The organism is Nannocystis punicea, assembly GCF_026965555.1.
Taxonomy (GTDB): domain Bacteria; phylum Myxococcota_A; class Polyangia; order Nannocystales; family Nannocystaceae; genus Nannocystis; species Nannocystis punicea.
The window spans coordinates 9,847,060-10,077,745 of record NZ_CP114040.1; the positions used below are offsets into that span (position 1 = coordinate 9,847,060).

The following is a 230,686-nucleotide window of genomic DNA, read 5'->3' on the forward strand; positions in this document are numbered from 1 at the left end:
AAACGTTATTTGTAAAGAGTGGAACTCGGGGAAGAAAGTTAGGATCTGTCAGCTCAAGGCTGGCGTTCCTTTTGTGATCGGGCCGGGTCAGAGCACGGACTGCGAGATCGGGAGCTTAGGATATTCGCCCAGAAACCAGGTCTGGATTCCTAAGCCAGAGACCGGCTTTGAGGTTTTTGAAGGAGAATGCGAAGAGAAGACCTTGCTCTGGACCGACGTCCCCGGACCGGAGCGGCAAGAGCTAGGCGCGGCTCTTGAAGTCGACGCGACGGGCGACTAGGCGCAGGTCATGGCGACCAAGCCCGTCGACAACCTGCCCGAGTGGGCCGACAACTCGGACGGCGGCAACTACCTCGGCGGCCCATACGCGGGCCAGCGGGCGTAGGCATTTGTGTGCCAGAAGGTCGAGCTCGCTGTCCAAAGAACGCGGTTCGGACCGCCGCAGTTCCTCATCTAGCGAATTGCCATGCCAGTTCCCGGACGGGGTTCATAATCATGCGGCGGACCGCGTACTGACGGGCTCGGGCCCCGATCTACTAAGCGTAAGCGCCCTCGGAGATCGACGACGAGAGCCTTCGACGATCGCGGGCGCGCCTCGCCGCCGACGTCTTCACGTCACGCTAGCGAAGCGAGGCCTGGTGCCGATTGCCCCCAGATGTGGCATGTCCATTCGGCCTCAGGTCCCCCCCCGGGGGGGCCGTGAAATCTGCTCGCCGCGCGCTAGAATGGAGAACCGACAACCCAGCAGGAGTCTGCACTTTGAAACGCGCCTTGAAATACCTGGGCCTCAGTTGCGTGCTTCTCTGCAGCTTCAATGTCCACGCCAGCGCCGTCCGGTTGGGGCTCGAAGAGCTGACCAGCATCGGTAAAAGAGTGCTCAAGAGATTGAAGACCGGCGGCGAAGGTGCTCTGAATGGCGCTACCCTCAAAACAGCTCTTGAGAAGGAATTTGCACCAGGCGGTAGGCTTGCGCATCTCAAGAATGTCGACTCCGACAACCTTACCCCCAGCCAATGGAAAGATGTCCACGATGTGATGGCAAGCCTTGCCAGGGAGCCTCACTATTCTGATTATTGCGGATCTTGCGTCTCGCGCGGCAATCCCGCGTTCACAGCGGCCGTAGTCTCCCCCCCCACGGTTAGGACTGGAGACTTGAAGTGGATTATTGAAGCCGTTCCCCAGACTCTTGAGGCACTCCAAGATTCGCTCAAGGCTCACTCCCGGGGAAAAACTTCAATCGCCTTAGCATAAAAGAGTTGCGTCGGATTTGGTTGGTCGGCCAAATTCGAGCTTCAGCCCAAGGAGAAAAGAGGTTGTTTATCGATCGCCTCTTGAAATTCGTGGATGTCGAAGACGGAGACGAGTTGCTGGCCATGGCCCTCCTTGAGTTGGACTTGGTGACCGTGAAGGGCGTGTCAAGCGACCTCAAGCGAATCTTGAGAGAGAATCCAGACGCCTCACCTGCACAGCTCAAGGTTCTCTTTGAAAAAGCCTTAGCCAATAAAGGAAACGGTCACGAGGTCGATGGTCGGATGACCAGTATCGCCAGTACGTTTTTTGCCAAAAAATGCTTTGGCCTCCAAGGGAGGAACTAGGGCCGGCCGCGACGACTGTACCGCGCAATGACGACGGCGCGGAAGGCCGCAAACCCGTCGCAGCGCTCGATCGAGATCGACGAGAAGAGAGGCGCTGCCGAAGGCGTCCTCGGACCGCGAGCAGTACCATTCTGGGCAAGCTGCCCGGCTCGCTGACCGAGGAGCTGCGTGGCTGTCGCGTGGACCAGCCTGCTTCCAGGTCACTCCGACAACCACGCCACCGTAGCGCTTCTGGTGGGGGCATCGCGCTGGTGACGATGAATGTTCCTGCGAACACGTCATGTGTCGCTCAGGCCACCCGCCAGGCGCTGCGCTCGCCACCAGCGCCACGTCGATTGCAACCCTTCGGCGAGCGAGATCCGCGGCGACCATCCGAGCTCGCGCGCCGCGTGGGTACCGTCGGCAAGCTCGCGGAGGGTTTGCGGGGTGCGCTGGAGGGTGTGCCGGATCGTGCCGCCCCCCGCGAGGGCGATGATCCGCCGCGCGAGGTCGAGGGCGCTGATCTCCTCGGGCGCGGCGAGGTTGACGGTGCCGCGGAACCCGGCGTGGCGCACGACGGTCGCCAGACCGTCAGCGACGTCGTCGACGTGCATCGGCGAGCGCGTCTGTCGCCCGTCGCCGTGGACGAGCAGCTCACCCCGCTCATCGGCGGCGCGCATGAAGCGGGCGACCGCCAGGGCCTCGCGCATGCCCGGGCCATAGACCCCCGGGAACCGCACGATCGCCGCGTCGAGTCCGAAGCTGGCCACCATCCCCGAGACAACCTGTTCAGCCGCGAGCTTGGTCTGCGCATAAATTTCGGTGGGGTTGGGGACGGCGCATTCCGGAGTCGGGTAAGTGTCCTGATTACCGTAGACGCACAAAGTCGAGGCGAGGACGAGCCGGCCCTGGCGGCGGCGGACGACGTCGGCGACGCAGGCGGTGCCGAGCACGTTGATGCGTGTGGCCTCGACCGGACGCTCGCGTGCTTCGTACAAATCGGCATAGGCGGCGAGGTGAACGACGGTATCGCCAGGTTCGATAGCCGAAAGCAGGGCCCGCTCGTCGCAGACGTCGTGGCCGTCGTGGAGGTCGAACGGGAGCGCCGGATAGCCGTTCGCGGCGAGCCGGCGTACGAGGGCGGCGCCGATGAAGCCGCGACCGCCGGTGACGACGACGCGCCGAGGGGCATTGCTGGACGGTGACGACACGCGCATGTCCTGTCCCAGAAGGGTGAAAAAGAGGCTGCCGGGTCCCGCCGGGGGCGTCAAGAGTCCGCTTTTCTCCTGGCGAGCGCTCGGATATGCTGGCGTCCCGCCATGGAGCTCAATCCGGCCCAGCTCGAGTCGTTCGCTGCCGCGGGTTACCTCGTCGTCGGTCCGCTTTTGCCACCGGAACGCGTCGAACGTCTGCGCGCGGCACTCGACGAGCTGTGGAACGCGTGGTCGGCCGAGCTCGGGGTCTCGCGCGCGGCCTACTGCCGGGTGGTATCGCAGTGGACCAACCTGTGGGAGTCCCACCCGGCGTTCGCCGAGCAGCTGCGCGACCCGGTGTGCACGGCGATGGCCGCCAACCTGATTGGTTGCCGCCGGGTCCGAGTGTTCCACGATCACGTGATCTCAAAGCCGCCGGGGCAGTCCAGCGCCGTGCCATGGCACCAGGATTATCCGTACTGGCCGCTGCAGGCCCCGCGCGCCGTATCGCTGTGGCTGGCGCTGGACGATGCGACGCCGGAGTCGGGGTGCATGCACTTCATGCCGGGCGCGCACCGCGAGGGTGAGTGCCCGGCCGTCGATTTCCTAAACGATAGCAAGGACTGGGGGCCGCGGCGCTTGGCCGTGCGCGCGGTCCCGGTCCCGGCCGGATGGGGGATCTTTCATCACTGTCTTTCGTGGCACACGACGCCGGCGAACACGTCGGAGCGCCCGCGCCGGGCGTACATCTCGATTTACATGGACGCGGATTGCACCTACGACCCGGCGCATTCACAGTGGCACCCGATGAACGCGCGCGTGACCGTGCCGCCGGGCGGGGTGTTCAACGACGATAATTTTCCGATCGTCGGCGAGGCACCGTGACGACGATCAGCATGTTCTCGTCGAGCCGCGACCTGCGCGAGGGGCTCCACCGCTCCCTCTCGCTGATTCAGGCAGCGACCGGGTTCGGCGCCGAGGCGGACGCGCCGTGGTGGATCGCGGTACCGGAGGCGCAGCGGGCGGCGGCGGAGCGCGGCGACCTGAAGATCGAGTCCCTGGCGCCGCTGTTCACGACGCCGGAGCGCCACGCCCGGTTGCTGACCGCGTTCGCGCGGGTCGGCGCTGCACCGCCCCCGCCCGCGGAGACCCTCGCGGAGATGTTCGCCGATGCGGTGCTGTCGAATCGAGCGCTGGCGGCGCACGCGGGGCGCGATGTGTACGGGGCGAGCAACAAACGGCTGTGGGACGTGCTGGTGAGCCCGGTCGCGCAGGCCCTCGACGCGACGTACGGCGCGGGGCTGATGGGCGAGCCGAGCGGTGACGTCCGGGAGAGTGCGCCCGTGCCGGCGGTGCTGGACTTGCTGTCCCGACTGATGACATTCGACACCCGCCCCGAGGGGGCCGACCATGACGCCTGCGCGCAGTGTTTGGCGGAGTTGCTCGCCGCGCGCGGGTTCGAGGTCGAGCTGCGGCGGGCCGAGGGGCACGCGCCGATCATCACGGCCACGCGCGGAGCTCGCGGGCTCGACGGCGAGCTCGTGCTCTACGGGCATTACGACGTCTCGCCGGTTGAGCCCGGGCGAGCGTGGCGCTATCCGCCGAATCGATTGACCGCGGCGGAAGGGCGCCTGTGGGGGCGCGGGGTCGCGGACAACCTCGGACCGCTGGCGACGCGGCTGTGGGCGCTGGAGACGCTCACCAAGGCGCCGGCGCTGCGGTGGATCATTCAGGGCGAGGAGGAGCGCGGGTCGCCGCTGGCCCACCGTGTGTTCCCGGAGCTGCTGGCGGGGCTACGGCCGACGCTTTGGCTCGAGGAGACGGGCTACCATGATCACGCCGACGGGACGCTGCGGCTGCTCTCGCGCACGATCGGCGCGGCGCCAGACGCCAGCGAGGCGCCGGACGCTGCGCTCGAGCGCCTGCTGCTCGGGCTGCGGTTGCTGATGCGCAGCCGCAGGCTGGGGACCCGCGCGGAGACTCGCGGGCTCAACAAGGACGTCGTCGAAGGTGGCTGCCCGTTCAATCGCAACCTGCCGCCCGGAGCGCGTTACATCGCGCTCGGGATCAACGACTCGCGCGCGAGGATCCACGCCCCCGACGAATCGATTCCGGCGTGGACCGGAGGGCTGCACCGCGACGAGCTAGCGCTACTGTTCCGCTGGGCTCACCGGGTGGCTGGCGAATATGACCCGTGATCTGCCGGTGCTCTCGCCGCGGACGCGACGGGCGTACCTCGAGCGGCTCGGGGTGGCGGCGGTCGAGGTCGATCTCGCAGGGCTGACGGCGCTGCAGGTGGCGCACCTGCGGGCGCTGCCGTTCCACAACCTGTTCCTGCTGGCCGGCGAGGGCGCCGATCCGGGCCTGCCGTCGATCGAGGCCGCCGTCGAGGGCGCGCTCCGCGGCGAGGGCGGGACGTGTCACCTCCTGTCGCCCCCGTTCGTCGCGCTGCTGCGCGCGCTCGGCTTCGACGCCTGGCTGGCGGCGGGATCGGTGGGCGCCCCCGGCGATCACATCGTCGGCGTGGTCCGCCTGCGGGAGGGCCTGTTCGTGTGCGACGTCGGCAACGGACACCCGTATTTGCAGCCGTTCCCGCTCGCCGCCGACGAGCACGGCCAGACGGCGTACGGCTGGCAGTTCGCGTTCGGGCCCTGCCCACAAGGACAGGCGGGCGCGACGCACCGCCTCCGCCGGCGGCTCGCGGACGGGTCGTGGAAGACGGTCTATACGCTCGACCCGCGCCCGGTCGATTACGCGTCCTTCGCGGCGATCATCCGCGAGCACCACACGCGCGTCGGCTTCGGTCCGTTCATGACCGGGCTCCGCGCGGTGCGGATGACCGCGGACGTGTTGGTGACGCTCCGGGATCACCAGCTCGAGCGGTTTCATCGCAGCGGGCGGCTGACGAGCCGGCGCATGGTGGCCGACGAGCCGGCGATCGGGCGCGTGCTGGCGCGCTGCTTCGGCCTCGGGAGTGCACCGTGGCTGGCGGCACTGGCGGCACTCCGCCGGCGCCATCCGTTAAGTTGGGCGCTGCCGGTGGAGGTGACGGCGGAGCCGCTGCGCGTGCTGGCGACAGTCGGGGTCACCGATCGCGCGAGTGCGCTGTCCCGTCTCGGAAGCGGGCTGTTGCGAGCGCGTAGCCGGGCGGGGCTGGCCGCCGACGCGGTCGGCCTTCTGGCGCTCGACAACGGGGTGCAGGCGGGCGCGCTGGCGACGGAGGCGGCGGCGCTGCAGGCGGAGGGGTTGCCGACGATCGTGGTGCCCGCGGACATGGCGGCGGAGTGGCACGCGCGGCTGGTCGCGGGCGGCCTCGCGGCGGACTCGCCCGAGTCGCGGCCGCGCTGCATCGCCACCTGTCGCGCGCTGCAGGTCGCGGCGCTGTGGCGACATTTCACCGTCGAGCCGGGGCTCGGCGCGCTCCCCCGCGGCGGCTCGCCGGCGGTGTGGATGATCGACGACGATCTCGAGTTCTCGCGGCTGGAGGTGGAGGGCGACGGCCTCGCGCTACGGCCGGCCGACGACGTGCTCGTGACCGCGGCGTCGCTGCGGCGAGACCACCCGGAAGTGTCCGTGCTGATCGGCGGCACGACCGGCTGTCCGCCGGTGCCGGGGTTCACGATGCTGGCGTCGCAGATTGTCGATCTGGCGGCGCACGTCGAGCAGGCCGGGGTGTCGTCACCCGGTGCGCGGTATGTCCCGACGAGGCGGGATCGCGCGCGCACCGATTACCACTACGATCTCAGCGATCACGGACCGGCGTACCTCGAGGCGTTCTCGTGGGAGTCGATCGATGGCGCGCGGCTCGACACGCGCGCGGCGCTCCTCGCCCACCTACAAGCGGTGCCGGGGCTCGCGTGGGGAATGCCCTGTACGCGCCTGCTCGTGCACGACTCGGCGGCGCCGCTGGTGCCGACCACGGCGCGCGGCGGCAATGCGTTGTTTTTCGACCTCGACGCGCTGTTCGCGGCGCCGCCGCTTGCGCTGCGCTGCCGCGACGGGATCGTGACGCGGCGCGGCGACACAGTGTGGGGAGAGCTCATGGCCGGGCAGCCGGCGACGGTCGTCGTGCGCGGGCCGTTGTCGCTGCACCACGTCCGCCGCGCCGGCGATCACAGCGCGCCGCTCGTCGGCGCCCAGGGATCCCAGGGTGCGATGCGGCGGTTCGCGGAGGCGCAGCTGCGCGGCACGACGCTCGCGCGGCTCGTCGCGGTCCGCCGAAGCGGCGAGCGCGTCGAGGCGCTGGCGGTGCTCGCGGAGCGCACTCGCCGGCAGCGCGACGCGATGGCGTGCTTCTGGCAGCGCCTGTCGCGGCTGTCCGATTGGACAGCCGACCGCGCGGTGTGGTGGCACGACGGCGGAGAGGTGCTCGCCGCCCTCAAACAGGCCCTCGCCGCGCTCGCCGCCGTCGCCGCGACGACGGCGGAGCTCGGCGGGGCGACGGCCGAGCCAGCTGTCGCCGCGGAGCTCGAGGCATTTGCCGCGTCGATTCCGGCCGCCGTCGCGCGCTGGAAGGAGCTGTGGCGGTGAAGGTCTTGGCGACGATGGGTTACTTCGACGCCGGCGGCGACGGAGCTCTGTGGGGCCTCGATCTCGCGACCGGTCGCGCGGACCTGCTCTTGCGCTACACGCCCCCCGTTGCCCTGCGCGTGCCGACGCGCGGCTTCACCGGCGGGTGTTGGGGCCCCGATGGGTCGCTCTACATCGCCGGGCACGCGGCCGTGTTCCGCATCGATCCGGGCCGGTGGGCCGTCGACGGGGTGCTGCACGTGCCGTCCTTCAACGACCTCCACCACGTCGCCGCTGACGACGAGCGGTTGTACGTCGCCAACACGGGCAGCGACGCGATCGACGTGTTCGCACGCGATGGGCGCTTTGTCGGCAGCCACCATCTCGCGCCCGGATGGCTGCTGGCCCGGCGAATGACCGGATCGACGCCCGGACGCGAGGTCGACGTCGCGGCGTCGCAGTGGGACGGCGAGCCGCCGCCAGGATGGACGCACGAGGCCGGGGACGACGGCTACCACACGCCGGTGGCCCAGCGCGTGACGACCCCATACTGGCGGTCGAAGCTGCCGGATCGCTTTCACCCGAATCACGTGTGTGTCGCCGCGGGGCGGGTGCTCGTCACCTGCCTCAACGACGGCTCGATCCGCGAGGTAACCGGCCTGACGACGGTCACGCATTTGCCAGGCACGTTTCCGCATGACGGGCTCCGGCGCGCCGACGGGCTATGGTTCACATCGATCGACGGCGGCATCTGGCGGCTGTCGGGGGCGCCCGAGTCGACCGGAGACAGGGCGGAGCGTGTGTTCGACGTGTTCGCGTCGACGGGTCACTGGGGGTGGTGCCGCGGGCTATGGATCGACGGCGAGGCGCTCGCGGTCGGGTTGACGGAGGTCCGCGCCGATCGTCTGCCGCGCCACCGCTGGTCGGAGCGAGCGCCCGCCGGCTCGGAGACGTCGGTGCTGTGGATCGAGCGGTCGCGGGGGACGCTGCGCGGCCGCGTCGATCTGACCGACCGGGCGCGGCACGCGAAAATCTACAGCATCCTGCCATGGAGCGGACGATGAGACCCATCATTGCGATCGTGGGGGGAGCCCACGCCCCCGCGCCGGTGTTGGCCGCGGCCGAGGCGCTCGGTCGTCTGGTGGTGGACGCCGGGTTCCGCGTGGTGACCGGAGGCTTGACCGGTGTGATGGAAGCAGCGTCGCGCGGCGGTCGATCGGCGCGCGGATGGTTCGAGGGCGCGGTGCTCGGGATCCTGCCGGGGCTGGATCCGGCGGCGGCGAATCCATGGGTCGACGTCGCCATTGCGACGGGCCTCAATCACGCGCGCAACGTGGTGGTGGTCGCTAGCGCGGACGTGGTGGTGGCGGTCGGAGGCGGCGCCGGGACGCTGTCCGAGATCGCGCTCGCGTGGGCGCACGGAAAGCCGGTGCTCGGCCTCGACGTCGGCGAGGGCTGGTCGAGTCGGCTGGGCGGAGAGGTCCTCGACGACCGTCGAAGCGAGCCGATCCGGCGCGCCCACGGCCCAGAGGACGCGCTGGCGCAGATCGTCGCGCTGTTGGCAGCCCGGCCGGGCAACAAGCCGCCGCCGGTATTCTGAGCGGGGAGACACGTGGTGGGCACGCGGATCTGGATGTATCACCGGGTACTGCCGCTCCAATTGACGGCGTTCGGACACCCGAGCTGTTATCACCTGCGCGAGACGGCCATCACGCCGGAAGTGTGGGCCGACGATTTGCGAAGGCTCCAACCGGTGATCGCCCTCGAGGAGGTCGTTGCGGCGCTGGAAGCCGGCACTGCGCCGCCGGCCGGGAACGTGCTGACGTTCGATGACGGTTATGCCGAGTGGTCCGGGCTGGTCGCCGACAGCCTGCGCGCCGCTGGGGCGACGGCCACCTTCTTTGTCACCACGGGCATGCACCGGGCGGCCGCGCGGCCGCAGGCGATCGACGCCTACTACTGGCTGCTCGACCAGGCGCGGGCGCCGGTCTGGCGTGTGACCTTGCCTGGCGGACAGGTATGCCACGGCGACCTGCGCACGGCGGCTGGCAAGCGCTGGCTGGTGATTGAGTCGCCGATCAAGCGCGCCCTGGCCCGGGAGGGGGCGGAGGTGCAGGCGGAAATACTCGCCGCGGTGGAGCAGGCGGTCGGCGTGCGGGTGGCGCCGGATCTCGCGGCCGCGCTGTACATGGACGAGACGCAATGGCGGCGCCTCGCGCGCGCGCACACGCTCGGCGCCCACGGTGTTACGCACCGGCCCTGGACGGCGCTGACGGCCGACGAACTCGCCACGGAGCTGATCCAGAGCCGGGAGGTGCTGGAGGGCGCTACCGATGCGCGGGTTGAGTTCGCGGCGTATCCCGACGGGGCATGGGACGCGCGTGTGATCGCGGCGACACGGGCCGTGGGATACCGCGCGGGGCTGATCGTGGGCGACACGGAGCGGCCGGGGCTGTTCACCCTGGCCCGGGTGTTTCGCCGCGGGGACTGACGGGTCGAATCATCGAGGGGGCCCGGGCGCGCCACACGGTGGCATAACAGGTCGGCGCGGGGTGGGCCAACAGGCGCGGCAACGCGTGCAGAGCAGCGACTCATCCGCAAGGCCCGCGGCAGCATCCTCGAGTGCAACCCAGACGGTGCGCTCGCCACCGTCGCGGTCGTGAGCAGGCATCTCGCCGACGGCTCCGGCGAGGCGAGATTAACGGTCGCAGCGTCCAGGGGAGGTTCGGCCGCTGCGTCGCCGACTACGCCAAGACCGCGGCACTCGGCCCCGACAGCATGTTGAATTTCTTTGCTTTAAGACCGTGAAGCGTGAAGCGTCAGCTGGTCGAGCGCGTCCACCACCGACCATGACGACGCCCTTCGAGCGCTACCTCGCGTCCATCGCCGCCTCTTTCCCCTCTCTCAAGGGGGCACCGCTGAACCCCTGGAACGATGATGCCTTCCGGGCATGGGCTGAAGCTCAGCCTGAGAAGACCGCGGCGTGGTGGGCAGCTCGCTTCGTCCTGGCGTTCGGAACGGCAAGGCGACGAGCATGGGTGGCGAAGAGGCGTCCACCCGGCACCGTGGTGCGCTACGGGTTCGACATCTTCGAGGCACAGGCTGCGTGGACCGAAGGCGATCGGCGAGCCGCCGCGATCTGATTGCTGACCGCCGGCGAGCCGGCGCCCGCGATCGAGCCCGTGGTGATGCGATGCTCGTGCGAGCCACCGGTGATGATCACCGTCGATATCGTGCGGCTGAGCCGGAGCCCGATCGTGTGCCACCGCTGCGAGTGCCATTTCATGCAGTAATGGACGTGGGCCGCCGCTCCAGCGGGGCCGTATGCTGGCAGTCGGACGACATTGGATGCAGGCGACGACGGCGGTCGTATATCCGCATCGTTTGGCGCGGGAGCAGAAAGCAGGCGAGCACGAACCCACCACGCTGGCCATCACGCTCTTTGAAATCCGGGGTGGCCGTGTCTCACGCAACATTAGCAGGTCGGGGAACCTCGGCCGCGAAGTCCTTGGCCGAAAGAACTGCCTGTTCCTCGGCAGCGACGCCCTCCCACGGAATCACGTGTTCATGACTACCACTTGATAGGCTACCCTTTGGACGAGCGCGCAGAACTACCGGGCGACGATTGGGTTTGCTGGAGTGTGGTAATGCGTTCCCATTTCTCGTTCGCTATCTGTTCGGTCTTCTTCCAGAGGCGGTCTGGAAGCACTGGAGCAGCGGCGAGAGCGCAATCATAAGTCGAGGTCCAGCGCTGGATCTCTATTTCCGCGCTCGGGCCTCGGGACCGACGTAGAGTAATGAACTGGCCAGCACACTCGTGTGCAGTGAAATGCAGGTCTTTATAGGCAAGCCAGGCGTCGAGATGTGGTCCCAGGGTCAGACCGGCAACGAGCGCGAGAGCGGCCTGGTTGGTTTGAAAAGTCACGGCACCGTCAGACAGTGATGACAAGATAATAATCAAAAGCGAGGACATTATCCAAAGTCCAAAGAAGACAAGACGGCTCTCCCGAGCGCCTCGTTCCGCAATCAGCTCTGTCTGCAGTGCAGATTGCGTAAGTGCATCGATGAGTCGAGCTCGACCAACAGCGGCGTGTGTGTTATAATACACACGATCAACCTCCACGGCCCCGAGATCGAGTCGCTCTGATGGGGCGGGCAGGTCGTGTACCACGCGGGGCGAGGGTTCACGTCCCAGTGTTTCGAGTTGACGATGCTCTCGGCGGATTTCCTCGCCCCGGCCGTAGGCGGTACGGCTGAAGCGGGTGAACAGACGGGATGCGACCTGAAGGGCCACGATCGTTACGAAGAGAATGAGCGTGCCCCACCATGGGAGATCGAGTGCGCTGATCGCGGCAACCGCCGCAGAGATGTAGGAAATCACGAAGACGGCGCGCTGGTGATCCTTGGCCCGCTTGTAGTAGGCGACCATGGCGCGCTGGAATTCCCCCTCCCGAGAGGGGCCCGAAGCTGTAGGCGGAACGAGGGTCATGCCTTGAGGGGGAAATTCCTGTTGAAGATGACCTGGTAATGGCCGAGCGCTTCGTTTATCCGGCCGGCCCTTTCAGCCTTCAGCGCCGCGTCAAGACGCTCGAGCGAGGTCTGGAGGACTCCACGGAGCTTCTTGGCCTTGCTCTCGGTCGATGCGAGGCAGAGGGACTCGGAGATGCGGAGCGGGTCGGGGTAAGGACTGTCGACGTATTCCAGGAGCCGGGAGAAGGCGCCGTGGAGGAGTTCGCCATAGGACTTGACGCCCTTGCAGACGCCGGAGTCGGCGAGGATGATCTCGGAAGTGAAGGAGTGGAGTGAAAGCGACTTGCGGCAACGGGCCCAGTACTTCACGAGCATGCAGATCTTGCGGAGCTTCCCTGTGGACGCTTCATTCTGCTCCATCAGATACTTGTTGTGTGCGACAGGGTTGGTCCGTAGCCATCCGCCCTCGCTCGCGGGGATCTCATAGAGGCCATTCATCTGGGCAGAAACCCGAATCGCGGGGACCACATCAACGGCGTAGCTTCCTTGGCCGAAGTTCACGAGCACCGACGGACCGCTCTTGCCGATCTCGGTATCGCGGAATCGGGCCGCGAGCTCAGCGCGGACGTTGTTGAGGATAGTTGTGCTGGTCTTGCGATTGCCACCCCATAGGGCACTACCTGGGGGGAGGACAGCGAAGAGATCGAGATCGCTGGATTTCCTGAGGTAGGTGTTGCGGGCGTGGCTGCCCACCGGGAGCACCGTGGCTTCGAGGTACGTCTCGAGGCGCCGGGTCACCGTGTGCTGGTGGGATGCGTACTTGTCGCGTTCACCATGCGTGGGCTCCAGGAGGTCCACCAAGCGTTGGAAGCGCAGGCGAATTTCGTCGGGGGGTTGCTCTGCCTTCTTCCTGCGTGAAACAGGCGTGGCTCGGCGGATCGCGGCCTCGTCCTCGAGATCCAGATCATCGGGCAGGTCCACCTCTTCTTCCTCGACCTCGGGTTCGAGGTCCCTCTCGTCGTCGTAGTAAACAGTCGAGCGCCGCCGGCGACGCGACTTCTTGTGGCGGTCACCGAGAAGAGAGGCGAGCAACGTGCCGCCGATGAGAACAGCGAAGCTGCCAATGATGAGTTTTTCGCCGTTGCTTGTCATGATGGAGCTCGTCCTTCCAACCGCTTCGTGATCGAGGGCCTAGCGATCCTGACAGGTGAAGGCGCCACCGAAGGCTAACACAGCGACGGCAACAGTTTCATCGCGGTGGCAGCCGCGCGCAGGCCCCCGGGAGGGTGCTCCTGCCCGAGTTGCTGATCGGAGGAAGGTCGTCTTGCCGAAGCCGGGTTGGCCGACGAGCAGCAAGCGGTCGTGTTTCGGCAACGCGGCCGTCGAGGCGCTGGAGCGCGCCGGCGACCCCGCGGCTGATCGTCGCGTACCGCAGGGTGCTGCAGCTCGGGACGCGGCGAGCCCGGGCAAGCGGAAGGGCTGCATCAAATGCGCTCGATCTCGCCCTCGCCGGCGACGACGCGCCGCCGAGCGAGGATTCAGCGCTCGCGCGTGGGGCGCGTCGACGGGCTCCCGCGCCGCCGCGTCGTCCATCCGCCCGAGACCGTGAGCCCTGCTTCGCCAGCGACGCGCCCGGCCGCCGCCGCTGCGGGCCTCGCGTCGTGCCCTCATTGACCGCAGACGGCGCCAGGGATAGTATGAGGCGCGATTTGCGCCTTCCGAATCGGCGCACCGGGGATGAAGACCGAGACGGAAGACGCCGACGAGCAGTCGGGCGGCACGACCACGCTCAAAGGCTCCGAGTACCAGATCCTGGTGTCGGTTTGGGCCGCCCTGGATCTCTTGCTCGACAAGCGGCTGGCGGAGCGTGTGGTGCTCGAACCGGTCAGCGAAGAGGATCTCGAGGCCGAGGTCGTCGACGGCGAGTCCGGTCCGGTAGCGACCCGAACCGAGCTCACCAGCGCGGAGCCCTACCTTCTGGTGATCCAGGCCAAGCGTCGCAGCACGGAGCCGTGGAGCGTCGAAGACCTCGTGAAGTTGCTGAAGCACGGTAAGCGACGGAAGCCGGCCATCAAGCGGCTCGAGGACCCCGCCGTTCGTTACCTGCTGGTGACGAACGCGGCCCTGAAGGGAGAGGCGCAGAAGCTGGTGGCGGAGGCGCTGGGCGCGTGGCCGAAGGCCGTCCCGCCCTCGATCAAGAAGGAGCTGCCTTCGCCTCAGGATAGACGCCTGGCGGTCCTCGCGGGCATGGACGAATGGCGGCTCCGCCGGCTCCTGCGCGAGTTGCTCGAAGACACGTTCAGGGTGCCGCACACGAAGACGGAGGACTGCAAGCGCGCCCTGAGTCGCGCGGCCGTCGAGCGCATGCTGGGCGCGGGCGACGGCGTGTGGCGGCGTGAAGACCTGGAAGCGATCGTCCGGAAGCACGACGGCTACTTCGCCAGCAGCCTGGAGGTCGACCAGTTCGTCCCGCCCGACAACTGGACCGAGCTCGCCGGGACGTTGCGGCAGCACCACGCGATCGTCCTGCTCGGATCGTCCGGCACGGGGAAAACGACGGCGGCGAACGTCCTCCTGCGCGACCTCCGGGGCGAAGTCCCCGGGATCGACGTCGCCTGGGTCACGCGCGGACCGGAGGAGATCACGGCTCCGCGACCCGCGGGACCGGTGGTGTTCTTCATCGAAGATCCCTGGGGACGGTACAAGTTCGAATCGACCCCCCTGTCGTGGAACGAGGCCCTCACCAGGTTCTTGCCGAAGGCCAGCGGCAACCGCAAGTTCATCGTCACCAGCCGCTCGGACGTGCTCGCCGACGCCGGTGGGAGTCCGCTGCCGGCCAGGTACGTCAATACCCTCGAGAGCGACAATTACGGTCCGGACAAGCGCGCCCGGATGTACGCCATCCGACAAGGGCTATTGCCCTGGGAGTTTCGGGCGCTCGCCGAGCGCCACCGCGACGAGGTGCTGGAGAAGCTCCTGAGCCCGCTGGAGATCCAGAAGTTCTTCGACGGGCTCGTGGGGGGCCGCGAGCCCGACGAGGACGAGGCGGCTTTCATCGAGCGCTGCTGCGACCAGGCTCACAGGGACGCCATCGAGCTGACGATCATCGAGCAGGTGAAGGCGCGACAGGCGTGGCCTTGGGCCGCGATCGTCTGGGGCCTCCTCAAGGCGCGTCCCCGGCTGTCGCGCGCCCTGATCCCGCCCATCGCGCAGGAGTTGGCGGCCAGCGACCACAGCTACGAGGACGGGTTGGAGCCGTTCGTGCGATTCCTGCTCTCCGGCCGCAACTTGCGGCAGATCAAGGACGAGGTCGTCTATTCGCACCCGCGCGTCGAGGCGGCGCTCGAACAGGCGATGAAGCATAAGCAGCAGGGCTCCGCGCGGGCGCTGAGGTTGCTCGCGGACATCATGATCGGGCTGGACCCGGACGGTAGCGAGTTGGCCGCGAATCTGGTCCGCGCGATCAAGCGGCTCGACGATTTTTCCTGGCACCCCTCCGCGGAGACACAGTCTGCCCTCGACACGTGGCTTGCGGAGCGGCTCCGCGCCGGTGTAGTTCGATTCGAGAGCCACCTGCGCCTGGCCGCGGAGATCGGATCCGGGGCCTCCGTCCTCGCGGAGCTGGCGCGATGGCTCCTGCATGACGTGAGCGATCCGGATGAAATCTTTGGAGCGTGGTCGCCAGAGCCGGACGAGCCCGAGTGGTACCATAGGATCGCGGCCGACCCGCTGACGGCCGACGTCTGCCGACAATTCGTTCGCGGTGTTCTGCCGTCCGCGTGGGCGCATTATCCACACGACTTCTCGCGCTCGATCGCCAAGCTGGCGCCCGATCTCGCCGGCGCGTTCCTCGAGGCGGCCGCCGCGATCGTCGACCGCGAGGAGAGATGGAACGTCACCACCATCGCCAGGGGCTGCCTCGGCGACCTCGACGGCTTTCAAGGCATCGCGCTCAGGGCGGCGAAGCGGTTCGATGCGCTCGAGAACGCCGATCGCGCGACCCATCTCAAGATCCTCAACGGCGAGTACAACGAGGAGCACGCCGAGTTCCTGGCCGATTCGGACGTGGCAGGCAACGCCGACAGGATTGTGTCGATCTACGCGGACGGCCTGCGGAGCGCGCGAGGATGGCGAGCGCTCGAAGGGCTCGCCTCTCACGCGCCTCTGCGACGGGCCTGGCTCGCCGCCGTGGAGTCGCAGGGTCAGCTGCTCGAGGCTGAGGCGCTCGCGCTCGTCGATGCGGTCTGGAACACCGGCGACGAGGCTCCGTTCTGGCGGCTAGCGACGGGTCGCTGGCACCCTTCCCTCGAGGAAAAGCTCGTCCGGCGAGCGCAGGAAGGACATTCCGATGAACCTGTCCGGGTCGCCGCCGTCGGGTGCCTCGCCAAGCACCTGCCGCGATCGATCGAGCCCCTGGTCACCACCCTGTGCGGCGCTCGTGGCTGGTGCCGGATCCTGGAGCTGGCAACCGACCTGGGCCAGGCGCGCCGGGTCGCCGGCGCGGACGAGGCGTCGCTCGCAACCGCCGTGGAGCGATTCAGCGCGAGTCTACCGCAGCCGTTGTGTCCGCTCGCGGCCGCTCTGATCGAACCGCCCGATACCCCTCCACGACTGGACGGGGACGCCCTCGCCGTCCTGAACGAGGTCGACGCGAGCGGAAACCCGGCGCTCCGGCTCGCGCAGGCGCGGCTGCTCGCCGCGGCCTCGCAGGACGTGGCCGCGCACGTCGATGCGCTTCTGAACGCTCCCGGTGACGACGCCGGCGACATCACACGCACCGTTCACGCCCTCAAGCTCGCCGCCGATCAGGGCCACTGGTCCCTCGTCGAGCGCTCGCTCGAGCATCGCTTCGCCGATGTCCGCCAGGCGGCATTGGAGGCGCTGTCCGGCCGAACGAGTGGTCCGCTGCCGCCGAAATTGCTGGCACTCGCCAAAGATCCGGGGAGCCGCGTGCGCGCCGCGCTGGCAGAATTGCTGCGAGCTCGGCCCGATCCGAGCCACGTGGAAGCCCTGCTGACATTGGCCGAGGACACATGGTCCCGCTTCGTTCAGCATTATGCGGATGAGCCCGCCGTGTATCCGATCGCGCGAGTCGCCGCCAAGACGTTGAGCGAGCCGCCCGAGCTGCCGCAGGAGGTGCGCAAGCGGGTGTTGCGGATCGCTAACAGGACGGGCGATCCCGTCGTCTGCGAGGAGCTCTTCCTGGCGCTGATCCGCAACGCCGGCCCCGCGATGCCGCGCGAGGCGCTCGCCTTCGTGCTTCGTCTGAATCCGTCCGCCTCCGGCGACACGATCGCCAGCGCGCTCGTGCGCGCGTCGGACCACGTCGACGAGGACCTCGTCTCACGGATCACGAGCGAGCACCTCGAGCGCTGCCGGCCGGAGATCGCAGCCCCGCTGGTCGTGCTCGCCGGGCGCAGGGGTTCGCGCGAGCACGTGACGGCGCTCGCGCGGTCCCTGGCCGGGAGCGCCCAGCGGCGGGCGCTCTTCATCCCGCTGCTGGCCGCCGCGGGACGACGCGACCCAGCGCTCCTTGATCGGCTGGCCGGGCTGTTGCCTGGCGATCGCGCGTCGACCGTCCGGGGAGCCGTCCTGGACGGCAGGCGCATGCCGCGAGACGTCTTGAACGACCTGGGCGACGTTCCGGTCGTCGATGAGATCCTCCGGCTGCCCGACATGTTCGACCCCGATTGACCGAAGGTCCGACGCGCTCGCGCTCGCGCTCCAGACCGCCGTCGACAGTGACGACACCGCGCGGGGGGCCACCGGGAGCGTCCCGCCGGGGGGCCGCCTGTTCGGCCTGCCGGCTCGGATCACCGCGCGCACCACCGCAGCGTTCCCACAGCGATCCGCACGGCGGCTCTGGCAGCAAGCCGGCAGCCGTCGACTCGCAGATCGTCCACGTCCCCAGGCCTTCGATGCGGACAACACGACGAGCCCTGACGGGCCCATCGCTACCGACGACGGCGACCTCGCGGCAGCCGAGCGCGACGCGGTGGCGTGCCTAGCTGTCGTCACGCGCTGGATCGCGGAAGACGGCGGGGTGGAGGCACGCTATTGGCGCGGCGTGGCCCCTGGCCGCGCGTGCGCACCAGGCCCTCGGCGATCCGGCGAGACCTCCGGACCCTCGCCCTGCGACGACGCTCAACGCACCGCGACGCCCTTGAACCCCAACGCGCGCAGCGTCTTGCTGACTCGGTTATTCCGCGGGGGAAACTCGTCCGGACGCGCATAACCCAGCAACTCGCCCCAAATGCTCACGCCGACGAACGGCAGGCGCCACTCGGGCAAATGGCACGCGTCCCAGATGCGCTCGGCGCAGTCCGAGCGCCGCTTGTCCCCCCACAGCACGTACTCGAATACCTCGCCCACTGTCTTCTCGCCTGGCCTCCTCGCCAGCAAGGCCCGCGCGAACGCTTCGCAGCGCTCGTGCTTGGAGTAGTGTTGCCCGGACTGGAGGCCGACGCGGGAGCTCTCCACCTGCCGCGCGCACTCGCGGGCCGCGTGCGCGCCCCACACGATTTCGGTAAGTTTCTCCAGATCGAGCGCGGCGACGCTCTCGCGTGCGAGGAGCGTGCGAAGCCTCGCCGGCGTCTCGTTGGTCCACTCCGTCCACTGATCCTCGTCCGAGGACTCGGGCCACAGCGCGAACATCTCCGCGACCGCCGCCTCTGTCCGCTTCTCGTTCGCGCGATGCAGCCGCTCTATCTCCTCGTAAGACTCGCCCGTCGAGCGGACCGTTCGGTGGTACCAGTACTCTGTCACCTGGTCCTGGACGATCGCCGGATGCACCGACGCGTCCAGCCACGACGGCTGCGGCATGCCGGCGACCATCGCCGTAAGTTTCTTGAGGATCGTGTGCGTGCTGTGCCATTCGCTCACGAAGGCTCGACGCGCCGTGCCGCCCGGCTCATCGGTCTTACCGACCTGGGTCGCCGCAGTCTGCCCTGGAAGATTCTTCAACGCCGCCTCGACCTCGGCGTCGTACGATTTCTGTGCATCGATCATGTCCTTACGACTCTCCGCCAGCCGACGGGCCACGGCGAGGTGCTGAGGCGAAGCAGCTACGCTCCGGCCCCCAATAAGGTCGAACATGGCGGCCAGCTGATCGTCGTAGCCCTCGTCCGCGAGCTCGCTCGCCGTGAACCATACGCCGCACTCGAGGTTCCCGAACCACCCGTTGTTCGTCAGGTTGGCCGAACCTATGTACGCGCCCACCCCCTCGAACCAGTAGATCTTCGGGTGATAGAACCGCCGCGTCAGGAACAGCTGCCACGACGGCGGCGACAGCTCGACGAACTTTCGGAGGATCGCAATCGACGGAAATTCACCGTCCATCAAGGCATAGAGCGCGAGCGGGACCTTCCGCTTCGCCGCCAGCTCAAACAGCGGATCCATCGACTGTGCATACGCGACCGCCAGACGGATGCGCGTGAGCGCCGGGACATCGGCATCACGGACGAGATTGGCGAAGTATTGCCCGTTCAAGGCGTTGGCGATCAGCCGCATCAACGCATCGTATCAGCCGAACGGCTCCGCTTCCCTGCCACCTTCGTGAACGAAGCGCGCTAGCGACCTGGCCGCGTAAACCCGGGCGACAGGCGAGCGAAATTGCCCACTTCGACGTGTCGAGGACCCAGACCGTGAGGTCGCCCCGCTGCTCCGGCTTACCTCCAGCAAGGTCTGGAGCGCGACCTCGGTCGTCATGTAACCCTGAACCTCGGCGGGTTGCGTGACCCCGACGACGTCCTCGATCGAGACGTCGAACGAGGACAGGGGGGATCGGCGTAGACTCCGGAGGCGCGGCGGGAGCAGCGCGCGCGCTTCGGAGGCCGTCGTCGTTCATCGGCGTTCCTCCGCCGACGAGCGTCCGGCCGCGCCCAACTCACGTCATGACGGGGGCACGGCGAGCATGTGCTGAATGCCCGGTCTCGCGCAGGCTCACGACCTGCCACCCCCCGCCCAAGAGCGAGACGATTACCCGAGGTCGTTTAGGTTTTGGGGCAGATTTGTGGCAACCAGAGGCACCCAGAGGCAACCCGTGGCAAGTCGCCCTCCCCGACAAAGCCCCTCCGTATGGAGATCCGCGGCGTTTTGGCAGCGGAGGGGCCTTCGGCGAGGATGGGTCAGAACTTGTTCCACAGATACTGATTCGTCACCTCATGATGGAACTGCACCTCTGCCGTCTTGATGAGGGATCCGAGGGCGCGGGGGCAGCGTTCAGCGGAGGCTTGTTTGACCTCGGCGAAGCGGGTCTGGACCTGTTCGCCGAGCAGGTCGGACACGAACTTGGACGACTTGAACAGGCGGATGGCGTCGTTGACGTTGTCGGGGAGGAAGCGGGTGCGGGCGCGCTTGTTGGCGATCTCGGCCGGGTCGGGCAGCGGGCCTTCGAGGCCGGTGCGGAGCAATGTATAGACCGTCATGTAGGGATTCGCGTCGGGGGCGACCGAGCGGACCTCGATACGGGCCGAGCGTTCGTTGCCGAGCGGGATCCGGACCATGCTGCCGCGGTCGGTCGCAGACGCCTTGATCTGATTGGGGGCCTCGAAGTGCGGGTCGAGGCGGCGGTAGGCGTTGACGCTGGCGTTGAGGATCAGGCAGATGTCGGACGCGCTGTTGAGGATCCGCTCGGTGAAGCTCCAGCCGGCGGCGGACAGGCCGCTGTCGCCGTTCTTGTCGTGGAACAGGTTGGTGCCCTTGCGCGCGAGCGAGATGTTGGTGTGCATCCCGTTGCCGTTGATGCCGGTGACCGGCTTGGGCAAAAAGCACGCGGTCATGTCGTAGTTCTGCGCGACCTGGCGGCACAGCAGCTTGTACAGCTGGACCTGGTCGGCGGCGACCAGCGCCTCGGTGTGCATGAAGTTCATCTCGAACTGCGACGGCGCGACCTCGGGGTGATCCTTCTCGTTGCCGAAGCCCATCGCCCGCTGCACCTCGGCCGCCGAGTCGATGAATCGCCGCAGGGCGTCGCCGGGGAGCGAATGATAGTAACCGCCGGTCGAGATGAAGTCGAACGCGCCGCGCTCGTGGTAATTGCGCTCGGCGTCGCGGCCGTGGAACAAGAAGCCCTCGATCTCGTGGGCGAACTGGGCGACCATGCCCTCCTTGTCGTGGAGCGCGGCGGTGTAGTCCTTGAGCCGCGCGCGCATGTCGGCCAGATACGGCAGACCGTCCTGCCCGCGCACTTCGGCGAATACCAGCACCTTGCCCGGACCGAACACGTCGGACGGCAGCCAGTAGAAGGCCGACCAATCGATGCTGAGGCGCAGGTCCGACTCGTGCTGCTGCGAGAAGCCGCGCACCGAGCTGCCGTCGAAGGTCAGGTTGTCGGCCGAACGCAGCAGAAACTTCTTGTCATAGTCGAGCATGTGCAGCCGACCCTCGAGGTCGGTGAAGCACACCGTCACGGCCTTGATCCGCTTCTCGTCGGTCAGGTACTTGACGCGCTGCTCCCGCACCTGATCCTGGGGCACCCGAGCCAGGCGCGCGTTCTTGACCTCGAGGTTCAGCTCCTCGAGGCGGTCATAGGGGATCTCCAGGAAGTCACGGAGGGTCGTGGGCGCTTCAGGGCGAGACATGAAGGCTAAATAGACCCGGATATAATCTAATTTCAAGGGTCTTTAGACTAATTCCACCGCAAGTTGTGTGCGGCAAGTCGCAGTTTCGCGCGCCTGCCGCGCAGCGCTTCGGCGCGCACCGTGGTCCTCCTCGACCTCCCGCAAGCGATGACCCGCCCTGTCGCTCGGCGCACCGCTCGACCCGGGCCCTCGCCGGGCACTCCGCGTGCCCGACCAGCCTTGCCCGAGCAATCGCCCGCCGTGATCCTTGAGCGCCGCTCGACCCGGCCACTCGCCGATCACTCCTCGCATTCGACCAGCCTCACGCGAGCGATCGCCCGCCGCGCCCCGGAGCGCCACGCCGCTCGACGCGGCCGCTCGCTGGTCACTCCGTGTACTCGACCAGCCTCGCGCGAGTGATCGCCCGCCGCGCCCCTCGAGCGCTCGAGCCGCTCGACCACTCGCCTTTCCTCCACCTGCCGACCAGCGCACGCGAGTGATCGATCGCCGCTGCTCGATCCCCTCGACGCGACCACCCGCCCGTCGCTCGGCGGACTCGGCCAGCGCGAGCGATCGCCCGACGCGCCTCGCTCGCGGCTGCCTCCAGTCGCCCGCCGCGCTTCCTTGTCCGCGGTGGCCGGCGACTGGTGGGCAGCAGCGGGCGACGAGCGAGATCCAGCGATGATGCTCAGGCCAGCAGGCCGTGGAGGTCGTCGCCGCCGAGGATCTCGAGCGTGAGATCGGAGTACTCCTCCTGGGCCAGGCCGAGCGCCGCGGCGACGGTGCGCAGGTAGATGTCTTCGGCGAGGTCGAGCTCCTCGTCCGCGTCGTTGACGCTGGCGACCAGCTCGAGCAGCTTGCGCTTGTCCTCCGGGCTGAGGTCGTCGAGCCCGGAGGCGACCTGCTGCACGTTGAAGGCCGCCGGACTGAATGTATTGATCTGCCGGAGCAGCGACTCGGGCACCTCGGCGCCTCCGAGCAATGTCGACACGAGCGAGCGGATCCGCGTGATCTCGGCGCCGGAGAGGCGCTTGTCGGCATACGCGGCGCCGAGCAGGAGCTGGGTGATCGTTTCGATGTGCTGCTTCATCACGTCCTCTGCGTTCGGGCCGGGGCCCAGGGTCGGCCGAGGGTATCGCAAAGGCCCCGCGTCCGCACTGGTGGTCCCCCCGGACACCCGTCTCCTCCAGACCTCGCCCCGGGCGCTCGCCCGCGCGGTGATAGGAGGATCTGGCGGGGTGCGCCCCACGGCAAAGACCGTCCGCGGGCTCAGGACAGGCCATGCGCGGCTCGTGGGTCGGCGCGTCCGAGGTGGGGCGCGCGCGACAGTACCACTGCTGACCTCGGTATCCCAGGGCGACGGTCACGAACGCGCCGACGCGGTGTGCCGATCGTCGGCGACCTGTCCTTTCGGTCATCATCCTATCGACCTCCCGCGACCCCCTTCCCAACACACCGACGCGCTTCGTCACGCCCGGCCGACCCGATCGCATTGTCGGCATTGCCGCCATGCGCCCACAATCGGCGGTCCGCGTCGAGCTTGTTCCGTCGGTGACGATCGGCCCGAAGTCGCCATCATGGCTCACGCTCGCCGCCGAGGACGAGAACAGGGCCATTGTCGTGAGCCCGCGTCGGTCCATGGATAATGAGCGTTTCACCGCGTCTCTGCGCCGCGTCGCCGTGTGGCTCGGACTCTCGGCTGCGGACCCGTATCGTGGCAGCAGCAAAGACTGCCGAGGCGAATCACGCCACGACGATGAAGGTCGCCTGCGGAGGGTCGAGCGACGGCGGCTCAGCCGATCGCCCGCGTGCTGATCCGTCCGCTCGCATCGACGGCCTCGACCACCACCCTGCCCGCTTCCGCGAGCGGCGGCGACCGCAGCTCCAGCGCTCCGTCGCGCCCGCGCTGCGCGGACCACCGCGGCACGAACACGGACCCCTCGCAGCGATCGTCGATCGCCCACTCGACGATCGCCTCGACCCCGAGCGGCGCCCAGCTGTCCGGCGCGTCGTCGACCGGACCGGCGTAGTCGGTGAGGCGAAGCGCTCGGCCTGCAGAGGTCTCTTCGATGGCGAGCGACAACCGCGGCACACGGCGCGGCCTGGCCTCCTCGCCCTCCGCGAACGCGCGCGGCACCTCCCACCAGGTGACGTCGGGCGTGTCGAGGTCGTGGATCGACGGCTCGAAGGCCCACGCCACCACCTCGAGCGCGGCCGCTCCGGCCGACCGCGCCGCGCCCAGCCAGGTCGCGACCTCGAGGGCCGTCGGCGGCCGCTCGCCGAGCGCGACCACCACGGCCGCGTCGCCGCGCCGCCCGTGGACCTGTCCCTCGAGACATATCGTCGCGCCGTGCAGCGCGAGCACGCGGCGGCGCAGCTCGGCCTCGCCGACCCGCTCGAGCAGCGCGCGTCGGGCCGCCGGCAGGGCGTCGAGCACCGCGAACGGGCCGGCCTCGCCGCACCGCGTCATCGCCCGCAGGCGCCGGCGGGTGACCGTGAAGGCCGGCTGCGAGCGATCGATCACCACCCAGCGGCGGCCGCAGCGGGCCGCGACCGCGGCGGTCGTGCCCGAGCCGGCGAACGCGTCGAGCACCAGGTCGCCCGGACGCGAGCACATGTGCACGATCCGCTCGAGCAGCGCCTCCGGCTTCTGCGTGTCGTAGCCGACCCGCTCGGCGTGCGTCCCCTGCAGCGCGCGGATGTCGGTCCACACGTCCTGCAAGGGCACGCCCTCCTGCTCGTCGAGGTAGTGCTTCTGCCGCGGCACCGCGCCCGGGCGGCTCTGATAGACGCGGCCGCTGCGGTACAGCCCCTCCATCGTCGCCTGTCCGTAGCGCCAGAACCGGCGCACGCCGAGGAACTCGTAGCTCGGGTTGCCCTTCGCCGCGCCGCCCGGAGCCGTCAGCGGGCTCGACATGAATCGGCGGCCGGTGCCCGGCTCGACGTGGCGGTACCACTTCGCCACGTAGTCCTTGTCGTACGGCGCGCGCAACGTGGTCCACGTGCGCTCGGGGCCCATGCCGTAGATGAGCAGCACGTCGTGCACCGCCCCCAGCCGGCGCGCACCCTGGCCGGCGTCGTTGTGGGCCGAATAGCGCTTCCACGCGATCTGGTTGACGAAGTTGCCGGCGCCGAACACCTCGTCCATCACCACGCGCACGTGGTGGCACACCTGGATGCCGACGTGGACCGCGATCGTCGCGGTCGGCTTCATCAGCGCGCGCAGCAGCGACAGGCGCGGGTACAGCATCGACAGATAACCGGGGCCGCCCCACGTGTCGCGATAAGCCACGACCTCGACCTCGCCCCTCCTTAAGTAGTGCGACGCGCCGACGTCGAACGGCGGGTCGATGTAGACCAGGTCGACTGCGGCGCCGAGCTCCTCGCGCAGCGCAGCCAGGGCGAGCGAGTTGTCGCCCCAGATCAATCGGTCGTGCCAGTCGCTCGCCTCGCCGACGCGCTCGCGCAGCGTCAGCGGCCCCGCTGCGACTGTCGCAGGGAGCGTGGCCTTGCCGGGCCAGGTCAGCTCCACTCGCCCCTCGGTCGAGCTCGTCCGCCTGGGCATCGAAGCCCATCGTACCCGACCTCAAGCGGGCCCGGAGGCGGCTCAGGCGGCCAATTCGGGCACCTGGTGCGGAATCGCGCCACCACTTGGCGACGCTGGTGGGATCGCGCACACTGGCTGCCGGGCCATGCCGACCGCCGCCGCGCCTCGTTACTACTGCGACGCCGCCGAGCACTTCATCGGCTCGCGCGGGGCCGAGGCCGACCCGGTCTACGCCGGCTCTCGGGGCGCGCCCGGGCGGATCGACGGCCCGCGCCGCAAGGCCCGGTTCCACGGCCCAAGGGCGCTGACCGAGGGCGGCGCGTCGCTGCTGTTCGTCGCCGACACCGGCAACGGCGCAGTGCGCAGCATCGACACCCGCGCCGGCGTGGTCAACACGGTCATCACGCTCGCGGACATCTGCGCGATCGCCCACGTCCAGGAGTTCACGCCGAGCGGGGTCACCTGCGACGGCGAATGGCTGGTCATCGCCGACACGCGCAACCACGTGGTGTGGAGCTACGACCTGCGCAGCTATCGGCTCGCGCTGCTCGCCGGCAGCCCCGGGTCGCACGGCGACGTCGACGGCGCAGGCGAGCGGGCCCGCTTCTGGTTGCCCGTCGCAGTGGCGCTGGCGGACGACGGCCGCGGCTTCGTCGTCAGCGAGGCCCGCGGGCGCCGGCACGTCAGCCGCAACGGCGACGTGCGAACTCTCGATCGCTGAAGCTCGCGCACGGAGGCGCCGACGCGCGCGGACCTGCGCACTCGCGACGGCGGGTTTGACACGCGCGGCCGCGACGTGAAACACGAGGTCATGCACGTGCATCGCCTCGGCCTCGCCCTCGCTGTCCTCACCGCCTGCGGCCCGGATGGCCGCGCCGACGCCACCGACACCTCCCCGACGACGCAGCCCGGCACCACCGCGCCGACCTCGACCTCGAGCAGCAGCGGCGACGTCGCGCCGACCACCACCGGCGACGCGAGCACCACGACCACGACCACCGGCACCACCGACGCGACGGGCACCACCGCCGTCACCGGCACCACCGATGTCGACACCACCACGACCACCGAGCCCGTCGACCCCTCGACCACCACCACGGTCGGACCCAAGCTCGACTTGCCGCCGGAGATGCCGATCCCGGTGAAGGACATCCCCGGCCTGATGTCGATCACCTTCTACGAGTCGACCAGCGGCGTGATGCAGTACACCTTCCTCATCGACGGCCCCGAGCTCAACAACCTGCTGCCCGACCCGCTGAGCAACGCCAACCGCGACATCGAGGGCACCAGCGTCGAGTTCTACGACGTCTACTACTCGGACGTCGACGGCGTGTTCGACCCGCTGGGCAGCTACCTGACGATCGCGGGCTCGTTCGGGGCCAAGCTGCCGGCGGGCGGCGGGCTCAACCTGGCCGAGATCTCGCTCAACTTCGACGACAACGTGTTCGAGTTCGGCAGCTTCCTGGCCAGCTACGTCGGGCTCGGCGACAACTACATCATGGGCTCCGAGCCCAACGCGATCGACAACAACCTCGACACGCACACGACCATGGGCAACACGGTCGACACCCCCGGGCAGCGGCTGCGGGTCACGCTCGGCTTCAAGTCGTCGCTGATGCCGGGCTGACGCCTGCCCGATCGGGCATGTCCCGATCGCCAGGTGCCGTGAGCTCTCTCCCGGGCAGTCGACCGGGCGCGCCGACGCCTGACCGATCGGGCATGTCCCGATCGCCATGGGCCGAGCGGGCGCGGTCAGGTCGCCATGTCGGTGGCGTCGGCCGAGAAGTCGGTGAGCTCGACGCCGGTCAGGCGCAGCGAGGTGCTGAGCACCGAGTAGATGAGGAAGGCCGCCAGGGTCGCGCGGCTCTTGACCCACGACGGCTCGAACCGGGGCGGAGCGAGCGCGCCGGCGCGGAAGAACGGGTCGAGCTCGATCGCGTCGCCGAGCGCCATGCGGCCGGAGAACAGGTGGTGCATCAGCTCGGGGCGGCCGCTCTGGATCGCCTTGAGGAAGAACGTGTGCACGCCGAGGAGGCCACGCAGGTAGACGGTGTCCTTGGTGAACACGACCTTGCCGGCGACGTCGCCGCCGCGGAACACCCGCGCCGCCGAGTGATAGCTCTCGCCCGGGTCCTGGCCGGCGTCGTGGAAGAAGCGGAACAGGTCGATGAAGTCGGCGCCGGACAGCGCGAGGTCGACGGCCTTGACGCGCAGGGCCAGGCGGCGCAGGCGGGCCAGGTCGATCGCGTTGGTGATCATCTCGGCGAAGGTCGCCAGGCCCTCCTGGGTGGCGGTGGTCCGCGGCGCCCCGAGGCCGAGCGAACGCACGTGCGGCTGCTCGCGCCCGTTGAGGGCGGTCAGCGAGTGGACGAACACCTCGTGCTCGACGAGTTGGGCCACGTCGTAGGGGCTGAAGCAGGTCGCGCCGCGCAGGCGCACGCGGGTCGGGCCGGCGGCCGCCTTGGCCGCCATGTCGGGGTCGATGACGACGGCGATCGGCAGGTCGCCGAACACCGGGGTGATGCGCTCTCGCAGCGCGTCGGCCGCCTGCTCGGGCGTGACGAAGAAGTCCTGCTCGGGGATGTAACCCTCGGCGCGGAAGTCGTCGGTCAGCGCGAGGAATTGTTCGGCGGCCGAGAGGTTGCTGACCTGGCCGGGGCCGACGGGGTCGCGCGGGCCGCCGTAGAGCTCGATCGAGCGGGCCGTGAACTCCGGCGTGCCGGCCTGCTCGATCATCGCCGCCGCGAGCTTGTAGCTGCGGGCGGTGCGGTACAGGTAGCGGCCGACGGGGTGGTCTCGGTCGCACTCGCGCATGATCGACGCCAGCGCGCGGATGTTGGAGTCGAAGCGCACGCGCGGCGGCTCGACCGCGGGCAGCTGGGGGTCGCCGGCGTGCCAGCGGGCCAGGAACTCGGCGCCGACCTGCGGCGGCCAGGCCAGCTGACTGAGCACCTTGATGTCCTTGGCGGCGTCGACCAGGCGGCCGTCGAGGTCTGCGAATTGTTCGAGCGCGGTGTCCACGGGCCTCCTCGCTCCTTGAAGATCGCACGCAAGGGCTCGCTTCCCAAGGCCGCATCTCGCGCCGATACCGCACCGGCGGCGCGACGCCCATGGCGGGCACGAGCGGCGTCGACCGTTCCTCGCGGAGCGGGCGCCACCCGGATGCGGACACGTGTCCTCGCCGAGCGCTCCTCAGCTCACGCCGAGCCCGTGGCCCCCGGCGCGGGCCTGCATTACTCTGCTGCTCGATCAATCCATGGTTTTCAAAGTCGGCGGAGACATCGACGCTTATTGCACCAAGTGCCGCCTCGACACGATTCACGTGGTCGTCGCGCTCAAGCCGGGCAACGAGGGACCGAAGCGGGTCGAGTGCAAGAGCTGCGGCGGGCAGCACATGTACCACGCGCCCAAGCTGCCCTCTCGGACAGAAGCGCCGAGCCAGCCGGCGGTGGTGAACCGCAGCGCGGCTGCTCGCAATCCGGCGCCGCCCAAACCGCCCAAGCCGCCCAAGTCCGCGGCCGCCAAGCCCGCGGCGCTGAGCCCCCCGGCCGGCGCCGGCGCGCGCGAGTGGCTGCGACGCATGGAGGACCTCGCCCACCAGGGCGGCACGCCGATCAAGCCCTACTCGATGCGCGAGACCTTCGCCGCCGGCGACCCCGTCTCGCACCCGAAGTTCGGCAAGGGCGTGGTGCTCGAGGTGATCGAGGCCAAGAAGTGCGCCATCCTGTTCGAGGAGGGCCGCAAGGTCCTCGCCATGGGCGGCGCCTGACCTCCTCCTGAGCTGTTTTTCCGGCCATGTCGCTTGCGACATGGCCGGAAGCGCATGTCCATTCGGACAGCTCATTGCGCCTCCGGCAGCGCGCGCAGGTGCAGCGCCTGGGCCACGTCGGTCTCGGTGGCCGGGGCCCGCGGGCAGCGGTCGTCGGCGGCGAGGTCGGCGATCGTGCGGGCGACGCGGCGCAGGCGATGCTGGGCCCGCGGGCTCCAGCCGCGGCGCTCGGCCGTGGCGGCGAGGAGGCGCTCCGCCGCCGGCGTCAGCGCGCACAGGCGTTCGATCGACCCGGCCGCCGCCGGCACCTCGGCGTTGGTGCGCCACGGCGTCCCGCGCAGCCGCGCCAGCTGACGCGCGCGCGCCGTCGTCACCCGCTTCCGCACCACCGCGCTGGAGTCGGGCGGATCGGCCGAGCGCAGCTCCTCGGGCTTCGCGGGCCCGACGGCGACGGCGACGTCGACGCGGTCGAGCAGCGGCCCCGACACCCGCTGCTGGTAGCGCAGCACCGCGGCCGGGTTGTCGACGCAGGTACGGTCGGGGTGGCCGAGGAACCCGCACGGGCACGGGTTCATCGCCGCCAGCAGCTGGAACCGGGCCGGGAACGCCACGCTCCCGCGGGCCCGCACGATCCGGACCACCCCTTCTTCGAGTGGTTCGCGCAGCGCCTCGAGGCAGCCGCGCGAGAACTCGGGCAGCTCATCGAGGAACAGCACCCCGCGGTGCGCCAGGCTGACCTCGCCGGGGCGGAGGAACGGCCCGCCGCCGAGCAGCCCGGCCACGCTGACGGTGTGATGCGGGGCCCGCAGCGGCACCTCGCGGACCAACCCGTCGAGCGCGCGCAGGCCGGCGACCCCGAAGATCTTCGTCACCTCGAGCGCGGCCTCGTCGTCGAGCGGCGGATAGAGGCCGATGGCCCGGCGCGCGAGCATCGTCTTGCCGACGCCCGGCGGGCCGTGCAGCAGCACGTTGTGGCCGCCGGCGGCCATCACCTCGATCGCGCGCCGGGCCAGGACCAGGCCGCGGACGTCGTCGAGGTCGTATTGCTCGCGCGGCGGTCGCGGCGGCGGATCGTTGGCCGCGTGCGCGCCGATCTCGCGATCGCCGCGCAGATGAGCGACGAGCTGCGGCAGGTCGCGGACCGGCAGCACCGCGAGGCCGCCGAGCACCGCCGCCTCGTCGGCGCTGGCCTCGGGGACAGCCAGCGCGGTGAAGCCCATGCGCCGGGCGCAGTCGGCGATCACCAGAGTGCCCGCGGCCGGGCGCAGCGAGCCGTCCAGCGACAGCTCGCCCCACAGCATCAGCCCCTGCAGGCGCTCGGCCGGCACGACCTCGTGGCTCGCCAGGAGCGCACAGGCGACCGCGAGATCGATCCCCGGGCTGTCCTTTCGTTCATCCGCCGGCGCCAGGTTGACGACCTGCTTGCGCGGGTGGAGCTTGTGGCCGCAATGGCCGAGCGCGCTGCGGACCCGCTCGCGCGCCTCCATCAAGGCCCCGCTCGCGCGCCCGACCAGGGTAAGTCCCGGCAGGCCGAGGCCGACGTCGGCCTCGACGGTGACGACAAAGCCTTCGACGCCGAGGACGCTGGCGGAGTAGGAGCGGGTCAGCACGTCCGCACTCTTTACAATCGCCGTGCTCCGTGGCGGCCCAAGTAAATCAAGGACTTGCCACGGCCGTCTCGCCAGCGGCGTCCCGCCCGCTGGACGCCGTCCGGCCCGCCGGACGAGTCCCACCTCGGAGCCCGACCTGCGCCCACGCTCACCGTGTTCGGGATCCCTGTCGACTCGTCAATGAGACAACGAACGCCGGTCGACTCGCGTTCACCGCCGTCGATTCGTCGTTCCGGCGAATCGTCGATTCATTAGCGAAGGTTCATTAATCATCACACGCCGCATTCGCGCGCCGCAAACCTTGCTCTTGCCCGGCGGTAAAGTGTTCGCGAGGATGGATCACCGATCTACGGGAGAGTGGGCGATGGGAAATACGGGGAATCAGATCAAGAAGGTGATGGAGATTGACGGCGCGATCGCGGCGGCGATTGTCGACAGCGAGAGCGGCATGACCCTCGCCACCGCCGGCGGCGGGGCCGCCTTCGACATCGAGGTGGCCGCGGCGGCCAACACCAACGTGGTCCAGGCCAAGCTCAAGGCCATGCACGCCCTCCGCCTCGCCGACGAGCTGGAGGACATTCTCATCACTCTCGGCAAGCAGTACCACATCATCCGACCGCTGCGCCGGGCCCCGGCGGTCTTTTATTACATCGCCTGCGAGCGCAACAAGACGAACCTGGCGATGGCGAGGCGGACGCTCGCCGAGATCGAGCACGCGACGGCGCTATAGCGCCGCCGCTGCGCCGGTTCCCCTGACCGGGCGTCTCCTACGATTCGTGCGGGCCACCCTCGGCTCCGCCATGGATCGTCGAGGGCGATTCACACCTCCGCGGCGCTGAAGGACATGACCATCCAGACATGTCCTTCAAGTCAGCCGGCTATCGCCTGCGCACCCGCACCGGGTGGCGGTTCGCCGAGCGCGAGCGGGGCGCGAGGCGCTGATCGATCCCGTGCGGCCGGCCGCGCGGCTCGGCTCGCTGCTGCCGGCCGGGATCGCGGTCGCTCTCGCCGCCGGCGACGACGACGCCGCCCTGGGGCACATCGTGCCCGACCTGCGGTCCCTGGACGCCGACCTGCGCGCGGCCGCCGACGCCGACCGGCCGCGGCACCTCGCCCGGCTGGCGGCGCCGTACGCGACGGCGCTGCGGCTGGTGGCCCGCGAGGACGTCGCCCGCGAGCTCGACCCGTACGCGTTCGCGGAGCAGGACGGGCGGTGGGGCGACATCGACGACCGCCTGCGCCAGCCGGACGGGGCGAGCGCCTTGCTGGCCCCGTGCGCCGGCCTGAGCGGGCCCCTGGTGGACGCCGGCCTCGGCGCGATCGAGCAGGTCCTGCCGGCGACGCTGACGCGCGAGGACGTCGCCGCGCTGGACCTCTGGCGCGCGCTCGAGGTCGCGGCCGCGGGCCTCGGGCGCGAGCTCGAGGCCCGTGCGGTGACGCGGGTGCGGGCGGCGCTGGAGCGCTGCACCTGAGCGCGGCCGGACGCCGCCCGGCGCGCTAGTTGAACAGCTTGCCGAGGCGCATGGCCACGGCCATGTCGCCCTCGAGCTTGATCTTGCCGGTCATGAACGCGGTGGTCGGGTCGAGCTTCTTCGCCGCCATCTTGGCGAAGTCCTCGAGCGAGACCTTGACCGTGCACTTGGCCGGGCGGTCGGTGTTGTCGACCGTGTTGGGGGTGCTCTCGCCGTCGATGTAGAGCACCTGAGAGTCGGAGAACACGAACTTGATCGTCGCCTTGAGGCCCGAGTCGGCGCCGACCTTCGCGCGGATCTCTTCGGTGAACTTTTCCAGGCTGATGTCGCTCATGACGCCTGCCTACCACAATCTACCGGCGCCTTCGACGCCCGCAGCGCCCCCGTGGCGGGCCGGAGAAAATCTACTCGCCCACGCGGGTTCGATCCGCCCTACCCCCACGTCAGCGCATACGCCGTTCCTCCGACCCTCCGCGCCCCCGGCGGTGAATTCCCGCTTCCCCTGGTCCCGCGGCTGTGTACGATGCGGCGCCATGAGCGGGTACCGTTCCGTCTTTCGTCCGGGGCTGTTCGCCGGGCAAACGATCGTCGTCACCGGCGGCGGCAGCGGGATCGGTCGCTGCACCGCGCACGAGCTGGCCGCGCTGGGCGCCCACCCGGTGCTCGTCGGTCGCAAGCTCGCCAAGCTCGAGGCCACCGCCGCCGAGATCGTCGCCGACGGCGGGACCTGTTCGCTGCACGCGTGCGACATCCGCGAGGAGGCGCAGGTCAAGGCCACCGTGGCCGCGATCGTGGCCGCGCGCGGCCGCGTCGACGGGCTCGTCAACAACGCCGGCGGCCAGTTCCCGGCCCCGCTGGCCGCGATCTCGCAGAAGGGCTTCGAGACGGTGGTCCGCACCAACCTCGTCGGCGGGTTCCTGTTCGCGCGCGAGGTCTACACCCAGTCGATGGCGGAGCGCGGCGGAGCGATCGTCAACATCGTCGCCGACATGTGGAGAAGCATGCCGGGCATGGGCCACTCCGGGGCCGCGCGCGCCGGCATGGTCAACTTCACGCAGACCGCTGCGGTCGAGTGGGCGCCCTCGGGCGTGCGCGTCAACGCCGTCGCGCCGGGGTGGATCGCCTCGTCGGGCATGGACAACTACGACCCGGCGATGCTGAAGGCCCTGCTCCCGCGGCTCAAGGCCGCCGTCCCGCTGCACCGCCTCGGCACCGAGGCCGAGGTCAGCGCCGCGATCGTCTTCCTGCTCAGCGAGGCCGCCGCGTTCATCAGCGGCGCGACGCTGCGGGTCGACGGCGCCGCCCCCAATTCCAGCGCGGTGTGGCCCGCGAGCGAGCACGACCGCTCCCAGCCGTACGAGGGCTTCCACCGCGCCGAGCTCCCCGACAACCTGCGCTAAAGGCCAGCCAGTCATGCCCGTGCTTTCGTCCCGCATCGACCTCCACGGCGAACAGTTCCAGAGCAACCGCGCCGCCCAGCTGAAGCTCATCGACGAGTTCCGCGCCGCCGAGAAGCGCGTGCGCGACAACTCGGGCAAGCAGGCCGAGAAGTTCGCCAAGCGCGGCCAGCTGCTGCCGCGCGACCGGGTCGCGCGCCTGCTCGACCGCGGCGCGCCGTTCCTCGAGCTGTCGACGCTGGCCGGCTTCAACATGCACGACGACGACGGCAAGGGCGACGCCAGCGGCGGCGGCTGCATCGTCGGCATCGGCGTGGTCGCCGGCGTACGGTGCATCGTCAGCGCCAGCGACAGCGCGATCAAGGGCGGGGCGATCTCCCCGATGGGCCTGCGCAAGAGCCTGCGGGCCCAGGAGATCGCGCTCGAGCACAAGCTGCCGATCATCTCCTGTGTCGAGAGCGCCGGCGCCAACCTGCTGTATCAGGCCGAGATCTTCGTCGACGGCGGGCGCGTGTTCGCCAACATGGCCCGGCTGTCGGCCGCCGGCGTCCCGCAGATCACGATCGTCCACGGCAGCAGCACCGCCGGCGGCGCCTACCTCCCGGGCCTGTCGGACTACGTGATCGCGGTGCGCGGCCAGGCCAAGGTGTTCCTCGCCGGCCCGCCGCTGGTGGAGGCCGCGCTCGGCGAGGTCGCCACCGACGAGGAGCTCGGCGGCGCCGAGCTGCACGCCACGGTCACCGGCACCGCCGAGTACATGGCCGAGAACGACGCCCACGCGCTCCACCTCGCGCGCGAGCTGATGGCCAACCTCGGGCGCGCGCCGCTGAGCCGGTTCGCCCATGACCTCTCGACCAGGCCGCACCGCCCGCCGCGCCACGACGTCGAGGAGCTGCTCGGCATCGTCCCGGTCGACTTCAAGAAGCCCTACGACGTCCGCGAGGTGATCGCGCGCCTGGTCGACGACAGCGACTTCTTCGAGTTCAAGGCGCTGTACGGCTCGGCGACGGTGTGCGGCCACGCCCAGATCGAGGGCCACGCGGTCGGCGTCCTCGGCAACAACGGACCTATCAACCCCGACGGCGCCTGCAAGGCCGGCCAGTTCATCCAGCTGTGCTGCCAGAGCGGCACCCCGCTGGTCTTCTTGCAGAACACCACCGGCTACATGGTCGGCACCGCCGCCGAGCGGGCCGGCATGGTCAAGCACGGCTCGAAGATGATCCAGGCGGTCGCCAACGCCGACGTCCCGAAGCTCACCGTCATCCTCGGCGGCAGCTTCGGCGCCGGCAACTACGGCATGTGCGGCCGCTCCTACGACCCGCGGTTCGTGTTCGCCTGGCCGGGCAGCCGGATCGCCGTGATGGGCGGCGAGCAGGCCGCCAAGGTCATGGAGATCATCACCACCGCCAAGTTCGCGCGTATGGGCATGAAGGCCGACGCCGACGCGATGGCGCAGATGGGCAAGTCGATCAAGGACCGCCTCGACGCCGAGTCGACCGCGCTCTACGCCACCGCCAGGCTGTGGGACGACGGCCTCATCGACCCCCGCGACACCCGCCGCGTCCTCGCCCTGGCGCTCGCGGTCTGCCGCGAGGGCGAGGCCCGCCGCGTCCGCCCCAACACCTTCGGCGTCGCTCGACTGTGACGTCTGACCTGTCCTTTTGACCACCTGACCCGAGAGCCAGTCCAGACATGCCGCTGTTCACCGACGAGCACGACCTCCTGCGCGACAGCCTGCGCAAGTTCATCGCCCGGGAGATCAACCCCTACTGCGACGAGTGGGAGGAGGCGCGGATCTTCCCGGCGCACGAGCTCTTCAAGAAGCTCGGCAACGAGGGCTTCCTCGGCCTGACCAAGCCGACCGAGTACGGCGGCGCCGGCCTCGACTACTCGTACGCGCTGGTGATGGCGGAGGAGCTCGGGCGCGTCGAGGCCGGCGGGGTGTCGCTGGCGATCGGCGTGCAGACCGACATGTGCACGCCGGCGCTGGCGCGCTTCGGCTCCGACGAGCTCAAGAAGGAGTTCCTCGCGCCGTCGATCGCCGGCGACCTGGTCGGCTGCATCGGCGTGTCCGAGGTCGGCGCCGGCTCCGACGTCGCCAGCCTCAAGACGTACGCCCGCAAGGACGGCGACGACTACGTCATCTCCGGCGGCAAGATGTGGATCACCAACGGCATCCAGGCCGACTGGATGTGCTGCCTCGCCAACACCAGCGACGACAAGCCGCACAAGAACAAGACCCTCATCGTCGTCCCGCTGAACTCGAAGGGCGTCGAGCGGGCCCGCAAGCTGCACAAGCTCGGCATGTGGTCGTCCGACACCGCGCAGATCTTCTTCGACGAGGTCCGCGTCCCGCAGCGCTACGCGATCGGCCCCGAGGGCGCGGGCTTCATGCTGCAGATGCTGCAGTTCCAGGAGGAGCGGCTGTGGGGCGCCGCCAACTCGCTGACCGCGATGGAGACCGCGATCACCGAGACCGTCAAGTACACCCGCGAGCGCAAGGCCTTCGGCAAGTCGATCCTCGACAACCAGGTCGTCCACTTCCGCATCGCCGAGCTGCTCACCGAGGTCGAGTCGCTGCGCGCCCTGATCTACCGCGCCGCCGAGCTGTTCATCTCCGGCAAGGACGTGACCCGCCTGGCCTCGATGGCCAAGCTCAAGTCCGGCCGCCTCGGCCGCGAGGTCGCCGACAGCTGCCTGCAGTACTGGGGCGGCATGGGCTACATGTGGGAATCGAAGATCTCGCGCATGTTCCGCGACTCGCGCCTGATCTCCGTCGGCGGCGGCGCCGACGAGGTCATGCTCGGCATCATCGCCAAGCTCGAGGGCATCCTGCCCGGGAAAGGCTGAAAGGACATGTCCCAAACGACCTTGCCCGAGTGCCAGACGCTGCTGCTGCGCCGCGACGGCTGGCGCCTGCACGTCACCCTCAACCGGCCCGAGGCGCGCAACGCCATGTCGTTCGCGATGGTGCGCGAGCTGCAGGCGGTGTTCGCCGCGATCGCCGGCGACCGCGAGGTGCGGGCGGTGGTCCTGCGCGGCGCCGGGGGCAACTTCTGCGCCGGCGGCGACATCAAGGACATGGCCGGCGCCCGCGGGGCCGAGCCCGGGCCCGACGGCAAGGACCCGCTGGCGACGACCAACCGGATCTTCGGCAGCATGCTGCAGCAGATCGAGGACGCCCCGCAGGCGGTCGTCGCGGTGCTCGAGGGCGCGGTGATGGGCGGCGGCTTCGGCCTGTGCTGCGTCAGCGACGTCGCCGTCGCGGCCGACGACGCCCGGCTGCGCCTGCCCGAGACCGGCCTCGGCGTGCCGCCGGCCCAGATCGCGCCGTTCATCGTCCGCCGCGTCGGCTACAGCGCCGCGCGCGGGCTCGCGGTCACCGGCGGGGCGCTCGACGCCGGCGAGGCGCTGCGCCTCGGGCTGGTCCACCACGTGACCGATCGGGCAGGTCTCGACGGACAGGTAGCGAAGGTCCTCGCCGACATCGCCCGCTGCGCCCCCGAGGCGGTCGCCACCACCAAGCGGCTGGTCCTGGCCGCCAGCGGGGCGCCGCACGGCGACGCCCTGTCCGCCCTGCTCGACCTCGCCGCCGACGACTTCGCCCGCGCCGCCCGCGGCCCCGAGGGCGTCGAGGGCATGCTCGCATTCATTCAGAAGCGCAACGCCGCCTGGAGCGACCAATGACCTTCTCCACGATCCTGATCGCCAACCGCGGCGAGATCGCCTGCCGGATCATCCGCACCGCCCACGCCCTCGGCTACCGCACCGTCGCCGTCTACAGCGACGCCGACGCCGGCGCCCCGCACGTCGGCCTGGCCGACCGCGCGGTCCGGATCGGCCCGCCGCCGGTGCGCGAGTCGTACCTCGACGTCGCGGCGCTGCTGTCCGCGGCGATGAAGGCGGGCGCCGACGCGGTCCACCCCGGCTACGGCTTCCTGTCGGAGAACGACGGCTTCGCCCAGGCGGTGCTCGACGCCGGCCTCGTGTTCATCGGCCCGTCGCCGGCCGCGATCCGGGCCATGGGCAACAAGGCCGCCGCCAAGCGGGCGATGATCGCCGCCGGCGTCCCGTGCATCCCTGGCTTTCAGGACAGCAGCGACGCGGGCCAGTCCGACGCGCGCCTCGCCGCCGAGGCCGAGCGCATCGGCCTGCCCTTGCTGATCAAGGCGGCGGCCGGCGGCGGCGGCCGCGGCATGCGAATGGTCCGCGAGTGGAGCGGGCTCCCGGCCGCGCTCGCGTCGGCGCGCAGCGAGGCCGAGAGCGCGTTCGGCAGCGGCGAGCTGATCCTCGAGCGCGCGCTCACCAGCGGCCGCCACGTCGAGATCCAGGTGTTCGGCGACAGCCACGGCCACGTGATCCACCTCGGCGAACGCGACTGCTCGGTCCAGCGCCGCCACCAGAAGGTCGTCGAGGAGTCGCCCTCGCCGGCCGTGTCGCCGGCCCTGCGCGCCGAGATGGGCGCCGCCGCGGTGCTCGCTGCGCGCTCGATCGACTACGTCGGCGCCGGCACCGTCGAGTTCATGCTGGACGCCGACGGCAAGTTCTACTTCCTCGAGATGAACACCCGCCTGCAGGTCGAGCACCCGGTCACCGAGCTGGTCACCGGCCTCGACCTGGTCGCCTGGCAGCTGCGCGTGGCCGCCGGCGAGCCGCTGCCGCTGACGCAGGAGCAGGTCGAGCTGCGCGGCCACGCGATCGAGGTCCGCCTCTACGCCGAGGACCCGTACGCCGGCTACCTGCCGCAGGCCGGCGAGGTCGTCGCCTGGCAGCCCGCGAGCGGCGACGGCGTCCGCGTCGACCACGGCCTCCACCGCCAGCAGACCGTCTCGCCCTACTACGACCCGATGATCGCCAAGGTCATCACCCACGGCCGCACCCGCGACGAGGCCCGCCGCCGCCTGGTCAGCGCGCTGGCCCGCAGCGTCCTGCTCGGCCTGCCCAACAACAAGCGCTTCCTCGCCGACATCCTCGAGCACCCGGTGTTCGCCGCCGGCGGCGCGACCACCCGCTTCCTCGACGAGCACCTGCCCGCGCCCGCGCGCCCCGAGCCCGACGCCCGCGCGTGGGCGATCGCCGCCACCATCTGGACTTTGGGACATGTCCGTGGGGACTACAGCCCGTGGCGCAGCGCCGGCCGGGCCGCGTTCCCCCTGACCCTTCGAGCAGGTGACCGCGAGCGCGAGCTCGCCGTCGACCTCGACCCCGGCGGCCTCACCACAGTCACGGTCGACGGCGCCGCCCTGCCCGTGCGCGTGCTCGGCCGCGACGGCGTGGTCCTCCGCGTGCTCGTCGGCGACGTGCAGGAGACCGTCCACGCGGCCGTCGTCGGCGAGCGCCTGTTCCTCGACGCGCGCGGCGTGCAGGCCGAGTTCGTCGAGCCGCCGCCGAAGGGCGCCGAGGTCGAGGCCGAGGTCGGCGGCGACGGCAACCTGCTCGCGCCCACGAGCGGGCGCGTCGTCGCAGTGCACGTCCAGGTCGGCGACCGCGTCCGCCGCGGCCAGACCCTCGTCACCCTCGAGGCGATGAAGATCGAGAACGCCCTCGCGGTCGCCGTCGCCGGCGTCGTCACCGAGGTCAAGGTGAAGCCCGGCGATCAGGTCCCGCAAGGTCGCCTCCTCGCCGTCGTCACCCCCGACGACGGCCCCGAACCCGGCGCCGCCTCCGCCGCCGCCTAGGCGTGCTAAGGTGCAGTCATGAGCGCCGCGCGCATCCTCAACGACCTGATGGCCTTGCCGCCTGACGAGCGCCGCGCGATCGCGCGGCGCGTCCTCGACAGCGTCGAGGATCCCATCCCGCTCGAGGTTGAAGAGGCCCAATATCAAGAGGTCCTCCGCCGCCTCCGCGACATCGAGGAGGGCAAGGAAGAGCTGGTGGATTGGGAGATCGTTCAAGCCGAATTGAACGCCAAGATCGCCCGCCACGGCACCTGAACCATGCAAGGTTCCGAGGTCGTCGTCCGCCTGTCTCGCCGCGCCGGCCACGACCTCGATCGCGCGGTCGACTACTACCTATCCCAGGGGCCAGGTCTCGCTCAACGCCTCGTCGCCGCGTTCGATGAGACCTTGAAGGACCTGGCCGAGGCACCAGCACGCTGGACGGTTTGGCGACCGCCGCAGCTCCGGCGAGCGCTCGTCCCTGATTTTCCTACGTCGTCGTCTATCGCATCGTATCGCCGGATCAAGTGTTCATCGTGGCGCTCCTCCATCAGCGCCAAGACCCGAACCGCCGCTTCCCAGCATGACCGATCGCAACGCCGAACGCCTCGCCTCCTCGCCAGCTCGACCCGCCTGTGACGAATCGCCCGCCCTCGCGCACGAGGACGCGTGGCTCGCCGAGGTCGAGCGCCGCTGGCAGGCGATCCAGTCCGGCCTCGAAGCCACCGTCGACCACGAAGAGGCGCTCGCCTTCATCTTCTCACCGCCGCTCGCGCCCGCTCGTCCGTCGCCAGCTCGATGATCCTCGCCTGGACCTCGCCATGACCCACGACAAAGCGATCGTCACCTGCGCCCTCACCGGCGTGCTCACCAACCCCAAGCAGCACCCCGTCCCGGTCACCCCCGAGGAGCTCGCGCGCGCCGCCCGGCAGGCGCGTGACGCCGGCGCTTCGGTCGTGCACGTCCACTTCCGCCGGCAGGAGCCCGGCATGGGCTTTCTGCCGTCGTGGGAGCCCGAGGTGGCGGTGGCGGTGCGCGAGGCCATCCGCGCCGAGTGTCCCGACCTCATCTTCAACATGACCACCGGCGTCGTCGGCGAGGACATCAGCGGGCCGGTCGCCTGCATGCGCGCCATCAAGCCGGAGATCGCCGCCTGCAACGCCGGCAGCCTCAACTACCTCAAGGCCAGGAGCGACGGCACCTGGGCCTGGCCGCCGATGGTGTTCGACAACCCCGTCGAGAAGGTGAAGGCCTTCCTCGACGTCATGGCCGAGTGCGGCACGGTCCCCGAGTTCGAGTGCTTCGACCTCGGCATCGTCCGCTCGGTCGGCCTCTACGTGGACGTCGGCCTCGCCAGGCACCCGCACTACAACCTCGTCACCGGCGTCGCCTCCGGCATGCCGACCGACCCCGAGCTGTTGTCGTTCCTGCTCAAGTACATCAAGCCAGGTTCGCGCTGGGAGGTCACCGCGATCGGCCGCGAGGAGATCTGGGCCATCCATCGCCGCGCCGCCGAGCTCGGCGGCGACCTGCGGACCGGCCTCGAGGACACCTTCTATTTGCCGGACGGCAGCCGCGCCGACAGCAACGGTCGGCTCATCGAGGCCCTCGTCGCCAGCGCCCGCGAGGTCGGCCGCGAGATCGCCTCGCCCGCCGAAGCTCGCCAGCGCATGCACCTCGCGAGCTGACCGCCTTCAACGTCGCTCCGCCAGCGCCTCCGCTCCCGCGCGGGGCCGCGGTCGCAGTCTCGAACTCGCCGCGCGAGCGAGCGACCTCGCATCCCTCCCCCTCCGCCCTCACGTTCACGGCTGCGGCCGCCGTGCCCCCTTTTGGCCCGTCGTCGGTCCGGCCGTGATGATAAGATCGGCGGCAAAATGTCCGTCCTCGACGACGCCGACCGCGAGGCCCTGCGCGGCACCCTGCGTGGATTCATCGAGCGCGAGGTCATGCCGCACATCGACGCCTGGGAGGAGGCCGGCGGCTTTCCGCGCGAGCTCTACGCCCGCGCCGGCGAGCTCGGGATCCTCGGCCTCGGTTACCCCGAAGAGCTCGGCGGCAGTCCGGGCGACAGCACCGCCATCATCATCCTGTGCGAGGAGTTCGCGCGCACAGGATCCGGAGGCCTCATCGCCGGCCTGTGTTCGCACGGCATCGGCCTGCCGCCGATCTTGAACCTCGGCACCGACGCGCAGAAGCGGCGCTTTATCCCCGACGTCCTGGCCGGTCGCAAGATCTCCGCGCTCGCGATCACCGAGCCCTCGGGCGGATCGGACGTCGCCAACCTCAAGACAGTCGCGCGCCGCGACGGCGACCACTACGTCGTCCACGGCAGCAAGACCTTCATCACCTCCGGCGTGCGCGCCGACCACGTCACGGTCGCCGTGCGCACCGGCCCGCCTGGCCTCGGGGGCATCTCGCTGCTCGTCGTCGAGGCCGACACGCCCGGCTTCACCCGCACCGCGCTCGACAAGAAGATGGGCTGGTGGTGCTCCGACACCGCCACCCTCTACTTCGACGATTGTCGGGTCCCGGCCGCCAACCTGCTCGGCGAGGAGAACCACGGCTTCCTCGGCATCATGCAGAACTTCAACCGCGAGCGGCTGATGCTCGCCGCCATGGCCGTCGCCTTCGCCCAGGTCTGTCTCGACGAGTCGATCGCCTACGCGCGCCAGCGCGAGACCTTCGGCAAGCCGCTCGTCACCCGCCAGGTCATCCGCCACAAGCTCGTCGACATGGCCACGCGCATCCATCCGGTGCGCACCTGGCTGTACCAGCTCGCGCAGCGGATCGACGCCGGCGAGTGGCCGATCGCCGAGATCTGCATGCTCAAGAACGCCGCCACCCAGTGCGTCGAGTTCTGCGCCAAGGAGGGCGTGCAGATCTTCGGCGGCGCCGGCTTCATCCGCGGCGCCAAGGTCGAGCGGATCTACCGCGAAACCAAGGTCCTCGCCATCGGCGGCGGCGCCGAGGAGATCATGAAGGACCTCGCCGCCAAGCAGATGGGACTCTAGACACCTTCGCTTCAGGAGCACGCAGTTGGCCCTCGACACCATCCCAGCCCGCTTCTTCGCCCGGGGCCAGGCCCACCCGAACAAGCCGGCCTATTACATCCGCAAGGACGGCGCCTGGCGACCGACCAGCTGGGCCGAATACAACGACCAGGTCCGCCGCGCCGCGCGGGCGCTGATCGGCCTCGGCCTGGAGCGCGGCCAGGGCGTCTGCATCCTCGCCTACAACCGCGCCGAGTGGGCCATCACCGCCTTCGCCACCATGGCCGCGGGGGGCGTCCCGGCCGGCATCTACACCACCTGCTCGGCCAGCGAGGTGCAGTACATCGTCCGCCACGCCGAGGCCGCGCTGGTGGTCGTCGAGGGCCGCGCGCAGTACGACAAGCTGCGCGAGCAGCAGGCCGACCTCCCCGGCCTGCGCCACATCGTCCTCATGCAGGGCGCGCCGGCGATCGACGACCCGCTCGTGCTCACCTGGGAGCAGTTCCTCGCCCGCGCCGACGCGGTCCCCGAGGCCGCCTTGACCGAGCGCCTCTCCGGCCTGCACGAGGACGACACCAGCACGTACATCTACACCTCCGGCACGACCGGCCCGCCGAAGGCCGTCATGCTGTCGCACAAGAACATCTTGTGGACCACCGAGGTCCTGGTCGCGCTGGTCGAGAACAGCCCTGAAGACCGCCTGCTGTCGTACTTGCCGCTGTCGCACATCGCCGAGCAGATGCTGTCGCTGCACGGCCCGGCCTGCTGCGGCCACGCGATCTACTGGGCCGAGGCGCTCGAGCGCGTGCCCGACAACCTCAAGGAGGTCCAGCCGACCGTCTTCTTCGGGGTGCCGCGGATCTGGGAGAAGTTCCACGCCGCCGTCGGCGCTCGCCTGTCCCAAGTGACAGGTACCAAGAAGAAGCTGTTCAACTGGGCCTCCGGGGTCGCCCGCCGCTACCACGCGCTCGCCACCCGCGGCCGCCCCGTCCCCCTGGCCCTGCGCGCGCAGCATCGGCTGGCCCAGCGCCTGGTGTTCGCCAAGCTCAAGACCGCCCTCGGCCTCGGCAGCGCCCGCGCCTGCGTCTCCGGGGCCGCGCCGATCGCCGCCCACGTGCTCGAGTTCTTCACCGGCCTCGACCTCGTCGTCGCCGAGGTCTACGGCCAGAGCGAGGACTGCGGCCCGACCAGCCTCAACATCCCCGGCGCCACCAAGCTCGGCAGCGTCGGCCGCCCGATCCCTGGCCTCGAGGTCAGGCTCGGCGAGGACGGCGAGATCCTCGTGCGCGGCCCCAGCGTGTTCAAGGGCTACTACAAGGACCCCGCCGCCACCGCCGAGGCGCTGCAGGACGGCTGGTTGCACTCGGGCGACCTCGGCGCCTTCGACCCCGATGGCTTCCTCTCGATCACCGGGCGCAAGAAAGAGATCATCATCACCGCCGGCGGCAAGAACATCGCGCCGAAGAACCTCGAGGCCGCGCTCAAGGACAACCCGCTGATCGAGGAGGCCGTCGTGATCGGCGACCGCCGCAAGTTCCTCAGCGCGCTCCTGGCGATCGATCGCGCCGCCGCGACCAAGTGGCTGACGGGCCAGGGCCTGGCCGCCGACGAGCCGCTGCACGAACACCCGGCGCTGGTCGCCGAGATCGGCAAGTGGGTCGAGAAGTCGGGCGAGCAGTTCGCCCGCGTCGAGCAGGTCCGCAAGTTCAAGCTCCTGCCGCGCAGCCTCAGCACCGACCACGGCGAGCTCACCCCGACGCTCAAGCTCAAGCGCAAGGTCATCGAGAAGCAGTGGGCCCAGCTCATCGAGGCCATGTACGAGGGCGCCGACTGAGCCATGCAGATCCGGATCGTCGGCACCGAGCTGCCCGGGCGGCGCTTCTGCAACGCCGAGGGGGACGCGTACGACAACGTCCACGTCGGCCTGCAGCGCGGCAAGGAGCCCGTGCAGCTCGTCCCCGGCGACGCTGTGCGGGCCGAGCTCGTCGCCGAAGTCGCCCTCGTCCGCGGCGACCACGGCCTCGACGTCCGCGGCCCTTTCGTCCACGGCCCTCGCGGCGAGCGCTTCCTCTACCTCACCTGGGGCGCGGTCGGCGACGGCGGCGCCTTCGCCATGTTCCGCCGGGCCAAGCTGTGCTTCGCCGACATCGACCCGGCCCTGCTCGCGCGCGCGGCCGACGAGGGCCGCGACCTCGAGGCCGCCCTCGCGCTCACCGACGACCGCGGCGGCCCGCGCTGCGCCCGGGTGAAGCCGCCGGCGATCCGCTGGCGGCTCGTCTGAATCAGGGCACCGTCACCAGCACGCCCTGGCTCTCGACGTTGTGCTTGCCGGCGGCGCTGATCGCCCATGTCCCCGGGGACAGGTCGATGCTCGTCGCCTGCGCCGGGACGATGCGGTCGATCACGAAGTCCTGGCCGGACTGCGCGTAGACCACCCACGCGCGCAGGCTGGCCGGGTCGGCGTGGGCCAGCGACGCCTGCGTCCCTTCGAGCGTCACCGTCGGCGGCGCCACTGCCTCGCCGGCGAGCGCCGCGATCGGCGGGGTCAGGGCGGGCGTCTGGTAGAACTCGGCCTTGAACGCGTCGGTGACCCCGAGCAGGTTCTCCTGCAGCGGCGCGATCTGGAAGAAGATGTTGCCCTGCGAGCCGGCCTCCGCGTATTGCCGGCTGAGCAGGATCTCCTGCTTGAACTCGTCGAGCGACCACTTGTCCTCGGAGCCGAGCTTGCTGAGGTAGTTGCCGGCGAAGATGTAGCGCCCGCCCCCGGTGATGCTCGACCACCACTCGATCAGCACCCCGTAGGCCTGGGCCGCCTGGGTGGTCGGCCAGTACAGCTGCGGCGCCAGGTAATCGACCCATCCCTCCTGCATCCACAGCAGCGGATCGGCGTAGAGGCCCTCGTATTGATCGAAGCCGTTGATGCCTTCGGGGATCCCGGGGCGGTAGATGCCGAACGGGCTGATGCCATAACGGACGTGGGGCGCGATATCGGCGACAGCGAGGCCGACCGCCTCGACCATCGCGTTGACGTTGTCGCGCCGCCAGTCGGCCCGCGACAGCTGCCCGCCGCCGCCCTGATAGGCCTCCCACGTCTTGTCATCGGGGAAGTCGACCCCGTCGACCGGGTACGGATAGAAGTAATCGTCGAAGTGGATGCCGTCGACGTCGTAGCGGGTCACCAGATCGGCGACGACCGCCAGCAATTGGTCCTGGACCTCCTTCGCGCCGGGGTCCATCCAAAGGAACGTCGAGTACTCGTAGGCGTACTGCGGCAGCAGGGACGCGATGTGCTCGGGCGCGAGGTCGTGGTTGGCGTTGGCCTTGGCGCGGTACGGGTTGAGCCACGCATGGACCTCGACGCCGCGGGCGTGGCCCTCGTCGATCAGAAACTGCAGCGGGTCGAGCCCGGGATCCTCCCCTTGCTCGCCTGTGAGGTAACGACTCCACGGCTCCAGGTTCGACGAATAGACCGCGTCGCACTCCGGCCGGACCTGGAACACCACGGTATTGAGGCCGGCCGCCTGCACGGTATCGAGGATCGCCAGCAGCTCGTCCTGCATCGCAGTCGCCGACAGCCCGGTCGAACTCGGGAAGTTGATGTTCGACACCGTCGCCACCCAGACGGCCCTGAACTCGCGCGTATGAGCGACCGGGACCAACTCCTGCGGGTCGCCGCCGGTCGTGCTGCTGGTGCCGTCATCGTCGCCGGTGGTCGGCTCGCTCGTCGTCGCCGGGCCCGTCACTGGCACATCCGTCGTCGTCGTCGCGGTGACCGGCGCATCGGTCGTGGCTGCACTGCTGGTCGTGGTTTCAGTGGTCGTGGCCGGGTCCTCGCCGCAGCCGGCGAGCGCCGACAACACGACCACAAATGACAATCCTGTCGGGCGAAACAGCGCCATGTCCTCCTATAACACGCGAGCATGCAGTCCCGGAGAATTCAAGGCCGCGGGGCTCCGGGGCCCCGCCGCAAATGTGGGCGAACGCGCTTGCATACGCTGTCACAATTCTCCCCCTTGGCCCCCGCCTTGAGTAGGATGCCGCCCATGCGCAAGCACCCCTCTCGCATTTTCGCGGCCGTTGCGGCGGCCGGCCTCATGGCCTCCCTGAGCGCCTGCCAGGTGAAGCCCGGCGAATACCGGATCTACAAGATCACGTCCCTGCCCGTGCAGATGGGCGCCGACTGTGGCGTGAACCCCGATCCGCGTGACTCGACGACCTTCTTCGGCGCTCAGTCGATCCAGATCTTCGCCACCGACGCCGACGATTTCTTCCTCGAGTACGGGGACGCGGTGCTGATCGGCTCGCGCTCGGGCACCGATTACACCTTCGAGGGCGACTCGGTCCAGGTCGACGACCCGATCGACGGCACCACCGTCACCCAGACGCGCTCGGTCGACGTCGCCATCGAGATCAAGGGCTACAAGATCACCGGCCAGGTCGTCGACTTCACCTCGACGACCTGCGGCGGCAACTGCGACGGCATCCCCACCACGCAGTGCACGATCACCGGCTCGTTCTTCGGCACCGAGATCAAGGACGTCGAGCTCGAGCGCGGCGTCTGAGCCTCCCCCCGCTCAGTACAGACCGTGCAGCGGCCCGCCAGGGGCCGCCCATTCGAGGACTCGGCGGGTCACCGCCGGGTCCTCGATCAATTGCGGCGCGTGATGCGGCTTGCGGCGCGCGTCGATCACCAGCGCGCCCTCGCAGCCCCAGTGCTTGTGCACCGTCCGCGCCGCGACCCCCTCGATGTCGACCGCGGGGTTCATGCGGGTGAACGTCGCCCACAGGAAGTTGTTGAGCGTGCGCGCCGCGAACTCGCTGTCGTCGACCAGCACCACCAGCGGGAAGCGATTGATCGCGTCGCCGCCGGCGAATGCGGCGCAGAACCGCTGCAGCGCGCCGTCGCCGGCCTCCACGCACGCCGGGCTCGTCACCGCCAGCACCCCCGGCATGCACACGCGCGGGTCCGAGAAGCCGCCCGGCAGCCGGAGGTCGGCCGGGACCTCGATCGGCAGCGAGCGCCGCGGCGCACCGACCGCCGCGATCACCACCTTGCTGCCGACGTTGAGCCCGCCGCCCGAGTAGTCGAGCGTGTCGATGGTCGTCTCGGTGTGGAAGTGCAGGTCGCGGCGCCAGTCGACGCGCTCCAGGACATGTCCGAAGAAACCTGTCACATCGTGCAGGTCGAGGTTCGGCGCGTCGTCGGCGGCGGCGATCATCAGCACCTTGGCCAGCGACATCTGGCCCTGGCCGAGGATCGCGCTGGCCTGGGTCAGCAGCTCGGCCGGGCGCTCGCGGGGGGCGTAGGGCGTGTAGCGCTCGCTGCCGAGGGCCAGCAGCAGCGGGTGGACGCCGGCCGCGTCGACCGCGTGCACCGCGTGCACTCCGGGGATCACGGCCGGGATCGCCGGCCCCGTGATCTCGTGGATGATCGCCCCGAACTGGGTGTCCTCCTGCGGCGGCCGGCCGACCACCGTGAACGGCCAGATCGCGTCGGCGCGGGCGTACACCTTCTCTACGCGCAGCACCGGGAAGTCGTGGGTCAAGCTGTAGTAGCCGAGGTGGTCGCCGAACGGCCCCTCGGGCAGGCGCAGCTCGGGGTCGACCGTGCCGCAGAGGACGAAGTCGGCCTCGCCGGCGAACGGCAGCTCACCTGGCCTTTGGACCATCCGCACCCGCCGCCCGGCCAGCGCGCCGGCGAACGCCAGCTCCGGCAGCCCCTCGGGCAGGGGCATCACCGCGGCCAGAGTCATCGCCGGCGGGCCGCCGACGAAGATGTTGACGCGCAGCGGCTCGCCCTTGCGGATCGCCGCCGCGTGGTGGACCCCGATCCCGCGGTGGATCTGGTAGTGCAGCCCGATCTGGCGGTCCTGCGCGTAGCGGTTGCCGGCCAGCTGCACGCGGTACATCCCGAGGTTGCTCTTCATCCACCCGGGCCGCTCGGGGTCCTCGCTGTACACCTGCGGCAGGGTGATGAACGGCCCGCCGTCGAGCGGCCACGACACCTGCTGCGGGAGGTCGGAGACCCGGATCTCCCGCGCCATGACCGGACCCGAGCCGACGAACTTCGGCCGCGCGTGCCAGCCCGCGCGCAACAGGCCCGCGTAGCGCCACGGCCGGCGCATCACCGCCCCCGGGTCGCCGCGCAGGGCCACCAGCTGCTTCACGCGCGCCAGAGTGTCGCGGAACACGAACCGCGTGCGCGCGGCCGTCCCGAACAGGTTGCTGACCATCGGGAAGGCGCTGCCCTTGACCCGCGTGAACAGCAGGGCCGGGCCGCCGGCCTCGTAGACGCGGCGCTGGACCTCGGCCGCCTCGAGGTACGGGTCGACCTCGACGTCGACGCGCACGAGGTGGCCGTGCCGCTCGAGGTCGGCCACGCACTCGCGCAGCGATCGGTAAGCGCTCATTCCGCCGTCGTGGCAGAGCCGGGGCGCCTGTCCTTCAGGACAGGCGCCTCGGCGCTCGAATCACATGCAGACCGAGCCGACCAGCGCGCCCATGTCGAGGTCGACGGCCGGGTCGGTGCACATCTTGCCCATGTCGCAGTCGGCGTCGGAGTTGCACTCGCCGCAGACGCCGAGCTTGAGCAGGCCCATGACGCTGGCCTCGCCGCAGAAGCCCGACATGCAGGCCTTGTTGCCGGCCGGGTTGCCGCCGTCGTCCTCGAGCGAGCAGCCGTTGTTGTTGGCGATCGCGCCGTCGGCCACGCAGTCGAGCTTGCCCTTGAAGTTGGGCACGTCGTAGGTCGGGGTGCAGTTGGGCGCCGCCTGGTCGGTGCAGTCGGCGTTGACCTTGCACTGGCCGCAGGTGGCGACGGTGATGATGCCGGGGACCTCGAGCAGGGTGCCGCAGATGCCGTTGTCGGCGTCGACGCAGACCGCGTCGCTCATGCAGCCCTCGCCCGGGCCGCCGTTGTTGCAGGTGGCGCCGACGCCGGCGATCGGGTTCGGCACGGAGCAGCCGCCGGGGGCGCAGTCGGCGTCGGCGAGGCACTCGCCGCAGAAGCCGCCGAGGGCCGGGACGACGAAGCACTTCTCGGTGTCGCAGCCGCAGCCGGACGAGTCGGTGCACGGGCTGTTGATCGGCTGGTCCTCCATGTCCTGGCAGGCCGAGCCGGTGGTCACCGTGGTGGCGGTGGTGGTCGTCGTCGGCTGCTCCGGCTCGGTCGTGCCGGTCTCGGAGGCGCTGGCCGTACCGGCGGTGGGCTCGGTGGTGGTGGTCGTCGTCGGGTTCGTCGTCGTCGACTCGCCCATCGTCTCGTCACCCGTCGTCGGAGCCTGGGTGGTCTCCGTGGCGGAGGCCGAGGTGCCCCTGTCGTCGCCGCAGGCGATGGTGGTCAAGGAAAGCGCCAGCGCGCTGGCGAAGAGGAAGCGCAGGTTGGTACAGGTCATCGCGGTCTCCGTGGGGTGCGTCCCCCAACTCGTAGGATCAGGCTCGAACAGGACTGAGAGAACCAGGGTTTGGGCCCACAGGGGCCAGGAGCAAGGAGCAGGGCCGAAGGCCTCGCTGGTACCAGGATTCAGCCAGGGAGGCCGGAGCGAGCGGCCGGGCGGGCTGCCCGGCGGGTGAAGCGATCGTCATGAATCGAGGCCCTGGCGGCCCGATTTGGGATCTTCGCCTTAGTACTCCGCTCCTCCATGCCGGCGCAAGTCCCCGCCGAAAGCACCCGCGAACCGCGCAATTGCGGCGCATCCGGGCGCTCCTGCCGGCCTGTTCTCGAGCCGCCTGTTCTCGAGCTAGAGTCGCGAGTGATGAACCCCACCGTTCGCTGCGGCCTCATCCAGTGCAGTAACCCCATCAACGACGAGAGTGTCCCGGTCAAGGAGATCCAGCAGGCCATGCTCGACAAGCACCTGCCCTTCCTGAAGGAAGCCGGCCGGCGCGGCGTGCAGATCCTCTGCCTGCAAGAGATTTTCAACGGACCGTACTTCTGTCCGGGCCAGGACCGCCGCTGGTACGCGGCCGCCGAGCCGATTCCGGGGCCCACGACCGCGCTGATGCAGGAGTACGCGAAGTCGCTCGGCATGGCCATCGTCGTGCCGCTCTACGAGGAGGCGATGCGCGGCGTCTACTACAACACCGCGGCGGTGGTCGACGCCGACGGCACGTACCTCGGCAAGTACCGCAAGCAGCACATCCCGCAGACCTCGGGGTTCTGGGAGAAATTCTTCTTCAAGCCGGGCGACCTCGGCTACCCGGTCTTCCGCACGCAATTCGCCACCATCGGGGTCTACATTTGCTACGACCGTCACTTCCCGGAGGGGGCGCGCGCCCTCGGGCTCAACGGCGCCGAGATCGTGTTCAATCCCAGCGCGACGGTGGCGGGGTTGAGCCAGTACCTGTGGAAGCTGGAGCAGCCGGCCCACGCGGTGGCCAACGGCTACTACGTCGGCGCGATCAACCGCGTCGGCACCGAGGCCCCGTGGAACATCGGCAAATTCTACGGTCACAGCTATTTCGTCGACCCGCGCGGCAAGTTCCTGGCGGAGGGCAGCGAGGACAACGACGAGCTCGTGGTGGCCGACCTCGACCTGTCGGTGATCGACGAGGTCCGGCAAGTCTGGCAGTTCTACCGCGACCGTCGCCCCGAGACCTACGGCGACCTCACGAAGCTGTGAGCCCCCCGCTCGTCCCTGCCCCCTGAGCCCTGTCTCCCCCGAGGTCTCGCATGTCCGGCATCGTCCTTCGCAACGGCCAAGTCATCACCGCCCTCGATCAATACGTCGCCGACATCTACTGCGACGGCGGCAAGATCGTCGCCATCGGCGAGAACCTCGACGTGCCCGCCGGCACCGCGGTCGTCGACGCCTCCGGCCAGTACGTCCTGCCCGGCGGCATCGACGCTCACACGCACATGGAGCTGCCGTTCATGGGCACCGTCAGCTCCGACGACTTCTTCACCGGCACCGCCGCCGGCGTCGCCGGCGGCACCACCTCGATCATCGACTTCATCATCCCGAGCCGCAACCAGAGCCTCATCGAGGCCCGCGACTTCTGGATGAACAACGCCAGGAAGGCGTGCGCCGACTACGGCTTCCACATGGCCGTGACCTGGTACGGCGAGCAGGTCGAGCAGGAGATGCGCCGCGTCTACCGCGAGGACGGCATCTCCTCCTTCAAGGTCTTCATGGCCTACACCGGCGCGATCGGGGTCGACGACGACGAGATGATCGGCGTCATCGACACCGCCGCCGACCTCGGCGCCCTCGTCACCGCCCACTGCGAGCACGGCCTGGCCGTGCAGGCGCTGCAGCGCAAGCTCGTGTCCCAGGGCAAGACCACCCCGCGCTACCACGCCGAGAGCCGGCCGTCGTGGGTCGAGGGCGAGGCGACCAACCGCGCGATCATGCTGGCGCGCTGCTCCGGCCAGCCGATCTACATCGTCCACCTCACCTGCAAGGAGTCGCTCGACGCGGTCGTGCGCGCCCGCCAGGAGGGCCAGCTGGTCTACGTCGAGACCTGCCCGCAGTACCTGCTGCTCGACGACAGCGTCTACGACAAGCCCGACTTCGAGGGCGCGGCCTACGTCATGAGCCCGCCGATCCGCCCCAAGGGCCACCAGGACGCGCTGTGGCACGCGCTGTCGTGCGGCCTCATCCACCACGTCGCCACCGACCACTGCCCGTTCCGCCAACATGACCAAAAGGTCATGGGCCTGCACGACTTCACGAAGATCCCCAACGGCGCCGCCGGCATCGAGAATCGCATCGCCCTGATGTACACCTACGGCGTCGCCACCGGCCGCCTCACGCTGAACCAGCTGGTCGACGTCTGCTGCACCCAGCCGGCCAAGATCTTCGGCCTCTACCCGCGCAAGGGCGCGATCCGGGTCGGCGCCGACGCCGACCTGTTCACCTACGACCCCGCCGCCTCCTCGACGATCAGCGCCCGCACCCACCACCAGCGGGTCGACCGCAACATCTTCGAGGGCTTCGAGATCCGCGGCGCGGTCACCAACACCGTCGTCGCCGGCAAGCTCGCGTTCACGAAGGGCGAGCTCCGCGTCGAGCGCGGCGCCGGCCGCTACCTGCACCGCACCTGATTCGCGGCTGATCACGCCTGACTCTCGGGGCATGTCCAGAGAATCAGGCTCACCGCGCCCTGTCCCTTCAGCCATGTAGGCTCGCCCGCGCGCGACCCACCGAGCGGGTGGTCCCGCACCCGCGTCAGCCCACGCTCGAGCTGTCCCGACGGACCTGCCGCAAAGGACAGCCGGGCGCCGGTCTGCGCATGCACACGAGCTGGTCCTCCGGACCTGCTGCGAGGGACATCCGCCCGACCCGCGCTTCCCCGATCGCCCCGTCCTGTCCCGAAGACCATCCCCGAACTCGCCCTTGCGCGGGGCACCTGCGGTATTGTGCGCTGGATGCGTGTCTCGCAAGTCTGGCCTGCAGTCGTCCTGGCTCTTTACTCGTCCGTAGCTCTGGCCCAGTCACCGGCCATCTCTCCAGGTCCGCGGGGCGAGCCGACGCCGGCGACGACCGCCGCTGCCGAGCCCGCGGGCGAGCCCGCCGCGGCCGCGCCCGAAGGCCCGGCCGAAGACACTGCAGTCGCCGCCGAGCCCCCCGCGGCCGAACCGGCGCACGCCGACGCCCCGCCCTCGTCGCCCGAGGGCGTCGCCGACTCGTCGCGCACGCCGATCGTCGAGCCCCGCGCCAAGCCCGACTCCACCGGCGAGCTGCCGCCGCTGCCGGCCCGCCACCGCCTCGTCTACAGCAACCTGCTGGTCCTGCGCGTCAACCCGCTCGGCGCCGAGGACCGCTTCACCCTCGGCTACAACCTGCGCCTCTACAACAACCCGAAGCCGCTGTTCCGCGACGCCTACTTCGGCGTCGCCTTCAGCCCGACCATCTCGCCCTCGATCTCCCGCATCGGCGGCAACATCGACTTCGCCCCGCTGACGATCCTCCGCTTCCGCGGCGCCTACTACCTCGCCACCTGGTACGGCAGCGACCGCTTCAAGGCCCACCCCTACTCCTCGCCGACGGCCGAGTACGGCCCCAAGAAGCTCAAGGACGAGGCGGGCGCCAACGTCCTCGGCGGCCAGGCCGAGCTCAGCGCGCTGTTTCAGGTCCGCGTCAAGATGATCGCGATCCGCAACGAGGTCACTTTCTACAACAACAACATCCGCCTCCCGACCGGCAACGACGTGTTCTACGACCTGCGCCACGACGTCCTCGTGCCGGCCAAGGGTTGGTTCCTCACCAACGACACCGACCTGCTGTACATGACCAAGTTCGGCCTCAACGCCGGCGTGCGCAACTCGCTGGTCCACGTGTTCTACACCTCGAAGATGTACGGCCCCGGCGAGGACGCCTCGGTCAACCCCAACACGCCGATGGACCGCCTCGGCCCGGTCCTGACCTACACCTTCTTCGACCGCCCGGAGAAGCGCTTCAACAAGCCGACGCTGGTGTTCGCCGCCCAGTGGTGGCTCAAGCACCGCTACCGCGCCCAGGGTGCCCCGGGCATGGAGGACCAGATCCACCAGGGCATCCCGCTGTTCCTGCTCGGCTTCTCGTTCACCGGCGAGCTGGTGAAGAGCAAGCACTGAGCCGACCGCCCGCTCGCTCCGAGACGCCGCGACGCCCCGCGCTCGCGGCGTTTCGAATTTTTAAGAGGACCTCACGCGCCGCCCGGGCTCCCGCGCCACGCCGACGGATCGCAGCCACGGCGAACGCAGCCTCCTGCGAGCGAGCCTCGGTCCGCGACGGCATCTTCGCCTCGGCCACCCTCGCCGGCGCGAGCACGACCGACCCAGGCTCGCTGCGAGCGAGCCTCGGGCTCGCGACAGCGCGCTCCGCCGCGACGACTCTCGCCGACACGAGCACGACGATCGCGACCGCGACGCCGCTCCTCGCGCCTCGCCGCTCGCTCGGCCGCGCCTGCTGTCACATGTCCCTTGAGACATGTACTCGTTCGTTCCTCTCGCCCTCGCGACCGGCGGTCCCGGCGACACCGAGGAAGCGCAGTGCAGCGATCGCCTGCACACAGTCGCGCTCGGGGTCTCCTGGAGCTCCTGACTCTCGGAGCGCGATCTCTCCGTCTGGCCTGTTACTGTAGTGCTGCAAATGACGACGCGTGACTGGACCACTGCGGGCGGTGGCGAATCCCTGTTGCAAGAGCTGACCGACTTGCCGGGCTCCGTGTTGACATCGTTCCTCTTGACCCTCGCGGACCGACGCGCGCGCGCTCGCGGTCCGGCCGACGTGCTCCGACAGTGGGAGGCCGACACCTTCACCGGCATCGCCGCGGTCGACCTGCGCCGGCTGCTGCGGGCCGAGCTGCGGCTCCTGGACGCCGCGGCCGGCTTCGAGGCGGTCGAGTTGCCGCCGCTCGCCCCGCTCTCGACCTGCGCGGCGGTCGGGCCGACCAGTCAGAACAAGATCGTCACCACCATGCGCGGCACCGAGGTCGTGTCCGACTCGACCAATGTTCTCGCGCTCGAGTGTGCCCGTCGGCTGCGGCGCGATCCCGACACACCTGTCCGATTGGCCACCTGTCAGCGCGTCGTCCGGGCTCAGGAAATTCCCAAGCGACCGGGCTACTCCCATCACTTCAAGCTGTTCTCGCTGGCGACGGCCGGGCGACAGACGCGAGACCACGGCTTCTTGGTGGACGCCCTGATCGAGCATGTGCGCACTCTACTGACCGGCTTCGACGAATTGACCCAGGAAGGCTACACATTCGGCCGACGGTCCGTGCGACTGCTGGCCACCGCCGCTCGCAGCGCCGTCGCCGATCGCATCGCCGAGCAATTGGCACCAGTCGTCGACATCGTCCGCGGGCCGCTCGATCACCCGTATTACGACGGTCTGCGCTTCATGATCGACCTGAGCGCGCCGGACGGCAGCGTCATCCCGATCGCCGACGGCGGCGCCTTCGACTGGGTCGCCCGGCTGACCGCCAACCGCCGCCAGGTGTTCGTCGCCAGTGGACTCGGCACCCAGCTGGTGGTCCTGTTGTTCCGGCGGTAGGTCCGCCTCTTTACAGTCGCGGAATCGACAGCCATCATTCGCCGGGCGTGGCGGCGGATCCCTCCGACTTCGATCGGCCGGAAGGCCCCGGAGACCGCGATCCCGTCGGTCCCTCGCGCGCCGACGGCTTTTCGCCGCCGTCGCCGCCCGCGCCGCCGGGCGCTCTGCACGGTCGGCACAATGGCGCACAGGACCTGTCCGAACCGCCAGCTATGGACAATGCCCATCCGCTGCGGCCGCTGCTGCGAACCGGCGCGGCGCGGGTGGTCTCGCGGCTGTCCCGCCCCGAGGTACATGTCCCTTGGGCAATCCTCCACGGCGACGTGCGCGACGGCCTGGCCGCGCTGGCCGACGGCTCGATCGCCTGCATCGTCACCAGCCCGCCGTACTTCTGGCAGCGCGACTACGGGGTCGCCGGTCAGCTCGGGCACGAGCCGACCATCGCCGCCTACGTCGCCTCGATGCGCGACGTGTTCGCCGCCGCCCGGCGCGTGCTGAAGAAGGACGGCGCGCTGTTCCTCAACCTCGGCGACACCTACTACTCGGCCAAGGGTCGCCCGCACGGGCGCGACGACAAGCACCGCGGTCGCATGCTCGCGCGCAGCACCCTGCGCGCCGTCGACGGCCCCGGCCTCGGCCTCCCGCGCAAGAGCCTGATCGGCATCCCCTGGCGGGTCGCGCTCGCGCTGCAGGACGACGGCTGGACGCTGCGCAGCGACATCATCTGGAAGCGCCCCGCCACCATGCCCGAGCCGACCGCCCGCGACCGCCCGTGGAACACCCACGAGCACGTGTTCCTGTTCTCCCTCTCCCCGCGCTACCACTTCGACCGCGGCGCGCTCCAGGGCGAAGAGGACATCTGGCAGATCACCGCCCGCCCCGACAACCCCAACGCCCACTTCGCCCCCTTCCCCGCCGCCCTCGCCGAGCGCTGCATCCGCACCGGCTGCCGCCCCGGCGGCGTCGTCCTCGACCCCTTCGCCGGCTCCGGCACCACCCTCCTCGCCGCCCGCGCCCTCGGCCACCCGGCCATCGGCATCGAGCTGTCGCAGAGCTACTGCGACGCCATGGCCTCGGCCCTCGGCGGAACATGACGCGAAGGACATGTCGTGTCGGACATGACCTTTAGGTCATTCCCGTCACGACATGTCCTCTCGATCCTTCAGCGCACGAACGGATCGCCGAACTTCGGGTCGGTGAGCAGCGCCTCGTCGGTGAGCGTGCCTAGGAACGCCACCAGCGCGCTCTTCTCGGCCGGCGTCAGGTTCATGCGCCGCGGCTGCTGATCGGGCCCGCGCAGCCGCGGGTCGAGATTCGGGTGCGGCTTGACCCCGCTGTCGTAGTGGTCGATCACCTCGGCCAGAGTGGCGAACCGCCCGTCGTGCATGTACGGCCCCGAGACCGCGATGTTGCGCAGCGACGACGACTTGAAGCGCCCGTCGTCCGCGGGGTCGCCGGTGATGTCGCCGACCCCGTTGTCGTCCTCGACCGGCCCGGCGTCGAGCCCGTTGTTGAGCGGCTCCAGCGGCAGGAAGATCGCCTGATTGCGGAAATCCTGCCCGGGCGGCGGCGGCGGACCGCCGAGGTGGCAGGCCACGCAGGCGGTGCGCGGCTGCAGGAACAGGTCCTTGCCGAGGTTCTCCGCGGCCGTGAAGTTGGCGAACTCGCTGCGGATCGATCCGGCCGCCGCCAGCCCCTCGTCGAAGCGCGAGCGGTACGACGCCATCGCGCGCACGAACTGGGCCAGCGCGCGGGCGATCCGGTCGGTCGTCACCTCCTCGTCGCCGAACGCGGCGATGAACAGGTCGCGGTAGTACGGCCGCGCCGCCACCCGCTCCACCAGCTCCGTCAGCGTCAGCCCCATCTCCACCTCGTTCTGGATCGGCCCCAGCACCTGCTCCTCGAGCGTCGCCGCTCGCTCGTCCCAGAAGAACCGCCCCGTCGCGTACCACCGCGACTCCGACAGCCCCATCGAGTTGCGCCCCGTCAGCCCGCCCGCGAACCCCTCGCTCAACTGCGAGGTATCGCTGAAGCCCGCCGCCTGCCGGTGGCACGAGCCGCACGCCACAGTCTCGTTGCGCGACAGCGCAGTGTCGTAGAACAGCACCCGCCCGAGAGTCGCCCCGTGATCGGTGATCGGGTTGTCGACCGGCGTGTTGTCGAGGTCGCGGACCAGCGGCGTCCGGAAGTGCGCCGGCAAGTCGGGGTTCGCGTAGTTGAAGGGCGTCGCCGGCAGGTCGAGCACGTCGCCCTCGTCCTCGCCGCCGCTGCCCCCGGCGTCCGTCGTCGGCTCGTCGGACCCGCTGCTCGAGGACGCATCGCTCCCGGTCCCGCCGTCCTCGCTCGTGGACGACGCGCCGGTCGAACCATCTCCGTCGCTCGCCCCGAACCCGCCGGCATCGCAGGCGCCGGCGAGCGCGAGCACGAGCGCGAGGCTCGTTCGAGGAAGAAGACCGATGCAGAAGTGCTTCGAATTCGTGACGGGCATACCCCCCGTCTCAAGCACCCCGCACGCCGTCGCCCCGCAGCCCCGGGATCTGCAACGACCCCGGGCACTTCCACCACGCCGGCGGTCTCCGCCGCCCAGGCCCCGGCGGATTCCGCCGGCCGTGCGCGGCAGATCCCGCCGACCGTCTACAACCCCATCTGCTTGGCGATGATGATCTTCATGACCTCGTTGGTGCCGGCGAAGATCCGCTGCACCCGCGCATCCATGTAGGCGCGCGAGATCGGGTACTCGAGCATGTAACCGTAGCCGCCGAACATCTGCAGACAGGCGTCGACCACCCGGCCCAGCATCTCGGTCTGCCACAGCTTGGCCATCGAGCACTCCTTGACCAGGTACTCGCCCGCCATGTGCTCCGCGATCAGGCGGTCGAGGAACGCCCGCCCGACCTCGACCTCGGTCGCGCACTCGGCCAGCTTGAACTGAGTGTTCTGGAACTTGGAGATCGGCCGGCCGAACGCCTTGCGCTCGTTCACGTAGGCCAGAGTGTCGGCGAGCACCACCTCGGCGCCGGCCTGCGAGCCGATGGCCACCACGAGCCGCTCCTGCTGCAGCTTCTGCATGAGCATGAGGAAGCCGGCCCCGGGCGAGCCGAGGATGTTGTCGGCGGGGATCCTGCACTCCTCGAAGAACAGCTCGGAGGTGTCCTGCGAGTACATGCCGGCCTTCTTGAGCTTCTTGCCGCGGACGAAGCCGGGGCGGTGGCCCTCGACCACGAACAGCGACAGGTTCTGATGCGGGTTGTCGGAGCTCTCCGAGCGGGCCGCGACCACGCACAGGTCGCACAGGATCCCGTTCGAGATGAACGTCTTCGCCCCGTTGATCACGTACTCGTCGCCCTCGCGGCGCGCAGTGGTCGCGATCGACGCCAGGTCCGAGCCCGTGCCCGGCTCCGTCATCGCGATCGCCGTCACCAGGTCGCCCGACACGCAGCCCGGCAGCCACTGCTTCTTCTGCTCGTCGGTGCCGAAGCTGACGATGTACGGCACCACGATGTCGCTGTGCAGCGGCAGCGCGAAGCCCGACTCGTGCACCTTCGCCAGCTCCTCCATCACGATCACCGAGTGCAGGAAGTCGCCGCCCGGCCCGCCCAGCTCCTCCGGCAGCCACGGGCACAAAAGCCCCGCCGCGCCGGCCTTGCGCCACGTCTCGCGGTCGACGATCCCCTCCTCCATCCACCGCTCCTGATGCGGCACCACCTCGCGGGCGAAGAACTCCCGCGCGGTCGCGCGGAACAGGTCGTGTTCGGGGGAGAAGAGGTTGCGCTTCATCGCGCCCCTCTTATCGCACAATCACAGGAACGGAGCGACCACCGCCTCCAGCTGCGGCCCGAACACCGCGCCCGGCTGGCGGAACGCCAGCTCGCCGCCCTTGTACACGCACAGCGTCGGGATCGACTGCACGCGCAGCGCCGCCGCCGTCTGTCGGTGCTGCTCCGTGTTGAGCTTCAGCACCAACAGCTTGCCCGCGTGCCGCGCCGCCAGCTCGGCGATGTGCGGGGCCAGCTGCCGGCACGGCCCGCACCACGGGGCCCAGAAGTCGACCAGCACCGGCACCGGCGCGCTGGCCACCGCGCGCTGCAGCTCCTCGTCGCTCACGTCCTGCGGCTGCCCGGTGGTGTCGAGCTTCTGCTTGCAGTGGCCGCACTTCGGGGCGTCGAAGCGGCGCTCGGCCGCGATCTTGTTCAACTGTCCGCACGCCCCGCACCGAAAGAACAGCGCCTCGCTCATCGTCATCCCCTTCGCCGCGCGTCTGCGCGCCCGGGAAGCTAGTCACCGCCCGCGAGTCTGGCAACCCGAACGAATCTCTCGGCTCGCGTGTGCGTACCTCTCCCCGTGCCCCGCCTCAGTCCGGTCGTCGCCGTCCTCGCCGCGCTCGTCTGTTCTGCCCCGCTGATGCCCGCCACCGAGGCCCACGCCGGCGACTTCCTGCAGCGACAGCGCCGCTTCCCGCGGGTCAAGGCCGCGCTCGAGAAGCACCAGGACGCGCTCGTCGACCGCTTCCGCGCCGCCGGCGCGGCGTGGCCCCCGCGGGGTCTGTTCATCCGCAGCTTCAAGGAAGAGGCCGTCACCGAGCTGTGGGCCGCGGCCGAGCGCAAGGGCGATCCGCACGTGCTCGTGCGCACCTTTCCGGTCTGCCAGAAGAGCGGCGTGCTCGGGCCCAAACGGCGCCAGGGCGACTGGCAGGTCCCCGAGGGTTTCTACCGGGTCAGCCTGTTCAACCCGAGCAGCAGCTATCACCTCTCGCTCGGCGTCAGCTACCCCAACGCCGCCGACCGCCATCACAGCGCCGGCCAGCCGCCCGGCAACGCCATCATGATCCACGGCGATTGCGTCACCATCGGCTGCATCCCGCTGCAAGACGAGCCGATCGAGGAGCTCTACCTCGCCGCAGTGTTCGCCCGCGACGCCGGCCAGGGCGACATCCCGATCCACATCTTCCCGTGCCGGCTCGACGACCCGAACTGCCAGGCCCGCCTGGCCGCCGAGGCCGCCGCGCGCCCCGAGCTCGCCGCCTTCTGGGACGGCCTCGTGCCCGGTTACCTCGCCTTCCTCCAGACCGGCGCCCCGCCGCGGGTGGTCGCCGACAAGGACGGCACCTACCGGCTCGACCCGCCCCCGCGCGAGCGCCGGCCGCTCGTCGCCGCCGACCAATGATATGTCCAAAGGGACATGTCGCATAAAACATGTCCCTGACAATTGTTTCAATCCATGCCGCGATCGGGCGCGCTCGGGACCCCCCTGACGCTCGCGGTCACGCCCGGCTGCAGGGACCGGACTTGCCGCGAGGCACGAATCGGGCCAGCATGCCCGCATGCTTGTTAGCCTCCATACACGTATCGAGCCGCTGCGGCTCTCGATCTTCCTGGCGATGGGCCTGCTCGGCGCGTGCGGCGACGACGGCGCGACCTCGGCAGGGACCGACAACCAGACCAGCACCGGCGCGACGCAATCCCCCACCACCGACGGCACCGGCACCCCCACCGGCACCACGGAGACCACCGGCGCCCCCACGACCGGCATGACCGGCACCTCGGACACCGGCACCGACACCACGACATCCCCCACCACTTCCACGACCACCGGCGAGACCACCGCCGTCAGCGCCACCACGCTCGACACCACGACGCTCGACACCACCACCGTCGACACGACGACGAGCACCACGGGCGACACCGACACCGGCCCCGACCCCGAGTGCACCGTGCTCATGCAGGCCTTCACCGACCCGCCCGTGCCGTCGGGGTGGGTCAAGTGCGGCGACAAGCTGCCGCACCGCGTCGAGGCCGAGGTGTGCCTGGTCCCGGCGCCGCCCTCGAGCTGCGACCTGATGAACCAGCCGTGCCAGACGAACGACGACTGCACCGAGTTCCCGTTCGGCTCGTGCGAGAAGTTCACCGTCGGCTTCGAGGCCTGCGGCTGCTCCTACGGCTGCGAGACCGACGCCGACTGCGAGCCCGGCAACGTGTGCCGCTGCGCCGGCGACGTCCTCGGCCCGGCCACCCGCTGCGTCCCCTCCGAGTGCACGAGCGACGCCGACTGCGGCGACCAGGTGTGCCAGTTCTCGCAGTCGCAGGGCTACGACTGCCCGATCGAGGTCGTCAACGGCGCCTGCACCACGCCCAACGACCTGTGCGACACCGACCCGCCGTGCGGCGACACCCCGTGCGCCTACAACACCGACATCGACCAGTGGGAGTGCTCGCTGGTCGCCTGCGGTCGGCCGTTCATGGTCGACGACCACGCAGTCACCGCGCTGGCCGCCGAGCGCGACGACTGGCGCGCGGTGGCCTCGGTCCCGACGGCCCCGGCAGCGGTGCGCGCGGCCCTCGCGGCCCACTGGACGCAGATCGCTCTGGCCGAGCACGCCTCGGTCGCCTCGTTCGCGCGCCACGTCCTCCAGCTGCTCGCCGTCGGCGCGCCGCCGGAGTTCGTGCTCGACACCCAGCGGGCGCTCGCCGACGAGGTCGAGCACGCCCGCCTGTGCTTCGCCCTGGCCAGCAGCTACGGCGGCGCGGGCGTCGGCCCCGGCCCGCTCGCGCAGGCGCACGAGCCCGGCGCGACGGACCTCGAGTCGGTGGTCGCCGCAGTCATCCGCGAGGCCTGCGTCGGCGAGACGCTGTCGGCCCTCGAGGCGCGCGAGGCCGCCGAGCGGGCCGAGGACCCCGGCCTGCGCCGGATCCTCGCGCGGATCGCCGACGACGAGCAGCGCCACGCCGAGCTCGGCTGGCGCTTCGTCTGCTGGGCCCGCGAGCAGCTGAGCGACGACGCCCGCGCCCGCACCGACGCAGTGTTCGCCGCCGCCGTCGCCGACGCCGCCGCGTCCGCCGGCGACATGTCCCGCGAGACAGGCACCCCCGAGCTCCGCGCCCACGGCGTCGTCGACGCCCCCCTGCGCGCCTCGGTGTGGCTGCGCGGCCTCCAGGGCCTGGTCCAGCCGGCCGCCGCCGCCCTCCGCGCGGCCGCCTGATCGAAGCGACATGTCGCCGATGGCATGTCTTCATCGACATGCTCCCGGCGACATGTCCTAAAGATCGCTTCAGCGCTGGTTCGCCACCGAGGACCTCCATGCCCTCGGTGGCGGTGAATCGCCGCTCCGTCGTCTCTCATGCGGCTCCACGACCCTGTCGTACCGGCCGAGAGTCTCGCGGCCTCGCGAGCAGCATGTCACGAAGGACATGTCCCATTCGACACGCCATGCGCGTCGAGCCCAGCTCAGTCGCAGTCGCAGGCCTGGTCGCACTGGTAGCCGTACGCCCACGCGTCGACCGCCACCGTGTAGCGCCCCGAGCCGTCGAGGCGCACGCTTACCCGCGTATCGCCGCCGCAAGGCCGCCCGGCGCGGCGCTCGGCCTCCTCGCGCGACACCTCGACGTGCACCACCCCCCGCATCGCCGGCAGCGTCACCGAGAAGCGACCGCGACGATCGCTGCGGAGCTCGCGGCCGCCGACCCGCACCGCCACACCACCGCCAGGCCGCCCGTGGATCGCCGTCGTCCCCGTGATCGTCACGTCCTCGGCCGCCGCCGTCGGCGTCGGCGTCGACCAGCTGGACCTGCGGATCGTCGAGCCGCCACACCGGCGCCTGCACGACCGGCTCGGGCGCCGGCTCCTCACGCAGCGCCTCGGCCTCGACCGCGGGCGCGACCTCCGGCGGCTCCGGCGGCTCAGGGATGGCCGGCGGCGCCCAGCACGAGACGAGCCCGAGACCCAGGAAGGCTCGAAACCATGTCTCGATCGACATGCCCAGAAAGTCATGTCTCATACAACATGCCCCTTCGAACCTGTCTCTCGAGCATTCACCGCGCCTTCGCCAGCACGGCCGCCATCTGCCCGTCGTCAGCGTAGAACTCCGCCACCCCGCTGCAGTCCGCGATCGACTCCGCCAGCGCGCCCGGGTGGTGGACCCCGTGAGCCAGCAGGTGAGCCAGGCGGCCCTCGACCTGCGGGCGCGAGCGTGGCGTCACCAGCTCGAGCAGCCCGGCGTCCAGCAGCGCAGCCACGATCGCGGCCGCTCGGCGATCGGCCGCGTCGTCCGGCTTCGCCTCGTCCTCGATCTCGTCCTCGTCCTCCTCCACCTCGAGCCCGAGCAGCGCCGACACGTGGGCCAGGATGTCCTCCGCGGTGTCGCGCGGGTCATCCTCCTCCACCTCGTCCTCCTCGTCGTCCTCGATCACCTCCCCGTATTCGTCCTCCTCGACCTCCTCGACCGGCAGCGGCTCCTCGTAGCAGTGCACCGCCGTCGCCGAGATCACCACCACCAGCTCTGCCGGCGAGACGAAGCGGAGCTCCTGGTCGTCACGACCGCCGACGATCGAAGCCACCGGGAACGCCTCCGACACCGACTCCGCCACCATGACCGGATTGACCCGCAGGTCCGCCGGGATCTCCATCGACTCGAGCAAGCGCCGTGACACTGGTAGATCCTACCCTTCCTTCGGTCTTGCCGAGTACGGCTGTTGCCCCGGAGGAAGGGCAGGACCCCCGTTCAAACCGTGCATGCGGATTTCCCGCACACGGCTTACCGGTGGACTTTCGGGCCGTTGCATTACGCTGCCTCCGGGTACTGCACGGTCCCCCGCAGACGATGGAGGCCGTGGTTGTGGAAGAAGTCGCGTGTCCAGACCTTGGCCTCCCCCGCGTGGAGATGTCGACCTTTGCGCTTCACCATGAAGGCGCGGAGTCGACTCCATACGTAGGTGTCGATCTGGTTGAACTTCGCGGCGGCGTTCCCGGTGAGGAAGTAGTTGGCCCAGCCGCGCAGCACCGGATTGATGTCGCGGATGATCACCCGCACATCTTTGACCCCGTGGCGGTTACGACCGGTCAGCTCCTTCACACGCTGTCGCACCCGCGTCAAGCTGCGCGTCGAAGGCCAGCGCTGGAGGAAGTACGCTCTGCGGCGTTCCTTCTCCCAGATCGGACCGGACATGCGCTTACGCAGGTGACAGCCGAGGAAGTCGAAGCCTTGCCGTCCCCGGCTCAGCTCGACGCGCCTCGTCTTCTCGGGATGCAGCTCGAGTCGAAGTCGACGCAGGATCTCGCGGACCCTGACCTCGGCCTCCTCGCACGCCTTCCTGGTCCTGCACAGGATCACGAAGTCATCGCAGTAGCGCACGAGCTCGCCCAGGTGGGCGTGCCGTCGCTGCCACAACTTGTCGAGGACGCCGAGGTAGATGTTCGACAGCAGCGGTGAGATGACCCCGCCCTGGGGTGTCCCCGAGAGCATCGCCGTCACCTCGCCGTCTTCCATCACGCCGGCTTCGAGCCATTGCCGCACCAGCTTGAGGACCCTTCGATCCGAGATCCGCATCTCGACGAGCTTCATGAGTCGCTCGTGATCGATGCTGCCGAAGTAGTCGCGGATGTCGGCGTCGAGCACATGGTTTCCACCTCGCGCTCCCAACACGCGCAGTCGCTCGAGCGCCTGCGTCGCGCTGCGCTTCGGCCGGAAGCCATACGAGCACGGAAGGAAGTCCGCCTCGAATATCGGCTCCAACACCAGCTTCGCCGCCATCTGCACCACTCGGTCCCGGACTGTCGGGATCCCCAGCGGCCGCTTCTTCCCGTCCGCCTTCGGGATGTACCGCCGCATGACCGCGCTCGGCCGGTACGTCCCCGCCTCGAGCTCTGCACCGATCTCTTCGAGGAAGCGATCGACGCCGAGCTCTTCCACCTCGGCCAGCGTCTGGGCATCGATGCCCGCTGACCCCCTGTTCTTCTTCACCCGCCTCCATGCTTCCTTCAGGACGTCACGCCTGAAGATGCGGTCGTACAGCGCATGGAAACGTCTACCCGGATGCCGCTTGGCTGCGGCCCACAGTCGGCGTCGAAGTTCTCGCACTTTGTCACGCGGCCTGCGCCGCGTGGGGTTGTTGGGACCTGTCCTGCAGGCCATGCCCTCGCGCTTACCTTCTTCTCCGACACGACCACCCCAGGGGCCCTTCCCTCCGGCGGCGTTGTTCTGCGCCGCCATCGCCGGTACTACGACCCCCTCGGACTCCCGCTGCACAGCGCTCGACTTCGCCTTCGGCTTATACGAGCCACCTTGCCCCGACACGGGCCGTGCAGACGGGCCTCTCCTGTTCCGCATCGCTCCTTGAACGCGTGCTGCGCCCCCTACCCCGGGTGGACCCCCCGCGCTTTCTGTTCCGGACTCGTGCGCGGTGGACGTGGCCTTCGCCGCGAAGTGATCGGCTCGGCTCCCCCATTGTTTCTCTGACGAGGCTGCAGGCTTCACTTGATGTTGCGGCCCGCGTTCTTGCTCCCTCCGTAGAGGCTCTTGACGCCCCGCTCGGGCCGCGAGGATCTCTCCTCGCGCCTGGGGCCTGCTACCGGGCGCTCCGGCGCTTACCCGGACGGGACTTTCACCCGCTGGAACGGTGCAGCATGACGCGGCCGACCCGCCCCCTCCGGGGTCCTGCTCGTCCGTGTCTTCAGGACGCACCACCGCCGCAGCATAACTCGGTCTTCCCGTCGCGATCCATCGACCGCCCCGAGCTGTCCCATCGGCCAGACTTCACGGCAGAAGCGGCCGCGACCTCATCAAGCTCTGCAGGTCGACACAAACACCGCTCAGCCGGGGCCCGGAAGGCTGGCCGCTCTACGCGCCGCCGCCACCGCTCGGCGCCGCGCGATCGCCGACTCGATCCCCGCCCCACGAACTCGCGGTCATCGGCGGCGTCTCCGCCTGCAACTCGCTTACGAGGCGATCGCCATCCAGCAAGCTCGAGCTCGCCGAGCCACTCCGTCGCGCCCTCGGCGTCGCGCGTCACCGGGGCGTCGCGAGGGTCCGCTGGCAATTCAATTGTGCGCCGACCTCACCGGCGCCCGCCATGTTGCAGCATCCCTCCGGCGATCCTCCTCTGGACGCCCGGGATAGCGATGAAAACACCGTTCCGAACGCAGCGCGAGCTCGCCATCAGGCCTCCTCGCAAGGGTGCAGAGCCTGTCGCCGCCGATCGGCCGCCCGTTATCCTGCGACTGTGTCACGCCGGTCGCTCGCCCTCGTCCGCACCGTCGCCGTCGTCTCGCTCGCCGCATGCACGGGGTCCCGGGGCGACGACACCGACGGCTATGCCGGCACCGCGGCGCCGACCGGCAGCACCGGCGACCCTGCGCCGACCACCGGCGAGCCGACCACCGGCGACATCGTCCCCGAGGTCGACTGGCCGACCCTCGAGTGCGACCCGCTGGTCCCGACCTACTGCGGCTTTCCGTTCCCCTCCAACGTCTTCACCGTCGCCGACCCCGCCGCGCCGACCGGCCGTCGCCTCGCCCTCTCCGGGGCCCTGATCCCCGACAGCGCCCACGGCGAGCCCGCGCAGCCCGACCTGTGGAACCGCTCCGACGGCTTCTCGCCCGGCCTTGCGCTCATGACTCATCTGCCGGGCGCCACCATCGGCGGCCTGCCCGGCCCGTGGACCCTCGAGGCCTCGCTCGCTGCCGGATCACCGACCGTCCTCATCGACGCCGAGACCGGCGAGCGGATCGCCCACTTCGCCGAGCTCGACATGTCGCACGACGACGACGAGCGGCGCGCCTTCATGCTCCGCCCCGTCGTACGCCTCGCCGACGACCGCCGCTACATCGCCGCCATCCGCGGCGTCGTCGACGTCGACGGCGACGTCTTGCCGCCCTCGCCCGCGTTCAAGGCCCTGCGCGACGTCGAGGCCTTCGACGACCCGTCGATCTCTGCGCGCCGCGGCCTCTACGCCGACATCTTCACGCGCCTCGAGGACGCCGGCGTCGCCCGCGACGACCTCCAGCTGGCCTGGGACTTCACCACCGCCAGCCGCGAGAACAACACCGCCGGCCTGCTCAAGATGCGCGACGAGGCGCTCGCGCTCGTGGGCGACGACGGCCCGGCCTACACCCTCACCCTCGTCGACGCCGAGCACCCCGACCCGCACGTCGGTCTCTACGTCGAGGGCACGATGACCGTCCCGCTCTACCTCGACCAGCCGGGCCCGGGCGCCCACCTCGTGCTCGGCGACGACGGCCTGCCGAGCCAGAACGGCGCCGCCGAGTTCGACTTCACCCTCGTCATCCCGCAGAGCGCCTTCACCACCCCGGCGACGCCGCTCCAGTACGGCCACGGCCTGCTCGGCTCCGGCCGCGAGGAGGTCCAGGACGACTACCGGCTCGAGTTCGCCGACACCTACGGCTACGCCCTGTTCGCGGTCGACTGGATCGGCATGGCCGCCGACGACTACGTCCCGATCGCCGCCTTCGTCGACGAGGGCGACCTCGAGCAGTTCGCCACCCTCGTCGACCGCCTCCACCAGGGCATCCTCAACGCGCTGCTCGCCATGCGCCTCGTCAGCGGCGCCTTGGTCGACGACCCGATGCTCCAGCCGATGGGCCAGCCGCTGATCGACCCGAGCGAGCGCTACTACCACGGCAACTCGCAGGGCGGGATCTTCGGCGCCACCTACATGGCCCTCAGCACCGACGTCGAGCGCGGCATGCTCGGCGTCCCCGGCCAGCCGTACAACCTGCTGCTCGACCGCAGCGAGGACTTCGACGAGTTCTTCGTCCTGCTGAAGGGCGCCTTCCCCGACGCCATCGATCGCCAGATGGTGCTCGCGCTGTTCCAGATCCTCTGGGATCGCACCGAGCCGACCGGGTACAGCCACACCATCCGCACCGACAACCTGCCCGGCTCGCCGCCCAAGGAGGTCCTGCTCGAGGTCGCCATCGGCGATCATCAGGTCAGCACTCTGGGCGCCCACGTCATGGCCCGCGCGATCGGCGGCGTCGCCAGCATCGCCCCCGAGAACCGCGCGATCTGGGGCATCGACAGCGCCGCCGGGCCCTACACCGGCTCCGCCATGGTCGAGTACGACTTCGGCCTCGCCCCCGAGCCCACCACCAACATCCCGGCCTCGGACGGCGAAGATCCGCACGGCAAGCCGCGCAGGCTGCCCAGCGCCGCGCAGATGCTCGACCAGTTCCTGCGCACCGGCGTGGTCGAGACCTTCTGCGACGGGGCGTGCGACCCCGAGTGAGCGCCAGCGAGCGGCCGTCGCGCGCAGGCTTCATCCTCCGCGGCGATCCGTGGCATCCTGGCCGGGACGCATGCTCGAGGCTGTGGCCATCGACCCGCTGAGCGCCTCCACCTCCCTGATCGGCCGCCTGTTCCCGGTGGTCTATCTCGGCGGCCTGATCGCCCTCGGCCTCCTGGTCTCGTTCGTGCTGCGCAAGCTCGCCACGGTCGAGACCTTCCGTCAGGTCCACCCGTGGATCCCGCTGCTCCACCTCGCGGTGTGGGTGCCGCTGGTGTGGCTGCTGCAGCACCGCTTCGTGCCCGCGGCCAGCAGCGCCGACTGGTGGTCGCGCGGCCTGTGGCTGCTCCTGTTCGCCGTCGCCGGGCTCCCGTGGCTGCGCAGCGTGTTCCTCGGGGTCGTGTTCGCCGTCGAGGCCCGCTACAAGATCGGCGACGACCTGCGCGTCGGCGACCTCGAGGGTCGGCTCATCGGCGTCGGCCTGCGCGCGATCACCCTGCGCGGCCTCGCCGGCGTCGACGCCACCATCCCCTACGAGCGCCTGCTCCGCGAGCCGGTCGTCCGCCTCAACCTCGGCGAGCACGACACTCCCTGCGACCTCACCCTCGACGTCCCCGCCGGCCTCGCCCCCACTCGCGCCGCCGAGCTCGCCCGTCAGGCCGCCGCCCTCAGCCGCTACGCCTCCCCGCGCCGCTCCCCCGAGGTCTTCCTCGCCCCGCGCCAGGGCAGCGCCCTCGACCTGCAGCTGCGCGTCCGCGGCTACCTCTACGACCGCGAGCACGACGACCGCTTCCGCAGCGACCTCGTCGAGCGCCTGCACACCGCCTTCACCGCCGAACTCGAGGCCGCCGCCCGCCGCGCCCTGTGACCTCGCCCCGCTCGCGCGCTCCGTGGGTCTCGCACGCCGTGACTTCCACTCGCGCCCGCGCTCCACTCTTCCTCACTCACGCTCGCAGTGACTTTCACTCGCCGACTTCGTGACCACTCGCCCCGTCGCTCGTCGCGCCTCGTGACCCTCGCCCATGCGGCTCGCCGCGCTCAGTGACTTCCACATCGGCGCGCGCGCCGGCATGGACGAGTTCCGCCACGACGAGGGCGTCTTCCTCGAGCGGCTCGCCCGCGTCGTCGACACTCACGACCGCGTCGTCCTCGTCGGCGACATCTGGCAGACCGACCACGCCCTCTTCACCGGTCGGCGCGCCGCGGCCCGTCAGCTCCAGCTCGCGCGCCGTCGCCTGCCCCGGTTGACGCGCGCCCTCGACCGCCTCGACTACGTCCACGGCAACCACGACTTCATCGCCCGCGACGAGCTCGGCGCCCCGTCCGAGCTGCAGCTCGACGCCGACGGCTGCCGGGTCCTGTTCCTCCACGGCCACCAGTACGACCCCGTGTTCGCCCGCGCCTACGCGGCCGCCCGCGCCGCCACCTGGTTCACCGGCCGCCTGCGCCGCGCCGGCCTCGGCCCGGTCGCCCACTACTTCGAGCAGAAGGACATCGCCATCAAGCACCGCCGCTTCGGCCACGCCGCCGGCCCCTACGCGGCGGCCGCCCGGGCGCTCATGCGCGAGCGCGGCGCCGACATCGTCGTCATGGGCCACACCCACGTCGCCCACGCCCATCACATGTCCGAAGGGACAGTCGTCAACACCGGCACCTGCGCGGGCGGCCGCTTCACCGTCGTCACCGTCGACACCGCCGCCCGCGCCGTCACCATCGCCCACGACCCGCCCGCGTGACCTGTCCCCGGGGACAGCCTCACTCTCCCCCCCGCCTCGCATGCAGCTGCCCGCCGTCACGACCTCCGGCGTCTGGCCCCCGGTGCTGGTGACCGCCGGCCCTGGCGGGCGCAGCGACGCCCACGCGCACCACGCCATGCACCTCGTGCTCGCCCGCGCCGGCACCCTCGCGGTCACGGTCGAGGGCGCCACCGTGCGGGCCGCCGGCATCGTCACCGCGCCCGACAGCGAGCACGCCCTCGACGCCCGCGGCGTCGACATCGTCCTCGTCTTCTTCGACCCCGAGAGCGACGCCGGCGAGCGCCTGCGCGCCGGCCTCGACGCGCCGGTGCGCCAGGTCGAGCCGTCCGAGCGCGACGCCCTGCTCGCCGACCTGCCCGCCGACCCCGGCTCCGAGCCCCTCCACGCCTGGGGCCACGCCGCCGCCGAGCGCCTGTCCCGAGAGACAGCTGTCCCGAGAGCCATCCACCCGCGCGTGCGCAAGCTGCTCCGCGCCCTCCGCGGCGCCGAGCCCGAGGCCGACACCTCCTTGCCGGCCCTCGCCGCCCTCGCCGGCCTGTCCGAGGGCCGGCTCGTCCACGCCTTCCGCGACTCGGTCGGCATCCCCCTGCGCCCCTACCTCCTGTGGCAGAAGCTGCAGCGCGCCGTCGTCGCCATGGCCACCGGCGAGCCGCTGGCCCGCGCCGCCCACTCGGCCGGCTTCGCCGACGCCGCCCACATGAGCCGGACCTTCCGCCGCATGTTCGGCATGACCGCCTCCGAGCTGCAGCGCAGCCTGCCGCGCCCGCCGTAGCGCACGCCCTCGCCCCGCCTTCGCCCGCCCGCTGCTGCCCATCCCGGTCGCGCACGCAGCCTCCGAGGTCGAGCAGCGGCGACCGCAGGCGCGCCGCACCGTCACGGCAGCGAGTCGCGCAGCGATTCGCCCGTGACCGTCGCGCCCTCGGGTACAGCGACCGGCCACGTCGAAGTCCGGGCGGGCGACACTACGGACGGGGCGGGCGCTCGTGAACGCCGCTGTCGCTGTGCTCCCTCGCGGCCATGGTCCAGTCCTGTCGGGTCGGATCGACCCTCCGGGCACGAGCGCGGCAGGCGTTCGAGCCGTCCGCCGCCCCGCCCTCGCCGGCTCGGGGTCGATCGTAGCCAGTCCGTTCAAGCCGCCCGTCGGCCCCCGCGGTACACCCTGCGCATGCGCCCCGACCTCCTCGCCTGGCAGTTCGAGCACTACTCCCTGAACCACGCCGACCGCACCAACCTCGCGCTGCACGCGGTGTCCGCCCCGCTGTTCGTACTCGGCCTGCCCCTGTCCATCCTCGCCCTCGCCACCGGCCGCTTCGCCCTCGCCGGCGCCGGCCTCGCGCTCGCCGTCCTCGCCATCGCCGTCCAGGGCCGCGGCCACCGCCGCGAGCAGCACGCCCCGGCCCCGTTCCGCTCGCGCGGCGACCTGCTCGCGCGCCTGGTCGCCGAGCAGTTCGTCACCTTCCCGCGCTTCGTCCTGTCCGGCGGCTTCGCCCGGGCCTGGCGGGCCGCCGGACGGCATGGCGTTTAGTACATGTCCGACAGGACATCCCCTCGCACCACGCGCCTCGGCCGAGCGCGCCGGACCCCTGCAGCTCGGGTTCGCCCGCCTCGTCGCCGAGCAGTTCGTCGAGTCGCTCCGCGACGCGCAGCTCCGAGCGAGCGCCCCGTCGAGCCGCCCCGATCGACCCCGGCTCACCTGTCCCGAGAGACAGCCGACCTCAAGCCCCGCGCGCCGGCACCTGCTCGACGCGGTCGTCGTCCTGGCACCACGCAGTCAGCGGCCCGCCGTACACGCAGCCCGAGTCGAGGCCCATCGTCTTCGGCCCGCGGTAGTGCCCGCGCCAGGCCCAGTGGCCGTGGATCACCATCGGCTCGCCGCGGTAGAACTCGTCCCACGGGCGGTACGGGGGCGGGCACTCCTCGGCCTTGCGGTCGAACTTGCTGCGCTCGCCCGACGCGGTGCAGCAGCGCACCCGCGTCATGAACGACAGCTCCGGCGACTCCAGCCACGCGTCGTCGTGCGCGGCCCCGTTGACCCTCGCCGCCAGCGCGTGCAGGTCGGTCCAGCGCGGGTGCAGGCCGGCGTGGACCGCCCACACGTCCGGTCCCTTCGAACCTGGCCCTGCGGGCAGGAATTGCAGGGCAGACATGGCCCGCAGCCGGGCGAGCAGCTCGGGCCCCTCGGGCGCGGCGAGCAGCGGCCCGAGCGTGTCGTGCTTGCGCGGCCATCGCCCGGCGGCGACCAGCAGCGCGTAGACGTCGTGGTTGCCCACCACGCCGCGGCCGCCGACGTCCCGCCACAGGCGGAGCGCCGCGAGCGAATCCGGCCCGCGATTCACCAGGTCGCCGAGGCACCACAGCTCGTCCGCCTGCGGGTCGAAGCGAATCTTCCGGAGCAGGTCGTCGAACTCCCGGGCGCAACCTTGCAGGTCGCCGATGAACCACCGCATCGTGCGTGCATTGTAGCCGCCTTCCCCCACGTCGGGAGGTGAACGCCGCGGAAGACCTCGCAGGCAGCGGAGCGCCGCGGAAGACCCTTGCCGGCGAACGAGCTCGGCTGTTATAGGCGATCGCGGGAGGCTATTTCCCCGTATGCGATCCGTTTGTTCGAGCTCCCGCGGCCCTGTCCGCGTCCTTGCCGCGCTCGCAGTCACCCTCGCGGCTTGCGGTGACGACGCCGGAACCACCGCCACCGCCGGCACGCCGACCACCGCCCCGACCACCCTGCCGCCCCTCACCAGCACGACCACCGAGCAGGGCACGACCACCGAGCAGGGCACCGGCACCGCCACCGAGACCAGCGGCCCCACCACCTCGACCGGCCCCCTCCCGACCACCGGCGACACCGGCGGGATCAAGCTCGACCTCGGCCAGCCCGACTTCCCCGGCGACCCGACGGCCGACACCGACGCCGCCAAGGGCTGCACCGCGGTCGACCTGCTGTTCGTGATCGACAACTCGGTGTCGATGGGCAAGCACCAGGAGGACCTGAGCGCGGTCTTCCCCGACTTCGTCGACGCCATCATCGCCGCCCTGCCGCCCGGCACCGACCTCCACGTCGCCCTGACGACGACCTCCTTCTACGACGGCAGCTGCTCCGAGAGCACAAACAACTGCGTCAGCCAATCGAGCGAGCAGGAGATCCTCCAGCACTACGTGGCGCCGCCGGCGACGACCACCGAGAACGGCGGCCAGGGCCGCCTGTTCGAATGGCAAGGTCAGCACTACTTCGCGCTCGACACCGACGACGACCCTGCCGCCCTCAAGGCCTGGTTCACCGCGGCAGCCACGGCCGCCGGCGAGACCGGCTGCTCGTTCGAGATGCCCGCCGCCGCCGCCGGCTGGGCCGCCGACCCGGCCACCGCGCCGACCAACGCCGGCTTCATCCGCGACGCCGGCGCGGTGCTGGTCGTCTTCGTCCTCACCGACGAGCCCGACAAGTCGCCGGAGCCGGTCAGTCAATGGGTCGACAAGCTGGTGGCGGCCAAGCAGCAGTGCGGCGGCATCGACTGCATCCTCGCCTCCGGCCTGGTCCCCGGCTTCTGCTACGACAACCCCGGCGACTCGACCCTGAAGACGTTCCTCGAGTCGTTCTCCGCCCCGCCGTTCACCGGCGACATCGACGGCGACCCCAGCGACTACGCGATGGTGGTCGGCGACGCGCTGGCAGGGGTGATCCAGGAGAAGTGCGAGCAGATCGAGCCGCCAGGCTGAGCCAGCGATGCCGGCACCTCTTCGCCGGTCGAGGGGCAGCTCAGAGCGCGAGCGACAGCGCGTCCTGCACGTACAAGTCGTCGACCTCGCGCAGCCGCTCGAGAAAGCGAGACGCGTCGAGGCCGAGCTTGCGACAAGCCTTCAGCAGCGCCAGGTGCACGGCCCACGTCACCCGCGGCGGCGCTTCCAGCAGCGGCAACAGCCCCGCGAGCTCGCGCGTGGCGTGCAGCTCGATCAGCGCGTCCACGGCATGATGGCAGACCGACTCCCGCGAGTCCTCCGCCGCGCGCTCCGTCAGGAACGGTACGGCTTCGGACGCCGGAGCGTGGGCCACGTAGGTGGCCAGCGTCTCGTAGGCGTGCGTGCTCGTGACCCACGGGCGATCGAGGTGCTCCCGGGCGCACCGCGCCGCGGCAGCGCTCGGCATCGTCTTGCCGAGGGAGTACATCGCGCTCTTCACCACTGTGAACCGCGCGTCGCCGGTGAGGCGGATCAGCGCCTCCTGCTCTCCCCACGCCGCGAGCAAGTGCCCGCACGAGCTCCGCACCAGGGGGTCGGGGTGCTCGACGAGGAAAGGCACGAGGCGCGCTCGATCGGCCGGACCGACGAGCGAGGGGCTCGCCCGGAGTCGGCGCACCTTCTCGTCCCATGCGCCGTCGACATCGGCGAGGTCCCGCATCAGCCGCCTCGCGTCGAGCGGCTGGCGCACCGGCGTCGCGCTCGCAGGCGGCCGGTAGGAGTCGGGGAGCAAGTCCTCCTCGGTGAGCGCGAGGATGTCCCAGACGGGCTTCATCCAGGCCATCAATGCCTCTCGTCGCGCACCCTCGGCCTTGTGGAGCGTGTGCGAGAACGGCGCGCCCAGCCCGCAGATCGCGTCGTCGGCCGCCTTCCCGCGCTCGCCCCCCGCCGCGCGCATCTCGGCGAGGCCCAGCAGGACCCGCCGGCTCGGATAATACTCCAGCGTCTTCGCGGCTGCGACGGCCACGGCGTCGTCGGGATCGTGGATGGCCCGCAGCAAGGGCTCCTCCGCGGCGACCGGCTCGTCCCAGATCAGCACCTCCGCGGCGGCCTCGCGCACCTCCGGGTCCGCGTGCGCGAGCGCGGCGATCTTCAACGCCTGGAAGCGCGGCGGCTCGAAGTCCCAAGCCATCGTCTGAATGGCCTCGAGATGGAGCGGGTGATCGGGAGCCGCCGCGATGGCCGCGACGAGCTCCGCGTGCCCGTGATCCATGGCCAGCACCGCATGCCCCTGCTCGACCCGATCGCCGTCGCGGAGCAGGGCCGGGAGCGTGGCGCGATCGACCGCGTCGCTCGACCGCAGGATCCACGCGGCCGCGCGCCGCAGCATCTCGGGTCGCGCACGATCGGCGAGGATGGCCGCCAGCGGCGCCTCCGCGCGCGGATCGGCGAGGATCTCCAAGGTCGTGGCGATCTCGTCGCGCTCGTCCGGATCGAGATCGTCGGCGACGAAGCGCGCGAGCAGCCGCGCGGTCCAGGACCGATCGTGAGCGTCGCGGATCTTCGCGTGAGGGATGACAGCGCCGGCCATGGAGGCCCAGAGCTTAGGGTCTAGTCCCGACCACGCCAACCGATCGCGCACTCACAGCCCGACGCCCACGCCCAGCGACGCCGCGTAGCCGCTCCGCGCCTCGCCCGGCGACTGCATCGGCGTCGCCCAGATCTCGCTCGCAGTGAACGCCGCGAACAGCGACACGTAGCCGATCTGCTTCGGCCCCGCGCTGCGTCCGATCATCACGTCGAAGGTCACGCGACCGTCGAGGCGGCCGCCGCCGAACTGCCGGCCGGCGATGGTCGTCCGCACGTCGCCGACCCACGCCAGCGCGAGGTGCCGGCGCGGATGCGCGTAGATCGCGAGCTCCGCCCCCGCCGTCAGCTGGGCCACCGCGCTGCGGCTCCCCAGCTTCTGCGCCCCGACGACGCCGTCGAGCGCCGCCCCCGCCAGCACCGCGAACGACTCGGGCCGCGTGCGCACGAGCAAGCCCGCGCTCCCGCGGAGGGCCGCGAGGTAGTGATTGCCCTCCGCGCTGTCGCGCAGGTGCACCGCGAACCGCTGGTCGAGCTGCACCTTCCCGTACGGCGACACCCGCGACGCCAGCGCGCGACCGACACCGATCCGCACCACCCCCTCGGCCCCGACAGCGAAGCCACCCGCGCGCGACGGCTGCCCCTCGCCCGCGCGTCGCGTGCCGCCGACCTCCAGCGCCAGGAACAGCTCCGGCGTCAGGAACCGCAGCCCGCGGCCGAACCTCGGCTTGGCCGACGCGAAGCCGGCCAGCCGCCCCTGCACGCCGCCGAGCCCGGTCACCGTCGTCTCCACGTCGTCCTCGCTCGCAGTCTCGACCTCGCGCCGACCCCAGCGCACGGCCCCGCCGACGCCGAAGTAATTGGTCCACATCTGCGTGTCGCGCCGAAGCGGCGCCTGGGATGTCCCGGAGGACATGTCGTCCTCGTTCTCTGCCTGGGAGGCCCCATGCGCCTCCATCTGCGTGTCGCGGCGAGGAGGGCGCTCCGCGTGGGATGTCCCCGAGGACATGTCTTCCTCGTTCTCTGCCTGGGAGGCCTCATGCGCCCCCCTCTGTGTGTCGCCCTCGGGCCGACGCGCCGTCTGGTATGGCCCCGAGGACACGTCTTGCTCGCTTCCAGACTCTGTCCCTGAGGACACATCCTCATTGCTCGCCGAACCAATCCTCGAGGACATGTCCTCGGGACCATCCTCTCTGCGAGTCGTCACCTCCGCGCTCCCCTGCCCGCCGGCACCTCCAGATCGCCCCTCGCGCGGCTCCACGCCGACTTCGTTGGGTACCACGGCTTCACGTCCGTCCGCCCCAGGCTCGCTCGCGCGCGACGCCTCCCCGCGCACTTCATCCAGCCCCTCGACCGACCGCCCTGGCGCAGGGCTCGCCGTCGCCGCCGCGCCCGCGATCATCCACATGGCCCAAAGGACAGCCTCTGAAAGCTCGCCGCTCATCCGCCCAAAAAACTCGCGGCGCGGCTGCGCCGGCTTGTAGCCGCAACTTTACCGTCCGTCGTCTCCCGCGAACGCGCGCCGGCGCGGGCGAATGCGCGCGATGACGTCTCCTTCACGACAGCGTCACCGGTTTGCAACGACTTCGCCTTCCGCTCTACGATCGAGCGCGCATGAGCACGCTTCGTCCGCCCGGCCTCGGCCCGATCGTCGGCCACACGACCGACCGTTCCTGTCGCCTGTGGATGCAGGCGGCCACGCTCGACGATCCGCGCAAGATCGTCGCCGACGAGGACCGGCGGACCGTCGGCGTCCTCGTCGTCATGCAGAAGGGCGAGCACGTGATCCCGGCGCCCGTGCGGCCGGTGTTCTACTTCCGTCTCCAGCGCGAGTTCGATCGCACCGGCACCTTCATCCTCGGCCTCGAGGCCGGGCTCGGCGGCACCACCCCCGTCTACGCGCTCGAGCCCGACACCACCTACCGCGTGCGGCTCGCCTCGCTCGCGCTCGACGACGCCGAGGACAACGAGCTCCGCGCCGGCGACCAGGAGCTCGCGGCCACCCTGCCGAACCCGCAGGTGTGGGCGGCTCAGGCCGAGCGCCTGCCCGACGTCGCCTGCGAGGCCGTGTTCCGCACCTGCAGCCCGCGCAGCGCCGCCGCCCCGGCCTTCTCCTTCATGCTCGGCTCGTGCCGGTACCCCGGCCTGATGTGGAAGATCAAGGAGTCCGACCGGATCTTCGGCCCCATGTTCGACGAGCTGGCGGCCGAGAAGCTCGGCGCCAGGCCCAGCCTCGTCGTCATGTGCGGCGACCAGATCTACGCCGACGCCTTCCACCGCGCCGTCCCGGTCGGCCTCGCCGACACCCACGCCGAGTTCACCGACCGCTACCAGCAGGCGTTCGGCTCGTTCAACATGCGCAGGCTCTTGCGACATGTCCCGACGTACATGTGCCTCGACGACCACGAGATCGAGGACAACTGGTCGCAGGACCGCCTGAAGAAGACGGGCAAGAAGATCCTGTTCAACCTCGCGATCGGCTCGTACATGAGCTACCAGTGGAGCCACTCGCCGCGCAATTACGGCAAGCGGCTCTACTACAGCTTCGTCAGCAGCGGCTACCCGTTCTTCGCCCTCGACTGCCGCACCCAGCGCTACATGGACGACGTCCCGGACACGGTCGACGACAACCACATGCTCGGCCGGCCCTCGCTCGACCCGGACGAGCCGAGCCAGCTCGACGTCCTGTGCCAGTGGCTGCGCGACCAGCAGGCCGACCGCGGCAACGTGCCCAAGTTCATCATCAGCTCCAGCGTGTTCGCGCCCAACCCGGTGTTCGCCATCAACGGCGCCAGCGTCGCCCACCTCGAGAAGACCGACGCCTGGCCGGCCTTCCCGCACACCCGGCGGGTCCTGCTGCAGACCATCGTCGACAGCAAGATCCAGAACGTCGTGTTCCTGTCGGGCGACGTCCACAGCGCCTCCGTCGCCCGGCTCGACTTCAGCGGCGACGGCAGCGAGGCGCTGCGCGCCTACTCCCTGGTCTCTTCGGCGTTCTACTGGCCGTTCCCGTTCGCCGACGGCGACCCTGCCGAGTTCGTCCACGACTCCCGCGACCCGCGGACCCCCGACACCTTCGAGATCCGCCCCGGCGTGACGATGGACTACCGCGCCTGGAACTTTTGCAACGACGACAACTTCGCGCGGATCACCGCCGAGCGGGCCAGCCACACCCTGACGATGGAGCTGATCGGTCGCGACGGCGCCCCGATCCGCACCAAGGGCCCCTACAAGAAAGACGTCGACCTCACCAGCCGGCTCGACCTCGCCCCCTGGTGAGCGCCGAAGGGCATGTTTGTAAAAGCATGCCCCTTGTACCCGGTCGCTACGGACATGTCGCCGGGGACATGTCCTTTATAAAAGACCTCAGTGCGCGCCCTTCTTCGGCCGCAGCGGCTTGCCCTCGGACACGAACTCGTTCCAGGTCGCCGGCTTGAAGCCGTTGTCGACGGCGGCCATGGTGATGCAGTCGGGCACCGGGCAGACGATCTGGCACAGGTTGCAGCCGACGCACTCCGACTCGTCGACCACCGGCACGCGGGTGCCGGCCTCCTTGGGCGCCGGGTGGATGCACTGGTGGGCGCCGTCGTGGCAGGCGACCACGCAGGCGTGGCAGCCGATGCACTTGGCGGGGTCGATCTTGGCCACCGTCTCGTAATTGAGGTCGAGCTCGCCCCACTCGGAGAACTGCGGCACCGCCTTGCCGCGCATCTCCTCGATGGTGGAGAAGCCGTGCGAGCGCATGTACTCGGTGAGGCCCTCGATCATGTCGCCGACGACGCGGTAGCCGCGGAGCATGACCTCGGTGCACACCTGGACCGACGAGCAGCCGAGCAGGATGAACTCGACTGCGTCGCGCCAGTTGGCGACCCCGCCGATGCCGCTGATGGGCAGGCCGAAGTCGGGGTCGCGGGCGAGGCAGCCGATCATGTGCATGGCGATCGGCTTGACCGCCGCGCCGCAATAGCCGCCGTTGGTCGACAGCGAGGCCACGCGCGGCTCGGGCACGAAGCGGTCGATGTCGACGCCGATGAGGCTCTTGATCGTGTTGATGAGCGAGACCCCGTGGGCCCCGCCGCGCTTGGCGGCCAGCCCGTGCGGGTTGATCTCGTCGACGTTGGGCGTCAGCTTGACCAGCACCGGCACGGTCGAGAACTCGACCGCCCAGCTGGTGATCGTCTCGTTGAGCGCCGGCTCCTGGCCGACCGCCGAGCCCATGCCGCGCTCGCACATCCCGTGCGGGCAGCCGAAGTTGAGCTCGAGCCCGTCGGCGCCGGCGTCGATGGCCCGCTTGATGATGTCGCGCCACTCGTCGCGCGTCTCGACCATCAGCGACACGATCACGCCGTGCTTGGGGTAGCGCTTCTTGACCTCGGCGATCTCGCGGAAGTTGACCTCGAGCGGGCGGTCGGTGATGAGCTCGATGTTGTTGAAGCCGATCGCGCGGGTGCCCTTGAAGTGGAGCGCGCCGAACCGCGACGACACGTTCTGGATCGGCGTGCCCAGCGTCTTCCACACCGCCCCGCCCCAGCCGGCGTCGAACGCTCGCATGATCTGCGCGCCCGAGTTGGCGGGCGGCGCCGAGGCGAGCCAGAACGGGTTGGGCGTGACGATCCCGCCGGTGTTCGAGGTCAGGTCGACAGATGTCCCGAAGGCCATGTTACGTGGGTCCTTTCAGGCCCGGAGGGCCGTGCGGCTACTTGCTCGCGCCCGTCGTGAGCGCCCGATCGATCGCCAGCGCCGCCCGCTTGCCCTCGGCGACCGCGTTGACGACCTCCTTGCCGCCGTTGGCGCAGTCGCCCCCCGCGAACACCCGCGGGTGGCCCGTCGCCCCGTCGGCGTCGACCACCAGCCGCCCGCCCTCGAGCTGCACCCCCGCGAGCCCCGCCACCAGCTCGCCCAGCCGCGCCTGCCCGATCGCCAGCAGCACCAGCTCCGCCGGCACCTCGAACACCTCGCCCGGCAGCGGCCGCTTGTCGGCCCCGAGCTTCACGCAGCGCAGCCCGGCGACCCGCCCGCCGCGATCGAGGTACGCCGTCGGCTGCGTGTGCCACAGCGCCCGCACGCCCTCGACCTTGGCCGCCTTCCACTCGTGTTCGTAGCCGCTCATCGCCGCCTCGTCGCCGCGGTACAGCATCGTCACCTCGGGCACCCCGAGGCCGACCAGCTCGCGCACCGCGTCGACCGCAGTGTTGCCGCCGCCGACCACCACCGCCCGCTGGACGCCCGCGAGGTCGACGCGCCCGAGCTTGAACTTCTCGATGAACGCGACCGCCCCGTCGATGCCCGCCAGCTCCTTGCCGGGGACGTCGAGCGTGCGGTCGGCGCCGAGGCCGACGCCGATGAACAGCGCGTCGTGGCGGGCCAGCAGCGCGTCCCAGGTGACGTCGCGGCCGACCTGGACCCCGGACTCGACGGCGATCCCGCCGATGCCGAGCACGTAGGCGACCTCGGCCAGGGCGTCGTCGGCGCGCAGCTTGTAGGGCGCGACGCCGGTGGTATTGAGCCCGCCGAGCCACCTGCCGGCGTCGTAGATCGTGCACGCGTGGCCGCGGCGGCGCAGCTCGTGGGCCGCCGCCAGCGAGGCCGGCCCGCCGCCGACCAGGCCGACCGAGCGGCCGCTGTCGGGGCCCGCCTCGAAGTAGCGCCAGTCCCCGGCCAGCGCCGCGTCGGTGGCGTAGCGCTGCAGGCGACCGATGGCGATCGGCGGCGCGTCCATCTCGTTGTACACGCAGCCGCCGACGCACAGCACCTCGACCGGGCACACGCGGGCGCAGCTCATGCCGAAGATGTTGGCGTCGAGGATGGTGCGGGCCGAACCTTTGAGGTTGCCGGTGGAGATCTTGCGGATGAACTCCGGGATATCGATGCCGGTCGGGCACTTCTGCACGCACGGCGCGTCGGCGCAGTAGAGGCAACGATTGGCCTCGGCGAGCGCCTGCGCCGGACCGAGCGCGGGCTTGAAGTCGCCGAAGCCGGCCTCGGAGCGGTCCTCGGGGAGCGTGCGTGGATCGACCATCGGGCCGACGAGCATACACCCGCCCGCCGGCCCGCGCGCCTTTTCTCGCGCCGCGGGCCCGACCCCGACTTCGCGGGGCGGCAGGCGCCGGCCCGGGACCTGCGCACAGGCCCCGGCAGCTTCGGCCGGAGCGGCCGCAGGTGCCGCTGCACGGCCCGCCCGACCCGTGAAGTCTTTGCGGCCAGGCCGCCGGCCGGGGTATGCTTCACACGAGCCCCACGCCCGCGCGGACGCCCATGAACGACACCGTCAAGATGTTTTTGATCTCGCTGATTACGGCCGTCCTGGTCCAGGTGCTGCTGGGGCCGCAGATCCAGCGGATGCAGCAGCAACAGCACCAGGGCGCCGCGCCGGTGGCCGTGGCGCCGCAGCCGGTGCAGCCGGCGCCGCAGCCGACCCCGCAGGCCCCGGCGCAGCCGGCTCCGCAGCTCCGGCTGAGGCGGCGATTCCCGCGCCGGAGTTCGTCGGAACGACGATCAAGGACGCCCGCAAGATCGCCGTGTCGCAGAGCATCATCATCATCCAGGACGGCGACCGCGAGGCGCCCGACAAGACCCCCGGCGAAATTCTCGAGCAGAACCCGCCCGCCGGCACCATGCTGACCAGCACCCGCGAGATCCGGGTCATCGTCGCCCGCGCCCGCGAGGCCAAGGTCCCCAACCTCGTCGGCAAGCCGATCGTCGAGGCCAAGTCCACGCTCGAAGGCCTGGGCGTCGAGTTCACCGAGGTGCAGAAGGACTCGAGCAAGACCCCGGGCACGGTGCTCGGCCAGAAGCCCGCCGCCGGCGTCAAGGTCCAGCCGGGCACCAGCGTCGAGCTGACGATCGCCGCCCTGCCCCTCATCGAGGTGCCCGCCGTCACCGGCAAGTACCTCAACAAGGCCAAAACGGTGCTCAAGGACTCGGGCCTCGACGTCGGCGACGTCAAGCGCGTCGAGCACGAGGAGCACGGCGAGAACTACGTCCTCAAGCAGGACCCCGCCGCCGGCGCCAAGGTCCCGTTCGGCACGACGATCACCCTCACGGTGGTCGCCCCCAACTGATCCTCCCGGCCCGCCGCCCCAGCGAACCGCCGCCGCACCCGCGCCGGCGGTTTGCTCGCTTTCGGGGCTCGCGGACCGCCCGCAGCAGACGTCGCCCTCGACCGCAGACGCTGCGCGCCGACGAAGGCATCCTTCGTCTCTACTGCGATCGCCACCAGGCCGAATGTGGCGGCGAGGAAGGCGGCGGCGAAGGCCCAACCCCGGCGAAGAGGGCGGCGGCCGCCTCCCGTGGGGCGTCGCCTTGCGCCCCGCTCGCCTGGCACTCCACTGTGACGAACCGCGGACGTTACTCGCCGCCCTCCGGCAGCCGCCGCCCTGCGTCCCCGCGCTCCGCTGCGACGAACAGTCGTCCGGCTCGCGCGGGCCGGGGTTTTGCGCTTTACTCGCCTCGCTCATGCGCTGGATCGCCGCCCTCGTCCTCACCCTGACCGCCGCCTGCGCCGGCGAGCCCGAGCTCCGCACCACCCACTTCGCGGTCGGCGGCATGGTCTGCCACTCGTGCGAGGAGGGCATCTGCGCCGCGGTCCGCAAGCTCGACGGCGTCGAGGCCTGCTCGGCCGACCACGCGGCAGGCGCCGCCGAGGTCCGCCACGACCCGGCGCGCGCCCCGGCGGACGCGATCGCCGCCACCATCACCAAGCTCGGCTACACCGCCGCGCCGGCCGACCCGCCGCCCGCGCCTTGAGCTGTCCTTCGGGACCTGTCCTTCGGCGCCTGTCCCTTCGCACCTGTTCGACCCGACCTGCCCCCAACGACCTGGCCTCCACGACATGTCCTTGCCCTCCGAACTGTGCTGCCCGGCCTGCCGCGGCCCGCTCGACGTCGAGGGCGTCGGCGCGGTCTGCCGCGGGTGCGACCGGCGCTACCCCGGCGACCGCGGCTACCTCGACTTCCTGCCCGACCTCGGGGCCGCCGGCGAGGGCCTGGGCCCGCGGCTGATGCACAGCCGGGCGCTGGCCCGCGTGTACGAGCGGCTGTGGCGGCCCTTCTTCGTCACTGTCGCGAGCAACGGCCTGCCCGACTACCGGGCCGAGTTCGAGGCGGTGCTGGCGGCGCTGGCCTCGGCCGAGGGCGGCGCGGTGGTCGACCTCAGCTGCGGTCCGGGCTTCACCGGGCGCAAGCTGGCCGAGTCGGGCCGGTTCGCGCGGGTGTTCGGGCTCGACTGGTCGCTGGCCATGCTGGCGCGCGCGGCCGCCGACAACCGCGGGCGGATGCGGCTGGTCCGCGGCGACGTCGGCCACCTGCCCTTCAAGACAGGCAGCATCGACGGCGTGCACGCGGGCGCGGCCTTCCACGTGTGGCCCGACCCGGCGAGCGCGGTCGCCGAGGTCGCGCGGGTGGTCCGCCCGGGCGGGGCGTTCGTCGCCAGCACCTTCGCTCACACCGAGGGTCTGCGGCGCACCTTCGAGTCGGTGGTCTCCGCCGTCGGCCAGTTCCACGTGTTCGAGGTCGACCAGCTGCGCGGCATGCTGAGCGCGCACGGCCTGGTCGACTTCGACTGCGAGCGACGCGGCTCGCTGATCCTCTTCTGGGCCCGCCGGGCCGGGGCCGCCGCCGCGTGAGCGCTCCTCGACCGCGAGGCCTTCGCGCGCCCCTCGAGCCCCACGCTGACGGCAATTTGGAAGCTACCGCATGATCGCCGAGCACCGGGTCCGCGCGACCGACGGCTGGCGCCTCTCGGTCCTCGACCTCGAGCCGGACGGTGCGGCGTGGGGGGTGGTCGTCGCCGGCCACGCGATGATGGTCGACCGCCGCACCTTCTTCCGCCGCGACCGCCCGTGCCTGGCCCGCAGCCTGTGCGACGCCGGCCTGCGCGTGCTGCTGCCCGACCTGCGGGGCCACGGCGCCAGCGGCCCCGATCCCGCACGCGGCGGCGACTGGTCCTACGATCAATTGGTCGAGGACACCGCGATCTACCTCGACCTCGCCCGCCGGCTCGCCCCCGGCCTCCCGCTGGCCACTCTCGGCCACTCGCTGTTCGGCCACTCCGCCGCCGCCTGGTGCACCACCGCCGCCGCGCGCGAGATCTCCCCGGCCGCGCACGTCGCCCTGGGCTCCGACTTCTGGCTGCCCGGCACCGAAGATCGCCGGCTCGTGTGGCCGCTCAAGCGGCTGTTCGTGGGCCTGGGCGCCGGCCTCACCGCCGCGCTCGGCTGCTTGCCCGCGCGGCGCTTCGGCGTCGGCAGCGCCGACGAGGCCTACACCTACTTCGCCGACTTCCGCCGCTGCGTCGCCGACGGCGGCTGGCGGGCCCGCGACGGCCACGACTATCGGGCCGGCCTCGCCGGCCTCGCCTTCCCGGTGCTGCTGGTCGCCAGCGAGGGCGATCGCCTGGCCCCTCCGCGCACTGCAGTGCGCCTGTGGTCACCCGTACCGCGCCTCACCACCTGGCGGCTCGCGGCCGCCGGCGCCACCGACCAGGACGGCCGCGCCTTGCCCGAGCTCGCCGGCGTCGGCGCCCCGGGGCACATGGCCGCGGTCACCGATCCCGCCCGCGAGCCGCTGTGGCGGGCGATCGCAACCTGGCTCAAAGGCCAGCTGGCCGCCTGAGCCGGCGCGGCTGTGCTATCCCCACCTCCGTGCTCCCGCGCGACGACCACGGACGGCTCCTCCTGAAGGGCGTGCCCCGGCCGCAGCTGCTGGCGTGGGCCGGCGAGCAGGGCCTGCGTCCCGGCCAGGCCGACGCGCTGTGGGCCGCGCTCTACCGCAAGCTGCGGTCCGACCTCGCAGTCATGCCCGAGCTCGACCGCAGCGCGCGCGACGGCCTCGCCGCGGTCGCGCGGCTCGACGTCCTCCGCCTCGAGGCCGTCAAGCAGGCCGCCGACGGCACCAGCAAGCTGGTCTTTCAGACAGACGACGGCGCCGCCGTCGAGTCGGTCCTGATCCCCTCCACGGGCCCTTCGGCCCTGAATGAGGGGCCGGAGCGGGCCACCCTGTGCGTGTCGAGCCAGGTCGGCTGCGCGATGAACTGTCAGTTCTGCCTGACCGCGACGATGGGCCTGGCGCGCAACCTCAGCGCCGCGGAGATCGTCGACCAGCTGGTGATCGCCCGCCGGCGCTTCCCCGACGTGTGGATCTCCAACGTCGTGTTCATGGGCATGGGCGAGCCGCTGCACAACCTCGACCAGGTGCTGCCGGCGATCGCGGTGATGGTCGACGACCACGGGCTCGGCCTGTCGCACCGGCGGGTCACGGTGTCGACCTCGGGGCTGGTGCCGCAGATCCGCCGGCTCGTCGCCGAGAGCCCGGCGCAGCTGGCGGTCAGCGTCAACGCGACCACCGACGAGATCCGCGACGCGATCATGCCGGTCAACCGCAAGTACCCGCTGGCGGTGCTGTTCGCGGCGCTGCGCGAGCTGCCGCTGGCCCGGCGGGCCCGCGTCACCCTCGAGTACGTGCTGCTGGCTGGCGTCAACGACAGCCTCGCCGACGCCGAGCGGCTGGCCGAGCTGGTCCGCGGCTTGCCCTGCAAGCTCAACCTGATCCCGTGGAATCCCCACCCGGGCAGCGAATTCCGCCGGCCTGAGCCGGAGCAGGTCGCGGCGTTCAAGGCTCACCTGCAGGGGCTGCGGCTCAACACCTCGATCCGGGCGACGCGGGGCGACGACACCATGGCCGCGTGCGGTCAGCTCGGCCGGGCTCCGGCGGAGTCCCCGCGGCGGACCCGGCGCCCCCACGGGCTCCCCGTGATCGCATCCTGATCTCCGCCCCCGCTGCGGTGTCGCCGCAGCCCCGCGGGTGGGGGTCTGGGCGCCAGAACGGCGTCTTGCCCGCACCTGTCGGCCCCGCGAGACGAAATTCCCCGCTACTCGGCGTGGGACGGCCGCCCTCGGCGGTTCCCATGGCCGCGGCTTGTGGGGTACCATGGCTGCAGGCGCGTGAGCGCCGCGTCCTCTCTCGAGACACGCCCAGGATGTTCGACCCCTTCAAGAAGCTCAAGCTGGCGAGCGCCTTCCTCGGCGTCGCGGAAGATGCGGTGCGGGCCGACGGCAACCTCGAGCTCGGCGACTTGTTCGGCCGCCTCGACATCCGCAGCCTCGGCCTCGACGTCGCGCGCCTCCTCGATCAGGACGGGGTTCGTCCGCTCTTCGACAGCCGTTACCTGCCGCAGCCGGAGCCGCTCGACCGCCTGCACGCGTACGGCGACGGCACGCTCGGCCGCGAGGTCGCCCGCTATCTGCGGGCCCAGAAGCAGCAGCGACTGATCGGCCCTCCGGCCGGCTTCGACTTCCGCGACCCGGCCGCCTACCTCGCGCTGCGCGTCCGCATGACGCACCCGATCATCCACGTGTTGACCGAGTACGACGCCAGCCCGCTCGGTGAGCTGGCGGTCCAGTCGTACTACGTCGGTCAGCTCGGCAACCTGATGAGCGGCGTCATGATCTCCTCGGCGCTGCTGCAGATCACCCGCGACATGCCCGACAAGCTGGGCGACGCGCTGTCGATCCTCGCCGAGGCGTACCAGCGCGGACAGACCGCCAAGCCCTTCCTCGGCATCGCCTGGGAGGAGCTGTGGTCGGCCCAGGTGCCGCAGCTGCGCGAGCTCGCCGACCTCGTCCCGCGCAACTCGAACATCGCTCTGCTCGACCTCGAGGCGGCCGAGCCCGAGCCGCCGCCGCCGCCGCGCGTCAACTTCACCGGCTTCGGCGGCGCCGCCGAGGTCACCCCGCTGCGCAACGCAGTCTCTGCGCCGGCCGAGAACCGGGCCGAGCCGCGGGGTCGGCCGGTCTCGCAGTCGTCGCTGCTCGCCAGCTTCATGGCGCTGGCCGAGCAGGCGCAGGAGCAGGCGCAGGCCCAGCCGCCGCGGACGCTCGAGCCCGAGTCGGAGGACGGCGAGACCGAGCCCGAGCTCGTCGACCCATCGCCGCGGCACGTCGCCAAGCCGCCGCCGCCCCCGCTGCGCGCCCAGCCGCAGCCGGCGCCGCAGCCTCCGCGGCCGCCGTCGAAGCCCGTTACGCAGCCTGGCTTCTCGGTCGAGGAATCTGACCCGAAGATCATGCCGGCGATGTCGCCGGACGATCCAGACTTCTTCTGATCCGCCATGCCTGCTCGTCTCTCGCCCGAAGCCCGCGCCGCCGCTCTCGCCGCTCTGCCCGGGTGGCGCGAGGTCGAGGGGCGCGACGCCATCGCTCGCAGCCTCCGCTTCGCCGACTTCGTCACCGCGTTCGGCTTCATGGCTCAGGTCGCTCTGGTGGCCGAGCGCATGAATCACCACCCCGAGTGGTTCAACGTCTACGACCGGGTCGACGTCACTCTCAGCACGCACGACGCCGGCGGGCTGACCCAGCTCGACGTCGATCTGGCCCAGGCGATCGAGCGGATCGCCGGCTCGCTACCGCCGGCGCGCGCGAGCGGGTAGTCTGGCGCCGTCATGCGCCGCCTGCTCCTCGTCCTCGCTCCGGCCGTCCTCTTCGCCTGCTGCGGCGCGTCGGGCACCAGCACCCCGCCCGCCGCCAAGCCTGCCCCGGCGACCGAGCCCACGCCCGCCGAGAGCGAGGGCGCCGGGTTCGCCGCGCCGCAGGGCGCCGAGGAGCAGCCGCGCAGCGAACAGGCCCAGACCAAGGCCTCGCCGGAGCTGGCCGCGCGGATCAAGGAGAAGTTCGGCGAGCGCTGCCGCTACGAGCGCGCCTGCGGGGAGCTCATCGGCGTCGACTGCGAGTCCGCCGTCGACGGTCCGTACCACTACGTCCGCCGCGACTCGCTCGAGATCGTCAGCCAGTGCGGCGGCGTCTGCAGGCGCGGCTGCACCGACTGCCCGCCCAAGGCCTGGACGTGCCCGACCTACTGAGCCGACGCCGGACCGCCGCGCTGGACTTCACCCCGCGCGACCGAGCCGCGCACGTCCTCTCTCCGTCTCGCGCGATCCCGCGGCGACTCGAGCTGCTCGCTCCCGCGGCCGAGCCGCGCACATCATCCCTCCGCCGCGCGCCCCGCAACGACGGCGAGCCGCTCACTCCCCGCGACCGCCCTTCGCGCTCCTTCACTCCGTCGCGCAGCACCGCCGCGCCAGGCCGCCCTCTTCGTCACGAGCCGCCGCGGCCTCGCCCGCCCGACACCTCGCGCTCGCGCTCGCCTGTCCCGTTCGACCTGTCCTCTCCGCCCTGTCCCATCGGACATGTATTTTATCACATGTCCCATCGGACCGGTCCTCACGCACCCCGGAGCCTTCGCCCATGTTCGTCCTGCCCCTCGCCGAGCGCATGATCCGGCGGCGCCTCGTCTCGCTCGGGATCGCCAGCCAGTACCACGCCACGCCGCAGGGCCGGCTGCACTACTACGAGGCGCGGGGGGACGGCGACGGGCCGCCGGTGGTCATCCTGCACGGCTTCGGCGCCAGCGGCAGCAGCTTCGCCCGGGTGATCGCCCTGCTGCGGCGGCGGGTCGGGCGGATCTGGGTGCCGGAGGCGCCGGCGCACGGCTTCAGCTCGAGCGCCAACGGGCGGCTCACCGTCGACGACGCCTACGCCGCGCTGTCGCACTTCCTCGACGCGCGGCTGCGGGAGCCGGCGATCCTGTTCGGCAACTCGCTCGGCGGCGCGTTCGCCATCCGCTACGCGCTCGAGCACCCCGAGCGCGTGCGCGGCCTGCTGCTCGCCTCGCCGGCGGGGGCGTTACTGGACGCCCAGGACTTCGCGGCCCTGACGGGCAGCTTCCGCGTCCGCTCACTCGGCCAGGCGCGCGATCTCCTCGACCGCCTCTATCACGAGCCCCCCTGGTACAACACCCTGCTCGCGCCCGACATCCTGCGCCGCTTCGCGCTCGGGCCGCTGCGCCACGTGCTCGAGTCGTTCCGGCCCGAGCACATGTTCACGCCCGACGAGGTCGGCGCTCTGAAGCCGCCCACGCTCATCCTGTGGGGTCGGTCCGAGCGGCTGCTGCCGAGCGCCTCGCTGGAGTTCTTCCGCCGGGCAGTGCCGGCCCACGTGCGTATCGAGGAGCCGGACGACTTCGGCCACTGTCCGTATCTCGACCGGCCGCGCGCAGTGGCCGACCGGATCGCCGCATTTGTCGACGAGCTGAGGTGAGCGGCCCGCGCCTGGCGCCCGGGGAGGGGCCGCCGGTGCGGACCTGTCCGGTCCGCCCTTGGCGCCGCGCCGCAGGCGCCGGCTCCGGTTCCCCCGCAAGCGGTGCTAAGGTGGCGTCGTGGCTCATCCCGGCGTGGTCTTCCTCGACGACGACAAGGATTTGCGCGACCTGTTCGTGGATGTCGTCAGCCTGCTCGCGGAGCGCGACTGCTTGACGGTCGGCAGCGTCGACGAGCTGGTCCGCAACCGCAAGCGCGTCCTCGACGCGGAGCTGGTGATCCTCGACATCAACCTCGGGCCCGGCGTACCGAGCGGGCTCGACGCCTACAGGTGGTTGCGCGAGCAGAACTACGGCGGGCAGGTCGTGTTCCTCACCGGTCATGCCGCCTCGCACCCGCTGGTCGCCGAGGCGCGGCAGCTCGCCGGGGTGCGGGTGTACGAGAAGCCGCTGCCGGTGCCGACGATCGCGCGACTGCTCGAGCTGGAGCCGCATTGACGACCCGGAGCTTCGCCGCGCTGCACGCCCGTCACGTCTGGCGGGGCACCTTGATCGCGGCGGTGCTCAACGCGTGCCTCTACCCGCTCGACCTCCTGCGCGGGCGCGACATCGGGCCGGCGCCGTGGTGGCCGATCCTGGGCTCGAGCCTGGTCGGCTTCGCGATCGCCGCCTTCATCCTGCTGGTCCATCGCCGGCGGCCGCAGAGCGTGCGGCTCGGCTCGCTGCTGTTCATCCTCAACCAGGCCGCGGTCCTCGGCTCGGCCGAGATCATGGGGCCGTATCAGCTGCAGGACCCCAACCTCCTCCCGTTCCAGGTCCACAAGCTCGGCACCCTCACGGTCGCCCTCCTCGCCCCCGAGCGGTGGGCGGGCCTCCTCTGCATCTTCGCGTTCGCGCTGATCCCGGTGGTCCAGTTCTTCAGCCTCGACCCGGCCCAGCAGGCCCGCATCGACACCAGCGAGCCGCTCGTCATGCTCGTCTACGGCGCGGTCGCGGCCGTGCTGCTGCTCTACCGCCTGCGCGGCCTGGCCACCGAGCGGGCCCTAGTACAGGCCCAGACCGAGGTCGCCGACGCCCGCCGCACCGCGCGGCTGCTGCTCGCGGTGCGCGACCTGTCGAACACGCCCTTGCAGGTGATCGCCCTCGCCAGCGCCGCCGCCCGCCGCCGCAGCCCCGGCCTCGGCGAGCCCCTCGACCGCCTCGACCGCGCGCTCGAGCGGCTGCGCGCCCTGAACCAGCCGCTCAAGGCCTACGAGGCCGACCTCGAGTGGCGCCCCGGCGACGAGTCGATCGACGCCGAGGCCGTGCTCGCGGCCGCGGAGGCGGACGCGCGGGCCCGCCGCGCGAACGTCGGCGCGTTTCATGTCCCGCTGGACATGTCCGACGGGACATAGACGAAAGATGTCCTGAAGGACATCCCTTGCTGTCTCCGTTCGAGCGCCTGCCCGTTATTTCTGGCGCTGTTCATGTCCTGAAGGACATACGCGGCATCGGCCCCCGCTCGATACGCCTCCCGTGACCTGCCGTGCGCTCGGCGGGCAATGTCCTGAAGGACATATGGCGATCGGCCACGCTCGACCCCCCGTGGCCCTGCCCCGCCCGCAGCGATGTCCTGAAGGCCATCGCGCGAGCGGCTCCCCGCTCGACACGCCTCCCGTGGCCCTGCCCCGCCCGCAGCGGCCGATGTCCTGAAGGACACGGCAATCGGCCCCCGCCCGGCACGCCTCCGCATCCTCGAGCGCCCGGCGCGGCTCGTCGATGCTCTCGCCACGCTTGCCGGAGCACGTTCTGAGAATCATCGCTCGGCCAGCGCTCGCCGCTCGTCGGCGACCCGCTCGAGCGCGAGCGCCGGCTCGGGGAGCCGGCGCCGTCGTGCCCGCGCGCCGCCGGGGGCGGTCACGCAGCCTGTCCCGCAGGACAGCTCACTGCAGCTTGAACTCGATGCGGCGGTTCTGCGACTTGCCCTTGGCGGTCTTGTTGTCGGCGATCGGCTCGTCGGGGCCGGCGCCGCGGGTGGTGATCCGGCCGGCGTCGAGGCCCTTGTCGACCAGGTACTGCTTGACCGCGTCGGCGCGCCGCTTCGACAGGTCGACGTTGTGGTCGCGGTCGCCGGTGCTGTCGGTGTGGCCGCTGATCTCGACCTTGACGTCGGGGAAGTCCTTCAGGACCTTGACCGCGTTGTCGAGGGTCGTGCGCGACGTCTTCTTGATCGAGTCCTTGTCGACGTCGAAGAAGATGCCCTTGATCACGCCGGTGAACTTGGTGACCTGCTTCGGCACCTCGTCGGCGCAGCCGTCCTGGTCCTGATACTGGTTCTTCGTCTCCGGGATGTCGGGGCACTTGTCGTCGGCGTCGGGGATGCCGTCCTTGTCGCGGTCGGGCGGCGGGCAGCCGTCGGGCGCGACGCCCGGGACCGTCGGGCACTTGTCCTTGCTGTCGACGAAGCCGTCGCCGTCGCTGTCCTTCTCCGGGCAGCCGTCGGGCGCGACGCCCGGCTCCTGCGGGCAGGCGTCCTGGCTGTCGAGGAAGCCGTCGCCGTCGCTGTCGGGCTCGGGCGTGGCCGCGGGACAGCCGTCGGGCGCGACGCCCGGGACGGTCGGGCACTTGTCGACCTTGTCCTTGAAGCCGTCGCCGTCGCTGTCCGGATCTTGCGCCGGAGCCGGCTTCTTCTTGTTGAGGATGAACGACAGGCCGAGCAGGACCTCGAGGTGATTGGTGCGACCGCCGTTGGTGCGGTACTGCGCGGTCGCATTGTCGCGCACATCGACGCGGAGCAGCAGGCGGTCGTTGATGTAGAACTTCACGCCGCCGCCGAAGTGGAGCGTCGGGTCGATGTCCTTGCCGAGCCCGCTGGTGCCCATGAGGCCGTAGCCGATGAGGGCGAACGGCGCGATGCGGTACGGCAGCTGGAGGATGCCGTAGCCGCGGAACATCCCGAGCACCGCGCTCTGGTTGGAGGTCGCAGTCTTGGTCGGCGCCACCCCGCCCTCGATCTCGAGGCCGAGGAACGACAGCGGGTAATACCCGAACCGCAGGCCGATGTCGGGCGCGACCGACTTGTACTGTTGCCAGGCGACGTTGGGGTTGTAGAGCTCGTGGTCCTTGGCCGGCAGCAGGATGCCGCCGTAGATGCCGAGCTCGAGCTGATTGCGGGTCGGGCGGTGGCGCTTGATCCACGGGGTGTCGTTCCCGTCGGCCGCGCGCTCCTTCTTCGCCTTCTTGCCCTTCTTCGCCGCGTTCGCGTCGGCCGAGGCGCCGGCGGGCGAGACGGACACCGAGCCGCCCGCAGCCGCGCCGGCGGGCTCAGCCGCGCGCGCGGTCGAGGAGATGGAGAGGGCCATGGCTGCCACGACAGTGAAAGAGAATTTGGACATGGTCGTACCCACGACTGCCGTCACACGCCGACGGCGGCCTGGTTTGTACATAAGATCGGCGGCGCTGCCTAGACGAATTGCTCGCGCCGCCGACGACGCGGATCACACCGGGGCCTGCGAACACCTCCGCAATCGCGACCTGTACGTTCCGACATGTTAGCCTCCTGGAAGCCACGGATGAGCGTTTTGAGGGCAATTCTTTGATGTATCCACGAGACGCTGTGGGCGCCCGCTCCGCGCCCGCCCGCGCCCGCCCGCGCCCACCTGAATTTCGGGACATGTCACGTCGCGCGAGTGTGCGTCGGCGCGCCGGGTCCGCGTGTGCGTGTGCGTGAGCGACGACCTCGACGCGCTTGACGCCTCGGCACGGCCGCGCTCACCATCGCGGCATGCTTCGAATTGATGTGCGAACCAGCTTGGTAGGCGGCCTCGGCCTGCTCGCGCTCGAGGGCTGCGGCACCGTGTGCGGCGACGACGGCCTCGTGTGGAATCAGGCCGACAACCCGGCGTGTCAGCAGGTCACGGCGACCGAGGGCGGCTCGGAGACGGTGACCGACAGCAGCGCGACCGACCCGACCGACACCGCGCCGACGACGACGATGGACGTGCCGACGTCGACGATGGGCATGGGCGAGATGTGGTGCAAGGACGCCGACGGCGACGGCTTCGGCGACCCGACGATGTGCCAGCCGGACATGTTCCCCGGGTCCGTCCCCAACGCTGACGACTGCGCGGACGACAACGCCGACGCGTTCCCGGGCTCGGCGGAGAAGGAGTCGATGACCGCGTGCATGGAGGACGCCGACGGCGACGGCTGGGGCGACAGCATGCCGCCCGAGGGCGTCGAGCCGGGCACCGACTGCGCCGACGACAACGCCAACGCGTTCCCGGGCGCGGCCGAAGCCGAGTCGATGACCGCCTGTATGGAAGATGCCGACGAGGACGGCTGGGGCGACGACATGCCGCCCGAGGGCGTCGAGCCCGGCACCGACTGCAACGACGACAACAGCACGATCTTCCCCGGCGCGGCCAAGGACCTGCCCCCCGATCAGTGCACGCAGGACTCCGACGGCGACGGCTCGGGCGACAGCATGCCCGACGACCCCGACGTCCCGCCGGGCAACGACTGCGCCGACGACGACCCGAACACCTTCCCCGGCGCGGCGCCCAACGACAGCGCCGAGGCGTGCATGACCGACGCCGACGGCGACGACTGGGGCGACGACATGCCGACGGTGCCCGAGGCGCTGCCCGGCACCGACTGCGCCGACGACAACCCGAACGCGTTCCCCGGCGCGGCCGAGAACGAGTCCGAGAGCGCGTGCATGGAGGACGAGGACGGCGACGGCTGGGGCGACGACATGCCGCCGGAGGGCGTCCAGCCGGGCGTCGACTGCGACGACAGCGACGCGGCCACCGGCCCCGGCGTGGCCGAGAACGAGGTCGACCCGAACGTGTGCCAGACCGACGCCGACGGCGACGGCTGGGCCGACCCGGACCCGGACGACGACGGCGCGGTGCCCGGCACCGACTGCGACGACAACGACCCGTTCACCTTCCCCGGCGCCGCGCCCAACGACGACCCGACGGCGTGCATGACCGACGCCGACGAGGACGACTGGGGCGACATGATGCCCGAGCCCGGCGTCACGCCCGGCACCGACTGCACCGACCGCGACCCGCTCGTGCACGAGAACTGCGCGCGCTGCGAGCCGAACGAGGTCAAGTGCGTCGACAAGGACCTCCATACCTGCAACGGCGAGGGCACCGCCGAGGACATCGTCACCTGCGAGAACGGCTGCGACGACGACGGCCTCAAGTGCTGGGACCCGCTCTCGGTCGAGGCCGGCGACAGCATCTGCGTCGACCTCAACATGCCCGCCCAGCTGAACGCCGTGGCCATGGGCGGCGACGGCAACTACGCCTACGACTGGACCCCGGCCGACACCCTGAGCGACGCCATGATCGCCAACCCGACGGCGAACCCCGTCGGCCCGACGACCTACACCATCGCCGTCAACGACGGCGAGGGCAACATGGCCTCGGACAGCGTCACCGTCTACCTCAAGAACCAGACGCTGCAGCTCGACCCCGACATCTGCGAGACCTACGACTTCCCGGGCGCGGGCGAGGAGGCCGACCCGGCCACCAACTGGGTGTGGAACGACAACACCCAGACGCTGTGCCAGACGGTCAACGGCAAGAGCGCGGCCCTGTTCTGCGGCTGGGACCTCGACAACGCCACCATCACCGGCACCTTCGAGGTCACCGACGACACCAACGACGACGACTGGATCGGCTTCATGTGGGGCCTCCAGGACACCGACCACTACTACCTGTTCTCGTGGAAGCGCGTCGGCCAGAACTTCGCCAACTGCGGCGGCCAGCTGCCCGCCGGCATGCAGGTCAAGGCGATCAACGTCGCCGACCCGATGAACGAGCCCCAGACCTGCGCCGACCGGCTCCAGCCGGCCGACACCGCCAACTCGAAGCTGCTCGTCCCCGTCGGCGAGTTCACCACCATGGGCTGGACCGAGGCCACCGAGTACACCTTCGAGCTGACCCACAAGGCCACCGGCGAGATGACCATCATCGTCCGCCTCAAGGCCAACAACAACGTCGTCGCCATGAAGACCTTCATGGACACGACCTACGCCAACGGCAAGTTCGGCATGTACACCAAGTCGCAGGTCAACGCCTGCTTCTCGAACTTCGTCGCCAGCTGCGTGCCCTGAGAGACAGGTCCAAAGGGACATGTCCCAAGAGGCCGCCGCGTCACCGACGCGGCGGCCTCGCCGCTTGGGTCCCCGCCCCGCGAGCGGGCCCCAGACGCGTGGCCTCGCGCGCGAAGCCGACGCGGCGGCCTCGCGGCGAGGATCATCCCACCGCCAGCGGCACGACCTGCCCGTCGGCGCCGACCCGGAGCGCGCGGCGGCGCGGCGAGTCGCCGTCGGTCAGCATCACGATCGCGTGGCGCCCGCGCGGGTACACCTCCGCGGTCGGATACTCGCCGGCCCCCGTCACGCGGAACCGCGCCGGCGCGTCCTCCAGGCCGGCGATGGGGCCGAGCCGCCCGACCAGCGCGTCCTCCTCCGTCCACAGGCCGAGCGCGTGCTCGCCCAGCAGGTGCAGCGAGCACCCCAGGAAGCGCTCCTCGTCGGGCTGGTGGCGCTCGAAGCTCACGCCGCCGCCGCGGGTCGTCAGCACGCCCCACGCCTGCTCGCGGTCGTCGCGCCAGAACACGCGGCCGACACCGCCGGCGTAGTCGACCTGCAGCGCCAGGCTGTCGCTCGGGCACGTCTCGAGCGGCGTCCACGTGCCGGCGCGCAGGAACGAGGTCGCCACCAGCGGCGCAGCGCCGCCCCTCGACACGCCGACGGCCAGGAACGCGTCGTCCGGCCCGCCGCGCAGGTGCGGCCAGCAGGGGTAGATGTGCCGCTCCGCGAACTCCAGCCGACCCAGATCGATCCGCGGCCCCAGCCCCGCCGCGCCCACGCGCCGGGCCAGGAGCTCGCGGGTGCGCCCCTCCGCGCGCGAGCTGAACAGCCACTCGCCGTGGACCCCGCAAAACTCCTCGCCCGCCAGCCAGTCGGGCAGCGGCGTGCGCGTCACCTCGGCGCCGGGCCGGGCGATCGCCACCAGCGGGCGGTGGTCGGCCTCGATCGCCAGCGCCGAGCCGTCGGCGAGCACGCAGATCGCGGCCGTGCCCCCGAACACCGCGGAGATCGGCCGCTGGCCCGCGAGCGGGACGAGCGTCGTCTGGAAGGGCTCGGCGGAGTGACGCATCCACCACCCGCCGGCGCTCGGGATCAGCTCGAGCCGCTCGTAGGTCCCGTCCCGATCACCCGACCGCAGCTCTCGCACGAATCGTCGCCGCACCGCCGACAGCGGCCTTGCCGGCCCGTCGGCGAACACGCACAGGGTCCGCGACGCGCGGTAGAACAGCGCCAGCTCGGCCGCGGCCTCGGGCCCGACCAGCGGCTGGCCGTCGTCCTCGACCAGCGGCTCCAGCGGCACCGCCGCGCCGTCGACGTGGAGCATCGGACCTTCGCTCATCTTCGCCGGGATACCGCGCCCGCGCGCCCCTGTCGAGCGTCCGCGGCCGAGCATGTCTTCCAGGACATGCCCCAAAGAACACGTCGATGAACGTCAAAAAAGGGAGGCGCGCAGGCCCGAGCCTGCGCGCCTCTCAACATGCGCCTTGTTACGTTGCACCTCCCTTCGCTCGAGGACGCGACCTCACAGGGGAAGCGGGGCGGATCAGGCCGACTTGACGGCGATCTGCCGCGGCCGGACGCGGCTGGCCTTGGGGAGGGTGAGCTCGAGCACCCCGGCCTGCAGCTTGGCGTCGATCTTCGAGGCATCGACGGTCTCGGGGATCGAGAACCGGCGCACGTAGTCGGCGGCGGTGAACTCGGCGCCGAGGACCTCGCCGTTGCCGTTGTCGGCCCGCGACGCGCGGATGGTCAGCTCACCCTCTTCGAAGCGGATCTGCACGTCGTCGCTCTTCACCCCGGGCAGGTCGGCGAGCACCAGGTACTGCTCCTGATTCTCGTAGATGTCGACCGGCGGGGCCACGACGGGGCGGCCGCGGGTGGTCTCGGCGGCGGGCGTGGCCGGCTTCGGCTGGGTCACTTGGGTGGTGGTCTCTTGGGACATGGCTGAAAGTTCTCCTCTCGTGGATCTCGTGGGGTCGCGCTCGCTCAGGCCGCCTTGACCGTGATCTGCTTCGGCTGCGCCTCGGGGTGCTTCGGCATCGTCACCACCAGGAGCCCGTTCTTGAGCTCGGCGTTGACCTTCTCCACGTCGATGCGGGCCGGCAGGGCGAAGCTGCGGGAGAAGCGGAGGTCGCCGCGCTCGCGGCGGTGGACGGCGTAGCCCTTGGGCGCGGTGGCCTTGCGCTCGCCGCTGACGGTGAGGCTCTCCTGCGTGGCCGACAGCTGCAGCTCGGCGTCGGTCAGGCCCGGCACCTCGGCGACCAGGACGAACGCGTCCTTGGTGTCGCGCAGGGCGGCGCGGGGGAAGGCCAGCGCCTGGCCGCGGCCCTCGGTGTCGGCGTACTCGCGCAGCGCCTGGTCCATGCGCCGGCGCAGGCTGTCAAAGGTGCGCAGTGGGTCGTTGAAGTCCATCCAGTAGCTCAGCATGGTCGTGTCTCCTTCGTCGCTCGTCGGTCTTGTTGGTGCGGCCGTGGCTCCGCCGCGACCCCCGGCCCGTGCGGGCGCACGAGCCCGCGGATCCGGTGGTAGAGTGGTTGGTGAGCACCGAGCCCCTCGCGGGGCTCTCGGCGGCCTCGGCGGGTCGTCCCGCACCGGCGCTGACAAACTATTGCCGCGACTCCGGGTGTCAAGGGCGCCGCGAACGGAGCTCGCGAGACGCGACGCCGGTCACGCGCGCGCGACGCCGGCGCGCTCGTGCCCGTCGCCCGCTCCGCCGTCCGATGAGCCCGGCGCGTCCGGCTCCGCCACTGTCAGATTGTCAGAACTCGAGCCGCACGCCGAGCGACGGCAAGATCGGCAGGCCGGTCTGCAGCTGGCGCTGCTGCAGGTTGTACGAGTAGATCCACGCCTCGCCGTTCTGGCGGTTGTAGACGTTGATGATGTCGAGGTAGAAGTTCGCCGTCACGCGCTTGAAGGTGAAGCGCTTGTCGACGCGCAGGTCGAGCTGGTGGAACGCCGGCAGGCGCTCGTCGCGGCCGAACCACGGCTCGTAGCCGTCCTGGACGAAGGCGCTGTCGAAGTAGGCGACCGTCGGGTTGCCGCTGACGAGGCGGAAGCGGCCGCCGATCTGCCAGCCGCGCGGCAGCTTGTAGACGGCGAGGATGGTGAGAATGTGCGGCTGGTCGAAGCTGAACGGCCGGTACTCGGCGCCGGGCTTGGCCTGGATCAGGCTCTTCATCAAGGTGTAGCTGACCCAGCCGAACAGCCGCTTGGTCAGCGCCTTGCGGACCAGCACCTCCATGCCGAAGATCTGGCCGATGCCCTGGTTGGCGAAGTTCTCGAGCCGGAGGTCGCCCGAGACCGGGTCGCGCATGAGCACGCTCGAGGACGTCGAGCGGTCGAACACGTACTTGTAGAAGCCGGTGACCTCGGCCTCGACGCCGACGCTGTCGAACACCTGGGCCACGCCGAGGCTGGTGTGGACCGCCCGCTCGATGCCGGAGCGCGGGTTGCCCCACACCGGCGCGAGGCTGATGAGGTCGGGGATCTGGCTGTAGAGGCCGACGCCGCCCTTGATCGCGGTGTTCTCGCCGACCTGCCAGTTGAAGCGCACGCGCGGGTCGACGGTCGCCTTCTTCACCTGCAGCGCGTAGTAGGTCATGCGCGCGCCGGGGTAGAGCGTGAACTTCTCGCCGAGGCCGATCGTCGCGGTGGTGTAGATCGCCGGGGTGGCGTAGTTCTGGCCGACGTCGGCGACGTTGTAGACCCCGGTGTCGCCGGTCCCGGCCGAGGCCGGCAGGCTGGGGGCGCGCGCGCCGATCTCGTAGCGGCCGGCCTGCAGCTCGGTGCCGATGCGGATCGCCGCCCGCTTGCTCAGCTGCCGCGACGCCTCGGCGCGCCAGCTGAACTCGTACTTGGGGAAGTTGAAGGTGAACAGCCCGCCGAACGCCCCGGTCAGCGACTGGTAGTTGATCGACGGCGTGACGAGGAAGTCCCACGGGCCGTCCTGCTTGCGATAGACGAGGTCGAGGCGGTGGAACAGGATCGCCGTGCGCGCCTGGTTCTCCGAGCCCGTCATCGTCTCGTTCGGGCCCTGCGAGATGACCCGCAGGCGGTCGTCGGAGCCGAACCACCGCACCGACAGCTCGCCGCCGCCGACCGGGTAGTCGAACAGGAACTGGTAGTCGTAGTAGCGCGGCGCCTGCGACAGGCCGAGGCCGATGTCCTTCGGCAGCGCGGCCTTGAGGATCGCGTCGACGTAGCTGCGGCGGAAGCTGGTGACGAAGCTGCCCTTCTTGATCGGGCCCTCGATCATGATGCCGGCGTCGAACACGTCGGCGTCGACGTAGCCGTGGTAGCCGTCGCGCCGGCCCTTGCGCGGGTTGACGTTGATGATGCCGCCGATCGCGTCGCCGAACCGGCTGTCGAAGTTGCCGGGGATGAAGTCGATCTGCGCGAGGATGTCGGAGTTGAAGGTCGACGACAGCGCCCCGAAGTGGAACAGCTGCGGGATCTCGTGATAGCCGAGGTACGTCTTCGAGTCGCCCGGCGCGGCGCCGCGGATGATCAGCAGGCCGAGGCCGAACGGCGCCCGCGCGACGCCGGGGAAGTTCTGCAGCGACTTGAGCGCGTCGCCCTGCGTGCCCGGGAGGTTGAAGATCTCCTCCGGCGTGATCGTGCGCCGCGCGACCTCCTCGCGGGCGTCGCGGCGCTGCTTCACGACCGTGCGGAACGGGTTGGACACCAGCCGTCGCGCGAAGTACTTGACCTCGAGCAGGTCGCCCTTGGCGAGCTCCTCGACGACCTCGTAGCGGTCGAAGCCCTGCGCGAGGGCGATGATGCGGATCTTGCCGTCGGGCACGCCGCGCAGCTCGAAGCTGCCGTCCGGGGCGGTTTCGGCGCGCATGGTCCAGGCCGGCTCGGGCTCGTCGCCGTAGATCTTTTTGGTGACCTGTCCCACCGGCCAGTCCGGCGGCGCCGGCACCACGAGCACGCTCGCGCCCGAGACGGGGACGCGCTGACCGGCCTCGAGCAGTACGCCGCGCAGCCGGATCGGACCTGTCCCTTGGGACTGCTGAGCGGGTTCGCCCGCGTCGGTCGCGGGTTCGCCCGCGTCGACGTCGGGCGGCTGTTCCGCCGGCTCCGGCGGCAGCGGCGGCGGAGCGGCGATGTCGATGCCGACCTTGAGCACGACCTCGATCGGGCGGCCCTTGTAGAGACCGGGCGCGTAGCGCAGCTGAGCGACGGCGGACTTGGCGAGCTCGTCGAGCTCGGGGTGCACGCTCTGCACGACCTCGAGCTCCTTGGGGACGCCGTCGACGCCGACGACCAGCTTGACGACGACTTGACCCGAGGGCGGCGCGGGCAGGCGGCGCAGATCTTCGGGGTACGCCAGCTCGACGCTGTTCTGCAGCACCGGCTGGACCAGATCGGCCGGGTCCTGCGCACGCGCGGAACCGGCGTGCAGCGCCGCCGCGAGGGTCAGCACCGCGCCCAGACCACGCAGGCCGGCGGTCCCGATCCGGTGGCAGGCGAGGCGGCGAGGTCGCGGGCGCAAGCGGCAGGAGCATGCTCCAAGCCCGGCGCCCCTGGCTAGTACCGCCGAACCCCGGCGCGGGCGTGCCCCCCGGCGTGCGTCCGGGCGGGAAGCCCGGGCCCCAGTTCCTGCGTAATGTCTCGTCCCGGGGCTTGCCTCGGCGGCCCGCCGGACAATCGTTCCATCGCGGGGTCGAAAGGGGCGCCGACGCGGCAAGGCCGCTGGCCCCCGGTGGTACACTGGTATCGGCTCCCTGCGGCCCCTTGGCCGCGCAGCTCCGCTCCCATGCGCTCCTTCGGCTGGCTTCACTTCACGGACCTCCACCAGGGCCTCGACGCTCAGGGCTGGCTGTGGCCGGGCGTACGCGAGGTCCTGCTGGCCGACCTCGAGAAGCTGCACGCCCGCTGCGGCCCCTGGGACCTGGTCCTGTTCAGCGGCGACCTGACCCAGCGAGGCAGCGCCGCCGAGTTCGCGCGCCTCAACCAAACGCTGCAGCAGCTGTGGGATCACCTCCGCGCCCTCGGCTCGACCCCGGCGCTGGTGGCCGTCCCCGGCAACCACGACCTCATCCGCCCCGACCCGCGCCGCCCCGAGTCGCTGGTGCTCGGCCGCTGGGACACCTATCCCGAAGTACAGGTCGAGTTCTGGCGCGACGCCAGCTCGCCCTACCGCGCCCTCGTCGACCAGGCCTTCGCGCCGTACAGCGAGTGGCTGAAGAACCACCCGTTCGCCGGCCTGCAGCTGCAGCGCGGCATGCTGCCCGGCGACTGCTCGGCGGTGCTGGCCAAGGACGGGCTCAAGCTCGGCATCGTCGGCCTCAACAGCGCCTTCTTGCAGCTCGGCGACGGCGACTACACCGGCAAGCTGGCGCTCGACGTCCGCCAGCTGCACGCGGCCTGCGGCGGCGACGGGCCGGCGTGGGTCAAGGAGTGCGACTTCGCCCTGCTGATGACGCACCACCCGCCGAACTGGCTGCAGGCCAAGGCGCGCGACGAGCTGGTGGCGGAGATCGCCCCGCCCGGCCGGTTCGTCGCCCACGTCTACGGCCACATGCACGAGCACGCGAGCAGCGTGGTCGCCATCGGCGGCGCGCAGGGCCGGCGTGAGCTTCAGGGCAGCTCGCTGTTCGGCCTCGAGGTCTACGGCGGCAAGGTCGACCGCCGCCACGGCTACACCGCGGCGCGGATCACCGTCGACGACAAGAACGAGGCGACCCTGCGGCTGTGGCCGCGCGCGGCCAAGAAGCACGCGGCCGGCCACTGGCGCATCGTCCAGGACCTCGACGCCTTCGAGCTCGGCGACGATCAGGGCACCAAGCCGGAGACCCTCCCGCCGCCGCGTCGGCGCACGCCGCCGCCGCCTCCGCCGCCGCCGATCAACCCCGCCAACCTGATCGCCACCGGGCCTGTCCCTTCGGCCAGCACGTCCGGCTCGCACCCGTCGATCTCGCAGACCGCCCCGATCCCGCTCGGCGTGATCACCTCGCTGTCGGGCGGGGCGGCGGGCGACTCGGGCATCTTCTACTCGTCGATCGCCGCCCGCGTGCAGCCGCCGGGCGCCCCCTACAACATCAACTGGCACGTGCACCGCGCCGAGGAGGAGCGGACCGCGCTCAACTACCTCGACCAGCCGGGCGCGCCGGTGGTGCTGTGGGGGCCCGACAAGTTCGGCAAGACCTGGATGTCGCAGTTCCTGACCGACATGGTCTACCAGGCCGACGGCGGCGCCTGCCGGGTCGTGGCGATCAACCTCGACACCTTCGACTACGAGTCGCGCAGCGACTACGCCAACTTCATCCGCGAGTTCGCGTTCCAGATCGTCGGCTCGATCGGCGGCCCCGAGGACTGGGTGCCCACCTTGTGGAAGTCGCCGGGCAGCGTCAACCAGAAGCTCGGCCGCTTGATGCGGGACAACGTGCTGCCGCTGGCGAGCACGCGGGTGATCCTCGCGCTCGACCGCGTCGACGCCGTGTGGGGCCTGCCGTTCAAGGACGACTGGTTCGGCATGCTGCGCGCGTGGGCCGAGGACCCGCGGCTGGAGAAGCTGCGGCTGGTGCTCGGCATCAGCACCACGCCGCGGCGGCTGATCGAGCGGACCACGCAGTCGCCGTTCAACCTGAGCCCGCCGATCGTGCTCGGCGACTTCACGCGCGACCAGGTCGAGACGCTGTCGCACCTCTACGGGCTCGAGTGGACGCACCAGGACTTCGCCGCGCTGATGAGCCTCGTCGGCGGGCACCCGTACCTCGTGCGCCTGGCCATGCACAGGGCCAACCTCGCCGGCGGGCTGTCGGCGCGCGAGCTGCTGGCCGAGCCGTCGAACCTGTTCGACGACTTCCTCCAGCGCTACGCGCGGCGCCTCCACCTCCACCCCGAGATGATGGCCGGCGTGAAGCGGCTGCGCAGCGACTCGCTGGCGGAGCTCGACTCCGACACCTCGGCCGCACTCGAGAGCAGCGGCATCGCGGTCGAGGAGAAGGTCGGCTTCTACCGCCTGCGCTACCGGCTGTACGAGCGGCTGCGGCCATGAGTCCGGCACATTCGAACTCGGGCGGCCTCGGACACCACGGCGCCCAGTTCCAGGTCGGAGGCGCGGTCCAGGCCGGCGCCTTCTACATCGAGCGCAAGGCCGACCGCGAGCTGCTGTCGGCGCTGATGCGGGGCGAGTTCTGCTACATCCTCGCGCCGCGGCAGATCGGCAAGACCAGCCTGCGCGTGCGCGCGGCCAAGCGGCTGCAGGCCGGCGGCGTGCGCTGCGTCAGCATCGACTTTACCAACATCGGCTCGACCCTGGTCTCGATCGACGACTGGTACTTCAGCATCGCCGTCGAGATCGCCGAGTCGATCGGCCTGCCGAGCCCCGAGCTGTTCTGGAGCACCCACCAGAACCTCACCCCCGTCCACCGCTGGTACCGCTACCTGCGCAACGAGCTGATCGACCGCACCGACGCGCCGATCGTCGTCTTCATCGACGAGGTCGAGTCGGTGCTGGCGCTGCCGTTCAGCTCCGACGACTTCTTCGCCTCGATCCGCTCGGCCTTCAACCTGCGCGCCGAGGACCCGGCCTACGAGCGCCTCACCTTCTGCCTGCTCGGCGTCGCCGCCCCGGCCGACCTGATCTCCAACTCGGTCCGCACCCCGTTCAACATCGGCCGGGAGATCCGCCTCGAAGACTTCTCGCGCGCCGAGCTCGACGCCTTCCGCCCCGGCCTCGAGGGCCTGGGCGGCAGCCCCGACGCCCTGCTCGACGCCGTGTACGCCTGGACGTCTGGCCATCCGTACATGTCCCAAAGGCTATGCGACGACCTGGTCCGGCGCGGCCCGGTCAGCGACAAGACCGAGGCCGGGCGGGTCGACGACTCGGCCTACACCCTGTTCGTGCGCAACGGCCGGACCGCCGACGCCAACCTCGCGTACGCCGAGAAGCGGCTCAACGCCAACGCCACGCGGGCGCGCGCGCGCGACATGCTCGACCTGTACCGGCGGATCTTGAGCGGCGAGCCGACGCCGGCCGAGCCGAACAACCCGGTGCAGATCGAGCTGCGCCTGACGGGGCTCGCGGCCGAGGCGCGCGACGAGAAGGGCGACATCCTGCTGCGGGTCCGCAACCTCGTGTTCGCCGAGGTCTACGACCACAAGTGGCTGCGCGAGCGGGAGAAGGAGCAGCGGCTGGCCGAGTTCGTGGTCCGCTGGGACAGCTCGGGGCGGCACGACGACTACCTGCTGCGCGGCGCGGCGCTGGAGGACGCGCTGGCGTGGTCGCAGGGTCGCAGCGACCTGACCCTCGGCGACCACGAGTTCCTGCTCGCCGGCCTCAACTTCGCCCGCCGCGAGGCCGAGGCGCGGCACCGGCTCGAGGAGGCCGCGCGCATGCAGGAGCAGGCCCGCCTGGCCGCGCTCGAGGAGCAGCGCAAGGCCGAGCGCGAGCGCTACCGGGCCGACATCGAGCGAGAGCGGCGCGAGCGGGCCGAGGAGGGCGCCGTGTCGCAGCGGCGCACGATCTCGATCCTCACCGGCACCGTCGCCACCCTCGGCCTCCTGCTCGCGCTGACCGTGTGGCAGTTCGTGGTCGCCGAGCAGAGCAAGGACCAGCTGTCGCGGATGTCGGAGCGCCGCAACGAGGACGCCCGGCTCGACCGCCTCGGCGCCGACGCCCTCCTCTACGCCCAGCAGCCCGGCAAGGAGCGCGACGCCCTGCTGATGGCGATCAAGGCCGCCGCCGACGCGCTCGCCCGCGACGGCGAGGTCCCGCCGCGGGTCATGCAGGGCCTGGCCGCCGCGGTCGCCACCCCGGTCCAGCGGCCGCTGGTGCTGCGCCACGCCGAGGCCGTCCACGGCGCCCACTTCTCGCACGACGGCACCCGCGTGCTCACGGCCAGCAAGGACGGCACCGCCCACCTGTGGGACGCGGTGTCCGGCAAGACGATCCGCGTGCTCGAGCACGCATCGCCTGTCCTTTCAGCCAGCTTCTCGCGCGACGACACCCGCATCTTCAGCGTCGGCGCCGACAAGAGCGCGCGCCTGTGGAACGCCGCCACCGGCGACAACCTCGAGGAGTACAAGAACGTGTCCGTGCCGCCGCAGCGGATGATCGCCGGCCTGTCGGACAACGGCTACAGCGTCTACTTCCTCGGCGTCGACCGCGGCGCGCACCTGGTCGACATCCGCGGCAACAAGGCGCGCGACCTGCCGCGGACCCAGAGCGGCAACGTCACCGCGATCGCCCTGGCCGACGGCGACCCGCTGGTCGCCACCGGCGGCGGCGACGGCGTCACTCGCCTGTGGGACCTCGACACCGGCGAGCTCAAGACCGAGCTGAAGCGGCACAAGGGCAACGTCTCCTCGGTGCAGTTCTCGCCGCTCGGCGACCGCCTCGTCACCGTCGGCGAGGACGGCGACGCGCGCGTGTGGAGCACCGCCGGCGCCGCGGTCGCCACCCTCGAGCACGGCGATGCTGTCCTCGGGGCCAGCTTCTCCGCCAGCGGCGACCGGGTGCTGACGTGGAGCCTGGCGCGGGCGATCGTGTGGTCGAACGCCGGCAAGCAGCTGGCGAGCCTCACCGACCCGCGCGAGCTGCTCAAGCAGGCCGCCTTCTCGCCCGACGACCGCCGGGTCGCCACCGTCGGCGCCGGCACCGGCGCCGCCGCGGGCACTGCGGTCAAGCTGTGGGACCCGGTCAAGGGCGAGGTCGCGGCCACGCTCACCGGTCACACGGGACAGGTCCTCACGGTCAGGTTCTCGCTCGACGCCTCGCGCGTGCTGACGACCAGCGAGGACAACACCGCGCGGCTGTGGAACAGCGCCAGCGGCCAGCCGATCGCCACCCTCGAGGGTCACACCGCCGCCGTGCTGGCCGCCGAGTTCTCGCCCGACGGCGCCCGGATCCTCACCGTCGGCGGCGACAACACCGCGCGGATCTGGGACGGCTCGCTCAACAACGCCGTGCCGACCCTCAAGGGTCACGGCGCCTCGGTGCGGCTGGCCCGCTTCTCGCCCGACGGCAGCCGGATCGTCACCACCAGCGACGACAAGACCGCGCGCCTGTGGGACGTCGTCAGCACCCGCAACATCCGCACGCTCGAGGGCCACGCCGGCCCCGTGGTCGCCGCGGTGTTCGCCGGCGACGGCTCCGGCCGGCTGATCACCTGGGCCGAGGAGGACTCCAACCTGCGGCTGTGGGACGCCAGCAACGGCGACGAGGTCGCCGTCCTCGGTCACGCGGGACATGTCCTCGGGGCCAGCTTCTCGCGCGACGGCACGCGCATCGTCTCGGCCGGCGCCGACGACACCCTGCGCCAGTGGGACGCCACCACCGGCGCGGTCGTCGGCGAGCCGTGGCAGGGCACGCGCGGCCAGCAGGCCGTCGCCGGCTTCGCCCCCGGCGGCCGCTACGTCGTGCTCGCCAGCCGCGACAGCAACACCGCCCAGCTGATCGACGCCGAGGCGCAGCGCTTCATCACCGACCTCGTCGGTCACAGCGCCCCGGTCGAGGGCGCGGTGTTCTCGCCCGACGGCGAGACCGTCGTCACCCTCAGCGCCGACCACACCGCCAAGCTGTGGGTCGCCCGCTACGGCAGCGAGATCGCCACCCTCGACCCCGCGGCCGGCGCGATCGCCTCGGCCGCCTTCTCGCGCGACGGCGGCCGGCTCGTCCTCGCCACCGCGCGCGACGCCTGGGTGTGGTCGCTGTCGGGCCCCGACGACCGCCCGCACGTGCTCGCCACATTGCTCGGCCACTCCGCCTCGCTGCTCCACGCCACCTTCGACGGCGACGGCCGTAGGATCGTCACCGCCTCGTCCGACAACACCGCCAAGCTGTGGGACGCGCCGGTCGACTCCTCCAACTACGACCTGCTGGCCACGCTGCACGGCCACGCCGCCGCCGTCAACCACGCCGAGTTCTCGCCCGACGGCCGCTTCATCGTCACCGCCGGCCGCGACGGCCGCATCAAGCTCTACCCGACCTCGGTCGAGGACCTGCTGCGCAAGGCCTGCGAGGAGCTCGCGCCGCACCGCGAAGACTACGAGCAGGTCGAGGCCGACTGCCGCCTCGCCGGCGGCTGATCCGACCTGTCCCTTCGGACATCACGCCGGCCGGCCAGCCGCCGACGCCCCGGCGCGCGTTGTCCGACATGTGCGGCGGCCCTCGACCAGGACCTGTCCCCTCGAACATGTTCGATCGTGCCCGCGCGCGCCCGCTCGCGGCGCTGATACGATGGCTGCGATGAGAACCTTCGCCCGCTGCGCGCTCCCGGCCCTCGCAACCTTGCTGTTCGCCTGCGGCGACGACGTCGCCACCACCGACACGCTCGACCCCTCCTCGACCACCACCGAGGGCGGCTCGACCGAGCCGGCGACCACCGACGCGCCGACCACCGGCGTCCCGACCACGACCTCCGACACCGACGAGGGCACCGCCTCGGAGGGCGACTCGACCACCACCGGCGAGCCCACGACCTCGACGACCACCAGCACCGCGACCACCGACGCCGCGACCACCGACGCGCCGGTCGAGTGCGGCAACGGGATGGTCGAGGACGGCGAGGAGTGCGACGACGGCCCGGGCAACGGCCCCAACCAGGCGTGCCTCGCCGGCTGTGTCCTCAACGTCTGCGGCGACGGCGACCAGGGCCCGCGAGAGGGCTGCGACGACGGCAACCTCGAAGGTCGCGACGGCTGCAGCGCCGACTGCGTCAGCGAGCTGTGCGGCGACGGCGTCGTCCAGGCCGGCCTCGGCGAGCAGTGCGACGACGGCAACACCGACGCCGAGGACGGCTGCAGCGACGCCTGCTTGCTCGAGTCGTGCGGCGACGGCGTCGTCCAGGCCGGCCTCGGCGAGCAGTGCGACGACGGCAACGACGTCGACGGCGACGGCTGCAACGCCTGCGTGCTCGACACCTGCGGCAACGGCGTCCTCGACATCGAGCTCGGCGAGGGCTGCGACGACGGCAACGACGTGTCCGAGGACGGCTGCAGCGAGACCTGCGCGGTCGAGGAGTGCGGCGACGGCGTCACCCAGGCGGGCCTCGGCGAGACCTGCGACGACGGCAACACCGACGCGAACGACGGCTGCGGCCCGACCTGCGAGACGGAGGTCTGCGGCGACGGCGTCGTCCAGGACGGCGAGGAGTGCGACGACGGCAACACCGACGACGACGACGGCTGCAGCGCCGCCTGCGAGGTCGAGATCGTGTCGCTGTGCGGCCCCGGCAAGATCAGCCTGCTCGTCAACGAGGGCTTCGAGTCGGGGGCGCTGGCGCCGTGGACCACCAACGGCGGCGTGACCGTGACGATGAACCCCCACGACGGGGTGTGGGCCGCCGAGGCGACCAACAACTGGTACGTCGAGCAGACCTTCGCCGCCACCCCGGTCGCGCAGCTCACCAGCGCCAATTTCTGGACCTGGCACGACGCCGCCGACAACCCGGCGATGTCCGTCGAGTGGGGCTACGCCGACAACACCAGCGGCAGCACCTTGTATTCCAACCAGCAGCTCGATGGTTGGGTCCTGCACGACATCCTCCCGCTGCTCGACGGCAACAAGTCGCTGGTCCGCCTGCGGGTCTGGGGCTACATCGGCGGCCAGCCGCTGCCGGACATCACCCGCTTCGACAGCTTCCGCCTGTGCCGCGACCCGTGAGCGCCGCGCCCGCCGCGACGGTGGCGTCGCCCGCCGTCTTGGGCTATCCCCGGGGCGCATGCGCCCCCGCCCGCTCGCCCTCGCCGCCCTCGCCCTGACGCTCGCGGGCGGCTGCCTCAAGATCCCGACCGAGAGCTCCAAGTCCCCGGAGACAGGTTCCGAAGGACAGGCGGTCACCCTTTCGTGGCCCGGCGCCGCGGTCGACAAGCTCTACCGCCCGGGCGAGGTCCGCGTCTACACCATGATGCAGTCCGGCAAGCCGATCGGCACCTCGTGGGGCCGCTACGAGGGCCCGGTCGACGGCGAGCCCGATCACTTCCGCTTCGCCACCCGCATCGAGCTGCGCCCGCCCGGCCGCGACGGCAAGCCGGCCGAGCCGCTGCGCAGCTCCGGCGAGCTCGTCGTCGACGCCCGCGGCGACCTGGTCCGCGGCTTCGAGCGCAGCAACGCCGCCGAGCTGACCTTCGAGCGCAAGGGCGACGCGATCCACTTCAACTCCGGCCGCGAGCGCGACGAGATCACCTACCGCAACGGCGACGCGTACATGGCCTTCTCGGCGATCTTCCACGAGGAGCTGATGTTCGGCCTGCGCCGCCTCGAGGCCGGCGAGCTGTCGTGGCGCCTGGTCAGCCTGTCCGGCTCGATGCCGACCGAGTGGACGGCGACGCTGACGATCCCCGACCCGGCGACGCCCGGCCAGGCCACGATCAAGACCAACCTCGGCGAGACGGTTTACCTGCGCGACGGCCGGATCGAGAAGGTCCAGATCGAGGCCGACGACGTCGAGATCCAGGTCCCCGTCCAGCCGCCCACCTGGCCCGAGTGGGAGATCGCCGGGCCACCTGTCCTCAAGTACAGCCCGATTCCGGGCGCGAAGTTCACCCGCCGCGACATAGACCTGCCCGGAAGGCCAGGTGAGCCCGCGCTCGCCGGCGAGGTGCTGCTGCCGCCCGGCAAGGGCCCGTTCCCGGCCGCGCTGCTGCTGCCCGGCACCGGCCAGCAGGACCGCTTCGGCTTCGCCGGCCCGCCGCCGGTCGACCTCGGCAGCCACACCATCACCGACGCGCTCGCCGAGGCCGGCTTCGTGGTCCTCCGCTTCGACGAGCGCGGCTTCGGCAGCAGCGCCGACGGCCCGATCTCCTACCTCGGCCAGCTCGAGGACGCCCGCCGCGCCCTGCGGACCCTGCTGGTCCAGGACGAGGTCGACCCCGACCGCATCGTCCTCGTCGGCCACGGCGAGGGCGGCTGGAAGGCCCTCACCCTGGCCGCCGAAGACCCGGGCGTGAAGGCGGTCGCCCTGCTCGCCACCCCCGGCCGCCCGTACGAGCAGATCTTGCGCGCGCAAAGCGACGCGGCCCTGCAGGCGGTGCCGCCGCAGCTGCGCGAGGAGGCCCGCAAGACCCAGGAGAAGACGCTGCAGGCGCTCAAGACCGGCCACAACGTGCCGCCCGAGCTGGCCTCGCAGGCGCTGTGGGTGCGGGAAATCTTGCAGGTCTCGCCGGAGGCGCTGCTCGCCGGCGGCGATGCGCCGCTGTGGGTCGCCCAGGGCAACAAGGACTTCGAGGTCGACCCGAACCGCGACCCGCAGGAGCTGATGAAGCTGGCCAAGCGGCGCAAACGCAAGGCCGAGCTCAAGCAGTTCGCCGACCTCGACCACCTGTTCAAGCCCGAACCCGAGAACTCCAACCCCGCCCGCTACCTCGACGCCGCCCGCACCGTCGACCACGCGTTCCTCGACCAGCTGACGACCTGGCTGTCCAATCAGGTCAAGGCCGGCCCCGCCCCGACCCCCGCCAAGCCGCGCACGAAGTGAGCCGCCCGGCGCTCGCTCGCGCCAGGCCCCGGCCGCTCACGGGCCCACGCGAGGCCCGCCGAGGCCTCTCGGCCGTGAGCGGCGGGGCTCCTGTTCCAAAGGACAGGCCCTCGGGGCAGCCCGCTTGTCGGCCCACGCGAGGCCGTGGACGCCTCCCGGCCGGCGGAGCGCGAGCTGCGTCGCATGCCCCGAAGAACATGCCCTCACGGACATGCTCTTCACGACATGCCCTTCAGAGCATGTTTTTTTTTAAGAATCCATCAGCGCGGACAGCGTGGCCGGGCGGAACACCCCGCGCTCGGTGATGAACGCGGTCACCAGCTCGGCGGGGGTGACGTCGAACGCGGGGTTGCGGGCGCCGACGCCGGCGGGGGTCATGCGCCGGCCGCCGTGGAGGTGGACCTCGTTGTGGTCGCGCTCCTCGATCGGGATCTCCGCCCCGCTCGCCGTCGACGGGTCGATCGTCGACCACGGCGCGGCCACGTAGAACGGGATCTGGTGGTAGCGGCACAGCACCGCCACGGTGTAGGTGCCGATCTTGTTGGCGACGTCGCCGTTGCGGGCGATCCGGTCGGCGCCGACGATGGCCGCCTGGATCTCGCCGCGGGCCATCAGCGACCCGGCCATGTTGTCGGCGATGACGTCGACGGGGATCCCGTCGTGGCGCAGCTCCCACGCGGTCAGCCGCGCGCCCTGCAGCACCGGCCGCGTCTCGTCGGCCAGCACGCGGAGCTTCTTGCCGCTCGCGTGGGCCCGCCGGATCACCCCGAGCGCGGTGCCCCAGCCGGCCGTCGCCAGCGCCCCGGTGTTGCAGTGCGTCAGCACGGTGCCGACCTCGGGCATCAGCGGCGCGCCGTGGTCCGCCATCGTCAGGCACGCGCGCAGCTCGTCGTCGACGTAGCGCAGGGCCGCCGCGTGCAGGTGGCCGCGCACGCCGGCGACCGTCAGCCCGGCCGGGCACTCGGCCAGCGCGCCGCGCATGTGGGCGATCGCGTGGAACAGATTGACCGCGGTCGGCCGGGTCCGCGCCAGCCGCTCGAACGCCATCAGGCACGACTCGCGGAACATCGCCATGTCGTCGGAGAAGCGCCACGACGACGCCACCAGCCCGAGCGCCGCGGCGCAGCCGATGGCAGGGGCCCCGCGCACCGCCAGCCGCTCGATCGCCTCCGCCACCGACTCCACGTCCTCGAGGTCGAGCCAGTCCTCGCGCTCGGGGAGCGAACGCTGGTCGAGCAGGTGCAGCACCCGGCCGTCGGGGCTGAGCTTGACCGGGCGGAGCATGGCGCTGGATTCGCTGGTCATATCGTGTCGTCTCCTGGGGGCGGCGACTGTAACGCCACCACGAGGAGTTTGTGGACGCGTCGCGGATCGGCTCGACCCCGCAGCGCCTGCATGACCCGACCAATAAGATACCCCCATAACGCTGCCTTTCCTGCGCGATACTGCGCGACCTGCCGCGGGTAACCACGCAGCACGTCGACGATCGCGGCCGTCAGCGCCGCGTCGTCGTTCTCGAGGACCAGGCCCTCGCGCGCGGCGATCCCCCCCGGGACGCCGCCCTCTTCCACCAGAAGATCCAGGATCTGTTTCGCCGCCGGTGCGCTGACCTCGCCGCAGTCGATCATACGGACGAGCTCGGCGAGCGCGGCCGGCACCACCTTCGACGTCGCCAGCTGCGCCGGCGGCACGCGGCCGATCAGCTCGACCGTCAGCCACTTGCACAGCCGCCCCGCCAGCGCCGGCCCGCGCGGCCCGAGGCTCACCAGCGCCGCGTCGAACCAGGCCCCGAGGACAGGTTCGTCGAGCAGCAGCGCCGCCTCGGCCGGCGCCAGCCCGAGCACGCAGTAGCGCACGCGGGTCCGTTCGGGCAGCTCGGGCAGGCGCGCGCGGCTGTCCGCCGCCGCCTCCGGGTCGATGCGCAGCGGCGGCAGGTCCGGCTCGGGGAGCCAGCGATATTCGAGCTCTGTCGCCTTCACGCGCATCACCTGGACCGCCGCGCGAGCCGGGTCGTAGCGCAGGGTCACCGGCGCGACCGGCTCTCCTGCGGCAAGCAGCGCCTCCTGGCGTTCGACCTCGGCCGTCACGGCCCGCTCGATGAAGTTGAACGAGTTCAGGTTCTTGATCTCGCAGCGCACCCCCGGCGCCGTCGATCCGCGGCGCTGCAGCGACACGTTCACGTCGCAGCGCAGCGAACCGTCCTCCATCGTGGCGTCGGACACATCGAGGCGGAGCAGCAGCGAGCGCAGCGACCGCAGCACTCGCGCAGCCTCCGCAGCGCTGCGGATCACAGGCGCAGTCACGATCTCGACCAGCGGCGCGCCGGCCCGGTTGTAATCGAGCAGGGCGCCCGCGTGGACCTTCGCCGCGTCCTCCTCGAGGTGCAGCCGCTGCAGCGCGACGGACCGGGTCGCCCACGGCCCTGCCTCGGGATCGGGCACCTCGAGCGCGCCGCCGCGGGCCAGCGGGCGCGCGTGCTGGCTGATCTGATAGCCCTTCGGCAGGTCCGGATAAAAGTAGTGCTTGCGGTCCCAGCCGCTCTCCTCGGCGACCTCGCAGCCCAGCGCCACCGCCAACCGCACCGCCAGCGCCACCGCGGCCGCGTTGACCACCGGCAGGGTCCCGGGCAGCCCCCAGGTGTACGGGTCGGTGGCGCAGTTGGCCTCCGCGCCAGGTCGCAAGGGACAGGCCGAGAACAGCTTGCTGGCCGTCTTGAGCCGGCAGTGGACCTCGAGCCCGATCACCGGCACGAACTCGGACACGGTCACACGCCCTCCGCGAACATCATCCTCTTCACGCGCCCTCCGCCTCGCGACCGCGAGTGAACCTCGCCCGGCATCCCTGCCGACGACGGCACGCGCTCCTCGCCCCGCATCGCGCCGACCTCCCACGGCTCGCGCTCGACGCAGTCACCGCGACCGCGACCTCATCATCCTCACTCGCCCTCCGCCTCGCGACCGCGAGTGAGCCTCGCTCGACATGACCGCCGACGACCTCACCCGCTCCTCGCCCGACCTCCTGCGTCTCGACGTCTCGCGGCCGCACTGCCGTCGATCGCACGAGCCCTTCGCCTCGCCTCACCGCCGACCTCACTCGCCTCGCGCTCGACGCCGTCACGCGCCCTCCGGGCCGGCCAGCAGGCGCGCGCGCCACGGAGTCGCCGCCTCGAAGGCCGCCGCGATCGCCAGGAGGCGCCCCTCCTCGAGCCGCCGGCCGACAAGGTGGAGCCCGATCGGCAGCGCCGGCGCGCCCGCGGTCAGCCCGCACGGCAGCGACACCGCCGGCAACCCGGCCAGGCTGGCGGCCACGGTGAAGCGGTCGACGTCGAGGTCGGCCAGCGCGCGCGCGGCCCCGTGGCTGTCCTCGAGGACATCTCCTCTCACGCGCACCCCCGCCTCGGCGCAGGTCGGGCTGGCCAGCGCGTCGCAGCGCCCGAGCGCCGCCTGCAGGCCCGCAGTCGTCGTCGCCCGGGCCGCCCGCGCCCGCGCGAGCAGCTCCGGCTGCGTCTGCAGCCACGTCCCGAGCACCAGCCGGCGCTTGACCTCGAGCCCGAAGCCGGCGCCGCGGGTAGCCGCGGCGGTCGCCGTGTAGCTGTCCTTCGGGACAGACAGGCCGTAGCGCACGCCGTCGTAGCGGGCCAGGTTGCTGACCGCCTCGACCGCCGACAGCGCCGCGTAGGCCGTCAGCGCCAGGCTCGGGTCCGGCAGCGCGACCTCCACGATTGTCGCCCCCGCGCCCGCCAGGGTCGTCAGCGCCGCCGCGAACGCCTCCGCCACCGCCGGCTCGAGCCCCGAGAGGTCGGAAGGGTCGACGCCGATCGTCACCCCCTGCAGCCCGCAGGTCCGGCCGCGCGCTGCCAGGGCCGCGTAGTCGGTCACCGGCGCGCGCAGCGACGTACTGTCTTCCGGGTCATGTCCTGCGAGACAGGCGAGGACGCGGGCCGCGTCGTCGACGGTGCGCGCCAGCGGGCCGACCGTGTCGAGGCTCGAGGCGAACGCGACCAGCCCCGCCCGCGACACCCGGCCCCAGGTCGGCCGCACGCCGACGAGCCCGCAGCGGGCCGCCGGCACGCGGATCGATCCGCCCGTGTCGCTGCCGACGGCCACCGCGGCCGCCCGCCCCGCGACCGCCGCCCCCGCGCCGCTCGACGAGCCCCCGGGGACATGTCCCGAAGACCATGGGTTGCGCGGCCGGACCGACCCGCCCCGGCTCGCCGCCTCCGATGACTCTCCAGACATGTTCTTGAAGACATGCCCCGAAGGCCATCCATCTCGCGCCGCGCCGCCGGCCACGTCCTCTCGCCTCGCGCCCTCAACGACATGCCCCGAAGGCCCGCCATCTCGCGCCGCGCCGCCGGCCACGTCCTCTCGCCTCTCGCCCCTCGCGCCCTCATGCCCCGCCGGCCGTTCGGCCACGCCCTCTCGCCCCTCGCCCCTCGTGCCTCCCGCCGGCTTGTCGGCCCCGCGCCCGAGCATGTCCTGAAGAACATGTCCCGAAGCGCACAGGTCGCCGTGCGCGCCCATGCCGAACTCGTCGAGCGCGAGCTTGCCGAGCAGCACCGCCCCGGCGGCGCGCATCCGCCGGACCTGGGCGCCGTCCCACGGCGGGACCCATCCCGCCAGGATCCTCGAGCCCGCGGCGGTGGCGATCCCGGCGGTCACGAAGCTGTCCTTGAGGCCATACGGCACCCCCGCCAGCGGGCCCAGCGGCTCCCCGCGGGCCCGCGCCGCGTCGACCGCAGCGGCCTCGGCCAGCGCGACCTCCGGGGTCGGGCGCACGTAGGCCGCGAGGCGGTCGGCGCTGGCCTCGACCTGCGCGAGGTAGGCGCGGGCCACCTCGACCGCGGCGATCGTCCCCATCCGCACCGCGTCGGCGAGCTCACCGGCAGTGAGTGCGATGATCCGCGCGCGGTCCGCGGTCACGACGAGCCCGCCTCGCGTGACCGCGACGACACATCGTGGCCCGCGAACGAGCCGACCCGCACCAGGCCCTCGGGGGTGGTCGACGGCACCCCGGCGAGCGCGAGCGCCTGCGGCAGCGCCGGCCCCGGGACGTCCGCGCGCAGGACCTGCTCCTCGCGCGGGCAAGCGTCCGGCGCAGCCTCCGCAGGTCGGTCCGGAAGAGCCCGAAGACGCGCGAGGAGCGGCTGGAGCGCCGCCGAGATCGCCCGCGCCTCGCCGGGGTCGAGATCGACGAGAACCGCGCGTGCGAGCGCCACAGCCGCTTCGGGGTCCATGCGGGTGCGGCAGCCTACCACAGGGGTCGCGACCGGGCCTTCGCCCCGCTTCCGTGACTTGGCCGCCGGGCCGCGGTAATTCTGGATCCGTGACCGACCGCTCCGTCGCCTGTCGCCGGCCCGCCACTCTGGGCCTCCTGCTCGCCGCCACGATCGCGGCGTGCAACGGCGTGGTCGACGAGGCGGGCGAGCTCGGCGCGGCCCCGCCGGAGTCCGGTGAGCCGGCCGCGACGTCGCGCCTCGCCCAGATCCGCGTGGTCGTCCAGCCGCCCGGCGAGTTCGGCGGCGACGAGCCCGCGCTCGAGGTCGCGGCGGTGTTCGCCCAGTACCGCGGCTACGACGAGGCCGCCGCGCGCACCCGCCTCGATCTGCCGCGGCCGCCGGCCGAGCGCCTGCGGGCCGGCCACTGTGTCCCCACCGAGCAGCTGCTGGCGGGCGACGAACCTGTCTCCAAGGACACTGTCTCGAAGGACAGCAGCGGCTCGCGCGAGCTGATCCTGCTCGACGCCGGCAACCTCAGCGTCAGCCTCGGCGAGGCGACGCTCGACGTCCCGCTGGCGCTGGTGCCCGACCTGGTGCCGACGATCTCCGGCGTGACCTACACCTACCTGGGCGACAGCCTGCCCGCGGGCGCCTGGCCGCCGGGCGAGCCGGCCCCGTCCGAGTTGGTCGTCCGCGTCGACGGCGAGGGCGACGAGCTGCCCGGCTTCACCCTGCGCCCGCGCCTGCCCGAGCCCGCCGCGCTGTCCGGCACGCTCGACCGCGACCGCGACGAGCTCCGCCTCGAGTGGCGCCCCGACGGCCGCGAGCCGCTGGTCCTGCGCCTCGTCAGCCTCATCGGCGGCGAGCCGGTCGGCGAGGAGCTGACCTGCGTCGCCCACGACGACGGCTCGTTCGTCGCCGACCTCGACGAGCTGCACGCGCTCGGCCTCGACGGCGGCCCCGGCACCGCCCTGCGCGTCTCGGCCACCCGCTCCGGCCGCACCGTGTTCGACGCCGGCGAGTTCGTCGGCGCCGAGGCGGTCGTCGAGGTCCGCACCGTCACCGTCGTCGGCGACTGAGCCGCGTCGCCTGTGTCCCTTCGGCCATGTTCTTTCGAACATGGCCGATTGCACCGCTCTGAAAGCCATCTCATCGATCGATCTGGCAGCCGGGGTCGTCGACGCGGCCGTCGACCGCGGGGAACTGGCACAGCACCCGCGCGCCGGCGCGACCGACCTGCAGCTTGACGGCGGTGAACTCGATCTCGGTCGGCGACACCCGCCAGCCGGCCGCCGGACAGACCTCGGCGGCGGCCACCTCGGGCGGGCTGGTGCGGACGAAGAAGGTCGCCTCGCGCCCGGCCTTGCGGGTCACGGCCGTGCCCTTGAGCATCATCGGCAGGGCGAACGGCTGGGTCGCCTGGTCCGGGCCGACGCAGGAGCCGGTCACCAGCCCGCGGGCCTTGACGAGCACCGGCGCAGGCTCGGCGTCGACGCTGGCGAAGCTGCCCGACGCGACGAAGGTGAGGCCGTCGCGGAAGACCTCGAGGTCGGTGAGCCGTGGGCCCGCGCCGGCGCTCTCGCTCGCCGCCGCGAGCGTCGACGCCAGGGCGCCGACCAGCGCCAGCGTGGTCATCGTCACAATCAATGTACGCATCGCTCGCTCCATTCGTGGCACTTAACTCTGACCTCGCATCCGGCCCCGGACGAGTCGAAGTGATCACAACCACGGTCGCGGCCGTCGGCCGGGGTGGCACGCGTCGCAACGGACCCGCCCGATCGCGGCCCCGGCCGCGTTCGTCGGGCCGGACGGTCGCTCCGGCGAATTTCCTCGCGGCCGCGGCGTCATCGGCGGTCCTCACGGACAGCCGATGCGCGGCTCGCCCGAGGTGCATGCGGCACGCCGGCGCTCACCTGTCCCCGAAGTCATCCCGCGCGTGGCCCAGCGACCCCGCAGCCGCGGCACCGGGCCGTCACCTCCCCAGACAGCGACCCGTCCGCGCTTGCATCGCCGCGCGAGGCAGCGCCCGCCGTCCAGATCACCGCGCGGCGGCGATACGCATCACCTGTCCTCACGGACATCCGCAGCTCGCCGCACGGATGCCCGCTCACCTGTCCTCGCGGACATCCTCGTCATGACCCGCCGGCCCCGCGCGGGCGCAACGCCGCCGCCTCGTCGCTGTGCCGCCACGATCTCGTCACCTGTCCTTGCGGACATCCGCGTCATGCCCCGCCAACCCCGCGCCAGCCCGACGCCGTGCGACCTCGCGCCGCCACCACCGCTCAACCTGTCCTCGCGGACATCCGCGTCATGACCCGCCGACCCGCGCAGGCCCGACGCCCTGCGACCTCGCGCCGCCACCACCGCCTCACCTGTCCTCGCGGACACCCGCGCCGTGCCCCGCGGGCCCGCGCAGGCGCAGCGCCGCGGCGGCCTCCTCGCGATCGTCGAAGTGGAGCTTGGCCGTCCCGACGATCTGGTAGTCCTCGTGGCCCTTGCCGGCGATCACCACCACGTCGTCGGCGACGGCCTCGGCGACCGCGCGGGCGATCGCAGTCCTGCGGTCGACCAGCGGCACCACCCGGTCGCGGCGGTCCGGCGGCACCCCGGCGAGCATCTGCGCCACGATCGCCTCCGGGTCCTCCGTCCGCGGGTTGTCGGACGTGGCGTAGAAGCGGTCGGCCAGGGTGGCCGCGAACTCGCCCATCGGCGCGCGCTTGCTCGGGTCGCGGTCGCCCCCGCAGCCGAGCACCACGAACAGGCGGCCGCTGCAGGCGCGACGCACCGCTTGCAGCGCCCGCGCCACCGCGTCGGGCGTGTGCGCGTAGTCGACCAGCACCACCGGCCCCTCGACGCCCTGGACGGTGACCCGCTCGAGCCGCCCCGGCGCCCCCCGGCAGCTCGCCAGCGCCGCGCCGATCCCCTCCAGCGAGAGGCCCAGGCCCACCCCCAGGCCGATCGCCACCAGCAGGTTGTCGAGGTTGAACGCGCCGACCAGCGGCGAGCGCAGCGCCAGCGGCCCCGCCGGCGTGTCCACGTGCGCCCTGAGCCCTGTCTTTTCGGACATGACCGAAGAGGCGACGATCTCCGCCCCCGGCGCTCCGCCGCGCGACGCTCGCCACGCCTGCGCCCCCGCCGGCGCCGCGGCCAGGAATTGCCGCGCCGCCGGCTGGTCGTCGACCGCCGCCACCACCACCCCGCCGGGCCGCAGGTGCGCCGCCGGCAGCAGGCACTTGGCCGCCAGGTAGTCGGCCATCGTCGCGTGGAAGTCGAGGTGGTCCTGAGAGAAGCTGGTCAGCCCGGCCGCGTCGTAGCGCAGCGGCCGGACCCGCCCCTGGGCCAGCGCGTGCGACGACACCTCCATCACCGCGTCGGTGGCCCCGCGCCCGCGCGCCCGCGCCAGCAGCTCCTGCAGCTCGAGCGGGAACGGCGTGGTGAAGGCGGCCTGCTCCTCGCGGTCGGCGACCCAGTTGCCGGTGGTGCCGATGCGCGCGTGCCTTCTTCCGGCCGCCGCCAGCATCGCCGCGACCAGGAAGGTCACGGTCGTCTTGCCGTTGGTACCTGTCACTCCGGCCAGGCGCAGGTGTTCGCCGGGCTCGCCGAAGGCGCGCGCGCACAGCCGCGGCAGCGCCTCGGCGATCGCCGGCAGCTCGACCCGCGGCTCCGGCCCCGCCAGCCGCCCGCGCTCGACGATCGCCAGCGCCGCCCCTGCCGCCAGGGCCGCCGGCACGAACGCGTGCCCGTCGTGCGCCAGCCCCGGCACCGCCACGAACGCCGCCCCCGGGACCACCCGCCGCGAGTCGACGACCAGCCGCGTGACCGCCGTCTCCGGCCCGCACCCGTGGTAACTCGCGTCTTCGCCGGCGAGCAAGGCGCCGAGCCGCAGCGTGTCGGACATCGCCGGCAGGCTAGCGCAGCCGCGCCCGCCCGGGAAGCACCGGGCGCGACCTCGTCCGGCCGCTCGCCGCGCGGCCTCCCTCGCCCGCATCACCCGAGACCTGCACCTCGCGCGTCGCCTCGCGCCGCCGACGCGACATGTCCCTCGGGCCAGCCTCGCCTCTCGACCCGGCGCGGCGCGGCCGAAGAGCAGCATGTCCTCGCGGGCAGGTGATCGCGGCGCGCCTGCATCCTCGGGCGTCGCCCGCCCAGAGCGCCGCCGCTCTCGGCGGTAGATCGACGTGTCCTCGAGGTCATGCGGCCTGTACCACTCGCCAGCCCGCCCGCCTCGCTCACGGCGCGAGCCCCCTGAAGACGAATACCCGCAGCCCCGCCCGCCTCCCCGAAAGACACATCCCTCTCACCTGCCGCTGCGCGTGTGGACCAGGCGATCGCAGGTTGGACGCCGCATTCACCCACGCGCCGAAGGACATGCCCCGAAGGATGTCCTCCTTCGCGCCCCCTCTCACCTGCCGCTGCGTGTGGACCAGGCGGCCGCAGGTTGGACGCCGCATCACCCACGCGCCGAAAGACATGTCCCGAAAGACATCTCGCTCCGCGCCCCGTCTCACCCGCCTCTTGATCAGGCGCCCGATCCGCAGCTCGAGGAACACGCCCCATGCCTCAAAGGACATGCCCCTACGAACATGTCCCGCAGGACACCCCGTCTCACCCGCCGCTGGGCGTCTTGACCAGGCGACCGATCCGCAGGTTGGGGATGAACGCCTCGGTCAGGGCCGCCGGCGACTGGATCTTGCCGCGCACAGTGTCTTCCAGCCGGCGCGGCGGCTCGGTCGGGGCCGGCGGCGGCGGCAGGGTGTCTTCGGCCGGCAGCGCGGCGAGCAGCGGCGGCGGCGGCATCAGCAGCTGGGCCGCGGGCATCGGCGGCGGCGGCGGCAGGTCGGTATAGGCGCCGTACTCTTCGTCCTCCAGCTCGACCTCGAGCTCGCCGAGCTCGCCCGAGATCGAGATCGGCGGCAGGCGGCTCGCCGGCGGCGTCGTGGCCGGCAACGAGCCGAGCTCGCCCGAGATCGCGATCGACGGCGGCCGGGTCGCCGGCGGCGTCGTGGCGGGCTGCGGGCTGAGCTCGGCCAGGCGGGCCTGCAGCTCGGGCCGGCGCACGGGCGGCTCGGTGTAGCCGATCGACGAGCCTGGCGGTCGCGGGTAGATGCCGGACTGGGCCGCGACGTCGAGCTCGCCGCGCAGCGCGGTCAGGTCGAGGCGGTCGAGCCACGTGCGGTCGACCAGGTAGCGGCCGTCGACCGGCACCAGAGTCAGCGAGCCGCGCGTGATGCTGTGGAGCAGCTTGCCGCCGGCGTGGTGACGCAGGCGACGGCCGAGCTCGGCGACCGCCTCGTCGTCGTCGTCGAGGGCGCGCGTCAGCGCCGACAGCACCAGGCCCAGCACCTCGCGGGCGCGGTCGAATTCCGCCTGGACCGTCGCCGGCCCCGCGCTCGCGGGGCTCGCCGGCGGCGCTGCGGGCGACGGCCCGTGCTGCGTCGCCCGCAGCCGCTGCGCGAGACCGGCCGCCACCTGCAGCTTCTTGTTCAGCTGTCGCGCCAGCTGAGCCCAGTGGTCGCGCTCGTGCTGGCCGGTCGCGACCGCCCCCTCGAGCTCCGCCACCCGCGCCTCGAGAAGCTGGATCTGCAGGACCTTCGCGTCGTAGCGCTGCCAGATATCACCGGAGTCCGTCATCGGCGGGTCCCAAGCATAGACGGGAATGCCAGGCGAAGCGAACATCGGCCGCGGGCGGGTGCGGCTCTCAGTTCAGCACGATGCGGGTCAGCGTGAGCCCGCGCCGCGCTCCATGAGCGACTGCGACGGCGAACACATGTCCGCCGGGCTTCCAGGTCTCCTCTCGCAGCGGCACGACCTGCGCGATGTACGTGCCGGGAAGACGGCCAGGCATCACGCCCGCGATCCGCACCGGCACCCCGCCCACCCCGACGATCATCGCGTCGACGCGGATGTCGGCGATGTCGACGTCGGTGATCGGCATCCCATCCTCGTCGCTGACCGCCAGCGCGATGCTGGCCGGATCGCGGTTGCCCGCGGCCGCGATCGTGCGCTCCGCGATCGCCTCGAGGATGAGCCGCGTCATGCCGGCAACATGTGTGATCTCGGTCGCTGCGCCAGCTTACGCCGGCCCACTTCCCCGGGCGCGCTCGGCGCCGCTCCCGGAGCGGCCCCTCCCGCTCACCTGTCTCGAGCGCAAGGGGCCCGGCTTACGCCCCCTCGGGGGTGGTCTCGGCGGTGGCCGGGGCCAGGCGTCGCGCCAGCGCCGGCAGGCGGCGGTCGGGCACCGCCGAGAACAGGTGGTGCAGGAAGTGGAAGCGGACCCCGAGGTAGTTCTCGCGGCCGACCACCGCGATCCACAGCCACCGCAGCGGACGGGGGAGCTCGGGCGGATCGACATGTCCGTAGAGCCATGGCTGATGGACCAGCCACGCGAACACCAGCCAGGCCAGCATGTTGCCGACGCGGACCACCAGGTTGTAGGCGATGAAGCCGCGCAGGCCGCCGATCCACATCAGCGCCGACCAGATCGCCGCGTGCGTGAACATGTCCACGGCCAGGCGCGCGTCGAGGCCGCGGCGGCGCAGGTACCACCACGCCAGCAGCTCCGGCTGGACCAGGCACAGCAGCGCCGCCCGCAGCGGGCCGGGGTGCATCATCTCGCGGTCCGGGTCGGCCTCGCTGCCCTCCTCGCGGTGGTGCATCACGTGCAGCTCCTCGAGCTGCGGGCGCCCGAGATAGATCGGCGACACCACCACCAGCAGCGCCCGCGCCGGGTGCCAGCGCGACCCCACGCGCTGGTCCGAGTGCAGCGCCTCGTGCCAGCGGTTGAAGTAGCGCAGGAACAGCACCACCCCCAGCGGACCGAACAGCCAGCCCGGCAGCACCTCGGCGACGAACGCGAAGTAGCTGGCGTGGAAGGCCAGCGACCACGCCAGCATCCCGTCGTCGTAGCGCGTGCGCGGGTCGCCGGGGAACAGGGCATGGACCTCTCGCCGCGTCATGCGGAGAGTGCGCGCGCCGAGGGTCCGGAGGTTGCCCGCCACAGCCCCCGTGATAGCGAGAACCGCCCCGCCTCGCAAAGCGCGCTCCGCGGCGACCTCCCCGGCGGCGGCCAGGCGAACGCAGTTCACTCTCGCGACCGCGAACGATGCGAGTGCAACCGCGGCGCAGCCCCCCTTGACGGGCCTCACGGACGCCTGCGGTCGACTGTCCCCGGCGCCTCGGGCCGCGGCATCAGGCCGATCGGACAGGCGCACCGCGGCGGGCTTCGGGCGTCGGCCGAGACGTGCGCGGCCGCCGAGCTCGACTGTCTCGCGGTCAGCGGGCGCGACGGGCGAGCGGACGAGCGCGCAGCACCGAAGGACATGTCCGAACGGACATGTCCTACGATTTCACCGCGACCTCGGGGCCTCAGTTCGGCTTCTTGACGTAGAACTTGTAGGTCCCGCTGCCGCTGTACGACTGGACCAGCCACGCGTAGTAGCCGGCGGTGCCGTTGTACTTGACGGTCTCGTTGGTCGACGCGGTCTCGGCCTTGGCGACCGTCGCCCACGCGCTGCCGTTCCACTTGTACAGGTACAGGTCGAAGTCGGTGCCCGCCGGGCCGACCAGGTAGCCCTCGTGCGCGCCGGAGCCGACGCTCTGGTAGTAGCTGCCGTTCGGGTGCTGGTCGGCGTCGCCGGCCCCCGAGAGAGTGCCGCCGTACTCGGTGCAGCCGGTGCACGGCGCGTTGTTCGGCGGCGGGTCGGTCGGCGGCGGGTTACCGCCGCCCTGGTAGGGCGCGCCGCAGGTCTGGCTGTACGCGCCGCTCGGGGCGCCCGCGTTGCAGCCGCCCGTCCACGTGTCGTTCACGCTGCCCGGGTTGGTCTGGAAGTTGTAGCAGCCGGCGCCCGGGTTCCACGTGCCGTCGGCGTTGTGGCACGGGGTGATGTCGAGCGCGGTCTGCTGCTCGAACCACGCCATGCCCTTGTGCATCATCGAGTACATGCCGCCGGTGCCGCACGCCCCGCCGTACGAGGTGATGCCGAACACGCGCCATGTCCCATCGGCCAGCTTGATGAACGCCGGGCCGCCGGAGTCGCCCTGACAGGTGTCCTTGCCGTTGCCGCCGATCGAGATCTCGTCGCCGTCGAAGCCGTTGATCGTCGTCGTCACCTGGCGCTTGATGCCGTAGGGCCCGTTGTCCGCGTTGCCGAAGCCGACCAGCGTGACCTGCTTGCCCGGCTGCAGGTTGCTCGTCTCGCAGCCCATCAGGATCGGGACGATCGGCACGTCGTTGACCGGCGTCGACAGCTTGCACACCGCGAAGTCGTTGCCGCTGCCGGGCTGGCCGCCCGGGTAGACCTTGCACCACTGCGGCGTGACCGTCTTGGCCGGCGCCGCGTAGTTCTCGCCCAAGTAGATCTTGCTGTAGCTGGCGCCGCAGTGGGCCGCGTAGATGACCACCTGCGGGTGGACCAGGGTGCCCGAGCAAGCGCCGCCGAGCTCGACCGTGGAGGCCCAGCCGCACGCCGGCACCGTCGTGCCGCCGTAGATCGCGTCGCCCTCGTCCTCCTCCGCGGCCGTGAACTCGTCGCTGGCCTCGTCGTCGCGCGGCGGCGCGGGCGGCGGGTCGGCCACGCCGGCGAACAGATCCTCGTGGCTGATGATCGTCGGCTGGCCGGCGTCGGTGATGTCGGCCTTGGCCGACGCGACGTCCACTGCGTCGAGCTCCGCGTCGGTCTCGATGTCCGGGTCGCAGGCGCCCGCGACCAGCGCGAGCAGCGAGAGCGGCGTGAACAGAACAATCTTCCCCTGCAGGGATTGATGCGTCATGGCGAGCGTCCTTGTCGATGATCGGTCGATGCGGCGCGCGGCCGCAGGGCCGGGGCCTCACGCGCCCGGGCGGGCCAGGATCGGGCGGACCAGCATTGGTCTTGCCATTGACGTCGATCCTCGCCCCCACCGCATTCGGCAGGCGCGAGTCGGTCGAATCGTACGTCGCGGCGCGGGCACTCGAATCCTAGCTCATCCCTTCGCTATCGCGATTGGCCGCGAGACGTCAAGCACCAAAGACGCGCGAAGACCATTTTCCCCCTCTCCCGCATGTTCCGCACTCTCCGCATTTCCCGCAGCCGCAGCTCCCGCGCGTTCCCGGGCCCGGAGCCCCCACGTGGGGGCCCGCGGGGCGCAATCCCGAGCCCCTCACGAATGATCGGTGTACGACCGAGGACCTCGTCGTCGGTAATGCGCGGCGAGGACCGCATCGGGCGACCTCAGCCGACGCTTGCAGCTACACGAAGTGGATCGGGTGCGGCACCGGGGCCGCGAACAAATAGCCCTTGTCGTTCGGCAGCTGCTGCGACAGCGGCGGCTGCGTGTGGCCGTGCTCGTCGACCGCGCGCGGCGTGATCGTGACGGCGCCCGGCGTCGCGTCGAGCTCGAGCTGCCACCACGTGCCTGCCACCGGCAAGTTGTCGCCGACGAGCCGCGCCGCGCGGGTGAACGTGCCGCCGCCGTCGAGGCTGATGTCGACGCGGTCGATCGCGCCGAACGGCGACCACGCCAGGCCGTGGATCGTCCGCCGTCCGGCCGGCAGCAGCGCGGGCCACGGCAGACACACGGCGCTCTTGACCACGCCCGTCGTCAACACCGGCGGCGGCTTGGGATAGTCGGCGCCGAGGAACACGTACTCCTCGGTGTTCATCTCGACCGCCGGCTCCTGGGCCGAGACCTCGAGCGCGCCGACCCACTTCACGCTCGCCGCCCCGATCCACCCCGGGACCACCACGCGCGCCGGGAACCCGTGGTCCATCGGCAGCGCCTCGCCGTTCATGCGATGGGCGAGGATCGTGTCGCCCGTCATCGCCTTCGCCAGCGGCATCGGCCGCGCGTAGCCCTCACCGTCGAGGCTGACGGGCATCACCCAGGCCGCGCCGCCGCGCAGGCCCGCCAGACCCAGCAATGTCGCCAGCGGCACCCCGGTCCACTTCGCCACGCCGTAGGCCCCGTCACGCCACGGATCGCCCTCCACCGCAGCGCCCAGCAATTCTTTAAAAAAGGCGCGGCCGTTGCCCGCGCATTCGAGGTAGCGCGTGATCGTCACCGACGGCAAAGTGACGAGCTGATCGTACGTCACGCTCACGGGCCGCTCGACGCCGTCGCCGTGGATCTCCAGCCGCCAGTCCGCCGCCGACAGCCGCGGCGTCGGCCCGTGGTTGCGCACGTAGAACCGATCGATGGGCGTGACGAGCTGCCCGACCGGCAGGCCCTCGAGCCGCGTCTCTGCGTTGTGCGTCCCGTGGCGGATGAACCACTCGTCCGGCAGCGCCTTGACGAGCTCCGCGCCGCCGCCCCCGCGCGCCTGCCCGCCCGGCGCTCTCGCGGTGCACGCGAGCGCGGCAGTGAGCCCGCTGCCGCTCGCGAGCGCGAGGAATTGCCGGCGCGAGGAGGGGTGGATGCGCACGTCCGAAACCATTGGACCGATGCCCGCCTTCTGCCAGCCGCCCGCGCCGCCGAGCCGCGCTCCGCCGCGAACGCCCGCGCATCCCGCGAACGCGCGAACCTCGAGTGCCTTCGCCGCGCTGTGCGCCGCCCGAAAGCGCCACGCCGGCGAGCATGAGCTCGCCGGCGCCCGCCCCCGGCCCCGAAGCCCCGAGGCGCGCCCACGCGCCGCGACGCCCGGCGACTGCTACAGCGAGTCGCTTCGGCCACGTCTTTTTCTACGATATCCATCGAGACATGTTTGAACAGTCATGTTCATGAGCACGCGGTCGATCGCTCATGTGTTTTACGACATGCCCGTGCGGACATATCACTTCATCGCGCCCGCAGCTGCGGCAGCACGTGCGCACCGAAGGCCTCGATAAAGCGCTCCTGCTCGCCGCCGACGTGGTGGAGCGACAAGAGGTCGACATCGAGCTCGGCGTCGCGTGCCAGCCACTCGCGGTGCCGCGACGGATCGGCCGCCACGCGCACCGGCCCGCGGATCGCCTCGGGCGTCACGAACGCGGCGGCCGCCTCGAACTGCGCCGGCGTGCGCAGCTCGGCCAGGACGTCGCTGGCGAACACGTTGGTGCGCCACTGCTCCCACGCCCCGCGCAGCGCCGCCGCCTCGCTGGCCGCGTAGGCCAGCTGCACCTTGAGGTGGACCGACTTGCCCGCGCCGCCGCCCTCGCGGAAGGCCGCGATCACCTCCGCGTGCGCCTCGTCGGCCTGCGCCACCGTGATGAGCCCGTCGGCCCAGCTCCCGAGCCAGCGCGCCGTCTCGGCCGTGACCGCGGCGCCGAACAAGAGCGGCCGCTCGCGCGGTCGCGTGTACAGCTTGGCCGCGTCGACCCGCACGAGCCCGCGGTGCGTCACGGTCTCGCCGGCCCACAGCGCGCGCATGACGTCCGCGCACTCGCGCAGCCGGGCGTTGCGGCGCTCCTTCACCGGCCACGGCTCGCCGGTGATGCCCTCGTTGAGCCGCTCGCCGCTGCCGATCGCCAGCCAGAAGCGGCCCGGGAACAGCTCGAGCAAGGTCGCCACCGCCTGCGCCAGCACTGCGGGGTGGTAGCGCTGGCCGGGCGCAGTGACCACGCCGAAGCCCAACCCAGTCGCCTGCAGCGCCGCACCGAGCCACGTCCACGCGTGTCCGCTGTGGCCCTGGCGCTCGCTCCACGGGTGAAAGTGGTCCGAGCAAGTGGCCGCGTCGAAGCCGGCGGCCTCGGCCCGCCGCGCCAGCGCCAACAGGGCGCCGGGAGCGAACTGCTCGTGCGAGCAATGGTACGCCAGCTTCACTGCGCCTCCACGCAGCGGCCGCCCACCCGCTCGCGGGCCGGCGTCACGGTGAAGGTGCGAGTGGCTCCCGGCTCGACCTCCTCCGCGCGGCCGTCGATCCGCACGGTCACCGCGTGCGCGGCGTCGTCGTCCACGCGCACGATCACCCGATCGTTGCGGACCGCCAGCGACAGCCACGCGCAGCGGTGCCGCACCCGGAACGACACGCAGCGCAGCTCGTCGGGCAGCCCCGGCCGCAGCCACAGCGCCCCCTCGCGCGCCTCCAGCCCGGTGTAACAGCGCTGGAAGATGTCGATGGTCCCGGCCATCGCCCCGAGGTGCACGCCCTCGGCCGTCGTGCCGCCCTGAATGTCGCCGAGGTCGCTGCCGAGCGCCTCGCGCAGCATCTTCCACGAGTGGGCCGGATCGCAGCGCGCCAGCACCCACGCGTGCACCACCCGGCTCAGCGTCGACCCGTGCGACGTCCGCTGCAAATAATAGCGGGTGTTGCGAGCCAGCACCTCGTCGTCCCAGCCGTAGCCCAGGCCGGTGAAGATCGCCCGCAGCTCCTCCGGCGCGAGCAAGTAGAACAGCATCAACACGTCGGCCTGCTTCGACACCTTGTAGCGATTGGCCGAGTCGCCCTCGGCCTCGAGGATGTTGTCGAGCCGGTGGATTTCGTCGGCGTAGCGGGCGCGGTAGAGGTCCCAGTCGAACTCGGCCAGCCGCTCGTAGCCCTCGAACTGGGCGATGAGGCCGTCGTCCAGGAACGGCACGAACATCCGCCGGGCGACGTCCTCCCAGGTCCGCAGCTCGTCGTCGCCGAGCCCCAGCTTGTCGACCAGCAGCCGCCGCGCCCCCGCCGGCAGCAGCGCCAGCGCCTCGCGGGCCCGCAGCAGCGACCACACGGCCATGACGTTGGTGTAGGCGTTGTTGTCGAGCCCGGGCCGGGCGGCGTCGGGGTAGGCGTCGTGAAACTCGTCGGGGCCGCCGACGCCGCGAATGACGTAGCGCTGGCGCGACGGCTCGAACACCGCCACGCTGGCCCAGAACCTGGCGATCTCGACCATCATCTCGACGCCGTGCTCGGCCAGGAACTCGAGGTCACCGGTGATCTCGTAATAATGCCAGACGTTGTAGGCCACCGCGGCGCCGATGTGCCGCTGCAGGCGGCTGTTGTCGGCGATCCACCGGCCCGAGCGCGGGTTCTTGCGCCGCGGCTCGCTGACCTCGCGGCCGTCGCTGGCGCTGCGCCACGGGAACATCGCCCCGCGCAGGCCCGCCTCGCGCGCGGCGGCGCGGGCGGCCGGCAGGCGACGGAATCGATACAGCAGCAGCGACCGCGCCAGCTCCGGCAGGCGGTAGGCCAGCACCGGGAACACGAACAGCTCGTCCCAGAACACGTGCCCGCGGTACCCCTCGCCGTGCCAGCCGCGCCCGGGGATCCCGGCGTCGAGCCCGATCGTGTGCGGCGAGACCGTCTGCAGGATGTGGAACAGGTGCAGGCGCAGGGCCGTGGTCGTCTCCTGCTCGCCCTCGACGTCGACGTCGAAGCGGTCCCACAGCTCGGCCCACGCCCGCGCGTGCGCGGGCAGCATCGCCTCGAAGTCCAGGGCCCCGCCGACCGCACGCATCGCCGCGTCCAGCGGCTCGCGAATGGCGCGATCGTGGCGGGCGTACAGCGCGAAGATCTTCTCGAGCGTCACGCTCCCATGAGTCTGCAGCTCCGCGCACGCCTGCAGGCCGACCGTCCGCGGCCCGCCCTCGCACGGCCCCAGCGGACCGACCTCGCCCCCCGACACGAACACCCGCGTACGCGTCGCCAGCGCGAACTCGAGGCGCGAGCCGCAGGTGCGCGCCCGCAAGGTCAGGAGCCCCGCGCCCGCCGCCGCGACCTCGAATTGCTCGAGGTGGTCGCCGTCGGCCCCGCGGTACTCCACGGCGTTGGCGTTCGTCACCTGTCCGTCGAGCCAGGAGCGCACGCGCACGCGCCCGCCCGCCCCGTCGAGCTCGAGCCGCACCTGCTGGGCCGCCAGGTGTGGATCGCCGAGGTGCACCAATCGTCGCTCGGTCAGCGTCGCCCGCCGGCCGTCGACCTCGAAGCGGACCACGCGGCTCAAGAGACCGCGCCGCAGGTCGAGCTCCTGCCGGAACTCGCGCACGGTCACCCGCTCGAGCGAAAACCACTCGCCGTCGTCGAGGCCGACGTCGACGCGCAACCAGTTCGGCAGATTGACCAGACCCTCGTGGTGCAGGGGCTCGCCGTCGACCACGCTGGTCTTGTGATTGTAGAGCCCGGCGCGGTACGTGCCCGGATAATGCGGCTCGCCGGCGACCGCCCACGGGGCCGCGCCGCGCGTCACGAAGCGGCCGTTGCCGAGCGCGCACAGGGCCTCGCGCTGCCCCTCGTGCTCGCGGTCGAACGAATCGTAGACGATCGACCACGGCGCCAGCCGGGCCCCGTCGCGGTCGTGCGGGCTCATCCGCGCGGCTCCCGGCCGCCCCGCGCCCGCTCGAGCTGCCCGCGATCGGGATACGCCGCCTGCGAGCCATAGGCCGTCACCGCCAGGCTCGACGTCGCCACCGCGAACTTGACCGCCTGCAGCAGCTCCTGCCGCTCGAGCAGCGCCACCCCCAGCGCACCCGCGAACGCGTCGCCCGCCCCCGTCTTGTCGACGACCTCGACGTCGAGCGGCGACACGACCTCGCGCCCGCCCGCGGTCACCAGCGCCGCGCCGCCGTCGCCGAGCTTGACGCACGCCACCCCGACCCCGCGCGCGAGCAGCTGCTCGCCGGCCCGCACCGCGTCCTCCGCCGACTCGACTTCGACCCCGACGAGGCCGCGCGTCTCCTCGGGGTTGGGAGTGATGACGTCGATCATCGCGTAGAGGTCGTCGGGCATGCGATCGGCGGGCGACGGATCGAGCAAGACCTTGAGCCCGCGCGCCTGGGCGGCGCAGACGGCGGCGCGGACGACCGCGATCGGCACCTCGAGGTCGACCGTGAGCACCGACCCCTCCGGCGCGGCCTCGACGACCTTCACCACCGCCTCGACATCGGCCTCGCCCCACGCCTCGTTGGCGTTCGCCGCCAGCAAGATGGTCTTGTCGCCGTCGCCCCGCACCACGATCATCGCCAGCGCGGTCGCCTGCCCCGCGATCCGCTTCACCTGCGACACATCGACCCCGACCGCCCGCGGCCCGCGGAGGACCTCCTCGCCGAAGTCGTCGTCTCCGACATGTCCCAAGAGACATGCCTTCACGCCGAGCCGCGCCGCCACGTACGCGCGATTGGCCGCCTTGCCCCCGGCGGCGCGCAGGAGGTCGCGGACCGGCAAGGTCTCGCCCGGCCCGGGCCAGCGGTCGGCGCGGACCTGCAGATCGAGGTTGATGCTACCGAGCGCGAGCAGGACGGGGTCGTCGGCGGTCATGATGAAATCGTCGCGGGGCGATCAGGCCGGGAAGGCGATCGTGGTGATGAGCGCGTTCTCGGCCTGCCGCGAATCGAGGCGGGTGTGCTGGACCACGATCGGCTGATCGGACTCGATCACGCACGAGAAGTCGGTGGCCAGCGGGATCGGCTCCGGATACGTGAGGTCGTTGAATCGCACGTGCCGCGTCCGTCGGGCCGGCACTGTCACGTGATACGGCCCGGCCGGCTCGCGATCGGAGAAATAGATCGTGAATCGCACGTTCGCGTCCCGATCCGTGGCGTTGAGGATCGAGGCGGTCTCGTGGCTGATCATCTCCGGCGCGGGGCCGTGGCTCCCGCGCGGAATGTAGCCGTCGGCGATGGCCCAGCGGCGGTGGCCCAGCGGTGTTTCGCTCACCTCGGCACGGTGAGCGGCATCGTCGCTCCGCGCAAGCAAGGCCACGCCACGGCTCGGGTCGGCGGCGCACTCAATGGCAACACACGGACGAGCCCGCTGCGCTCGCGGCGAGGCCGCGCCACCGCCGCGGCTCCTGCGCGACGGCCCGCGCCGCGGCCTCGAGCGCCGGGTCGGTCCCGCGATTCGCGGATCGGGCGGTACTCGCATTGCCGCCGCCGGGCCCTCGCATAGCCTGGCCGCGCATGACCGCGAAGACACCCGCCAAGAAGGTCCGCTATGCAGTCGTCGGCGCCGGCAACATCGCCCAGGTCGCCGTCCTGCCGGCGTTCGCCCACGCCGACGAGAACTCCGAGCTGGTCGCCCTCGTCTCCAGCGACCTCGCCAAGCGCATGGCCCTGCCCGAGCGCTACGCCAGCATCGAGGCGCTCGGCACCTACGGCGAATTCGAGGACGTCCTGCAGCGCGCCCGCGTCGACGCGGTGTTCATCGCCACCCCGAACACCCACCACCGCGAATTCACCGAGCGCGCCGCCCGGGCCGGCGTACACGTCCTGTGCGAGAAGCCGATGGCGCCCACGGTCGCCGACTGCGAGGCGATGATCGCCGTCTGCCGCGAGCACCGCGTCAAGCTGATGATCGCCTACCGCCTCCACTTCGAGGCCGCCAACCTGCAGGCGATCGAAGCCCTCAAGGCCGGCAAGATCGGCGACCCACGCGTGTTCAGCTCGCTGTTCACCCAACAGGTCCGCCCCGGCGACATCCGCACCCGGCCCGAACTCGCCGGCGGCGCGCTCCTCGACCTCGGCGTCTATCCGATCAACGCCGCCCGCTACCTGTTCCGCGAGGAGCCGATCGAGGTGCTCGCCGCAGTGTCGAGCAGCGGCGACGCGCGCTTCGACGGCGTCGACGAGACGACCACCGCCGTCCTCCGGTTCGCCAGCGGCCGCGTCGCCCAGCTCACCGTCAGCCTCGGCGGCTCGGCGGTGGGCTATTACCGCGTCGTCGGCACCGAGGGCGACCTCCACGCCGAGCCGATCTACGACTACGAGCAGGGCCTGAAGTTCGTCCTCACCACCGAGAGCGAGCGGCGCGAGCACAAGTTCCCCGCGCGCGACCAGTTCGCGCCGGAGCTGGTCGAGTTCTCGCGCTGCGTGCTCGAGGATCGCGAGCCCGAGCCGTCGGGCGAGGAGGGCCTGGCCGACCTCCGCGTGGTCGAGGCGATCTTGCAATCGGCCCGCAGCGGCCGCGCGGTCCAGCTGCCGCCCTGGTCCCGCGCGCAGCGCCCCGACGCCGACCAGGAGCTCCGCAAGCCCCCCGTCGACGCCCCCGAGCCGATCCGCGCGCCCTCGCCGACGATCCGCTGACATTTTTAAAGGGACTCCCCCGCGAGCGCGAGCAGCTCGCGAGGACGAGCCCAGCGAGCCACGTGAGTCGGGCCGCGCTCATCCGCGAGCGCACGCAACGACAGCCACCGCGTCGGCTCCGCGACCCGGATCGCCCATGGACTTGCGAAGCCGGGGCGGACAAGCCCCTCGGAGCGGGCCCGACGCGCGCGGCATTCAAGGCGCGCGCGTGCGTCCGCGCAGATCTGCCCGCAGCGAAGGCCCTTGCGCGGAGGCGGCGGACGGCGGTGAAGTCCCGGCATGCATCGATTCAGCTTGCCCCTCACTGCAATCGCGGTCGCCCTCGTCGGCTGCGGCGGCGACGACAGCGCCGTCTCCGCCAGCCAGACCGACGGCACCACGACGACCCAGAGCACGACGGTCGCTCCGACCCAGGGCACGAGCACGAGCGAGACGCCCACGACCTCGACCACCGATCCCACCGGCACGGGCGGCGCGTCCGAATCGACGACGACCAGCACCTCGACGTCGACCACCACCGAGGACACGACCACCACCACGTCGGCGACCGGCGTGATGACCTCGACCGGCGACGCCACCACCGGCACCACCGGCGCCTGCACCTGCAACCCCGGCGAGGCGAACGGCTGCGATCCCAACGGTCAGCAGATGGTGTGTCAGGACGACTGTCAGACCTTCGCGCCCGAGCCGTGCCCCGGCGGCGGGCAGTGCACCGACGGCGCGTGCCCGGCCAACCTCTGCAACCCCGGCAAGAAGGTGTGCGAGGGCGAGGACGCCTACAAAGAATGCAACGAGCAGGGCGACGGCTGGCTGCCGCCGGTGGATTGCGCGCCCGAGGAGACCTGCGCCGGCGGCATGTGCCTGTCGCTGTGCAGCCTGGCCGAGGAGACCCCGAGCTCGGTCGGTTGCTCGTTCTTCGCGGTGCGCCAGGACAACTACGATTACGCCAACGTCGACTCATTGGTGGTCGGCAACACCTCCAAGACCAAGACCGCCGAGGTCCAGCTCTACTTCACGCCCGACGGCACCAACAACGAGCAGCCGTCCGGCGCCCCGGTCGACCTCGTCCCGGGCATGACCCTCGAGTTCAAGCTCACCAACCAGCCGTTCATGAAGGTCTCGGCGCTGCGCAAGGGCGGCGTCTACCGCGTCCAGAGCTCGATCCCCATCGTCGCCTATCAACATTCGCCGATCACCGCCCAGGCCACCAACGATTCGTCGATGCTGCTGCCCGAGCATGCCCTGCGGCTCGATCACGTCATCACCGCCTACGGCGACACCGTCTTCGGCGAGGAGCGCCCCAGCTACTTCAACGTCGTCGCCACCGCCGACAACACCGTCGTCCAGTGGACCCCGCCGATCGGCACCATGGCCGGCGCCGGCGTGCCCGCGGTCGCCGCCAAGCAGACCGGCTCGGTGACCATGAACCGCTTCGACGTCATGCAGGTCCGCGTGCCCAACGACACCGACCTGTCCGGCACCCTCGTCCACGCCGACAAGCCGATCTGGGTCATCGGCGCCGTCAATTGCGCCAACGTCCCCGCCAACGTCGTCTTCTGCGACCACCTCGAGGAGCAGGTGATCCCGCTCGACTATTGGGGCAAGCAGTACATCGGCGCCCACTCGCCCAAGCGCGGCAACGAGAAGCACTACTGGCGCGTCTACGCCGGCGAGGACCAGACCACGATCACGACCACCCCGGCCCAGCCCGGCACTCCCTTCACCCTCGACAAGGGCCAGTGGAAGGAGCTCGTGATCCCCAACAACACGAGCTTCGTGTTCGACGGCGACAAGCCGTTCATGCCCGTGCAATACCTCGAGGGCGAGGGCGGCGGCGCCGGCACCGGCGACCCCGCGATGTACCAGATGGTCCCGGTCGAGCAGTTCCTCGACCGCTACGCCTTCGTCACCGGCACCGGCTACTCCGTCCATTACGCGCAGATCATCCGCCTCGCCGGCAACCCCGACGTCGTCATCGACGGCCAGGTCGTCGGCGGCTACTACACCGTCGGCGGCTACGAGGTCGCCGACTTCGTGATCTCCGAGGGCGCCCACCTGGCCGAGAGCGACGCGCCGTTCGGGATCCTCAACATCGGCTACACGCCGGTGACGTCCTACGCCTACCCCGGCGGCCTGAAGCTCAAGATCATCAATCCTCAGTGACCCGCCACCAGCGGCTTTTCGCTCCGGACGGCGCACGGCGGTCCTCTGCCGTATCAGGGACCGCCGCGTCTCCGGAGGGCGCGGCTTCAGGCCGGTTCTTGGCGCGCTCTGCTGCAGACGCCTCGAGCTGATAGCCCCAGAGCCCCACCGCGGCGTTCACCGCCAGCAAGAAGGCACCCACGCCCACCTCGATCGCCGAGCGGAGCCCGAACAGCCACAGGAGACCGCCATAGACGACGAGGACCGCGAGCCACGCCAGGAGAACATGGAGGACCGGCGCGCCGGCGAGGGCGAGCGGAACGAGCGACAGTACCGCCACTGAGAGCACAACCCGCACGTGCCCCCGGGTCTCCGTCCGGGCCGCGTCCGCGGCGGCGGCCTGCTCCTGCTCATTCATGGCCATCGCCCTCGCAGTCCCATCGCCCGACCCACGCATGAACGCCTCGGCGTCGAACCGCGAAGTCGAGTGATTCCAGCAACGAGTCGTCGCCGCATCGCACGCAAGTGTACCCGAGCGTCGCCGCCACGCCACGGGTACGCCCGAACTGCATGGTACGGCGACGAGGCTCGACATTACCCGCCAAACGGCTCATCTGGCGCAGCTTCACGCGCGTCTTCCAACCGCGGACGAAGCCCCAGGCGGAGTCGACATCCCATCGAGCGTCACTGCCCCGCGCTTCCTGGCAGGTCGCTGAAACGCGCCGGGGCTCTGTGAAGCCCCTCGGCCCGTCGGCGAGAAGTGTCGTACGGGGCCGAATTCGGCCATATCCTGTCCGAAAGGACATGCCGATTTCGGCCGGCCGGGACTTTTTCAGCGACCTGCCAGGTCGGCCGCGTCGCAGTCTCGGTCGCAAGTCAGCGCCCGAGCTCGTGAGGCAGAGCTTCGGCCGGGCGAGTCCGGCAGGCTCGGTTCACCCCACCTTGGCAGCTTGGGACTTCTTCTTCCCGGCCTTTTTCTTCCCGGCCTTCTTCGACCCCGCCTTCTTCGTCGCCTTCTTCGTCGCCTTCTTCGCCCCCGCCTTCTTCGGCGACTTCTTCGGCGACTTCTTCGCCCCCGCCTTCTTCACCCACTTCTTCGTCCCTGCCTTCTTCACCCCCGCCTTCTTCGTCGACTTCTTCGGCGACTTCTTCGCCCCCGCCTTCTTCACCGCCTTCTTCGTCGCCTTCTTCGTCGACTTCTTCGCCCCCGCCTTCTTCGTCGCCCTCTTCGCCGTCTTCTTCGCCTTCGTCGACTTCTTCGCCTCCGCCTTGGTCGACTTCTTCGCCCCCGCCTTCTTCGCCCGGGACTTCGTCGACTTCTTCGCCCCCGCCTTCTTCGCCCCGGACTTCGTCGACTTCTTTTTCACCTTTTGCGTCGCGGCCTTCTTCGCGCGTGTCGCCGACTTCTTCGCATCGGACCGGCTCGCGCTCCCGGGCGCGCGAGCCGGCGGTCCTTCGCGGTCGGCCAGTTGCCGCAGCTCGAAGGAGTCGTAGGGCAGGTCGTACTCGTGGAAGACCTCCGCGTGATTGACGAAGTTCGGGAACGCGTCGACCAGATCGGCGCAGGCGTGCAGCGCCCGGCGCTGGATCTCCGACAGCTGCTCGGGCGCGCCTTCGGGGAACAGCACGCGGAAGAGCACCTCCAGCGACTCCACCTGCGAGAGCGGATCTTGCTCCCGCAGCGCCTCCGTGAGCGCGTCCATGTGCCGCGCGAGCACCTCCTCGGGCAGATGCTCGCGCGCGACGGCGGCGACGTCCCCGGCGAAGAACGGCGCCAGCTCGGCCATGGACTCTTCGATCGGCGACCCGTCGATCGCGTACGGTTCGATCGCCGCGATCCACTCCGGCGCAGGTCGCTTCACCCGCGCTGCCAGCAGCACCGCCAGCAGGAAGCGCACCATGTTGTCTTGTTCGGCCTCGAACGCCCGCTCGAACGCCGCCCGCGACGCCTGTGCCGTCGCAGTCATGCCCAGCCCCAGGGCCGCGCGTCCGCGGTCCGCCGGCGTCGCGCCCGCTCGCAGGCGCCGCGCGAACAACTCGATCACCCCGGCCTCGCCGCGCCCGGCATGCGCCAGCAACAACTCCCCGGCGCGGGCGACCGATTCGTCCGTGTCGGCGGCGAGCGCCTCGAAGCGCGCCAGCGATGGACGCATCGCCGTCATCCACGCCTCGTACGATTTGCGGTCCTCCGAGATGTAGGCGAGCCGCAGCACCGCGACCAGGAAGTCGATCACGCGCCGCTCCACCGCGGGCCGCGACGCCTGCAGCGGCAGCAGCTTCGCCAGCACCGTCGCGACCCGGTACGTCGCCGGATACACGCTGCCCTGATGCTCGATCTCCGGCCAGATCTGGTCCAGCGAATACTCCGCGATCGCAGGATCGTCGGCGAGCGCGCCCTTGACGTGGAGCGGCAGCTCCTTGCCGCCGCCGAACGCGGTCTCCACCCGCGCCCACGACCCCGGACCGAGCGCAGCCACCAGCTCGGGCGACGGCTGCAGCCGCTTCAGCGCGGCGAGCGTGACCTCCTCGTCGTGGGCCTCGTGGAAGGCCTCGCGCACGAACGACGGATCGTCCTGCGTGCGCTCCTCGTCGTAGCTCGCGAAGCCCGGGAGGAAGCAGTCCCAATTGTCGTACTCGTTGAGCGAGTGCTCGCCCTCCGTCGCCAGCGTGAGCTCCGCCGCGCCCGTCGCGTCGTGCAGCGTCCACACGCCCTTGCCCCCGCCCGTCGACGTGTACGAGACGATTCGCGCCCCCGTGAGGTCGTAGTATTCGACCTTGCTCGGCGGCCGCTTCGGGTCGTCGCCCGCGATCGCCTCGAACACCAGTCGGTCATCGTAATAGCGGCGCACGTGGTGCGGCCGGACCTCTTCCATGCGCACCGAGTAGAGCCTCTGCGCCTGCGCGTCATAGAACGTCTCGGTGCGGTCGTCCTCGCCGTTGCGGTAGAGCGTCGCACTGCGGACCGCCGGCGGGTCGCTGTCTCTGTAATAGAACGACTGGACCATGTCGCCGTTTTCTGCCCACCGCTTGGACACCCACAATCGGCCGTCCTCGTAGGTGTCCTCTTCGCGCGGCGTGCCCGCGGGTTCGTGCAGGCTGCGCTCGCCGAGCACCCCGTTACGATCCCAGACGCGCCGCTCCCCGCGGAGCTCGCCGCTCTCCAGGGCGCTCCGCTGCAGCACCCACCCCTGCTCCGCCGGATCGTAAAACGCCTCCGTCGGCACGTTCGCCGGCCGCGGCGGCAGCGGCTCGCCGTCGCGCCCCACCGGCCGCCCCTGCGCGTCGAACGTCCGCTCCGTCACCACGTAGCCGTCGTCGAGCTCGCGCTCGATGACGTACACCGCCTCGCCGAGGCCCGGGTCCCAGTACTTGTCCTCCGGCGACCGCCCGTCCAGCCGGGTCCAGCGCATCAAGCCCACCCAGGCGTTCTTGACCAGGTCCTTGGCCCCGCTCTGCGACTCCGAGCCGTCCGGGTGGAAGCGGCGATACGTGAGCTGCTGCTTCCCGTCGCCCCACTCCTCGACGCACTCGACCTCGCCGCTCGGCCGCCACGCCGTCCAGGTGTCGACGCGCCGACCTTCCGCGTCCTTGGGCCCCGAGTTCCAGGCCTCGTCCTCCCAGAACGCGTCGACAGGAACGTGTGCGGGCTTCGGGGGGTGCTTCGACATCGCAAGCGCGAGGGTGTCCGCGCCGCGTGTCGCTGTCAACCGAGCTCACGCCCGTGCGCTCCTTCGCGCATGTCCGAACGGACCTATCCGATCGGGCATGTCATGATTCATATCGAAGCGAGGAGACCGCGGATGATGCCAGGAGCGCGAGGACGCGGACCCGGCCACGGCGATGAACCCAGGGGTCCCGGTCAAGTCTTCGACCTCCCGCCGGCGCTCGTACCGGTTCAATCGTTGCGGCCTACCAGTTCGGCACGAGCACGTAGCTGGCCGGGTCGGCGCGGTCGTACGCGATCTCGACCGCACGGTTCACGAACGCCGCCTCGTCACGCCATGATGGAAGGCTCCAGTCAGCGTATGCGTCGAACCGCCCGTACGGCGCGCCGGTACTCTTGGGGAGAGCCAAGCGCCACGACATAGCCCCAACACAGCACGTCTCCGTTTTCGAGGGCGGCACAGGTATGTTCTCTCGACGGAGCGATGTCGATGACAGGTGAGCCGAGCCTGTAAACGACAGATCTGGACGGACCTACCTGATATTCGTCTTGACGGACTCCGCTCGGCACACGCCCCCAGCATCGAACCGTGTCTCCCTCCATCAGAGCGCAGGTCTGGTCCCCGCCGCAGCGGAGCAGGCTGACGGAGTCGGGGAGCTCGAACGCGGGCGTCACGCGAAACTTGTCGCTTCCTCCCACCCCGGGACCGTAACCCCAGCACTGCACACCTCGCGCCGAACGGATGCAGAAGTGATAGTCGCCGCCGCAAATTTCGCTCGCTCCTCCGTCGAGGGGCACGAGCTCCGGAGGCTCTATCTGCTCCCCGAGCGGATCGTCCCAACACTTCACCTCCCCGTCGAACGTCAGCGCGCAGAACCGCCGATAGCCGCTGGCGAGGCTCTTGACCGGAGTCCCCACGTCGATCGTCAGCGAGTCGGTGGTCGAACCTTGTCCCTCGGCGCCGAAGCGCGCGCAGTTCACGACGCCGGGCTTTCCGTGGGCGGGTAAGAAGCACAACATCTCATCGCCGAGGGCGATGGCCGTCGCGGTTCCCCTCGCCACGATGGAGAGCGGGACCGGCCCGAATGCACTGCCCCAGCACTGCACGCCTCCGTTGGTGAGGAGCGCGCAGGTGTTGTGCTCCTTCGCCGAGAGTGAAACGGCCGGGCCATCGATGTCGACGGCACCGGCCCGCGCCGGGTGCTCATTGTCACCGATGTAGCGCAGACGTCGAGGTGCGTACGAGCCGATGTATGGAGTTCCCCAGCAGCGAACAGCCCCGCCGTCGAGAACCGCACACGAGTGAGACGCCCCGGCCCCGAGGCTGACACCCTCACCACCCAGGCGAAGCGGCTCGGCTCGTTCCAGCTGCGCGAGTTGCCGTGAAATGAGGGTATTCTCCCATTCGCCCCGGCATCCGGCGAGAAGCGCGCAGAGGGATGCCGCCAGAAGCGAACGTTCAAGGGTCACGGTTGAGGTCCTCAAATGGGCTTCTCTGCCAGTTTTCCAAGCGCACGCTCGTACTTCTTCTGCAGAAGATTTCGTTGCACCCTCTGAGGTTCGGGACGCAGAGATCAGGAGCAGGTCTCGAGGACGGGGACCGCCACGACGTCCAGGTGCCTTCCGCGTCCTTCGGCCCCGAGTTCTAGGCGTCGTCCTCCCAGAACGCGTCGACAGGAACGTGTGCGGGCTTCGGGGGGTGCTTCGACATCGCAAGCGCGAGGGTGTCCGCGCCGCGTGTCGCTGTCAACCGAGCTCACGCCCGTGCGCTCCTTCGCGCATGTCCGAACCAACATATCCGATCGGGCATGTCACCGTTCGTCGGCATCGCGGTTCCAGCAGGTGTTCGCTGCTTCTCTGAAGATAGCTCCGTTCTTCGAATTCACTCGTCGGACAGTCGGCGCATCCATTCACTGGAGTCGTTCCTCGCGGCGTCGCGCCGACCGAGCGCGGCATGTTGTCCAGCACCAGGCGGACGCGCGTCGAAGGCTTCTCCGGCCTGTGCCGCACGCATCACGTTCGACACTACTGCTCGATGCGTCGAATACACCGAAACCCGTCGTCGGACGACGCGCTGCTGAACGGGAATTCGCCCGAGAACCCCGCAGGCTCGGTTTGTGGGTACACCTCGAAATCGAAGGGAGCAGATTGGCCGAACGACCCCCCTCTTCGGGCGAAGAGCCGCTCCTCCTCCGCCAATACCAACTCCGCGACGTTCCCGGCGAGATCCATCACCCCGTGGTAGCTCTTTCCCGCCGGCTTCGATCCCACAGGCCAGGTGGAGTCGGCATTGCAACCGTACCAGGAACCCTCGGCGCGCGGCTGGGCCATCACGGCGCGCTCACATGTCGGAAGCTCGTCACCCCAGGGAAATCTGCGCGCCGCATCTCCGCCACGCGCCATCCATTCCCACTCCCACTCGGTCGGCAAACTCATCTTCCTCCAGGCGCAATACTGCAGGGCATGGCCGATCCCGACGCAGTTCATGGGGTGATCCCCGCGACCGACTTTTCGATAATTGCAGCCCACATTGCGGTGTCTCTCTCTACAAAACCCCGCGCGAACGCACCGATCAAATTCATCGCTGACCAGCCGAATTTCCCCGGAGCAATGACCGGCCGCGACACATTCGCTATACTCCGCGACGGTGACCTCGGCCGCGTCTGCATGGAACGATCGAACCGTCCTGATGCTCCCGTGGTTATCCAGGAACCGGCCGCCGGGGATCAAGATCAATTCGTCGACGGCTGTGTTCGTGCGCGAGGCTGCACGGCAGCCTCCGGCGAAGTGCACCAGGACACACAGAACACACAGGAAGCTTTTCCCGACAAAGTTCACTCACTGACTCCCTGAAACGCTCGTCGTACTCGATCGACTGGACGAAGTCCGTCGCAGTCCCGGCCCCGCGGAGCTTGCTGCGCACCGCCAGTGGCTTGCCGCCCTCGTCGTACAGGTTCTCGGCCCCGCTGGCGTCGGGCGCCGTCTGCTTGGCAGCAGGTTCGCCGCTTCCTGAGCATGGGCCCGAAGACCGACCTCCCGGCGACAGAGAATCTGGCCCAGACACGGCGCAAAGGTTACTCTAACTCCCGACGATGATCGCCAGGCCTCCACGCGTCCTCGCTGCAGCGCTGCTGGTGATGTCCGCCTGCGCCCAGCGACCTTTGCGAGCGCAAAAATCCGGCGTTGGTGCAGAAAGTGGCGCTCTACCTCGATTGTCCGAGCATGTCGCCGCCGACACTCCCGACAGCTCGCCATCGGTCGTCCTGCAGAAGAGCCCCTGCCGGACGGCGACGGAGACGGTCTACCGGATATCGTGGACCGATGCCCTTTGGAGCCTGAAGTCCGCGATGGCTTCCTGGACGAAGACGGATGCCCAGATAGGGTTCCGAAACGCATTTGCACCGAGCCAGGTTCGGAGCATGTAAGCTTTCCCCGAAAACGGCAAACGAAATTGGAACCGAGATCGGCAAGCACGCTCCATCGCGTGGCAGTATTCCTGAGAGAGAATCCGCAGTACCGCATCCAGGTCCGCGGCCACGCCTCATCGGACGAGTCTCCCTCCGAGGAAGTGCTGCAAGCGCTCAGCTTACGACGAGCTCGCGCGGTCCAAGAATACCTCACGAGGACCCTGAAGATCTCCATGGCTCGCCTGGAGCTTCAGGCGCTCGGTGCGACGGAACCATTTCCGTGCGGCTCCGGTGATGTCGATAAACGGGATCGCCGGGTCGACTTCATGGTGCTTCCTTCACCTCCGAGAGCGTACGAAGGGCCTCTGGAGGCGCGGCTGGTCCAGCCGCGTCTGCTCGCCACCCTTCGACCGTCAAGAGCTGCCGAACAGGAGTGACAACCGCTTGGACGAGCCAACGCGCCCGACGGCGCTCCCGCGGCATGCCCCGAGAAACGTGATGAAGACGCTCCGGCACGCAGCTTCATCTTCGTCACCAGTTCGGCACGAGCACGTAGGTGCGCGGGTCGGCGCGGTCGTACGCGACCTCGACCCCGCGGTTCACGAACGCCGCCTCGTCGCTCCGCGTGTCGATCAGCGTCGAGAACGGCGCCACCGGCCCGTTCACCTGCACCGCGAGCCGGAGCTGCGTCATACTCACGCGCCGCGCCTGGACCACCCGCGCCTCGGCCCGCGCCCCGCGCTCGAGCAGCTCCTGGACCCTGACGATCGCCCCGCGGCGTCGGCTCAGGCCGAAGCGGTAGATCGCCACGCACGCCACCACCGCGCCCACGAGCACCCCGATCGCGGTGTACAGCCGGGTCCACCCGCGCGCGACGAGCTCGCGGTCGAAGTCCGTCTGCACACCTCCGAGCCCGGCGATCTGGAACGCCTCGTTGGCGCGGGCGTACAGGACCCCGCCCACCATCAACCCGAGGAAGCCGACGATGCCGGCGAAGATGAGCGCGACCAGCTTGTGCTGGTCGCGGGAGTCGACGATGCGGGCGGCGAGGGCGTCGTTCATCGCCCCGAGTATACCCGTGCGCCCTGCTCGTGTTCGCACGCCGCTCTCGGAGCTCGACCGCGCCTGGCGGCGCCCAAGCGGGCTCGGGTGCGAGCGCATCGATTCGCAGATGAGGGAGCGACAGGTGTCGAGCATTCACGGCCGCACCAGTCCTGGCCAGCCGTTCATCGACTCATCTCGCCTCGTCTGCTCGGCCTGCCCGACGATGCATCAGGTACGCCACACCGAGGGCGCAGGCTCGCGTCGCGGCTTCAGCCAGTTGCTCCTCGGTGCCCGAGCGCAGATAGAATTCGCCGCGGAAGGGCTCTTCCTCACCGCGAAGCGCGCGGTCCACCAGGCGCTCCAGGCTGCCTCGCTCGACCGCGAGCCCCGGGAACCATCGGACGATCTCGTCGACGTTCTCGCGGACGCTCCAGTCCCAGTTCCACACGTAGTAGAGGTCGAGATCCTCCGGGTAGAGCAGATCGAGATCCTCGGGTGAAATCTGCGAAGGCACGAGCTCGACGGTATCATGAATCGCGTTTGCGCGAGAAGACCCGCAGGAAAGCTGCCACGACATTCCGCGAGGTACATCGAGATGTCCCGAATTGGGCCGAATCTCTGCAGCAGGAGCCAATCCCGGGACAGCTTGCGACCGACGAACGGATCTCCTTCATGCATGAGGCGGGTTTTCAAAGGCCCCGCATCGCTCCGACCATTCCGTCCATTTCCCCAGGTGGTACTCGACATCTTCGTAGTTCAGCGCGCAAGGAGGAGATTTGAAGTCGCGGCGCCTCATATGCTCGACAAACTCGTCCGGAAGACGGACATCGTACCGCTCCACGTAGATCGGGAGCCCCTCGGGCCACACCCACGTGCCATCGGTCATGTCGGCCGTACCCATTGCCTCATCCGGCGTGTCGCCCGCAAACCTGCAGTACGCGTATCCCATCTGCTCTCGTATACGGTGCCCCCTCCGCAGATACTCGCAGATCTTGCGCGCATCCGGGCTCGGTTGCTCCGACACGAAGTACTTGGGGTGAGGGTACTTCACGGGCCGAGACCTCGCCAACAACTCGGGGTTCTTCGCCTTTAATACGGAGAGAGCGCGCTCACGCGACTCCTCGATCCTTGCGGGCACTTGCCTAGTGTCGCACCAAAACCCAACCACGTGGAGCTTTGTCTTCCTATTCATGGAAGCTCTTGATTCTGCGGGGTGAACGTCTCCGTCCTGCCCCTCATCGTAAATCGGATGCAGCCTCCCACCCTCCCCGCATCCGAGTAGAGCTTGCGGCCGGCGAAACGGATCTCCTGCATGCATCAGGAGCGCTCCGCCGGCCTGCGTTTTCGCGCGAGGCATCGATCGCTCCGCGACCTCCGCCCCCAGGACCGAGGCTCACGTCGACAGGCCCGTGGGGCACGACACGCCGGTCCCGCCGATCCCGCAGTATCCCCCCGGGTTCTTGTGTAGATACTGCTGGTGATAGTCCTCCGCGTAATAAAACGTCGGAGCCGGCAGCACCTCGGTCGTGATCTCCCCGTACGCCGCGTCGAGCAGGCGCTTCTGGTACGCGTCGCGGGACGCCTCGGCCGCCGTTTTTTGCGCCTCGCTGGTGTAGTAGATGCCGGAGCGGTACTGTGTGCCGACGTCGTTGCCCTGGCGCATGCCCTGGGTCGGGTCGTGGTTCTCCCAGAACACGCGCAGGAGCTCTTCGTAGCGGACGCGCTCGGGGTCGAAGACCACCTGCACGACCTCGTTGTGGCCGGTGCGCCCGCTGCACACCTCGCGGTAGGACGGGTTGGGGGTGTAGCCGGCGGCGTAGCCGACCATCGTCGAGATCACGCCGGGCACCTGCCAGAATTTCTTCTCGGCGCCCCAGAAGCAGCCCATGCCGAACGTGGCGATCTCGGCGCCGGCGGGGAACGGCGGCGACATCGGCCCGCCGAGGACCGCGTGCTGCGCGGCCACCGGGATGGGCGTGTCGCGGCCGGGGAGCGCCTCTGCGGGGCGGGGCATACGGAGCTTGTCGGAGGAGGCGAACCAGGACATCCCCCGCAGGGTGACGCATGGCGGCGGTCACGGCCAGCGCCGCCGGGCTCGGCCGGGCTGCGTGCCCGATCGCGCACGGCGTGCAGGGGGCGCGGCCGGGCGCGCCGGGGCGGCTCTGCTATCTTCGCCCCTCCCCCGCATGTCCACGCTCACTCGCGACCGGCTCGTCACGTCCCTGCAGCAGCTCACCGCCAGCGGCGGGGCCGACAACCACCTGGTCGTCGCCGCGGGGGACTACTACGTGGTCGTCCACGGCCGCCTGGGCGGCAGCGACCTGGCGGTCGAGGTCGTGTCCAACTTCTACCTCGGCGGCCCGGCGCAGCTGACCCCGGCGCGGCTGCGGTCGCTCGGCGATCGCGGCTACTTCGAGCGCAGCGGCTACAACAACCTGTTCCGCGACGTCCGGCTGACCGGGCCCGACCCGGCCGCCAAGCTGGCCGACGAGCTGCTGGCGCTGTTCTCCCAGATCTTCGGGGTCGAGGCCGACGCGCCGGCGACCTTCGAGCTGCAGCTCGGCGACCCCGAGCCGACGCGCAACCCCGACCTCGTGCGCGCGATGAAGGCCCTGGCGGTGCGCCGCGACATGGACGCGCGCCAGCGGGTCTACGTGGCGGTGATGAACGCGACCTTCCTGATGCCGATCAACCCTGCGGGTCGCATCAGCGAGGAGCCGCTCGAGGTCGACCGCCTCGGCACCTTCCCGGTCATCGCGGCCTTCACCGAGGCCGACTCGCTGCGGCTGTGGCAGCCGAAGGGCTGGCCGTTCGCGCTGGTGCCGGGCTCGCGCCTGGTGCCGCTGGCGGTGTCGCGCCGGGTCGGCTCGCTGCTGGTGAACCCGCGCGGCAACGTCGGCGGCGAGCTGTACATCAACGAGCTCGAGGCGATCGAGGGCGCGCTGCGCCGGCGCAACAACTGACGCGGCGTACAGGGCGCGATGGAGGCCGAGTTCGCCAGTACCGCGGTGCTCTCCGCGGACGAGCGGCGCGAGCTGTACGCCCGCCGCGACGGCCCGGGGCTGCGCCGCTTCGCGGTCCAGTTCGGCCTCCTGGTCGCCTCGGCGGTCGCCTCGGTCGCGCTCGCCGACGCCGACGCGCGCGTGTTCTGGCCGGTGTTCGCGGTCTACAGCGTGCTCCTGGCCTCGATGTTCGCGCCGATGCACGAGGCCGGCCACGGCACCGCGTTCGCCAGCAAGCGGCTGAACCGGCGGGTGCTGCAGGTCGCCGCCTACCTGTCGCTGATGCCGCCGACCGGGTTCGTCGCGTTCCACTTCGAGCACCACCGCAAGACCCACGAGGTCGGCGACCCCGAGGTCCCCGGCGGCAACCTGGCGCTCGCCGCCTGGCCGAAGAACCCGATCGCCGCGCTCGTGGTGCTGAGCGGGCTGCCGCTGCTGCTCGCCAAGCTGGCGGCGGTCGTCAACCTCGCGGTGCCGCGCGGGCCGCGGTGGTTCGCGCGCTGGCTGCCGTTTCTGCCCGAGGCGCAGCGCCCGGCGACGATCCGCGAGTCGCGGGCGATCGTCGCCGCCCTGGTCGCGCTGGCGGCCGCGGCCTGGCTGGCGTGGCCGCCGCTCTGGTGGCTGCTGGCCGGCTGCGTCGGCGCCCACGTGGTGCTCGGGCCCTACCTCGCCGCCGAGCACACCGGCATGCCCACCGAGGGCGACGTGCTCGCGCGGACCCGATCGATCCGCAGCAACGCCGTCGTCAGGTGGCTGTTCTGGAACATGCCCTACCACGCCGAGCACCACGGCTGGCCCGCCGTGCCGTTCCACGCCGTCCCCGACCTGCACCGCCGCGTCGCCGCCGGCCTGCCCCACCGCTACCGCGGCTACCTCCACGTGTACCTGGCGGCGCTGCGCGGCAGATGAACGTTTGGACATGCTCCCGGGAGCATGCTCTGGAAGACATGTCCTTTACGGCATGTCCATGGGAACAGCTCACTTCTTCGGCGCGAACGCGACCTGGACCACGCGGCCGCTCTCGACCTGGCCGGGGGCGACGTCCTGGGACACTGCGACGCCGGAGCCGGAGGCGCGGAGCTCGACCTTGGCGCGGCCGGCGAGGTCGAGGGCCTGGGCGAGGGTGAGGCCGGTGAAGTCGGGCATGCCGGTGGTGACCTTGGGGTGGGCGGCGGCGCCGCTGCCTCGCTCGTCGGTGCCGGGCAGCGACGGCTCGACGTCGATGTCGGCGAGCACGCCGAGCGAGGCCGCCATCTGCTTGGCGGCGACGACCACGGGCTTGGGCGGCGGCGGCGTCTTGCCGTCGTCGCGGGGCACGCCGAGGTGGGTCATGAGCTGCGCGCCGAGGCGGGCGAAGCTGGGGGCCGCGACGTCGCCGCCGTAGTGGGCGCCCTCCGGGACGTCGACCGACACGAGGATGACCACCCGTGGCGCGCGGGCCGGCAGCGCGCCGATGAAGCTCGCGTAGTACATGCCGTCGGCGTAGCCCTTGTTGCCGGCCTTCTGCGCCGTCGAGGTCTTGCCGGCGACGCGGTAGCCGTCGACGTGGGCGTTCTCGCCGGTGCCGAGGTCGGTGTGCACGACGTCCTCGAGCATGCGCATCACCGTCTTGGCGGTCGCGCTGCGGACCAGTCGCTCGCCCTCGGGCGCGTGCTCCCACACCGAGCCGCCGCGGGCGTCGAGGATCTTCTGCACGATGGTGGGGTCGTGGTAGACGCCGTCGTTGGCCAGCGCCGCGAACGCGGCGGTGACCTGCAGCGGCGACGCGGCCATGCCCTGGCCGAACGAGATGTTCGCCATCTGGATGTCGGACCACTTCTCCGGCGGCGCCAGCAGGCCCGCGGTCGCGCCGGGCAGCTGGACCCCGGGGCGCTCGCCGAAGTGGAACTTCTTGACCCACTTCGACAGCGTCTGCTTGCCGAGGCGGTCGGCGATCTTGGTCGTGCAGATGTTCGACGACGCCGCCAGGATCTCCGTCACCGTCAGCCACTCGGCCGGGTGCGCGTCGTGGATGGTGTTGCGCGGCGTGTACTTCCAGCGGCCCTTCTCGCAGTAGAACGTCTCGTTCTCGCGCACCGCCCCGAGCTCGAGCGCGGCGGCGACGGTGACGGCCTTGAGCGTCGAGCCCGGCTCGTACGCCGCCTGGACCGCCAGGTTCTGCGTCTGGTGGGCGCGCTCGACCGGGTGGTTGGGGTCGTAGGTCGGCCGGTTGGCCATGGCGAGGATCTCGCCGTTGCGCGGGTCGAGCACGAGGATCGAGGTGCCGACCGGGTTCCACTGGCGGACGAGGGTGTTGATCTCCTCCTCGACCATCGCCTGGATCTGCGAGTCGATCGTCAGCACCACGGTGTCGCCGCGCGCGACCCCGGGGTCGGGCACGCCGTCGACCAGCAGCTTCTTGCCGGCCGCGAAGTAGGCCGGCGACAGCGCCTCGCGGCCGCGCAGCTGCATGTCGAGGCCGAGCTCGACGCCGGCGGTGCCGCTGCCCTGCGCGCCGACGCGGCCGAGCACGTGCGACGCCAGCAGCCCGCGCGGGTACACGCGCGCCGTCGACGGCTCGAACGACACGCCCGGGATGCCCTTGCCCTGCAGCGCCGCCATCTGCGCGTCCGACAGCGGCAGCCGCAGCAGGCGGTAGGCCTTGTCCTTGGCGATCTCCTCGCGCAGGTAGTCGGCGCTCTCGTCGGGCTCGATCTCCAGCACCGCCTCGATCAGCGCCTCCTCGGCCCCGCGGGCGCGCACGAGGCGGGGGTTGATGGCGATCTTGTGCACGCGGTCGTCGACCGCCAGGGTCATGAAGTCGCGGTCGACGATCTCGCCGCGGCTGGCCGCCAGCTTGAAGCTGCGCAGCTGCTGGCGGTTGCCCTGCTCGGCGTAGGCCTCGTGCTCGACGGTGGCGAGCCGGGTCGCCTTGACCCCGGCGCCGACCAGGGCGGCGCAGATCGCCGCGCCGACCAACGACGCGCGCACCCCGACCGCCCGCATGTCGCTCGCCATCGGCGCGGGGATCAGGTTCTTGCGCATGATGTTGCCGCGCTTTTCGGACATGTTCGATCCGCCCTGTCTCATCCGCCCTGTTTCGAGGGACCTGTCTGTTTGGACTCGTCGCGCAGCCGGATCGCCTGCAGCCGGTCCGGCGTGGCCGGCACCATCTGCATGCGCCCGGCCGCCACGTCCTCGATGTAGTCGGGGTGGCGCAGGTAGGCCCGCTCAGCCTCGAGCCGGCGCTTCTCGTCGAGCAGCCGCCCGTGCTCGGCCGTCAGCTCGGCGATGTCGGCCCCGAGCTCGAGCACCCGCGCCCGCGTCCGCACCTGCACCACGCCGGCCGCGGTGAGGAGCCCCAGCGCCAGCATCAGCACCAGCGGCAGCCCGGTCGGCCGGCGCGGCGGGGGCGGCGGCAGGCGGTCGTCGGCGCGCTGAAAGCCGTGCTCGAAGTTCGGCGGCGCGGCGCCGCGACGGGCGTTGCGCGGAGGCGTGGTCGTCGGCGTCATGGCAGCGCACGCTCCAGGACTCGCAGCCGGCTGCTGCGGCTGCGCGGGTTGGCTGCGACCTCGGCGTCGCCGGGCGCCGCGCCCTGGCGCCAGCCGGCGGGGACGACGAAGCGCGGCCGCGGCAGGTCGCGCGCGGCGATCGGCAGGCCGGGCGGCGGCTGCTCCGCGCGCGTGAGCGCCGTGAAGCGCTGCTTGGTCGCGCGGTCCTCGAGCGAGTGGAAGGTGATGATGCCGAGCCGACCGCCGACCTGCAGCCGCTCGGGCGCCGCGCTCAGCAGCCGGTCGAGCTCGCCGAGCTCGTCGTTGACGCGGATCCGCAGCGCCTGGAAGGTGCGCGTGGCGGGGTGGATCCGCAGCCCCAGCTTGCGCCGCTGCGGCGCGCTCATCGCCGCCGCCACGACCTTCGCCAGCACCCCGGTGGTGGTCGGCCGCACCGCCACGATCGCGGTGGCGATCCGCGCCGCGTCGGACTCCTCGCCGTAGTCGCGAAGCACCTGCGTCAGCTCGGCGACGCTGATGTCGGCCAGCAGCTGCGAGGCCGGCACGCCGCGGCTCGGGTCCATGCGCATGTCGAGCGGCGCGTCGACCTGGAACGAGAAGCCGCGCGCGCCCGTGTCGAGCTGGTGTGAGGACACTCCCAGGTCGGCGAGGATGGCCGTCGCCGCGGTCACTCCGGCGGCGTCGAGCACCTCGGGCAGACGACCGAAGCTCGAATGCACGAGTTCGACTTCGGCTGGCAAACGCTGGCGCGCCTCGGCCAGCGCCTCCTCGTCGCGGTCGAGAGCGATCGCCCGCAACCCGGGGCCTTCGGGTCGGGCGTCCGCATAGGCGGCGAGCACGGCCAGAGTGTGGCCGGCCCCGCCGCAGGTCGCGTCGACGAACACCGGCGCCTCGGCGCGCACGAGCGCCGGCACGAGCGCCTCGCAGACCTCGCGGACCAGGACCGGCCTGTGGAACTCGGAGGACATGGCGCGCGCCAGGCGGGTGTGACAGCGCTCGCCGGCCCGGTCAAAAAACAGGCCCGCCTGGGGCCGGGACCGGGCCGCGAGGGGTCCGCGCGGGCGATTCGGGCGCCCCGCCAGGGGCCGTCCCACCGGACTCGGCCGCTCGCCCCGGTCTGCCAACGGGGAAAATTCTCCCGAAAAAACAACACCTTGGGCACTTTTTCATTGACCCCCACGGGCCAAAATTTGTAGCTTGCGCTGCCTTATTTCGAGGGAGCCCGCCGTGCTTTCGACGCGGATGAAGAATTATCGCCAGCTCTTCGAGTCCTCGGAGCTCCTCTGGGAAAAGCTCGGGATGCTCAACGCCGCTCAGCGGCGGAACTTCGACGAGCGCTTCATGATGTCGTGGATCTTCCACGACTTCGCCCTCGAGGGGCAGATGCTCTCGGTCGCGGAGATCAAGGCCGCCATCGACGACGAGATCATCTCGACGCCGAGCCTGATCCCCGCGTATCTGCACGTCAAAGCGGTCCGCGACGGCATCTACATGTTGCTCGAGACCCGCGGCAAGCGCCTGCAGCTGTCGCTGGAGTGGCTGAAGAAGCTGCACCAGACTCTGCTGCCGCAGGGCAAGAAGGATCAGGTCCAGTACCGCAAGGACAACCCGATCCACCGCATGTACTTCCACGACCTCGCGCCGGCCGACAAGATCAGCTACCGCATGCGCAAGCTGACCGACTGGTTCCGCACCGAGGAGTGCCGCAAGGCGCACCCGATCGAGCTGGCGGTCGAGGTCCACCGCGAGCTGATCCGGATCTTCCCCTGGCCGGACATCAGTGGGCGCGTCGCGCGCCTGGCGATGAACGCGATCCTCATCGCCGAGAACTACTGGCCGTGCATCCTGCACCACAACGAGCGCCAGACCTACTACGACGTGCTCCGGCTCGATCAGGACCAGCTGCTGCAGCTGGTCCTGGACAGCATGGACGAGGGGATCCGCTCGTCCAGCAAGCTGTACCAGAGCATTGTTGACTCTTCGCGGGCGTGACAGACAGTAGGCAGCGCATGCCCGTGCCGAACAACCTCCAGGTCCGGCCGCTCCGCGTAGTCCGCGGCGCCCAGGTCTTCGCGCGAGCTCGCCTGCCCTCGCGCCACGGCGAGTTCGAGATCGTGTCGTTCATCGACGACGTCGGCCGCACCCTCGACGACGTGGCGATCGTCCGCGGCGACGTGGCCGGCCGCGCCGAGGTGCCGACGCGGATCCACTCCGAGTGCCTGACCGGCGACGTGTTCGGCTCGTTCCGCTGCGACTGCCGCGACCAGCTCGAGCTCGCGCTGCAGCGGATCGCCGGGGGCGACGCCGGCATCATCCTGTACCTCCGCCAGGAGGGCCGCGGGATCGGCATCGCCCAGAAGATCCGCGCCTACCACCTCCAGGAGCAGGGCCTCGACACCGTCGAGGCCAACCTGCACATGGGCTTCGACGACGACCTCCGCGACTACTCGGTCGCCGCCGCCATGCTGCGCGCCCTCGGGGTCGGCTCGGTCGTGCTCCACACCAACAACATGAGCAAGGTCGCCGGCCTGCAGCAGGGCGGCGTCGCCGTGGCCCGCCGCGAGCCGCTGATCGCCGAGGCCCGCGAGCAGAACCGCCGCTACCTGGCGACCAAGCGCGACAAGAGCGGCCACCTGCTCTGACGGGCATGTCCCCTGGGACATGGCTGCGCAGCCATGTCCTTCGGAGCATGTTCTGAAGAGCATGCTCTCGCAACCTCCTGCTCGAAACCGGCGCGCCCGCGCCGCTTGAGCGCCCGCGCCGCCGCGCCTACCATCGGCGGCATGACGGACGCTGCCATCACCGCCGACGAGGCCCTGGTCATCCTGCGCGAGGTGTTCGCCGCGCCGATCGTCGTCGCGCTCGAGCCCGACGCGTGGTGGGGTCGGCCCGAGGCGACGCTGCGCTTCCGCTTCGAGGCGGTCGAGGACGAGGGCTGGGCCAATCTGACGCGCGAGCTCGACACGGGCGACGACAGGGCGCGCACGAGCCAGTGGGTCGAGCCGGTGCCGCGCGGCCTTGCGGTCTCCCGCGAGCGCTACCAGGCGTTCGCGCACGGCCTGCGCGACGCGATGCCGGCGATCTTCGTGGGCCTCGGCCACGGCCCCGACAGCGACGATCCGTCCCGCTCGTTCCTCGCCCATCGCCTGCGCGACGCGTCGCTGGTCACGCGCGAGGACTTCGCTCGCGCCCTGCGCAGCTGACCGCGCGCGCCGCCGCGACCCAAAAAGAAGCGGCGGAGCACCTTGCTCCGCCGCGGGTCACCTCGGGCGCGATGCCGGTTCGTGTTGCGGGGCTGTGAACCCCGTCAGGGGTTTCCGGCCGTGGTGGGCCGGGTGCCACGGGCGTGGCGCGCGGTCAGTCGCCGGGCTGACCAGGGGGTGACTTTCGGCGGCGCGGCGGCGCCGTCGCAGGTCGGCTCGCGCGCGGCGAACCGGTGAAGGGCGTGACTTTACGGCCGCGTCGGGGCGGCCGGGGGTGTCACTGCGTGCACGCCCCGCAGAGCATGCACGAGAAGGGCGGCTCGGCGAAGCGAGCCTCAGACCCCGGCAAAGGCTAGTCCGCACCTCCTGAAGAGCACGACAGTCGAGGCGCAGCGCAAGTACGACACACACAACGATCTGCTTGGTTCATCAGTTACCTCCTTTTGCCGGTGGCCTGAGGGTGACGGTCCAACCTTAGCAAGGTTGCGTGCGCCGGCAAAGAGTTGTGACCCGCTCGCGCCCCTCTCGCGGCGGACCCGCGGGCAGCGGGGCGCGGCCGGGGCGCGAGCGGGTTTGACAGTGCCGCGCCACGCGTGGCAAGAGCCACGGCGATGAGGTCCTCGTGGTAAACTCGGAAGTGGTCCAGACCGGCCCCGATCACGCGCCGGTGTTCGCCGCTCCGGCGCGCTGGGGCCTCAGCGTCCGCGCCGGCCGGCTCGCGGCCGAGGATGTCGCGCTCGCCGAGATCGCCGCGGCCGTGGGGACGCCGACGTACGTGTACGGCGCCGGCGAAATCGCCGCTCGCTTTCATGCCCTGGCCCGCGCGTGCCGCTCGCACCCGACGCTCGTCGCCTACGCGGTCAAGGCCAACAGCAGCCAGGCGGTGCTGGCTCACCTCGCGCAGCTCGGCGCCGGGGCCGACATCGTGTCCGGCGGCGAGCTGCGGCGGGCCCTCGTGGCCGGCGTCCCGGCCGACAAGATCGTCTTCTCCGGGGTCGGCAAGCTCGACGCGGAGCTCGACGCGGCCATCGCCGCCGGCGTGCGCGCGATCAACATCGAGTCGGTGGCGGAGCTCGACCGCGTGGCTGCCCGGGCGCGCGCGCTCGGCCGCGTGACCTCCGTCGCCCTGCGGCTCAACCCCGACATCGACCCGGACACGCACCCGTACCTGGCCACCGGCCTGCGCGAGAGCAAGTTCGGGATCGCCATGAGCGACGCCGCGGCGGTGGCCGCCCGCGCCCGCGCCCTGCCCGAGCTGCGCCTGGTCGGCCTGGCCTGTCACATCGGCTCGCAGATCCTCGACGAGTCGCCGTTTTTGGCCAGCTTCGAGCGCCTGGCCGGCCTCGTGCGCGCCCTGCAGGCGGACGGGGCGCCGCTGCGCCAGCTCGACCTCGGCGGCGGCATGGGCATCACCTACGCGCCCGCCGACCGCGAGCTCGACGTCGAACGCCTCGGCGCCGCGCTCACGACCGCGGTCGCGCCCCTCGGCCTCGAGCTGGTCTTGGAGCCAGGTCGCTACCTGGTCGGCAGCGCCGGCGTGCTGCTCACGCGGGTGATCGGCCGCAAGCGCAGCGGCGAGCGCGAGTTCGTGATCGTCGACGCGGCCATGAACGACCTGCTCCGGCCCGCCCTCTACGGCGCGTATCACCCGATCGTCCCGGTCGACGTCGCCGCCGGCGAGCGCCCGCCGATCCGCGCCGACCTCGTCGGCCCGGTGTGCGAGTGCGGCGACTTCCTCGCCCAGGACCGCCTGATCGCCCCCGCCGAGCCCGGCGAGCTGCTGGCGATCCTCAGCGCCGGGGCCTACGGCATGGCCATGGCCTCCACTTACAACTCGCGCCCGCTCGCCGCCGAGGTCATGGTGCGCGGCGATCAATTCGCGGTCACCCGCGCGCGCAAGACCGTCGACGACCTCATCGCCGACGAGCAGCTCCCGGCCTGGCTGGCGCGCTGACACCTGTCCCTCGGGACATCTGATTCTTCCTCTCGCGGCGCCCTCCCCGGGTCGCCGCGCGTTCGTCTCGCTGGACCTGGTTGCTGTCTCTCGGGACATGCAAACGAGGAGACTGCCGCCTGTCTCTGGGGACATCGTCTGCTGCCCGCTCGGGACATCCTCTCCGTGACAGGGCGGCCCTCTCTCGGCCCCTACTCCTGTTTCTCAAGACATCCTCCTCGTGACGGGCAGCCCGGCGCTCGGCCCATGGTCTCCTGTCTCTCGGGACATCATCCCCGTGACGGGCAGCCCGTCTCTCGGCACGCGGGCCACTGTCTCTCGGGGCATCCTCCCCGTGACGGCAGCCCGTCGCTCGGCACGCGGGCCACTGTCTCTCGGGACATCCTCCCCGTGACGGGCAGCCCGTCTCTCGGGCCCATGCTTGTGTCTCTCGGGACAGCCGGCCCGCTTCTCCGGGCCCCCGCGGCCGTGAGGCGGAGCGCGCGCGACGGCCTGAGCGCGACCGACGCTCGCGTGCTACAAGGGCCGGGGTGACGCGGCGCATCGACCCCCGGCTGCACGACGCCAAGCGGACGGCGATCCTCGACGCCGCCGAGCGCCTGGTGGCGACGAAGGGCTACGAGGCCATGTCGCTGCAGGACCTGCTCGACGCGCTCGGGATGTCGAAGGGCGCCTTCTACCACTACTTCGAGTCCAAGCCGGACGTGCTGCTCGCGCTGGTGGAGCGCCGGACCGCCGCCGTCGAGGCCAACCTGCGCGCGCTCGTCGACGAACCCGGGCTGTCCGGGCCGGACAAGCTGGCCCGCCACTTCGCCGCGGTCGACGACTGGAAGCGCGACGCGGGGCGAATCGTCGTCGACGTGGCCCGCTCGTGGTACGCCGACGAGAACGCGCTCCTCCGCCACAAGCTGCTCGTCCACGGCCTCGCGCGCGTCACCCCGTTGCTCGCGCAGATCGTCCGCCAGGGCGTCGACGAGGGCGCCTTCACGACCCCCGACCCCGAGCAGACCGCCCGGATGATCCTCTGCCTGCGTCACGACCTCGGCCGCGCCATCGCCGAGGCAGTGGTCGCCGACCCGCACGGCGAGCCCGACGTCGCCAGGATGGCCGAGGCGACCGCGGACGCGATCGAACGCCTGCTCGGCGCGGCACCCGGCTCGCTCTGGCCGGCAGCCCGGGCGTTGCGGCCCCGCCGCGCCGCTGCGACGTGATCGTGCGGAGCTCTCCCGCGCAGACGGCGAGCTCCAGCGCGGACCCGCGGCCGACCTCGACGACATCGCTGGCGAGGCCCGCAGAATCCGCGAGGTTCGTGCGCAACGAGGGGCGGCGGCGCGCGTCTTCGCGCGCGATGCATCTCTCCCCTCGCCTTGACGGGCCCTCTACTGACTGTATAGTTAGACCAACGGTCTACGAATCAACGACCCGTTCGCGGTCATCAACGAGGAGCAGTGCCATGCCTGCCACGCCAGAGTCGAGGGCCCGGACCCGCGCGTTCGCTCGCGTCATCGGTCCGTTCGTCCTCATCGTCCCGCTCATCATCGCCGTGCGTCTGCCGGCGATGGGCGACCTCGACATCTTCGCCCTGCCGATCGTCGTGTGGCAGTTCGGCGCGCTGCTGCTGGTCTCCGGGCTGATGATCATCGCCCACCATCAGTACTGGTCGAGCGGTCCGGCGATCGCGATCTCGCTGTTCGGCTGGTTCCTCGCGCTCCGCGGCCTCGCCCTGCTGGCGATCCCCGACGTTATGGCGCGCGGCGTGTCGGCGTCGATGACGATGGTGCCCGTGGCGCAGGCCGGGTTCGCCGCGCTCGCGGCCGTCGGCGCCTGGCTGACCTTCGTCGGCTACCTCGCCAGGGCTTACGCGCCCGAGCCGACACCCGCTCGCTGACACGCCAACCGCTCCGCCGACCTCGACCCTCTCCTCCGCGCCCTGCGTGGCGGCCCCGCCGGACGACCACGCCGCGCGGGAGGTGTTGCGCGTCAGCCCCATGCTAGCCTCGCTCGCGTGAGCTGGTTCGTCCCGCTGTACCTCCTCGGTCTGCTCGCGATCATCATCCCGGTGGCTCGACGCCACATCCGCGCGGACCGCGAAATGAAGGCGGTACTCACCAGCGGTGAACCTGCGTTCCCCTGGCGGCTGAACATGGCGGAGATCCGCGCGGCCCCCGAGCTGTGGCGCGAACGCCTGCGCGGCAAGGCGCGCTCGATCCACGCGGTCAGCATCCCGATCTTCGACGTGCCACACGGCGACTTCGGGACCGTGGACGACAGCCGGCCGAATTACTCGAGCTTCCTCGTCGACAGCCACGGAGAGCCGCACGACCTCGAGTCGAACCACCGGTGGGAGCCGATCGAGACCAATGCGAGCTGGCTGGCGCAGCTGCTCGAAGTACCGTTCGAGAGCCGGATCTAGCACTCCGCCGGCGGCACCGCGCCCCGGAGCGCGCCCGTGCGCCTCGCCGAGGCGGCCGCGAGCGCAGACGGCTGCGCACCGGCGAGCGCGGCCGCGTGCGCGAGAACGGATTCTTGCGCGCCCGGCCCGCCGCTGGCTATCGTCCGCGCCGATCGAGACTCTCATGACCGACTCGCGCGCCCGCACCCTGTTCACCGACCTCCGTACGTGGCTGTTCGCCCTCGCCCTCGCCCCGCTGGCCACGGCCTGCGGCGGCGACGAGGGCAAAGAAGAAGCCGGCGACGTCCCCGAGATCGACTGTGCCGAGTCCCCGGCGCCGAAGTTCTCGGAGATGTCGGCGGTGTGGAACAAGTGCACCACCTGCCACTCCTCGATGCTGACCGGAGCCTCTCGCGTGAACGCGCCCGTGGGCGTCGACTTCGACACCTACGCCACCGCCAAGACCCACGCCGCCACCGCGATGCACGAGGTGAACGAGGGCGCCATGCCGCCGGCCGGCCTGCCCGCCCTGTCCGCCGAGGAAGAGGACCAGCTGTACCGCTGGGCCAGCTGCGGCACCCCCGAGTGATCTGCCCCGAGGGGCATGCCCCTCGTGCCATGTTTTAATGGACATGCCCCTCGGGGCATGTCCTCAAGCGTTCCCGGCGCTGAACTTGAGGCCGACGATGGCGACCACCAGCATCGTCAGGAACACCACCCGCAGCGGCGCGACCGGCTCGCCGAGCAGCAGCATCCCGCCGATCGCCGCCCCGGCGGCGCCGATCCCGGTCCACACCGCGTAGGCGGTGCCGATCGGCAGCGACTTGCTGGCCTGGGCCAGGAGGACGAAGCTGGCGAGCAGGGCCACGACCGTCAGCAGCGTCGCGGTCGGCTTGTTGCGGACGTCGAAGCCGTCGCTCCATTTGAGGCCGAGAGCCCAGCCGACCTCGAGCAGGCCGGCGACGACGAGATACATCCATGCGGTGGACATGATGACGCGCTCCTTCTCGCGTCGTCTTGTCCTCACCGGGTACGGCGCACCTCGTCCGGGCCCGCGATGCGGGCGAAGTTCGGCTCAGCTTAGCCGCTCGGACCCGGCGGGCCCGGCCGGCGCGGCGTGAGGCAACTTCACCTGTCTTAACGTGCAGGCACGGCGCCTGCGGCGCGTCAGCCCGGCGGCACGAAGTTCTCGCAGGCCTGGTCGATCACCGCGATCGCGTCGTGGAAGAACGGCTGGAACGAGTCGGCGCAGATCTGGCCGATGCTGCCGTAGGTGAACATCTCGGCGAAGTCGATGATGCGGTGGGCGACCTCGGCCGCGCTGGCGCACTCGGGGTTCTCGGGGCCGATCAGGGCGAGGGTGACGATGTTGGTCTCGATCCCGCCCTTGAGCGCGACCAGCTCATTGAACCAGTCGGGCGGGTCGCCGGAAGAGCCGTCCTCTTCCTCGTCGGTGATGACGACCAGCACCAGGAGCGCGTCCTGGCGGACGAAGCCCTCGTTGCACGCGCCCGGCTGGCCCAGCTCGGACCCGAGCGCGCGCAGGGCCGCCTGCAGCGGCTTCTCGTTGCTGTCGCCGGAGGTGCCGACCTGGGCCGCGCAGGAGAAGCGGGTCCCGAGGTCGTCCTGCTCGGTCATGTAGCGCTTGCCGCTGACGTAGGGGCCGCAGTAGGCGTTGCTCGAGTTGCTGCCGTCGGTCTGGGTGATCAGCCCCCCGAGCACGCCGTCGCACGGGTTCTCGTTGCCCTCGTACTTGTCGGTCGAGACCACCCCGATGTGCAGGCTCTCCGCGTCCACCAGCTGTTGCTGGATCTCCTGCACGAAGCCCGGGAAGCTCGCCACCAGGTTGTCCTGCTCGTCCTTCATGCTCGACGAGTTGTCGACCACGAACAGCAGGTCGACCTTGAGGCACGCCTTCGGCTCGGGCGGCGGGCCGGCGTCGGGCGTCTTGCCGATGTCGAACTTCGGGCCGGCGCCCGACGGGTCGGGCGCGCTGCTGCCGTCGTCGCCGGTGGTGAGCGCGGTCGTGCCGGTGGCCTCGCCCGTGGTCGGCGCGGTGGTGGACGTCGCCTCGTCGGTGGTCGCCGGCAGCGAGCCCACGCCCGAGATGATCGCCGCGGTGGCAGAGTCACGGCGGCCGCCGTCGTCGGAGCAGCCGGAGAGCGCGAGCGAGGCGAGCGTGACGAGGGCTGCGGCGCGGAGCATGACGCGACGGTACGACCGCGGCGCGGCTCGCTCAAGCCGATCGCCACGTCGCGCACGACCGCCGCGCGATCGACCTGCAGTTCTCGGGTCGGCGCCGATTCACAGCTGCAGACCGCGGGCGCGGAGCTGCGGGCGAACAGCGTCCGGCTGGCGAAGGCGCGCCCGGGCCCCGACTGCGGGCCTCGGGGCTCGCGGGCCCCTCAGGCGGCGCGGCGGACCAGGTGGACCACGGCGAAGCGGGCGGCGTCGTCGGTCCACGCCTGGGTCAGCGTCAGACCTGTGCTGGAGGACATGTCTGAAAAGCCATCCAGCGTGTACTTGTGCGACAGCTCGGTCAGGATCGCCTCGCGGGCGCGGAAGCTGAAGCTGCGGCCGCCGACGCCGACGACCTGGTCGATCTTGCTGACCAGGTACATCTCGATGCGCGCGGCCGCCTCGTTGTAGACGGCGCGGTGGGAGAAGCGGCCGGGCTGGAACTCGCCGCCGAGCTCGCTGTTGATGCGGTGGAGCAGGTTGAGGTTGAACGCCGCGGTCACCATGTCGCGGTCGTTGTAGGCCGCCTCGAGCACCTGCTTCGACTTGACGAGGTCGATGCCGACCAGGGCGCCCTCGCAGCCGGGCGAGCGGGCGATGTTCCGCAGCAGCGCGGTGGCCTCGGCCGGCTCGAAGTTGCCGATCGTCGAGCCGGGGAAGTACACCAGGCTGCGGCCGAGGGCCCCGGCCGGCAGGGCGAACGGGCGGGTGAAGTCGGCGTGGAGCGGCAGGACCTTGAGCTTGGGGTACTCGCGCTGGATCGCCGCGCTGGCGGCCAGGAGCGGCTCGCGCGACACGTCGACCGGCACGTAGGCGGTGGCGTCGAGGTGGTCGAGCAGGAGGCGGGTCTTGATGCTCTCGCCGCTGCCGTACTCGACGATGATCCGGCGCGGGCCGACGGCAGCGGCCATCTCCATCGCGTGGTCGCCGAGGATCTCGATCTCGGCCCGGGTGGGGTAGTACTCGGGGGTCTCGCAGATCGCCTCGAACAGGCGCGAGCCGCGGGCGTCGTAGAAGTACTTGGACGGCAGGCGCTTGGCCGGGCGCGACAGGCCCTCGAGCACATCGGCGAGGAACCCGTCGGTCGGCGCCTGCGTCGCCTCATCGAGCGTGCGGGGGAGCGGTCGCATCATGCATCCTTGGTGAGTCGGATCCCCGTGAATGGCCACCGTGCCCGGGGCGGAAAGAAATTGCGGTAACTGGCACGCAAATGATCCTGCGGGGAAGCGCACGAACCGCCGCGGAGCACCATTTGGTTCGACATGAACTTGCCGTTGTATTCGCCGAGCGCGCCTTCCGGCGGGCGATAGCCGGGGTACGGCAAGTACGCGCTGGCCGTCCACTCCCACACGTCGCCGAACAGCTGCGTGGGCCGCCCGTCGCCTGATGGCGGCGGGTCCGCGGCGGTCGGGTGGAGGCGGCCCGACTCGACGAAGTTGCCGCGGACCGGGGCGCTCTCGGCCAGCGCCTCCCACTCGAATTCGGTCGGCAGGCGGGCGCCGGCCCAGCGGGCGAACGCGTCGGCCTCGTAGTGCGAGACGTGGACCACCGGCGCGTGCGGGTCGAGCGGGCGGGGGCCGCCGAGCGTCATCTGCCACCATGTCCCTTCGGACATGTACCAGTACAGCGGCGCCGTCCAGCCCTCGGCCTGGACCTGCGCCCAGCCGTCGGACAACCACAGCGCGCTGCGGCGGTAGCCGCCGTCGGCCACGAACTCGGCGTACTCCGCGTTCGTCACGCAGCGCGACGCCAGCGCGTAGGGCCGCAGCAGCGTCCGGTGGCGCGGGCCCTCGTTGTCGAAGTGGAAGCCGTCGCCGGCGTGGCCCGCCTCGCGCACCCCCGCGGGGCCCGGGCACCAGCGCAGCGGCGGCGCCGGGTGCGACGACGCCGGCGCCGCGCTCGTCCGCAGCCCCGGCCGCAGCGGGCTCTGGGCGACCAGGTGCAGCAGGTCCATCAAGATCAGCTCCTGGTGCTGTTGCTCGTGCTCGAGCCCCAGGCGCACCCGCTCGCCGAGCCACGGCGGCCCGTCCTGCGCCAGCAGCTCGTGCATCGCCGCGTCGACGTGGGCCCGGTACTGCAGCACCTCGGCGACGGTCGGCCGCGACAGCAGGCCGCGGCGCGGCCGGCTGAACTGCGGGCCCACGGCCTCGTAATACGAATTGAAGAGGACCTCGAACTCGGGGTGAAAGGGCCGGTAGCCGCGGCTCGCGGGGCCGAGCACGAAGGTCTCGAAGAACCACGTGGTGTGTGCCAGGTGCCACTTGGCCGGGCTCGCGTCCGGCATGCTCTGGACCACGAGGTCCTCGGCGGGCAGCCCGGCGACCAGCGCCTGCGTGGCCGCCCGCACGCCGGCATAGGCGGCGCGCACTCAGAACCTCCCGCCGAGGGCGACCCCGAAGCCCTGTCCCGAAGGACCTGCTCCCAAGTGCAGCTGGCCGCGGCGGGCCGTCTTCTTGCCCTGGCCGGTGTCCTGGCGCTCGAGCGTCTTGAGCTCGGCGCGCGAGGACAGGGCGTCGACGGCCATGAAGGCCGAGCCCGCCAGGCCGAGCCCGCCCGCCAGGCTGGTGACGCCGACGAAGCGCAGCGGCTCCTTGTCGCCGTACTGACCGATCAGCCACAGCGCGCTGAACACCACCGCGCCGGCGTAGAGGGCGTAGCCGAGGCCGCGCGCCCACAGCTTGCCGCGCACCCGCAGGTCGCGGCTGGTGCTGGCGCCGCCGATGGCGACGATCGGCGTGCCGAGCAGCGTCGTCGTCAGGCCGAGGCCGGCGTACATGAAGTGCTTCATGGCGAAGTCGCTCGGGTCGGTCTTGCCGGCGCGGCCGGCGTCGTAGATCACGCCCATCAGCATGCCCACCGCCGAGAAGCCGACTCCCACGCCGGCGCCCACGCGGGCCCACTCCGACGGCGTCGACTCGCGGCCCTCGGCGCACTCCCACGAGTTCTCGTGCACCGCCGTGACCGCCGCCAGCGGGGCCTGCTGCGCGCCGTTCTTCGGGTGCTGGTAGAACACCGCCGACTTGTCGGCGCGGGTGAAGGTCACGCACTCGCGGCCCGCGGTGCCGAGGATGATGAGCACCCGCCGCCCGGCCAGCCGCTGCCACTGCGCGTCGGTCACGGGCGCCGGGTAGTAACGCGGCATGTTGTCCGCCGCCGGCGCCGCTGCCGGGGCTTCGGCCGGCGCCGCGGCGTCGCCGGCGACCGCGTGGTGGATCAGCGTGACCTGTCCCCCGGGCAAGGGCCGATCGGACATGTCCGAAGAGACCTCCACTTCGACCGCCTCGGGCCCGGCGTATGCGCGCAGGCCGGCGGGCGGGGCGAGGGCGAGCGACACGACGGCGAGCGCGACGAGCATGGCCACAGTCTACACGGCCTTGGGCGGCGCCTGCAGCAGGGCCTCGACGACCCGCTCGAGCTTCATGCCGCGGCTGCCCTTGACGAGCAGGGCGCCTGGTCGCTCGGCGAACGCGGCGCGGACGGCCGCGACGAGGTCGGAGACGCAGAGGCCGGCGTGCCAGGACGCGATCCCGCCGGCCTTGGCCGCGTCGGCGGCGGCCTGCGACAGCGTGCCGAAGGTGAACAGGGCGTCGAGCTTCAGCGCCGCCGCCAGGCGACCGACCTCCGCGTGCAGCTCCGGCCCGCGCTCGCCCAGCTCGAGCATGTCGCCGATCACGGCGGCCAGCGGCCCCGGCCGCGACGGGCGCAGCGCCGCGAGGCTGTGCAGCGCCGCCGTGACCGAGCCGGGGTTGGCGTTGTAGTTGTCGGCGATCAGCAGGTGGTGCTCGTCGAAGTGGAGCACCCGGCCGCGATCGCCGACCGGCTGGACCGCCTCGAGCGCCTCGATCATCGGCCCGACCGGGCAATTAAGGTGGAGCCCGACCGCCAGGGCGGCCGCCGCGTTGCGGGCGTTGTGGGCCCCGAACACCCGCAGGCTCAGGCGGATCTCCTCCTCCCCGCCGCCCGGCAGGTGCAGGCGCAGGGTCGCGTGGGTGCGCTCGTCGAGCTCGACCCCGACGATGCGCACGGCCGCGTCGGGACCTTCCCCGAAGCGCAGGATCGAAAGGCCAGGCGGGAAGTGGGGCGGGAGCAGCGGCTCGTCGTCGGGGACCACCGCGACGCCGCCCGGTCGGACGTGGCGCAGCGGCTCGGCCTCGGCGGCGGCGATCGCCTCGAGGCTGCCCATGAACTCGAGGTGCTCGAGCGCGACGCTGGTGATGACCGCGACGTCGGGCCGCACCACCGCGGCCAGGCGCTCGTTCTCGCCGGGCGCGCTCATCCCCAGCTCGAGCACGATCGCCTCCGGGTGATCGGGCCCGTTGAGCAGCGACAGCGGCACCCCGAGATGATTGTTGAGGTTGCCGCGGGTGGCCAGGACCCGGCCGTGGCGGCTGCGGAGGACCGCCTCGATCAGCGCGCGGGTGGTCGTCTTGCCGTTGCTGCCGGAGATCGCCACCACCGGGCCGCGGCAGCGGTCGCGGGCGGCGCGGCCGAGCACCGTCAGGGCCGCGAAGGTGTCGGCGACCTCGATCACCGTGACCGTCGGGTCGTCGGGCAGCGGGTGCCCTGGCGCCTGCAGGACCGCGGCGGCGCCGGCCCGGATCGCGTCGGGGATGAACGCGTGGCCGTCGCGGGCGGCGACGATCGGCACGAACAGGCCGCCGGGCACGGGGTCGCGGCTGTCGACGAAGGCGCCGCGGATCTCCCGCGAACCGGCGCGGAGCAGCGCTCCGCCGGTGGTCGCCGCCAGGGACTCGGGGGTGAAGTGCACGCAAGACCGTTAGCACCCCGACGCGTCGGCGCGCCAATCTTCGGCTCGGCCCGCCGCGGCGGCTGCGCAGCGGGTCGGCGGCGGGTCGAGGGCGCGAGGCCACCGGGGCCGCGGAGCCGCGACGGGGCGAGCGTCCCCCGCCCGGTCGGTGCGGTCGCGGCGGGCGCCGCCTCCGATTTGTCCCATCACATGTCGTAAGGGACATGTCCCATCGGCCCGATGCTGCACAGGCGGGCGCGGCTGCGTGGTCGGCTGCGGCCCTGGCTCGCGTTCGCCCGCAGCCGCATGCTGCGCGTCGTCGCGCGGCTGCGTCGCAGGCGTCACGGGTCCGTGGCCGCGTTGACGCCGGGTCATGCTAGCCTCGTGGATGGGCCACCCCATGCACACGCTGGTGCTCGATCCCGGCTTCCTGCCGATCAAGGTCATCTCGTGGCGGCGTGCCCTGTGCCTGAGCTTCCTCGACAAGGTCGAGGTCCTCGCCAGCTACGAGCGCGAGGTCAGGACCGTCAACCACAGCTACCCCACCCCCTCGGTCGTCCGGCTCTTGCACGCCGCGCGCCCGGGCCCGCAGGTGGTCCGGTTCTCGCGCAAGAACGTCTATCTGCGTGACAACCATCGCTGTCAGTACTGCGGCATTCAATACAGCGACCACGAGCTGACCCTCGACCACGTGGTCCCGCGGGTCGACGGCGGCAAGACCACCTGGACGAACGTCGTCACCGCGTGCGGCGCCTGCAACCGGCGCAAGGGCGGGCGCACCCCCGAGCAGGCCGGCTTGCCGCTGCGCACCCGCCCTGCCCGGCCCAAGTGGACCCCGCTGACCCTGGCCCAGCGCCTCCCGTTCCACGACGTCCCCGAGGCCTGGCGGGCCTGGCTCGGCGCCGCGTGAGGCCGCACCTGTCTCGCGGGACAGGTCGCTCTCGCGGTCGAGCCCGGTCGCCCCGCCGCCATGGCCGCCGCGGCGCAGGGCCCGCCGCGTCGACGCGCTGGATCATGAGCTGTCCCGAAGGATATCTCGCCTTCGCGCCGGGCCGAAGCCGCGCCATCGGACAGTGAGCTGACAGGCCCGTGGGACCGGCGCGTTCACATCGCCCGCCGCGGCCGCCACGTGTCCAAAAGACCGCCGAACCCCGGGTTCGCCGCCATGCCCTCGGCGAGCCCGACGCGACTGCAAGGTCATGTCCCGAAGGACAGCCTGGTGTCAGCCCGGGATCGTCGTCATGCACTCGGTGAGCGGCCCGGCGAGGCCGCTCCAGCCGTTGTAGCCGCCGTTGAAGTCGTAGTCGGGGCCGGTGACCAGCGGCCGCGAATTGGAGAAATCGTCGAGGTCGACCTGCATCAGCTCGGCGCCGGTCTCGTCGTCGCCGGAGCTGAGGATGTAGAGGCGCGGCTGGAGATCGTCGAACAGCGGCCCGCCGAGCGCGTGGATCCCCCACGTCCCGTCGGTGTCGGCCTGCTGCATGCCGGTGCCGGTCGTGTAGTCGATCTGCCACAGGTTGCTCGAGTCCATGGCGAAGCCGAGGCTGTCGCTGACCTCGCCGTCGACGATGCCGGGCGACATGTCGTCGATGTCGGCGACCGACGCGTTGCCGAGGTCGGTGATGACCTCGAACGCCAGGTCGCCCTGCAGGTACGCGCCGGTGAAGCGGAGCAGGCGGTTGCCCACGTTGCTCGACACGTCCTCGCCGGTGTCCATGAGATAGACCCGGCCGTCGCAGTCGGTGTAGAGCGCCTCGACGCGGATCGGCTGGTCCTGGCCGTCGTTGGGCACGACGCCGAGCAGCGTCGCCTGGGCCGGCGTGTTCTCGGTGGTCGGCGGGTCGGCGACGTGGAAGATCTGGGTCCCCTCGGCCGACTCGCGCGAGCCGATCAGCGAGCCGTCCTCGAGCATCGTCAGGCCGTTCTGGCCGAACACGAGCGGCTCGTCGGCGACCAGCTCGTTGCTGACGAGGGTGACCACCGAGCCGTCGGCCGGATCGATCTCGATGTACACGAGATAATTTTCCACGGAGTACCACAGGTTCGGCGAGTCCCACAGGCCGTTGCCGCCGGTCGTCTCGGTGGTCGTCGTGTCGGTCGTCGTCGTGGTCGTCGTCGTCGCGTCGGTCGTCGTCGTGGTCGTCGACGTCGTCGCGTCCGTGGTCGGCAGCGCCTCGGTGGTCGGGTCGGTGGTGGTCGTCGTGCTCGCGTCGCCGGTGCCGAGCGTGGGGTCGGTCGCGGTCGTCGTCTCGCCGTCGCCGGTGGTGTCGTCGGGGCCGGTCGTCAGCGTCGTCGCCGTCGACGCGTCGGACACCGCCGCGGTGTCCGTCGAGGCCGGGTCGCCGGGATTGCAGGCGAAGAGGCCGAGCGGAGCGGCGAGGAGGGAGAGGAGCGCGGCGCGAGTCGAGTAAGTCATCGGCAAGAAATTCACCTCGTTCGAGACGGTCACCCAGTGTCGCGGCGCCCGCCCGGCTTGTCCAGGCAGGCGCATGTCGGCCGCGGGCGCAGGTGCCCGCACCGCGCCGCGACTTTGCGGGCACGCGCGCGCGCTCCGGCGCTCGCCGATGCACGCAGTCGGTCCCGCCGGAGCTCGCGAATGCGTCCGCACCGACGCGCGAGCTATCCCACGAAACATGACCTGGAGGACATGCTCTTCGGAGCATGCCCCAGGCGCTGTCGGCGTTCTTCCGCGGTTCGCCCCCGCCCGCGCTGTTTGTGGTCGATTCCCCGACGTCCTCGCGTGACGCTCGTTCCTCTGCGCTGCCCGCCACCTCGTGCGGCTCATCGGCCGTCGGCATTCGCTGGTCAGCGATCGATCTTCCGAGCTCACGCGTCACGCTCGCGCATCGACGATGCAACGGGTCGCCGCACGACCTGCGCCTCTCGTCCGCTCATGCCGCGCATCGGTCGTCGACATTCGCCGTCCGCGCTCGCGCGTCCGCCCATCGCGCTCGCGCATCGACGATGCGGCGGGTCGTCGCACGACCTGCGTCACGCGTCCGCTCGTGTCGCTCATCGATGGTCGACATTCGCCGTCCGCGCTCGCGCCCCACCCATCGCGCTCGCTCGCCGACGATGCGGCGGGTCGTCGCACGACCTGCGTCACGCGTCCGCTCGTGTCGCTCATCGATGGTCGACATTCGCCGTCCGCGCTCGATCGTCCGCCCTCACCCATCGCGCTCGCTCGCCGACGATGCGGCGGGTCGTCGCACGACCTGCGTCACGCGTCCGCTCGTGTCGCTCGTGGGCATTGCGGGTCTGTGTTCGATCTTCCGGCCTGCGTATCGCGCACCTGCGTCGACGACGATGGCGGCGACTCGCGACTCATCGGCTCGCGCTCGTCGGTCCGCGATCGATCTTCCGAGCTCATGCCTCGCTCGCTCGTCGTCGACCTGCGCTGTGCGTCCGCTCGTATCGCTCGCCGGCCTCGGCGTTCACCGGTCCGTGATCGATCTGCCGACCCGCGCATCGCGCTCGCGCAGCCGTTGTCGCGAGGGCGCCGCGAACCTGACGCGAGTTCGCCGCTTCGCGTGCGAGTCGGCGCGCGGTCTCGCTCGATCACGCCCCAGTCGCCCCTGCGACGTGCGCTGGCTCATTTTTGACAGTGAAAATCATTTTCACTATTAACTCCACCTCATGACGAACAAACAAGCGGTGGACCTCGGCGACGTCAGCGAGACGCTCATGATCCCGCTGTGGTGTCGGGCGATCGAGACCGGGCGGAGGCGGCCGATCCTCCGCGACCCGCGGGCGCAGGAGATCGTCGCGCAGCTGGACTACGACTTCGAGCGGCGGTTCGCCTCGCAGCGTGACCTGGCCTTTCGGGCATGTCTGCGCACCGTCATGTTCGACCGGTGGGTCCACGAGTTCCTGCGCATGCACCCGGGCGGCACGGTCGTCGAGATCGGCACCGGGCTCAACACCCGGTTCGAGCGGGTCGACAACGGCGCCCTGCGGTGGTTCGACGTCGACCTGCCCGACTCCCTGGCGCTGCGGCGGCGGTTCTTCAGCGACACCGCGCGGCGGCGCATGGTCGTCGGCGCGTTCGGTGACGACGACTGGCTGGCCCAGCTCGGCTCGGCCGGCGACGGCCCGTTCCTGTTCATCGCCGAGGCCGTCCTCGTCTACCTGACCGAAGAGACAGTCCGCCGCGGCCTCAACGCGATCGCCGCCGCCTACCCCGGCAGCCAGTTCGTGCTCGACACCATCACCCCGCGGGCGATCGCCAGCCAGGCGCGGCGGATGATGCAGACCTACCGCGCGCCGTTCGTGTGGGGCTGCGACGACCCGCGCACGATCGAGGCCTGGGGCCGCCACCGCTGCCTCGACTCGATGACCATGCTCGACCTCCCGGCCGAGCTGCGCCGCCGCGTCCCGCTCAAGCACCGCCTCGCCTTCTCCTACCTGCGCGCGCGCAAGCCCGAGCTCCTGCGCTCACACGCCCTCCACCGCTTCGAGCTGCGCCCGCCCGCCTCCGCGTGAGCGGACGCGCGAGCGGACGCGCGAGCGACGAACTCCGGAACATGCCCTTCGGGACATCTCGAGCGTGAGGTGACGCCTGGCTCTTCGGCCAGGCGTCAGCCGCCGGCGTCGCCTCGCTTCGGCCCACCCCTCGCATCGCCACCCCATCACGCCGCTCACCTCCACGCCGGCGCGCGCGACTCGCTCGCGCCACGAACCTCGCGCCTGCTCACGTCGCGGCCCCTTGTCGTCGACGTGCAGCGCCTCTGCGGCCGTGGCGAGCGCGAGCGCATCGACATGTCCTTCAAGACATGTCATCCGCAGCCGTGAGCCATACACCCCGCGCGATCGCGCGTTGCGACGTCGAAGCCGGCGGCGCGAGGGAGTTCACGGCAACGTCACGATTCTGAATATCAAAATCCTACTAGTGCGGCGCAAAACCCCCTGAGAATTCTCTCCCAAGCCGGTTACGTTTAATTTTGAAAATCATTATCTCTTAACTCTACCTTCCGACGCATGCGAACGACCTTGCGACGACCCTTCGGTGGCCTGCTGTCCGCGGCGTGTCTGCTCGCGTGCGGCACCACCAACTCGCCGGCGGACGAGACCGGGACCGGAGCGACCGCGACGGTCGCGGACACCAGCACGGGCGCGAGCACGGCCGCGAGCACCGACGCCGCCACGGACGCGAGCACCGACGCCCCGAGCACCGGCCAGCCGACCACGGGCGGCACCTCCGAGCCCGGCGAAGCGCAGTGTCAGGCCGACCTGCAGGACTGCCCCGACGGCTTCAAGTGCGTGCTGCGGCGCGGCGCCGCCGACTGGGAGTTCGTGTGCTTGCCGGTCCAGGGCGACAACGGGGCCGGCGACGGCTGCCACCACGACGGCGTGATCGCCGGCACCGACGACTGCGACGAGGACTCGTGGTGCATCGGCTCGTTCGACACCACCGGCGCGCCGTGGGATGGCCTGTGCTACCCGCTGTGCGTCGGCGACGTGTGCGGCACCGACGAGCGCTGCGTCTCGATCGGCGCGCTGCCGGTGTGCGCCCCGATCTGCGACCCCCTGCTGGCCGTCGGCTGCACCGCCGAGGAGGCCTGCATCTACCGCGAGCCCGAGGGCTTCGTCTGCTTCCCGCAGGGTGTCGACGGCCACGACATCGGCGAGGACTGCGAGACCGCGATCGCCTGCGCCCCCGGCCTACACTGCTCGCAGCGCGTCGTCGGCTGCCCGCCCGACTCGTACTGCTGCACCGACTACTGCGACACCCAGAGCGCCGACAACACCTGCGCCGCCCAGGGCATGGGCGCCACCTGCGAGGCGATCGGCGCCACCGACCCCGAACAGGCCCACGTCGGCGCCTGCGTGATCCCGGAGTGAGCCATGACCGCGCGCGCACAACCACGACTGGGTGAGCGAGACGACGCGGCGTTCGAGCCCGCCAGCCGGGCGCTGCTCAGCGCCCTCCTGCGCGAGCTCGACGGCTGGACCGTCGTGCGGGCGCCGGGCCGCGAGTGGCTCCGCCTCGACATGCCGGCCCAGGGCGGCGCCGTCGAGGTCCCGCTGGCCCGCCCCGCCGGGGTCGGCCGGATCGCCGGCGGCCAGGCCTGCTGGCGCGACGCCGCCGGCGCCAGCGAGCCGCTGCCGCTCGCGCGGCTGATCGCCCGCCTGGTCGAAGAGCCAGGTATCGCCGCCGCGCTCGGCCTGTCCTCCGGGCCAGGTCTCGATCGCTTCGTCGCCCGCGTGCGCGCCAGCGCGGCCAACCTCGAGGCCACCGTCGCCGCCCGCGCCGGCGACCTCGACGCCCTGTTCACCGGCCCGCTCGGCTTCATCGCCGCCGAGCAGGGCCTCCTGCTCGGCCACTCCGTCCACCCGGCCCCGCGCCTGCGCGAGGGCGTGGGCGACGGCGACGAGGCGCTGGTGCCCGAGCTGCGCGGGTGCACGCCGCTGAGCGTGTGGGCCGTCCGCCGCGAGCGCGTCCTGCACGGCGGCGACGATCCGCTGTCACTGTTGTCGCGCCTGGTCGCCAGCGATCTCGCGTGGGCCGCCCAGGCCGCGACCATCGGCCCCGAGTTCGTGCTGCTGCCGCTGCACCCGCTGCAGCACCGCGCGCTGCTCGACGATCCGTCGCTGGAAGCAGGCCGTCGCCGCGGCGAGCTCGCCCCGCTCGGCCCGCTCGGCCGCGCGTGGTCCGTGACCTCGTCGCTGCGCACCCTCCACGCCGAGGGCGCGCCGTTCATGCTCAAGCAGTCGCTGCCGGTGCGCCTGACCAACTCGCGCCGGACCCTGTCGCTGGCCGAGCTCGACCGCGGCCTGCTGCTCGGCCGCGTCCTCGGCGACACCGACGCCCCGCTGCCGCGCCACCCCGACTTCCACATCCTGCGCGAGCCGGCGTGGTTCGGCCTGCGCGACGACCAGAATCAACCTGGCCCTTCGGTCAGCTTCTTCGCCCTCCGCGACAACCCGTTCCGCGCCGACGAGCCGGCCGAGATGCTGGCCACCCTGCTGCAGGACGACCCTCGCAGCGGGCGCAGCCGGCTCGCGCTCCGCCTCGAGCAGGCCGCGGCCCGGCTCGGCGTCCGCGCGATCGCCCTCGCCGAGCGGTGGTTCGAGCGCTACCTCGCCGTCGTGTTCGCGCCGATCGTCGCCGCCCAGGCCGAGCTCGGCCTGCTGCTCAGCGCCCACCAGCAGAACCTCGTGATCGGCCTCGCCGACGACGGCCTCACCCCGGCGCGGGCGTGGTTCCGCGACGCCCAGGGCACCGCCTACACCGACCTGGCCCTGCGCCGCCACGGCGAGCGCGTCCCCGGCCTCGAGCGGGCGATGTTCCGCTCGCCGCTGGCCGAGCGCGTGTGGGCCTACTCGGTCGTCATCAACGGCGTGTTCAACACCGTCGCCTCGCTGGCGATGATCCCCGGCCTCGACCAGGGCCTCCTGCTCGAGCACCTGCGCGCCTGCCTGCTCGGCCTGCGCGCGCAGGAGCCCGCCGACCCGCGCGCGATCGACTACCTGCTGCGCTCGCCGCAGCTGTGGACCAAGGCCAACGTGCGCTGCTTCGCCAGCGGCGTCGACGAGGTCTCGCTCGCCGACCCGCTGACCATCTACCGCCCGATCGCCAGCCCCCTGCACCGCCCGCCCGCGGAGCTGCCCGAACCGACCTCCGGCCGCGCCGCCGACTTCGCCGGCGGCGACGCCCAGGTCGAGCTCACTCGAGTCACGCCTTCGCAGTTCAGCGGGCGAGTCGACGCGAGGCACTTCACGCTCGACCTGGCCGACGGCCACGCCACGATCGCGTGGCAAGACTTCGACGAGCGCGCGCGCGACCTGGTGAGCGATCGCCTGTTCACCGGCCGCCTCGGCCTGCGTCACCTCGCACATGTCCATCAGGACAGGCGCGAGATCGTCGCCCGCGAGGCCTTCTATCAGCGCCCGCTGTGGCACCACCGCGGCGAGCGACCGCCGGAGGCCACGCCTCTCACCCGGACCGGCGCGATCGTCCACCCGCTGCGCCAGGACGACGGCGAGTCGCTGCTCTACCGCCGCCACTGCGCGGCCATCGATCGCACCTTCAGCCTGCGCCGCTTCGATCCGTCGCGCGACCTCGAGCTCTTCTGCGCCTGGATGAACGACCCGGTGGTCGCGCAATTCTGGGAGCAGGCCTGGCCGCGCGCGCAGCTGGCCGACTACATCGACCAGCGCCTCGCCGACCCGCACACGATCCCCGCTCTCGGCTACTTCGACGATCGCCCGGTCGCCTACTACGAGATCTACTGGGCCAAGGAAGATCGGCTGGGCCCCCACTACGCGGCCGACGACTTCGACCGCGGCTTCCACATGGCGATCGGCGACTCCGAGGTGCGGCACCGCGGCTGGGGCCGGCAGTGGTTCCTGTCGATGGCGCACTACCTGTTCCTCGACGACCCGCGGACCCAGCGTCTCGTCGGCGAGCCGCGCGTCGATCAGGCCCGCGTGCGCAACTGGGCCAACAGCACCCCGTGGGAGGAGTGGGGCGAGGTCCGCTTCCCGCACAAGACCGCCGTGTTGATGGTGCTCACCCGCGAGCGCTTCTTCGCCACCTTCGAGGGCTAGTGTCGTGAACCCCGGCGAGACATCCGAATGGCGTGACCACGCCCGCCTGGCCGGCCGAAGGCGCCTGGCGCAGGCGATCGGCGAGCTCAGCTTCGAGGGCCTGCTCCACCCGCGCGCCCTCGGCGGCGATCGCTGGGCGCTCGACCTGTCCGAAGAGACATCTTACAAATTCACCGCCCGGCCCAGCGCCTGGGGCGGCCTGCACGTCGAGGCCGAGGGCATCACCCGCCGCGTCGGCGACGGCCCCGAGCTGCCGGCCGAGTCGCCGGTGCAGCTGATCCTCGACGCTCGCGCCACCCTCGGCGTCGCCGCCGACGCGCTGGCCGAGTTCCTCGAGGAGCTGCACAACAGCCTGCTCGCCGAGACCAACCAGTGCGCGCGCCTGGCGACGCTGCGCGCGCCGCAGATCGCGGCGCTGTCGGGCGCGGCGCTCGAGCAGCACCTCGACGGTCACCCCAAGCTCGTCGCCCACCGCGGCCGCGTCGGCTGGGGCGTCGCCGACCTCGCCGCCTACGCCCCCGAGTCGGTCGCGCGCCTCCAGCTGCACTGGCTGGTCGTCGCCCCCGAGCTCGCACGCTGCAGCGGCGCTGCCGGGCCCGGGCAGCTGCAGCTCGTCGACGAGAGCTGCGACGCCGAGGCCCGCGCCCGCCTGCTCGAGCAGCTGCACGCGCGCGCCCCCGGCCTCGCCCAGGCCGGCGTGCTGGTCCCGGTGCACCCGTGGCAGTGGCAGCACCACCTCGCCGCCCAGCACATCGACGCCCTCACCCGCGGCGCGATCGTCTCGCTCGGCCAGTTCGGCGACGCCTACGCCCCGCGCCTGTCGATCCGCACCCTCGCCGACGCCTCGCGCCCCGAGCGGGCCGACGTCAAGCTGGCCCTGACGATCCTCAACACCTCGTGCTGGCGCGGCCTGCCCGGCGAGCACGTCGAGCAAGGCGTCGGCATCGGCGCCGCGCTGCGCCGACGCGTCGACGGCGACGCCCGCCTGCGCGCCGTCCACGTGCTCGGCGACCTCGGCGGCGTGCACGTGCCGCAGCCCGAATTCGAGGCCCTCGGCGCCGCCCCCTACCGCCTGCGCGAGCAGCTGGGGGCCATCTGGCGCGAGAGCGCGAACTCTCGCCTCGGCCCCGAGGAGCGCGAGGTCCCGGCCGCCGCGCTGCAGCAGACCGACCTGCACGGCGACCCGCTGCTGCGCACGTGGGTCGAGCAGAGCGGCCTCTCGATCACGAAGTGGCTGCGCGCGCTGTTCGAGCGGACCGCGGTGCCGCTGTACCACCTGCTGTGCCGCCACGGCATCGGCGTGATCGCCCACGGCCAGAACCTCGGCCTGGTGCTGCGCGCCGGCCTGCCGACGGCGATCCTGCTGCGCGACGTCCACGGCGACGTCCGCCGCGCGGCCGACGACCGCTTCGATCACGAGCCGGCGCTGCGCGGCCTGAAGCCGCTGCCGGCCGGGCAGATCGTGCACGACCTCTACACCGGCTACTTCGTCAGCGTGCTGCGCTTCGTCGCGCCGCTGTGCGAGCGCAGCTTCGGCCTGCCCGAGCGCGAGTTCCTGCGCGTGCTGGCCGGCGTCCTGCGCGACTACTGCGACTCCGTGCCGCGCGAGGCGACGGCGGGCTTCGATCTGTTCCGTCCCGAGATGGAGCGGATCTGCCTCAACCGCGCCCGTCTGCGGATCGGCCACGGCGGCGGCGCGACGCGCCCGCTGCCGGCGCTCGGTCCCCCGCTGCACAATCCGTTGGTGAGGGAGGTGGACCATGAACGATGAGATCGATCTGGCTGGCGTGGGCGTCGGGCCCTTCAACCTCAGCATCGCGGCGCTCGCCGACGAGCTGCCCGAGCTGCGGGCCCGCTTCTTCGAGAAGCGCGAGCGCTTCGCCTGGCACCCGGGCCTGCTCTTCCGCGGCTCGCGGATGCAGACCTCTTTCTTGAAGGACCTGGTCACCGCGGTCAGCCCGACCAGCCCGCACTCCTTCATCAACTACCTGGTCCAGCACGGCCGCTTCCACGCGTTTTTGGCCGCCGAGAGCTCGGCGATCGAGCGGCTGGAGTTCGCCGACTACCTCGGCTGGGTGGCGGGCCGGCTGTCGTCGCTGCGCTTCGGCGTCGAGGTCCGCGACGTTGCCCCGGTGCCCGGCGGCTTCGAGCTGCGCCACGACCGCGGCCGCACGCACGCGCGCCACGTGGTCCTCGGGACAGGTCGCGTCCCGGCCGTGCCCGAGTGCGCGCGGGCCCACCTCGGGCCCAACTGCTTCCACGCGATCGACATCCTCGCGCGACCGTTGCACCTGCAAGGAGCGCGGGTCGCCGTGGTCGGCGGCGGCCAGACCGGCGCCGAGGTGGTGCTCGAGCTGCTGCGCGGCGCCTGGGGCGAGGTCGCCGAGCTCAGCTGGGTCTCGCGCCGCCTCAACTTCGAGCCGCTCGACGAGAGCCCGTTCACCAACCACCTGTTCACGCCCGGCTTCGTCGCCGCCTTCCACGAGCTCGACCGCCCGCGCCGGCAGTCGCTGCTGGCCCGCCACAAGCTGGCCGGCGACGGCATCTCGCTGTCGACCCTGCGCGAGCTGCACGACCGCGTCTACCAGCTCACCGCCCTGCGCTCCGGCCCGCGGGTCGAGCTGCTGCCGGGCCGCGAGCTGCAGTCGCTGACCCCGCGCGGGACTGGCTTCGAGCTGGACGCCCGCAACAACCTCGACGGCGAGCACGAGTCGGTGGTCGCCGACACCGTGATCCTCTGCACCGGCCTGCGCGAGCACCTGCCGCCGTGCATCGAGTCGCTCCTGCCCGAGCTCGAGCGCGACGAGCACGGCGGCCTGCAGGTCGACGCCAACTTCGAGCTGCGCCGCCGGCGGTCCGGCGACGGTCGGCTCTACATCGTCAACGGCGGCCGCACGACCCACGGGATCGCCGAGTCGCAGCTCAGCCTGATGGCCTGGCGCTCCGCGGTGATCCTCAACGACGTGCTCGGCCGGCGCCGCTTCGCCGTCGAGCAGGAGCGCGAGCTGGTGCGCTGGCGCGCCCGCCCGCGCGAGGACGCGAGGTCGCGATGACCGACGCCCCGCGCAAGTCGGGCGCGCCCGCGCAGTTCGGCCTGGTCGTGCTCGCCGGCGTGGGCGCCGTCGCGCTCACCTGGCTGGTCGCCCGCGCCTGGCCCGACCTCCCGGTCGAGCGCGCCACCGTCGCCAGCGTCGCCTTCATCCCGATCTGGACCCTCCTCGCCCTCGCCCTGCTCACCTGGCGTCGCCGCGCCGCGCCGGGCTCGGGTCGGCGGCGCCTGTTCGCCGTCCACCGCGGCCTCGGCGGCGCGCTGGCGCTCGTGGCCATGCTGATCTTCGGCTCCGGCGTCGGCGCCGTGCTCGACCGCGCCCTCGCGCGCTGGCAGGTCGTCCACGCCCCGGCCGCCGACGTCCCGCCGGTGACCGAGCAACCGCTCGACGCGGTGCTGTCCGGCCTGCTCGCCGCCCACCCCGACCTGGTCCGCAGCGAGCTCTCGCTCCACCCCGCCGCGCCCGAGCACCCGTGGATCGAGGTCGTCTACTTCGGCCCCACCCGCGAGCCGGTCCGCGTCGACTTCGACCCCCGCAGCGGCGCCCGCGTGGCCGAGGGCCGCGGCCCGCTGTGGGTCGTCCGCGAGCTCCACCGCCGCCTCCTGACCCAACCCCTGCTCGGCGAGACAGTGCTCGGCCTGCTCGGTTTCGCCCTCGCCCTCATCCTCTGCACCGGCCTCGCCACCCGCCGCGACTGGCTGCGCAACCTCGTCCGCAGGCGCCGCCCGGCCCAGCCGCTGGCCATGCGCATGCACCAGTGGGTCGGCTTCTTCACCCTGCCTGCGGCCCTGCTGTGGGCGTGGACCGGCGCCCTGTTCGGCCTGACCCTGATCGTCGTGCCGATCGTCGGCGGCGCGGCCTACGGCGGCGACCGGCCCGCCTTGATGCGCGACGTCCTCGCCAGCGATCGCCCGCCGCTGGTCGACACCGCCGTCCCGCGGCCCGACCTTCAGCGCGCGCTCGCGGCCCGCTGCCCCGTCGTCGACGAGCACCTCGCCGACGCCGAGGTCCACCAGCTGCGCGTGCGTCACCCCGGCCTCGCCAGCGGCACGGTGCGGGTCGACCTCGAGGGCGACGGCCTGTTCGAGCGCGGCTCCTTCACCCGCGCGGCCGACGGCGCCCTGCGGGACTGTCGCGCCCTGCCCGCGGCCGGCGCCGGCCTGCAGGCCTTCATGGCGACGATCGTGCTGCACTACGGAGAGTGGGGCCCGGCGTGGCTGGTCGACCTCGCCTACGTCCTGCTCGGCGCCGGCCTCGTGGCCCTCTCGTGGCTCGGCGGGGCCCTGCTGGCCCGCCGGCGCGAACGCGACGGCGAGGCTCGCTCCGCCGAGCGCCTGCGTCGCTGGCTGTACGGCCTCGGCTACGGCCTGCCGCTGGCCACCGCCGCGCTGCTGCTGCTCTCGCGCGTCCCGGCGCTCGCGCGCGCCGAGGACCTCGCCCTGCGCGTGTTCGTGGCGGTGCTCGTGCTCGCGTTGCTGCTCGCGCGAACCATCTCACGCGCCCCCGTCCTCCTTCACGGCGCCCTCGTCGTCCTGCTCGCCGCCGTCCCGCCCGCCGGCTGGCTCGTCGCCGGCGTCGTCCCGGGCCCCGTCGAGGTGGTGCTCGTCGTCCTCGCCTTCGCGCTCCTGAGCCTGCGACGCCCGCTCGCGCCTGCTTGACCGACGCGGCACGCCCGCGCGGCCCCACCGCGCGCGTTGCCGGGTGCTCGTCGCCCTCACCGTCGCGGCCCTGTCGCGAGCATTCCCGGTGCTCGGCGTCCTCGCCGTCGCGGCCCTGCCGCGAGCATTCCCGGTGCTCGGCGTCCTCGTTGTCGCGGCCCTGTCGCGAGCATTCCCGTGCTCGCTGTCCTCGCTGTCGCGGCCCTGTCGCCAGCATTCCCGGTGCTCGGCGTCCTCGCTGTCGCGGCCCTGCCGCGAGCATTCCCGGTGCTCGCTGTCGCGGCCCTGCCGCACGCCTTGCCCGGTGCTCGTCGCAGCGACCTCGCGGCCTTGCCGCGGGCATCGCCGGGTGCTCGTCGTCCTCGCTGTCACGCCCTGCCGCACGCGTTGCCGGCCGTTCACATCGTCGCGCTCCTGGACCTGCGGCGACCACCGCCCGCGCCTGTTCGATCTGTAGCGACAGGCCCACGCGGCCCTGCCGCACCCGTCGGCGGTAGATGCCTGTCGACCTCGCCGTCGCTGTCGTGGTGACGGCTCCGCGTTCACCTGCCCCGGTGCACCGACATCGACGCGCGGCCGACCCGCCTGCATTCCCCGATCGGCGGACGCGGCCCGGGCGCCGGCGAGAGGCGCGTTCGGCGAATAGTTGCGCCGCCGGGGCCTGGCATGGCAAGCCGGCTCGCGACGTGCTGTACCAACTCCTATTCGCGCTCCACGACGACGTGAGCTGGCTGAGCTGGCTGAACGTCCTGCGCTACACGTCCACGCGGATCCTGGCGGCCACCCTGACCGCCCTGGTCCTGTCGCTGATCCTCTACCCGTGGTTCATCCGCACCCTGCAGAAGATCCAGCTCGGGCAGGTCGTGCGCGACGACGGGCCCAAGTCGCACTTCTCCAAGCGCGGCACGCCGACGATGGGCGGCAGCCTGATCCTCTTCTGCCTCATCATCCCCACCGTCCTGTGGTCGGACATGAGCAACGGCTTCGTCCTGCTCGCCACCGCGGTCACGGCCGGGTGCGGCGTCATCGGCTTTGTCGACGACGCCCTGAAGATCCGCAAGAAGCACTCCGGCGGCCTGCCCGGCAAGATGAAGCTGCTGCTGCAGTTCCTCATCGCCGGCGCCGCGGTCTGGTACCTCTTCAGCCCGCTCAGCGGCCTCATGCCGGAGGCGATCCGCTTCCGCCTGGCGATGCCGTTCACCGACTTCTACGAGCACTTCTTCGTGCTCCCCGAGTGGATGTACCTCGTGTTCGCCACTCTGGTCGTGGTCGGCTTCTCGAACGCCGTCAATCTGACCGACGGCCTCGACGGCCTCGCCATCGGTCCCGTGTGCATGAGCGCGGCCACCTTCCTCGTGCTGACCTACGCGGCCGGCACCCTGATCGCCGGCTTCGACATCGCCCGCTACCTCAACATCCCGCACATCCCGGGCGTCGGCGAGCTGGCGATCTACTGCGGGGCCATGTGCGGGGCCGGCATCGGCTTCCTTTGGTACAACACCTTCCCCGCCAGCGTGTTCATGGGCGACGTCGGCAGCCTCCCGCTCGGCGCCGGCATCGGCTTCCTCGCCGTCGCCTCGAAGAACGAGTTCACCCTCGTGGTCGTCGGCGGCATCTTCGTGCTCGAGGCCGTCAGCGTGATCGTGCAGGTCGTCAGCTTCAAGCTGACCGGCAAGCGCGTGTTCAAGATGGCCCCGATCCACCACCACTTCGAGCTCAAGGGCTGGAGCGAGCCCAAGGTGGTCGTCCGCTTCTGGATCATCAGCTTCATGCTCGCCCTCATCGGCCTCGCCACCCTCAAGCTGCGCTGAGTCCCCGTGACCGCGTCCAATCCCTCCGCCCATCCGCAGCCTGAACCCGCCGACGCGACGGCCGCCGCCGACGCCTCGGCGGTCGGCGTTTCGCCCCCCACCGCTTCGTCGGCCCCCGATTCGCCCGCGACCGCCGATTCGCCGAAGCCCGCTTCGCCTGCGGCCGCGATGACCTCGTCCCCCCACTCGACGAGCCCCGCGGGGACCTCGTCCTCTCACTCGATGACCTCGTCCTCTCGCTCGACGAGCACTGCGGTGACTTCGTCCACTCACTCGCCGAGCCCCGACTCGCCGAACTCGCCTTCGCGCTCGACCGCTTCGGTGAATCCCGCTTCGCCGACTTCGGGCTCTGCTTCACGGGCCTCCGCTTCTTCGCCGAACCCCGCTTCGTCCTCGGCCGCCCTGATCGCGTCCTCTCACTCGACGAGCACCCCCCTGACCTCGTCCACTTACTCGACGAGCCCCGCCGTGACCTCGTCCTCTCACTCGACGACCGCCAACTCGCCGAACTCGCCTTCGCGCTCGACCGCCGCTTCGGTGAATCCCGCGTCGCCGACTTCGGGCTCTGTTTCACCGGCCTCCGCTTCTTCGCCGAACCCCGCTTCGTCCTCTGCGGCCGTGATCTCGTCCTCTCACTCGACGAGCCCCACGATGACCTCGTCCTCTCACTCGACCACCGCCGACTCGCCGAACTCGCGCTCGACCGCCGCTTCGCCGAACCCCGCTTCGCCGTCGTCTTCGTCCTCCGCTTCCGTGGCCTCCGCGTCTTCACCGAACCCCGCTGCGCCGGCCGGCCTCGACTTCGCCCGCACCACCGCTCTCGTCATCGGCGCCGGCGCCAGCGGTCGGGCCGCCGCCGAGTTGCTCGTGTTCCTCGGCGCCCGCGTCCGCCTCTACGACCAGAACCCCGGCGCCGCCGTCCCCGAGGGCGTCGAGCCGGTCCTCGGCGCCGCCGAAGTCCCACCGGAGGCCTTCGCCGGCGTCGAGCTCATGGTCCTGAGCCCGGGCGTCCCGCCCACGCCATTCCGCGCCGCTCAGCAGGAATTCGCCCCGCAGGCCCAGGTCCACGGCGAGATGAGCCTGTCCCTGGCGATCGCCGGGGCCCGCTTCGGCCGCCTGCCGACCGTCCTCATCACCGGCACCAACGGCAAGAGCACCGTCACCGCCCTGACGGGGGCCCTGCTCGCGGCCGGCGGCCGCAAGCCGTTCGTCGGCGGCAACCTCGGCGTCCCGCTCGCCGCCGCCCTGCTCGACCTCCTGCGCACCGGAGCTCCTGCGCCCGACGCCCTCGTCCTCGAGTGCTCGAGCTTCCAGCTCGAGACCCTGGGCCACGCCGCGACCGACGTGGCGATGATCCTCAACATCACCCCCGACCACCTCGATCGCTACCCCACCCTCGAGGACTACGCCGCCACCAAGGCGCGGGTGTTCACCGGCCTCGACGCCCGGGGCCTCGCCCTGCTCGACGCCGGCGACGGCTTCACCTCCTTCTTGCGCGCCCGCGTCGGCGCCGGCCGCCTCGTCCTCGTCGACGACCCGGACGGCGCGCGGATCGCCGGACCTGGCCCCGGGGACAGCCTCCTCTTGCCCGGCGGCGAGGCCTTCGCCCGCGCGGCCCTGCCGATCCCCGGGCGCCACAACAGCAAGAACGCCCTGTTCGCCCTGCTCGCGGCCCGCCACCTCGGGGTCGCCGCCGACGCCTGCCTGCGCGGCCTGCAGGGCTTCCACGGCCTCCCACACCGCATGACCTTCGTCCGCGAGCGGGCAGGTGTCCGCTACTACGACGACTCCAAGGCGACCAACGTCGCCAGCGTCCTCGCCAGCCTCGACGGCTTCGACCGCCCCTTCGTCCTGATCGCCGGCGGCCGGGCCAAGGGCGACGATCTCTCCCCCCTGCGCGAGCTGCTGCGCCGCAGCGGCCGCGCGCTCGTCGCCATCGGCGAGTCGGCCGACTCCTTTTATGCGCTGGCCGAGGGCGTGGTCGAGGCGCGCCGGGCGAGCACCATGGCCGAGGCCGTCGAGATCGCGGCCGCGCTCGCCGGGCCGGGGGACGCGGTGGTCCTCTCCCCTGCGTGTGCCAGCTACGACTGGTTCAAGAATTACGGCGAGCGGGGCGACACCTTCGCCCGCCTGGTGCGGGCGCTGCCTGCGGAGAAGTGATACACCGCCCGCATGCGGCTCGACAGCGTGCGCGGCAACACCCAGAGGCTCGACGGCGGCGCGATGTTCGGCAACGTCCCGCGGGCCATGTGGCAGCGCTGGGCCCCGCCGGACGAGCTCAACCGGATCTCTCTCGCCTGCCGCTGCCTGCTGGTCCGCGACGACCGCGGCCGCACGATCCTCTTCGAGGCCGGCATCGGCGCCTTCTTCGAGCCCAAGCTGCGCGAGCGCTTCGGCGTCGTCGAGTCGGAGCACGTCCTCCTCGCCTCGCTCGCCGAGCTCGGCGTGCGGCCGGACGACATTGACATCATCGTCCTGTCGCACCTCCACTTCGACCACGCCGGCGGCGTCCTCACCGCCTGGTCCGAAGGACAGGCGCCGGCCCTCGTGTTCCCCCGCGCCAGCTACGTCGTCGGCGAGGACGCCTGGCAGCGGGCGCTGCACCCGCACCCGCGCGACCGCGCCTCCTTTATCCCCGGCCTGACCGACTTGATCCTCGCCACCGGCCGGCTGGAGCGGGTCACCGGCGACCGCAGCGAGCTGCTCGGGCCCGGCTACACCTTCACCGTGTCCAACGGGCACACACCGGGCCTGCTGCTCGCACGCATCGAGACACCGCGGGGGGCCGTCACCTTCCTGGGCGATCTCGTGCCCGGCGTCCCGTGGGTCCACCTGCCGATCACCATGGGGTACGACAGGTACCCCGAGCTGCTCATCGACGAGAAAGAGGCCCTGCTCGGCCGGATCCTCGCCGACGACGGCACCGTCTTCTACACCCACGATCCTGATGTCGCGGCCAGCAAGCTGATCCGCGACGCCCATGGCAAGTTCACCGCGACATCCATGGTCGGCGAGCTCCACTGGGCCTGACACCGCTGTCACATCGGGCGGTGGCAGAGGTCGCTTTATTTCATTCGCGCTTCGTCAAGGGCGGAGCGCGTCGCCCGGACACGTGCCCGTGACGGCCGGCGAACCGGCCGCCGCGGGGGTTTTATAAATCAGGCCAACGCAAGCAGCTTCTTCTGCAGCCTGCGGACCGAGCGCGGCGCAGTCATCAGGTAGTAGACGCCGGTCAGCACGTAGAGGGGCAGCTTGGAAGCGGTGGGGGGGGTCATGGCACGTTCTCCGCGATAAGGTCTTCGTCGTTACTAGCGGCGCTTGGCCGCGTGTTGGATCACTCGATGTCCGACACCGTTTTGATCTCGCACGTCTCGGTGGTCTCTTGCAGATCACGCACCGACACGACGATCGGACTCAGTCGGAACGCACCGCATTCCTGTGAGATTCCATCGCGACTTTTTGTCCGTCAGGTGTAACGGACGGCGCACCGGGCGGCCAAGATACCTGCCTGTCAGGACATGGCGAAAGAGACAGGTACTCGCGGGCGCCCGGGGAACAGCGCTTCGACCTCGCGAGCGACCGCCAGCACACGGTCTTCACGACCGACCGGAGCGACCAACTGGACGGCGATCGGCAGGCCCTGGCGCGAGCTCGCCACCGGCAGCGCGACCGCCGGCTGGCCGGTGATGTTGAACGGCGCAGTGAACGCCCCGTAGACCGCGTAGGCGCGGAACACCGCCTCGCCGTCGGGTCCGCGCCACGCCCCGATCGGCGGCGGAGGTCCCACCACTGCGGGCGTCAGCACCAGCTCGGCGTCCCCGACCCACGCCAGCACCCGCTCGCGCAGCGCCTCGTACGCCGCGCGCGCCAGCGTCGGCGAGTTCCGCCGACCGGCCTCGACCAACCACCGCGTCGCCGGCTGCAACCGATGCGCGCGCACCCACGGCACGTCGGCCAGCATGCGCTGGTAGATCGGCAGGAAGTCGTCGACCGACCCGCGTGCCATCTCGACCTCCTCGACCCGGTGCCCCGCCTCGGCCAGCGCCTGCCCGACCGCGCGCGCCGCCGCGGCCCACTCCGGCTCGGCGGCGGCGATCGGCGAGTCGACCGCCAGCTTGATCCGCAGGCGCGGCGACGGCTCGTTCATCTGTCCGTAAGGACATGGCGGAGGGGACAGCCAGTGCGGCCGACCGACGGTCAGCCCGGCCATCACGTCGAGCAGCGCCGTCGCGTCGGCGACCGAGCGCGCCAGCGGGCCGCAGGTGTAGAGCAGGGTGCGGTCGTCGCGACCGAACGCGTTGGCGACCCGCCCGCGCGACGGCTTGACGCCGACGAGCCCGCAGAACGCGGAGGGGATCCGGATCGAGCCGGCGCCGTCGCTGCCCTGGGCCCACGGCAGCAGGCCGGCGGCGACCGCCGCGCCGGAGCCCCCGGAAGAGCCGCCGGCCGTGCGCGCCGGGTCCCACGGGTTGCGCGTCGGCGGGTGAGTGTCCGGCTCCGTCACCGGCAGCGCCCCGAGCTCCGACGTCGCCAGCTTGCCGAGCACCACCAACCCGGCGGCGCGGAGCTTCGCCACGGTCGCGTCGTCGACCGGCGAGTACAGCGGCAGCACCCCGTGCGAGCCCATGCGGGTCCGCGAGCCGCGGACGAAGTTGAGGTCCTTCACGCCGATCGGCACCCCGAGCAAGGGCGGGATCGAGTCGAGCGCGCCGCGCCGCGCTGCGCGGTCGAGCGCATCGTCGGCGACCCTCGCCGCCCGGCGCGCGCGCGCGTCGAACACCGACACGAAGGCCGACAGCGCAGGGTTGTGCGCGGCGATGCGATCGAGGTACAGCCCGACCAGCTCCTGGCTGCGGATCTCGCGGCGCCGCAGCAGGCGCGCCTGTTCGAGGGCAGAGACGTGAACGAGCTCGGCGAGCGACATCGGCCGCGCAGTCTTGCGCCGCCGGGCCCCGCGAAGCAAGCTCCAACCTCGCGGAAGCGAGCCCCAGGCGCGCCCAGAGCCGTCCCGGGCGGCCATTGTGCTCCCGACGCGGCTTGGGTTAGCGTGACCGCGGGGAACGGGGAGGGAACCAATGGTCCCGCGTGGGGATAGGAAAAGCGCGAAGCCTCGCTCAGACAACGCCGCGGCGCTCGACCTGCTCACGGTCGACGAGGTCGCGACCATGCTCAAGACCAGCCGTAAGGCCATCTATCACCGCATCAGTCGCGGCCAGATCCCCTCCGTCCGGCTCGGACGCAGCGTCTTCATCCGCCGCAGCGACCTCGCCGCCTGCCTCGTCCCCGGCGCCTTCAACGACCCCTGAGTCAGTCCCCGGCCGCGACCTCCCCCGCGCGACCGGCCGCCTCACTCGCCCCCGCCGCTACTGCGTCGCGAGCCTCCAGGGCTCCTCGTCGCGCCGGCGACCGTCGCCCGCCTCGCGAGCCGTGACGCCGCCGCTGTCGCCCTCCCTTGCCCCCGCACCCGCCGCCCGCCGCCCGCCTCGCTAGCCGTGACGCTGCCGATGTCGGCCTCCCTTGCCCCCGCAGCTCCGCGAGCAGCCGCCGCCCGCCTCGAGCGCTCCGCGTCTGCTGCGAGCGTGACGCCGCCACGACCTTTCACGCCGCCACGACCTTTCACGCCGCACTTCACTTGCCCCGCGTCAGCCGCAGGCGCACCAGCTGCAGCGTGGCCGTGAAGCCGCCGCAGCTGTCGCCGGCGCACACCTGCCACTCGCCGGGGGCCGCCGAGCCGGCCAGGCTGGCCAGATCGGGCCCGATCGCCGCGCCCGGGTTCGGCGTGTAGCTGCAGGCCATGTCGTCCTTGCAGATCACCTCGTCGGTGCCGAGCCCGTCGCCCATCAGCTCCGCGTCCTTCTCGCCCGCGAGGCTGAACGTCAGCGGCGCCGTCGCGCTCAGGTTGGAGTTGTCGCCGCTGCAGCCGGAGCCGTCGTCGGCCCCCTCGTCGAGGCCCGGGCGGCTGACCAGAGTCACCGTCTCCGCGGCCGGCGACAGCAGCTTGATCGTCAGGTCGCCCGCGTAGCCGGTGTCGATCCCGACCTCGACCTCGACCCCCTCGACCACGTCGAACCCGGTCGCCGGCACCACGAGCGTCACGCAGGCCATCGTCGCCGGCGTCCCGTCGTAGAAGCCGTCCTCGAGCGCCGCGCCGAGGTCGACCTCCGCGAACTCCTCGACCTCCGTCACGCCCGGGCAGTCCTCGGGGTCGACCACCATCTCCGGGCACAGCGGCTCGAGCGCCTTCTGCAGCGCCGCCGCGTCGTCGTCGTCCGCGGCCGCGTCGGTCAGCGCGACGGCGAGGTGACCGAGCATCGCCACGAAGTCGGCCGCGGTGATCGGCGCCCCGCCGAGCGACTCGTTGGTCACCCCCATGTGCACCGGCTGCATCGCCCGGCACGGCGACGCCGCGCTCACCCCCGGCTCGATCCCCGGCGGCGGGTCGACCTCCTCGCCGTAGACCGCCGGCCCGTCGACGCTCGCAAGCTGTCTCACGAGACATGTCCCGAAGCGCACCTCATCGATCCCGGCGAAGAACCCCGACAGCGTCGCGTCGGCAGTCACCCCCGCCAGCCACGAGCCGGCCGCCTCGGGCGCGCCGACCACCGCCTGCAGCCCCGGCTTGCGGCCGAGGCGCTGGTACAGCGTCGCGTCGTCGCCCGCGTCCTCGACCACCTCCGCCTCCATCGCCGCCAGCGAGTCGACCAGCGCCGCCTTGTCGGCCTCGGTCAGCAGCGGCGCCGGGCCGGCCTGGTGGGCGTCGAGCGCCGTGGCCACGTCGGCCACGAAGTCGGAGAAGTCGATCGCCGACACCCCGAGGCCGGTGTGCGCCGACTTCATGCCCTTGCAGGTGTAGGTCGCGCCCGGGCAGCCCGCGAGCGTCGCCAGCTGGTCGATGAGACAGTCGATGAAGCGGCCGCCGTCGAACTGCGCGTTGAGGAAGTAGGCGTTGATGCGGTCGTCGGCCACCACCTGGCCGGCGATTGCGATCGCCAGCGCCTCGGCCCCGTCGGGCCCGCCGAGGCGCATGCACAGCGCCTCGTCCACCATGTCGGTCGTGCCCGGGCCGGTCGGCTCGCTCGTCGCAGTCGTCCCGTCACTGGTCGTCGTGCCGGTGGTCGATGTCACCGGCAGCGCCGTCGCCATCGCCGTGGCGTCGCCGGTCGACGAGGTCGTCGTCGCCTCGCCCGAGGTCGTCGGCTCACCTGTCGGTTGGGCCACGTCGTCGGCGCAGCCCGCGACCAGCGCGAGGGCGAGGGCGCGCCCGGGGATCGTCCGCATCGCCTCATCTAAGCACGAAGCCCGCACCCGCGCCGCCGGCAATCCGTTCGCGCCGCGCCCGTTCGCTGCCGGCCCGCGCGGTCAGGCACTCGCGCTCGCGAGTGCGTCTCGCCGCCGTCCGGGCCGTCAGCCGGCGGCGACCAGCAGCGGCGCCGACGCCCGCGAGCGTTCGCGACGCATGTCGCGGAACACGAGCGCGTAGCGGGCCCGGTCGGCGTGGACGCGGAGCCACGCGTCGAGGCTCGGCTGGGCATGCGCGTCGAGCATCTGGCGCATCGCCGCGATCACGCTCTCGTGCAGCTCGGGCGGCGTCAAAAAGCCGTCCATGTAGCGGACCAGCGCGGGCGCCTTGGCGGCGCCCTGCTCGCGCAGGCCGAGCCACTTGTCGCTGGTGAACTCGACCGACGAGTCGCAGTGGTCGGCGACCAGGCGCGCCATCTGGGCCCAGTCGCCTTCCTCGGCCAGCTTGCGGATCTGCGTCCCGATCAGCGCGAACACCTCGGGGTGGATCGCCAGGATCTCGTGCGTCGGCTCGGCCGACAGCCACAGGTCGGGCTCCTCGACGAACACCGCGCCGACCAGGCCCGAGGCCAGCGGCAAGGCGCAGGTGAGGTGCTGCAGGCCGAACGTGATCGCCCGCCAGCGGTCGCGGATCTCGTGCTGCCACAGGGTGTTGACCAGCGGCGCCAGCTGGTCGGGCGCCGCCATCATCCGGGCCACTCGCCGCTGGGGGGTCCCGATCGTCGGTCGGTAGGCCTCGTGCACGCGCGGCTGGGTGAACAGCAGGCGCCACTCTCCGCTCAGCAGCTCGACGCGACGAAAGTCGCGCCCGATCAGGTCCAGGACCTGTTCGCGGCTGGCCGTGGCCAGTTGGTGCAGCAAGACCTCCTCGATGTCGAGGTAGCGCTCGCTGCGTATGAGGTACGCGTGGCAGCGCAAGGCGCAAACGCTACCAGATTTGCCGCCCGACCTCAGCAGGAGACCCTGCCCCCTTGGCCCTTTCCGCAGCCCGGTCGCTCGCCGAGATATTTGCCGCCGAACGGGCCTCACAGCGCGCCGAACGGGCCTCACAGCGGCCCTGCGCGCGTGCGACGGTCCGACCTCCGCCGCGTCCCCCGCCCGCCATTTTCACGGACCCGGCCGGGCAAAGCCCCGCGCCGGGAGATCGCACATCCGCGCACACCACCCGCCGCGGCGACGCCGCCTCGCCTGTCTGTACGGACATGCTCTGAAGCCCCGGTCGAAAATCTATCCCTTCAAACATGTTTTAAAGGACATGGGACGCCGAGCTCCGCGATCGCACCGGCCCCGGCGGGCACGACCCGACCTCGGCGGCCGGCCGCCCTGCCGACCTCGCCCATCGCCTCCAAGCATGTCCGAAAGAACATGTCCTGGGAGACATCACCCCATCCCCTCTCGCTGCGTCGACCGACGCAGGCGCGCCCCGCGGGTCGCCACCTCTCGCCCCGCGGCGCAGCGGTCGGCGAAAAGTCACTCCTTCGTCGCAGGCCCCTGCGAACCGCGTACGACCGCGCAGGAGCGCGCCGGCGGCCTCTTGCGCGGAACCGCGCGACGAGGACCCTGGCGTGCCCGGGAGCACCCGGGTCCGCGTCGGGGGCGGCCCCGCGATATTGTTGCGCCGGTCGCGACATGATCCAGCTCCACTCCGATCCCGCCATCGCCGAGCAGCAGATCGAAGCCCTGATCTTCTACCTCACGACTCTGGGCTACATCGACACCGAGTTCGACATCCGCGAAAAGGCGTTCGTGCGCGCCTTCCTGCGCGAGCTGGTGACCGCGCGGATCGACGAGGGCGGCCCGCTCGACGCCGAGCTGCGGTTCGAGCGGATCGAGAACCAGCACGAGCACTACGTGCAGCGGTTCCAGGAGATCGACCGCGAGATCAAGAATCTCTTGACCGAGGCGGTCGCCGACGGCGAGGACCCGCAGCGGTTCGTCGTCTCTCAGCTCAAGCTGCGCTGCTTCGAGATGTTCCAGGAGCTGGACGAGGCCAACCGGCAGCACCTGCTCGAGGTCGTCGACCGCTTCATCGAGGCCGACGGCCAGGTGCACCCGGACGAGGCCGCGTTCCGCAACGACCTGGCCGAGCTGCTGGGGGCCGAGCTGATCCTCGACGACGCCGCGCTCGAGAGCGTCAGCATCGAGGTCCGGGACCCGATCCAGCTGGCCCTGCCGGCGCAGGACAACCACCCGTTCTTCGCCAAGTTCGAGTACCACTACTCCGCCGACCCGTCACAGCTGCAGCGGCAGTTCGCGGTCGACCTCGCGCTGCTCGACAAGGTCGAGGAGAAGTGGGAGGAGTACCGCGTCCGCGGCCGCGGCCGGCTCGAGGGTCACGCCAGCGTGGCCGACTTCGCCGGCGGCGACGAGTTCCTCGACGAGCACGTCTACGTCCTGCCGTCGAAGCCCGGCCGCCAGTACGAGCTCATCGTCCTCGGCGACCTGCACGGCTGCTACTCGTGCCTCAAGGCCGCCGTGCACCAGAGCAACTTCTTCGAGAAGGTCCGGCGCTTCAAGGCCGACCCCGACAACAACCCCGACGTCCGCCTCGTCCTGCTCGGCGACTACATCGACCGCGGGCGCTTCAGCTACAACGGCGTCCTGCGCACGATCTTGAACCTCTTCCTCGCCGCCCCCGACCACGTGTTCGTCCTGCGCGGCAACCACGAGTACTACATCGAGTACCAGGGCAAGGTGTACGGCGGCGTCCGCCCGGCCGAGGCCATCAACAGCCTCACCCCTCACCTCGGCACCGACGTGTTCAGCCGCTTCCTCGACTTCTTCGACGCCATGCCGAACATGCTGCTGTTCGACCAGATGCTGTTCGTGCACGCCGGCATCCCGCGCGACAGCCTCATCGCCGAGAAGTGGGCCGACCTCGAGTCGCTCAACCGCGAGGACATCCGCTTCCAGATGCTGTGGAGCGACCCGAGCAAGGCCGACATCGTCCCCGACGAGCTGCAAAAGGCCTCCGCCCGGTTCGCCTTCGGCCGCCTGCAGTTCCGCAAGTTCATGCAGCGGATCGGCTGCAACGTCCTGGTGCGCGGCCACGAGAAGGTCAACGCCGGCTTCAAGAACCACTACGGCGACGCCGACATCCGCCTGTTCACCCTGTTCTCGGCCGGCGGCGTCAGCAACGACGACCTCCCGCCGGACAGCAACTACCGCGACGTCCGGCCGATGGCCCTCACCGTCACCAGCAAGGACGGCCTGGTCGAGGCCGTCCCGTGGGCCATCGACTACGCGCGCTACCAGGACCCGCAGCGCAACAACTTCTTCAGCAGCACGCCCGAGATCGACATCACCCCGCACGGCTGAGCGATCATGGGTCGGTCACGGCGTCCCCGGCGCAATTGAACGTGACGTCGAGCGGCAGGTCGTTCGGGTCGTCGACGCGGACCGCCGCGAACGTCGACCCTTTGAGCGACGCCTGCAACGGCGAGATCAGCTCGCCGTCGACCGTCCCGCAGTAGAAGTCCTCGCTGACGAACTCGCCGGTCATCGTCAACGTCACGACGAGGTCGCCGCCGGTGACCGGGTTGGCCGCGCCGGCGATCATCACCGTCCCGAGGTCGAAGGCGAAGAGCCCGTCCGACACCGGGATCGCGTCGAATACCAGCGGCTCGCCGACCGGCGTGCGCGGCGTCGTCACCTTGCCCTGCTCGACCGCCAGCGGCTGCAGCTCCGTGCGCAACGACGCCCGGCCCGGCGCGCCGGTCACCGTGTTGGTGGCGAGGAACTGGATCGGCAGATTCGGCGCGATGATGGTCCCCACCGCCAGCAGGTACTGCCCCGACTCCACCGGCGCGTCCCCGGTCGTCCCGCTCGCCGTCGGGTCGCCGGTGTCGAGCACCGTCGTCGCCGTCGGCCCCTCGCCCGTGGTCGTGGTCGTGGTCGTGGTCGTGGTCGTGGTCGGATCCGACGGCGGATCGGTGGGCGGCTCGGTGGTCGGCTCGATGGTCGATCCGCCGCTCGGCTCGAGCGTGCCGCCTACCGTGGCGCTGTCGAGCGGTTCGCGGTCGGTGCAGCCGGCCGCCAGGATCGCGCAGCCGAAGGTGCAAAGGCTAAGTGTCCGAAAATGCATACCCGGGCAATATCAACAAGGGCGGCCCCGCGCAAGCGACCGCGCTCGGACGTGCAGCCGCCTGCAGCGCAGCACCCGCGCAGCGCCGCCGTCGACCGCCCGGAGCCTCGCGGCCTGTCTCTCGGGCCAGGTCGAGTCCGCGCCGCCCGTCGGCCGACAGGTCGCGCAAGACTGGCGGCCGGACCGACTCCTGCGAATGACCCGATCGTCGCCGGCCGCTCCGCCGGCGCCTACGCACATTCAGCGGCGCTCGCCAGCGAACGGCTCGGCGGCGATGAACCCCGCTCACCGCCGATCCGCCCCGCCCCACCGGCGCTCCGGGCCCGCGCCGGCCGACTCGCCGCCCCGCGATCGATCGCCGTTCCACGCCGCGAAACGACGAATCCGTCGCCGCGCCGGGAATCGCTCGCCCGCCGGCGCCGGCTCGCAGCGATCGCGGCACCCGGGAATGCGCAAACCATACGCCGCCGGCAAATCATTACACTGTGTCCGTCGCGGCCAGTCGGCGAATGAGAACGCAATGGCTGCGAATCGGATGGCGGTGTTCGGCCCACACCCCGGCGGGCCCATGACCCCTAACCAAGTTACCCACGTTCCTGTGCCCAGAGCATTTCCCGGCTGTCGCTTGCATACCAGAGAGATCCGATCCTAGCCTTGGGTCGTCGGTGCTGCTGTCCACGACGAATGCAGACCCTCCCTCCGACGACACCACCGACCCCAGTGAGGTCGTACGGATCGGTCGATATGTCGTGCTCGGACGTCAGGGCGCCGGAGCGATGGGCGTGGTCTATCGCGCCTACGACGAGGCGCTCGATCGCAAGGTCGCGCTGAAGCTGCTGCGCGCCCCGGGGGCCGACCACAGCCAGGCGCGCGCCCGTCTGTTGCGCGAGGCCAAGGCGCTGGCCCAGCTGTCGCACCCCAACGTGGTCCAGGTCTATGACGTCGGCGAGTGGGGCGGCCTCGACTTCATCGCCCTCGAGTTCGTGCAGGGCCAGACCTTGAGGACATGGCTCTCGGAGCAGACGCGGAGCTGGTCGGAGATCTTGCAAGTGTTCGCGCAGGCGGGGCGGGGGCTGGCGGCGGCCCACGCGGCCGGGCTGGTGCACCGCGACTTCAAGCCCGAGAACGTGCTGATCGACGGCCAGGGCCGGGTGTTCGTCGCCGACTTCGGCCTGGCGCGCTCGGCCGACTCGCCGGTGCCGGAGCAGCAGCCGCCGCTGGCCTCGCGCTCGAGCCCCTCGCTCGCGCGCCTGACGGCGATGGGCTCGCTGGTCGGCACGCCGAAGTACATGGCGCCCGAGCAGTTCATGCGCGTCCCGGCCGACGCCCGCAGCGACCAGTTCTCGTTCTGCGTCGCCCTCTACGAGGCGCTGTTCGGCCGGCGGCCGTTCGTCGGCGAGACCGTCGATGAGCTGCGCCAGAGCGTCCTGCTCGGCAAGCTGCTGCCGCCGCCGGTGCTGACGATGGTGCCGCAGTGGTTGCAGGACCTGACCATGCGGGGCCTCGCCCGCGACCCGACCCGCCGCTTCCCGTCGATGGACGCGCTCTTGGCCGAGCTCGACCGCGTACGCGGCCGCCGACTCCTGATCGCCGCCGGCGTCGCCGCTCTCGGCCTCGGCGTCGCCGCCTTCGTGTTCACGCAGGCCGCCCCCGTCTGTCAGGGCGCCGAAGACAAGCTCGCCGGCGTCTGGGACAGCACCCGCGACCGCGAGCTCCACGAGGCCTTCCTCGCCACCGAGCTCCCGTTCGCCGCCCAGACCTCCTCCCTCACGCGCGACGCCCTCGACCGCTACGCCTCCGACTGGAAGGCCGTGCACGAGGAGGCGTGCCTGGCCCACCACCGCGGCGAGCAGTCCGACATGGTCCTCGACCTGCGCATGTCGTGCCTGCAGCGGCGCCGCACCGAGCTGGCCGCGCGCGTCGAGGTGCTCACCGAGGGGGTGCCGTCGACCGTGACGTTCGCCGTCGACGCGGTCCGCTCGCTGCCCCCGGTCGCGGCCTGCAGCGACCCGGCCGAATTGGTCGACGAGTGGCAGCGGATCGACGCTCCGCGCCACCCGACGGCGCCGGCGCGGGTGCAGACGCTGCGCCGCAAGCTGGCCCACATCGACGCCCTCGAGCGCGCCGGGCAGTTCCAGCGCGGCCTGGCGCTGGCCGAGGAGGCGGTGCGCGACGCCCAGGCGCTGGACGACCACCCGGTGGTGGCCGAGGCCCACCTGCAGCGCGGCTCGCTGCTGATCGCCTCCAACGACATCATGGCCGCCGAGAACGAGCTGTGGCGGGCGATCGTCACCGCCACCCGCAGCGACCACGACGACGCGCTCGCGAAGGCGATGGTCAAGGAGGTGTACGTGCTCGCCCACGCCGCCGACTCGTTCGCGTCGGCCGAGCGCATGGCCGAGCGGGCAGGCGCGCTGCTCGACCGGATCGCCCCGCGCAGCCGGCTGGTCGGCGAGCTGCGCAACAACCTGGCGGTGCTGCGGTTCCTGCAGGGCCGCCACGACGAGTCCGAGGCGCTACACCACGAGAACCTCCAGTTCCGCCGCTCGATCCTCCCGACCCACGACCCCGAGATCGCCATGACCCTCAACAACCTCGGCGTCGACCTGCAGGAGCTGCGGCGCTTCTCCGAGGCCGGCGAGCTCCTCCGCGAATCGATCGACGCCTTCAGCGACGCCGTCGGCGAGCAGCACCCCCACACGCTGCAGTCGCTGGCCAACCTCGCGCTCGTGCAGTTCGACAGCGGCGAATACGAACAGGCCCGCGAGTCGCTGACCGACTTGCTCGACCCCTGGACCGCGATCCTCGGCCCCGACAACCCGAACACCGCCGAGCAGCAATGCGTCGCCGGCTTGCTCGACATCCGCGACGGCGACGTCGCCGGCGGCCTCGCCAAGCTGCGGCGGGCCCACGAGCTCGGCGAGCGCCGCGGCCACTCGGCCGCCCGCTACCGCACCCGCCTGTCGTACGCGCAGGCGCTGTGGGAGCACGCGCCCGACGAGCGCGCGCGGGCGCTCGAGCTGGCCCACGACGCCGAGAACGACGCGATCGTGCTGCGCGACGCTCACCTGCGCAGCGTCGCGCGCGACTGGCTCAGCGCGCGCGAGCACGGCAAGGCCGAGCCGAAGCCCGCCGGCCCGGAGCCGCAGCGCGGACCGGGCGGGCCCTGAAGCGACGAGCCGCCGCGCGAGCGGCTCGCCGGTCGTCGCTCAGCCCGGCACCGCCTGCGAGACCAAAAGCCCGCCGTGCTCGCCGGGCTTGTCGTTGTTGCAGGTCGGCAGCGCGCCGCGGCCGGCCGCCTGGCACTCGGCGACCACCGCGCTGCGCGAGTGGGCCAGCTTGCGCGGCTGATTGAGGCATACCGCTCCTTGCGGCCCCCACTTGGCCTCGATGGCCCAGTCCGTCTCGGGCTCGAGGATCGCCGGCGACAGCCCGTCCGACACGTCGATGGGCGTACCGTTCTCGGTGTGCGGGACGTTGTTGCCGCAGTAGTCGGCGCGCACCATCCGGGTACAGGCGCGATAGTGGTCGGCGAGCGATAGGCCGCCCTGCTTGGCCCACATTCGGTAGCCCCATTCGAGGCACTTGCCGGCGGCGGTCCCGCGGCAGGCGAGCGCCAGCTCGCCGTGCTCGCCCGGCCGCCAGTCCGCGTTGGCCAGGTCGAAGTAGCCCGGCACCACGATCGCCGCGGTCGGCTCGCCCGCACCGTCGGTACACAGCGACTGCCACTTGCCCTCATTGATGCGGACATCCATGTCCGTAAAATAAATATCAGGTCGGTCGGCGCTCTGGGTCACCGCGACGATTCTCAGCTGTACCCCTAAGAGTTCCTTCGCGCCGTCGTCGACGAGCCACTGCAGCCGGACGCCCTCGAGGTCGTCGCCGCGGTACACCACGCCGTTGTTGCCGTAGGCCTGCAATTCGCTCGTGCCTGGCACCAGCGACCAGCCGCTCAGGTTCGACTTCGTCTGCCCGTCGGCGAAGCCTGCGCCGATCAATTTCACGCCGTTGAACCACGTGCCGTTGAAACGGGTTCCATTGAAGCGGGTGCCGTTCAGCTCGACCCCGTTGTCGTGGAGCGCGCGCAGCTGCGTGTCCGCGCCCCCGGTGACGTCCTCGACGCCGCCCTCGACGTCGTCGCAGCCACAGACGGTCAGCGCGACCGTCATCGCTTGTATATGCCGATACTTCCGCATGCTCGAGTTCCCCCTCGCCCTTCAGCGTACTCGCGTCGCGGTGAATCATCGGCGGGGCGGGCGGCCCGACGGGTGGCCTCGCGGACCGGCGAGCGCGACACGATTGACATTTCATGCAATCGCCACATCGACGCAATCACATGAGCTGTCTCTGGACACACCAGATCTGCGCGGCAGCCGCGAGGGAACCGGCCGAAGCCGCGGCGCGCGGCCCGCTCGCGGCGGTCGGATGACGAAGCCGTCGGGCTCGATATCACCCTGATCAAGACCCGTCGAATGTTCGTGCGACCTGGAATCCCGCCAACAGGACCTGTCGAATATTCGCACGGCCATCAAGACGAACAGGGGCTCGCACCCCTCATCGGAGCGAGCCCCTGCCGCCGCGACGACCCGCGATCAAGGCGTCTTGCGTGACGCCACGAATTGTGCGAGCGCCTCGATCTGCTCCTGCGTCAGCTTGTCCGCGAATTTCGGCATCTCCGCGGTATCGCCGTACAGGTCCTTCTGGCTGCTGTCGCGGATGATGCGGGCGATCCACGCCGGCGAGCCGCGCCCGGCCAGCGTCGGCCCGGTGCTGTCCTTGCCGGCCTCGAGCTCGTGGCACGACGAGCACTCGAGCTTCTTGTCCCACAGCTCTTTGCCGCGAGCGACCATCGCTGCGTCGACGCTCGCCGCCGCGCTCGCTCCTGACAGGCTGATCAGGTATTCCACCACCGCCGCCAATTCTTCGTCGCTGGCCTGCTCGGTGGTCAGCGGCTCCATCGTGTTGTGCTTGGTCGCGCCGTAGAAGCGGCGGTCGCGAGGGTTGCGGACCAGGGCCGCCAGCCACTCGCGGCTGGTGAAGCCGTCGAGCACCGGCGCCTCTTCGCTGCCCTTGCCCTCGAGCGTATGGCAGGTCCCGCAATGCTCCTTGAACAGGTTGCGGGTCTTCTGCTCCGGATCGTTGTCGAACACCGCGACCCCGCCGACCGGCGGCACGCCCTCTCGCGCGAGCTCGCGCGCGCGCCCGGCCTCGGCGTGGGCCTGCTCGACGCCGTGCTGGAACGACTCGTTGTTCGCGTCCTCGACGATCGCCACCGCCGTCAACGCGGTCACCCCGGCCATGAGGAGGCCGACCCCCGACAGCACCGACCAGCGCGAACGCAGCGCCCGCGACTTCGCGCGGTCGACGAACGGCAGCGCGAACAGGTACGCCGCCGCCGCCCCCGGCAGCAGCACCGTCGCCACGATCTGCAGCGGCCCCTGGAAGTACTTGAGCAGCTGGAACAGGAACAGGAAGTACCACTCGGGCCGGGCCACGAAATTGCTGGCAGGGTCCGCGGGGGCGAACAGCTCGGCGCCGTGGGTCTTCACCGTCAGGCCGACCAGCACCGCCGCGCAGATCGTCATCGCCAGCACGTCGAGGAACAGCTGATTGGGCCAGAACGGCTGCGTCTTGCGCCGCAGCTCCGCCTCCGGCAGCTCCGGCGGCGTCACCCCGTGCTTGCGGAACAGCAGCAGGTGCGCCACGAGCAGCCCGCCCAGCGCGATCGGCAGCACGAACACGTGCAGCGCGAAGAACCGCGTCAGCGTCAGGTTGCCGTAGTCCGCGCCGCCCTGCACGAATTGCTGCAGCGGCTCGCCTCCGGGCACGGTCCCCATGATCCCCGTCGCCACCTGGGTCGCCCAGTAGCCCTTCTGGTCCCACGGCAACAAGTACCCGGTGAGCGCGAACGCCAGCACGATCGCGCCCATCACCAGGCCGGTCCACCAGTTGACCTCCCGCGGCTTGCGATAGGCGCCCGCGAACACCACCTGCAACAGGTGGAGTACCACGACCACGACCATCGCCGACGACCCGTGGTGGTGCAGCCCGCGGAGGAACCATCCGTAGGTCACCTGGTCGTTCAGATACGCCGTACTCGCCCACGCGTCGGTGGCCGAGGGGCTGTAGTAGAACGCCAGCAGGATGCCGAGCACCACCTGTTGCATGAACAGGAACACCAGCACCGAGCCGAACACGTAGCGCAGCCGCGCGCCGCCGGGCACGTCCTCCTCGAGCATGAGGCGGGTGGCCGCGCGGATCCCGGTGCGCTCGTCGAGCCAGTCGAGGAACGCCATCAGACCGGCTCCTTCCGGGCCACGCCCTGGCGGTATCGCACCAGCCGGATCGCCACCAGCCCGTTCTCTTCCTGAAGGTCGAGCGCGTCGAGCGGCCGCGGCGACGGACCCGCCTCGACCGCGCCGTCGAGCCCGAACGCCGAGCGGTGGCACGGGCACTTGAACTTCTGCGACTCCGCGTCGTAGTCGACCGCGCAGCCGAGGTGCGGGCACACCGTCGAGAACGCGTGCAGCGCCCCGTCGCGCTCGAGCACCCAGCACGAGCCCAGCTTGACGTCGGGCGTCTTGTTCCACGCGTCGACCTTGTCGGCGTAGAGGTCGACCCGCACCGGCACCGCGCCGACGAACGCCGAGCGCTTGCCGGCCGGCAGGAACGCCCCCTCCCCGGCCTTCCCGCCGGTCGGGTACAGCAAGTAGCCGATCGCAGGCACCGCCGGCACCGCCGCCAGACCGAGCCCGAGCGCCCCGATCCCCAGCTTCAACACCCCACGACGCCCGGCGTCCGGCTCGCCTCCTGACCCGGAGGACATGTCCCGAGATTCATCTCCGTGCCCCGCTCCGTGACCGCGTTCTCGGCTCGACATGACCCTCCTGCCGCCCACGAGCGGCCACCGCAGGATACCCGACCGCCCGCGACCCACGCTACCCTCGGCGCATGCCCGCCGCCGTCCCCGCGCTGCTCCGCCCCGAGCTCGCTCCCTCGACGATCAAGGAGACCCGCTGGGGCGGACACCGCCTCGCCGAGCTGCTGCGCGACGAACCCGCCACGCGCGGCGCGTTCGCCGGGCGCAACATCGGCGAGCTGTGGCAGTTCTCGACCCTCCCCGGCCACGAGAGCCTCGTCGCCGGCGGCCTTCGCCTGGACGACGTCCTCGGCGGTGCGCTGCCCTTCCTCGCCAAGCTCATCGACACCGCCCTGCCGCTCAGCGTTCAGGTCCACCCCGACGATCGCCCCGACCCCACGCGACCCGGCGCGATTCTGCCTGGCAAGGAGGAGGCGTGGATCGTGCTCGCCGCGGACCTCGACGCCCGCCTCTGGGCCGGAGTCCGCCCCGGCGTCGACCGCGAAGACCTCGCCCGCGCCGCCGAGGACGGCACCGTCGTCGCCTGTCTCGAAGAACATGTCGCCACCCCCGGCCTGGTCGTGCTCGTCCCCGCGGGCACGCTGCACGCGATCGGCGCCGGGATCCTCCTCGCGGAGATCCAGCAACCCTCGGACTGCACATACCGCCTCTACGACTACGGCAGCGGTCGCCCCCTGCACGTCGAGGCGGCGCTGGCGACGCTCGACGTCTCCGCCCGACCTCAGCTGTGGCGCCCCGGCGACGCCTCCCCGCAGCTGCGCGGCGCCCACGTCGAGCTCGAGCTGCTCGGCCCCGGCGAACACCGGCGCGAGCTCGACGAACCGACCTTGATCGTCGGCGCGCGCGGGACCGCGATCGCGCGCGCCGACGACTGCGAGATGGTGCTCGCCGAGGCCCAGCTCCTGCTCGCCGTCCGCGGACCGCTCACGCTGCAGATCCCGCACGACGGCCTCGTCGCCCTCGGCCGCGTCCACCCGTGACCGACCTCGTCGACAGTCCCTGCGTCACCATCTCACCACGACCCCAAGCCCGCGAACACCTCGAGGTGCTCGGCTCCACCGTCGCCGGCAGTCGGCGGCTCGGACGACGGTTGCGAGTACAACGGCCGCACCTTCGCCGACACGATCATCCGCGAGTCACCGACGTCGACCTCACCCACCGCGCCGGCATCCTCGAGCTCCTGGGCGCGCTGGATCGACCCTGTCCCGCAGGCCGGCGGCCGCAGCCTGACCGCCTCGTAAGCGAAGGAGATCGACCTGAGGTTCACCCGCGTCGATGACCACGCCATCGACGTGCGAGTCGCGACCGTCCGTTCCGCGCCGTCGACGACCCGGATGGAGCTCGACCTGCTCCTTCGGACAGACCTGCGCGGGTTCGCCCGGGTCCGCGCACGCGGGCGCCGGGGCCCTGGAGCGGCCACAGGCGGGCCCGCAGCCCGAGCGCCCGGGGCGCCGCCGCGGCGGATTCTGACCCCGCCGTCACCTCGCTCGCGCCCGATCGGCCGCGGCGCCGCGCCCTCGCGTCGGCCTGGCACGCTGGCGTATAGTGAGCCGCATGACCTCGCCCTATCGCCTACTTTCGTGCGCCCTCCTGCTCGTCCTCGGCTGTGGTGACAACGGCATGAACGGCTTCATGCCGAGCACCGACAGCAACAACACCACCACCGAGCCCGTCACCACCACCACCACCATGGCCACGGGCGAGCCGACGACCACCACCACGACCGGGACGCCCACCACTACAGAGGACACGGCGAGCACCACCGACGACAGCACCACCGGCCCGCCGCCGGCCAATTGTGCGCAGTACACCGACGAGAATGAGTGCGGCAGCGGCTGCGAGTGGGCGCAGATCGTCAGCTACACCCACGGCACCCAGGGCTGTCAGGGCGACATCCGCGGCTTCTGCGTGCCCACCGAGACCTCGGGCGGCCTCACCAGCGTGTGGCGCGACGACAACGGCGACATCGAGGTGATGCAGTTCCCGTTCACCCCGACCGACCTCGGCCCCGAGTGGAGCGTGTGCGACTGCGACAGCCCCCTCGCCTGCCTGTGCACCTCGGCCACCCTCGACTGCCCCGAGCGCCTCGAAGAATTCTGCGGCGCGATCACCAGCGAGAACAGCTGCAGCAACGCCGCCGCCGCCGGCCAGTTCGCGTGCGGCTGGTTCACCGTCTCGCAGGAAGGTCCGCTCGACGGCGCCTGCGACGACCCGCCGTGGGAGAAAGTCTGCCTGCCGGGCACGGACCTCAGCAGCAACACCTGCGACGAGATCAGCCTGCCCTACGTCGATCAGGGCTACTGCATGGGCTGGACCGACCCGGTCTACTGGCGCGAGGTCGACGGCATCGTCGAGGTCACCACGATCTGCGGCCCCAAGCCGACGGGCTGGACCCTGTGCGTCGCCGACGACCCCAACCAACCCGACGAGTGTAAGTGCGGCTGTAAGATCTGAGCGCGCTCTCTGGCTCCACGGAGCTCGACCCCGATCGCTCGGGGCGACCGGAGCGCGCCGGCCAACGGCCGCACGACGTCGCGGCGGTGCCCGCGGACTCCGGAATCGCACCGGAGTCCGCTCGACCGCGAACTCGATCGCCCTCAATCTCTCTTCGCCGCAATGAAATGAAGGGAGATTCCAATGCTCATCCCGAGCGCTCAAACCGGGCTCCAGAAGGCCCTGCTCGCGATCATCGCGGCCGGTGGGGTCGCGCCCGCCGAGGGCGCCGATGACAGCTACATCATCGAGGAGATCCGGGCCGTCGGCCCCGGTTGCCCGCCCGGCACGTTCGACTTCGACGCCGAGGGCCAGCACTTCGTCTACGACGAGATGATCCTCTGGCACCCCGACCCCGCCGGCAGGACGGTTCAGTACACCAACTGCCTCACGACCATCGCGATCGACGTCGCCGAGGGCATTCAGGTGTCCGTGGCGCACGCCAGGGCGCGAGGCCATGCCACCCTGGATCCGGGGATTGTCGCGCGGCACACCATGAAGTTCTTCTTCGCCGGCGACCCGAGCGGCGCGATGTCCCATACCGAGCTCACGGGCCCGTTCGACGACGACTACGACCTGTCCGGCCAACTTTCGCCCGGCGGCGAGGCCTGGTCGACTTGCGGGGAGCCGGTCGTCCTCGGCATCGACAGCTCGCTACAGCTCAACGCGAGCCACAACCCCGCCGGGACCGCCGAGCTCTCCGTGGACAGGCTGGACATGAAGATTCAAGCCAGGCGTTGCTGAGCCCCGCTCGCAGCCGCCGAGGAGCTCCTGTCCGGACGCCTGACTGCCACGAATCCGTCTGCGCCTGCTCCGCCGCACCTCCTGCAACCTCCTGCAAATCGCGCCGGAGTCCGCTCGATCGCGGGCTTCGGTCGCAGTCCATGCATTCGCACCATTGAGACCATGAAAGGAGACAATCACAATGCTCATCCTCAGCACCTTCACCGAGCTCCAGGCGACCCTACTGGGCTTGCTCGCGTCGTTCGCCGCCCCCGCGCGCGATGAGCCGCTCGATCTGGCGATCCCCCCCACGGTGACCGCCAGCAGCCTCGATGAGGTCTACATCGAGGAGCTCGACGCGTTCGGCCCCGGGTGTCCGCCTGGAACGTTCGATTACACGATCGCCGAAGACAGGAAGAGCTTCATCCTCGGGTTCTACGATCTGCGGCTCGAGAACCCGTCCCCCGACGGAAAGAAGGTCCAGTACACCAACTGTCTGGCGACCGTGAAGCTCCACATCCCCGAGGGGCTCCAGGTCTCCGTCTCGACCGTGAACTCGCGCGGTTACGCCTTCCTCGACCCGGGGATCCGCGGGCGCCAGACGTCGAAGTACTTCTTCGCCGGCGAGCCGACCTCCGTCAAGGCGCACACCGAGCTCTCCGGCCCGTACGACGACGACTACGACTTCACCGACGAGGTCCCGTTCCTCACCTGGTCCGAGTGCGGCGAGCAGGTGATCTACGTCGTCGACAGCTCGCTGCAGCTCAACGCCACCGGCAACCCGGGCGGCACCGCCCTGTTCAACCTCAACAACATCGACGGGAGGTTCGAGATGGTCTTCCACCTGACCTGGCAGGAGTGCTGAACCATCCCAGGACCCGGCCCCGGCCGCCGAATCGAGCTCGCCCCCCGGCGAGCTCGCCGCTCGACGGCGGGGCTCAATCGCCGGACCGCCCGTCCGCGACGTGTTCGCCCGCCGCGGACCTGGTGCTGCGAACGGCGGACGCGTCCCGGCGCATGGGCCACCGGGAATCGCACCGGAGCCCGCTCGACCGCGAGCGCGATCGAATTCAAGGTCTCTCCGGCATTGATGCAATTGATGAAAGGAGACGCCAATGCTCATTCTCAGCGCATTTACCGAGCTCCAGGCGACAGTCTTGGGCTTGCTCGCGTCGTTCGCCGCGCCGAGCAGCGACGAGCCGCAGCCTCTGGCTGACGCGCCCGAGGCCACTGCCAGCGAGCCCGACCTCAATGAGGTTTACATCGAAGAGATCAAGGGGGTCGGCCCGGGGTGCCCGGCAGGCACGTTCGACTACACGATCGCCGAAGACAAGAAGAGCTTCATCATCGGCTTCTTCGAGCTGCGCCTCGAGAACCCGAACCCCGCCGGCAAGAAGATCCAGTACACGAATTGCCTCGCCACCGTGAAGCTCCACGTCCCCGGCGGCCTTCAGGTCTCGGTGGCGACCGTGAACTCGCGCGGCTACGCCTTCCTCGATCCGGGGATCCGCGGGCGCCAGACGTCGAAGTACTTCTTCGCCGGCGTCCCGGTCGGCAACAAGCTGCACACCGAGCTCTCCGGCCCGTTCGACGACGACTACGACTTCGCCGACGCGATCCCGTTCGGCTCGGCCGCGTGGTCGCCGTGCGGCGATTCGGCCATCTTCGCCATCGACAGCTCGCTGCAGCTCAACGCCATCGCCAACCCGAACGGCGTGGCCCTGTTCAACCTCAACAGCATCGACGGCCGCTTCGAGATGGTCTACCAGCTGCAGTGGCAAAAGTGCTGAAGTCCATCCGCCGGACCGCGAGCCCGGCCGCCTGGAAGCGAACAAACTGGAAGCGAACTCGCCGCACGAGTTCGCTTCCAGTTTTTTTGTTGTTTTGTCGCGACGATCCGAGGACCGAGCGTCGATCCTCGGACGCACGCGACGCCCCACGGACGCGGTGGCTCAGCACTTCCGCCAGCGCCACTTGGTGACCCGCTGGGCGATCGTCTTCACGGCCGCGTCCCCCTCCGGGTTGTTCTTGGCGTTGAGCTGCAGGTTGGCGTTCATGGCGAAGATGGCCGAGCCGCCGCACGGCGACCAGCCCGCCGATCCCGACGGGACCGCCTTCTCTTCCAGGAATCCGTCCTCGTACGGCCCCGCGAAATCGATCCGCTGCGTCGTCGTCGCCGACGCGCCGGCGAAGAAGTAGCGCGCCGTCTGTCGCGCAGTGATCCCGTGGTCGAGCTCCGCGGCGCCGCGGATCGCCACCCTGGCGGGGGCGACCTGCCAGCCGACGGGGATCCGGAGCGAGAATTTGACGTAGCAGCTCACGTACTGGACCAGCGAGCCGGACGTCGGGTTCTCGAGGGCCATGTCGTGAAAGGCCACGCGAAATTTCGCCTCGTCGACGGTGACGTCGGCGGAGGTTCGACAGCCCGAGCCGCCGTTCGTCACGCCCTCGACAGAGAAGCCCGCCGGAGCGCGCGCGCCCTCCGGCCCGGCCTCCAGCTCGGACGGAGGCGCCGCCATCGACGCGAGCAGGCCCAACAACATCGCCTGATGCTTGATGAACGTACTGAGGATCAACATGGTCGCACTTTCAACTCGGCTCGAACTTTGAAGCCGGATGCGCTGGCGGTCGAGCGGGCTCGGGTGCAATCCCGCCGTCGCCGCATCACCGCGGCGGCGCGCGTCGATCCCTCGCACCCGGCGCGCCGCGCGTCCCGCGAGCTCGCCTCGCCCGCGGATTCGAGCGACCTGGCCTTCAGGTCAGGAGCACCAATTTCCCGATCGTGCGCCCGGACTCGAGGTCGCGGTGCGCCTGGGCCACCTGGTCCAAAGGATAGGTCGTGATCGGCGGCGGGCGCAGCTCGCCGCCGGCCAGGCCGTCGGCGATCGCCGCCATCCCCTCGATCAGCAGCGGCGCGCGGTGGAACATGTACGACAGGTTGAAGCCGAGCACCCCGCGGTTCTCATTCGTCAGGGCCAGCGGCGAGAACCACGGCGTGCGCACGAACCCCAGGGCCAGCTTGAGCAGGTTGGGCTTGCCACCTGTCCTCGGGAGCATGGTGTGAAAGCCATACACGATCAGCCGCCCGCCCGCGGCCAGGTGGCGGTAGCTGTGGCGCAGCGTCTCCGGGCCGTTGGCGTCGCAGGCGACGTCGAGCCCGCCGGGCGCGGCCGCCTTCACCGCCGGCCACAGCGGCGCGCTCGACTTGTCGATCACCACCTCGGCCCCGGCCGCGGTCGCGGCCTCGACCTTGTGCGGCCCGCCGACCACCCCGATCACGCGACAGCGGGCGCGGCGGCCGAACTGGCACAGCGCCCCGCCGACCCCGCCGGCGGCCGAGTGGACCAGCACCGTCTCGCCCGGGCACGCGTGAGCCAGCGCGTGGAGCGCGTACCAGGCAGTCAGGTACACCGCCGGGACCGCCGCCGCCTGGGCGAGGGTCAGGCCCGCGGGGACCGCGAACACCTGGTGGGTCGGCACGCAGACGGACGTCGCGTAGCCGCCGAAGCGGGTCACTGCGACGACCTCGGCCCCGACCGCGAGCCCGGTCACGCCGTCGCCGAGCGCGTCGACCACCCCTGCGACCTCGAAGCCCGGGGTGATGGGCCAGCCGACGAACTCCTGCGCCGACGCATAGAGGCCCATGCGGACCACGCAATCGGCGTAGTTGACCCCGATGGCCGCCACCGCGATCCGGACCTCGCCCGGGCCGGGTCGGGGCGCCTCCGTGTCGACCAGAGTCAGCCGCTCGTGTCCGCCCGCGGCGGCGATCAAGACCTTGCGCATGCGCCGACCGTCGCCCGGTAGCGCGCGTGCGGTCAAGTCGTGAAGTTGTAGCGACAAAGGCCCACCTCTGTGACGCTGATGGTGTTAGCTTGCCCGGCGCATGACCGCAGGCGCAAAGGAAGACAGCCGCACCGAGACCGACAGCATGGGCCCGATCCAGGTGGCGAGCGGCCGCTACTGGGGCGCCCAGACCGAGCGTTCGCTGCACCACTTCGACATCGGCGACGACCGCTTCTCGCGGCCGATGATCCGCGCGCTCGGGATCCTCAAGAAGGCCGCCGCGCTGGCCAACGGCGAGCTCGGCACCTTGCCCAAGGACAAGGTCGACCTGATCGTCCGCGCCGCCGACGAGGTGATCGCCGGCGACCTCGACGCCCACTTCCCGCTGCGCGTGTGGCAGACCGGCAGCGGCACGCAGACCAACATGAACGCCAACGAGGTCATCGGCAACCGCGCGATCGAGCTCGCCGGCGGCGTCCTGGGCAGCAAGAAGCCGATCCACCCCAACGACGACGTCAACCGCGGCCAGTCGTCGAACGACACCTTCCCGACGGCCATGCACATCGCCGCCGCCGAGCAGGTCGTGCACCACCTGCTGCCGCGGCTCGACGCCCTGCGCAACGTCCTCGCCGCCAAGAGCGCCGCCTTCGCCGACATCGTCAAGGTCGGGCGCACGCACCTCCAGGACGCGACCCCGATCACCCTCGGCCAGGAGTTCTCGGGCTACGTCCAGCAGCTCGACGACGCCCGCCGGGCGATCGAGTCCACGCTGCCGCGGGTCTACGAGCTCGCGCTCGGCGGCACCGCCGTCGGCACCGGCCTCAACACCCACAAGGACTACGCGGTCACCAGCGCCAGGCAGATCGCCGGGCTGACCGGCCTGCCGTTCGTCACCGCGCCGAACAAGTTCGCCGCGCTGGCCGGCCACGAGGCGCTGGTCGCCCTCCACGGCGCGCTCAAGACCCTCGCCTGCGCCCTGACCAAGATCGCCAACGACGTCCGCTGGCTGGCCTCCGGCCCGCGCTGCGGCTTCGGCGAGCTCACCATCCCCGAGAACGAGCCCGGCTCCTCGATCATGCCCGGCAAGGTCAACCCGACCCAGTGCGAGGCCATGACGATGGTGTGCGCCCAGGTGCTCGGCAACGACGTCGCCGTCAACATCGGCGGCATGAGCGGCAACTTCGAGCTCAACGTCTACAAGCCGCTCATCATCCACAACACCCTGCACTCGGTCCGCCTGCTCGGCGACGCCTGCCGCAACTTCCGCGAGTTCTGCGCCGAGGGCATCGAGCCGCGCCGCGAGAAGCTGGCGCACAACCTCGAGCAGAGCCTGATGAACGTCACCGCGCTGAACCCTTACATCGGCTACGACAACGCCGCCAAGATCGCCAAGAAGGCGCACAAGGACGGCACCTCGCTGAAGGAGGCCGCCGTCGCGCTCGGCCTGCTCTCGGCCGAGGAGTTCGACCGCTACGTCCGCCCCGAGGCCATGATCGCCCCCGAGGGCGACCGCTAGGACCCACTTGAGCAACCTGCCCTACATCTCGATCCTCATCCCGCTGTACGACGAGCTGCGATCGATCCCCGAGATGCACTCTCAGGTGACCGACGCCTGCACCCGGCTCGGTCGCACCTACGAGATCGTGTGGATCGACGACGGCAGCCGTGACGGCTCGGCGCACGCGCTCGACGACCTCGCCGCGCGCGACCCACGCTCGCGGGTGGTCCACTTCCGCCGCAACTTCGGCAAGTCGTCGGCGCTCGCGGCCGGCTTCGAGCGGGTGCGCGGGCAGATCGTCGTCACCATGGACGCCGACCTGCAGGACGACCCGGCGATGATCGACGACTTCGTCAAGCGGATCGAGGCCGGCGCCGACCTGGTGTCGGGGTGGAAGAAGCGGCGGCACGACCCGCTCGACAAGACCTTGCCGTCGCGGCTGTTCAACGCCGTGGTCAGCCGCCTGTCGGGCGTGCGGCTGCACGACTTCAACTGCGGCTTCAAGGCCTACCGGGCCGACTGCGTGCGCGAGCTGGCCGTCTACGGCGGCTTTCACCGGTTCCTCCCGGTCCTCGCGCACCACCGCGGCTTCCGCGTCGAGGAGCTGATCGTCAACCACCGCGCGCGCAAGCACGGCAAGAGCAAGTACGGCGTCAAGCGGATGTTCGACGGCCTCATGGACCTGCTGACGGTCCTGCTGGTCACGCGCTACCGCACCCGGCCGCTGCACTTCTTCGGCATCCCGGGCATGGTCCTGGGCGGCATGGGCGTGCTGATCCTGGTCTATTTGAGCTTCTTGTGGCTGTTCGGCTACGCGATCGGCGAGCGCCCGCTGCTCACTCTCGGCGTGCTGCTCACCATCGTGGCGATGCAGTTCGTCGGCGTCGGCCTCCTCGGCGAGCTGCTGGTGCGCACCACCATCCGCTCGCAGGAGGTGTTCTCGATCCGCGACGAGCGCGAGGCGCCCGCGGCCACGCGCGCCGCCATCTACGCCCAGCCGAGCCCGCAGCTCGGCCCCTCGGCCCCGCCGATGAGCGGCCGCGAGCTGCCCGTCTCGGCCGCCGAGGACATCAGCGAAGAGGCGCGGACCGTCAACATCGCCAACAAGCCGACCCCGGCCGCGCGCCGCTGAGCCCTCGCGGCCGCCTCGCGGCCGCGCGCGCGAACCATCGATCTCGAGACCCGCATGACCAGCGGCAACAAGCAGAAGCACGAGAGCAAGAACCCGATCCAGCGCGCCCTCATCGCCCGCTTCAAGCGCGAGGCCGCGGCGCTGGTGCGGCAGGCCGCGCCGCGGACGATCCTCGACCTCGGCTGCGGCGAGGGCTTCATGATCGAGGCCCTGCTGCAGGCCGGCATCGACGCCGAGTTCACCGGCGTCGACCTGTCCGGCCCCGCGATCGCCGACGCCCGCGCGCGGATCGGCGAGCGCGCCCGGCTCGACGTCATGGACGCGCGCCAGCTCATCGACGACGGCCGCAGCTTCGACATGGTCATGATGCTCGAGGTCCTCGAGCACATCCCCGGCCCCGCGCAGATGCTGCCCATCCTGCGCCGCCTGGCCCGCCGCCACGTCCTCCTCAGCGTCCCGCGCGAGCCGTTCTTCTGCGCCCTCAACTTCATGCGCGGCAAGAACCTCACCCGCCTGGGCAACGACCCCGAGCACGTCAACCACTGGGGCCGCGCCGGCTTCCACCGCTTCGTCGCCCGCGACTTCGAGGTCCTCGCCGCCCCGGGCGTGTTCCCGTGGACGATGGTCCTCGCGCGCCCGCGCGGCTGATCGCCGGCCGGGCCGCGAGGCCCCGACGACGAATCACTCGGAAGCAGGATTCCCAACAGCCAGCGCGGCGCGGCGCGAGGGCTCGTTCGACGCGCTAATTGACGTCGACGATCTCCTCGCACCCGATCTCCCGCCCCACCGACCAGCAATCGCGGCGATCGGAGCGTCCTCCGAGCTTTTCCCGCAGGCACACGGACGGGTCGCGCGAGGAGTTCCAAACGCGGGCCAGCTGCCGCCCGTAGTCCGCCGACGCCGAGCAATAGCGCGAGCGCCGCTCGACGCCGTCGTCGGTATTTTCGTCCGCGGGCTCGACGAACTCGTCGTTGGGCGCGGTAATCTCGTCGGGCTCGGCGACGTCGGGCGCGGCAAATGCGGTGACAGCGCTGAACAGCGCACTCTGGATGCAGTTGAAGAACAACATCGGATCGTCTCCTTTCGCTTCTTGAGGTGCCGTTCGCAGCATTGTCGACGGCAGCTCAACAATGATGAGACTCCGGGGTGTCGTCCAGCGGCCGGCCGAAAAATTGATCTGCGTCTGCGGCCCGAGCAGCCTCGGCACATCCGCCTTCAGCCCCGATCCCGCACGACCTCGCACCCGGCCGAACGGCCACGGGAGAGGCGCCGCAATCAGCTCTCGCCCGTCACGCTGTCATCATCGGCGCGTCGATGCAGGGAATGTCTCGCACCTCACTCTGAGCGCATTGGGATCCGAGCGACGAATCTATCGAGCAGTCCGGCGTCGCCGATCGCCGGCCGCGGACAGGACCCCCGAGCGCGTGTCCGTCCGAGCCCGGGCGGCGCCCCGACGCCGGACCTTTCGAGCAGACGGCGCGCGAGGAGCAGGGATGACCCCGCTCCGCGACTGCCCACTCCGGCGGCTCAGGTCTCGCGACGCCCGAGCACCTCGCGCGCCGCGATCAGCCGCGCCACCGCGGCGTGCGTCGGCGCCGACAGCCCGTGTCGCTCGGCCAGCCGCGCCACCGCCCCATTCAAAAAGGCAATCTCCGTCGCCGCCCCGCGCCGCAGGTCCTGCAGCATCGCGTTGGTGTTCGCGCGCGTCTTCTCGGTCGACGCGAACACGCGCTCGAGATCGGCATCACTCAGCGCCACCCCTTCGGCGGCAGCCACCGCGCGCGCCTCGACCAGCAGCGTCTCGGCCAGCGCGCGCAGCTCCGGGACGTCGAGGATCGCCCCGTTGACCGCGTCGAGCAGCGCGCACGGTCCGCTGACCGCGAGGTTCCACAGCGACTTGCGCCACTCGCAGGCGGCGATCGACGCGGCCACGCTCACCGGGTACCCCGCGCCCGCCAGCAGACCTTGCAGTTCGGACATGTGCGAACGAGCAGGTTCCTCGTCGGCCGCCAGCTCGAGCTGGAACACCCCCGCGACGCGCACCGTCGTCGGCCCCGCCAGCCCTGCGCCGAGCCAGCAGGCCACGCGCACCAAAGCTGCGTCTGCCGTTCGCCCTGCGGCGAGCGCCGCGATCCCCAGCCCGTTCTGACACAGCCCGAGCACCTGCCCCCGCGTCATCCGCGGCGCCAGGGCCTCCAGCGTCTCGGCCAGCTGCGTCGCCTTGACCGCCACCAGCACGAACGCCTCCGCCGGCACCGTCCACGCCGCCGCGAAGTCGAGCACCGGCACCCGCGCCCGCGCTCGCTCCGCCCCCGTCAGCTCGAACCCCTCGGCCGCCAGCGCGTCGACCCGCGCTCCGCGAGCGACCAGCGTCACCGCCGTGACCGCGGCCAGGCGCGCCGCGAGGTGCAGGCCGACCGCGCCGGCGCCGACGATCCAGATCGGTCGAGGAGAGGCAGCGCTCGTGAGCGTCACGCGTAGGCCTTAGCACATCACGCGACGTAACGTGAACCGGCGAAAAACCTTCGCGCGCCGCCGCGACCGCGACGCATCAACCTCATCGACGAACGAGGTGTCGCGCATGTTGCTGGTCGCATTCTCCACCGTCTCGATCCTGTCCATCGTCGCCTTTTATAATGGCCTCCTGCTCGCCGTGCTCGCCGTCTACCTGTGGAACCACCGCGGCCGCCCGTGGGAGCGCTGAGCGGCGCAGCTCCGCGCGACCCGCCCCGGACCCGGCACGACTCCCCGCAGTCGCCGATCGCTCTCCCGATGCGACGCCCCCCGGGGCGACTCGCTCACCGTGGCGAGGCTCGTCGCTCGGGTCCCCCCGCGAGGCTCGTCGCACCGCAGCAGGTCCTCGGCCCGCGTCGCTCACAGCCTTGTCGCCCCACGCGGGCGAACGCTCATCCGCTTACCCCGCCCGAGGCTCGTCGCTCCGCAGCAGGTCCTCGGGCAGCGTCGCTCACAGCCGTGGCGCCCCGCGACGGCGAACGCTCATCCGCTTACCCGCCCGAGGATCCTCGCTCCACAGCAGGTCCTCGGACCGCATCGCTCACGGCCGTGACGCCCCGCGACGGCGAACGCTCATCCGATTTCCCCGCCCGAGGATCCTCGCTCCGCAGCAGGTCTTCGGGCGTCGCTCACAGCCGTGACGCCCCACGTGGGCGATCGCTCAGCCGTGAACCGCGCGAGGATCGTCGCTCAGCAGCAGCGGCCCGTCGTCGGGCGCGTCGAGCACCAGCACGCGCTTGCCGTCGCGGATCTCCGCGCGCACCAGCCCGAGGACGGTCACCTCTTCACCCGGCTCGATCGTCCCCTCGTCGTAGCGGATGCCCATGTTGAGCCCGATCAGGTTGGTGCTCTTCAGCCCGTGGCGGCGCAAAAACGCCTCCTCGACCTCGCTCGCGTCGTCGAACGTGCCCGAGCGCGTGTGATGGTCGCGGACCACCGCCACCCGCGGCACGCTCATCACGACCTGCACACGGCCGGTCCCGTCGTCGATCGCGAATTCGACGTAGCGCTCCTCGCGGGCCACCTCGCGCCAGTGGTTGCGGCCCGTCTCCTGGTCGACCGTCGCCACGTAGTACACGCTCGCGCGATTGGACAGCGGCGCCCCGAGCACCCGCTCTCCCGCCACCACGCGCCCGCGCACCCGCGCGACCTCCCCCTCGCGCAGCCCGCGGACCGGCGTCACCGGCCGCTTCTTCAGCGCCCGACGCGTGCGGGCGTCGGTCGACAGCACGTAGGACAGCCCCACTCCGGCGATGACCGCGGCGGCGACGGCGAAGATCGGTACAGGCATCGTCGGCAGATCCTACCACGACCCCCGACGGCTGCCGACGCGGCCGCAACAGGCCGCCGCGGGCCCGGGGCGTGCAGCGTGCGAGCGCGCGGACGAACCGCGCCGGGCGCGGGCGCGACCTCGGTCTCACGACCGCTTGGCAACATGTCCTGAACGACAGGCCCGAATCCTCCATGTCGTTCGCCACTCGCTCGCATCCGGCCCGCGCTGAACCACGAGGTCCGCGGCCGGCAGTCCCGCGACTACCGCCGCCATGAGGCCAGGACGGTCGCAGTGCGCGCCGCCCTCGTGACAGCAGCTCGTCACGTCGAAGCCCGCAAGCCACGCTCGTGGGCCCCGCACCGCCTGGCCGTCGGCCATGCGAGTGAGCCCACGCGCCGGGACCGCAATGTCCGCGAGGAAGAGGCCCCTCCAGCGACCCTTCCGCCTCGTCCGCAGATTACCCTTTATACATGTCTTTCAGGGCATGTCCTTTGGACCATGAACATCGCGCAACCAGGCCTGGAGCGGCGCCCCCGCGGGCGGCAAACGGTCGGTGAAGCGCAGCACCTCGCCGGTGCCGGCCAGCAGCACCAGGCCGTCGACGGTCGTCGCCAGCTGCGGCCGCGCCCGCCCGCCCGCAGCCGGCCGCAGCGGCGCCTTCGTCCCCGCGACCAGATCGACGATCACCAGCCGGCTGTCGGCCTCCGCCACCACCAGCGTCCGCTCGTCGAGGAACGCCAGGTCCTGTCCGCGCACGCCCGTCACCCGCGTGGGCGCCTCGGGCTGCGCCAGCGACCACGCCTGCAGCAGCTCGCCGTCGCTCACCGCCAGCGTCCGGCCGGAAGGGCTGAAGCGCAGCGACACGAACATGCCGGCCTCCGCGTCCGTCGCCGCGCCGGCGAGTCGCAGGCGGACGTCGCTCTCGAGGTCGACGACCTCGAGCTCCGGCTGGCCGCGGTGGTACACCGCGAGGGTCGCCCCCGTGGGCGCGAACGCCAGGCTCGAGCGGACCGACCTCTGCTCGTCCGTGGCCGGCTCGACCGCCACCCACGCCTCCCCGTCGCGCCCGATCATCGTCACCGCCCCGTCGCCGGACAGCACCGCCAGCAGCTCCCCACCGGGCGTGTACCGCAGGCCATGGGCGGCAGCGTTCACCGACAAGGCCCGCGAGTCCCACGGCGAGGTCCACTCGCGGACCTCGCCGTCGGCGAAGCCGATCGCGAACCGCCCCGGCGCGAAGGCCAGACCCATCCACGCGAGCTGCGGCACCTCGAAGATGTCCCCACGACCATGTCCGAAGAGACACCCGACGCCGGAGCCGGCGGACAGCAGCACCCGGCCGTCGTCCGCGATCGCCATCAGGCGGTGGTCGCTCTGCCACGGCCCGCACGCCCTGGGCAGCGCCTCCGTGGCGCCCGAGCTCAGGTCGAGCCGGACCAGGCCCTCCTCGGGCCGGACCGCCACCGCCCAGCCGCCGCCCGTCGCCAGCAACGCCGCCCGCGGCGACTCCCGCGGCGCCGGCCAGCGCGACTGCCAGGCCGCCTCGGCCGTGGTCACGCGGCGGTAACCGCCGGAGCCGGGGAGCAGCAGCTCGCCGTCACCCAGCATCGACGCGTCGAGGGTCGACGGCCCGGACGCGACCGGCGTCCCGCTGGCCACGTCGATCACCTCGTAGGCGACGCCGAAGTCCCACTCGACCAGCCCGCCGTCGCGGCTGACGTGCGGCGCCACCACGAAGTCGTCGACCCTGTCCCTTCGGACATCTCGCGTCCACAGCCGGCGGCCCGCCGGGTCCTCGGCCCACGCGGTCGTCGAGCCGTCGCGGTGAGCGATGAACACCAGCGCGTCGCGCCCGGGCACCGACCAGTCCGCCTCGACGAGGCGCGGCGGCGCGTCGGCCCGCCACACCAGCTGACGGCCGACCTCCGCCGCGGCCGGCTTCGCGGCCACGCACGCGGCCACCAGAGCGTCCCCGGCGGCCGTCCAGTGGTGGCCGAACAGCCTGGGCTGGCACGGATACCGGGAGACGTCGACCGCGCCGGTCTCGCGGTCCCACACCACCAGAGTGTCGCCGCGCATCGCCGCGAGGCGGCGGCCGTCGCGGGTCCCGTGGAGCGCCAGCCCGGCCACCGCACTCGGCGCGCCCGCGTCGGGCAGCTGGCGGCGCGCGCCCGTCCGCACCTCGAACTCGAGCGCGGGCGTGGACAGCATCGGCCAGGCCCACAGCAGCTCGCCGTCCGGGCTCAACGCCCAGCGATAGAGCCTCGCCGGCTTGTCCGTCGTCGCCATGAAGCGCGCCTCGCCGTCCGGTCGATGCACCTCGATCGTGGGCCGCGTGTCCTCCTCGACGCGGATGTGCGCCCACGTCCTGCGGTCCGGCGTCACCGCCAGCTCCGCGCGCCCGCCCAGCCGCTCGCCGTCGACCGCCCCCGGCCGCCAGCGCCACACCTCGTCGAAGCTCCTCGCGATCCATGTCCCATCGGCCAGATGGATGCCGTCGAGCAGCGGTCGGTTCGGCCCCGCGAGCGCCGCGCTCGCGATCCCGGGTCGCCACGCCGCCAGCGCCAGCGCCCGCACCGCGCCGTCGCGCGCCGGATCGGGCTGCAGCTGCGCCAGCAGCGGATAGACCCGCGACGGCTCGGCCTCGACCGCCAGCCGCGCCTGCGCCAGCAGCAGCGCGTCGGCGCGGCTATCGGCGGTCGCCCGCGCCGCCTCGGCCTCGGTCGCCCGCGCCTCTGCGACCTCCTGCGCCGTCTCGGCCGCCGCGCGCTGGTCCTCGGCGACGTCGCGGGCCTCGCGGATCCGTCCGACCGCCAGCGCGCCGATCGCCACCAACGCCACGAGCGCCGCCGCTGCCACAGTCGCCGCCGCCCGGTGTCGCCGCAGCCACAGCCGGCCGACCTCTGCCAGCGAGTACGCGTGCGCGCCGACCAGCCGGCCGGCCTGGTAGCGCCGCAGATCGTCGGCGAACGCCTCCGCGTCGGCGTAGCGATCGCCTGGCTGTTTGGACATGGCCTTTTCGACCACCGCGACCAGGGCCGGCGGCGCCTCGGGCACCAGCTGCGCCAGCGGGCGCGGCCGGCCCACCAGCACGTCGTGGATCAGCTCGGCCGCGCGGCGGTCGTGAAACGGCGGCACCCCGGCGAGCACGTGGTAGAGCACCGCCCCGAGCGCGTAGATGTCGGTGCGCCCGTCCAGCGGCTCGCCGCGGGCCTGCTCGGGCGGCATGTAGCGGATCGTCCCGAGCAGCGAGCCGGCGGCGGTGAGGTCGGAGATCGCCGGATCTTGGCGGTCATCGGCGGCCGCGGGAAGATCTGTCTCTTGCGACATGTACTTGGCGAGGCCCCAGTCGATCACCACCGCCTCGCCGAACTCGCCGACCAGCAGGTTGGCCGGCTTGAGGTCGCGGTGGATCACGCCCTCGCGGTGCGCGTAGGCGATCGCCTCCGCCGCCGCGATCACGTGCGGCACCAGGCCGAGCCGCGCGCTCACGTCGGCGCTGCCGGCGATCCGCTGCTCGAGCGAGGCGCCCTCGACCAGCTTCATGCACAGGAACGGCCGCCCGTCGTCGCCGCGCCCGAGGTCGTACAGCGGCACGATGCCGGGGTGCTGCAGGCGGGCGGTGATCGCCGCCTCGCGGACGAACCGCTGCACCGACCGCTCGTCGAAGCGCAGCAGCTCCTTGATCGCCACGGTGCGCCCGAGCTTGAGGTCCTCGGCGCGGCGGACCGCTCCGAGCCCGCCGCGGGCGAACACCGCCCCGAAGCGGTAGCGCTCGCCGGCCGACGCCTCCGCGCGGCCCGTCTCCCAGTCGCCCTGCGGTCCGAGCCACGTCACGCGCCCCGACGCCTCGCCCGCCGCCGTCGACTCGCGGCCGAACCGCGACAGCCCCGCGAGCAGGCGGGCCTGGGCGCGCGCGAGGGCGGCGGGGTCGGGCGAGGGCGGGGGCGGGAGCTCGGGGCGCATCACCGGTCGAGTGCTGGTTGCGGCGACTTTGATCGGCGAAAAAGACGCTGGCGCGTCCGCGCGACGCCCGCTCAACGCGGGCCGCGGAGGTGGTCGTCGATCTTCTCGAAGATGCTGCGCATCGCGCTGTCGAGGTCGCGTTCGCGGCTGTCCCTCAGGTCAGGTTGGGCCAGCAGCCGGTCGGTCGCCTCGCGCAGGCGCTGACGGGCGCGGGCGATCCGTCCCGCCATCGTCCCGGCCGGGACCGCGAACAGCTCGGCCAGCTCGCGGGCCGTCAGCTGCTCGTACTCTTTCAGCTCGAGCAAGATCTGGTCGTCGAGGTTGAGCCCGCGCAGCGCCTGCGACACCACGTGCTCGATCTGCCGGTCTGCCAGCAGCGACGACAGCGACGCCTCGGTGGCCGGGTCGATCACGCTGTCCTCCCCCGGATCGAACGTCGGCCCGCGGCGCGAGCGGTGGCGGATGTACTCGAGCAGCTTGTTGCGGGCGATGCCGAACAGGAACCCCTTGAACGACGACGAGCCGCCGCGGAACGCGTCGCGTCGTCGGCACAGCGTCTCGAAGGTCGCCTGGGCCAGGTCCTCGCAGGCGTCGCCGCTCACCTTGGCGAAGAAGAACCGGTACACGCTGGGGTAGTGGCGGGCCACCAGCGTCCGGCCGGCCGCGGTCGCGCCGGCTTGCCAGGCGCGCAGGAGCGAGAGGTCGTCGTCGCCGGCTTCGGGTCCCACGACTGCAGCTCTACTCGATCGCCGGCGCGGCGTCACGGGGCGGCGGCTTCAGGGCCGCCGACACCGAGCGCGGGGTGATCCCCTCGGCCAGCACCAGCGCCGCCAGGAACGTCCCCATCGACGTCGCCGCCGTCACCAGCGCGCGCACCAGCGGCAGCGGCACCGCCCCGGCCAGCAGCATGCGGACGCCCGCGCCCGCGGCGATCGCCAGACCTGTCCACAAGGCCAGGCGGAGCAGCGACCCGACGTAGCGGCCGACGTCGAGCTGCAGGTGGCGCAGGGCGAAGCGGAGCAGCACCCAGAACGCGACCGGGTAGCCGAGCACCCACGCCCACGCCACCGACGCGTAGCCGAGCCAGTCGCCGAGCACGATCGCCGCCACCGCGAACCACAGCGGCATCGTCACCGCCGCCACCGCCATGTAGGTCAGGGTCAGGCTCGGCCGGCCGACCCCGTCGAGGAGCGGAGGGACCACCGCGCTGAGCGCCCGCAACAGCGCCGCGATCGCCAGCACCCGCACCGCCGCCGCCGCGCCGACCCACTGCTCGTCGAGCAGCAGCAGCAGGTCGGGCGCCGCCGGCACCACGATCACCAGGAAGCCGGCGACGACGAGGAAGCTGAGCCGCGACAATTTTAAAAACTGTTCCGCGAGCGCGGCCGGCCGGTCGCGCGCGCGCGAGAACGCCGGGAACGCCACCGACACGACCACCGTGGAGATGATGCGGGCCGGGTCGAGCGCGAGGTCGGCGGCGGCCTTGTAGAGGCCGAGGGCGGCGCGGCCGAAGAAGGAGCCGACGATGTAGAAGTCGAGGCCGGTGTAGACGAAGAAGAGGATCCGGCTGAGCGAGGTCTTGAGGCCGAACAGCACCGCCTCGCGGGTGGCCGCCCAGTCGAACAGGAAGCGCGGCAGCCACGCCTGGAAGTACTGCACCCCCGCGGTGGTCACCACGGTGCGGCCGATCGCCCCGGCGATGAAGCACCAGATCCCCACCAGCGGCGCCGCGACCAGCAGCGCCACGTTCTCGGCCACGCTGGCGAGGAAGCGGATCAGCGAGAACTCGCGGAAGCGCAGCTCGCGGATCATCAGCGCCCCCGGCACCATGTACAGGTTCTGCAGCAGCAGCTTGACGCAGTGCGCCTGCAGCATCCAGCCGACGATCGGCGCCTCGTAGTGGCTGGCGAGCAGCGGCGCGACGGCGAAGAAGATCGCCGCGACGATCGTGAGCGACAGGAGCAGGTTGAGCCAGAACACCGTCGACAGGCGCGCCGGCGTGTGGTCGCCCTGCTGGACCAGCGCCCCCGGCAGCCCCAGCTCGGTCGCCAGGTCGAGGATCGGGATCGCCGCCAGCGCCAGCGTCGCCACCCCGTACTCCTCCGGGCTGATCCAGATCGCCAGCAGCACCGCCTTGGTCGCCACGTCGAGCACGCCCATCAGCGCCGTGGCCGTGCCGACCCACGCCAGGCTCTGGTTGACGCGGACCTGCTCCTCGCGCTCCGACATCCTCACTCCCGCCGCAGCACCGCGCAGCTGACCCGGTAGGGGCGAAACAGCCACCGCAGGCGCGAGCCCGCGGTCCCGCTCGGGCTGTCCCGAAGGCCAGCCAGCTTGCGGACGTCGCGGACCAGCAGCCACGGCCGGCGCAGCAGCTCGGGCCCGTAGCTCGGCCCGTCGACGACCTCGGCGCGGACCAGGCGCAGCTCCGGGAACAGCTCGCGGGACATGTCCTTGGGGTCAGGTCGATAGTACGTGTCGATCGGGTCGGGGTGGTACGGGTAGCTGAACGGCACCGTGACCACCAGCAGCCCGCCGGCGGGCACGAGCGCCGACAGGCCGGCGGCCAGGGCTGCGCGGTCGGTCACGTGCTCGAGCATGTTGCAGCACAGGATCGCCCGCGCCCCGACCGCGCGCAGGCGGGCCCTGCCCGCCTCGCTCAGCGCGTCCGCGGCGATGTCGACCCCCGGCAGCGCCTTCAGGTCGCTGTGCACGATCGCCGCCCCGCGCCCCCGCAGCGGCGCGAACACCTCGCGGTCGATCCACGGCTGCACGACCGTGCGGAACTGCAGGTCGCTGCTGCCGAGGTTGAGCAGCGGCGTCAGCTCGGCGTCGCCGAGCTCCTGCAGCCGCGCCCGCAACCACCGCGCCTCGACCTCAAGCACCGACCTGCTCCTCGGGACAGCCGAACCTCGGCCCCCGCTCGCATCGCCGCTCTAGCATCGACCTGCTCCTCGGGACAGCCGACCCACACGCGCACCTGCTCTTTCGGCCACGTTTCGCTCAGGCACAGACCTGCTCCTCGGGACAGCCGACTCACACACACGGCCAGCACCTGCTCTCTCGGCCACGTTCCGCTCGGGCACCGACCTGCCCCTCCGGACAGCCGATCCACACGCACGACCAGGACCTGCTCTTTCGGCCACGTTCCGCTCGGGCACCGACCTGCCCCTCCGGACAGCCGACCCACACGCACGGCCAGCACCTGCTCTCGGCCACCTTCCGCTCAGGCACGACCTGCCCCTCCGGACAGCCGACTCACACGCACGGCCAGCACCTACTCTCTCGGCCACGTTCCGCTCAGGCACCGACCTGCTCCTCGGGGCTGCTCGCCACCGACTCGAGCCCGCCGGCCAGCGCGACCTGGGCGACGAAGCCGAGCCGCTCCTTCGCGCGCGCCGGGTCGAGCACGTAGCGCATCACCTCGCTGCCGCGGTACGGCAGCGCGCCGAGGTCGACCAGGTCCGTGCGGTCCAGGCGCCACGCCAGCGCCTGCACCACCATCGCCACGGCCGACTCGACCCCGGTGCCGGCGTTGTAGACCCCGGCGGGCGCGCTGCGCTCGGTGCAGCGGGCCAGCAGGCGGGCCACGTCGCGGACGTGGATGAAGTCGCGGGTCTGCTCCCCGGGCGTGCACGCGAACCGCCGGCCCGCCCGCAGGGCCGCGAGCAGCGACGGGATCAGCATCCCCGGGCGCTGACCTGGCCCGTAGACCACCCCCGGGCGGACGATCACCGCCTCGAGGCCGAGCCGGGCCGCCGCCGCGCGGACCTCGTCCTCGCCGCGGATCTTCGCCCGCGCGTACGGCGTGTCGCCGAGCCGCTGCGCGTCCTCGACGAAGGGCACCGGCTGCAGCCCGTAGACCTCGCCGGTGCTGACGTACACCACCCGCCGAGCCCCGCGCGCCGCCGCCACCGCCAGCGCCCGCAGCGGCGCGGCCACGTGCGCCTCCGCCAGCGCCTCCTCGCCGCCCTCGCGGCCGCCGCCGGCCCAGATCAGCACATGCACTTCCGGACATGTCCGTTCCGACAGGCCCTCGCGACCGAACGCGACCACCGGCGCCCCGGCGAGCGCGCCCGCGGCGGCGCGGCCGATGAAGCCGCCGCCGCCGCCGATCGCCACGGCCGCGCCCGTCACGCCGCCCCCAGCAGCTCGCGGTACCAGGCGATCGTGCGCTGCAGGCCCTCGTCGAGCCCGTGGCGCGGGCGCCAGCCGAGCACCCGCCGCGCCTTCTCGGACGCCAGGAATTGCTCGCGGATCTCCCGCGACGCCTCGCCGAGGATCACCGGCGGCAGGTGGCGCGCGTCCATGTGGCCGAGCACCCGGTCGACGATCTCGAGCACGCTCTGCGGCCGCTCGTCGGAGAAGTTGAACGCCTCGCCGACCACCTCGGGCCGGTCCATCTGCTCGGCCAGCTCGAGGTACGCCGCCACCGCGTCGCCGACGTACACGTAGTCGCGCACGAAGGTCCCGTCGCTGCGCACGATCGGCCGCTCGCCGCGGACCACCGAGCGCACCGTCCCGGGGATGATGCGGTTCCAGTTGAGGTCGCCGGGCCCGAACAGGTTGCCGCAGCGGGTCACGCACACCGGCAGCTGGTAGCTGTCGAAGTAGCAGCGGGCGATCAGGTCGGTGCAGCTCTTCGAGCAGTCGTAGGGGAAGCGGCCCTCGAGCGGCGACGCTTCGGTGTACGGCAGCACCGGCTGGTCGCCGTAGGCCTTGTCGGAGCTGGCGACGACGACCCGCCGGACCTTGCGCTCGTTGCGTCGGCACGCCTCGAGCAGGTTGTACGAGCCGCGGACGTTGGCCTCCCAGGTCGACAGCGGGTTGCGCCCGGCGGTGCCGACGATCGTCTGCGCCCCGAGGTGGAACACCGCCTCGATCTCGTGCTCGTTGATCACCCGCTCGAGCAGCGCGTAGTCCTCGAGCTGGCCCTGCACGCTGACGCAGCGGCGGTCGAGCCCGCGGCCGTGGAACAGGCTGCGCGGCACCCCGTCGCGGACCAGGCACACCGGCGCCGCCCCGCGGGCCAGCAGCTCCTCGACCATGTGGCTGCCGAGCAGCCCGGTCGCCCCGGTGACGAGCACGTTCTTGTCTGTCCAAAAGGACATATTACCACTTCCTCCACGGCGCCGCGCCGCCGGTCCACGCGCGCTCCAACAGCTGCAGGTCGCGGAAGGTGTCCATGCACTGCCAGAAGCCCTCGTGCCGGTGGACCCGCAGCTGGTCGTCGGCGGCCAGCTGCTCGAGCGGCTCGCGCTCGAGCGTGCAGGCGTCGTCGTCGCGCACGTACTCGAGCATGCCGCGGCGGAACACGAAGAAGCCGCCGTTGATCCAGCCCTCGGTGACGGCCGGCTTCTCGCTGAAGCGGTCGACGCGGTCGCCGTCGGTCAGCAGCTCGCCGAAGCGGCTCTGCGGCCGCACCCCGGTGACCGTCCCGATCTTGCCGTGGCTGCGGTGGAACGCCAGCAGCGCGCGCAGGTCGACGTCGCACAGGCCGTCGCCGTAGGTCAGCATGAAGTCGTCCTCGTCGAGGTGACGGCCGACCCGGCGCAGCCGCGCCCCGGTCATCGCCTCCTCGCCGGTGTCGACGCAGGTCACGCGCCAGCGCGCCTCGGGCGGGTTGTGCAGCGTCAACTTCCCGCCCTGCCCGAGGTCGACCGTGAAGTCGCCCGACAGCGCCGCGAAGTCGAGGAAGTAGCGCTTGATCACCTCGGCGCGGTAGCCGAGACACAGCACGAAGTCGTCGAACCCGAACGACGCGTAGTAGCTCATGATGTGCCAGAGGATCGGCCGCCCCGCGACCTCGATCATCGGCTTGGGACGCAGCTCCGTCTGCTCTTTGAAGCGGGTCCCCTTGCCCCCGCACAGGATGACGACCTTCATCACGACCTCCCCAGGACCTCGTCGTAGACCGCCTGGAGGCGCTCGCGGTGGGCCTCCACGCTGTACTCCGCCTGCATCTTGCGCCGCCCGGCCTCGCCGAGGGCGTGCCGCTCGTCTGCACTTCGGGACAGACGCACCAGGTGCCCCGCCAGCCCGGCGACGTCGCGCTCCGCGGCCAGGAGCCCCGTCTGCTCGTGCTCGACCTGCTCGGGGATCCCCGCGTGCCGCGTCGCCACGATCGGCAGCCCCGCCGCCGAACCCTCGCAGATCACCGTCGGCGTGCCCTCCTGGTCGCCGTCGCGGGCGGTCCGGCTCGGCACCAGCAGCACGTCCGCCTCTTGCATGGCCGAAGAGACAGGTGTCGCCGGCGCCGCCCACGTCACGTCGAGCCGCAGCGACTCCGCCAGCGCCCGCAGCGGCCCGGCCCCCGCCGAACCTGTCCCCAGGAGCATGACCTCGAGGTCAGCCCCCGCCGCGCGCGCCTCGGCGCAGGCCCGCAGGCCGTCGTCAAAGCCCTTCTTCTCGACCTCGCGGCCGACCATCAGCACCCGCGTGCGCGCCCGCGGGGCCCGCTGCGTCGGCTGGAACCGCGACAGGTCGACGCCGAGCGGCACCACGCGGATCTTGCTCTCGGGACAGCCCTGGGCGACGAGCTCCCCGCGCATGTGCTGCGACAGCGCGAGGAAGCGGTCGCCGCGGCGGAACAGCGCCGGCGCCAGCGCGGCGAAGTGCCAGTAGGCCGGCAGCAGCCGCAGCCGCGAGCGGCGGACGGTCACGTCCTTGCCGTAGAAGCTGGTCACCAGCGGCAGCCCGCAGCGGGCCGCCGTGAGCAGCGCGTGCGCCCCCGTCTGGCCGAGGTGCGCGTGGATCAGCGACACCCCGCGGGCCCACCGCGACAGCCGCGGCGACAGCGTGGTCGCGCGGTACAGCAGCGCCTCGAGCGCCCCGAGCGGCAGGTCGCGCAGCGCGGTCACCTCGCCCTCCGGGAACTTGTCGCGCGACAGGCGTTCGACCGCGAACACGCGCACCGCGTAGCGCCGCAGCGACCGCATCGACGTGTAGATGAACGTCTCCGACGGCGGCAGGAATTCGTGGCGCACAAAGCCGACGGTCGGCGAGGTCGACATGCCGAGCGAACGGCCGCGAACGTACGCTCCGGCGCGCGAGGGTGTCAACCGGCCCTCGCCCACCCATGACTTGCCGCACGCCCTCCGCGGCCGCCTCGGCACGCAGTCCTCGCCGAGCTCTGGTATCGCGCGAGGACCCGCGACAAAGGTGGCCTCACCTGCCGCCGCAGCTCGCACGGCCAGGCTGCAGGCCGCTCACGAGGACCGCGATGCTCCTGCCCGACCTCACCACTCGACCCGCGTGCGCCCTGCAGGAGCGACGCCTCGCGAGGATCCCGCCCGGCTCCACCGGGTGCACCCTGCAGAGCGCCCGCGCTGCACCTCGAAGCTTGCGATGAGCCTGCTCGACTTCACCGCGTGCCCCGCGTGCGTCCTGCGGGGCCGCCCTGCGACGCGGAGGACTCGACCCGCCTGCACCCTGCAGGAGCGCCCACGCTGCGACGCTGAGGCTCTGCGATGATCCTGCCCCCGCTCCACGACTCGGCCCGCCTGCACCCGGCAGGAGCGCCCACGCTGCGACGCAGAGGCTCTGCGATGATCCTGCCCCGCTCCACGACTCGGCCCGCCTGCACCCTGCAGCAGCGCCCACGCTGCGACGCAGAGGCTCTGCGATGATCCTGCCCCCGCTCCACGACTCGGCCCGCCTGCACCCTGCAGCAGCGCCCACGCTGCGACGCAGAGGCTCTGCGATGCTCTCTGCCTCGCTCAACGACTCGACCCGCCTGCACCCTGCAGCAGCGCCCACGCTGCGGCGCAGAGGCTCTGCGATGATCCCTGTCCCGCTCCACGACTCGGCCCGCCTGCACCCTGCAGCAGCGCCACGCTGCGATGTAGAGGCTCTGCGATGATCCCTGTCCCGCTCCACGACTCGGCCCGCCTGCACCCTGCAGGAGCGGCCGCGCGGCACCTCGGAAGCTCCGCCATGATCCTGTTCGACCTCACCCCGCCACCCGCGTGCGCCCTGCAGGAGCGCCCACGCGACACCTCGGAGGCCCCGCGATGATCCTGCCCGACCTCACCACCAGGGACGCGTGGGAGCTGCGTCGGCGCCCCGAGATCGACGAGGAGGACCTGTGGCTCACGCCCGGGCCGGTGGTCTGGCAGGCCGAGCGCTTCCGCGGGCCGCCGCCGATGTTCTACCCCGTCTACCGCAGCGGCGACCTCTTCGCGACCTCGCCGCTGCCGCTCATCGTGCACAAGGGCGCGCTCGAGCTCGACGCCGACGTCGCCCGCCAGGTCGGCGCCGCCGTCCGCTACCTCGCCACCAACGCGACCATCGATCGCCGCGTGCGGCGCGTCGGCTGCCCCGAGCTGTCGACGCTCGAGCTGTCGGACCCGCGCGAGTACGTCGCCGCCTTCGCCGCGGCCACGCGCAGCGACGTCGCCCGGGTCGAGGCGAGGCATCCCGGCTTCACCAACCTCGTCCTGTGCGGCGGCCGCGACAGCCTCAACCTGCTGCTGCTGCCGTGGAAGAACCCGGTGATCGCCGTCAGCGCCCGGCCCAACTTCCCGCTCGTGCAGCAGTTCGTGCGCGACAACCGGCTCGGCATGGACGTCGTCGAGCTCGTCGACCGCGACGCCTCGCTGCTCGACAGCGAGATCGCCGTCAACGCCTGCCGGATCGGCCTCGATCACGTGCGCTGGGTCGCCGAGCTGCGCGAGCTCGCCGCCCGCTTCGAGCGGCGCGCCGTCTTCTGGGTCGGCGCCATGGCCGACGCCTTCACCACGCCGAAGTGGCGCACTTACAACCATTCGCTCGCGCTCGCGCGCCTGCGGGCCTTGCCCGGCCTGCGCGGCCTGGCCGACACCGACGCCGGCCAGAGCCTGTTCTCGTGGACCTGCTACTACCGCGGCGGCATGTGGCAGGGCGGCAACATGTCGTTGCTCAAGGAGATCACCGACGCGCTGGTGCTCTCGGCCTACCACGGCCCTGCCATGCGGGCCCTGCTCGCCCGCGTCGACCTGCGCGGCGCCGCCACCTCCGACATCCGCCCTGCCATCGGCGAGGCGCTCGCCGGCGCCCCGGTCGTCTACCCGACCACCAACCCCTCGCCGCCGCCCTCGCCCTTCCGCAAGCGCCGCTCGCACGTGACCGCGTTCGTCGAGGTCCTGGCCCGCCACGGCATCCGCAGCGCCTGAGCGGCCTCGGATGGTCGATGGGACATGCCTGAAAAGGCATGTCCTATCAGTCATTTTCTAATGACTGTACTTCCCGCCAGGCCGCCTCGGCTCCCCCTGCTCTTCAAGCCAGCAGCGGGGCCCGCGACCGGACTGCTCTCATCTGCCTCTTGAGCCAGGCGGGCGTGCCGAGCGCCTGCATCGCGCGGGCGAGGCGCGGCAGGGCCGCCTTGATCTTCGCTTCGGAGACCGCGCGTGGCCCGCGAGGCGCGGCAGGGTCGCCTTGATCTTCGCTTCGGAGACCGCGCGTGGCCTGCGAGGCGCGGCAGGGCCGCCTTGATCTTCGCTTCGGAGACCGCGCGTGGCTCGCTAGGCGCCGCGACTGAGGGCCTCGAACGCGAGCGATACGGGCCCTTTGCACCGCCGCCTGGCTACCGGGCCTGCATCGCACTCACCTGCCGCTCGGGACAGGCTGACGACTGCCCGCGCCGGCGGCTCAGGTGAGCGCCTGCATCGCGCGGGCGAGGCGGGGCAGGGCCGCCTTGATCTCCTCTTCGGAGACCGCGCCGACGCTGAGGCGGAACCAGCCCTCGTCGCCGGGCACGCCGAACGCCTGGAACGGGACGATGCCGATGCCCGCGTCGGTGAGCAGGTACTTGCGGACATCCTCGTTCGTCTGCAGCACCTGGCCCGCGGGCGTGCGGCGGCCGAACGGGTTGATGCGCACGGTCAGGTAGATCGCGCCCATCGGCGGGATACTGTCGACCTGCAGGCCGTCTTTCTTCAGCCCCTGGAAGCCGGTGTGGAGCAGCTCGAGGCGGCGGTCGAGGCCCTCGAGGAAACGGCTGCCGTAGGCGTGGATCGCCTCGGAGTCGCTGAGCAGGTCGACGGTCGCCATCTGCTCGGGGCGCGGCGCCCAGGCGCCGACGTGGCCGAGCACGGCCGACATCTGCTTGATGATGTCGACGGGGCCGACGGCCCAGCCGACGCGCAGGCCGGTGGCCGCGAACGCCTTGCTGATGCCGTCGACGAACACGGTGTAGCGGGCCATCTCGGGTCGGAGGCCGGGCGGCGTGACGTGCTTGGTGTCGCCGAAGCGCAGCATCCAGTAGATGTGGTCGTACATCAGGTAGACCGGGCGCTGGCCGCGTTGCTCGCGGCTGCGGTTCTCGGCCAGGATCGCGTCGCAGATGCCGCGCAGCGCGTCGGCGGTGATCGCCGTGCCGGTCGGGTTGAGCGGCGAGTTGAGGCACACCAGGCGCGCCGAGGGCAGCTCGGACAGCAGCGCCTCGCCGGTGGGCAGGAACCTGGTCTCGGGGCCACACACGACCGGCACGCCGCGGGCGCCGCACATGTGCACGTAGTGGTTGTTGTTCCAGCTCGGCACCGGGTAGATGACGGTGTCACCGGCGTCGACCACGGTGCGGTAGAGGCCGTAGATCACCGGGCGCGCGCCGCCGGCGACCAGGAAGCTGTCGAGCGGGTAGCGCAGGCCGAGCTCGCGCTCGTAGAAGCGCTGGATCGCCTGGCGCAGCTCGGCCTGGCCGTTGGCCGCCGGGTAGTTGGTCTCGCTGCGCTCGAGGGCTCGCAGGATGGCTTGCTGCAGGACCTCGGGGATCGGGAACTGCTTGGGGCTGAAGTCGCCGACTGTGAGGTTGCAGACCGGAACGCCCTGAGCCATCAGCGCGCGGATCTCGGCCGCGATCTTGAGGATCTCCGAGCCGACCAGCGCCCCGGCCATGCTCGACAGACGGGCGGCCGGGTCGGGACCCGCGTCGTTGGCGTGGGCGGTGAGGTCGGTCTGCGCGCTCTGGACGTCCTTCATCGCTACAACTATGCCACACTCCAGCGGCCCATGAGCAGCGCTCGCCAGCCGCACCTCACAGCCCGCCTCCAAGGATTCGGCACCACGATCTTCACCGAGATGACGCGCCTTGCCATTCAATTCGGCGCGGTCAACCTCGGCCAGGGTTTTCCCAACTTCGATGGGCCCGACTTCATCAAGGAGGCCGCGATCGCGGCGATCCGCGCAGGCGCAAACCAGTACTGTCGGATGAGCGGGCTGCCCGAGCTCAACCGCGCGATTGCAGCGCACCAGCAGCGCTTCTACGGCCTCTCTTACGATCCCGACAGTGAGGTCACCGTGTACTCCGGCGCGACCGAGGCCATCTGCGCGACGCTGCAAGCGCTGTGCGACACCGGCGACGAGGTCGTGCTGTTCGAGCCGTTCTACGACTCTTATCGCGCCAGCATCACCATGGCCGGCGCGGTCCCGAAGGTCGTCACGCTGCACGCGCCCGACTTCGCGTACCGCCCCGAAGAGCTCGAGGCCGCCATTACCCCCAAGACTCGGGCAATTCTTCTGAACAGCCCGCACAACCCCACTGGGAAGGTTTTTACGCGCAGCGAGCTCGAGCATATCGCTGGCCTCTGCGAGCGCTTCGACCTCCTCGCGATCACCGACGAAGTGTACGAGCACCTCGTGTATGAGGGCTCGCACGTGCCGCTCGCGACGCTGCCCGGGATGCGTGAGCGCACCGTGCTGATCTCCTCGTCGGGCAAGACCTTCAGCTTCACCGGCTGGAAGGTCGGGCACACGTGCGCGCCTCCGGCGCTCAGCGCTGCGATTCGCTGTGCGCATCAGTTCGTGACCTTCTGCACGGCCACGCCGTTTCAGCACGCGCTCGCCAAGGCCTTCGTCGCCGATGACGATTTCTTCACCGGCCTCATCGCCGAGTACCGCGCGCGCCGCGATCGCCTGTGCCAGGGCCTGCGCGAGCTCGGCTTCGGCGTGCTCGCGCCGGCCGGCACCTACTTCGTCATGACCGACATCCGCCCGCTCGGTTACGCCGACGACGTCGAGTTCTGCCGCATGCTGCCGGAGCAGGTCGGCGTCGCCGCCATCCCGCCGTCGTCGTTCTACGAGCACCCGGCGGCCGGCCGTCACCTGGTGCGCTGGGCCTTCTGCAAGACCGACGACGTGCTCGACGAGGGCCTGCGCCGCCTGCAGAAGCTGCCGCGCCGGGCGCCGCTGGCGAGCGCGGCCGGATAGAGTATCCAACATGACCCGAAGGACAGCACGCAGGAGGACCGGAGCATGAAGATCGCGGCGATCCAGAGCGACATCGCGTGGGAGGACCCGGAGGCCAACTTCACCCGCTTGCGCCCGTGGGTGGCCGCCGCCGCCGCCGCCGGGGCCAAGCTGGTCGTGCTGCCGGAGATGTTCGCCTGCGGCTTCTCGATGGCGACCGCCAACATCGCCGAGCCGCCGGGCGGGCCCTCGACCCGCTTCCTCGAGGCCCAGGCGCGCCAGCACGACCTGTGGATCTGCGGCAGCATCCCCGAGGTGCCGCACGACGAGCCCAAGCCCTACAACACGCTCGTGCTCGCCAGCCCGCACGGCCAGGTCGTCCGCTACCGCAAGATCCACCCGTTCTCGTTCGCCAAGGAGCACGAGCACTACGGCGCCGGCAGCGACCACATCACCGTCGACGTCGACGGCCTGCGCTGCACCCTGTTCGTCTGCTACGACCTCCGCTTCGCCGACGAGTTCTGGGCCCGCGCCGAGCAGACCGACGCCTACGTGGTCGTCGCCAACTGGCCCGAGCGCCGGCGCCACCACTGGACCACCCTGCTGCAGGCCCGCGCGATCGAGAACCAGGCCTACGTCGTCGGCGTCAACCGCGTCGGCCACGGCAACGGCCTCGACTACAGCGGCGACAGCCGGATCGTCGACCCCTGGGGCGAGGTGCTCGCGGCCGCCGCCGGCGGCGAGACCATGGTCCTCGCCGACGTCCGCGCCGACGTCGTCCGCGACGCGCGCGAGCGCTTCCCTGTCCTCAAGGACAGGCGCAAGGCCTAGGCGCGCCGCCACGTTCGACCTGTCCCTGCGGACAGCCTGGCGCTCCGCCCGCTGCGCCGCCCAGGGCTCGCCGCCCCCGCGCGCCGGCGCACCGGGCCACCCCGCGCGCCCTGCCTCCGGCGCAGGCATCGCCCCGGCCGGCGCAGGCCATGACATGGCCGCACGAACATGTCTCATCAGGCATCCTCCGCCAACGCCAGCAGCGCGGCGCGGCTGACCACCAGCGGCGTGAACGTCAGCGCCCCGAACCCGCACGCGACCGTCTGCCGCGCCCACTCGACGTCGTCGTCGCCGACGAGCGCCAGGAGCCCGGCCGGCCCGCCGCGGCGCAGCCCGAGCAGGGCGGCGTAGCACGGCCACAGGTACGCCCGCGCCTGCTCCTCGCGGGCTTGCGGAGCCACCACCGCCAGCCACGTCGACGGCCCGCCGAGCCGGCGGAGCGCGAACGCCAGGTCGGCCGCCCACTCGTGCCCGTGCGCGTAAAGCTGGGTGTCGCCGACGTCGACGAGCTCGGCCAGGGCCGGCTGCTCGAGCTCCCAGCCGAGCAGCCGGTGCAGCGCGTGCACGATCAGCTCGGGCCGGCGTTGCAGGAGTTCGAGGACGGGATCGACGGGCGAGGCGCACACTGGTGGGGTCATGCACGCCGCGCCGCGCCCGACCTCCGCGAATTCCCCTGTCCTTTCGCGCCGCCCTCGCCCCGGGGCCGTCCAGCCCGCGGGACACCGTCCAGCCCGCGGGACGCTACTCGGCGGGCACGTGGACCACGAGGTCGCCGCCCTTGCGCTTCAGGCACACCGCGCACGCGTCGGGCACCAGCGGCTCCTCGTAGCGCGGCTCGAAGGTCTCCTCGACCACCGGCGCGCCGTCGCGCTCGACCGCGACCACGAACTTCGCCGGGCCGCTCCAGATGTTGCCGCGGGTCTCGAGCACCTCGAGCTCGAGCCCGGTCTCGCCCGCCCGGCCCATGATCGACAGGGTGCCGCTGTCCTCGCCGTCCTCGAAGTCGGTGAAGAAGTCGAGCGCGCAGTCCTCGGCCGGCAGCTCGCAGCTCCACGTCTTCTCGGCGTAGTCGGTGGCCACGCGGAACGTGTACGAGCCCGCCCGCAGCCGCCCGCCGGGCTGGCCGTCGTCGACCACCACGACCGGCACCGAGGCCTCGCAGCCGGCGTTCATGCAGATCCCCGACGACTTGTTGCAGCCGACCGGCGCCGCGGCGAGGACCAGTCCCAAGAGCCATGTCCGTTGCAGCATGTCCTCTCCTTCATGCCCTTACGAGCATCTGCGGCGACAGCAGCGCCCCGTCGCCCGCCCCCGCCGCCTCGCCGTCGTCGTCGCCCTCGCCCTGCAGGCGGGCGTCGAGCAGGTGCGACGGCTTGACGTTGCCGGCGGCCGCCAGCAGGCTGCGGCGCACGTCGGGGTTGTTCGCCTCGAGCTGGACCAGCAGCTGGCGCACGTGGGCCCGCCGCAGGTTGTCCTGCGAGCCGCACAGGTCGCACGGCACCACCGGGAAGCCCTGCTCGATCGCGTAGGCCGCCACGTCGCGCTCCTCGCACAGGATCAGCGGGCGGATGATCGTGTTGCGCCCGTCGTCGGAGCGCAGCCGCGGCGCCATCGCCTTGAGCTGCCCGGCGTAGAGCTGGTTGAGCAGCAGCGTCTCGATCAGGTCGTCGCGGTGGTGGCCGAGCGCGATCTTCGTGCAGCCGAGCTCGACCGCGACGTCGTACAGGATGCCCCGCCGCAGCCGCGAGCACAGCGAGCAGTAGGCCTTGCCCGCCGGCACCTCGCGCTTCACCACCGAGTAGGTGTCGACGTGGACGATGCGATGCTCGTGGCCCTCGCGCTCCAGGTACTCGCGCAGCACCTCGACCGGGAAGCCCGGGTGGCCCTGGTCGAGGTTGACCGCCACCCACGTGAACGAGAACGGCACCATCCGCCGGTACTCGCGCAGCAGGTGGAGCATCGCCCACGAGTCCTTGCCGCCGGAGATGGCGACCATGATTTTGTCGCCGTCTTCGAGCAGCCCGAAGCGCCGATTCGCGCGGCTGATCTGCCGCAAGAGCGTCTGCTGGAGGCTCGCCACGCCCGGCCGGCATACCAGGGCGGGGGCGGCGCAGCAACCGCCCGCTCACAGGACCGAGCGCACGAGCGCGACCAGCCGCGGCGCGTCGCGCACGAGGTCGGCCAGCGCGACGTCGCGGCGCGAGCGGAACACGAAGCCGATCAGCCGGTCGTGCTGGCGCCACATCACCAGGTACGCCGACTCCGAGCTCGTGCGGGCGACGTCGACGCTCGACAGCTGCTTGAAGCCGACCGACAGGCCGTCGATGACCTCCACGCGCGGCATGTCTCCGATCGCCGCGTCGGCCTCGGCCCGCCGCTCCGCCAGCTCCGACGAGCCGCCCGGGACCTCCTGGTAGATCGGCTCGAACTGCGTGCTGGTGTCGACCGCGGCCCCGAGCGCCCGGCCGATCTCCACCGCCACCGGCACCACCTGCTCGCCCTTCTGCAGCACCGCCTCGATGCCCGAGGACGACGCGCCGGCCCCCTGGCGCAACCAGCCCTTGGCCGACTCCGACAGCTCGCCCAGGCTCAGCTGGCCGGCCCACGCGCGGGCCGCCCGCGCCGCCTCCGCGGTGCGCGAGCCGGCCATCTCGGCCATCTCCGCGGCCGCCCGGGTGCGGCCCTCGGGCGCGTCGCACCCGGAGACCGCCGCTCCGACCAGGAGCCATGTCCAGAGCCGACGTCGCACGCCTCGAGTCTAGCAGATCCGGCGCCGCTAGCTGACGCGCGTCTCGTATACTGCGCGCGCGTGTCCGTCCTGCGCACGATCGTCAGCTCCTCGCGCGCCCTCGTCACGGGCGCCAAGGACGTCGCCCGCTTCCGCGAGATCGCCACCGTCTTCGTCCGCCACGGCTTCGGCTGGTGGGTCGCCCAGCTCAAGCTGCGGCGGGAGCTGCAGGTCGAGCTCGCGGGCGGCGAGCTGACGCGCGCCACCGTCGGCAGCGCCGACACCGGCAAGCGCCTCGTGGCCGCGTTTACGCAGCTCGGCCCGACCTTCGTCAAGCTCGGCCAGATCCTCTCGACCCGCCCCGACCTGCTGTCGGACGCGGTCATCGCCGAGCTCACCTGTCTGCAAGACCAGGTGTCGCCGCTGCCCTTCGAGCAGATCGAGGGCCAGCTGCGCAACAACCTCGGGCCCAAGTGGCGCGAGCAGTTCCCCGAGATCGACG

The 230,686-nt window shown here is 71.3% G+C and carries 187 protein-coding genes, 1 pseudogene and 1 riboswitch (2 of these 189 running past the window's edge); of the genes and pseudogenes, 99 read left to right on the top strand and 89 right to left on the bottom strand.

The features are described 5' to 3' along the window. On the top strand, positions 1-280 hold the 3' portion of the coding sequence (locus O0S08_RS37660) for a hypothetical protein (protein ID WP_269034296.1). 362 nt of this gene lie to the left of the window's left edge; 280 of the gene's 642 nt are visible here — the last part of the coding sequence; its start codon lies off the left edge, out of view; its stop codon occupies positions 278-280. A 440-nt stretch (positions 281-720) separates the two neighbouring features. Here the strand turns inward: O0S08_RS37660 and O0S08_RS37665 are convergent, their stop codons facing one another. After that, entirely contained in the window at positions 721-1,029 is a 309-nt protein-coding gene (locus O0S08_RS37665) for a hypothetical protein (protein ID WP_269034297.1), read from the bottom strand. A 227-nt stretch (positions 1,030-1,256) separates the two neighbouring features. Here O0S08_RS37665 and O0S08_RS37670 point away from each other — a divergent pair, with 227 nt between their 5' ends. Next, complete coding sequence (locus tag O0S08_RS37670; RefSeq protein WP_269034298.1) at positions 1,257-1,595, top strand: hypothetical protein; 339 nt, start codon at positions 1,257-1,259, stop codon at positions 1,593-1,595. Between the two features lie 278 nt (positions 1,596-1,873). Here O0S08_RS37670 and O0S08_RS37675 read toward each other — a convergent pair whose 3' ends face one another. Beyond that, complete coding sequence (locus tag O0S08_RS37675; protein ID WP_269034299.1) at positions 1,874-2,845, bottom strand: NAD-dependent epimerase/dehydratase family protein; 972 nt, start codon at positions 2,843-2,845, stop codon at positions 1,874-1,876. 48 nt (positions 2,846-2,893) lie between these two features. Here O0S08_RS37675 and O0S08_RS37680 point away from each other — a divergent pair, with 48 nt between their 5' ends. The 7 genes from O0S08_RS37680 (at position 2,894) to O0S08_RS37710 (ending at position 10,419) form a co-directional block, all read left to right on the top strand. Beyond that, the gene (locus O0S08_RS37680) at positions 2,894-3,652 is read left to right on the top strand and encodes a phytanoyl-CoA dioxygenase family protein (protein ID WP_269034300.1); all 759 of its coding nucleotides are present in this window, start codon (positions 2,894-2,896) and stop codon (positions 3,650-3,652) included. Continuing rightward, positions 3,649-4,965 (top strand): M20/M25/M40 family metallo-hydrolase, encoded by a 1,317-nt coding sequence (locus tag O0S08_RS37685; RefSeq protein WP_269034301.1) that lies wholly within the window; start codon positions 3,649-3,651, stop codon positions 4,963-4,965. Before O0S08_RS37680 ends, O0S08_RS37685 begins: the two co-directional genes overlap by 4 nt. Next, positions 4,955-7,297: an arylamine N-acetyltransferase gene (locus tag O0S08_RS37690; protein WP_269034302.1), complete on the top strand. Its 2,343-nt coding sequence runs from the start codon at positions 4,955-4,957 to the stop codon at positions 7,295-7,297. Before O0S08_RS37685 ends, O0S08_RS37690 begins: the two co-directional genes overlap by 11 nt. Next, on the top strand, positions 7,294-8,340 hold the full coding sequence (locus O0S08_RS37695; RefSeq protein WP_269034303.1) for an NHL repeat-containing protein: 1,047 nt from the start codon (positions 7,294-7,296) through the stop codon (positions 8,338-8,340). The genes O0S08_RS37690 and O0S08_RS37695 overlap by 4 nt, the downstream gene beginning before the upstream one ends. Continuing rightward, positions 8,325-8,876 carry a TIGR00725 family protein gene (locus tag O0S08_RS37700; RefSeq protein ID WP_269034304.1) on the top strand — a complete coding sequence of 184 codons (552 nt, stop codon included), beginning with the start codon at positions 8,325-8,327 and terminating at the stop codon, positions 8,874-8,876. Before O0S08_RS37695 ends, O0S08_RS37700 begins: the two co-directional genes overlap by 16 nt. Positions 8,877-8,891: 15 nt before the next feature. Further along, a complete protein-coding gene (locus tag O0S08_RS37705) occupies positions 8,892-9,767 on the top strand; it encodes a polysaccharide deacetylase family protein (RefSeq protein ID WP_269034305.1) in 876 nt (291 codons plus the stop codon). Between the two features lie 358 nt (positions 9,768-10,125). Next, on the top strand, positions 10,126-10,419 hold the full coding sequence (locus O0S08_RS37710; RefSeq protein WP_269034306.1) for a hypothetical protein: 294 nt from the start codon (positions 10,126-10,128) through the stop codon (positions 10,417-10,419). Between the two features lie 443 nt (positions 10,420-10,862). On the opposite strand, the gene O0S08_RS37715 is transcribed toward O0S08_RS37710, so the two are convergent. Then, positions 10,863-11,705: a hypothetical protein gene (locus O0S08_RS37715; protein WP_269034307.1), complete on the bottom strand. Its 843-nt coding sequence runs from the start codon at positions 11,703-11,705 to the stop codon at positions 10,863-10,865. Positions 11,706-11,761: 56 nt separating this feature from the next. Next, positions 11,762-12,898, bottom strand: a complete 1,137-nt coding sequence (locus O0S08_RS37720) for a nucleotidyltransferase domain-containing protein (protein ID WP_269034308.1) — start codon at positions 12,896-12,898, stop codon at positions 11,762-11,764. Between the two features lie 585 nt (positions 12,899-13,483). Here O0S08_RS37720 and O0S08_RS37725 point away from each other — a divergent pair. Continuing rightward, positions 13,484-17,440 (top strand): HEAT repeat domain-containing protein, encoded by a 3,957-nt coding sequence (locus tag O0S08_RS37725; RefSeq protein ID WP_269034309.1) that lies wholly within the window; start codon positions 13,484-13,486, stop codon positions 17,438-17,440. A 450-nt stretch (positions 17,441-17,890) separates the two neighbouring features. Here O0S08_RS37725 and O0S08_RS37730 read toward each other — a convergent pair whose 3' ends face one another. From O0S08_RS37730 to O0S08_RS37745, 4 genes are all read right to left on the bottom strand, one after another. Beyond that, the gene (locus O0S08_RS37730) at positions 17,891-19,255 is read right to left on the bottom strand and encodes an anti-phage END nuclease (RefSeq protein WP_269034310.1); all 1,365 of its coding nucleotides are present in this window, start codon (positions 19,253-19,255) and stop codon (positions 17,891-17,893) included. Positions 19,256-19,872: 617 nt separating this feature from the next. Then, complete coding sequence (locus O0S08_RS37735; RefSeq protein WP_269034311.1) at positions 19,873-21,327, bottom strand: glutamine synthetase family protein; 1,455 nt, start codon at positions 21,325-21,327, stop codon at positions 19,873-19,875. Positions 21,328-21,994: 667 nt separating this feature from the next. Continuing rightward, a complete protein-coding gene (locus O0S08_RS37740; RefSeq protein ID WP_269034312.1) occupies positions 21,995-22,396 on the bottom strand; it encodes a TerB family tellurite resistance protein in 402 nt (133 codons plus the stop codon). A 702-nt stretch (positions 22,397-23,098) separates the two neighbouring features. Continuing rightward, the gene (locus O0S08_RS37745; protein ID WP_269034313.1) at positions 23,099-24,871 is read right to left on the bottom strand and encodes a site-specific DNA-methyltransferase; all 1,773 of its coding nucleotides are present in this window, start codon (positions 24,869-24,871) and stop codon (positions 23,099-23,101) included. A gap of 127 nt (positions 24,872-24,998) precedes the next feature. Here O0S08_RS37745 and O0S08_RS37750 point away from each other — a divergent pair, with 127 nt between their 5' ends. Both O0S08_RS37750 and O0S08_RS37755 read left to right on the top strand, forming a co-directional pair. Continuing rightward, positions 24,999-25,574, top strand: a complete 576-nt coding sequence (locus O0S08_RS37750) for an NHL repeat-containing protein (protein ID WP_269034314.1) — start codon at positions 24,999-25,001, stop codon at positions 25,572-25,574. Between the two features lie 90 nt (positions 25,575-25,664). After that, a complete protein-coding gene (locus O0S08_RS37755; protein WP_269034315.1) occupies positions 25,665-26,480 on the top strand; it encodes a hypothetical protein in 816 nt (271 codons plus the stop codon). A gap of 125 nt (positions 26,481-26,605) precedes the next feature. Here O0S08_RS37755 and O0S08_RS37760 read toward each other — a convergent pair whose 3' ends face one another. Next, entirely contained in the window at positions 26,606-27,874 is a 1,269-nt protein-coding gene (locus O0S08_RS37760) for a tyrosine/phenylalanine carboxypeptidase domain-containing protein (RefSeq protein ID WP_269034316.1), read from the bottom strand. 235 nt (positions 27,875-28,109) lie between these two features. Between O0S08_RS37760 and O0S08_RS37765 the strand changes: the two genes are divergently transcribed. Further along, entirely contained in the window at positions 28,110-28,622 is a 513-nt protein-coding gene (locus tag O0S08_RS37765; protein WP_269034317.1) for a hypothetical protein, read from the top strand. 71 nt (positions 28,623-28,693) lie between these two features. Here the strand turns inward: O0S08_RS37765 and O0S08_RS37770 are convergent, their stop codons facing one another. Further along, positions 28,694-30,232: a YifB family Mg chelatase-like AAA ATPase gene (locus tag O0S08_RS37770; protein WP_269034318.1), complete on the bottom strand. Its 1,539-nt coding sequence runs from the start codon at positions 30,230-30,232 to the stop codon at positions 28,694-28,696. Positions 30,233-30,596: 364 nt separating this feature from the next. Between O0S08_RS37770 and O0S08_RS37775 the strand changes: the two genes are divergently transcribed. Together O0S08_RS37775 and O0S08_RS37780 are read left to right on the top strand one after the other, a co-directional pair. After that, a complete protein-coding gene (locus tag O0S08_RS37775) occupies positions 30,597-30,962 on the top strand; it encodes a hypothetical protein (protein ID WP_269034319.1) in 366 nt (121 codons plus the stop codon). Positions 30,963-31,134: 172 nt separating this feature from the next. Further along, positions 31,135-31,704: a hypothetical protein gene (locus O0S08_RS37780; RefSeq protein WP_269034320.1), complete on the top strand. Its 570-nt coding sequence runs from the start codon at positions 31,135-31,137 to the stop codon at positions 31,702-31,704. A gap of 25 nt (positions 31,705-31,729) precedes the next feature. Here the strand turns inward: O0S08_RS37780 and O0S08_RS37785 are convergent, their stop codons facing one another. Beyond that, a complete protein-coding gene (locus O0S08_RS37785) occupies positions 31,730-32,038 on the bottom strand; it encodes an SCP2 sterol-binding domain-containing protein (protein ID WP_269034321.1) in 309 nt (102 codons plus the stop codon). Positions 32,039-32,237: 199 nt separating this feature from the next. Between O0S08_RS37785 and O0S08_RS37790 the strand changes: the two genes are divergently transcribed. The 12 genes and pseudogenes from O0S08_RS37790 (at position 32,238) to O0S08_RS37840 (ending at position 44,029) form a co-directional block, all read left to right on the top strand. Further along, positions 32,238-33,104 (top strand): SDR family oxidoreductase, encoded by an 867-nt coding sequence (locus O0S08_RS37790; RefSeq protein ID WP_269034322.1) that lies wholly within the window; start codon positions 32,238-32,240, stop codon positions 33,102-33,104. Positions 33,105-33,117: 13 nt separating this feature from the next. Beyond that, positions 33,118-34,746, top strand: a complete 1,629-nt coding sequence (locus O0S08_RS37795; protein WP_269034323.1) for an acyl-CoA carboxylase subunit beta — start codon at positions 33,118-33,120, stop codon at positions 34,744-34,746. Between the two features lie 47 nt (positions 34,747-34,793). Further along, entirely contained in the window at positions 34,794-35,951 is a 1,158-nt protein-coding gene (locus O0S08_RS37800; protein WP_269034324.1) for an acyl-CoA dehydrogenase family protein, read from the top strand. Between the two features lie 6 nt (positions 35,952-35,957). After that, positions 35,958-36,788, top strand: a complete 831-nt coding sequence (locus O0S08_RS37805) for an enoyl-CoA hydratase/isomerase family protein (RefSeq protein ID WP_269034325.1) — start codon at positions 35,958-35,960, stop codon at positions 36,786-36,788. Beyond that, positions 36,785-38,779, top strand: coding sequence for an ATP-binding protein (locus O0S08_RS37810; RefSeq protein WP_269034326.1), 1,995 nt, complete (start codon positions 36,785-36,787; stop codon positions 38,777-38,779). Before O0S08_RS37805 ends, O0S08_RS37810 begins: the two co-directional genes overlap by 4 nt. An 18-nt stretch (positions 38,780-38,797) precedes the next feature. After that, positions 38,798-39,034, top strand: coding sequence for an addiction module protein (locus tag O0S08_RS37815; protein ID WP_269034327.1), 237 nt, complete (start codon positions 38,798-38,800; stop codon positions 39,032-39,034). A 3-nt stretch (positions 39,035-39,037) separates the two neighbouring features. After that, positions 39,038-39,345, top strand: a pseudogene (locus tag O0S08_RS51450) (type II toxin-antitoxin system RelE/ParE family toxin). Next, positions 39,342-39,560, top strand: coding sequence for a hypothetical protein (locus tag O0S08_RS37820; RefSeq protein WP_269034328.1), 219 nt, complete (start codon positions 39,342-39,344; stop codon positions 39,558-39,560). Before O0S08_RS51450 ends, O0S08_RS37820 begins: the two are co-directional and overlap by 4 nt. Before the next feature lie 19 nt (positions 39,561-39,579). Continuing rightward, positions 39,580-40,446: a beta-keto acid cleavage family enzyme gene (locus O0S08_RS37825; protein WP_269034329.1), complete on the top strand. Its 867-nt coding sequence runs from the start codon at positions 39,580-39,582 to the stop codon at positions 40,444-40,446. A 186-nt stretch (positions 40,447-40,632) separates the two neighbouring features. Next, entirely contained in the window at positions 40,633-41,769 is a 1,137-nt protein-coding gene (locus O0S08_RS37830) for an acyl-CoA dehydrogenase family protein (RefSeq protein WP_269034330.1), read from the top strand. A 25-nt stretch (positions 41,770-41,794) separates the two neighbouring features. Continuing rightward, complete coding sequence (locus tag O0S08_RS37835) at positions 41,795-43,582, top strand: AMP-dependent synthetase/ligase (RefSeq protein ID WP_269034331.1); 1,788 nt, start codon at positions 41,795-41,797, stop codon at positions 43,580-43,582. A 3-nt stretch (positions 43,583-43,585) separates the two neighbouring features. Continuing rightward, on the top strand, positions 43,586-44,029 hold the full coding sequence (locus tag O0S08_RS37840) for a DUF5990 family protein (protein WP_269034332.1): 444 nt from the start codon (positions 43,586-43,588) through the stop codon (positions 44,027-44,029). Position 44,030: 1 nt separating this feature from the next. On the opposite strand, the gene O0S08_RS37845 is transcribed toward O0S08_RS37840, so the two are convergent. Beyond that, positions 44,031-45,614 (bottom strand): glycoside hydrolase family 10-like protein, encoded by a 1,584-nt coding sequence (locus O0S08_RS37845; RefSeq protein WP_269034333.1) that lies wholly within the window; start codon positions 45,612-45,614, stop codon positions 44,031-44,033. 177 nt (positions 45,615-45,791) lie between these two features. Between O0S08_RS37845 and O0S08_RS37850 the strand changes: the two genes are divergently transcribed. Further along, positions 45,792-46,310, top strand: a complete 519-nt coding sequence (locus O0S08_RS37850) for a hypothetical protein (RefSeq protein WP_269034334.1) — start codon at positions 45,792-45,794, stop codon at positions 46,308-46,310. A gap of 12 nt (positions 46,311-46,322) precedes the next feature. On the opposite strand, the gene O0S08_RS37855 is transcribed toward O0S08_RS37850, so the two are convergent. Further along, positions 46,323-48,158 (bottom strand): UbiD family decarboxylase, encoded by a 1,836-nt coding sequence (locus O0S08_RS37855; RefSeq protein WP_269034335.1) that lies wholly within the window; start codon positions 48,156-48,158, stop codon positions 46,323-46,325. A 60-nt stretch (positions 48,159-48,218) separates the two neighbouring features. After that, positions 48,219-49,142: a hypothetical protein gene (locus O0S08_RS37860; RefSeq protein ID WP_269034336.1), complete on the bottom strand. Its 924-nt coding sequence runs from the start codon at positions 49,140-49,142 to the stop codon at positions 48,219-48,221. 360 nt (positions 49,143-49,502) lie between these two features. On the opposite strand from O0S08_RS37860, the gene O0S08_RS37865 reads away from it, so the two are divergent. The 5 genes from O0S08_RS37865 (at position 49,503) to O0S08_RS37885 (ending at position 55,822) form a co-directional block, all read left to right on the top strand. Then, positions 49,503-50,369, top strand: coding sequence for a nitrilase-related carbon-nitrogen hydrolase (locus O0S08_RS37865; protein ID WP_269034337.1), 867 nt, complete (start codon positions 49,503-49,505; stop codon positions 50,367-50,369). A 50-nt stretch (positions 50,370-50,419) separates the two neighbouring features. Next, a complete protein-coding gene (gene hydA, locus O0S08_RS37870; RefSeq protein WP_269034338.1) occupies positions 50,420-51,793 on the top strand; it encodes a dihydropyrimidinase in 1,374 nt (457 codons plus the stop codon). Between the two features lie 324 nt (positions 51,794-52,117). Then, positions 52,118-53,305, top strand: a complete 1,188-nt coding sequence (locus tag O0S08_RS37875) for a hypothetical protein (protein WP_269034339.1) — start codon at positions 52,118-52,120, stop codon at positions 53,303-53,305. 517 nt (positions 53,306-53,822) lie between these two features. After that, positions 53,823-54,728 (top strand): hypothetical protein, encoded by a 906-nt coding sequence (locus tag O0S08_RS37880; protein ID WP_269034340.1) that lies wholly within the window; start codon positions 53,823-53,825, stop codon positions 54,726-54,728. A gap of 212 nt (positions 54,729-54,940) precedes the next feature. Continuing rightward, positions 54,941-55,822, top strand: a complete 882-nt coding sequence (locus tag O0S08_RS37885) for a DNA-methyltransferase (RefSeq protein WP_269034341.1) — start codon at positions 54,941-54,943, stop codon at positions 55,820-55,822. Between the two features lie 68 nt (positions 55,823-55,890). On the opposite strand, the gene O0S08_RS37890 is transcribed toward O0S08_RS37885, so the two are convergent. The 3 genes from O0S08_RS37890 to O0S08_RS37900 all read right to left on the bottom strand — a co-directional run bounded on the left by O0S08_RS37890 (position 55,891) and on the right by O0S08_RS37900 (position 58,964). After that, on the bottom strand, positions 55,891-57,216 hold the full coding sequence (locus O0S08_RS37890; RefSeq protein WP_269034342.1) for a cytochrome-c peroxidase: 1,326 nt from the start codon (positions 57,214-57,216) through the stop codon (positions 55,891-55,893). Positions 57,217-57,362: 146 nt separating this feature from the next. Further along, on the bottom strand, positions 57,363-58,505 hold the full coding sequence (locus tag O0S08_RS37895; RefSeq protein ID WP_269034343.1) for an acyl-CoA dehydrogenase family protein: 1,143 nt from the start codon (positions 58,503-58,505) through the stop codon (positions 57,363-57,365). Between the two features lie 21 nt (positions 58,506-58,526). Next, positions 58,527-58,964 carry a thioredoxin family protein gene (locus tag O0S08_RS37900; protein WP_269034344.1) on the bottom strand — a complete coding sequence of 146 codons (438 nt, stop codon included), beginning with the start codon at positions 58,962-58,964 and terminating at the stop codon, positions 58,527-58,529. A 105-nt stretch (positions 58,965-59,069) separates the two neighbouring features. Between O0S08_RS37900 and O0S08_RS37905 the strand changes: the two genes are divergently transcribed. Together O0S08_RS37905 and O0S08_RS37910 are read left to right on the top strand one after the other, a co-directional pair. Further along, positions 59,070-59,891 (top strand): L,D-transpeptidase family protein, encoded by an 822-nt coding sequence (locus O0S08_RS37905; protein ID WP_269034345.1) that lies wholly within the window; start codon positions 59,070-59,072, stop codon positions 59,889-59,891. Positions 59,892-60,048: 157 nt separating this feature from the next. Further along, entirely contained in the window at positions 60,049-61,704 is a 1,656-nt protein-coding gene (locus O0S08_RS37910; protein WP_269034346.1) for a ferritin-like domain-containing protein, read from the top strand. Between the two features lie 245 nt (positions 61,705-61,949). Here O0S08_RS37910 and O0S08_RS37915 read toward each other — a convergent pair whose 3' ends face one another. The 3 genes from O0S08_RS37915 to ltrA form a co-directional block, all read right to left on the bottom strand. Continuing rightward, positions 61,950-62,246, bottom strand: a complete 297-nt coding sequence (locus O0S08_RS37915; protein WP_269034347.1) for a hypothetical protein — start codon at positions 62,244-62,246, stop codon at positions 61,950-61,952. A gap of 287 nt (positions 62,247-62,533) precedes the next feature. Next, a complete protein-coding gene (locus O0S08_RS37920) occupies positions 62,534-63,151 on the bottom strand; it encodes a hypothetical protein (RefSeq protein WP_269034348.1) in 618 nt (205 codons plus the stop codon). Positions 63,152-63,282: 131 nt separating this feature from the next. Then, positions 63,283-64,710 (bottom strand): group II intron reverse transcriptase/maturase, encoded by a 1,428-nt coding sequence (ltrA, locus tag O0S08_RS37925; protein WP_269032840.1) that lies wholly within the window; start codon positions 64,708-64,710, stop codon positions 63,283-63,285. 1,009 nt (positions 64,711-65,719) lie between these two features. On the opposite strand from ltrA, the gene O0S08_RS37930 reads away from it, so the two are divergent. The 5 genes from O0S08_RS37930 to O0S08_RS37950 all read left to right on the top strand — a co-directional run bounded on the left by O0S08_RS37930 (position 65,720) and on the right by O0S08_RS37950 (position 71,023). After that, positions 65,720-67,744 carry a hypothetical protein gene (locus tag O0S08_RS37930; RefSeq protein WP_269034349.1) on the top strand — a complete coding sequence of 675 codons (2,025 nt, stop codon included), beginning with the start codon at positions 65,720-65,722 and terminating at the stop codon, positions 67,742-67,744. Positions 67,745-67,814: 70 nt separating this feature from the next. Then, the gene (locus tag O0S08_RS37935; protein WP_269034350.1) at positions 67,815-68,609 is read left to right on the top strand and encodes a mechanosensitive ion channel domain-containing protein; all 795 of its coding nucleotides are present in this window, start codon (positions 67,815-67,817) and stop codon (positions 68,607-68,609) included. 154 nt (positions 68,610-68,763) lie between these two features. After that, the gene (locus tag O0S08_RS37940; protein WP_269034351.1) at positions 68,764-69,477 is read left to right on the top strand and encodes a metallophosphoesterase family protein; all 714 of its coding nucleotides are present in this window, start codon (positions 68,764-68,766) and stop codon (positions 69,475-69,477) included. A 40-nt stretch (positions 69,478-69,517) separates the two neighbouring features. Next, complete coding sequence (locus tag O0S08_RS37945; protein ID WP_269034352.1) at positions 69,518-70,270, top strand: AraC family transcriptional regulator; 753 nt, start codon at positions 69,518-69,520, stop codon at positions 70,268-70,270. Between the two features lie 393 nt (positions 70,271-70,663). Next, on the top strand, positions 70,664-71,023 hold the full coding sequence (locus tag O0S08_RS37950) for an Mpo1-like protein (RefSeq protein WP_269034353.1): 360 nt from the start codon (positions 70,664-70,666) through the stop codon (positions 71,021-71,023). A gap of 190 nt (positions 71,024-71,213) precedes the next feature. Here the strand turns inward: O0S08_RS37950 and O0S08_RS37955 are convergent, their stop codons facing one another. Continuing rightward, complete coding sequence (locus tag O0S08_RS37955; protein WP_269034354.1) at positions 71,214-71,945, bottom strand: metallophosphoesterase; 732 nt, start codon at positions 71,943-71,945, stop codon at positions 71,214-71,216. 142 nt (positions 71,946-72,087) lie between these two features. Here O0S08_RS37955 and O0S08_RS37960 point away from each other — a divergent pair, with 142 nt between their 5' ends. Further along, positions 72,088-73,209 carry a hypothetical protein gene (locus O0S08_RS37960; protein ID WP_269034355.1) on the top strand — a complete coding sequence of 374 codons (1,122 nt, stop codon included), beginning with the start codon at positions 72,088-72,090 and terminating at the stop codon, positions 73,207-73,209. Positions 73,210-73,249: 40 nt separating this feature from the next. Here O0S08_RS37960 and O0S08_RS37965 read toward each other — a convergent pair whose 3' ends face one another. Together O0S08_RS37965 and O0S08_RS37970 are read right to left on the bottom strand one after the other, a co-directional pair. Further along, entirely contained in the window at positions 73,250-74,809 is a 1,560-nt protein-coding gene (locus tag O0S08_RS37965; RefSeq protein WP_269034356.1) for a hypothetical protein, read from the bottom strand. Continuing rightward, complete coding sequence (locus O0S08_RS37970) at positions 74,810-75,670, bottom strand: hypothetical protein (RefSeq protein ID WP_269034357.1); 861 nt, start codon at positions 75,668-75,670, stop codon at positions 74,810-74,812. 698 nt (positions 75,671-76,368) lie between these two features. On the opposite strand from O0S08_RS37970, the gene O0S08_RS37975 reads away from it, so the two are divergent. Then, entirely contained in the window at positions 76,369-78,033 is a 1,665-nt protein-coding gene (locus O0S08_RS37975) for an alkaline phosphatase D family protein (RefSeq protein WP_269034358.1), read from the top strand. An 87-nt stretch (positions 78,034-78,120) separates the two neighbouring features. Here the strand turns inward: O0S08_RS37975 and preA are convergent, their stop codons facing one another. Next, entirely contained in the window at positions 78,121-79,413 is a 1,293-nt protein-coding gene (preA, locus tag O0S08_RS37980) for an NAD-dependent dihydropyrimidine dehydrogenase subunit PreA (RefSeq protein WP_269034359.1), read from the bottom strand. Between the two features lie 37 nt (positions 79,414-79,450). After that, positions 79,451-80,773 (bottom strand): FAD-dependent oxidoreductase, encoded by a 1,323-nt coding sequence (locus tag O0S08_RS37985; RefSeq protein WP_269034360.1) that lies wholly within the window; start codon positions 80,771-80,773, stop codon positions 79,451-79,453. Positions 80,774-80,939: 166 nt separating this feature from the next. On the opposite strand from O0S08_RS37985, the gene O0S08_RS37990 reads away from it, so the two are divergent. From O0S08_RS37990 to O0S08_RS38040, 11 genes are all read left to right on the top strand, one after another. Beyond that, the gene (locus tag O0S08_RS37990) at positions 80,940-81,815 is read left to right on the top strand and encodes a PASTA domain-containing protein (protein WP_269034361.1); all 876 of its coding nucleotides are present in this window, start codon (positions 80,940-80,942) and stop codon (positions 81,813-81,815) included. A 394-nt stretch (positions 81,816-82,209) separates the two neighbouring features. Beyond that, positions 82,210-82,500 carry a heavy-metal-associated domain-containing protein gene (locus O0S08_RS37995; protein ID WP_269034362.1) on the top strand — a complete coding sequence of 97 codons (291 nt, stop codon included), beginning with the start codon at positions 82,210-82,212 and terminating at the stop codon, positions 82,498-82,500. Positions 82,501-82,585: 85 nt separating this feature from the next. Further along, a complete protein-coding gene (locus O0S08_RS38000) occupies positions 82,586-83,377 on the top strand; it encodes a methyltransferase domain-containing protein (RefSeq protein ID WP_269034363.1) in 792 nt (263 codons plus the stop codon). Between the two features lie 70 nt (positions 83,378-83,447). Further along, positions 83,448-84,365, top strand: coding sequence for a serine aminopeptidase domain-containing protein (locus O0S08_RS38005; RefSeq protein WP_269034364.1), 918 nt, complete (start codon positions 83,448-83,450; stop codon positions 84,363-84,365). A gap of 29 nt (positions 84,366-84,394) precedes the next feature. Continuing rightward, positions 84,395-85,516, top strand: a complete 1,122-nt coding sequence (gene rlmN, locus O0S08_RS38010) for a dual-specificity RNA methyltransferase RlmN (RefSeq protein WP_269034365.1) — start codon at positions 84,395-84,397, stop codon at positions 85,514-85,516. 212 nt (positions 85,517-85,728) lie between these two features. Then, positions 85,729-86,850, top strand: a complete 1,122-nt coding sequence (locus O0S08_RS38015; protein WP_269034366.1) for a Coq4 family protein — start codon at positions 85,729-85,731, stop codon at positions 86,848-86,850. Between the two features lie 6 nt (positions 86,851-86,856). Beyond that, positions 86,857-87,174, top strand: a complete 318-nt coding sequence (locus tag O0S08_RS38020) for a 4a-hydroxytetrahydrobiopterin dehydratase (protein ID WP_269034367.1) — start codon at positions 86,857-86,859, stop codon at positions 87,172-87,174. Positions 87,175-87,186: 12 nt separating this feature from the next. Continuing rightward, positions 87,187-87,603, top strand: a complete 417-nt coding sequence (locus O0S08_RS38025; RefSeq protein WP_269034368.1) for a hypothetical protein — start codon at positions 87,187-87,189, stop codon at positions 87,601-87,603. A 385-nt stretch (positions 87,604-87,988) separates the two neighbouring features. Further along, entirely contained in the window at positions 87,989-88,840 is an 852-nt protein-coding gene (locus tag O0S08_RS38030; RefSeq protein WP_269034369.1) for an alpha/beta fold hydrolase, read from the top strand. A gap of 118 nt (positions 88,841-88,958) precedes the next feature. Beyond that, entirely contained in the window at positions 88,959-89,336 is a 378-nt protein-coding gene (locus O0S08_RS38035) for a response regulator (protein ID WP_269034370.1), read from the top strand. After that, positions 89,333-90,232: a hypothetical protein gene (locus O0S08_RS38040; RefSeq protein WP_269034371.1), complete on the top strand. Its 900-nt coding sequence runs from the start codon at positions 89,333-89,335 to the stop codon at positions 90,230-90,232. The genes O0S08_RS38035 and O0S08_RS38040 overlap by 4 nt, the downstream gene beginning before the upstream one ends. A 528-nt stretch (positions 90,233-90,760) precedes the next feature. On the opposite strand, the gene O0S08_RS38045 is transcribed toward O0S08_RS38040, so the two are convergent. Further along, entirely contained in the window at positions 90,761-92,179 is a 1,419-nt protein-coding gene (locus tag O0S08_RS38045) for an OmpA family protein (RefSeq protein WP_269034372.1), read from the bottom strand. A 422-nt stretch (positions 92,180-92,601) separates the two neighbouring features. On the opposite strand from O0S08_RS38045, the gene O0S08_RS38050 reads away from it, so the two are divergent. Beyond that, a complete protein-coding gene (locus tag O0S08_RS38050; protein ID WP_269034373.1) occupies positions 92,602-94,947 on the top strand; it encodes a hypothetical protein in 2,346 nt (781 codons plus the stop codon). Positions 94,948-95,089: 142 nt separating this feature from the next. On the opposite strand, the gene O0S08_RS38055 is transcribed toward O0S08_RS38050, so the two are convergent. The 4 genes from O0S08_RS38055 to O0S08_RS38070 form a co-directional block, all read right to left on the bottom strand. Further along, on the bottom strand, positions 95,090-96,268 hold the full coding sequence (locus tag O0S08_RS38055; protein WP_269034374.1) for a hypothetical protein: 1,179 nt from the start codon (positions 96,266-96,268) through the stop codon (positions 95,090-95,092). A 204-nt stretch (positions 96,269-96,472) separates the two neighbouring features. Next, positions 96,473-96,871, bottom strand: a complete 399-nt coding sequence (locus O0S08_RS38060) for an Hsp20/alpha crystallin family protein (RefSeq protein ID WP_269034375.1) — start codon at positions 96,869-96,871, stop codon at positions 96,473-96,475. 44 nt (positions 96,872-96,915) lie between these two features. Then, positions 96,916-97,356, bottom strand: coding sequence for an Hsp20/alpha crystallin family protein (locus O0S08_RS38065; RefSeq protein WP_269034376.1), 441 nt, complete (start codon positions 97,354-97,356; stop codon positions 96,916-96,918). Between the two features lie 331 nt (positions 97,357-97,687). Then, on the bottom strand, positions 97,688-100,426 hold the full coding sequence (locus O0S08_RS38070; RefSeq protein ID WP_269034377.1) for an energy transducer TonB: 2,739 nt from the start codon (positions 100,424-100,426) through the stop codon (positions 97,688-97,690). 264 nt (positions 100,427-100,690) lie between these two features. On the opposite strand from O0S08_RS38070, the gene O0S08_RS38075 reads away from it, so the two are divergent. From O0S08_RS38075 to O0S08_RS38090, 4 genes are all read left to right on the top strand, one after another. Further along, a complete protein-coding gene (locus O0S08_RS38075; RefSeq protein ID WP_269034378.1) occupies positions 100,691-102,934 on the top strand; it encodes an AAA-like domain-containing protein in 2,244 nt (747 codons plus the stop codon). After that, positions 102,931-106,968: an AAA-like domain-containing protein gene (locus tag O0S08_RS38080; RefSeq protein ID WP_269034379.1), complete on the top strand. Its 4,038-nt coding sequence runs from the start codon at positions 102,931-102,933 to the stop codon at positions 106,966-106,968. The genes O0S08_RS38075 and O0S08_RS38080 overlap by 4 nt, the downstream gene beginning before the upstream one ends. A gap of 160 nt (positions 106,969-107,128) precedes the next feature. Further along, on the top strand, positions 107,129-108,544 hold the full coding sequence (locus O0S08_RS38085) for a DUF4215 domain-containing protein (protein WP_269034380.1): 1,416 nt from the start codon (positions 107,129-107,131) through the stop codon (positions 108,542-108,544). A gap of 58 nt (positions 108,545-108,602) precedes the next feature. Next, positions 108,603-110,357 carry an alpha/beta hydrolase family protein gene (locus tag O0S08_RS38090; RefSeq protein WP_269034381.1) on the top strand — a complete coding sequence of 585 codons (1,755 nt, stop codon included), beginning with the start codon at positions 108,603-108,605 and terminating at the stop codon, positions 110,355-110,357. A gap of 249 nt (positions 110,358-110,606) precedes the next feature. On the opposite strand, the gene mtnA is transcribed toward O0S08_RS38090, so the two are convergent. From mtnA to O0S08_RS38110, 4 genes are all read right to left on the bottom strand, one after another. Then, the gene (mtnA, locus tag O0S08_RS38095; RefSeq protein WP_269034382.1) at positions 110,607-111,662 is read right to left on the bottom strand and encodes an S-methyl-5-thioribose-1-phosphate isomerase; all 1,056 of its coding nucleotides are present in this window, start codon (positions 111,660-111,662) and stop codon (positions 110,607-110,609) included. Beyond that, a complete protein-coding gene (gatB, locus tag O0S08_RS38100; RefSeq protein WP_269034383.1) occupies positions 111,659-113,119 on the bottom strand; it encodes an Asp-tRNA(Asn)/Glu-tRNA(Gln) amidotransferase subunit GatB in 1,461 nt (486 codons plus the stop codon). Before gatB ends, mtnA begins: the two co-directional genes overlap by 4 nt. A gap of 351 nt (positions 113,120-113,470) precedes the next feature. Then, entirely contained in the window at positions 113,471-115,279 is a 1,809-nt protein-coding gene (locus O0S08_RS38105) for an amidase (RefSeq protein ID WP_269034384.1), read from the bottom strand. Then, positions 115,276-115,593 carry a hypothetical protein gene (locus tag O0S08_RS38110; protein ID WP_269034385.1) on the bottom strand — a complete coding sequence of 106 codons (318 nt, stop codon included), beginning with the start codon at positions 115,591-115,593 and terminating at the stop codon, positions 115,276-115,278. Before O0S08_RS38110 ends, O0S08_RS38105 begins: the two co-directional genes overlap by 4 nt. A gap of 89 nt (positions 115,594-115,682) precedes the next feature. Here O0S08_RS38110 and O0S08_RS38115 point away from each other — a divergent pair, with 89 nt between their 5' ends. Next, the gene (locus tag O0S08_RS38115) at positions 115,683-116,654 is read left to right on the top strand and encodes a hypothetical protein (RefSeq protein WP_269034386.1); all 972 of its coding nucleotides are present in this window, start codon (positions 115,683-115,685) and stop codon (positions 116,652-116,654) included. Positions 116,655-116,724: 70 nt separating this feature from the next. Here the strand turns inward: O0S08_RS38115 and O0S08_RS38120 are convergent, their stop codons facing one another. From O0S08_RS38120 to O0S08_RS38170, 11 genes are all read right to left on the bottom strand, one after another. Beyond that, complete coding sequence (locus O0S08_RS38120; protein ID WP_269034387.1) at positions 116,725-117,231, bottom strand: hypothetical protein; 507 nt, start codon at positions 117,229-117,231, stop codon at positions 116,725-116,727. Positions 117,232-117,943: 712 nt separating this feature from the next. Continuing rightward, positions 117,944-119,473: a UDP-N-acetylmuramoyl-L-alanyl-D-glutamate--2,6-diaminopimelate ligase gene (locus O0S08_RS38125; RefSeq protein WP_269034388.1), complete on the bottom strand. Its 1,530-nt coding sequence runs from the start codon at positions 119,471-119,473 to the stop codon at positions 117,944-117,946. Between the two features lie 707 nt (positions 119,474-120,180). Next, on the bottom strand, positions 120,181-121,206 hold the full coding sequence (locus O0S08_RS38130) for a hypothetical protein (protein WP_269034389.1): 1,026 nt from the start codon (positions 121,204-121,206) through the stop codon (positions 120,181-120,183). A gap of 67 nt (positions 121,207-121,273) precedes the next feature. After that, the gene (locus O0S08_RS38135; RefSeq protein ID WP_269034390.1) at positions 121,274-121,612 is read right to left on the bottom strand and encodes a hypothetical protein; all 339 of its coding nucleotides are present in this window, start codon (positions 121,610-121,612) and stop codon (positions 121,274-121,276) included. Between the two features lie 124 nt (positions 121,613-121,736). Next, positions 121,737-122,573 carry a fatty acid desaturase gene (locus O0S08_RS38140; RefSeq protein ID WP_269034391.1) on the bottom strand — a complete coding sequence of 279 codons (837 nt, stop codon included), beginning with the start codon at positions 122,571-122,573 and terminating at the stop codon, positions 121,737-121,739. A gap of 367 nt (positions 122,574-122,940) precedes the next feature. After that, the gene (locus tag O0S08_RS38145) at positions 122,941-124,344 is read right to left on the bottom strand and encodes a S1 family peptidase (protein ID WP_269034392.1); all 1,404 of its coding nucleotides are present in this window, start codon (positions 124,342-124,344) and stop codon (positions 122,941-122,943) included. Between the two features lie 457 nt (positions 124,345-124,801). Next, on the bottom strand, positions 124,802-125,974 hold the full coding sequence (locus O0S08_RS38150; RefSeq protein WP_269034393.1) for a molybdopterin-dependent oxidoreductase: 1,173 nt from the start codon (positions 125,972-125,974) through the stop codon (positions 124,802-124,804). Between the two features lie 353 nt (positions 125,975-126,327). After that, positions 126,328-127,290, bottom strand: coding sequence for a TIGR03885 family FMN-dependent LLM class oxidoreductase (locus O0S08_RS38155; RefSeq protein WP_269034394.1), 963 nt, complete (start codon positions 127,288-127,290; stop codon positions 126,328-126,330). Next, positions 127,287-129,752 (bottom strand): glycoside hydrolase family 65 protein, encoded by a 2,466-nt coding sequence (locus O0S08_RS38160; protein WP_269034395.1) that lies wholly within the window; start codon positions 129,750-129,752, stop codon positions 127,287-127,289. Before O0S08_RS38160 ends, O0S08_RS38155 begins: the two co-directional genes overlap by 4 nt. Beyond that, positions 129,749-130,699: a ribokinase gene (locus O0S08_RS38165; protein ID WP_269034396.1), complete on the bottom strand. Its 951-nt coding sequence runs from the start codon at positions 130,697-130,699 to the stop codon at positions 129,749-129,751. The genes O0S08_RS38160 and O0S08_RS38165 overlap by 4 nt, the downstream gene beginning before the upstream one ends. Before the next feature lie 21 nt (positions 130,700-130,720). Then, entirely contained in the window at positions 130,721-131,098 is a 378-nt protein-coding gene (locus tag O0S08_RS38170) for a sensory rhodopsin transducer (protein WP_269034397.1), read from the bottom strand. A 242-nt stretch (positions 131,099-131,340) separates the two neighbouring features. On the opposite strand from O0S08_RS38170, the gene O0S08_RS38175 reads away from it, so the two are divergent. Together O0S08_RS38175 and O0S08_RS38180 are read left to right on the top strand one after the other, a co-directional pair. Next, positions 131,341-132,462: a Gfo/Idh/MocA family protein gene (locus tag O0S08_RS38175; protein ID WP_269034398.1), complete on the top strand. Its 1,122-nt coding sequence runs from the start codon at positions 131,341-131,343 to the stop codon at positions 132,460-132,462. A 279-nt stretch (positions 132,463-132,741) separates the two neighbouring features. Then, positions 132,742-134,625, top strand: a complete 1,884-nt coding sequence (locus O0S08_RS38180) for an IgGFc-binding protein (protein ID WP_269034399.1) — start codon at positions 132,742-132,744, stop codon at positions 134,623-134,625. Here O0S08_RS38180 and O0S08_RS38185 read toward each other — a convergent pair. The 4 genes from O0S08_RS38185 to O0S08_RS38200 form a co-directional block, all read right to left on the bottom strand. Next, the gene (locus O0S08_RS38185) at positions 134,612-135,022 is read right to left on the bottom strand and encodes a hypothetical protein (RefSeq protein ID WP_269034400.1); all 411 of its coding nucleotides are present in this window, start codon (positions 135,020-135,022) and stop codon (positions 134,612-134,614) included. The genes O0S08_RS38180 and O0S08_RS38185 overlap by 14 nt on opposite strands. A gap of 514 nt (positions 135,023-135,536) precedes the next feature. Then, positions 135,537-138,272 (bottom strand): hypothetical protein, encoded by a 2,736-nt coding sequence (locus tag O0S08_RS38190; RefSeq protein ID WP_269034401.1) that lies wholly within the window; start codon positions 138,270-138,272, stop codon positions 135,537-135,539. A 350-nt stretch (positions 138,273-138,622) separates the two neighbouring features. Then, on the bottom strand, positions 138,623-139,738 hold the full coding sequence (locus O0S08_RS38195; RefSeq protein ID WP_269034402.1) for an RCC1 domain-containing protein: 1,116 nt from the start codon (positions 139,736-139,738) through the stop codon (positions 138,623-138,625). A gap of 555 nt (positions 139,739-140,293) precedes the next feature. After that, a complete protein-coding gene (locus O0S08_RS38200; protein WP_308477866.1) occupies positions 140,294-141,106 on the bottom strand; it encodes a formylglycine-generating enzyme family protein in 813 nt (270 codons plus the stop codon). A 475-nt stretch (positions 141,107-141,581) separates the two neighbouring features. Here O0S08_RS38200 and O0S08_RS51455 point away from each other — a divergent pair, with 475 nt between their 5' ends. Then, positions 141,582-142,112: an OmpA family protein gene (locus tag O0S08_RS51455; RefSeq protein WP_371879515.1), complete on the top strand. Its 531-nt coding sequence runs from the start codon at positions 141,582-141,584 to the stop codon at positions 142,110-142,112. Positions 142,113-142,206: 94 nt separating this feature from the next. Here the strand turns inward: O0S08_RS51455 and O0S08_RS38205 are convergent, their stop codons facing one another. From O0S08_RS38205 to msrA, 4 genes are all read right to left on the bottom strand, one after another. Further along, positions 142,207-142,737 (bottom strand): hypothetical protein, encoded by a 531-nt coding sequence (locus O0S08_RS38205; protein WP_269034403.1) that lies wholly within the window; start codon positions 142,735-142,737, stop codon positions 142,207-142,209. A gap of 172 nt (positions 142,738-142,909) precedes the next feature. Continuing rightward, on the bottom strand, positions 142,910-143,233 hold the full coding sequence (locus O0S08_RS38210) for a hypothetical protein (protein ID WP_269034404.1): 324 nt from the start codon (positions 143,231-143,233) through the stop codon (positions 142,910-142,912). Between the two features lie 156 nt (positions 143,234-143,389). After that, on the bottom strand, positions 143,390-143,911 hold the full coding sequence (locus O0S08_RS38215; RefSeq protein WP_269034405.1) for a hypothetical protein: 522 nt from the start codon (positions 143,909-143,911) through the stop codon (positions 143,390-143,392). Positions 143,912-144,112: 201 nt separating this feature from the next. Then, complete coding sequence (msrA, locus tag O0S08_RS38220) at positions 144,113-144,766, bottom strand: peptide-methionine (S)-S-oxide reductase MsrA (protein WP_371879516.1); 654 nt, start codon at positions 144,764-144,766, stop codon at positions 144,113-144,115. Positions 144,767-144,905: 139 nt separating this feature from the next. On the opposite strand from msrA, the gene O0S08_RS38225 reads away from it, so the two are divergent. Further along, complete coding sequence (locus tag O0S08_RS38225; RefSeq protein ID WP_269034407.1) at positions 144,906-145,682, top strand: SseB family protein; 777 nt, start codon at positions 144,906-144,908, stop codon at positions 145,680-145,682. 18 nt (positions 145,683-145,700) lie between these two features. Next, positions 145,701-146,630 (top strand): fatty acid desaturase, encoded by a 930-nt coding sequence (locus O0S08_RS38230; protein ID WP_269034408.1) that lies wholly within the window; start codon positions 145,701-145,703, stop codon positions 146,628-146,630. A 69-nt stretch (positions 146,631-146,699) separates the two neighbouring features. On the opposite strand, the gene O0S08_RS38235 is transcribed toward O0S08_RS38230, so the two are convergent. From O0S08_RS38235 to rsmH, 3 genes are read right to left on the bottom strand one after another with little or no spacing between them, the layout of a single operon-like run. After that, entirely contained in the window at positions 146,700-148,769 is a 2,070-nt protein-coding gene (locus O0S08_RS38235) for a PASTA domain-containing penicillin-binding protein (protein WP_269034409.1), read from the bottom strand. Between the two features lie 17 nt (positions 148,770-148,786). Continuing rightward, entirely contained in the window at positions 148,787-149,212 is a 426-nt protein-coding gene (locus O0S08_RS38240; protein ID WP_269034410.1) for an FtsB/FtsL family cell division protein, read from the bottom strand. Further along, positions 149,209-150,180, bottom strand: coding sequence for a 16S rRNA (cytosine(1402)-N(4))-methyltransferase RsmH (gene rsmH / locus O0S08_RS38245; RefSeq protein ID WP_269034411.1), 972 nt, complete (start codon positions 150,178-150,180; stop codon positions 149,209-149,211). Before rsmH ends, O0S08_RS38240 begins: the two co-directional genes overlap by 4 nt. Before the next feature lie 259 nt (positions 150,181-150,439). Here rsmH and O0S08_RS38250 point away from each other — a divergent pair, with 259 nt between their 5' ends. From O0S08_RS38250 to O0S08_RS38285, 8 genes are all read left to right on the top strand, one after another. Beyond that, a complete protein-coding gene (locus tag O0S08_RS38250) occupies positions 150,440-151,204 on the top strand; it encodes a Fic family protein (protein WP_224196711.1) in 765 nt (254 codons plus the stop codon). Positions 151,205-151,221: 17 nt separating this feature from the next. Continuing rightward, the gene (ribA, locus tag O0S08_RS38255; RefSeq protein ID WP_269034412.1) at positions 151,222-151,854 is read left to right on the top strand and encodes a GTP cyclohydrolase II; all 633 of its coding nucleotides are present in this window, start codon (positions 151,222-151,224) and stop codon (positions 151,852-151,854) included. A 141-nt stretch (positions 151,855-151,995) separates the two neighbouring features. Next, a complete protein-coding gene (locus O0S08_RS38260) occupies positions 151,996-152,415 on the top strand; it encodes a hypothetical protein (RefSeq protein WP_269034413.1) in 420 nt (139 codons plus the stop codon). A 622-nt stretch (positions 152,416-153,037) separates the two neighbouring features. Further along, positions 153,038-154,369, top strand: coding sequence for a diaminopimelate decarboxylase (lysA, locus tag O0S08_RS38265; RefSeq protein WP_269034414.1), 1,332 nt, complete (start codon positions 153,038-153,040; stop codon positions 154,367-154,369). Between the two features lie 530 nt (positions 154,370-154,899). Next, positions 154,900-155,580 carry a TetR/AcrR family transcriptional regulator gene (locus tag O0S08_RS38270; RefSeq protein ID WP_269034415.1) on the top strand — a complete coding sequence of 227 codons (681 nt, stop codon included), beginning with the start codon at positions 154,900-154,902 and terminating at the stop codon, positions 155,578-155,580. A 242-nt stretch (positions 155,581-155,822) separates the two neighbouring features. Further along, complete coding sequence (locus O0S08_RS38275) at positions 155,823-156,257, top strand: hypothetical protein (protein ID WP_269034416.1); 435 nt, start codon at positions 155,823-155,825, stop codon at positions 156,255-156,257. A 117-nt stretch (positions 156,258-156,374) separates the two neighbouring features. Further along, positions 156,375-156,782, top strand: a complete 408-nt coding sequence (locus O0S08_RS38280) for a hypothetical protein (protein WP_269034417.1) — start codon at positions 156,375-156,377, stop codon at positions 156,780-156,782. A 163-nt stretch (positions 156,783-156,945) separates the two neighbouring features. Then, on the top strand, positions 156,946-157,350 hold the full coding sequence (locus tag O0S08_RS38285) for a hypothetical protein (protein WP_269034418.1): 405 nt from the start codon (positions 156,946-156,948) through the stop codon (positions 157,348-157,350). Between the two features lie 63 nt (positions 157,351-157,413). On the opposite strand, the gene O0S08_RS38290 is transcribed toward O0S08_RS38285, so the two are convergent. The 6 genes from O0S08_RS38290 to O0S08_RS38315 all read right to left on the bottom strand — a co-directional run bounded on the left by O0S08_RS38290 (position 157,414) and on the right by O0S08_RS38315 (position 163,767). After that, complete coding sequence (locus O0S08_RS38290; RefSeq protein ID WP_269034419.1) at positions 157,414-157,752, bottom strand: DMT family transporter; 339 nt, start codon at positions 157,750-157,752, stop codon at positions 157,414-157,416. A gap of 15 nt (positions 157,753-157,767) precedes the next feature. Beyond that, a riboswitch (guanidine-III (ykkC-III) riboswitch) is annotated at positions 157,768-157,831 on the bottom strand. Between the two features lie 97 nt (positions 157,832-157,928). Further along, positions 157,929-158,966, bottom strand: coding sequence for a hypothetical protein (locus O0S08_RS38295; RefSeq protein ID WP_269034420.1), 1,038 nt, complete (start codon positions 158,964-158,966; stop codon positions 157,929-157,931). 200 nt (positions 158,967-159,166) lie between these two features. Further along, positions 159,167-160,132 (bottom strand): L-histidine N(alpha)-methyltransferase, encoded by a 966-nt coding sequence (gene egtD / locus O0S08_RS38300; RefSeq protein WP_269034421.1) that lies wholly within the window; start codon positions 160,130-160,132, stop codon positions 159,167-159,169. Further along, positions 160,129-161,367 carry an ergothioneine biosynthesis protein EgtB gene (egtB, locus tag O0S08_RS38305; RefSeq protein ID WP_269034422.1) on the bottom strand — a complete coding sequence of 413 codons (1,239 nt, stop codon included), beginning with the start codon at positions 161,365-161,367 and terminating at the stop codon, positions 160,129-160,131. The genes egtD and egtB overlap by 4 nt, the downstream gene beginning before the upstream one ends. Continuing rightward, entirely contained in the window at positions 161,368-162,354 is a 987-nt protein-coding gene (locus O0S08_RS38310; protein ID WP_269034423.1) for a hypothetical protein, read from the bottom strand. Positions 162,355-162,363: 9 nt separating this feature from the next. Further along, positions 162,364-163,767, bottom strand: a complete 1,404-nt coding sequence (locus O0S08_RS38315) for a UDP-N-acetylmuramoyl-tripeptide--D-alanyl-D-alanine ligase (protein ID WP_269034424.1) — start codon at positions 163,765-163,767, stop codon at positions 162,364-162,366. A gap of 379 nt (positions 163,768-164,146) precedes the next feature. Between O0S08_RS38315 and O0S08_RS38320 the strand changes: the two genes are divergently transcribed. Beyond that, positions 164,147-164,656 (top strand): HNH endonuclease, encoded by a 510-nt coding sequence (locus O0S08_RS38320; RefSeq protein ID WP_269034425.1) that lies wholly within the window; start codon positions 164,147-164,149, stop codon positions 164,654-164,656. A 312-nt stretch (positions 164,657-164,968) separates the two neighbouring features. Here the strand turns inward: O0S08_RS38320 and O0S08_RS38325 are convergent, their stop codons facing one another. Further along, positions 164,969-166,162, bottom strand: coding sequence for a hypothetical protein (locus O0S08_RS38325; protein ID WP_269034426.1), 1,194 nt, complete (start codon positions 166,160-166,162; stop codon positions 164,969-164,971). A gap of 1,220 nt (positions 166,163-167,382) precedes the next feature. On the opposite strand from O0S08_RS38325, the gene O0S08_RS38330 reads away from it, so the two are divergent. The 9 genes from O0S08_RS38330 to O0S08_RS38370 all read left to right on the top strand — a co-directional run bounded on the left by O0S08_RS38330 (position 167,383) and on the right by O0S08_RS38370 (position 181,845). Beyond that, the gene (locus O0S08_RS38330; protein WP_269034427.1) at positions 167,383-168,228 is read left to right on the top strand and encodes a class I SAM-dependent methyltransferase; all 846 of its coding nucleotides are present in this window, start codon (positions 167,383-167,385) and stop codon (positions 168,226-168,228) included. 495 nt (positions 168,229-168,723) lie between these two features. Beyond that, entirely contained in the window at positions 168,724-169,587 is an 864-nt protein-coding gene (locus tag O0S08_RS38335) for a hypothetical protein (RefSeq protein WP_269034428.1), read from the top strand. A gap of 3 nt (positions 169,588-169,590) precedes the next feature. After that, the gene (locus O0S08_RS38340; RefSeq protein WP_269034429.1) at positions 169,591-172,296 is read left to right on the top strand and encodes a GNAT family N-acetyltransferase; all 2,706 of its coding nucleotides are present in this window, start codon (positions 169,591-169,593) and stop codon (positions 172,294-172,296) included. Positions 172,297-172,300: 4 nt separating this feature from the next. Then, complete coding sequence (locus tag O0S08_RS38345; protein WP_269034430.1) at positions 172,301-174,067, top strand: IucA/IucC family protein; 1,767 nt, start codon at positions 172,301-172,303, stop codon at positions 174,065-174,067. Continuing rightward, complete coding sequence (locus O0S08_RS38350) at positions 174,057-175,349, top strand: lysine N(6)-hydroxylase/L-ornithine N(5)-oxygenase family protein (protein WP_269034431.1); 1,293 nt, start codon at positions 174,057-174,059, stop codon at positions 175,347-175,349. The genes O0S08_RS38345 and O0S08_RS38350 overlap by 11 nt, the downstream gene beginning before the upstream one ends. Then, positions 175,346-177,004 carry a PepSY-associated TM helix domain-containing protein gene (locus O0S08_RS38355; RefSeq protein WP_269034432.1) on the top strand — a complete coding sequence of 553 codons (1,659 nt, stop codon included), beginning with the start codon at positions 175,346-175,348 and terminating at the stop codon, positions 177,002-177,004. Before O0S08_RS38350 ends, O0S08_RS38355 begins: the two co-directional genes overlap by 4 nt. A 686-nt stretch (positions 177,005-177,690) precedes the next feature. After that, positions 177,691-178,815 (top strand): phospho-N-acetylmuramoyl-pentapeptide-transferase, encoded by a 1,125-nt coding sequence (gene mraY / locus O0S08_RS38360; RefSeq protein WP_269034433.1) that lies wholly within the window; start codon positions 177,691-177,693, stop codon positions 178,813-178,815. 753 nt (positions 178,816-179,568) lie between these two features. Beyond that, positions 179,569-180,975: a UDP-N-acetylmuramoyl-L-alanine--D-glutamate ligase gene (gene murD, locus O0S08_RS38365; protein WP_269034434.1), complete on the top strand. Its 1,407-nt coding sequence runs from the start codon at positions 179,569-179,571 to the stop codon at positions 180,973-180,975. A 12-nt stretch (positions 180,976-180,987) separates the two neighbouring features. Further along, positions 180,988-181,845 carry an MBL fold metallo-hydrolase gene (locus O0S08_RS38370; RefSeq protein ID WP_269034435.1) on the top strand — a complete coding sequence of 286 codons (858 nt, stop codon included), beginning with the start codon at positions 180,988-180,990 and terminating at the stop codon, positions 181,843-181,845. 481 nt (positions 181,846-182,326) lie between these two features. Here the strand turns inward: O0S08_RS38370 and O0S08_RS38375 are convergent, their stop codons facing one another. Continuing rightward, positions 182,327-183,739, bottom strand: coding sequence for an amidase (locus O0S08_RS38375; RefSeq protein ID WP_269034436.1), 1,413 nt, complete (start codon positions 183,737-183,739; stop codon positions 182,327-182,329). Between the two features lie 151 nt (positions 183,740-183,890). On the opposite strand from O0S08_RS38375, the gene O0S08_RS38380 reads away from it, so the two are divergent. Then, on the top strand, positions 183,891-184,121 hold the full coding sequence (locus O0S08_RS38380; RefSeq protein WP_096333764.1) for a helix-turn-helix domain-containing protein: 231 nt from the start codon (positions 183,891-183,893) through the stop codon (positions 184,119-184,121). A 322-nt stretch (positions 184,122-184,443) separates the two neighbouring features. Here O0S08_RS38380 and O0S08_RS38385 read toward each other — a convergent pair whose 3' ends face one another. Both O0S08_RS38385 and O0S08_RS38390 read right to left on the bottom strand, forming a co-directional pair. Then, positions 184,444-186,093 carry a proprotein convertase P-domain-containing protein gene (locus tag O0S08_RS38385; protein WP_269034437.1) on the bottom strand — a complete coding sequence of 550 codons (1,650 nt, stop codon included), beginning with the start codon at positions 186,091-186,093 and terminating at the stop codon, positions 184,444-184,446. A gap of 126 nt (positions 186,094-186,219) precedes the next feature. Further along, positions 186,220-187,032, bottom strand: a complete 813-nt coding sequence (locus tag O0S08_RS38390; RefSeq protein ID WP_269034438.1) for a hypothetical protein — start codon at positions 187,030-187,032, stop codon at positions 186,220-186,222. 711 nt (positions 187,033-187,743) lie between these two features. On the opposite strand from O0S08_RS38390, the gene O0S08_RS38395 reads away from it, so the two are divergent. Next, the gene (locus O0S08_RS38395) at positions 187,744-189,432 is read left to right on the top strand and encodes a metallophosphoesterase family protein (RefSeq protein ID WP_269034439.1); all 1,689 of its coding nucleotides are present in this window, start codon (positions 187,744-187,746) and stop codon (positions 189,430-189,432) included. A gap of 4 nt (positions 189,433-189,436) precedes the next feature. Here O0S08_RS38395 and O0S08_RS38400 read toward each other — a convergent pair whose 3' ends face one another. Beyond that, complete coding sequence (locus O0S08_RS38400) at positions 189,437-190,198, bottom strand: hypothetical protein (protein WP_269034440.1); 762 nt, start codon at positions 190,196-190,198, stop codon at positions 189,437-189,439. Positions 190,199-190,863: 665 nt separating this feature from the next. On the opposite strand from O0S08_RS38400, the gene O0S08_RS38405 reads away from it, so the two are divergent. Continuing rightward, complete coding sequence (locus tag O0S08_RS38405) at positions 190,864-193,368, top strand: serine/threonine-protein kinase (RefSeq protein ID WP_269034441.1); 2,505 nt, start codon at positions 190,864-190,866, stop codon at positions 193,366-193,368. Between the two features lie 39 nt (positions 193,369-193,407). On the opposite strand, the gene O0S08_RS38410 is transcribed toward O0S08_RS38405, so the two are convergent. The 3 genes from O0S08_RS38410 to O0S08_RS38420 form a co-directional block, all read right to left on the bottom strand. After that, on the bottom strand, positions 193,408-194,367 hold the full coding sequence (locus O0S08_RS38410) for an ADYC domain-containing protein (protein ID WP_269034442.1): 960 nt from the start codon (positions 194,365-194,367) through the stop codon (positions 193,408-193,410). A 423-nt stretch (positions 194,368-194,790) separates the two neighbouring features. Beyond that, positions 194,791-196,494 (bottom strand): cytochrome b N-terminal domain-containing protein, encoded by a 1,704-nt coding sequence (locus O0S08_RS38415; RefSeq protein ID WP_269034443.1) that lies wholly within the window; start codon positions 196,492-196,494, stop codon positions 194,791-194,793. Further along, positions 196,494-197,024, bottom strand: a complete 531-nt coding sequence (locus O0S08_RS38420) for a QcrA and Rieske domain-containing protein (protein WP_269034444.1) — start codon at positions 197,022-197,024, stop codon at positions 196,494-196,496. Before O0S08_RS38420 ends, O0S08_RS38415 begins: the two co-directional genes overlap by 1 nt. 125 nt (positions 197,025-197,149) lie before the next feature. Here O0S08_RS38420 and O0S08_RS38425 point away from each other — a divergent pair, with 125 nt between their 5' ends. Beyond that, positions 197,150-198,058 (top strand): class I mannose-6-phosphate isomerase, encoded by a 909-nt coding sequence (locus tag O0S08_RS38425; RefSeq protein WP_269034445.1) that lies wholly within the window; start codon positions 197,150-197,152, stop codon positions 198,056-198,058. 32 nt (positions 198,059-198,090) lie between these two features. Here the strand turns inward: O0S08_RS38425 and O0S08_RS38430 are convergent, their stop codons facing one another. Beyond that, positions 198,091-198,345, bottom strand: coding sequence for a hypothetical protein (locus O0S08_RS38430; RefSeq protein ID WP_269034446.1), 255 nt, complete (start codon positions 198,343-198,345; stop codon positions 198,091-198,093). A 287-nt stretch (positions 198,346-198,632) separates the two neighbouring features. Between O0S08_RS38430 and O0S08_RS38435 the strand changes: the two genes are divergently transcribed. The 4 genes from O0S08_RS38435 to O0S08_RS38450 all read left to right on the top strand — a co-directional run bounded on the left by O0S08_RS38435 (position 198,633) and on the right by O0S08_RS38450 (position 202,084). Beyond that, entirely contained in the window at positions 198,633-199,532 is a 900-nt protein-coding gene (locus O0S08_RS38435; RefSeq protein ID WP_269034447.1) for a hypothetical protein, read from the top strand. A gap of 183 nt (positions 199,533-199,715) precedes the next feature. Further along, positions 199,716-200,315 (top strand): DUF4360 domain-containing protein, encoded by a 600-nt coding sequence (locus O0S08_RS38440; protein WP_269034448.1) that lies wholly within the window; start codon positions 199,716-199,718, stop codon positions 200,313-200,315. A gap of 181 nt (positions 200,316-200,496) precedes the next feature. Next, positions 200,497-201,159, top strand: a complete 663-nt coding sequence (locus O0S08_RS38445; RefSeq protein WP_269034449.1) for a DUF4360 domain-containing protein — start codon at positions 200,497-200,499, stop codon at positions 201,157-201,159. A 298-nt stretch (positions 201,160-201,457) separates the two neighbouring features. Further along, positions 201,458-202,084 (top strand): DUF4360 domain-containing protein, encoded by a 627-nt coding sequence (locus O0S08_RS38450; protein ID WP_269034450.1) that lies wholly within the window; start codon positions 201,458-201,460, stop codon positions 202,082-202,084. A gap of 162 nt (positions 202,085-202,246) precedes the next feature. On the opposite strand, the gene O0S08_RS38455 is transcribed toward O0S08_RS38450, so the two are convergent. Next, the gene (locus O0S08_RS38455; protein WP_269034451.1) at positions 202,247-202,873 is read right to left on the bottom strand and encodes a DUF4360 domain-containing protein; all 627 of its coding nucleotides are present in this window, start codon (positions 202,871-202,873) and stop codon (positions 202,247-202,249) included. Between the two features lie 175 nt (positions 202,874-203,048). Continuing rightward, the gene (locus tag O0S08_RS38460; RefSeq protein ID WP_269034452.1) at positions 203,049-204,080 is read right to left on the bottom strand and encodes a synaptic vesicle VAT-1 family membrane protein; all 1,032 of its coding nucleotides are present in this window, start codon (positions 204,078-204,080) and stop codon (positions 203,049-203,051) included. 100 nt (positions 204,081-204,180) lie between these two features. Between O0S08_RS38460 and fumC the strand changes: the two genes are divergently transcribed. From fumC to O0S08_RS38475, 3 genes are read left to right on the top strand one after another with little or no spacing between them, the layout of a single operon-like run. Next, on the top strand, positions 204,181-205,596 hold the full coding sequence (fumC, locus tag O0S08_RS38465) for a class II fumarate hydratase (RefSeq protein WP_269034453.1): 1,416 nt from the start codon (positions 204,181-204,183) through the stop codon (positions 205,594-205,596). 7 nt (positions 205,597-205,603) lie between these two features. Beyond that, positions 205,604-206,710 (top strand): glycosyltransferase family 2 protein, encoded by a 1,107-nt coding sequence (locus O0S08_RS38470; protein WP_269034454.1) that lies wholly within the window; start codon positions 205,604-205,606, stop codon positions 206,708-206,710. A 54-nt stretch (positions 206,711-206,764) separates the two neighbouring features. Further along, positions 206,765-207,358, top strand: a complete 594-nt coding sequence (locus tag O0S08_RS38475) for a class I SAM-dependent methyltransferase (protein WP_269034455.1) — start codon at positions 206,765-206,767, stop codon at positions 207,356-207,358. 94 nt (positions 207,359-207,452) lie between these two features. On the opposite strand, the gene O0S08_RS38480 is transcribed toward O0S08_RS38475, so the two are convergent. Continuing rightward, entirely contained in the window at positions 207,453-207,917 is a 465-nt protein-coding gene (locus O0S08_RS38480) for a hypothetical protein (protein ID WP_269034456.1), read from the bottom strand. Positions 207,918-208,237: 320 nt separating this feature from the next. Then, a complete protein-coding gene (locus O0S08_RS38485; protein WP_269034457.1) occupies positions 208,238-209,185 on the bottom strand; it encodes a ketopantoate reductase family protein in 948 nt (315 codons plus the stop codon). A 106-nt stretch (positions 209,186-209,291) separates the two neighbouring features. Here O0S08_RS38485 and O0S08_RS38490 point away from each other — a divergent pair, with 106 nt between their 5' ends. Next, on the top strand, positions 209,292-209,414 hold the full coding sequence (locus O0S08_RS38490) for a hypothetical protein (RefSeq protein WP_269034458.1): 123 nt from the start codon (positions 209,292-209,294) through the stop codon (positions 209,412-209,414). Between the two features lie 471 nt (positions 209,415-209,885). On the opposite strand, the gene O0S08_RS38495 is transcribed toward O0S08_RS38490, so the two are convergent. From O0S08_RS38495 to O0S08_RS38535, 9 genes are all read right to left on the bottom strand, one after another. Continuing rightward, on the bottom strand, positions 209,886-210,515 hold the full coding sequence (locus O0S08_RS38495; RefSeq protein WP_269034459.1) for a GIDE domain-containing protein: 630 nt from the start codon (positions 210,513-210,515) through the stop codon (positions 209,886-209,888). A 459-nt stretch (positions 210,516-210,974) separates the two neighbouring features. Further along, positions 210,975-214,463 carry a serine/threonine-protein kinase gene (locus tag O0S08_RS38500; RefSeq protein WP_269034460.1) on the bottom strand — a complete coding sequence of 1,163 codons (3,489 nt, stop codon included), beginning with the start codon at positions 214,461-214,463 and terminating at the stop codon, positions 210,975-210,977. Between the two features lie 71 nt (positions 214,464-214,534). Then, complete coding sequence (locus O0S08_RS38505) at positions 214,535-215,191, bottom strand: RNA polymerase sigma factor (RefSeq protein WP_269034461.1); 657 nt, start codon at positions 215,189-215,191, stop codon at positions 214,535-214,537. Between the two features lie 10 nt (positions 215,192-215,201). Continuing rightward, positions 215,202-216,692, bottom strand: coding sequence for an oligosaccharide flippase family protein (locus O0S08_RS38510; RefSeq protein WP_269034462.1), 1,491 nt, complete (start codon positions 216,690-216,692; stop codon positions 215,202-215,204). A gap of 2 nt (positions 216,693-216,694) precedes the next feature. Beyond that, a complete protein-coding gene (locus O0S08_RS38515; protein ID WP_269034463.1) occupies positions 216,695-217,348 on the bottom strand; it encodes a class I SAM-dependent methyltransferase in 654 nt (217 codons plus the stop codon). A gap of 415 nt (positions 217,349-217,763) precedes the next feature. Beyond that, a complete protein-coding gene (locus O0S08_RS38520) occupies positions 217,764-218,600 on the bottom strand; it encodes an NAD-dependent epimerase/dehydratase family protein (protein WP_269034464.1) in 837 nt (278 codons plus the stop codon). Next, on the bottom strand, positions 218,597-219,574 hold the full coding sequence (locus O0S08_RS38525) for an NAD-dependent epimerase/dehydratase family protein (protein WP_269034465.1): 978 nt from the start codon (positions 219,572-219,574) through the stop codon (positions 218,597-218,599). Before O0S08_RS38525 ends, O0S08_RS38520 begins: the two co-directional genes overlap by 4 nt. A 1-nt stretch (position 219,575) precedes the next feature. After that, positions 219,576-220,349 carry a glucose-1-phosphate cytidylyltransferase gene (gene rfbF, locus O0S08_RS38530; RefSeq protein ID WP_269034466.1) on the bottom strand — a complete coding sequence of 258 codons (774 nt, stop codon included), beginning with the start codon at positions 220,347-220,349 and terminating at the stop codon, positions 219,576-219,578. Then, positions 220,349-221,476, bottom strand: a complete 1,128-nt coding sequence (locus O0S08_RS38535) for a glycosyltransferase (RefSeq protein WP_269034467.1) — start codon at positions 221,474-221,476, stop codon at positions 220,349-220,351. The genes rfbF and O0S08_RS38535 overlap by 1 nt, the downstream gene beginning before the upstream one ends. Positions 221,477-222,320: 844 nt before the next feature. On the opposite strand from O0S08_RS38535, the gene O0S08_RS38540 reads away from it, so the two are divergent. After that, positions 222,321-222,479, top strand: a complete 159-nt coding sequence (locus O0S08_RS38540; protein WP_269034468.1) for a hypothetical protein — start codon at positions 222,321-222,323, stop codon at positions 222,477-222,479. Further along, a complete protein-coding gene (locus tag O0S08_RS38545) occupies positions 222,476-223,615 on the top strand; it encodes a hypothetical protein (RefSeq protein ID WP_269034469.1) in 1,140 nt (379 codons plus the stop codon). The genes O0S08_RS38540 and O0S08_RS38545 overlap by 4 nt, the downstream gene beginning before the upstream one ends. Before the next feature lie 475 nt (positions 223,616-224,090). Here O0S08_RS38545 and O0S08_RS38550 read toward each other — a convergent pair whose 3' ends face one another. Then, on the bottom strand, positions 224,091-225,419 hold the full coding sequence (locus O0S08_RS38550) for a pyridoxal phosphate-dependent aminotransferase (protein WP_276082561.1): 1,329 nt from the start codon (positions 225,417-225,419) through the stop codon (positions 224,091-224,093). A gap of 30 nt (positions 225,420-225,449) precedes the next feature. Between O0S08_RS38550 and O0S08_RS38555 the strand changes: the two genes are divergently transcribed. Beyond that, positions 225,450-226,646, top strand: a complete 1,197-nt coding sequence (locus O0S08_RS38555) for a methionine aminotransferase (RefSeq protein WP_269034470.1) — start codon at positions 225,450-225,452, stop codon at positions 226,644-226,646. Between the two features lie 45 nt (positions 226,647-226,691). Then, on the top strand, positions 226,692-227,456 hold the full coding sequence (locus O0S08_RS38560) for a carbon-nitrogen family hydrolase (protein ID WP_269034471.1): 765 nt from the start codon (positions 226,692-226,694) through the stop codon (positions 227,454-227,456). A 176-nt stretch (positions 227,457-227,632) separates the two neighbouring features. On the opposite strand, the gene O0S08_RS38565 is transcribed toward O0S08_RS38560, so the two are convergent. The 4 genes from O0S08_RS38565 to O0S08_RS38580 all read right to left on the bottom strand — a co-directional run bounded on the left by O0S08_RS38565 (position 227,633) and on the right by O0S08_RS38580 (position 230,205). Then, on the bottom strand, positions 227,633-228,094 hold the full coding sequence (locus O0S08_RS38565) for a hypothetical protein (RefSeq protein WP_269034472.1): 462 nt from the start codon (positions 228,092-228,094) through the stop codon (positions 227,633-227,635). A gap of 103 nt (positions 228,095-228,197) precedes the next feature. Further along, positions 228,198-228,707 (bottom strand): hypothetical protein, encoded by a 510-nt coding sequence (locus O0S08_RS38570; protein WP_269034473.1) that lies wholly within the window; start codon positions 228,705-228,707, stop codon positions 228,198-228,200. Positions 228,708-228,717: 10 nt separating this feature from the next. Beyond that, on the bottom strand, positions 228,718-229,536 hold the full coding sequence (ttcA, locus tag O0S08_RS38575) for a tRNA 2-thiocytidine(32) synthetase TtcA (RefSeq protein ID WP_269034474.1): 819 nt from the start codon (positions 229,534-229,536) through the stop codon (positions 228,718-228,720). 45 nt (positions 229,537-229,581) lie between these two features. Beyond that, positions 229,582-230,205: a hypothetical protein gene (locus tag O0S08_RS38580; RefSeq protein WP_269034475.1), complete on the bottom strand. Its 624-nt coding sequence runs from the start codon at positions 230,203-230,205 to the stop codon at positions 229,582-229,584. 60 nt (positions 230,206-230,265) lie between these two features. Here O0S08_RS38580 and O0S08_RS38585 point away from each other — a divergent pair, with 60 nt between their 5' ends. Next, a protein-coding gene (locus O0S08_RS38585; RefSeq protein ID WP_269034476.1) for an ABC1 kinase family protein crosses the window boundary here: on the top strand, positions 230,266-230,686 show its beginning. It continues 1,268 nt past the right edge of the window; 421 of the gene's 1,689 nt are visible here — the first part of the coding sequence; its start codon is at positions 230,266-230,268; its stop codon lies off the right edge, out of view.

Excerpts from the sequence above, each read along its gene's own strand:
- O0S08_RS37680 (WP_269034300.1), top strand. The coding sequence starts at position 2,894 with ATGGAGCTCAATCCGGCCCAGCTCGAGTCGTTCGCTGCCGCGGGTTAC.
- O0S08_RS37690 (WP_269034302.1), top strand. The coding sequence starts at position 4,955 with ATGACCCGTGATCTGCCGGTGCTCTCGCCGCGGACGCGACGGGCGTAC.
- O0S08_RS37700 (WP_269034304.1), top strand. The coding sequence starts at position 8,325 with ATGGAGCGGACGATGAGACCCATCATTGCGATCGTGGGGGGAGCCCAC.
- O0S08_RS37710 (WP_269034306.1), top strand. The coding sequence starts at position 10,126 with ATGACGACGCCCTTCGAGCGCTACCTCGCGTCCATCGCCGCCTCTTTC.
- O0S08_RS37715 (WP_269034307.1), bottom strand. The coding sequence starts at position 11,705 with ATGGTCGCCTACTACAAGCGGGCCAAGGATCACCAGCGCGCCGTCTTC.
- O0S08_RS37720 (WP_269034308.1), bottom strand. The coding sequence starts at position 12,898 with ATGACAAGCAACGGCGAAAAACTCATCATTGGCAGCTTCGCTGTTCTC.
- O0S08_RS37725 (WP_269034309.1), top strand. The coding sequence starts at position 13,484 with ATGAAGACCGAGACGGAAGACGCCGACGAGCAGTCGGGCGGCACGACC.
- O0S08_RS37730 (WP_269034310.1), bottom strand. The coding sequence starts at position 19,255 with ATGCGGCTGATCGCCAACGCCTTGAACGGGCAATACTTCGCCAATCTC.
- O0S08_RS37735 (WP_269034311.1), bottom strand. The coding sequence starts at position 21,327 with ATGTCTCGCCCTGAAGCGCCCACGACCCTCCGTGACTTCCTGGAGATC.
- O0S08_RS37740 (WP_269034312.1), bottom strand. The coding sequence starts at position 22,396 with ATGAAGCAGCACATCGAAACGATCACCCAGCTCCTGCTCGGCGCCGCG.
- O0S08_RS37745 (WP_269034313.1), bottom strand. The coding sequence starts at position 24,871 with ATGCCCAGGCGGACGAGCTCGACCGAGGGGCGAGTGGAGCTGACCTGG.
- O0S08_RS37750 (WP_269034314.1), top strand. The coding sequence starts at position 24,999 with ATGCCGACCGCCGCCGCGCCTCGTTACTACTGCGACGCCGCCGAGCAC.
- O0S08_RS37755 (WP_269034315.1), top strand. The coding sequence starts at position 25,665 with ATGCACGTGCATCGCCTCGGCCTCGCCCTCGCTGTCCTCACCGCCTGC.
- O0S08_RS37765 (WP_269034317.1), top strand. The coding sequence starts at position 28,110 with ATGGTTTTCAAAGTCGGCGGAGACATCGACGCTTATTGCACCAAGTGC.
- O0S08_RS37775 (WP_269034319.1), top strand. The coding sequence starts at position 30,597 with ATGGGAAATACGGGGAATCAGATCAAGAAGGTGATGGAGATTGACGGC.
- O0S08_RS37785 (WP_269034321.1), bottom strand. The coding sequence starts at position 32,038 with ATGAGCGACATCAGCCTGGAAAAGTTCACCGAAGAGATCCGCGCGAAG.
- O0S08_RS37790 (WP_269034322.1), top strand. The coding sequence starts at position 32,238 with ATGAGCGGGTACCGTTCCGTCTTTCGTCCGGGGCTGTTCGCCGGGCAA.
- O0S08_RS37795 (WP_269034323.1), top strand. The coding sequence starts at position 33,118 with ATGCCCGTGCTTTCGTCCCGCATCGACCTCCACGGCGAACAGTTCCAG.
- O0S08_RS37800 (WP_269034324.1), top strand. The coding sequence starts at position 34,794 with ATGCCGCTGTTCACCGACGAGCACGACCTCCTGCGCGACAGCCTGCGC.
- O0S08_RS37805 (WP_269034325.1), top strand. The coding sequence starts at position 35,958 with ATGTCCCAAACGACCTTGCCCGAGTGCCAGACGCTGCTGCTGCGCCGC.
- O0S08_RS37810 (WP_269034326.1), top strand. The coding sequence starts at position 36,785 with ATGACCTTCTCCACGATCCTGATCGCCAACCGCGGCGAGATCGCCTGC.
- O0S08_RS37815 (WP_269034327.1), top strand. The coding sequence starts at position 38,798 with ATGAGCGCCGCGCGCATCCTCAACGACCTGATGGCCTTGCCGCCTGAC.
- O0S08_RS37820 (WP_269034328.1), top strand. The coding sequence starts at position 39,342 with ATGACCGATCGCAACGCCGAACGCCTCGCCTCCTCGCCAGCTCGACCC.
- O0S08_RS37825 (WP_269034329.1), top strand. The coding sequence starts at position 39,580 with ATGACCCACGACAAAGCGATCGTCACCTGCGCCCTCACCGGCGTGCTC.
- O0S08_RS37830 (WP_269034330.1), top strand. The coding sequence starts at position 40,633 with ATGTCCGTCCTCGACGACGCCGACCGCGAGGCCCTGCGCGGCACCCTG.
- O0S08_RS37840 (WP_269034332.1), top strand. The coding sequence starts at position 43,586 with ATGCAGATCCGGATCGTCGGCACCGAGCTGCCCGGGCGGCGCTTCTGC.
- O0S08_RS37850 (WP_269034334.1), top strand. The coding sequence starts at position 45,792 with ATGCGCAAGCACCCCTCTCGCATTTTCGCGGCCGTTGCGGCGGCCGGC.
- O0S08_RS37855 (WP_269034335.1), bottom strand. The coding sequence starts at position 48,158 with ATGAGCGCTTACCGATCGCTGCGCGAGTGCGTGGCCGACCTCGAGCGG.
- O0S08_RS37860 (WP_269034336.1), bottom strand. The coding sequence starts at position 49,142 with ATGACCTGTACCAACCTGCGCTTCCTCTTCGCCAGCGCGCTGGCGCTT.
- O0S08_RS37865 (WP_269034337.1), top strand. The coding sequence starts at position 49,503 with ATGAACCCCACCGTTCGCTGCGGCCTCATCCAGTGCAGTAACCCCATC.
- hydA (WP_269034338.1), top strand. The coding sequence starts at position 50,420 with ATGTCCGGCATCGTCCTTCGCAACGGCCAAGTCATCACCGCCCTCGAT.
- O0S08_RS37875 (WP_269034339.1), top strand. The coding sequence starts at position 52,118 with ATGCGTGTCTCGCAAGTCTGGCCTGCAGTCGTCCTGGCTCTTTACTCG.
- O0S08_RS37880 (WP_269034340.1), top strand. The coding sequence starts at position 53,823 with ATGACGACGCGTGACTGGACCACTGCGGGCGGTGGCGAATCCCTGTTG.
- O0S08_RS37885 (WP_269034341.1), top strand. The coding sequence starts at position 54,941 with ATGGACAATGCCCATCCGCTGCGGCCGCTGCTGCGAACCGGCGCGGCG.
- O0S08_RS37890 (WP_269034342.1), bottom strand. The coding sequence starts at position 57,216 with ATGCCCGTCACGAATTCGAAGCACTTCTGCATCGGTCTTCTTCCTCGA.
- O0S08_RS37895 (WP_269034343.1), bottom strand. The coding sequence starts at position 58,505 with ATGAAGCGCAACCTCTTCTCCCCCGAACACGACCTGTTCCGCGCGACC.
- O0S08_RS37900 (WP_269034344.1), bottom strand. The coding sequence starts at position 58,964 with ATGAGCGAGGCGCTGTTCTTTCGGTGCGGGGCGTGCGGACAGTTGAAC.
- O0S08_RS37910 (WP_269034346.1), top strand. The coding sequence starts at position 60,049 with ATGCTTGTTAGCCTCCATACACGTATCGAGCCGCTGCGGCTCTCGATC.
- ltrA (WP_269032840.1), bottom strand. The coding sequence starts at position 64,710 with ATGGCGGCGCAGAACAACGCCGCCGGAGGGAAGGGCCCCTGGGGTGGT.
- O0S08_RS37935 (WP_269034350.1), top strand. The coding sequence starts at position 67,815 with ATGCTCGAGGCTGTGGCCATCGACCCGCTGAGCGCCTCCACCTCCCTG.
- O0S08_RS37940 (WP_269034351.1), top strand. The coding sequence starts at position 68,764 with ATGCGGCTCGCCGCGCTCAGTGACTTCCACATCGGCGCGCGCGCCGGC.
- O0S08_RS37945 (WP_269034352.1), top strand. The coding sequence starts at position 69,518 with ATGCAGCTGCCCGCCGTCACGACCTCCGGCGTCTGGCCCCCGGTGCTG.
- O0S08_RS37950 (WP_269034353.1), top strand. The coding sequence starts at position 70,664 with ATGCGCCCCGACCTCCTCGCCTGGCAGTTCGAGCACTACTCCCTGAAC.
- O0S08_RS37955 (WP_269034354.1), bottom strand. The coding sequence starts at position 71,945 with ATGCGGTGGTTCATCGGCGACCTGCAAGGTTGCGCCCGGGAGTTCGAC.
- O0S08_RS37960 (WP_269034355.1), top strand. The coding sequence starts at position 72,088 with ATGCGATCCGTTTGTTCGAGCTCCCGCGGCCCTGTCCGCGTCCTTGCC.
- O0S08_RS37970 (WP_269034357.1), bottom strand. The coding sequence starts at position 75,670 with ATGTCCTCCGGGACATCCCAGGCGCCGCTTCGGCGCGACACGCAGATG.
- O0S08_RS37975 (WP_269034358.1), top strand. The coding sequence starts at position 76,369 with ATGAGCACGCTTCGTCCGCCCGGCCTCGGCCCGATCGTCGGCCACACG.
- preA (WP_269034359.1), bottom strand. The coding sequence starts at position 79,413 with ATGGCCTTCGGGACATCTGTCGACCTGACCTCGAACACCGGCGGGATC.
- O0S08_RS37985 (WP_269034360.1), bottom strand. The coding sequence starts at position 80,773 with ATGGTCGATCCACGCACGCTCCCCGAGGACCGCTCCGAGGCCGGCTTC.
- O0S08_RS37995 (WP_269034362.1), top strand. The coding sequence starts at position 82,210 with ATGCGCTGGATCGCCGCCCTCGTCCTCACCCTGACCGCCGCCTGCGCC.
- O0S08_RS38000 (WP_269034363.1), top strand. The coding sequence starts at position 82,586 with ATGTCCTTGCCCTCCGAACTGTGCTGCCCGGCCTGCCGCGGCCCGCTC.
- O0S08_RS38005 (WP_269034364.1), top strand. The coding sequence starts at position 83,448 with ATGATCGCCGAGCACCGGGTCCGCGCGACCGACGGCTGGCGCCTCTCG.
- O0S08_RS38015 (WP_269034366.1), top strand. The coding sequence starts at position 85,729 with ATGTTCGACCCCTTCAAGAAGCTCAAGCTGGCGAGCGCCTTCCTCGGC.
- O0S08_RS38020 (WP_269034367.1), top strand. The coding sequence starts at position 86,857 with ATGCCTGCTCGTCTCTCGCCCGAAGCCCGCGCCGCCGCTCTCGCCGCT.
- O0S08_RS38025 (WP_269034368.1), top strand. The coding sequence starts at position 87,187 with ATGCGCCGCCTGCTCCTCGTCCTCGCTCCGGCCGTCCTCTTCGCCTGC.
- O0S08_RS38030 (WP_269034369.1), top strand. The coding sequence starts at position 87,989 with ATGTTCGTCCTGCCCCTCGCCGAGCGCATGATCCGGCGGCGCCTCGTC.
- O0S08_RS38045 (WP_269034372.1), bottom strand. The coding sequence starts at position 92,179 with ATGGCCCTCTCCATCTCCTCGACCGCGCGCGCGGCTGAGCCCGCCGGC.
- O0S08_RS38050 (WP_269034373.1), top strand. The coding sequence starts at position 92,602 with ATGCTTCGAATTGATGTGCGAACCAGCTTGGTAGGCGGCCTCGGCCTG.
- O0S08_RS38055 (WP_269034374.1), bottom strand. The coding sequence starts at position 96,268 with ATGAGCGAAGGTCCGATGCTCCACGTCGACGGCGCGGCGGTGCCGCTG.
- O0S08_RS38060 (WP_269034375.1), bottom strand. The coding sequence starts at position 96,871 with ATGTCCCAAGAGACCACCACCCAAGTGACCCAGCCGAAGCCGGCCACG.
- O0S08_RS38065 (WP_269034376.1), bottom strand. The coding sequence starts at position 97,356 with ATGCTGAGCTACTGGATGGACTTCAACGACCCACTGCGCACCTTTGAC.
- O0S08_RS38075 (WP_269034378.1), top strand. The coding sequence starts at position 100,691 with ATGCGCTCCTTCGGCTGGCTTCACTTCACGGACCTCCACCAGGGCCTC.
- O0S08_RS38080 (WP_269034379.1), top strand. The coding sequence starts at position 102,931 with ATGAGTCCGGCACATTCGAACTCGGGCGGCCTCGGACACCACGGCGCC.
- O0S08_RS38085 (WP_269034380.1), top strand. The coding sequence starts at position 107,129 with ATGAGAACCTTCGCCCGCTGCGCGCTCCCGGCCCTCGCAACCTTGCTG.
- O0S08_RS38090 (WP_269034381.1), top strand. The coding sequence starts at position 108,603 with ATGCGCCCCCGCCCGCTCGCCCTCGCCGCCCTCGCCCTGACGCTCGCG.
- mtnA (WP_269034382.1), bottom strand. The coding sequence starts at position 111,662 with ATGACCAGCGAATCCAGCGCCATGCTCCGCCCGGTCAAGCTCAGCCCC.
- O0S08_RS38110 (WP_269034385.1), bottom strand. The coding sequence starts at position 115,593 with ATGGACCCCGAAGCGGCTGTGGCGCTCGCACGCGCGGTTCTCGTCGAT.
- O0S08_RS38120 (WP_269034387.1), bottom strand. The coding sequence starts at position 117,231 with ATGCGTACATTGATTGTGACGATGACCACGCTGGCGCTGGTCGGCGCC.
- O0S08_RS38125 (WP_269034388.1), bottom strand. The coding sequence starts at position 119,473 with ATGTCCGACACGCTGCGGCTCGGCGCCTTGCTCGCCGGCGAAGACGCG.
- O0S08_RS38130 (WP_269034389.1), bottom strand. The coding sequence starts at position 121,206 with ATGACGGACTCCGGTGATATCTGGCAGCGCTACGACGCGAAGGTCCTG.
- O0S08_RS38135 (WP_269034390.1), bottom strand. The coding sequence starts at position 121,612 with ATGACGCGGCTCATCCTCGAGGCGATCGCGGAGCGCACGATCGCGGCC.
- O0S08_RS38145 (WP_269034392.1), bottom strand. The coding sequence starts at position 124,344 with ATGACGCATCAATCCCTGCAGGGGAAGATTGTTCTGTTCACGCCGCTC.
- O0S08_RS38160 (WP_269034395.1), bottom strand. The coding sequence starts at position 129,752 with ATGAGCCCGCACGACCGCGACGGGGCCCGGCTGGCGCCGTGGTCGATC.
- O0S08_RS38165 (WP_269034396.1), bottom strand. The coding sequence starts at position 130,699 with ATGACCGCCGACGACCCCGTCCTGCTCGCGCTCGGTAGCATCAACCTC.
- O0S08_RS38175 (WP_269034398.1), top strand. The coding sequence starts at position 131,341 with ATGACCGCGAAGACACCCGCCAAGAAGGTCCGCTATGCAGTCGTCGGC.
- O0S08_RS38180 (WP_269034399.1), top strand. The coding sequence starts at position 132,742 with ATGCATCGATTCAGCTTGCCCCTCACTGCAATCGCGGTCGCCCTCGTC.
- O0S08_RS38185 (WP_269034400.1), bottom strand. The coding sequence starts at position 135,022 with ATGAATGAGCAGGAGCAGGCCGCCGCCGCGGACGCGGCCCGGACGGAG.
- O0S08_RS38190 (WP_269034401.1), bottom strand. The coding sequence starts at position 138,272 with ATGTCGAAGCACCCCCCGAAGCCCGCACACGTTCCTGTCGACGCGTTC.
- O0S08_RS38205 (WP_269034403.1), bottom strand. The coding sequence starts at position 142,737 with ATGAACGACGCCCTCGCCGCCCGCATCGTCGACTCCCGCGACCAGCAC.
- O0S08_RS38215 (WP_269034405.1), bottom strand. The coding sequence starts at position 143,911 with ATGAATAGGAAGACAAAGCTCCACGTGGTTGGGTTTTGGTGCGACACT.
- msrA (WP_371879516.1), bottom strand. The coding sequence starts at position 144,766 with ATGTCCTGGTTCGCCTCCTCCGACAAGCTCCGTATGCCCCGCCCCGCA.
- O0S08_RS38225 (WP_269034407.1), top strand. The coding sequence starts at position 144,906 with ATGTCCACGCTCACTCGCGACCGGCTCGTCACGTCCCTGCAGCAGCTC.
- O0S08_RS38230 (WP_269034408.1), top strand. The coding sequence starts at position 145,701 with ATGGAGGCCGAGTTCGCCAGTACCGCGGTGCTCTCCGCGGACGAGCGG.
- O0S08_RS38235 (WP_269034409.1), bottom strand. The coding sequence starts at position 148,769 with ATGTCCGAAAAGCGCGGCAACATCATGCGCAAGAACCTGATCCCCGCG.
- O0S08_RS38240 (WP_269034410.1), bottom strand. The coding sequence starts at position 149,212 with ATGACGCCGACGACCACGCCTCCGCGCAACGCCCGTCGCGGCGCCGCG.
- rsmH (WP_269034411.1), bottom strand. The coding sequence starts at position 150,180 with ATGTCCTCCGAGTTCCACAGGCCGGTCCTGGTCCGCGAGGTCTGCGAG.
- ribA (WP_269034412.1), top strand. The coding sequence starts at position 151,222 with ATGCCCGTGCCGAACAACCTCCAGGTCCGGCCGCTCCGCGTAGTCCGC.
- O0S08_RS38260 (WP_269034413.1), top strand. The coding sequence starts at position 151,996 with ATGACGGACGCTGCCATCACCGCCGACGAGGCCCTGGTCATCCTGCGC.
- O0S08_RS38275 (WP_269034416.1), top strand. The coding sequence starts at position 155,823 with ATGCCTGCCACGCCAGAGTCGAGGGCCCGGACCCGCGCGTTCGCTCGC.
- O0S08_RS38285 (WP_269034418.1), top strand. The coding sequence starts at position 156,946 with ATGACCGACTCGCGCGCCCGCACCCTGTTCACCGACCTCCGTACGTGG.
- O0S08_RS38290 (WP_269034419.1), bottom strand. The coding sequence starts at position 157,752 with ATGTCCACCGCATGGATGTATCTCGTCGTCGCCGGCCTGCTCGAGGTC.
- O0S08_RS38295 (WP_269034420.1), bottom strand. The coding sequence starts at position 158,966 with ATGCTCCGCGCCGCAGCCCTCGTCACGCTCGCCTCGCTCGCGCTCTCC.
- egtD (WP_269034421.1), bottom strand. The coding sequence starts at position 160,132 with ATGATGCGACCGCTCCCCCGCACGCTCGATGAGGCGACGCAGGCGCCG.
- O0S08_RS38310 (WP_269034423.1), bottom strand. The coding sequence starts at position 162,354 with ATGCTCGTCGCGCTCGCCGTCGTGTCGCTCGCCCTCGCCCCGCCCGCC.
- O0S08_RS38320 (WP_269034425.1), top strand. The coding sequence starts at position 164,147 with ATGCACACGCTGGTGCTCGATCCCGGCTTCCTGCCGATCAAGGTCATC.
- O0S08_RS38325 (WP_269034426.1), bottom strand. The coding sequence starts at position 166,162 with ATGACTTACTCGACTCGCGCCGCGCTCCTCTCCCTCCTCGCCGCTCCG.
- O0S08_RS38330 (WP_269034427.1), top strand. The coding sequence starts at position 167,383 with ATGACGAACAAACAAGCGGTGGACCTCGGCGACGTCAGCGAGACGCTC.
- O0S08_RS38335 (WP_269034428.1), top strand. The coding sequence starts at position 168,724 with ATGCGAACGACCTTGCGACGACCCTTCGGTGGCCTGCTGTCCGCGGCG.
- O0S08_RS38340 (WP_269034429.1), top strand. The coding sequence starts at position 169,591 with ATGACCGCGCGCGCACAACCACGACTGGGTGAGCGAGACGACGCGGCG.
- O0S08_RS38350 (WP_269034431.1), top strand. The coding sequence starts at position 174,057 with ATGAACGATGAGATCGATCTGGCTGGCGTGGGCGTCGGGCCCTTCAAC.
- O0S08_RS38355 (WP_269034432.1), top strand. The coding sequence starts at position 175,346 with ATGACCGACGCCCCGCGCAAGTCGGGCGCGCCCGCGCAGTTCGGCCTG.
- O0S08_RS38370 (WP_269034435.1), top strand. The coding sequence starts at position 180,988 with ATGCGGCTCGACAGCGTGCGCGGCAACACCCAGAGGCTCGACGGCGGC.
- O0S08_RS38375 (WP_269034436.1), bottom strand. The coding sequence starts at position 183,739 with ATGTCGCTCGCCGAGCTCGTTCACGTCTCTGCCCTCGAACAGGCGCGC.
- O0S08_RS38380 (WP_096333764.1), top strand. The coding sequence starts at position 183,891 with ATGGTCCCGCGTGGGGATAGGAAAAGCGCGAAGCCTCGCTCAGACAAC.
- O0S08_RS38385 (WP_269034437.1), bottom strand. The coding sequence starts at position 186,093 with ATGCGGACGATCCCCGGGCGCGCCCTCGCCCTCGCGCTGGTCGCGGGC.
- O0S08_RS38395 (WP_269034439.1), top strand. The coding sequence starts at position 187,744 with ATGATCCAGCTCCACTCCGATCCCGCCATCGCCGAGCAGCAGATCGAA.
- O0S08_RS38400 (WP_269034440.1), bottom strand. The coding sequence starts at position 190,198 with ATGCATTTTCGGACACTTAGCCTTTGCACCTTCGGCTGCGCGATCCTG.
- O0S08_RS38410 (WP_269034442.1), bottom strand. The coding sequence starts at position 194,367 with ATGACGGTCGCGCTGACCGTCTGTGGCTGCGACGACGTCGAGGGCGGC.
- O0S08_RS38415 (WP_269034443.1), bottom strand. The coding sequence starts at position 196,494 with ATGGCGTTCCTCGACTGGCTCGACGAGCGCACCGGGATCCGCGCGGCC.
- O0S08_RS38420 (WP_269034444.1), bottom strand. The coding sequence starts at position 197,024 with ATGTCCTCCGGGTCAGGAGGCGAGCCGGACGCCGGGCGTCGTGGGGTG.
- O0S08_RS38425 (WP_269034445.1), top strand. The coding sequence starts at position 197,150 with ATGCCCGCCGCCGTCCCCGCGCTGCTCCGCCCCGAGCTCGCTCCCTCG.
- O0S08_RS38435 (WP_269034447.1), top strand. The coding sequence starts at position 198,633 with ATGACCTCGCCCTATCGCCTACTTTCGTGCGCCCTCCTGCTCGTCCTC.
- O0S08_RS38440 (WP_269034448.1), top strand. The coding sequence starts at position 199,716 with ATGCTCATCCCGAGCGCTCAAACCGGGCTCCAGAAGGCCCTGCTCGCG.
- O0S08_RS38445 (WP_269034449.1), top strand. The coding sequence starts at position 200,497 with ATGCTCATCCTCAGCACCTTCACCGAGCTCCAGGCGACCCTACTGGGC.
- O0S08_RS38455 (WP_269034451.1), bottom strand. The coding sequence starts at position 202,873 with ATGTTGATCCTCAGTACGTTCATCAAGCATCAGGCGATGTTGTTGGGC.
- O0S08_RS38460 (WP_269034452.1), bottom strand. The coding sequence starts at position 204,080 with ATGCGCAAGGTCTTGATCGCCGCCGCGGGCGGACACGAGCGGCTGACT.
- fumC (WP_269034453.1), top strand. The coding sequence starts at position 204,181 with ATGACCGCAGGCGCAAAGGAAGACAGCCGCACCGAGACCGACAGCATG.
- O0S08_RS38475 (WP_269034455.1), top strand. The coding sequence starts at position 206,765 with ATGACCAGCGGCAACAAGCAGAAGCACGAGAGCAAGAACCCGATCCAG.
- O0S08_RS38490 (WP_269034458.1), top strand. The coding sequence starts at position 209,292 with ATGTTGCTGGTCGCATTCTCCACCGTCTCGATCCTGTCCATCGTCGCC.
- O0S08_RS38495 (WP_269034459.1), bottom strand. The coding sequence starts at position 210,515 with ATGCCTGTACCGATCTTCGCCGTCGCCGCCGCGGTCATCGCCGGAGTG.
- O0S08_RS38500 (WP_269034460.1), bottom strand. The coding sequence starts at position 214,463 with ATGCGCCCCGAGCTCCCGCCCCCGCCCTCGCCCGACCCCGCCGCCCTC.
- O0S08_RS38510 (WP_269034462.1), bottom strand. The coding sequence starts at position 216,692 with ATGTCGGAGCGCGAGGAGCAGGTCCGCGTCAACCAGAGCCTGGCGTGG.
- O0S08_RS38525 (WP_269034465.1), bottom strand. The coding sequence starts at position 219,574 with ATGTCCTTTTGGACAGACAAGAACGTGCTCGTCACCGGGGCGACCGGG.
- rfbF (WP_269034466.1), bottom strand. The coding sequence starts at position 220,349 with ATGAAGGTCGTCATCCTGTGCGGGGGCAAGGGGACCCGCTTCAAAGAG.
- O0S08_RS38535 (WP_269034467.1), bottom strand. The coding sequence starts at position 221,476 with ATGTCGACCTCGCCGACCGTCGGCTTTGTGCGCCACGAATTCCTGCCG.
- O0S08_RS38540 (WP_269034468.1), top strand. The coding sequence starts at position 222,321 with ATGATCCCTGTCCCGCTCCACGACTCGGCCCGCCTGCACCCTGCAGGA.
- O0S08_RS38545 (WP_269034469.1), top strand. The coding sequence starts at position 222,476 with ATGATCCTGCCCGACCTCACCACCAGGGACGCGTGGGAGCTGCGTCGG.
- O0S08_RS38550 (WP_276082561.1), bottom strand. The coding sequence starts at position 225,419 with ATGAAGGACGTCCAGAGCGCGCAGACCGACCTCACCGCCCACGCCAAC.
- O0S08_RS38555 (WP_269034470.1), top strand. The coding sequence starts at position 225,450 with ATGAGCAGCGCTCGCCAGCCGCACCTCACAGCCCGCCTCCAAGGATTC.
- O0S08_RS38560 (WP_269034471.1), top strand. The coding sequence starts at position 226,692 with ATGAAGATCGCGGCGATCCAGAGCGACATCGCGTGGGAGGACCCGGAG.
- O0S08_RS38565 (WP_269034472.1), bottom strand. The coding sequence starts at position 228,094 with ATGACCCCACCAGTGTGCGCCTCGCCCGTCGATCCCGTCCTCGAACTC.
- O0S08_RS38570 (WP_269034473.1), bottom strand. The coding sequence starts at position 228,707 with ATGCTGCAACGGACATGGCTCTTGGGACTGGTCCTCGCCGCGGCGCCG.